The 230686-nt window shown below is 56.1% G+C and carries 195 protein-coding genes, 8 tRNA genes and 1 riboswitch (2 of these 204 only partly in view); of the genes, 113 read left to right on the forward strand and 90 right to left on the reverse strand.

Annotated features, from left to right (window positions below):
* Window positions 1–426 carry the 5' portion of a TrmH family RNA methyltransferase gene (locus tag BQ7114_RS01860; RefSeq protein ID WP_072341204.1) on the reverse strand. 402 nt of this gene lie to the left of the window's left edge, so the window shows 426 of its 828 coding nt (coding positions 1–426); it begins with the start codon at window positions 424–426; its stop codon lies off the left edge, out of view.
* 131 nt (window positions 427–557) lie between these two features.
* Between BQ7114_RS01860 and BQ7114_RS01865 the strand changes: the two genes are divergently transcribed.
* Window positions 558–1064 carry a hypothetical protein gene (locus BQ7114_RS01865; RefSeq protein ID WP_072341206.1) on the forward strand — a complete coding sequence of 169 codons (507 nt, stop codon included), beginning with the start codon at window positions 558–560 and terminating at the stop codon, window positions 1062–1064.
* Between the two features lie 86 nt (window positions 1065–1150).
* Window positions 1151–2197 carry a quinone-dependent dihydroorotate dehydrogenase gene (locus tag BQ7114_RS01870; RefSeq protein WP_072341208.1) on the forward strand — a complete coding sequence of 349 codons (1047 nt, stop codon included), beginning with the start codon at window positions 1151–1153 and terminating at the stop codon, window positions 2195–2197.
* A 144-nt stretch (window positions 2198–2341) separates the two neighbouring features.
* On the opposite strand, the gene BQ7114_RS01875 is transcribed toward BQ7114_RS01870, so the two are convergent.
* Window positions 2342–2944, reverse strand: coding sequence for a DUF3043 domain-containing protein (locus tag BQ7114_RS01875; protein ID WP_230205944.1), 603 nt, complete (start codon window positions 2942–2944; stop codon window positions 2342–2344).
* A gap of 95 nt (window positions 2945–3039) precedes the next feature.
* Here BQ7114_RS01875 and BQ7114_RS01880 point away from each other — a divergent pair, with 95 nt between their 5' ends.
* The 5 genes from BQ7114_RS01880 to BQ7114_RS01900 all read left to right on the forward strand — a co-directional run bounded on the left by BQ7114_RS01880 (window position 3040) and on the right by BQ7114_RS01900 (window position 7346).
* Window positions 3040–4386 (forward strand): dipeptidase, encoded by a 1347-nt coding sequence (locus BQ7114_RS01880; protein WP_195906697.1) that lies wholly within the window; start codon window positions 3040–3042, stop codon window positions 4384–4386.
* Entirely contained in the window at window positions 4383–5432 is a 1050-nt protein-coding gene (locus BQ7114_RS01885) for a glycerate kinase (protein WP_072341214.1), read from the forward strand. The genes BQ7114_RS01880 and BQ7114_RS01885 overlap by 4 nt, the downstream gene beginning before the upstream one ends.
* A 77-nt stretch (window positions 5433–5509) precedes the next feature.
* Window positions 5510–5854 (forward strand): iron-sulfur cluster insertion protein ErpA, encoded by a 345-nt coding sequence (gene erpA / locus BQ7114_RS01890; protein ID WP_072341217.1) that lies wholly within the window; start codon window positions 5510–5512, stop codon window positions 5852–5854.
* A 21-nt stretch (window positions 5855–5875) separates the two neighbouring features.
* Window positions 5876–6868, forward strand: coding sequence for an FKBP-type peptidyl-prolyl cis-trans isomerase (locus tag BQ7114_RS01895; protein WP_072341220.1), 993 nt, complete (start codon window positions 5876–5878; stop codon window positions 6866–6868).
* Window positions 6869–6950: 82 nt separating this feature from the next.
* On the forward strand, window positions 6951–7346 hold the full coding sequence (locus tag BQ7114_RS01900; protein ID WP_072341222.1) for a two-component system response regulator: 396 nt from the start codon (window positions 6951–6953) through the stop codon (window positions 7344–7346).
* 59 nt (window positions 7347–7405) lie between these two features.
* On the opposite strand, the gene BQ7114_RS01905 is transcribed toward BQ7114_RS01900, so the two are convergent.
* On the reverse strand, window positions 7406–9037 hold the full coding sequence (locus tag BQ7114_RS01905) for an exonuclease domain-containing protein (protein ID WP_072341225.1): 1632 nt from the start codon (window positions 9035–9037) through the stop codon (window positions 7406–7408).
* A 222-nt stretch (window positions 9038–9259) separates the two neighbouring features.
* On the opposite strand from BQ7114_RS01905, the gene BQ7114_RS01910 reads away from it, so the two are divergent.
* The 3 genes from BQ7114_RS01910 to BQ7114_RS01920 all read left to right on the forward strand — a co-directional run bounded on the left by BQ7114_RS01910 (window position 9260) and on the right by BQ7114_RS01920 (window position 12837).
* Complete coding sequence (locus BQ7114_RS01910) at window positions 9260–10078, forward strand: lysophospholipid acyltransferase family protein (protein WP_072341228.1); 819 nt, start codon at window positions 9260–9262, stop codon at window positions 10076–10078.
* A gap of 101 nt (window positions 10079–10179) precedes the next feature.
* Complete coding sequence (locus tag BQ7114_RS01915) at window positions 10180–11403, forward strand: pyrophosphate--fructose-6-phosphate 1-phosphotransferase (RefSeq protein ID WP_072341231.1); 1224 nt, start codon at window positions 10180–10182, stop codon at window positions 11401–11403.
* Between the two features lie 78 nt (window positions 11404–11481).
* Window positions 11482–12837 (forward strand): class II 3-deoxy-7-phosphoheptulonate synthase, encoded by a 1356-nt coding sequence (locus tag BQ7114_RS01920; protein WP_143236772.1) that lies wholly within the window; start codon window positions 11482–11484, stop codon window positions 12835–12837.
* Between the two features lie 68 nt (window positions 12838–12905).
* Here BQ7114_RS01920 and pknB read toward each other — a convergent pair whose 3' ends face one another.
* Window positions 12906–15074 (reverse strand): Stk1 family PASTA domain-containing Ser/Thr kinase, encoded by a 2169-nt coding sequence (gene pknB / locus BQ7114_RS01925; protein WP_230205945.1) that lies wholly within the window; start codon window positions 15072–15074, stop codon window positions 12906–12908.
* 90 nt (window positions 15075–15164) lie between these two features.
* On the opposite strand from pknB, the gene BQ7114_RS01930 reads away from it, so the two are divergent.
* Window positions 15165–15503, forward strand: coding sequence for an Rv2175c family DNA-binding protein (locus tag BQ7114_RS01930; RefSeq protein WP_072341237.1), 339 nt, complete (start codon window positions 15165–15167; stop codon window positions 15501–15503).
* Window positions 15504–15536: 33 nt separating this feature from the next.
* Here the strand turns inward: BQ7114_RS01930 and BQ7114_RS01935 are convergent, their stop codons facing one another.
* Complete coding sequence (locus tag BQ7114_RS01935) at window positions 15537–16631, reverse strand: polyprenyl synthetase family protein (RefSeq protein WP_072341240.1); 1095 nt, start codon at window positions 16629–16631, stop codon at window positions 15537–15539.
* 208 nt (window positions 16632–16839) lie between these two features.
* On the opposite strand from BQ7114_RS01935, the gene BQ7114_RS01940 reads away from it, so the two are divergent.
* Complete coding sequence (locus tag BQ7114_RS01940) at window positions 16840–18861, forward strand: RNA polymerase sigma factor (protein WP_072341243.1); 2022 nt, start codon at window positions 16840–16842, stop codon at window positions 18859–18861.
* Window positions 18862–18968: 107 nt separating this feature from the next.
* On the opposite strand, the gene BQ7114_RS01945 is transcribed toward BQ7114_RS01940, so the two are convergent.
* Entirely contained in the window at window positions 18969–19181 is a 213-nt protein-coding gene (locus BQ7114_RS01945) for a DUF7455 domain-containing protein (protein WP_070620029.1), read from the reverse strand.
* Between the two features lie 118 nt (window positions 19182–19299).
* Here BQ7114_RS01945 and BQ7114_RS01950 point away from each other — a divergent pair, with 118 nt between their 5' ends.
* The 3 genes from BQ7114_RS01950 to BQ7114_RS01960 all read left to right on the forward strand — a co-directional run bounded on the left by BQ7114_RS01950 (window position 19300) and on the right by BQ7114_RS01960 (window position 23551).
* On the forward strand, window positions 19300–21420 hold the full coding sequence (locus BQ7114_RS01950) for a DNA gyrase/topoisomerase IV subunit B (RefSeq protein ID WP_072341247.1): 2121 nt from the start codon (window positions 19300–19302) through the stop codon (window positions 21418–21420).
* An 88-nt stretch (window positions 21421–21508) separates the two neighbouring features.
* The gene (locus tag BQ7114_RS01955; RefSeq protein WP_072341250.1) at window positions 21509–22528 is read left to right on the forward strand and encodes a GNAT family N-acetyltransferase; all 1020 of its coding nucleotides are present in this window, start codon (window positions 21509–21511) and stop codon (window positions 22526–22528) included.
* Between the two features lie 60 nt (window positions 22529–22588).
* On the forward strand, window positions 22589–23551 hold the full coding sequence (locus BQ7114_RS01960; RefSeq protein ID WP_143236773.1) for a hypothetical protein: 963 nt from the start codon (window positions 22589–22591) through the stop codon (window positions 23549–23551).
* Between the two features lie 112 nt (window positions 23552–23663).
* Here BQ7114_RS01960 and BQ7114_RS01965 read toward each other — a convergent pair whose 3' ends face one another.
* A complete protein-coding gene (locus BQ7114_RS01965; RefSeq protein ID WP_143236774.1) occupies window positions 23664–26078 on the reverse strand; it encodes a DNA gyrase/topoisomerase IV subunit A in 2415 nt (804 codons plus the stop codon).
* Between the two features lie 68 nt (window positions 26079–26146).
* Here BQ7114_RS01965 and BQ7114_RS01970 point away from each other — a divergent pair, with 68 nt between their 5' ends.
* Window positions 26147–27286, forward strand: a complete 1140-nt coding sequence (locus tag BQ7114_RS01970; RefSeq protein ID WP_072341257.1) for an alkaline phosphatase family protein — start codon at window positions 26147–26149, stop codon at window positions 27284–27286.
* Here BQ7114_RS01970 and sepH read toward each other — a convergent pair.
* On the reverse strand, window positions 27283–28251 hold the full coding sequence (gene sepH, locus BQ7114_RS01975) for a septation protein SepH (RefSeq protein ID WP_072341260.1): 969 nt from the start codon (window positions 28249–28251) through the stop codon (window positions 27283–27285). The genes BQ7114_RS01970 and sepH overlap by 4 nt on opposite strands.
* Before the next feature lie 175 nt (window positions 28252–28426).
* Here sepH and BQ7114_RS01980 point away from each other — a divergent pair, with 175 nt between their 5' ends.
* The 4 genes from BQ7114_RS01980 to BQ7114_RS01995 are packed head-to-tail and all read left to right on the forward strand — an operon-like array spanning window position 28427 to window position 30453.
* Window positions 28427–28726 (forward strand): DUF4193 domain-containing protein, encoded by a 300-nt coding sequence (locus tag BQ7114_RS01980; RefSeq protein WP_072341263.1) that lies wholly within the window; start codon window positions 28427–28429, stop codon window positions 28724–28726.
* Between the two features lie 42 nt (window positions 28727–28768).
* Window positions 28769–29437, forward strand: a complete 669-nt coding sequence (locus BQ7114_RS01985; RefSeq protein WP_072341266.1) for a DUF3710 domain-containing protein — start codon at window positions 28769–28771, stop codon at window positions 29435–29437.
* A 1-nt stretch (window position 29438) separates the two neighbouring features.
* Window positions 29439–29747, forward strand: a complete 309-nt coding sequence (locus BQ7114_RS01990) for a hypothetical protein (RefSeq protein WP_072341269.1) — start codon at window positions 29439–29441, stop codon at window positions 29745–29747.
* Complete coding sequence (locus BQ7114_RS01995) at window positions 29740–30453, forward strand: DUF3159 domain-containing protein (protein ID WP_072341272.1); 714 nt, start codon at window positions 29740–29742, stop codon at window positions 30451–30453. The genes BQ7114_RS01990 and BQ7114_RS01995 overlap by 8 nt, the downstream gene beginning before the upstream one ends.
* A 45-nt stretch (window positions 30454–30498) precedes the next feature.
* Here the strand turns inward: BQ7114_RS01995 and BQ7114_RS02000 are convergent, their stop codons facing one another.
* Together BQ7114_RS02000 and BQ7114_RS02005 are read right to left on the reverse strand one after the other, a co-directional pair.
* The gene (locus BQ7114_RS02000) at window positions 30499–31167 is read right to left on the reverse strand and encodes a potassium channel family protein (protein ID WP_072341274.1); all 669 of its coding nucleotides are present in this window, start codon (window positions 31165–31167) and stop codon (window positions 30499–30501) included.
* On the reverse strand, window positions 31168–31833 hold the full coding sequence (locus tag BQ7114_RS02005) for a potassium channel family protein (protein WP_072341277.1): 666 nt from the start codon (window positions 31831–31833) through the stop codon (window positions 31168–31170).
* A gap of 53 nt (window positions 31834–31886) precedes the next feature.
* Between BQ7114_RS02005 and BQ7114_RS02010 the strand changes: the two genes are divergently transcribed.
* The 4 genes from BQ7114_RS02010 to acnA all read left to right on the forward strand — a co-directional run bounded on the left by BQ7114_RS02010 (window position 31887) and on the right by acnA (window position 39104).
* Complete coding sequence (locus BQ7114_RS02010; RefSeq protein WP_072341280.1) at window positions 31887–33731, forward strand: hypothetical protein; 1845 nt, start codon at window positions 31887–31889, stop codon at window positions 33729–33731.
* Between the two features lie 9 nt (window positions 33732–33740).
* Window positions 33741–35018 (forward strand): class I SAM-dependent RNA methyltransferase, encoded by a 1278-nt coding sequence (locus tag BQ7114_RS02015; protein WP_072341283.1) that lies wholly within the window; start codon window positions 33741–33743, stop codon window positions 35016–35018.
* 81 nt (window positions 35019–35099) lie between these two features.
* Complete coding sequence (locus BQ7114_RS02020) at window positions 35100–36068, forward strand: D-2-hydroxyacid dehydrogenase (protein WP_072341287.1); 969 nt, start codon at window positions 35100–35102, stop codon at window positions 36066–36068.
* 234 nt (window positions 36069–36302) lie between these two features.
* Complete coding sequence (gene acnA, locus BQ7114_RS02025; protein WP_072344643.1) at window positions 36303–39104, forward strand: aconitate hydratase AcnA; 2802 nt, start codon at window positions 36303–36305, stop codon at window positions 39102–39104.
* 150 nt (window positions 39105–39254) lie between these two features.
* On the opposite strand, the gene BQ7114_RS02030 is transcribed toward acnA, so the two are convergent.
* Window positions 39255–41093: a chloride channel protein gene (locus tag BQ7114_RS02030; RefSeq protein ID WP_072341291.1), complete on the reverse strand. Its 1839-nt coding sequence runs from the start codon at window positions 41091–41093 to the stop codon at window positions 39255–39257.
* On the reverse strand, window positions 41083–43053 hold the full coding sequence (locus tag BQ7114_RS02035) for an alpha/beta hydrolase family protein (protein ID WP_072341294.1): 1971 nt from the start codon (window positions 43051–43053) through the stop codon (window positions 41083–41085). Before BQ7114_RS02035 ends, BQ7114_RS02030 begins: the two co-directional genes overlap by 11 nt.
* A 115-nt stretch (window positions 43054–43168) precedes the next feature.
* Between BQ7114_RS02035 and dxs the strand changes: the two genes are divergently transcribed.
* Window positions 43169–45073: a 1-deoxy-D-xylulose-5-phosphate synthase gene (gene dxs, locus BQ7114_RS02040; protein ID WP_072341297.1), complete on the forward strand. Its 1905-nt coding sequence runs from the start codon at window positions 43169–43171 to the stop codon at window positions 45071–45073.
* An 89-nt stretch (window positions 45074–45162) separates the two neighbouring features.
* Here dxs and BQ7114_RS02045 read toward each other — a convergent pair whose 3' ends face one another.
* Window positions 45163–46365 (reverse strand): ribonuclease D, encoded by a 1203-nt coding sequence (locus BQ7114_RS02045; RefSeq protein ID WP_083431821.1) that lies wholly within the window; start codon window positions 46363–46365, stop codon window positions 45163–45165.
* Between the two features lie 22 nt (window positions 46366–46387).
* Window positions 46388–46981 (reverse strand): DUF3000 domain-containing protein, encoded by a 594-nt coding sequence (locus tag BQ7114_RS02050; protein WP_072341303.1) that lies wholly within the window; start codon window positions 46979–46981, stop codon window positions 46388–46390.
* A gap of 187 nt (window positions 46982–47168) precedes the next feature.
* Between BQ7114_RS02050 and BQ7114_RS02055 the strand changes: the two genes are divergently transcribed.
* Window positions 47169–48392, forward strand: coding sequence for a carboxylate--amine ligase (locus BQ7114_RS02055; RefSeq protein ID WP_083431698.1), 1224 nt, complete (start codon window positions 47169–47171; stop codon window positions 48390–48392).
* A 103-nt stretch (window positions 48393–48495) separates the two neighbouring features.
* Here the strand turns inward: BQ7114_RS02055 and treZ are convergent, their stop codons facing one another.
* The 9 genes from treZ to BQ7114_RS02100 form a co-directional block, all read right to left on the reverse strand.
* Entirely contained in the window at window positions 48496–50235 is a 1740-nt protein-coding gene (gene treZ, locus BQ7114_RS02060) for a malto-oligosyltrehalose trehalohydrolase (protein WP_072341305.1), read from the reverse strand.
* 3 nt (window positions 50236–50238) lie between these two features.
* The gene (gene treY, locus BQ7114_RS02065) at window positions 50239–52740 is read right to left on the reverse strand and encodes a malto-oligosyltrehalose synthase (protein ID WP_072341308.1); all 2502 of its coding nucleotides are present in this window, start codon (window positions 52738–52740) and stop codon (window positions 50239–50241) included.
* Window positions 52733–54850: a glycogen debranching protein GlgX gene (gene glgX, locus BQ7114_RS02070; protein ID WP_072341311.1), complete on the reverse strand. Its 2118-nt coding sequence runs from the start codon at window positions 54848–54850 to the stop codon at window positions 52733–52735. The genes treY and glgX overlap by 8 nt, the downstream gene beginning before the upstream one ends.
* 100 nt (window positions 54851–54950) lie before the next feature.
* A complete protein-coding gene (locus tag BQ7114_RS02075; RefSeq protein ID WP_072341314.1) occupies window positions 54951–56045 on the reverse strand; it encodes an ABC transporter ATP-binding protein in 1095 nt (364 codons plus the stop codon).
* Window positions 56042–57649 carry an ABC transporter permease family protein gene (locus BQ7114_RS02080; protein WP_072341317.1) on the reverse strand — a complete coding sequence of 536 codons (1608 nt, stop codon included), beginning with the start codon at window positions 57647–57649 and terminating at the stop codon, window positions 56042–56044. Before BQ7114_RS02080 ends, BQ7114_RS02075 begins: the two co-directional genes overlap by 4 nt.
* A complete protein-coding gene (locus BQ7114_RS02085) occupies window positions 57646–58650 on the reverse strand; it encodes an extracellular solute-binding protein (protein WP_195906698.1) in 1005 nt (334 codons plus the stop codon). Before BQ7114_RS02085 ends, BQ7114_RS02080 begins: the two co-directional genes overlap by 4 nt.
* A gap of 72 nt (window positions 58651–58722) precedes the next feature.
* A complete protein-coding gene (locus BQ7114_RS02090) occupies window positions 58723–60102 on the reverse strand; it encodes an MFS transporter (RefSeq protein WP_072341321.1) in 1380 nt (459 codons plus the stop codon).
* Window positions 60103–60217: 115 nt separating this feature from the next.
* Window positions 60218–60892, reverse strand: coding sequence for a response regulator transcription factor (locus BQ7114_RS02095; protein ID WP_072341324.1), 675 nt, complete (start codon window positions 60890–60892; stop codon window positions 60218–60220).
* Window positions 60889–61569, reverse strand: a complete 681-nt coding sequence (locus tag BQ7114_RS02100) for a sensor histidine kinase (RefSeq protein WP_195906699.1) — start codon at window positions 61567–61569, stop codon at window positions 60889–60891. Before BQ7114_RS02100 ends, BQ7114_RS02095 begins: the two co-directional genes overlap by 4 nt.
* Before the next feature lie 281 nt (window positions 61570–61850).
* On the opposite strand from BQ7114_RS02100, the gene BQ7114_RS02105 reads away from it, so the two are divergent.
* The 24 genes from BQ7114_RS02105 to BQ7114_RS02220 all read left to right on the forward strand — a co-directional run bounded on the left by BQ7114_RS02105 (window position 61851) and on the right by BQ7114_RS02220 (window position 83744).
* Window positions 61851–61923 (forward strand) — tRNA-Gly (locus BQ7114_RS02105).
* Window position 61924: 1 nt separating this feature from the next.
* Window positions 61925–61999, forward strand: a tRNA-Val gene (locus BQ7114_RS02110).
* 148 nt (window positions 62000–62147) lie between these two features.
* Window positions 62148–64148, forward strand: a complete 2001-nt coding sequence (locus tag BQ7114_RS02115) for a prealbumin-like fold domain-containing protein (RefSeq protein WP_143236775.1) — start codon at window positions 62148–62150, stop codon at window positions 64146–64148.
* 168 nt (window positions 64149–64316) lie between these two features.
* Window positions 64317–66224, forward strand: coding sequence for a heavy metal translocating P-type ATPase (locus BQ7114_RS02120; RefSeq protein WP_230205946.1), 1908 nt, complete (start codon window positions 64317–64319; stop codon window positions 66222–66224).
* A gap of 89 nt (window positions 66225–66313) precedes the next feature.
* Window positions 66314–66386: transfer RNA gene (locus tag BQ7114_RS02125), tRNA-Gly, on the forward strand.
* Between the two features lie 33 nt (window positions 66387–66419).
* Window positions 66420–66490: transfer RNA gene (locus BQ7114_RS02130), tRNA-Cys, on the forward strand.
* 1 nt (window position 66491) lies between these two features.
* A tRNA-Val gene (locus tag BQ7114_RS02135) sits at window positions 66492–66566 on the forward strand.
* Between the two features lie 90 nt (window positions 66567–66656).
* Window positions 66657–67706 carry a lipid II:glycine glycyltransferase FemX gene (locus tag BQ7114_RS02140; protein WP_072341337.1) on the forward strand — a complete coding sequence of 350 codons (1050 nt, stop codon included), beginning with the start codon at window positions 66657–66659 and terminating at the stop codon, window positions 67704–67706.
* Between the two features lie 81 nt (window positions 67707–67787).
* Window positions 67788–69785, forward strand: coding sequence for a threonine--tRNA ligase (thrS, locus tag BQ7114_RS02145; RefSeq protein ID WP_072341340.1), 1998 nt, complete (start codon window positions 67788–67790; stop codon window positions 69783–69785).
* On the forward strand, window positions 69785–70327 hold the full coding sequence (locus tag BQ7114_RS02150) for an HIT family protein (RefSeq protein ID WP_072341343.1): 543 nt from the start codon (window positions 69785–69787) through the stop codon (window positions 70325–70327). The genes thrS and BQ7114_RS02150 overlap by 1 nt, the downstream gene beginning before the upstream one ends.
* The gene (pgsA, locus tag BQ7114_RS02155) at window positions 70327–70947 is read left to right on the forward strand and encodes a phosphatidylinositol phosphate synthase (RefSeq protein ID WP_072341346.1); all 621 of its coding nucleotides are present in this window, start codon (window positions 70327–70329) and stop codon (window positions 70945–70947) included. The genes BQ7114_RS02150 and pgsA overlap by 1 nt, the downstream gene beginning before the upstream one ends.
* A complete protein-coding gene (locus tag BQ7114_RS02160; protein WP_072341349.1) occupies window positions 70944–71834 on the forward strand; it encodes a phosphatidylinositol mannoside acyltransferase in 891 nt (296 codons plus the stop codon). The genes pgsA and BQ7114_RS02160 overlap by 4 nt, the downstream gene beginning before the upstream one ends.
* Window positions 71831–73006 carry a glycosyltransferase family 4 protein gene (locus tag BQ7114_RS02165; protein WP_072341352.1) on the forward strand — a complete coding sequence of 392 codons (1176 nt, stop codon included), beginning with the start codon at window positions 71831–71833 and terminating at the stop codon, window positions 73004–73006. The genes BQ7114_RS02160 and BQ7114_RS02165 overlap by 4 nt, the downstream gene beginning before the upstream one ends.
* 17 nt (window positions 73007–73023) lie before the next feature.
* Window positions 73024–73515 carry a hypothetical protein gene (locus tag BQ7114_RS02170; RefSeq protein WP_143236776.1) on the forward strand — a complete coding sequence of 164 codons (492 nt, stop codon included), beginning with the start codon at window positions 73024–73026 and terminating at the stop codon, window positions 73513–73515.
* The gene (locus BQ7114_RS02175) at window positions 73496–74047 is read left to right on the forward strand and encodes an NUDIX hydrolase (RefSeq protein ID WP_072341359.1); all 552 of its coding nucleotides are present in this window, start codon (window positions 73496–73498) and stop codon (window positions 74045–74047) included. The genes BQ7114_RS02170 and BQ7114_RS02175 overlap by 20 nt, the downstream gene beginning before the upstream one ends.
* 33 nt (window positions 74048–74080) lie before the next feature.
* A complete protein-coding gene (locus BQ7114_RS02180) occupies window positions 74081–74842 on the forward strand; it encodes a YebC/PmpR family DNA-binding transcriptional regulator (RefSeq protein ID WP_072341362.1) in 762 nt (253 codons plus the stop codon).
* Window positions 74842–75474, forward strand: coding sequence for a crossover junction endodeoxyribonuclease RuvC (ruvC, locus tag BQ7114_RS02185; RefSeq protein ID WP_072341365.1), 633 nt, complete (start codon window positions 74842–74844; stop codon window positions 75472–75474). Before BQ7114_RS02180 ends, ruvC begins: the two co-directional genes overlap by 1 nt.
* Before the next feature lie 26 nt (window positions 75475–75500).
* The gene (gene ruvA / locus BQ7114_RS02190; protein WP_072341368.1) at window positions 75501–76091 is read left to right on the forward strand and encodes a Holliday junction branch migration protein RuvA; all 591 of its coding nucleotides are present in this window, start codon (window positions 75501–75503) and stop codon (window positions 76089–76091) included.
* Window positions 76084–77112, forward strand: coding sequence for a Holliday junction branch migration DNA helicase RuvB (ruvB, locus tag BQ7114_RS02195; RefSeq protein WP_072341371.1), 1029 nt, complete (start codon window positions 76084–76086; stop codon window positions 77110–77112). Before ruvA ends, ruvB begins: the two co-directional genes overlap by 8 nt.
* Window positions 77113–77222: 110 nt before the next feature.
* The gene (yajC, locus tag BQ7114_RS02200; RefSeq protein WP_072341374.1) at window positions 77223–77681 is read left to right on the forward strand and encodes a preprotein translocase subunit YajC; all 459 of its coding nucleotides are present in this window, start codon (window positions 77223–77225) and stop codon (window positions 77679–77681) included.
* 39 nt (window positions 77682–77720) lie between these two features.
* Complete coding sequence (gene secD, locus BQ7114_RS02205) at window positions 77721–79643, forward strand: protein translocase subunit SecD (protein ID WP_072341377.1); 1923 nt, start codon at window positions 77721–77723, stop codon at window positions 79641–79643.
* 2 nt (window positions 79644–79645) lie between these two features.
* The gene (gene secF / locus BQ7114_RS02210) at window positions 79646–80743 is read left to right on the forward strand and encodes a protein translocase subunit SecF (protein ID WP_072341380.1); all 1098 of its coding nucleotides are present in this window, start codon (window positions 79646–79648) and stop codon (window positions 80741–80743) included.
* 5 nt (window positions 80744–80748) lie between these two features.
* The gene (locus tag BQ7114_RS02215; RefSeq protein WP_072341383.1) at window positions 80749–81291 is read left to right on the forward strand and encodes an adenine phosphoribosyltransferase; all 543 of its coding nucleotides are present in this window, start codon (window positions 80749–80751) and stop codon (window positions 81289–81291) included.
* 98 nt (window positions 81292–81389) lie between these two features.
* Window positions 81390–83744 (forward strand): RelA/SpoT family protein, encoded by a 2355-nt coding sequence (locus BQ7114_RS02220; protein ID WP_072341386.1) that lies wholly within the window; start codon window positions 81390–81392, stop codon window positions 83742–83744.
* A 72-nt stretch (window positions 83745–83816) separates the two neighbouring features.
* Here BQ7114_RS02220 and BQ7114_RS02225 read toward each other — a convergent pair whose 3' ends face one another.
* Window positions 83817–85157 carry a DUF349 domain-containing protein gene (locus BQ7114_RS02225; RefSeq protein ID WP_072341389.1) on the reverse strand — a complete coding sequence of 447 codons (1341 nt, stop codon included), beginning with the start codon at window positions 85155–85157 and terminating at the stop codon, window positions 83817–83819.
* 184 nt (window positions 85158–85341) lie between these two features.
* Between BQ7114_RS02225 and BQ7114_RS02230 the strand changes: the two genes are divergently transcribed.
* From BQ7114_RS02230 to BQ7114_RS02245, 4 genes are read left to right on the forward strand one after another with little or no spacing between them, the layout of a single operon-like run.
* Window positions 85342–86055 carry an MBL fold metallo-hydrolase gene (locus tag BQ7114_RS02230; RefSeq protein ID WP_072341391.1) on the forward strand — a complete coding sequence of 238 codons (714 nt, stop codon included), beginning with the start codon at window positions 85342–85344 and terminating at the stop codon, window positions 86053–86055.
* A gap of 27 nt (window positions 86056–86082) precedes the next feature.
* Window positions 86083–87423 carry a histidine--tRNA ligase gene (hisS, locus tag BQ7114_RS02235; RefSeq protein WP_072341394.1) on the forward strand — a complete coding sequence of 447 codons (1341 nt, stop codon included), beginning with the start codon at window positions 86083–86085 and terminating at the stop codon, window positions 87421–87423.
* 3 nt (window positions 87424–87426) lie between these two features.
* Window positions 87427–89133: a GTPase domain-containing protein gene (locus BQ7114_RS02240; protein WP_072341397.1), complete on the forward strand. Its 1707-nt coding sequence runs from the start codon at window positions 87427–87429 to the stop codon at window positions 89131–89133.
* Complete coding sequence (locus BQ7114_RS02245; RefSeq protein WP_072341400.1) at window positions 89120–90715, forward strand: GTPase family protein; 1596 nt, start codon at window positions 89120–89122, stop codon at window positions 90713–90715. Before BQ7114_RS02240 ends, BQ7114_RS02245 begins: the two co-directional genes overlap by 14 nt.
* 56 nt (window positions 90716–90771) lie before the next feature.
* Here the strand turns inward: BQ7114_RS02245 and BQ7114_RS02250 are convergent, their stop codons facing one another.
* From BQ7114_RS02250 to BQ7114_RS02260, 3 genes are all read right to left on the reverse strand, one after another.
* Window positions 90772–91647, reverse strand: a complete 876-nt coding sequence (locus tag BQ7114_RS02250) for a DNA adenine methylase (protein WP_083431701.1) — start codon at window positions 91645–91647, stop codon at window positions 90772–90774.
* Between the two features lie 137 nt (window positions 91648–91784).
* Window positions 91785–93674: a DEAD/DEAH box helicase gene (locus tag BQ7114_RS02255; RefSeq protein WP_072341402.1), complete on the reverse strand. Its 1890-nt coding sequence runs from the start codon at window positions 93672–93674 to the stop codon at window positions 91785–91787.
* A gap of 160 nt (window positions 93675–93834) precedes the next feature.
* The gene (locus BQ7114_RS02260) at window positions 93835–95202 is read right to left on the reverse strand and encodes an MFS transporter (RefSeq protein ID WP_072341406.1); all 1368 of its coding nucleotides are present in this window, start codon (window positions 95200–95202) and stop codon (window positions 93835–93837) included.
* Window positions 95203–95401: 199 nt separating this feature from the next.
* Here BQ7114_RS02260 and aspS point away from each other — a divergent pair, with 199 nt between their 5' ends.
* The 33 genes from aspS to hisG all read left to right on the forward strand — a co-directional run bounded on the left by aspS (window position 95402) and on the right by hisG (window position 130039).
* Window positions 95402–97174 (forward strand): aspartate--tRNA ligase, encoded by a 1773-nt coding sequence (gene aspS / locus BQ7114_RS02265; RefSeq protein WP_072341408.1) that lies wholly within the window; start codon window positions 95402–95404, stop codon window positions 97172–97174.
* 161 nt (window positions 97175–97335) lie between these two features.
* The gene (locus tag BQ7114_RS02270; RefSeq protein WP_072341411.1) at window positions 97336–97953 is read left to right on the forward strand and encodes an L-threonylcarbamoyladenylate synthase; all 618 of its coding nucleotides are present in this window, start codon (window positions 97336–97338) and stop codon (window positions 97951–97953) included.
* Between the two features lie 112 nt (window positions 97954–98065).
* A complete protein-coding gene (locus tag BQ7114_RS02275; RefSeq protein WP_072341414.1) occupies window positions 98066–99406 on the forward strand; it encodes a replication-associated recombination protein A in 1341 nt (446 codons plus the stop codon).
* Between the two features lie 114 nt (window positions 99407–99520).
* On the forward strand, window positions 99521–100141 hold the full coding sequence (rpsD, locus tag BQ7114_RS02280) for a 30S ribosomal protein S4 (protein WP_072341416.1): 621 nt from the start codon (window positions 99521–99523) through the stop codon (window positions 100139–100141).
* Window positions 100142–100288: 147 nt separating this feature from the next.
* A complete protein-coding gene (alaS, locus tag BQ7114_RS02285; RefSeq protein WP_072341418.1) occupies window positions 100289–102964 on the forward strand; it encodes an alanine--tRNA ligase in 2676 nt (891 codons plus the stop codon).
* A gap of 5 nt (window positions 102965–102969) precedes the next feature.
* The gene (gene ruvX / locus BQ7114_RS02290) at window positions 102970–103440 is read left to right on the forward strand and encodes a Holliday junction resolvase RuvX (RefSeq protein ID WP_230205947.1); all 471 of its coding nucleotides are present in this window, start codon (window positions 102970–102972) and stop codon (window positions 103438–103440) included.
* Between the two features lie 13 nt (window positions 103441–103453).
* Window positions 103454–104827, forward strand: coding sequence for an endolytic transglycosylase MltG (gene mltG / locus BQ7114_RS02295; RefSeq protein ID WP_083431703.1), 1374 nt, complete (start codon window positions 103454–103456; stop codon window positions 104825–104827).
* 1 nt (window position 104828) lies between these two features.
* A complete protein-coding gene (locus BQ7114_RS02300) occupies window positions 104829–105659 on the forward strand; it encodes a shikimate dehydrogenase (RefSeq protein ID WP_072341424.1) in 831 nt (276 codons plus the stop codon).
* Window positions 105656–106333: a prepilin peptidase gene (locus tag BQ7114_RS02305; RefSeq protein ID WP_072341428.1), complete on the forward strand. Its 678-nt coding sequence runs from the start codon at window positions 105656–105658 to the stop codon at window positions 106331–106333. Before BQ7114_RS02300 ends, BQ7114_RS02305 begins: the two co-directional genes overlap by 4 nt.
* 42 nt (window positions 106334–106375) lie before the next feature.
* On the forward strand, window positions 106376–107578 hold the full coding sequence (gene aroC / locus BQ7114_RS02310) for a chorismate synthase (protein ID WP_072341431.1): 1203 nt from the start codon (window positions 106376–106378) through the stop codon (window positions 107576–107578).
* The gene (locus BQ7114_RS02315) at window positions 107575–108078 is read left to right on the forward strand and encodes a shikimate kinase (protein ID WP_072341435.1); all 504 of its coding nucleotides are present in this window, start codon (window positions 107575–107577) and stop codon (window positions 108076–108078) included. The genes aroC and BQ7114_RS02315 overlap by 4 nt, the downstream gene beginning before the upstream one ends.
* Entirely contained in the window at window positions 108078–109142 is a 1065-nt protein-coding gene (gene aroB / locus BQ7114_RS02320) for a 3-dehydroquinate synthase (RefSeq protein ID WP_072341438.1), read from the forward strand. The genes BQ7114_RS02315 and aroB overlap by 1 nt, the downstream gene beginning before the upstream one ends.
* Window positions 109135–109647 (forward strand): shikimate kinase, encoded by a 513-nt coding sequence (locus BQ7114_RS02325; RefSeq protein WP_072341441.1) that lies wholly within the window; start codon window positions 109135–109137, stop codon window positions 109645–109647. Before aroB ends, BQ7114_RS02325 begins: the two co-directional genes overlap by 8 nt.
* 47 nt (window positions 109648–109694) lie before the next feature.
* Window positions 109695–110258, forward strand: a complete 564-nt coding sequence (gene efp / locus BQ7114_RS02330; RefSeq protein WP_072341444.1) for an elongation factor P — start codon at window positions 109695–109697, stop codon at window positions 110256–110258.
* The gene (gene nusB / locus BQ7114_RS02335; protein ID WP_072341447.1) at window positions 110258–110821 is read left to right on the forward strand and encodes a transcription antitermination factor NusB; all 564 of its coding nucleotides are present in this window, start codon (window positions 110258–110260) and stop codon (window positions 110819–110821) included. Before efp ends, nusB begins: the two co-directional genes overlap by 1 nt.
* 88 nt (window positions 110822–110909) lie before the next feature.
* Complete coding sequence (gene pyrR, locus BQ7114_RS02340; protein ID WP_070620195.1) at window positions 110910–111446, forward strand: bifunctional pyr operon transcriptional regulator/uracil phosphoribosyltransferase PyrR; 537 nt, start codon at window positions 110910–110912, stop codon at window positions 111444–111446.
* Complete coding sequence (locus tag BQ7114_RS02345; protein ID WP_072341450.1) at window positions 111446–112417, forward strand: aspartate carbamoyltransferase catalytic subunit; 972 nt, start codon at window positions 111446–111448, stop codon at window positions 112415–112417. The genes pyrR and BQ7114_RS02345 overlap by 1 nt, the downstream gene beginning before the upstream one ends.
* Window positions 112410–113711: a dihydroorotase gene (locus BQ7114_RS02350; RefSeq protein ID WP_072341453.1), complete on the forward strand. Its 1302-nt coding sequence runs from the start codon at window positions 112410–112412 to the stop codon at window positions 113709–113711. Before BQ7114_RS02345 ends, BQ7114_RS02350 begins: the two co-directional genes overlap by 8 nt.
* Window positions 113708–114190, forward strand: coding sequence for a carbamoyl-phosphate synthase domain-containing protein (locus BQ7114_RS02355; protein ID WP_072341456.1), 483 nt, complete (start codon window positions 113708–113710; stop codon window positions 114188–114190). Before BQ7114_RS02350 ends, BQ7114_RS02355 begins: the two co-directional genes overlap by 4 nt.
* Window positions 114190–117489, forward strand: a complete 3300-nt coding sequence (gene carB / locus BQ7114_RS02360; RefSeq protein WP_072341459.1) for a carbamoyl-phosphate synthase large subunit — start codon at window positions 114190–114192, stop codon at window positions 117487–117489. Before BQ7114_RS02355 ends, carB begins: the two co-directional genes overlap by 1 nt.
* Window positions 117482–118324 carry an orotidine-5'-phosphate decarboxylase gene (gene pyrF, locus BQ7114_RS02365; protein WP_072341462.1) on the forward strand — a complete coding sequence of 281 codons (843 nt, stop codon included), beginning with the start codon at window positions 117482–117484 and terminating at the stop codon, window positions 118322–118324. Before carB ends, pyrF begins: the two co-directional genes overlap by 8 nt.
* 8 nt (window positions 118325–118332) lie before the next feature.
* Window positions 118333–118890 (forward strand): guanylate kinase, encoded by a 558-nt coding sequence (gmk, locus tag BQ7114_RS02370; RefSeq protein ID WP_072344658.1) that lies wholly within the window; start codon window positions 118333–118335, stop codon window positions 118888–118890.
* A gap of 30 nt (window positions 118891–118920) precedes the next feature.
* Window positions 118921–119190, forward strand: a complete 270-nt coding sequence (gene rpoZ, locus BQ7114_RS02375; protein WP_016443576.1) for a DNA-directed RNA polymerase subunit omega — start codon at window positions 118921–118923, stop codon at window positions 119188–119190.
* A gap of 4 nt (window positions 119191–119194) precedes the next feature.
* Window positions 119195–120445 (forward strand): bifunctional phosphopantothenoylcysteine decarboxylase/phosphopantothenate--cysteine ligase CoaBC, encoded by a 1251-nt coding sequence (gene coaBC, locus BQ7114_RS02380; RefSeq protein ID WP_072341465.1) that lies wholly within the window; start codon window positions 119195–119197, stop codon window positions 120443–120445.
* Window positions 120446–120452: 7 nt separating this feature from the next.
* Entirely contained in the window at window positions 120453–121640 is a 1188-nt protein-coding gene (gene metK / locus BQ7114_RS02385; RefSeq protein ID WP_072341468.1) for a methionine adenosyltransferase, read from the forward strand.
* 91 nt (window positions 121641–121731) lie between these two features.
* Window positions 121732–123711 (forward strand): primosomal protein N' family DNA-binding protein, encoded by a 1980-nt coding sequence (locus tag BQ7114_RS02390; RefSeq protein WP_143236778.1) that lies wholly within the window; start codon window positions 121732–121734, stop codon window positions 123709–123711.
* A 45-nt stretch (window positions 123712–123756) separates the two neighbouring features.
* The gene (gene fmt, locus BQ7114_RS02395; RefSeq protein ID WP_072341474.1) at window positions 123757–124695 is read left to right on the forward strand and encodes a methionyl-tRNA formyltransferase; all 939 of its coding nucleotides are present in this window, start codon (window positions 123757–123759) and stop codon (window positions 124693–124695) included.
* A complete protein-coding gene (locus tag BQ7114_RS02400) occupies window positions 124695–126128 on the forward strand; it encodes a transcription antitermination factor NusB (protein ID WP_072341476.1) in 1434 nt (477 codons plus the stop codon). The genes fmt and BQ7114_RS02400 overlap by 1 nt, the downstream gene beginning before the upstream one ends.
* A gap of 5 nt (window positions 126129–126133) precedes the next feature.
* Complete coding sequence (gene rpe, locus BQ7114_RS02405; RefSeq protein ID WP_072341478.1) at window positions 126134–126802, forward strand: ribulose-phosphate 3-epimerase; 669 nt, start codon at window positions 126134–126136, stop codon at window positions 126800–126802.
* Between the two features lie 47 nt (window positions 126803–126849).
* Window positions 126850–126968: riboswitch (FMN riboswitch) on the forward strand.
* Window positions 126969–127064: 96 nt separating this feature from the next.
* Window positions 127065–127817 (forward strand): ABC transporter permease, encoded by a 753-nt coding sequence (locus tag BQ7114_RS02410; protein ID WP_072341481.1) that lies wholly within the window; start codon window positions 127065–127067, stop codon window positions 127815–127817.
* An 18-nt stretch (window positions 127818–127835) separates the two neighbouring features.
* The gene (locus BQ7114_RS02415) at window positions 127836–128864 is read left to right on the forward strand and encodes an ABC transporter substrate-binding protein (protein WP_072341484.1); all 1029 of its coding nucleotides are present in this window, start codon (window positions 127836–127838) and stop codon (window positions 128862–128864) included.
* A 66-nt stretch (window positions 128865–128930) separates the two neighbouring features.
* Entirely contained in the window at window positions 128931–129194 is a 264-nt protein-coding gene (locus tag BQ7114_RS02420; RefSeq protein WP_034507902.1) for a phosphoribosyl-ATP diphosphatase, read from the forward strand.
* A complete protein-coding gene (gene hisG, locus BQ7114_RS02425; protein WP_072341487.1) occupies window positions 129194–130039 on the forward strand; it encodes an ATP phosphoribosyltransferase in 846 nt (281 codons plus the stop codon). The genes BQ7114_RS02420 and hisG overlap by 1 nt, the downstream gene beginning before the upstream one ends.
* Before the next feature lie 16 nt (window positions 130040–130055).
* On the opposite strand, the gene BQ7114_RS02430 is transcribed toward hisG, so the two are convergent.
* Complete coding sequence (locus tag BQ7114_RS02430; protein WP_072341490.1) at window positions 130056–131174, reverse strand: DUF3866 family protein; 1119 nt, start codon at window positions 131172–131174, stop codon at window positions 130056–130058.
* 29 nt (window positions 131175–131203) lie between these two features.
* Here BQ7114_RS02430 and BQ7114_RS02435 point away from each other — a divergent pair, with 29 nt between their 5' ends.
* The 8 genes from BQ7114_RS02435 (at window position 131204) to BQ7114_RS02470 (ending at window position 140061) form a co-directional block, all read left to right on the forward strand.
* Window positions 131204–132094 (forward strand): helix-turn-helix transcriptional regulator, encoded by an 891-nt coding sequence (locus tag BQ7114_RS02435; protein WP_072341493.1) that lies wholly within the window; start codon window positions 131204–131206, stop codon window positions 132092–132094.
* Window positions 132094–133026, forward strand: a complete 933-nt coding sequence (locus BQ7114_RS02440; RefSeq protein WP_072341496.1) for a helix-turn-helix transcriptional regulator — start codon at window positions 132094–132096, stop codon at window positions 133024–133026. The genes BQ7114_RS02435 and BQ7114_RS02440 overlap by 1 nt, the downstream gene beginning before the upstream one ends.
* A gap of 38 nt (window positions 133027–133064) precedes the next feature.
* Window positions 133065–133259, forward strand: a complete 195-nt coding sequence (gene tatA, locus BQ7114_RS02445; protein ID WP_072341499.1) for a twin-arginine translocase TatA/TatE family subunit — start codon at window positions 133065–133067, stop codon at window positions 133257–133259.
* An 11-nt stretch (window positions 133260–133270) separates the two neighbouring features.
* Window positions 133271–134095 carry a twin-arginine translocase subunit TatC gene (tatC, locus tag BQ7114_RS02450; protein ID WP_072341502.1) on the forward strand — a complete coding sequence of 275 codons (825 nt, stop codon included), beginning with the start codon at window positions 133271–133273 and terminating at the stop codon, window positions 134093–134095.
* Window positions 134092–136860 carry a DEAD/DEAH box helicase gene (locus BQ7114_RS02455; RefSeq protein WP_072341505.1) on the forward strand — a complete coding sequence of 923 codons (2769 nt, stop codon included), beginning with the start codon at window positions 134092–134094 and terminating at the stop codon, window positions 136858–136860. The genes tatC and BQ7114_RS02455 overlap by 4 nt, the downstream gene beginning before the upstream one ends.
* A complete protein-coding gene (gene lnt / locus BQ7114_RS02460; RefSeq protein WP_083431704.1) occupies window positions 136857–138416 on the forward strand; it encodes an apolipoprotein N-acyltransferase in 1560 nt (519 codons plus the stop codon). The genes BQ7114_RS02455 and lnt overlap by 4 nt, the downstream gene beginning before the upstream one ends.
* A 116-nt stretch (window positions 138417–138532) precedes the next feature.
* The gene (locus tag BQ7114_RS02465; protein WP_072341508.1) at window positions 138533–139486 is read left to right on the forward strand and encodes a DUF3137 domain-containing protein; all 954 of its coding nucleotides are present in this window, start codon (window positions 138533–138535) and stop codon (window positions 139484–139486) included.
* 11 nt (window positions 139487–139497) lie between these two features.
* Window positions 139498–140061 (forward strand): LemA family protein, encoded by a 564-nt coding sequence (locus BQ7114_RS02470; protein ID WP_072341512.1) that lies wholly within the window; start codon window positions 139498–139500, stop codon window positions 140059–140061.
* Window positions 140062–140223: 162 nt separating this feature from the next.
* Here BQ7114_RS02470 and BQ7114_RS02475 read toward each other — a convergent pair whose 3' ends face one another.
* Complete coding sequence (locus tag BQ7114_RS02475) at window positions 140224–140583, reverse strand: RNA polymerase-binding protein RbpA (protein WP_070620262.1); 360 nt, start codon at window positions 140581–140583, stop codon at window positions 140224–140226.
* A gap of 365 nt (window positions 140584–140948) precedes the next feature.
* Between BQ7114_RS02475 and BQ7114_RS02480 the strand changes: the two genes are divergently transcribed.
* On the forward strand, window positions 140949–143588 hold the full coding sequence (locus BQ7114_RS02480; RefSeq protein ID WP_072341515.1) for an MMPL family transporter: 2640 nt from the start codon (window positions 140949–140951) through the stop codon (window positions 143586–143588).
* On the forward strand, window positions 143588–146104 hold the full coding sequence (locus BQ7114_RS02485; RefSeq protein WP_083431705.1) for a YhgE/Pip domain-containing protein: 2517 nt from the start codon (window positions 143588–143590) through the stop codon (window positions 146102–146104). The genes BQ7114_RS02480 and BQ7114_RS02485 overlap by 1 nt, the downstream gene beginning before the upstream one ends.
* Before the next feature lie 69 nt (window positions 146105–146173).
* On the opposite strand, the gene BQ7114_RS02490 is transcribed toward BQ7114_RS02485, so the two are convergent.
* The 7 genes from BQ7114_RS02490 to pepN form a co-directional block, all read right to left on the reverse strand.
* On the reverse strand, window positions 146174–146692 hold the full coding sequence (locus BQ7114_RS02490; protein ID WP_034507728.1) for a MerR family transcriptional regulator: 519 nt from the start codon (window positions 146690–146692) through the stop codon (window positions 146174–146176).
* Between the two features lie 177 nt (window positions 146693–146869).
* Complete coding sequence (gene ftsR, locus BQ7114_RS09080; RefSeq protein ID WP_072341520.1) at window positions 146870–147616, reverse strand: transcriptional regulator FtsR; 747 nt, start codon at window positions 147614–147616, stop codon at window positions 146870–146872.
* Window positions 147613–148053, reverse strand: a complete 441-nt coding sequence (locus BQ7114_RS02500; protein WP_072341528.1) for an FHA domain-containing protein — start codon at window positions 148051–148053, stop codon at window positions 147613–147615. Before BQ7114_RS02500 ends, ftsR begins: the two co-directional genes overlap by 4 nt.
* An 84-nt stretch (window positions 148054–148137) precedes the next feature.
* Window positions 148138–148863: a DUF881 domain-containing protein gene (locus tag BQ7114_RS02505; RefSeq protein ID WP_072341531.1), complete on the reverse strand. Its 726-nt coding sequence runs from the start codon at window positions 148861–148863 to the stop codon at window positions 148138–148140.
* A gap of 2 nt (window positions 148864–148865) precedes the next feature.
* Window positions 148866–149198, reverse strand: coding sequence for a small basic family protein (locus BQ7114_RS02510; RefSeq protein WP_034507735.1), 333 nt, complete (start codon window positions 149196–149198; stop codon window positions 148866–148868).
* Entirely contained in the window at window positions 149195–150022 is an 828-nt protein-coding gene (locus BQ7114_RS02515) for a DUF881 domain-containing protein (protein WP_072341534.1), read from the reverse strand. The genes BQ7114_RS02510 and BQ7114_RS02515 overlap by 4 nt, the downstream gene beginning before the upstream one ends.
* Window positions 150007–152574 (reverse strand): aminopeptidase N, encoded by a 2568-nt coding sequence (gene pepN, locus BQ7114_RS02520; RefSeq protein WP_072341537.1) that lies wholly within the window; start codon window positions 152572–152574, stop codon window positions 150007–150009. Before pepN ends, BQ7114_RS02515 begins: the two co-directional genes overlap by 16 nt.
* 163 nt (window positions 152575–152737) lie before the next feature.
* On the opposite strand from pepN, the gene BQ7114_RS02525 reads away from it, so the two are divergent.
* A tRNA-Pro gene (locus BQ7114_RS02525) sits at window positions 152738–152811 on the forward strand.
* An 86-nt stretch (window positions 152812–152897) separates the two neighbouring features.
* Window positions 152898–153959: an EamA family transporter RarD gene (gene rarD / locus BQ7114_RS02530; RefSeq protein ID WP_072341540.1), complete on the forward strand. Its 1062-nt coding sequence runs from the start codon at window positions 152898–152900 to the stop codon at window positions 153957–153959.
* Window positions 153960–153967: 8 nt separating this feature from the next.
* Here rarD and der read toward each other — a convergent pair whose 3' ends face one another.
* The 7 genes from der to BQ7114_RS02565 form a co-directional block, all read right to left on the reverse strand.
* A complete protein-coding gene (gene der, locus BQ7114_RS02535; RefSeq protein ID WP_072344664.1) occupies window positions 153968–156142 on the reverse strand; it encodes a bifunctional cytidylate kinase/GTPase Der in 2175 nt (724 codons plus the stop codon).
* Between the two features lie 31 nt (window positions 156143–156173).
* Entirely contained in the window at window positions 156174–157304 is a 1131-nt protein-coding gene (locus BQ7114_RS02540; protein WP_072341543.1) for a prephenate dehydrogenase, read from the reverse strand.
* Window positions 157305–157312: 8 nt separating this feature from the next.
* The gene (locus tag BQ7114_RS02545; protein ID WP_072341546.1) at window positions 157313–158059 is read right to left on the reverse strand and encodes a pseudouridine synthase; all 747 of its coding nucleotides are present in this window, start codon (window positions 158057–158059) and stop codon (window positions 157313–157315) included.
* Window positions 158059–158637 (reverse strand): SMC-Scp complex subunit ScpB, encoded by a 579-nt coding sequence (gene scpB / locus BQ7114_RS02550; protein WP_072341549.1) that lies wholly within the window; start codon window positions 158635–158637, stop codon window positions 158059–158061. The genes BQ7114_RS02545 and scpB overlap by 1 nt, the downstream gene beginning before the upstream one ends.
* A 33-nt stretch (window positions 158638–158670) precedes the next feature.
* On the reverse strand, window positions 158671–159468 hold the full coding sequence (locus BQ7114_RS02555) for a segregation and condensation protein A (protein ID WP_072341552.1): 798 nt from the start codon (window positions 159466–159468) through the stop codon (window positions 158671–158673).
* Window positions 159468–160325 carry a ParA family protein gene (locus BQ7114_RS02560; RefSeq protein ID WP_072341555.1) on the reverse strand — a complete coding sequence of 286 codons (858 nt, stop codon included), beginning with the start codon at window positions 160323–160325 and terminating at the stop codon, window positions 159468–159470. Before BQ7114_RS02560 ends, BQ7114_RS02555 begins: the two co-directional genes overlap by 1 nt.
* Window positions 160326–160396: 71 nt before the next feature.
* Window positions 160397–161329 (reverse strand): tyrosine recombinase, encoded by a 933-nt coding sequence (locus BQ7114_RS02565; RefSeq protein ID WP_072341558.1) that lies wholly within the window; start codon window positions 161327–161329, stop codon window positions 160397–160399.
* Between the two features lie 113 nt (window positions 161330–161442).
* Here BQ7114_RS02565 and tkt point away from each other — a divergent pair, with 113 nt between their 5' ends.
* On the forward strand, window positions 161443–163506 hold the full coding sequence (gene tkt / locus BQ7114_RS02570; RefSeq protein ID WP_072341562.1) for a transketolase: 2064 nt from the start codon (window positions 161443–161445) through the stop codon (window positions 163504–163506).
* 91 nt (window positions 163507–163597) lie between these two features.
* Entirely contained in the window at window positions 163598–164356 is a 759-nt protein-coding gene (pgl, locus tag BQ7114_RS02575; protein WP_072341565.1) for a 6-phosphogluconolactonase, read from the forward strand.
* On the opposite strand, the gene BQ7114_RS09120 is transcribed toward pgl, so the two are convergent.
* The 10 genes from BQ7114_RS09120 to BQ7114_RS02625 form a co-directional block, all read right to left on the reverse strand.
* On the reverse strand, window positions 164353–164640 hold the full coding sequence (locus BQ7114_RS09120) for an RNA polymerase-binding protein RbpA (protein ID WP_072341568.1): 288 nt from the start codon (window positions 164638–164640) through the stop codon (window positions 164353–164355). The two genes, pgl and BQ7114_RS09120, sit on opposite strands and share 4 nt — an antisense overlap.
* A 1-nt stretch (window position 164641) precedes the next feature.
* Window positions 164642–164884, reverse strand: a complete 243-nt coding sequence (gene secG / locus BQ7114_RS02585; protein WP_016443616.1) for a preprotein translocase subunit SecG — start codon at window positions 164882–164884, stop codon at window positions 164642–164644.
* A 165-nt stretch (window positions 164885–165049) separates the two neighbouring features.
* Window positions 165050–165826 (reverse strand): triose-phosphate isomerase, encoded by a 777-nt coding sequence (gene tpiA / locus BQ7114_RS02590; protein ID WP_072341572.1) that lies wholly within the window; start codon window positions 165824–165826, stop codon window positions 165050–165052.
* A 5-nt stretch (window positions 165827–165831) separates the two neighbouring features.
* Complete coding sequence (locus BQ7114_RS02595; RefSeq protein ID WP_072341575.1) at window positions 165832–167022, reverse strand: phosphoglycerate kinase; 1191 nt, start codon at window positions 167020–167022, stop codon at window positions 165832–165834.
* Between the two features lie 98 nt (window positions 167023–167120).
* Entirely contained in the window at window positions 167121–168125 is a 1005-nt protein-coding gene (gene gap, locus BQ7114_RS02600; RefSeq protein WP_072341578.1) for a type I glyceraldehyde-3-phosphate dehydrogenase, read from the reverse strand.
* Between the two features lie 249 nt (window positions 168126–168374).
* Window positions 168375–169355, reverse strand: coding sequence for a DNA-binding protein WhiA (whiA, locus tag BQ7114_RS02605; protein WP_072341581.1), 981 nt, complete (start codon window positions 169353–169355; stop codon window positions 168375–168377).
* A 17-nt stretch (window positions 169356–169372) separates the two neighbouring features.
* Window positions 169373–170383 (reverse strand): gluconeogenesis factor YvcK family protein, encoded by a 1011-nt coding sequence (locus BQ7114_RS02610; RefSeq protein WP_072341583.1) that lies wholly within the window; start codon window positions 170381–170383, stop codon window positions 169373–169375.
* A gap of 2 nt (window positions 170384–170385) precedes the next feature.
* Window positions 170386–171342 carry an RNase adapter RapZ gene (gene rapZ / locus BQ7114_RS02615; protein WP_072341586.1) on the reverse strand — a complete coding sequence of 319 codons (957 nt, stop codon included), beginning with the start codon at window positions 171340–171342 and terminating at the stop codon, window positions 170386–170388.
* Window positions 171339–173387 (reverse strand): excinuclease ABC subunit UvrC, encoded by a 2049-nt coding sequence (gene uvrC, locus BQ7114_RS02620; RefSeq protein WP_072341588.1) that lies wholly within the window; start codon window positions 173385–173387, stop codon window positions 171339–171341. The genes rapZ and uvrC overlap by 4 nt, the downstream gene beginning before the upstream one ends.
* A gap of 193 nt (window positions 173388–173580) precedes the next feature.
* Complete coding sequence (locus BQ7114_RS02625) at window positions 173581–174153, reverse strand: methylated-DNA--[protein]-cysteine S-methyltransferase (protein ID WP_072344666.1); 573 nt, start codon at window positions 174151–174153, stop codon at window positions 173581–173583.
* Window positions 174154–174292: 139 nt separating this feature from the next.
* Between BQ7114_RS02625 and BQ7114_RS02630 the strand changes: the two genes are divergently transcribed.
* Both BQ7114_RS02630 and BQ7114_RS02635 read left to right on the forward strand, forming a co-directional pair.
* A complete protein-coding gene (locus BQ7114_RS02630; protein WP_072341591.1) occupies window positions 174293–176101 on the forward strand; it encodes an AMP-dependent synthetase/ligase in 1809 nt (602 codons plus the stop codon).
* 34 nt (window positions 176102–176135) lie between these two features.
* A complete protein-coding gene (locus tag BQ7114_RS02635) occupies window positions 176136–176819 on the forward strand; it encodes an SDR family oxidoreductase (RefSeq protein ID WP_072341595.1) in 684 nt (227 codons plus the stop codon).
* A gap of 74 nt (window positions 176820–176893) precedes the next feature.
* Here BQ7114_RS02635 and uvrA read toward each other — a convergent pair whose 3' ends face one another.
* Entirely contained in the window at window positions 176894–179731 is a 2838-nt protein-coding gene (uvrA, locus tag BQ7114_RS02640; RefSeq protein ID WP_072341598.1) for an excinuclease ABC subunit UvrA, read from the reverse strand.
* A gap of 170 nt (window positions 179732–179901) precedes the next feature.
* On the opposite strand from uvrA, the gene BQ7114_RS02645 reads away from it, so the two are divergent.
* On the forward strand, window positions 179902–180231 hold the full coding sequence (locus tag BQ7114_RS02645; protein WP_072341601.1) for a YciI family protein: 330 nt from the start codon (window positions 179902–179904) through the stop codon (window positions 180229–180231).
* A gap of 73 nt (window positions 180232–180304) precedes the next feature.
* On the opposite strand, the gene BQ7114_RS02650 is transcribed toward BQ7114_RS02645, so the two are convergent.
* The gene (locus BQ7114_RS02650; protein ID WP_072341604.1) at window positions 180305–181090 is read right to left on the reverse strand and encodes an alpha/beta fold hydrolase; all 786 of its coding nucleotides are present in this window, start codon (window positions 181088–181090) and stop codon (window positions 180305–180307) included.
* 46 nt (window positions 181091–181136) lie between these two features.
* On the opposite strand from BQ7114_RS02650, the gene BQ7114_RS02655 reads away from it, so the two are divergent.
* Entirely contained in the window at window positions 181137–182117 is a 981-nt protein-coding gene (locus BQ7114_RS02655) for a bile acid:sodium symporter family protein (RefSeq protein ID WP_083431824.1), read from the forward strand.
* Between the two features lie 28 nt (window positions 182118–182145).
* On the opposite strand, the gene BQ7114_RS02660 is transcribed toward BQ7114_RS02655, so the two are convergent.
* The 6 genes from BQ7114_RS02660 to polA all read right to left on the reverse strand — a co-directional run bounded on the left by BQ7114_RS02660 (window position 182146) and on the right by polA (window position 193007).
* Complete coding sequence (locus tag BQ7114_RS02660) at window positions 182146–184542, reverse strand: cation-translocating P-type ATPase (RefSeq protein ID WP_072341610.1); 2397 nt, start codon at window positions 184540–184542, stop codon at window positions 182146–182148.
* A gap of 58 nt (window positions 184543–184600) precedes the next feature.
* Entirely contained in the window at window positions 184601–185590 is a 990-nt protein-coding gene (locus BQ7114_RS02665) for a TerC family protein (protein ID WP_072341613.1), read from the reverse strand.
* A gap of 185 nt (window positions 185591–185775) precedes the next feature.
* The gene (uvrB, locus tag BQ7114_RS02675) at window positions 185776–187860 is read right to left on the reverse strand and encodes an excinuclease ABC subunit UvrB (RefSeq protein WP_072341620.1); all 2085 of its coding nucleotides are present in this window, start codon (window positions 187858–187860) and stop codon (window positions 185776–185778) included.
* Between the two features lie 10 nt (window positions 187861–187870).
* Complete coding sequence (gene coaE / locus BQ7114_RS02680) at window positions 187871–188512, reverse strand: dephospho-CoA kinase (RefSeq protein WP_072344669.1); 642 nt, start codon at window positions 188510–188512, stop codon at window positions 187871–187873.
* A gap of 196 nt (window positions 188513–188708) precedes the next feature.
* Entirely contained in the window at window positions 188709–190154 is a 1446-nt protein-coding gene (rpsA, locus tag BQ7114_RS02685) for a 30S ribosomal protein S1 (RefSeq protein ID WP_034507790.1), read from the reverse strand.
* A gap of 207 nt (window positions 190155–190361) precedes the next feature.
* Window positions 190362–193007: a DNA polymerase I gene (polA, locus tag BQ7114_RS02690; protein ID WP_072341623.1), complete on the reverse strand. Its 2646-nt coding sequence runs from the start codon at window positions 193005–193007 to the stop codon at window positions 190362–190364.
* A gap of 147 nt (window positions 193008–193154) precedes the next feature.
* Here polA and BQ7114_RS02695 point away from each other — a divergent pair, with 147 nt between their 5' ends.
* Window positions 193155–193547: a PaaI family thioesterase gene (locus BQ7114_RS02695; RefSeq protein ID WP_083431708.1), complete on the forward strand. Its 393-nt coding sequence runs from the start codon at window positions 193155–193157 to the stop codon at window positions 193545–193547.
* A gap of 2 nt (window positions 193548–193549) precedes the next feature.
* Here BQ7114_RS02695 and BQ7114_RS02700 read toward each other — a convergent pair whose 3' ends face one another.
* Window positions 193550–194140, reverse strand: a complete 591-nt coding sequence (locus tag BQ7114_RS02700) for an ANTAR domain-containing response regulator (RefSeq protein ID WP_072341625.1) — start codon at window positions 194138–194140, stop codon at window positions 193550–193552.
* Between the two features lie 73 nt (window positions 194141–194213).
* Between BQ7114_RS02700 and BQ7114_RS02705 the strand changes: the two genes are divergently transcribed.
* Window positions 194214–194287 (forward strand) — tRNA-Leu (locus tag BQ7114_RS02705).
* Window positions 194288–194422: 135 nt separating this feature from the next.
* Here the strand turns inward: BQ7114_RS02705 and BQ7114_RS02710 are convergent.
* The 12 genes from BQ7114_RS02710 to BQ7114_RS02765 form a co-directional block, all read right to left on the reverse strand.
* Window positions 194423–194626 carry a hypothetical protein gene (locus tag BQ7114_RS02710; protein WP_034507798.1) on the reverse strand — a complete coding sequence of 68 codons (204 nt, stop codon included), beginning with the start codon at window positions 194624–194626 and terminating at the stop codon, window positions 194423–194425.
* 231 nt (window positions 194627–194857) lie between these two features.
* Window positions 194858–196297 carry a pyruvate kinase gene (gene pyk, locus BQ7114_RS02715; protein ID WP_072341627.1) on the reverse strand — a complete coding sequence of 480 codons (1440 nt, stop codon included), beginning with the start codon at window positions 196295–196297 and terminating at the stop codon, window positions 194858–194860.
* Between the two features lie 4 nt (window positions 196298–196301).
* Complete coding sequence (lgt, locus tag BQ7114_RS02720) at window positions 196302–197159, reverse strand: prolipoprotein diacylglyceryl transferase (RefSeq protein ID WP_034507803.1); 858 nt, start codon at window positions 197157–197159, stop codon at window positions 196302–196304.
* 46 nt (window positions 197160–197205) lie between these two features.
* On the reverse strand, window positions 197206–198072 hold the full coding sequence (gene trpC / locus BQ7114_RS02725) for an indole-3-glycerol phosphate synthase TrpC (protein WP_072344675.1): 867 nt from the start codon (window positions 198070–198072) through the stop codon (window positions 197206–197208).
* 133 nt (window positions 198073–198205) lie between these two features.
* Window positions 198206–198574 (reverse strand): phosphoribosyl-AMP cyclohydrolase, encoded by a 369-nt coding sequence (gene hisI / locus BQ7114_RS02730; protein ID WP_072341631.1) that lies wholly within the window; start codon window positions 198572–198574, stop codon window positions 198206–198208.
* A 6-nt stretch (window positions 198575–198580) separates the two neighbouring features.
* Window positions 198581–199360, reverse strand: a complete 780-nt coding sequence (gene hisF / locus BQ7114_RS02735; protein WP_072341634.1) for an imidazole glycerol phosphate synthase subunit HisF — start codon at window positions 199358–199360, stop codon at window positions 198581–198583.
* Window positions 199357–200364: an FKBP-type peptidyl-prolyl cis-trans isomerase gene (locus BQ7114_RS02740; protein WP_143236779.1), complete on the reverse strand. Its 1008-nt coding sequence runs from the start codon at window positions 200362–200364 to the stop codon at window positions 199357–199359. The genes hisF and BQ7114_RS02740 overlap by 4 nt, the downstream gene beginning before the upstream one ends.
* Window positions 200361–201749, reverse strand: a complete 1389-nt coding sequence (locus BQ7114_RS02745; RefSeq protein ID WP_072341640.1) for a proteasome accessory factor PafA2 family protein — start codon at window positions 201747–201749, stop codon at window positions 200361–200363. The genes BQ7114_RS02740 and BQ7114_RS02745 overlap by 4 nt, the downstream gene beginning before the upstream one ends.
* 21 nt (window positions 201750–201770) lie before the next feature.
* Entirely contained in the window at window positions 201771–201944 is a 174-nt protein-coding gene (locus tag BQ7114_RS02750) for a ubiquitin-like protein Pup (protein ID WP_072341643.1), read from the reverse strand.
* Between the two features lie 2 nt (window positions 201945–201946).
* Window positions 201947–203503 (reverse strand): depupylase/deamidase Dop, encoded by a 1557-nt coding sequence (dop, locus tag BQ7114_RS02755; protein ID WP_072341646.1) that lies wholly within the window; start codon window positions 203501–203503, stop codon window positions 201947–201949.
* Window positions 203496–205043, reverse strand: a complete 1548-nt coding sequence (gene arc / locus BQ7114_RS02760) for a proteasome ATPase (RefSeq protein ID WP_072341649.1) — start codon at window positions 205041–205043, stop codon at window positions 203496–203498. Before arc ends, dop begins: the two co-directional genes overlap by 8 nt.
* Window positions 205043–206047 carry a tRNA (adenine-N1)-methyltransferase gene (locus BQ7114_RS02765; RefSeq protein ID WP_072341652.1) on the reverse strand — a complete coding sequence of 335 codons (1005 nt, stop codon included), beginning with the start codon at window positions 206045–206047 and terminating at the stop codon, window positions 205043–205045. Before BQ7114_RS02765 ends, arc begins: the two co-directional genes overlap by 1 nt.
* A 154-nt stretch (window positions 206048–206201) precedes the next feature.
* Between BQ7114_RS02765 and BQ7114_RS02770 the strand changes: the two genes are divergently transcribed.
* Complete coding sequence (locus BQ7114_RS02770) at window positions 206202–207035, forward strand: RecB family exonuclease (RefSeq protein ID WP_072344678.1); 834 nt, start codon at window positions 206202–206204, stop codon at window positions 207033–207035.
* Window positions 207036–207155: 120 nt separating this feature from the next.
* Here BQ7114_RS02770 and BQ7114_RS02775 read toward each other — a convergent pair whose 3' ends face one another.
* Complete coding sequence (locus BQ7114_RS02775) at window positions 207156–208010, reverse strand: undecaprenyl-diphosphate phosphatase (RefSeq protein WP_072341655.1); 855 nt, start codon at window positions 208008–208010, stop codon at window positions 207156–207158.
* A 45-nt stretch (window positions 208011–208055) separates the two neighbouring features.
* Between BQ7114_RS02775 and BQ7114_RS02780 the strand changes: the two genes are divergently transcribed.
* Window positions 208056–209027 carry an aldo/keto reductase gene (locus BQ7114_RS02780; RefSeq protein ID WP_072341658.1) on the forward strand — a complete coding sequence of 324 codons (972 nt, stop codon included), beginning with the start codon at window positions 208056–208058 and terminating at the stop codon, window positions 209025–209027.
* Here BQ7114_RS02780 and BQ7114_RS02785 read toward each other — a convergent pair.
* The 10 genes from BQ7114_RS02785 to BQ7114_RS02830 form a co-directional block, all read right to left on the reverse strand.
* Window positions 209024–209332 (reverse strand): hypothetical protein, encoded by a 309-nt coding sequence (locus tag BQ7114_RS02785; protein WP_072341661.1) that lies wholly within the window; start codon window positions 209330–209332, stop codon window positions 209024–209026. The two genes, BQ7114_RS02780 and BQ7114_RS02785, sit on opposite strands and share 4 nt — an antisense overlap.
* 9 nt (window positions 209333–209341) lie before the next feature.
* On the reverse strand, window positions 209342–211258 hold the full coding sequence (locus BQ7114_RS02790; protein WP_072341664.1) for a M3 family metallopeptidase: 1917 nt from the start codon (window positions 211256–211258) through the stop codon (window positions 209342–209344).
* The gene (locus BQ7114_RS02795) at window positions 211255–212319 is read right to left on the reverse strand and encodes a GNAT family N-acetyltransferase (protein WP_072341667.1); all 1065 of its coding nucleotides are present in this window, start codon (window positions 212317–212319) and stop codon (window positions 211255–211257) included. Before BQ7114_RS02795 ends, BQ7114_RS02790 begins: the two co-directional genes overlap by 4 nt.
* 2 nt (window positions 212320–212321) lie before the next feature.
* Window positions 212322–213014: a DsbA family oxidoreductase gene (locus BQ7114_RS02800; RefSeq protein ID WP_072341670.1), complete on the reverse strand. Its 693-nt coding sequence runs from the start codon at window positions 213012–213014 to the stop codon at window positions 212322–212324.
* Between the two features lie 207 nt (window positions 213015–213221).
* A complete protein-coding gene (locus BQ7114_RS02805) occupies window positions 213222–213848 on the reverse strand; it encodes a LutC/YkgG family protein (protein ID WP_072341673.1) in 627 nt (208 codons plus the stop codon).
* Window positions 213845–215410 (reverse strand): LutB/LldF family L-lactate oxidation iron-sulfur protein, encoded by a 1566-nt coding sequence (locus BQ7114_RS02810; protein ID WP_072341676.1) that lies wholly within the window; start codon window positions 215408–215410, stop codon window positions 213845–213847. Before BQ7114_RS02810 ends, BQ7114_RS02805 begins: the two co-directional genes overlap by 4 nt.
* Window positions 215411–216199: a (Fe-S)-binding protein gene (locus BQ7114_RS02815; RefSeq protein WP_072341679.1), complete on the reverse strand. Its 789-nt coding sequence runs from the start codon at window positions 216197–216199 to the stop codon at window positions 215411–215413. It lies immediately after the preceding gene.
* Window positions 216200–216215: 16 nt separating this feature from the next.
* Window positions 216216–217880: an L-lactate permease gene (locus tag BQ7114_RS02820; RefSeq protein ID WP_072341682.1), complete on the reverse strand. Its 1665-nt coding sequence runs from the start codon at window positions 217878–217880 to the stop codon at window positions 216216–216218.
* A 305-nt stretch (window positions 217881–218185) separates the two neighbouring features.
* Window positions 218186–220639, reverse strand: a complete 2454-nt coding sequence (locus BQ7114_RS02825) for a hypothetical protein (protein ID WP_072341685.1) — start codon at window positions 220637–220639, stop codon at window positions 218186–218188.
* A 289-nt stretch (window positions 220640–220928) separates the two neighbouring features.
* Window positions 220929–221016, reverse strand: a tRNA-Leu gene (locus BQ7114_RS02830).
* 146 nt (window positions 221017–221162) lie between these two features.
* On the opposite strand from BQ7114_RS02830, the gene BQ7114_RS02835 reads away from it, so the two are divergent.
* On the forward strand, window positions 221163–221822 hold the full coding sequence (locus tag BQ7114_RS02835; protein ID WP_072341688.1) for an HAD hydrolase-like protein: 660 nt from the start codon (window positions 221163–221165) through the stop codon (window positions 221820–221822).
* Between the two features lie 197 nt (window positions 221823–222019).
* Window positions 222020–223192 (forward strand): AI-2E family transporter, encoded by a 1173-nt coding sequence (locus BQ7114_RS02840; protein WP_230205949.1) that lies wholly within the window; start codon window positions 222020–222022, stop codon window positions 223190–223192.
* Window positions 223193–223213: 21 nt separating this feature from the next.
* Here the strand turns inward: BQ7114_RS02840 and BQ7114_RS02845 are convergent, their stop codons facing one another.
* From BQ7114_RS02845 to BQ7114_RS02860, 4 genes are read right to left on the reverse strand one after another with little or no spacing between them, the layout of a single operon-like run.
* Window positions 223214–226321 (reverse strand): error-prone DNA polymerase, encoded by a 3108-nt coding sequence (locus BQ7114_RS02845; protein ID WP_072341694.1) that lies wholly within the window; start codon window positions 226319–226321, stop codon window positions 223214–223216.
* Window positions 226322–226368: 47 nt separating this feature from the next.
* The gene (locus BQ7114_RS02850; protein ID WP_072341697.1) at window positions 226369–227001 is read right to left on the reverse strand and encodes a thymidine kinase; all 633 of its coding nucleotides are present in this window, start codon (window positions 226999–227001) and stop codon (window positions 226369–226371) included.
* A 30-nt stretch (window positions 227002–227031) separates the two neighbouring features.
* Complete coding sequence (locus BQ7114_RS02855) at window positions 227032–228696, reverse strand: Y-family DNA polymerase (RefSeq protein WP_072341700.1); 1665 nt, start codon at window positions 228694–228696, stop codon at window positions 227032–227034.
* A complete protein-coding gene (locus tag BQ7114_RS02860) occupies window positions 228693–229199 on the reverse strand; it encodes a hypothetical protein (protein ID WP_072341703.1) in 507 nt (168 codons plus the stop codon). Before BQ7114_RS02860 ends, BQ7114_RS02855 begins: the two co-directional genes overlap by 4 nt.
* A 200-nt stretch (window positions 229200–229399) precedes the next feature.
* On the opposite strand from BQ7114_RS02860, the gene BQ7114_RS02865 reads away from it, so the two are divergent.
* Both BQ7114_RS02865 and BQ7114_RS02870 read left to right on the forward strand, forming a co-directional pair.
* Window positions 229400–229930 (forward strand): YbhB/YbcL family Raf kinase inhibitor-like protein, encoded by a 531-nt coding sequence (locus BQ7114_RS02865; RefSeq protein ID WP_072341706.1) that lies wholly within the window; start codon window positions 229400–229402, stop codon window positions 229928–229930.
* A gap of 47 nt (window positions 229931–229977) precedes the next feature.
* The gene (locus BQ7114_RS02870; RefSeq protein ID WP_072344680.1) at window positions 229978–230436 is read left to right on the forward strand and encodes a tRNA (cytidine(34)-2'-O)-methyltransferase; all 459 of its coding nucleotides are present in this window, start codon (window positions 229978–229980) and stop codon (window positions 230434–230436) included.
* 54 nt (window positions 230437–230490) lie between these two features.
* Here BQ7114_RS02870 and BQ7114_RS02875 read toward each other — a convergent pair whose 3' ends face one another.
* On the reverse strand, window positions 230491–230686 hold the 3' end of the coding sequence (locus BQ7114_RS02875) for a hypothetical protein (protein ID WP_072344683.1). Its footprint extends 281 nt past the window's final position; the window shows 196 of its 477 coding nt (coding positions 282–477); its start codon lies beyond the right edge, outside the window; its stop codon occupies window positions 230491–230493.

The following is a 230686-nucleotide window of genomic DNA, read 5'->3' on the forward strand; positions in this document are numbered from 1 at the left end:
CGAGCGGAAAATAGCCCCCACATTCTTGTGATCGACAATGTCTTCGATGATTGCAATGCGATGCGCGTTTGCTATTACCTCCTGTACGGGTGCCAACTGGCGCCTGTGCATGGCCGCCATTGCACTGCGATGTAGGTGGAACCCAGTGATCTGCTCCAGTATGTCCTCACTCGCTACGAAAACGGGAACATCTTCACCTTCGGGGCCCAAACCTGTCAGGATTTCCTGCATTGAATCCAACCACTTTTCCGGAATCAGGAAAGATCGTGGTTTGTAGCCCGCCTCCAGAGCGCGTTCAATTACGTTCTTAGACTCGGCCATAAAAAGCCCGAGTTCTGGTTCTAAACGAGAGCGCAATTTGACGTCCGTAAGTGACGTGTAATCCAAAAGTCGCTGATCGCTAAGGTCGTCTACTGCAATGATCACTACGTCATTATCGCATCTTCCATTTGTCCCCAAGACTCTCAGTGCCGGCGCATCCACACCTGCCATTTGATTGGGCTCTTAGATAACTAGATTGCGGCCAGCATTGGGGCATCCATACGAAAGGAGCAAAAATGCTGGTCGATGAACAATCGGGTTGGACTACCAAAATTGGGATGAAGCGGATCTTGGAGCCATACATGGTTTGTATGGAAAGTGACCAGACGGGGGAGGAGTTAGAAAGCTTTGTTCCATTTCACGGTCTGGACGCGAGCGCGGCAGAAAGACTCTTGAAACTGTTACCGAGTCGGCAGTTAGACGGACCGCAAAACTATGGGCCAACAACGCTCCAACTACTGCAGGCAACAGTTGCCCACCCGGGCCAGGTAGAGCTGGTGGGGTACGCGATCGGCCCCACGCGCCCCGATGAACGCGTCAGTATCGAAGGTTTTGTCTACTACGGTGCGCCAGGTTTTCACGTTGAGGCTTTTCACCAAACCTCTTGTGAATGTGACGCCTTGTGGGATTACTTAGAGCGTGAACTTGGTTTAGATTCCGCCCTTGACCGCCCCGACGAAATAACGAAGATAAGGCCATCTTGGAACCCGGGGCGAGAAGGCTGGTGGGTTTGGTGGGATTGATCGCCACCTGTGCCGAGTTTGTCTGGCAAAACTCGCGTGGTTCTCGCCTCGGCAAATGCCGAGCCCTGCCAATGTAAGCTAAGGGCGTGTACAGGTGGATTTTTGATTATGGTCTGGTTCATACCGACCCAGAGATAGCACATGAAGTAGCGATTAAGGCGATCGAACTGGCTGGTTCAAGCACGGTTGCAAGAGCTGGCATGGGAATGGTGTTTGACTATGCTGACACCTCCATACCCGCCGGCGCTACCTTCTTGCCACGCAGACTAAAGGGCAGACTCGGACTTGCCGCCGGAATGGACAAGAACGCGCTCGCGGTTGAGGGCATGGCGGCTATGGGATTCGGTTTCTTAGAAATTGGAACGGTAACGCCCCGTCCGCAGCCAGGCAATGATAAGCCAAGGCTTTGGCGCCTGCCCGCATCTCGTGAAATCCGCAACCGGATGGGTTTTAACAACGATGGCGTGGATATTGTTAAGCAACGCCTTAAGAAACTGCGTTCAACCCCTGCAGGTAGACAGATTGTTGTGGGCGCGAATATCGGCAAGAACAAGGTTACAGCTAACGCGGACGCGGCAAGTGATTACGAGATCTGCGCACGGGAGCTGGCGCGTTTTGTTGATTTTCTAGTCATCAATGTGTCCTCCCCCAACACTCCGGGACTTCGTAGCCTACAATCTACCGAAACTCTTCGACCAATCATCGAGACCACCCTGCAAGCCGCCCGTAAATCTGCCCGCAGAGATGTGCCCGTGTTTGTAAAGATTGCACCTGATCTTACGAATGAGGACATCCTCGAAGTTGCCGATCTTGCTAAAGAACTTGGCCTTGCGGGCGTAGTGGCTGCTAATACGACGATTAAACACACACTGGGAGAAGGCGGTGTTTCGGGGCCCAGGTTATTAAAGCGCGGCCTCGAGATAGTAAAAATGCTGCGTGAACATTTGGATCCAGAGCAAACTATCATCGCAGTAGGTGGAATTTCGACACCAGAGGATGCCCTAGCATACCTTGACGCAGGAGCAGACCTTCTGGAAGCATTCACCGCGTATATCTACGAGGGGCCCACTTGGCCCGGCAAAATCAACCGTGCGATAGCAAAATCTCTTAGGGAAGGCGCCTACGCCAAATAAAGGCGATACAGGGCGGGACCACGCTCCGCAACTGTTGCTAGGCCGGTGTTCGAAAGAGTGCGCAGCTGTAAAAGAACGTGCGAAACTCTATCAAAATGTTGAGGTTCCCAATCGGATGGGAACCTCAACATTACATTTATGCACTTACTTTTCTGGATGCTCGCCGCGCTTGACCTGGGGCCTTGGCTGGCGCCATCTGCGAAGCATAATCATGCGCGAGAACGTGTAGAACCAGTTACGAACCCACGGCTCGTTCGGCCACTTCTGCGCTGTGATCTTCTTGATCTGCATGTTGATGAGGATCGACTCGAACACCGAGAAAATCAACATGCCGTATGTTAGGTAAGTGACTACCTGGACAACTAACGCGGCTGTTTCAGGCGTGGTCAGCCTTGCCAGGAAAATCATCGAGAACATAGCAATGATTAAAACCAACATCATTGGAAGTACGAACTCAGCCAAGGTCCAACGCGCATCCACGTAGTCACGTGTGAACCGACGAATCCTGCCCTTGTCGCGGGCCGGCATGTAGCGTTCGTCGCCGGTTTCCATTGCGCGCTGCTGGCGCTCCCATAGAGCGTTTTCACGTTCGCGACGGCGGCGCTTAGCTTCACGACGATCCTTCGGGATCATGGGGCGACGGTTCGCGGCCTCAGCCTCTTTACGACTTCTGGTAGGACGACCCTTGCCAACTACCTCGTGAGCCTGATCGCCAGAGTTATCCTTAGACTTTTCTTTTCCAAACACGGTTCCAACTGTACCGCAGGGCATCTGAAGGCCTAAATAACAGGCCGATAATAGCAATATTGCCGAATGGTTCCAAGGTGTTTAACGTAAAGAGAGTGAACATTAAACAGCGACTTGAAGATCAGTTCGACCAGTTTGTGCGCGAACTCGAAGACATCATCCGTATCCCCTCCGTTTCCTCGGCCTCCTTTGATCAATCAGAAGTCGAGCGTTCCGCAAAACACGTGGCATCGAGGTTCGAAAGCCTTGGCCTAGAGGCGCAAATCCTTCGCGCCCCGCGTCCCGATGGGACGGATGGAGCCCCCGCCGTGGTTGCAAAAACGCCAAGAATCGAGGGCGCCCCAACAGTTTTGCTGTACGCCCACCACGACGTTCAGCCAGGCGGAGATCCGGACAAGTGGACCGGCAGCCCGTTTGAGCCGCAAATTCGGGATGGTCGTCTATATGGTCGCGGCTCTTCTGATGACGGTGCTGGCATCGTTGTTCACCTGGGCTCACTGAGCTTGCTGTCCGATCAACTACCCGTAAACGTAACCGTTTATATAGAGGGTGAAGAAGAGGTTGGTTCTCCCTCGTTTGAAAACTTCCTCACTAAGTATCACAAGCAGCTCGAAGCGGACTATATTATCGTCACCGATTCGGATAACTGGAAACCAGGCAAGCCCGCATTGACTTCCTCTCTGCGCGGTGTAATCGATGCAACCGTAACGGTTCGTATGACCGATCACGCGATGCATTCAGGTATGTGGGGAGGTCCCGTCCTCGATTCCATTACCGCGGCATCGCACCTAATTTCCACATTCCATAATGAGGCTGGCGAGGTTGCTATTGCCGGCCTTGGCGGCAGTAAGAATGCGGATGTGGTATACGACGAGGCGGAGTTTAGGGCTGAGGCCGGTCTGCTAGAGGGAGTTCGCATCGCCGGGTCTGGAGATCTTGCGTCACGGATGTGGACACAGCCCGCAGTGTCGATAATTGGTCTCGATGCGACCTCAGTTGCACACTCGTCAAACACCATTTGGCCCGAGACGAAGTTCAAGGTTTCGGTACGCACTGTGCCTGGCACGGACGGTAGGGAAGCCATGGCGGCACTTGAACGCCACATCATGGAAAACCGTCCGTTTGGGGCCGCTGTTGAGTTTGAGGCCGGTGAGATCGGCCCGGGCTACCAGGCAGACCTCGAGTCGGATGCAGCAAAAATCGCGCATGAATCTCTGTCGCAGGCGTGGGGAGTGCCATCGGTAAACATTGGCGTGGGTGGTTCAATCCCGTTCATCTCTACGTTCCAAGAGCAGTTTCCGGGCGCGCAGGTGATAGTCACGGGCGTTGAAGATCCGCTTACCAACGCGCACTCTGAAAACGAATCACAGGATTTGAACGATCTGAAGAACGCTATCTTGGCCGAAGCGCTAATGCTACAAAAGTTTGCGGATAAGGCGTGACATACACGTTCAACCACGTCGTGGTTGCCGGTGAACAGGCCGCCCTCGAAAGTAAAGATATAGCGAACATTATCGCCACCATTTTTGAGGGCGCCGTGTCCGCTACCGCGGTTGACCTCGAGCCGGCTCACGCGGCTACCAATCTGACCGCGGCGGGGATGCACGTCTGTACTAGGGGGCAGTTGGGTAACGTTCAGGCTTGGGCGCCCGAAGGAAAAACCACCTGGGTGGTAGCAGGTCATGAGGGGCCATCCGCGAATCCGGTTACCTCATTGCCGCAAAGCTCAACGAAGAATCCGCAGATCGGTGCAATCGGAACCCTTATGGAGCTGGCCGGCGCTCCTGCCAAGCGAGCATTTGCATCTGTGGCAGAGGTGAGCGCGGCCATCGGGACGGAAATTGAAGGCGAGGCGGGCGCCGTCTGGTTTGAAAACCAAGAGCTTCTGGCTCAAGTGCGTTTCCGCGCGCTAAATAGTATTGGCAACCGTAACCTCACGGTTGCAAGTGCTACCGAGCGCCCATTACTTGGATTGGACTCCACATTGGCTCAGGGTCCTACCGGCAGTGCATTGGACACGGTTGGGCAACTGGCCGTGCGTGGATTGACGGCGTTTTACCAGAAGCTGAGTGATATTGGTCAAGCTGAACAGCTTGCGCCTAGCTCATTCTCGTTCGCGCGCGCGGTTGGTTCAGGAGCGGGACTTGGTATTGGCGCTCTTGCGCTTGGGCTACGCGGACAGTTAACCAGTCTGGCGGAAGTCTTGGCAGAAGTGTTTGATTTACGTAAACAAATCGCCCAGGCCGACCTGGTGGTCGGAGTAATTGACACTCTCCATCCGCAAACCATTGCGGACTCGCCAATCCGGATGCTGGGTGCTCTAGCCGCTGAATACGCCCTACCTTGCATCGTTTTAACGCATGAAAGCTCCCTGTCTAATCACGAGCTATCCGAATGGGGCATCCATCAGGCGTACGTGATCGATAGGTGCCGCGCAGACAGTGATGTTAGCCGCATATTGGCCGGAACGTGGATCAGAAGGAGGTAATCCGAGCGGTGCGAGATGCCAGTCCCGCCCGGTTCGGATTAGAGTAAGCACTGTTACGCACAAGCGATAGGAAGAATATGTCTGACGAATTTCCAACTCATGAGATTGAGCTGACCGAGAATGCGGCCGCAAAGGTAAAGAGTCTGCTTGAACAGGAAGGTCGAGATGACCTTCGTCTGCGCGTGTCGGTTTCGCCGGGCGGTTGCTCCGGCCTCATCTACTCGCTGTATTTTGACGAGCGAATCCTAGATGGGGACCACGTTCGCGACTTTGATGGTGTTGAAGTGATTGTGGACCGCATGTCCGTGCCCTACCTCAACGGTTCAACCATTGACTTTTTTGACACTATTGAGCGCCAGGGCTTCACTATCGAGAACCCGAATGCAACCGGCACTTGCGCGTGCGGTGAGTCCTTCCACTAAATCGTCATTTAGGAACCAACTGTGAAACGTAAACTCTTATCTTTAGCTCTGGCTACCACCCTTACTGCGGGTATGCTCACTGCTTGCTCAGATGACGCGGGCAAAACGCAACCTAGTGAAACTGGTGAAACCACTGCCGCCACCACGGCCTCGGACGAAGTACCGGTTGATCGCAATTACGATGGAGAAATACCAGAAATCGGTGGCGAGTGGGGTAAGAGCGTTACTTTCACTGCTGCCAAGGGGACAGAACCTGACGTAGTTGTCGCAAAAACTCTCATCGAGGGCTCTGGTGAAGAGGTTGGAGCCGATGACATAGTGGCTGCGCACTACCACGGCATGCTGTGGGATGGCACTGTGTTCGACTCGACGTTTGACCGTGCCCCTGAGGGGAAGAATTCTGAACCCCTCGTGTTTAGTCTTAATCAGGTTATTAAGGGATGGAAGCACGGCCTTGCAGGACAGCGCGTGGGCGATCGTGTCGAACTCGTCATCCCGGCTGCCTACGGATACGGCGAAGCCGGCGCAGGGGATAAGATCCCCGGAGGCGCCACCCTGGTATTTGTGGTTGATCTGGTAGGAAAACTTGACCCCACGGACACCTCCGCTCTTGAAAACGCGAAGATCACGGACAATAAGCCGCCTGCCGGTCTTTCAATCGAGGGGCCGCTAGGGATGAAGCCAACCATCGCGTTTGACCACGACGCGAAGGCTCCCACCGAAGCTACGGCTATTGAATTGGCTGCGGGTAGCGGACCGAAGATCGCCGCGAATGATGCGGTTAGCTACCACATCACTGGATCCCAGTGGGGCAAGGGTGATGATGCGGAATCAACTTGGGACATGGGCCTTGCGGAATACTCACAGCAAGCGATTGGGAATACCCTCGGTTTTGCAAATATGAGCGTTGGAAGCCGTGTTCTCGTGATTCATCCAGATACCCAGAATCCTGAAAACGCGATGGTGTTCGTAGTTGAGATTACGGGCGCCATGGACGTTTCGCCCGTTAAATAGCGTCGGTTTGAAACCGTTACTACGGCCCATACAATAAAGTATTAGTTAGCTCGCGCAGAGTTTAGTTTCATAGGAGAAAGACATGTCTCAAACGGGTGAGAAGGAAACGAACAAGATCCTCCTCTACAGCGACAATTCCGAGTTTCGCGCTAACGTGATCGAAGCGGTTGGTGTACGCCCAGGCGCGGGCATGCCAAAAGTAGAGTGGGTTGAGGCTGCCACCGAAGATGGCGCTGTAATGAAGTACAAAGAGGGCGAATTCGACCTCCTCATCCTCGACGGTGAAACTCAAAAGGTAGGGGCTATGGCCCTGTTGCGCCGCCTCGAGGTTGAGTTCGACAACCTGCCTGCCTCGATTACGATTCTTGCTCGCCAGCAAGATTCGTGGCTCGCGAAGTTCTCGGGCACTACGAAGATGCTGTACTACCCGATTGATCCGATTGAGTTGCAAGAGACCGTAGCACAGCTACTTTCCTAACGGTTATCACTTGTGGGCGACTGGGAACAGTCGCCCACAAATCATTTTGGCCCCAGATTTCATAGGCGATCGGGACAAGGCCGAGGAATATGCTCGAAGCGGGGAAACTCCTTCAGATCTGAGTCGGCTGGCCATGCCCATGGATCGGGCGATTCCCATTCGATAAGCCGCGCACCGGGCTCGAGAAGGCTGCGGGTGATCATGCGAACCTCTTCCCAGGAGGAGTGGGCCAGGTGCACACCGGTTTCAGGCAGCGGCTCAAGTTGCTCGAGATCGTTAACCCAAGGCACTGGCGATTTGCGTGGTGGAGTTACCACGGAGGCGAGGAGTCTACCGCGAGATGCCGCGTGGATCTGCCATCCTCCGCCAGGCAAGTGATGAGCCCAGATAACTCTCGTGGCTCTAGCAATCAATGCCGTGTCGCGCGCTCGCTCTACGCCCTGGATGTAATACGAAAAGTAATCGCGGATGCGGGCGGCAAGTTCAAAGTGGGATTGGTTTGAAAAGTCAGCCATTCTCTCCAGCAGGTTTTGGGAAACAATTTGGCCGCGTCCCTCCAAACACATTCTTGCAAGTTTGACGTCAGGGGCAGCCACTTCCCGCAGGGGAATGTCCGAAAATGGCGCGAATTCTCCACCCAGTGCTAACAAGATGGCCTCGCGGGCTTTGAGCGCGTGGTTGACTCTTCTATACGGGCCAAGAGCCTGCGGGGCTAGAGCGGAAGAAATCGTGTGCGCGGTTTTCAGCATCCCGTTTTCCATAAGTAGCCACGCTGTTTCGAATTGGTGGCGTGAGGCAGAGTTGAAGAGCGGCTGTTCTTCCGCGATGGCACGCAGTTCAAGAACTCTGGCTTCGAGCTCACTGGCACAAACCTCGATGCGCACAGATTCTACTCGCTCGAGCATCGAGTGGATTCGACGCCGTTTTTCTGAAGCGGAAAAATACGAGCGAACGCGTGAGCGCAGGTTGGTTGCCGAACCGATGTAGAGCACCAGGCCGTCGGCAGCCAAGAATCGATACACTCCGGGTTTTGCAGGTAGGTCTTTCGCGATAGAAACTTTTTGTCGGTGACGGTAAGGCACGCTTTGTGCGGCGACTATGAGGTCTTCAAAGTCGGTGGCCCCCAGTTTTTGAAGCTCGCTCACCAGGCCGTCAAACACGTGTGCAGTAGCGGTTGCGTCCGAGAGGGCGCGGTGAGCACTATCGTTTGAAATCTTGAAATGACGTACCAGCGTGCCCAGTCGATGATTCGAAATAAGAGGGCGGGGGAGTACTGTACGGGCGAGCGCAAGGGTATCTACTATTCTCGGGTTGGGCCACTCGACTCCCGCGCCGGTAGCTGCTCGCGTTAAGAAACCACAATCAAATGAGGCGTTGTGAGCAATCAAAATGCTGTTCTCAAGTTGCGCAAAGCCTAGAAATTGACGAATCGCCTCATCTGGATGTGGGGCATCAGCCACCATCAGATTGGTGATTCCAGTCAGTGCGGTGATTTTAGGTGGAATCTCCATTTGCGGATTTACGAGGGTATTAAAAGTATCTACGACCTCGCCATTATGTAGACGGACCGCGCCGATCTCAGTGATCTGCGAATCGGCTCCAAGCCCGGTGGTTTCAAGATCAACCACCACGTACTCGCGACGCCAAACGTCGCCTGCAAAGTCGTCTGTGTCGCTTTCACTGTTGGGCAATGAAGTCGATCTGCAGACATGCGATAAGCCGCGGCCAATGCTGCTTTCACTGACTCGCCTGACCATCACGAACCCCTTTTGAAAATCTAACCTCCTAAGCGTATCGGATGATGGGAGCAAGATGACACTATGGGGCGGAAGATGCCAAGGCGTCATAAACTATGAGGACGGGTACTAGACTGAACATTTAGTGTTGCATTTGAATCCAAGCGGGAGGAAAGCGTGCTTTACCAGGTGCTAAAAACAGGATTTGGGCCTTTGCTGAAGGCTTTTTATCGTCCTTGGATTCGCGGAAAAGAGAATATTCCCGCCACCGGCCCGGCCATCCTTGCTTCCAATCACCTGGCTGTGTTCGACTCGGTATTCCTGCCCCTTATGATCGATCGCGAAGTCGTGTTTATGGGCAAGTCCGATTACTTTACCGGCACGGGCCTGAAAGGCAGGGCAACTGCGAAGTTTATGAAGGCAGTTGGCACGATTCCGGTTGATCGCTCGTCTGGTAAAGCAGCGGAGGCCGCGTTGCATACGGGGCTCGCACGTCTGCAGGAAAATGAGCTGTTTGGTATCTATCCGGAGGGTACGCGCAGCCCGGATGGCAAGCTTTATCGCGGTAAGGTGGGTGTTGCTCGGCTCGCTCTCGAATCCGGTGCCCCCGTTATTCCAGTTGCGATGATCGGAACAAACATTGCCCAGCCCATCGGGCAGAAGATCCCGAGTCGCCACCGAGTGGGCATCGTTATTGGTGAACCATTGGATTTCTCCCGCTACCGCGGCCTAGCCAAAGATCGATACACGCTTCGCGCTGTTACCGACGAGATCATGTACAACCTCATGACTCTTTCCGGACAGGAATACGTGGATCTTTACGCTGCTGATGTTAAGGCTCAGTTGGCTAAGGAAGGCAAGTTTGCTGGCCCCGTTCCCGCCGGAGCTAAGGCACCGGGCGGTCGCGAAGTTCCTGAGGTCAGCGTTCCTGAACCCACTGAAGATGACGAGGTTGTTGATCTTTCCAAGAAGCTAAAAGAAGACGAGAAAGACTAAGCGTTTGGGAAAGCAGCCTTAAAATACTCCAAAAGGTTTTCAATGTAGACTTGATGTGTGCATTGCTGCGCAAACCAGTTTTCTAGGTGAAAGGTTCTTAGATGTCAGTCAAGCGAGTTGCTCTGCTAACTGCCGGTGGATTTGCACCGTGCCTATCCTCTGCAGTTGGAGGATTGATTGAGCGCTACAACGAACTAGACCCCACGATCGAAATCATTGCCTACCAACACGGTTATCATGGTCTTCTGACTGGAAACTACGTGACGGTCACTGCCGAAGCTCGTAAGAAGGCGGGTTTGCTCCATGAGTTCGGTGGTTCCCCGATTGGTAACTCCCGCGTAAAGCTGACGAACGCTAAGGACCTGGTAAAGCGCGGCCTCGTTAAGGAAGGCGAAGATCCACTGAAGGTAGCCGCTGAGCGCCTGCGTGCAGACCACGTGGACGTGCTGCACACGATCGGTGGCGACGACACGAACACCACCGCTGCGGATCTTGCACACTACCTCCATGATAACGATTACGAACTCACGGTTGTTGGTCTGCCAAAGACCATTGATAACGATGTTATTCCAATCAGGCAGTCACTGGGCGCATGGACCGCTGCCGAGCAAGCTTCGATTTTTGCCCGCAACATTATTGGCGAGCACCGCTCAAACCCGCGCATGCTGATTATCCATGAGGTCATGGGTCGTAACTGTGGTTACCTAACGGCTGCAGCCGCATATGATTACCGCAAGTGGTGGAAGCAGCAGGAATGGGCTCCGGAGCTGGGCCTAATGAAGGAACGCTGGGACATCCACGCTGTATTCGTTCCGGAAGATCATGTTGAGATCGAGCGTGAGGCTGAACGTCTGCGCGCCATCATGGACAAGTACGGCAACGTAAATATCTTCCTGTCCGAGGGTGCTGGCGTAGCAGAAATCGTTCGCGAGATGGAAGAAAACGGTGAGGAAGTTCAGCGCGATCCGTTTGGTCACGTCAAGCTTGACACCATTAACCCGGGCGAGTGGTTTGCGAAGCAGTTCGCCAAGCTAATTGGTGCCGAGAAGGTAATGGTTCAAAAGTCCGGCTACTTCTCGCGTTCGGCGAAGGCTAACCAGGAGGATCTGCGCCTCATTAAGTCGATGACGGATTACGCGGTACAGTGCGCGCTTGAGGGCACGTCCGGCGTTATTGGCCATGATGAGGAAGACGGGGATCGCCTAAAGGCTATTGCGTTCAAGCGCATCGCCGGTGGCAAGAAGTTTGACATTAACACTCCGTGGTTCCAGGAGATGATGGCTGAGATCGGTGAGCGCGTATCGCCGGCTCCGTCAGTCGACTAGCATTGAAGGTTCGCGGCGCGCATTCCAGCTTGCGGGATGCGCGCCGAACTTTTACCTGAAAGGTTTACCCTAAGGTATATGATTACGGATCAGAGTTTCCCGTGGAATTCGTGGCGCAGCTTTCCGGCTATGCAGCAGCCGCAGTATCCCGACCTTGACCATTTGAAGGCGGTTACAGCTAAGCTTCGCAAGCGCCCACCTCTAGTGTTTGCCGGCGAGGCCGATTCTCTGCGTGAACAGATGGGACGCGCTGCTCGCGGTGAAGCGTTTGTACTGATGGGCGGGGACTGTGCAGAAACATTTGACGGTTCCACTGCCGATCAGATCCGTCTAAAAATCCAAACGCTGTTGCAAATGTCGGTTGTACTGACGTATGGAGCATCCCTACCTGTAGTGAAGGTGGGGCGAATCGCAGGCCAGTACGCGAAGCCGCGGTCTTCTGATACCGAGACACGCGATGGCAAGGTTTTACCGTCATACCGGGGCGACGCGGTGAATGATATAGCGTTCACTGAAGAAGCAAGAGTAGCCAATCCGGAGCGTTTGTTAGAAACCTACCAGCAGTCCGCTGCTTCGCTGAATCTGATTCGCGCATTCACCAAGGGTGGTTACGCGGACATGCGTCGCGTCCACACTTGGAACCGCGGTTTCACTAAGAATCCGGCATACGCACGCTATGAGGCATTGGCTAGCGAAATCCATCGTGCAATCATGTTCATTGAGGCAGCGGGTGCGGACTTTGATGGTCTAAAGGTTGTAGATCTGTACTCTGCGCATGAGGCGCTTTTGCTCGAGTACGAGGCGGCTCTTACCCGTATTGATTCGCGTTCAGGGGAGCTGTACAACACTTCCGGTCACTTCCTGTGGATTGGGGAGCGCACTCGCCAGCTTGACGGTGCCCACATTGAGTTGCTTCGCGAGGTTCGCAATCCGGTTGGTGTAAAGATTGGTCCGACGGTCACGCCGGAGGAAGTAGTCGGCATCATCGACAAGCTGAATCCTGAAGGGGAGGAAGGACGTCTTACTTTCATTACCCGTATGGGGGCGGACAAGATTCGCGATGTTCTTCCAGATATTGCGAGCGCTGTTTCGCGCGACGGACGTCCGATTGTATGGATTACGGATCCGATGCACGGCAACACAATCGAAACTGCGACGGGCGTTAAGACTCGCGACTTCGACACCATCATGAACGAGGTAGAAGGCTTTTTTGAGGTCTTGTACGAAAACGCTATGGTTCCGGCTGGTCTGCACATTGAGCTAACCGGTGATGATGTAACCGAGGTTCTGGGCGGTTCGGAGAATCTGGACGAGCTGCGTTTGAATGAGCGCTACGAGACGCGCGTGGATCCAAGGTTAAATCACCAGCAATCTCTAGAGATAGCCTTCCGAGTGGCGGAGCTACTGCGTAGGAGCGAAAGCCTCGATGATTAGGTAGAGCCGAGCCTTGAGCTTTTGGGGGAGCAATCCAGGTCGGAATGCTCCCCCAAAGAGTTAACGGATCAGACCACCCGGATTGTTACGGTTGAACCGACCTTAACTTCGGTTCCAACACCCGGATTAACGGTTGCCACCATGTCTACAAGCATGAATACGCGGTCGACGTTTACCACCAGCCCGAGCTCTTCTAAAGCCGCCTTAGCCTCGGCCTCTGACATTCGGATCACGTTGGGGATAGTAACGGTTTCCGGGCCCTTAGAGACAACAATTGAAACCGGGTCCGCCCGGTACAAGGTCTCGTCAGCAACCGGTGTTTGCGAGATGACAATGCCCTTCTCTACCTCGTTGCTGAACTCTTCGTTGGTATTTACCTGCAGACCGGCATCAGAGAGTAACTGACTGGCTTCGGCAAGGGTCAGGCCTACAACTTTTGGCACCTTGATAGGCTCTCGGCCCTTGGAGATAACCACGTCTATGGAAGCGTCGTGTTTTACGCTCTCGCCGGGGGCAACGGACTGAGAAATGACCCGTCCTTTTTCGACCTCCTCGTCGTAGGCCTCCTGGGTGTCGCCGCGGGTTAGCTTTGCGCCTTTAAGAATCTGATCGAGCTCTTCACTTGTGGCGTTGGTGAGTTTTGGAACCTCAACCATCTCAATGCCTTTCGAGAGCAATATAGTGACAATGCCGGCTTTATGTACGCGCTCGTCGCTGGATGGGCGCGTGTCAATAATGATGCCTGCGGGAACCACATCGTCAAACTTTTCTTCAACCACGCTTTGAATACCGAGGGCATCGAGCTTGGCTGTGCCATCTTTCAGATTTGCTCCAGCAATAGCGGGAACATCAATGTAGGAGCCGGGCCCGTACTCGAACCACCACCACGTGAAGCCGCTTCCTGCGGCAACAAGTAGCGTAATTATCGTTGCAATAACGAGGGGGGCGCGTTTGCTCTTTTTGGGAGCGGCGGGAATGGTGCGCACGGATGTGGTTGGTTTTGAGGCGGGTACGGGAAGTGCTACGGTCTCGCCTCGCAGTTGGATTTTGTGAGTGGTTTCGGAGGTAACCTTCGGGGCAATATCCGCTTTGCGGCCAAGCAGTGATTCGGGTAGCTGCGAACGGATCCGTACCAGGGTTTCTAGAGCCTCCGCCGCGCTTTGTGGTCGGTCATTGCGATCGCGCGCGGTAAGTGAGCAAACAAAGTCGTCAACTTCGGATGGGATCCAAGATTCGAGCTCGGAAGGGGAGGGAATGTCTTTTTCCGCGTATGATTTCACGATCTGGTAGACGGAAAGATCCTCGAAGGGCGTGTGCCCGGTAAGGATTTCATACAGCATAATGCCAACGGAGAACAGATCAGAACGAGCGTCCGCGTGCTCGCCGGCGGCGAGTTCTGGGGCAAGGTACGCCACTGTTCCCATCACAGATCCGGTGGAAGCGGCCGAAACATCCGAGACTGCGCCTGCCAGTCCGAAGTCTGCTACTTTCAGGTTTCCGTCATTTGGTACGAGGACATTTTCGGGCTTGATATCGCGGTGAATAACGCCGCCACGGTGTGCGGATGATAGGGCTTGGAGAACAGTTTCGGTGACTGCTAGTGCGCGATCGAGGGTGAGAGCGCCCTCCTCATTCAAAAGGGTGCGTAGGTTTGATCCGTGCACCAGCTCCATCACCAGATATCCGGAGCCCTCAATAATGCCCTGGTCAAAAACGGTCACCACTGCGGGGTGGATGATGCGCGCGGCAGAGCGGGCTTCCTTGCGGAATCTATTCACGTAGTCTGCCGACTGCGCGAGGTGGGGGTGCATCACCTTAATGGCTACCGGGCGTTCCAGACGGTTGTCATATGCCACGTATACGGTTGCCATGCCGCCGCGGGCCAAGAGGCGCTCAATCTTATAGCGCTCGTCCAGAACCATGCCAACGAGGGGATCGGTTAGTGTGGGGGCCTCGTTTTCAGCTCCCGAGTTGGTTGTTGCATTTGCCTGTTCACCGTCATCGGATTGTTCGGTGCTGGCAGAGTCTTCCGTGCCCGGCGTATCTTCTGAGGCGGACAGTTGCATGTTCACGTCAGAGGTAAGCTCGACCTCGGGTTCTTCGACATCTTCAGCTGTGCCGGTAGACTGCGCGCTCTCCGACGCCGCTTCATCATCAGAGCCCGGCGCAGGGGGAGGCACCGTGTTGGGGTTTTCGTTTTCCCCCACTTGCTCGCGCCAATTTTTAAACAATCCCACGCCGCGATTGTACGTGTAAACCTTGCAAATGTTGAACACCGCGAGGGTGTGCCTCCAACAAGGTGGCGGATTTACTTTAAACTCATAAGCATGATCGAACTATTATCACAGCGTGAAGCGGCCGCGATGCTGGATGTAACCCCTGCTCGTATCAAACAGCTCTGGGCCGAGAACGAACTTTTGAAAGTCATAGAAGATAGCAAGCCCATGGTGCCTGCTCTATGTATCGCACATGAGGAGGGGGCGCCACGTCCTCTTAAGTCGCTTCACGGCACGATGTTGATGCTGCTAGATGCTGGGTTTTCTCACGACGAGGCCACAGAATGGATTCTGTCTAATCACGACGGCCTTGAGGAAACCCCGCTAGAGCTGCTTGCAAAGAACCGGGTGCGCGAGGTGCGCAATGCGATTTTGCCTCTGGCTTTCTAAGCGCGAGCTGCAAATAATGATGCTTTCACGTATTTAGAATTCGCGATTTAACAGTACTTTCCCAAACTGGGCGAGGGCGGCCTCCCGCTCCTCGTCCAGTTTTAATTCGCGCATGTATTTGCGGCCTTCTTCGGCCAGGTTTGCAATAGCTTTTTCGTGTTCGAGGCGTGCGCCAGAAGACTCAATAGCTTCTACCACGCGCGCAAGCTCCTTTTCAGACAAGTGTTGGTTGCCAAGCGCATCTTCTAGAAATACCCGATCGGCTCCGTTGGTGCGCGATAGCGCCATGGTAATGAGGATTGTGCGCTTGCCTTCACGAATATCTGATCCCGTGGGCTTGCCCGTAACTGACTCGTCGCCAAAAACACCAATCTCATCGTCTCGCATTTGGAATGCGACACCCCACGCGCGGCCAATCTTTTCGAGCGTTTCGATGAACTGCGGGTTTGGATCTTGTAGGAGAGCGCCGAGAACCAGGGGTCGCATAACGGAGTAGTGTCCAGATTTTAGCGCGATGACGTCGTAGACGTAGCGGCGAAGTGCCTCGGGATCAGACAGTGGGTGTTTCTCGGTGAGGACATCCAGGTACTGGCCCCACGCAACCTCGGCAGTAATTTGCGCCATGTAGCTGGAGATGCGGTGTGCGGTTTTTGCATCAAGATCTTTGAGGCTGTGTTCGGTGGCCAGGTGGTTCAGGGAGAGCAGTAGGTCGCCAACCAAGATTGCCACGGGCCCCGCCACGGCTTCATCTATCTCGCGCGCAGCCTGCACATGTACGGATGGGATGCCACGCCTGGTGGCGGCGTTGTCGATGAAGTCATCGTGCACGAGGGCCGAGCTTTGGTAAAGCTCGAGAGCAGCGCCTAGGTTCATCGCGGGTTCGCTATGACCGATATCTTCGCCACCGGCAATGAAATTACCAATGGAAACGCCGAGTGCGCGCAGGGCCTTCCCCGATCCTACGTACGAGCGAGCAAACGATAGGAATCGATCAAGCTCGGGATGGGGAGCCAGGGTTGCTGCGAAGGTATTGAAGAAATCGAGGGCCTTGTGGTTCATCACCGGTGCGAATAAGGCCTGGTTAAACGCGGGCTTCGCGGCGTTCGCGACGTTTCGATCCGTTTCCATACTCTAAAGATATCGAATCAAACGCGCAGCGCCTTCTCAACGGACGATTAGGGGATTGTCTACCTCAGTTGGGCGAAAAATACAAGACCTGATTATAATTGGTTCTAGTTTCGTCTCTCACGATTAATCACAGCCCGGACAAGTTGTACAGCCTTGCGCCGATAGACGAGTGAGAAGACCCCAATGCTCCCGTGGAAAGGAAAACTTCGTGGCAGTTTCTAAAGCCTCTAAGACTAATTCTAAGACCGCAGGATCCACCACTAGCAAAGTTGAGGTAGCTGAATCTACCGAGTCGAAGGCAGCTAAAAAGCCTGCCACGAGGAAGAAGACTGCCGCTAAGGCCACCACCGCAACCAAGAAGACCGCGGCTTCCAAGGCGACTACGGCAGCTAAGAAAACGGCCGCCCCGAAGAAGACTACCGCGGCTAAGAAGACTACCGCTGCGAAGAAGACCGCAACTGCTACAAAAAGCGCCGCTACTAAAGCCCAGGCGGATGGCGGCGCAGAAACCGCCAAGGAAGCTACAAAGGCCCCCGCAAAGAAAACGACTGCTAAGAAGGCTCCCGCAAAGAAGGCCCCTGCAAAGAAGGCGGCGACGAAGACTGCCGCTAAGGCCTCTGCGAAGGCAACTGAGGCTCCGGTAGCTGAAGAAAAGCCGAAGACTACGCGTAAGAATGCTACCAAGACCACGCGTAAGACAGTTGCTAAGAAGACGGCAACCAAGACCGCAGCGAAAACTGTTGCCAAGGCAGATGAGTCTGAAGTAGTTGAAGAAAAGTCGAAGACTACGCGTAAGAGTGCTACCAAGACCACGCGAAAGCCGGCTGCTAAGAAGACGGCGGCCAAGGCTAAGGCCAAGACGGAAGAAGAGGCCGCTAAGAAGGCCGCGCCGGCAAAGAAGACCACGAAGCGTGCAACCGCGAAGAAGGCAGCCGCTAAGCCTGCGAACGAGCCTGAGGTTAAGGACGAAAAATTACAGGACGAGTCTGCAGATCTCGATGAGGATGCTCCCGAAACTTTTGAAGACGAGGATGTAGACGACGACCTCGATCTTGATCTTGACTCGGCCGATTCCGCTGAATCCGCCGAATCAGCAGAGCTTTCTGACGACGACGATGATGAAGACGACGAGGACGAGAACGACGCGGAGGATGACGACAAAGACGACGATAAGGATGACTCAGATTCCGCTGGTTCTCGTAAGCGCCGTTCGCGCCGCAAGAAGAGTGAAGATAAGCAGACCGAAAAGGTTGGCGGCTTCGTAGTTTCTGACTCGGATGACCGTGACGAGCCTGCACAGAAGGTAACCGTTGCGGGTGCAACTGCGGATCCGGTTAAGGATTACTTGAAGCAGATCGGTAAGGTCGCGCTTTTGAACGCGGAAGAAGAGGTCGATCTGGCCCGCCGCGTCGAAGCCGGACTTTACGCCGAGCAAAAGATTTTGCGTGAGGGCGACGAGATGCCGTCCAAACTGCGCCGTGAATTGCAAATCTTGGTGCATGATGGCCAGCTTGCAAAGAATCACCTGCTCGAGGCAAACCTTCGTCTGGTGGTCTCGTTGGCCAAGCGCTATACGGGCCGCGGCATGCTGTTCTTGGATCTGATTCAGGAAGGCAACCTTGGCCTTATTCGCGCGGTAGAAAAGTTTGACTATTCGAAGGGCTACAAGTTCTCCACGTACGCAACGTGGTGGATTCGCCAGGCAATTACGCGCGCAATGGCAGATCAGGCCCGCACCATTCGTATCCCGGTGCACATGGTTGAAGTGATTAACAAGCTTGCGCGTGTGCAGCGTCAAATGTTGCAAGATTTGGGCCGCGAACCCACTCCGGAAGAACTTGCAGAAGAGCTTGATATGACGCCGGAAAAGGTCGTAGAAGTTCAAAAGTATGGCCGCGAACCGATCTCGCTCCACACGCCACTAGGTGAGGACGGCGACTCGGAGTTCGGCGATTTGATTGAGGACTCCGAAGCGATTGTGCCAACAGATGCGGTTGCCTTCACGCTCTTGCAAGAACAGCTCCACCGCGTGCTCGATACGCTGTCAGAGCGTGAGGCGGGCGTTGTGTCGATGCGTTTTGGTCTTGGCGATGGTCAGCCGAAGACTTTGGATGAGATCGGCAAGGTATACGGCGTTACCCGCGAGCGTATCCGCCAGATCGAGTCGAAGACCATGTCGAAGTTGCGCCACCCGTCCAGGTCGCAGGTGCTTCGCGACTACCTCGACTAGGGGCAATAGATCATTATGTGAGGCGGGAACCCGTTGCACATACGAAAAGGGAGTGGCTCAATGTGAGCCGCTCCCTTTTTATAGCAACTGTCGTAAAGTACGCGAGGTTAGTTCACCGAGGTGTATAGCTGGTCGGTGAAGTCGCGAACTTCAAGCGCGGTTTTGGAGTATGAATCGCGAAGCTTTCGTGCATGATGACCGCAGAACATTAGCGTGCCTGACTCCATTACGACCTCAACGAATGCTTGTGCGCCACAGAGGTCGCAACGGTCAGCGACTTTAAGTCCAGTACTTTCAGTAATGTTCGATTCGTATGTCATGTTTCCATTGTTGCAGTGCGTGCGAGCCAAGTCCTGTTTTGACGTCCGTTTTCGCAATCAGCTGAAGACGGCCGCGTGGGAATGCTAGTTTGGCCGGATTTTCGCCTAACATGTTTGCGTGGCTAGTAAGAATAAAACCCGATCTAACGCGTCAGAGTACACGGCAAGGCACCTTTCCGTACTGGAGGGCCTTGAGGCGGTTCGTAAACGCCCAGGCATGTACATTGGTTCAACGGATTCGCGCGGCCTGATGCACTGTCTGTGGGAGATTATTGACAACGCGGTAGATGAGGCGCTTGAGGGGTATTGCGACCACATTACCGTTACGCTCCACCCGGACTATTCGGTATCAATCAGTGACAATGGGCGCGGTATTCCGGTTGATGAAGTGAAGGGTGTGGGCCTTTCCGGCGTTGAGGTCGTTTTCACGAAGCTACATGCCGGAGGCAAGTTTGGTGGAGGCTCGTACGGATCTGCGGGCGGTCTACACGGCGTTGGCGCGTCGGTAGTAAACGCGCTCTCAGCCCGTTTAGATGTACAGGTAGATAGAGCGGGAAAGACCTACCAGATGTCATTCCTGCGCGGCGAGCCGGGCCGTTTTGATGATTCTAAGGATCGCACTCCGAATTCTCCGTTCACTCCGTTTGTGGATGCATCCCAGCTAGATGTGGTGGGCAAGGCCCCGCGAGGTAAGTCGGGTACCCGCGTACGTTTTTGGGCTGACTTCCAGATTTTCCCAAAGAATGAGGGATTCGACTTCGAGCAACTACTTGGTAGAGCCCGCCAAACAACATTCTTGGTTCCAGGCCTGGCTATTACGTGTATTGATGAGCGCGGTGACGAGGTAGTTGAAGAGACTCTCCAGTTTGATGGCGGAGTTGTTGACTTCGTTAATTTCCTGGCGGTTGATGGGCCAGTTACAGAGACGATGCACATCACCGGAGAGGGGGTTTACAACGAGACTGTGCAACGCTTGAACGAAGGCGGGCACCTACAACCAGTTGATATTGAACGCACTTGTAACGTCGATATTGCGCTTCGGTGGGGCGTTGGTTATGACACGACGCAGCGTTCGTTTGTGAACATCATTGCCACTCCAAAGGGGGGCACACACGTCCAAGGATTTGAAACTGCGTTGCTTAAGGTGATTCGCGACCAGGTGGATAAAAACCAGCGGCGTTACAAGGTGACAAAAAAGGATGGGCGCATCGAGAAGGATGACATCCTGGCCGGTATGACCGCGGTTGTCACGGTGCGCTTCCCAGAGCCACAGTTTGAAGGACAGACTAAGGAAGTACTTGGCACTCCGCAGGTTCGCCAGGTTGTTAACAAGGTTGTGAGCGACTACTTCCAAACCCGTTTCAAGTCCAGTAAGCGCGACGTGAAGCAAACCAATGATGCTCTAATTGAGAAAGTTGTGGGCGAGATGAAGGCCCGCGTTTCCGCGCGCGTGCACAAAGAAATCTCTCGTCGCAAGAATGCTCTTGAAACGTCATCATTGCCCGCAAAACTTGCCGATTGTCGCTCGAACGATGTGGATTCTTCCGAATTGTTCATTGTTGAGGGTGACTCGGCTCTTGGTACCGCAAAGTTTGCGCGTAACTCCGAGCACCAGGCACTGTTCCCGATTCGCGGCAAGATTCTAAACGTGCAGAAGAAATCTACTGCTGACATGCTTGCAAACGCGGAGTGCGCGGCGATTATTCAGGTGATTGGAGCTGGTTCGGGCAGAACGTTTGACCTTTCGGCCGCAAGGTATGGCAAGGTCGTTTTGATGACGGATGCTGACGTGGACGGCGCGCACATCCGCACCCTGTTGCTTACGTTGTTCTTCCGTTACATGAGGCCTTTGGTGGAAGCTGGGCGCGTTTACGCGGCTGTGCCACCGCTGCATCGCATTGAGGTACCGAAGCAGGGTAAGAAGCCAAAGGAAGTTTTGTACACCTACTCCGAGGAAGAGCTAAAGCAAACGCTTGCCAAGTTGAATCGACAGGGACGCAAATACAAGGAACCGATCCAGCGATACAAGGGTCTGGGTGAGATGGACGCGGACCAGTTGGCTGAAACCACGATGGATCCGGCTCACCGCACCCTCCGTCGAATCACGCTCGCTGATGAAGCCGCGCTCCTTGAGGCTGAGAAGGTTTTCGAGCTTTTGATGGGATCGGAAGTGGCTCCTCGTCGTAGTTTCATCGTTGAGGGGGCAAACGACTTCGATAGGGAAAAGATCGACGCGTAAAGTTTGAGGTGCCTCTAGTAGTTGCTTGGTGGAGGTAAAAGCTTGGCGTTGATTGGGTGGGAATGAGCGTGTCCTTTAGAATGGCGCTATGTCTACAACCTTGGCAAAACGAGCGGCGCCGCTAATCGACGCGACCTACCCGCCAGCGAATCTGGGGCTGGAGTGGTCCGAAATTGAGCCGAGTGACGGTTATGACGCGGCGCGCCAGGTGCACAAGTGCGAGTTTTTTGATTCCACCTTGTTCTCCACTAGCGCCGATAGGATTGCTGATCTGCTGGTGACGGGCGAAGGTAAAGACGTGATTGTTGGCCGCGATGATCACGGCAAGATCCAGGCCGTGGCCGTCGTTGAAGTCCTCCCGACTGATGGGGAAGTGGCAAGAGCTGAGATTTCTAGCGAAGTCCACCCAGATTTTCGAGGGCGAGGCATTGGCCAGGCCATTTTGGAGTGGCAGACGGCTCGTGGCGCGCAGCTCCTGTTAGAAAAGTACGGCCCTGATTGTGAGCTGCCTGCGCAGATCGCTACAAACGTTGATGGGCATCTGCTCCAGCGCGTGGCGATACTCGAAGATGCTGGATTCAAGAAGCAGCGCCAGTTCCAAGTGATGTACCGCGATTTGGAAGGCGAAGAACCTACGGTAGATGAGCCTCGTGGCGGCTACACGGTGGTTCCGTGGATAGCTGAGCTTGAAGCGCAGATAAAAGCCTTGCACCTGCGCGCTTTTTCAGACCACTGGGGAAGTACCGCAGACGCTGCTAAATGGTGGGATGATGCGATCGCGTCCGTTGAGAAGCGGTGGTCGTTTGTAGCGATTTCGCCCACCGGTGAAGTTTCTGGATACATCCTCGTGGTACGCCACCCCGCCCGGTGGCTTCACACCGGAATGAGCGAGGCCTACGCTGAGCTTCTTGGCGTTGATCCAAACACGCGTGGCTCTGGCCTCGCCAGGGCTCTGATTACGAAGGCTACGAAGGCCTCGTATGATTCGGGTATGCAACGTATGGGGCTGGATGTGGATATGGATAATCCGCACGGTGCTCACAGTTTTTACGAACGGCTTGGATTTAAGGCTGTAGGCAACTACTTTGTTTATAGTCTTGATTTTTAGTCACGTGGTCTGAGATAGAGAGGATTCGTCATTCTAACGTCCCTGCCCGCGACTCCAGAAATGCTTGCGCCCGGTCTTGAATGTTCGTGGCGGTTCCTTGATGTGCGCGATTCCCGCATGCTTGCAGGTTTACAGCATCGCATTGAGAAGTTTGATGACCTTCCGTACCGTACTTCTGAAGAAGAGATAGCCGAGCTGTTTAGCTATTCGGATGAGTTTTTTGCAATCGGCGGGTTTATTGATGACAAGTTGCGCGTCTACGGCTATATCCGGTTGTTTGATGACGAGCCTGTAGTAGCTTCGTGTCGAGGCGGGGTGGATCCGAAGTTCCGTGGTATTGGCTTTGGGCGAGTGCTGGTTGAGTGGCATACGCAAACCGCAACGGCCGCTCTGCTGGCCATGAGCGGGGAGTCCAAACAGATCCTCTTTAACGTTGAAGAGGGCCACCGCGTCCTCGAGGAACATCTGCTGGATTACGGGTATGAGTGGAATCGTTCGTACTTTGACATGCGGGCGGCGCTGGATGAAGAGCCAGAGTTTGTAGAAGTAGATCCATTCATAACTATCGTTCCTTGGGACAGTGTTGGCGAGCATACAATCGACCATGCGTTGGATCTCATCACGCGCGGCGAGGGAGGTCGCGGCGAGACCTACAAGTGGAGCGGCGAGGACCGTGCAGGTTTCATCCCCGAATGGTCTTTTGTGGCCGTTTCACATGCCGCGGATCGCGAGGCCATCGCGGGCCTGGTCATGGCATCAAAATACTCTCAGGATTGGTCCGTGCTGGGCTGGCGTGAGGGAACCATCGATATGCTTGCCGTGCTCCCAGAGTTCAAAGACCAAACTATCGCGCCAGCCCTCGTTTCAGCGTCGATGCGCGCGCAGAAGAAAGCGGGGATGGATGCCGTCCTCGCAGGGCTCTCGTCTCTCTCATCGCCTTCAATGATGTCGGTCTACGATTCGCTGGGGTTCGCCACGGTTGCAACGTCGCGGGTATACACCCTGGCCGTAACCGAACAATAGGCACGCTACGGGCAGTATGCCATCTTCGATAGCCTCATTAGACCTATTAAAAGTGCGGAAGCTGAATACAGCTTCCGCACTTTCGTGTGCTACGTCCCCGTTGGTGCTAGAGCTAAGCCAGCGAGGCAATCGTCTTCGTGATCGGCGTTCCAGAGCCGTCACGGCGTTCGTCTGCCTCGGGTAGCTCGAGAGGGGAGCCGGTAGAAGAAGCTGCAAGTGCAACTCCGGGGCATACTCGAGCGAGTGCAAGCGCATCTTCACCCTTTAAGAAACGGTGGCAACGCACGCCCTGCGTCGCGCGCCCCTTCTCGGGAAATACTTCGCCCTTCGTGACCTTTAAAGAGGTTTGGGTGGGGTAGAGCATGCCGTCGTCGGCAGCCGCAACGGTTACGACTTCAGCCGTGTCCAAAGCAGTGAACGCCGCCTCTATGACACTGGCTCCATCGGCGAGCTTCATGCCGGCCACACCGCCTGCTACGCGTCCTTGCGGACGGATCTTGCCTGCCGGCGTGCGCAGGAGCTGCGCATTAGAAGCGATAAACACAACGTCTACTTCGTCGGGGCAGGGCGCTACAAATAGCACTTCGTCGCCATCAGCAAGATTCATGACCTCAAACTCGTCGGATTTGGCGAACTCGGGTCGCATACGTTTGATGACGCCTTGCTTAGTGACTATGCCGGTGATTGCTTCGCCATCAAGATCAATGAGGCCGCGTGGCTCAATGTCGCGGCTAAGCAGGTGGCTGGTAGACACCGCGGCAGCAAACGACGCGTTTGAGGCGGTTCGAGGCACCGCGGGTAGATCAACCACGTGGAGGCGGTGGGCGAGGCCCGCGCTATCCACTACAGCAATCTCGCCGCGCGTAGTGGTGGGAATCGCTACCCGGTAGGTGTCGGCTACGGCTCTCGCATCTGTTTTTCCAAGGGGCTCGTTGCCTTCAACGCGAATAAGACCGCCGTCTGGTGTAAGCACTACTGTTGCGGGCCCGTCAGGAATTTCCAGTGGCACCGCGCTCTTGGCAGTAGTGGTGATTTGCGCGGCGTCTGCCGATAGCAACATGGTCCGTCGCGGAGTGGACAGACGTTTTGATACTTCTAAAAGCTCGTCCTTAACGACGCCCCGCAGTACTTGTTCGGAGCCCAATATCTCATCGAGTGCGCGAATTTCGGCTTCCAACTCGGCCTTCTCGGTTTCCAATTCGATCCGGGAGAACTTGGTGAGCCGGCGCAGGCGGAGCGACAGGATGTGGTCAGCTTGGATCTCATCCAGTTCGAAGGCAAGCATGAGGCGCGAACGCGCCTCATCTACATCGTCGGAGGAGCGAATGATCGCAATCACGTCATCGATGTCGAGAATCGCAACCAGGAGGCCTTCCACCAGGTGGAGGCGGTCCATCGCCTTTTGGCGGCGGAACTGCGACCTGTGCCGCACCACTTGGTAGCGGTGGTCGAGGTAAACCTCCAGCATCTCTTTCAGACCAAGAGTTTGTGGGCGTCCATCAACGAGCGCTACGGCGTTTACAGAGAACGAATCTTCGAGCGGTGTGAGCCGGTACAGTTGCTCCATCACAGCCTCGGGATTAAAACCGTTCTTGATTTCAATAACCAGGCGCACGCCGTGGTGGCGATCCGTTAGGTTTGTGACGTTTGAGATTCCCTGGAGCCGCTTGGCATTCACCTGATCTTTGATGCGCTCGATCACGCGCTCTGGGCCAACCATGTATGGCAGTTCGGTGACAACCAGGCCGCGCTTGCGGGGAGTCACTCGCTCCACGTTCATCTTGGCGCGAACTTTGAAAGATCCGCGGCCGGTGGTGTAGGCCTCCTCTATGCCTTCCTGGCCAATAATGATGCCGCCCTCGGGGAAATCCGGGCCGGGCACGAAGCGCATGAGGTCGGAAACGGTGGCGTCCGGATTGTCGATCAGGTGCGTGGTTGCAGCGATGACCTCACCGAGGTTGTGCGGAGCAATGTTTGTAGCCATTCCCACCGCAATACCGGATGCGCCATTGACTAATAGATTTGGAAATCCTGCTGGCAGAACATCGGGCTGGGTCAGACGGTTGTCGTAGTTTGGCACGAAGTCAACGGTGTCTTCATGCAGATCTCTCACCATGTCGAGGGCGGCAGGGGCAAGGCGAGCCTCCGTGTACCTCGCGGCAGCCGGACCATCATCTAGCGAGCCGAAGTTGCCGTGCCCATCAACCAGGGGAACGCGTAGGTTGAAGTCTTGTGCGAGGCGCACGAGGGCGTCGTAGATTGCCGCGTCACCGTGCGGGTGGAGCTTACCCATCACCTCGCCGACAACACTTTGCGATTTCACGTGGCCGCGTTCGGGGCGCAGCCCCATTTCGGACATTTGATAGAGGATACGGCGTTGCACGGGCTTTGCGCCATCGCGTGCATCCGGAAGTGCGCGAGCGTAGATTACAGAGTAGGCGTATTCGAGGAAGGATCCTCGCATTTCGCTGGAAACATCGATCTCGACAATGTGTTCGTCTACGCTGGTATCAACCGTTTTTGGCATAACTCTCATTGTGTCAAAAAGTTTGCGCAACTGAAATTTAAGCGAGGGCATGTCTGTTGGAAGCGGCTATGAGTTTGGATAAAGCGCTAAGTATGCGTGCCTCACACCCGTCTATCTGCGACATCCTGCCGGTTGTTTTTGGAGCGTGGGGAGTGAGCGGGCCACCGCCGCAGTCCCAAGAACAGCGCGACCGTCTTGCTGATTATCTGCAGCTGGAACGGGGCCAGCAAACCCTCGTGGTATTGATCGACGGTTTTGGTTTTGATCTTGTAGTAAACCATTTCGCTTACACGCCGTTCTTGCGTTCACGAAAAGCCGACATGATGAGGGCTTGCACAGTTCTGCCCTCAACCACTGCAGCTGCAATTTCGTCTTTCGCAACCGGCCTTATGCCCGGACAGACGAACATGGTGGGCTGGTCCGTTAAAGACGGTAGCCAGGTAGCTACGCTTCTTACCTTCGAGAACGCGAGTGTTCCACCGGAAAAATGGCAGTCGAATCCCACCATGTTTGAGATCGCGAGTCGAGCGGGCGTAAGTTCTGCGGCGATCATGCCACAGCGGTTTGCCGGATCGGGCTTAACCATGGCGGCTCTGCGTGGAGCGCGCCCGGTGGGCGCGGAGAGCTTTGACGAGCGAATAGATGCAGCAATGAAACGGCTCCGCGCGGGCGCGGCGGTGGTCTACCTGTATTGGTCCGACCTTGACCATGCGGGGCACGGGTATGGCACGCATTGCGACCAGTGGGTTGGTGAACTTGAGTTGGTGGATGCGGCGCTGGCGCGCATAAATCGAGAACTGCCAAAGGGTGTCCGAGCGCTTGTAACGGGCGATCATGGCATGGTGAACACGCGAGCGGACAGGCGCATAGACGTGGCGCAAAACTCTAAGTTGCTTCAGGACCTAGAACTGATCGCGGGCGAGGGCAGAGCCGTGCATATCCACGCGGCAACCAATCCCAACAAAGTGATCGGTCGTTGGCGAGATGAGCTGGGGGAGCGTGCCACCATCGTGGAGGGCGGTGAAGTAGTAGAAATACTGGGCGGTGAAAGCGGAGCAAAACTAACGGGTAATGCCGTGGCTTTCATGCACGATGACTGGGTGGTAGTGGATTCACGCACTCAGCCTAAACAGTCGATAGACCTAGTGGGTGTGCACGGCTCGTTCAGTTCTGCTGAGCTTGCCATCCCGATTCTCAGGTTCGATTAGTTACTGCGAGTGCCAAAAACGATCTCGTCCCATGAGGGGACGGAGCGGCGCTTAGCGCTACGCGTGCTCTTCTTCGGCTCAGGCTCTTGAACTTCGAGTTTTTCAAGGCCGGGCAACGCATCGCTGTCTTCGCTTACCACCGGTTGCGGCTGGGCCGGTTCGGGCTCGGGGACGGGCTCCTCGACCTTCGCCTTTGGCTCAGACTCAATCGGTTTGGGGAAGCGCAACAGCGATGGCTTCTCAACGGTTTCAGCCTTAATTTGCGGTTTCGATTCCCTGCGTCGGCCTCGTTTCGAAGCCAGATCACCAAGAATTCTCTCAACGTCGTCAGGCGAGGCCGCTTCGCCCGGCGTGTTGGTAGGAGCTTCCCCTCCGGGAAGGCTCGTCACATTGGTGGCGGCAGGAGTGGTGGTTTCGGTAAGCCAGCGGGCTTCTTCGTCCAGCGCGCAAATGAGGGTGCCGCGGTTGGACACCTGCCAGGAGGCGCGGCGCTCGGTGGCTGCCTGAACAAATGTGAGGTGCAACTCCCAGGGGCGGTCGCCCTCGCGCAGTGCGGTCCAGGACAGAGAGTGGGCATCAACGCCTCGGGTTGCAAGCCTGTCGATTACCAGGTCGCCCAGCTGGGGTGCTCCCGCTTCGCCGCCTACGGGCGCAGCCAGTGCAGACGACACGATGTAGTTGCGTTCGGTAACAACCGGCGCGAGGAAGCGATTAATGCGGTCAATGTCGATGTCATAGTTCGCCGCGATTTCGGCGGCCGGCATGCCCGCACGCAGAAGTTGCTGGATTTCGCGAGGACGCAGGACGGATCCGGATTTAGGAAATGACTCGAGCTTCAGCTCACCTCGCCTGATCGCTGCCTTTAGCGCATCATCCACAACAATCATGTAGCGTTCGCCGTCTTTATCGGTAAAAACCAACTGCGAACCATCCCCGTGCGGGCCTAAAAGTTCAAGCTCGATCATTAATCCTCCGTCCCTAGTATGAAGCATGGCACCTAAGTGGCCCTCATCGTGCTACATTATGCGCGTGTCGCTTGTCGGTTGCGTTCATTGCTCAAATCAATGCTAATATCCCCGCGCGGCATTAATATGCAGTAAAAGCTTTCATGTTCACCCAGACGAGTATAAAGAGGTAACCATGGCTACAGATTACGATGCGCCTCGTAAGAACGATGATGATGTTTCGGAAGACTCTCTCGAAGAACTGAAGAGCCGTCGCAATGACCAGGGCTCGAATGTGGTCGATGAGGATGAGAACGAGATTGCAGAAGATTTCGAACTACCGGGCGCGGATCTATCTAATGAGGAGCTGACAGTTCGGGTGGTTCCGCGTCAAGATGACGAGTTCACCTGTTCGGAGTGCTTCTTGGTACATCACACTTCTCAGCTTGCCTACGAGCAGGATGGCCTACCCGTATGCACGGAGTGCGCGGAGTAGACTGGCCATTCGGTAGGTTTTGATTGTAGTAGGTGAAATTTAGTGGCGTTTTTCAAGCGCAAGAAGAAGACCGAGGACGTGGCGCAGGTCCGTGACGAAGAACCGCTCGCAGATGATGTGCCAGCTGAAGCGAGCGAAGTGCAAGCCCCGGAGCATGGGCCGTTCGACATCAGCCAACGTGACGTTTCTAAGGGATACATTGACCTTGGGCCACTAAAACTTCCCGCAATTGCGGGAATCCAAATCCAACCCGTGTTCTCACCGGACAAAACCATTTTGCGAATGAACGTGGTGATTGGTAACTCCGTCATGCAGATGATGGTGATTGCGAATCCAAAGTCCGGTGGCGCAGCTCAGGAAGTGCTGAGCGCCACCAAGGAAGCGCTGGAACAGCAGGGCGCCAAGGTTGAAGTACGAGAAGGCCCATGGGGCGAAGAGCTGGTTGCGCACACGGTGGTGAAGACCCAGGATGGGCGCGATGCAATAGCTCCGAGCAGGATCTTCACCATTGAGGGCAACCGTTGGGCGCTGCGTATTGATCTTGCTGGCGCGGCCCTGTCCGATGAAGAAGCTTGGCGGCCAGTGGCGGCGGTTATTTCTGGCCTCGTAATTGAGCGTGGTGACGCGCCGCGCGCGCCGCTTTCGGTAATACCGTTCACGCTTCCGTCAGAACTTACAGTAGCGGCCGAGCCGCAGGATGATAAGCAGTAAGTTGACTCTTCCAACGCGCCTCGTAGACCAGCCACGCACCGCTATTGCGGCGTTGAAACCGCGGATGCGCGCCGTGGTCTCAGGGCGAGTGGTTGCTATCACGTACCCGATTGAAGGCGCGTCGATGACGCTGCGGGCCCATTTGAAAGATGATACGGGCACGATTATTGTTGCCTGGCCGGGCAGGCGTGAGATTCCGGGCGTTCACGTTGGTGCCCACATGGTTGTCCAAGGCAACGTGATGCAACAGTTTTCTGAGCAACTTCTGTGGAATCCTCATTTTCAGATCCTGGGGGACGATGATGACTGATTCGATCGACGAGGCGGCGGGCAAGCCCGGAGGGAAGAGCAAATCTTTAGCCAGCCAACTTAACGCCGATCAGTTTGACGCGTGGCAGGCCGTTGGGGGAGTGCGCGGCGCGATCGAGTCTGTGCTTCCTGTCTTGGTGTTCGTGGTTGCTTACGTGATTGCGATGGATCTGAAATGGCCGCTCATTTTGGCAGGCGGAATCTCGGTGGCGTTGATTTTGGTTCGGCTGATAAGCCGGCAGCCCATCACGTATTCAGTTTCAGGGTTCGTGGGCGTAGCCATCGGAGTCGTTTGGGCACTGTGGTCGGGTAGAGGCGAGAACTTTTTCGCCTTCGGAATTATTGCTTCGGCGGCGTACGGGCTAGTAATCATGGCGGCTAATTTGGTCCGCTATCCGGTGGTGTCGATGGCACTGACACCGGTTTGGCAGTTGCGGTGGAAGTGGTGGCAAAACCCGGGCTCGCTTGATCGTTTGGCACGGGTATCGAGAAGTCTGTCTTGGTTGTGGTTCGCCCTGTTCGCCTTGCGGTTCTTGGTGCAGATCCCCCTGTGGCTGGGTGGGCAGGTTGCGATGCTCGGAACAGCCAAATTACTTCTGGGACTGCCCCTATTCCTCCTGGTCGCTTGGGTCACTTGGGTTCAGCTACGCCCGTACCGGGAGGTCGTGCAAACCGAGTCCGACGGCGATGCGGCGTCCGCCAACTAGATTGGTGCGCGGTTCTTAAACCTGCGCCAACCCCTCGCGCGCGGCCTATTTTGAGCCGAACACCTGCTCGACGTCTTGGCCAAGTGATTTTTCAAACGAAGACAGCATTAGAACCACTTCGTCCCCGGCGGCCAGCTCGAACTCGTCCTCATCATCAACGGGCGTGTCATCGCGCAATACGGTGAGCACGCGCGCGTCGGAAGGCAGACCCAATTGGGCGATCTTCTTTCCGCTTGCGCGTGAATCAGCAGGAAGCGTTATGGCATAGATCGCGGTTCCGGCCTCGTGGAACTGGAATAGGCGAACCAAGGCTCCAACACTCACGGCTTCTTCAACGAGGGCGGTCATGACACGCGGGGTGGAAACGGGCACGTCAACTCCCCAAGTTGAGTTGAACATCCACTCGTTTTTTGGGTTGTTTACGCGAGCAACAACGCGTGGCACACCAAACTCCGTTTTGGCTAGCAAAGAGATGACGAGGTTTGCTTTGTCATCTCCGGTAGCGGCAACCATGACGTCACAGCTACCCACGTTTGCGGCTTCGAGAGTTTCGGGCGAGCAGGCGTCTGCCAGGATCCAATCAGCCTCAGCCACGGTGGCAACACGCATCTGGTCGGGCAGACGATCAATGAGGGTGACTTCGTGTTTCTTGAGCAGAAGTTCGCGTGCGATAGAACGCCCAACTGAACCTGCTCCGGCGATTACGATAAGCATCTATGCTCCCACTGCTGGATCGTTGGCAAGGATTTCGCGGATCCTGGTTTCCTCAGCCAGTGAGATCGCGAAGTAAAGCTCGTCATTTTCTTGAACGATTAGGTCATCGTTAGCTACGTCCATGTGGCCTTGACGGGACACGAATACAACGGGGTATTCGGTTAGCTGGCGAACCACGGCAAAGGACAACCCGTACCAGCTGGATGCGGGGCGGGCACAAACGAGGGCAACATCTCCGGTGGGATGCGTCCACACTCGATTCACGTCCGGCGGCATCATCCAAGAAAGTACCGCTTCGGTTGTTCGCCGCACAGTGGCAATAGTGGGGATACCAAGCTTTTCGTAGACTTCCGCGCGAGTTGGGTCATAGATCCTGGCCACAACGCGTTCAACTTTGAAGGTTTCGCGCACCACTCTTGCAGAAATGATGTTCGAGTTATCTCCGTTAGACACTGCCGCAAATGCGTAAGCATCTTCAATACCGGCTTGCCGTAGCGTGTCGCGGTCAAAACCGACGCCTGTCACGCGTCGGCCAGAAAAATTTGCGGGCAGACGCCGAAAAGCCTCGGGGTTTTGGTCGATTACGGCCACCGAGTGGCCTCTTTGATCTAAAAGCGTGGCAAGCGTTGTTCCAACGCGCCCGGCTCCCATGACAACAAAGTGCATTTAACAAAACTATCAAGAACGCGCTCGCTTCGTGTGCCTGTAGAGTTGGGGATATGACATCAACGAGCGCGGGTATTAGGCGAGCGAAGGGCGGAGCATATCCGCTGGCGCGAGTATCCGCGTTCTTCGCTTCGGCTTCGCTACTGGTTTTGATCCCCATTTGGCAGCCGGATGCGCTACTGCACGTCCTGTCACCACTGGGCTACCTCGATGCCTCGCTCGCGGCCTGGCTCACAGTGTTTGCGGTTCCGCTTATCGCACTGATCACGATTTCTGACATTCCGGTTCTACTGGCAAGGCGCCGATACGTAGGGGACTTCGCAGGTGTTGATGATTCGCTTGGCACCCGAATGTCCACTCTCACGGCGGCGGCGCAGCTTTCCGAGTACATCGTGACATTCGCCATCGCAGGAGCCTCGATTAGTTTCTTGCTCGGATCCATGTGGCCCGTGCTTATGCCCGCGCGCACGCCGATTGCAATATGTGCCGTTGTCGCCATAGCGATGCTACAGACGTTCCAAGTGGCGCCGCGCTCAACCACGGGCGGTGCAACCATAGTTGCGCTTAGTTTCCTCCTGTTGCTGTTCTTGACGGCCGGCATGATCGGGTCATCGCCGTACTTTTCACAAACCTCCTCGGCAGATCTTGCGATAGTCACAACCGAGGTTGGAAACCGTTCGCCGTTTGCGCGCGGAATCGTGCCCGCCCTCGGCCTTGGTCTTGGCGTTGTCCTCGCCCCCGCGCTGCTCCTTAGACACCTAACCGCAGACCTCTCTTACTTTTCTTACCCGCATGTTAAGCACGCGGGTATTGCAAAAATTTCGATGAGTCTTGCAGCCTCAATGACGGCCATGCTCGCCATGTTAAACATCCGTGACGTCGATTCTGCACGGTTCATTGGGCGGCGTAATACTTTTTACGCGGCCCTGCGTACGGTAGGCGTGGAAGAATGGTTCTTGCTGGTTACCACGATCGTGTTGATTATTGCAGCGATAGCATCAGCTAGGACAGTGTTGCACAGCGCGGACAAGCTCAGCGGCGAACTCGCGAACTTCCACCTGCTTCCCGTCCACCTCATGAACGATCCAACGCGAATGGCCTTTACCCCCTTCGTCTTCACCCTTGGAGCGATCGGCCTAATACTGGTGGGATCGGCCCAGTTCCGCATTCTCGTTCCGATGCTTGCGGTGTCAGGCTTCTTATCGCTCACCCTCACCCGATGGTCAACCGTGAAATTCTGGAACGCGAAACTGAAAAATGAGGGGCACTTCCCAGAGAGGAACAAAATGAGACGTGCGCGTCTGATGGCACTAGGCGGCCTCGTAATCAGTGTGGCGGTGCTCGTGCTAGTCGTAGCCTCCGGCATCTTCGAGGGCGCTTGGGTAGTGGCCGGGCTCATTCTGCTGCTCTACTTCGTGCTGTACACCGTACGCCGCCACTACCTAAACTACGGAGTTGGCGCCGGTGAAACCACCACTGAAGATCCGATAACGCCTGGGCGCGTGCACTACATGATCATCGCACAAAGTATGGGGCCAGCTCTCACGCGTGCAACCAAGTGGATCAAATCGACCAGGCCATACTCGATTGAACTGATCCACGTAGATACCGGCGGCAGTGATAGTGAAGAAGCGCTCAAGAAATGGCGCGAAGAAGACCTTGGAGCAAGCCTCACCGTCCTCGATGCCGGTCCTTCCCGGCCAACCGAAGCGATCATCGAACACGTGCGTCGGACCCGTGCGGCACACCCGAACCGACTCGTAAACGTGGTGCTGCCTCATGTAGTGTTCAAAACCGCCTTGCTTGGGCGCTTGCACAACACGGAAATGAAACACCTCGAAAAGACACTCCTAGACGAGCCCGGCGTGCTGGTAACACTCGTACCCTGGGCAGATTAAGGAAAGATAATGCACACCAACGGCGAAAGCCCGGACATCGTCAAACAGGTCAGGGCGTTGCGTCCTGCTCACGGGGGAACATGCTTCTCCCTCGTGGATGGCCGGCCCCTGTTCATCTCCGGAGCAATCCCGGGAGAGCTCGTAGATGTGCGCGTAGATAGTCGTCGCTCCAAAGTCTCCTACGGAAGTGCCATTAACATTTTGGAGCCATCCGAACACCGCGTGGCGCATATTTGGCCCGAGGCCGCAGTCAATGGGGTAGGAGGCGCCGACCTCGGACACGTTGCCCTCGAATACCAGCGCGAATGGAAGACAGAAGTCATCAAAGACCAGTTGGCGCGAGTCGGGGGCGCAAACACCCTCGAACGAGTCGTAGGCGCCGTGGGAGAAAGCGCCCTGCAGGTTCACCCGGCAAGTGAACCCCGCGGCTTAAACTGGCGCACTCGAGTTGATTTTGAGGTATCACCGGCCGGGCGCCTCGCGATGAAGAAAGAAAACTCAAACGAGCTGGTCGAAATTGAAACCATGCCCCTCGCTGTGGAACCGATCCTCGAACTTGGCATGTTAGGCGATACTCCCTGGAAGCAGTACCTGCGTCCCGGCAAGAAAGTTCGCATAGTTGCCCCCAATGACGGCGGACGTCGGGTTGTAATCGGCAACCAGGTATTCAACGGCGCAAACCGGCGCGTAGGTGACCGGGCCGATTGGCAGGTGCGCGCTCGCGGAACGGTTGAGAAGTTCTCGGTGGCTGCCTCGGGCTTTTGGCAGGCTCACGTTAGCGCTCCTGCTGACCTGGTGGAGCTCGTGCTTGACGGTGCGCGCGTGGAAGAGGGCGACGCCGTGATTGAGCTCTACGCCGGGGCGGGACTGTTCACAAAGTTCTTGGGCCGCGAGCTCGGCCCGCGCGGCGCTATCGTGTCGATTGAGGGATCAAAAGAGGCAGTTGGTCACGCTAGGGAGAACCTGCGCGGAGTTGAGGTTGATCGTGATCTGCGTGCCGGACGGGTGAACTCAAAGTCCATCATGCGCGCATGGTCTGACCTGGGGGAGAGGCCGCGAACTATCGTTTTGGATCCTCCTCGCAGTGGTGCCGGTAAAGATGTCATAGGTGCGCTCGCGGCGGTGGGAGCCAGCCGGGTAGTGCTGGTGTCCTGCGATCCGGCCGCGGGTGCGCGTGACCTCGCAGGCCTTTTTGATGCCGGATATGAGCTAGAGGCGTTCACTGCCCTCGACCTGTTCCCGCAAACCCACCACGTGGAGATAGTTTCCGTTCTGACTCGAAAGTAACCTCGTGCCAAACTAGCCGAGCCGCGTGTATTGGCATGGCTGTAGTGTGGAATAAAGCTTCTACCAGTAGGAGGAACCGCGATGATTGCAATAACTGATAGCGGCGGCTTTGTGAAGATCGATACTGACCAAATTGACCAGGCTATGCGCCAGGAGTTTGGGAATGCGGAAGAATGGAAGGTTTACTCCGATTTTGATTCGATGCTTCCCGATAAGGAGAACATCGAAATCATCTTGAATAACGCGCCCTTGAACGCGGCAAAGCTAGATCAGTTCCAGAACCTGCGTTGGGTGTTTTCTTATTCTGCGGGTATAGATCGCTATCCGCTGCGCGAACTTTCTAAGATGGGCGTGGTTTTGACCAACACCTCTGGCGTGCAGGCAAAGCCCATCGCAGAACAGGTTTTCGGCGCAATGATCATGTTCTCACGCAACCTGATAACCGCGTTCCAAAACCAAGCGAATAAGGTCTGGGATCAGACCATTGCGGTTAGTGAACTAGCCGATCAGAAACTCTTGATCGTCGGAGCTGGGGCGATCGGGCGCGAAATTGCTCGCAAGGCAAAAGCCTTCGACATGCACGTTACCGGTATCCGAAATCGCCTTACCGATGAGCTCCCTCAGTACTTCGACGACATGTTTACGATGGATTCGCTGGAATCCCTCCTGCCTCAGGCACACTACGTTGTATGCGTACTTCCTTCCACAGACGCCACCCGAGGACTCTTCGATGCTTCCAAAATTGCGCTAATGAACGACGAGGCTGTTTTCATAAATGTTGGGCGCGGTGACCTCACCGTTGAAGAAGACCTCGTTGCCGCGCTGCGGGCGCAAACGCTAAAGGGTGCCTACCTAGATGTGTTCGCCACGGAGCCGGTTCCGAAAGATTCGCCGCTGTGGGACCTGGATAACCTATTGATGACCCCTCATAACTCCGGTCCGAGCCAGCACTATTTCGAGCGTGCCTTCGCGATTTTTGCGCAAAACCTTCGCCGTTATCGGCGCGGCGAGCAGCTCATCAACCAGATCGACTACGACCTCAAATACTAGTTGGTAGTGAACCGTCCTTACCGCGCTATTTAACTAAAGCTCTCGTAGCGAAAAGTATGCGGCGAAGGACGGTTTTTTCTGCTTGAAAACCGCATAATCTCGGGCCTGTTACTTGAAACACAGCGAAAAGCGCGCCAACCAACGAAAATGTTGAGTGAAAGTGTTAGCATTAAGTATCTTGACATCGAGATAATGATGTTGGAGAGCAAGTCTCATATTTCACGAGGAGATGACGTGACCAGCCTAGACAGTTTCAAGTCCCGCGCGGATCTTGATGTAGATGGTAAGGCTTACGAAATTTACCGGCTCGACGCTGTGCCGGGAGCATCGAAGCTACCGTACGCTCTGAAGGTTTTGGCAGAAAACCTTCTTCGTACCGAAGATGGTGCGAACACCACCAAAGAACACATTGAGGCCCTGGTTAACTGGGATCCTTCGGCCGATCCAGACACGGAGATCCAGTTCACCCCCGCACGCGTAGTGCTTCAAGACTTCACGGGTGTGCCCTGCGTGGTAGACCTTGCAACCATGCGTGAGGCCGTGGCTGACCTGGGCGGCGATCCAAACAAGATCAATCCACTAAATCCGGCTGAACTCGTGATTGACCACTCGGTACAGATCGATTCGTTCGGTACACAAAGTGCATTTGCCCGAAACGTCGAGCTGGAATACCAGCGTAACGGCGAGCGCTACCAGTTCTTGCGTTGGGGCCAGGACGCGTTTGAGAACTTCCGCGTTGTCCCGCCGGGCACGGGCATCGTCCACCAGGTGAACATCGAATACCTAGCGCGTACCGTGTTCACCAAGGAAGAAGACGGTAAGATCGTTGCCTACCCGGACACCTGCGTGGGAACCGACTCGCACACCACGATGGTGAACGGCCTGGGCGTCCTCGGCTGGGGCGTTGGCGGTATTGAAGCTGAGGCCGCAATGCTCGGCCAGCCTGTTTCGATGCTGATCCCGAAGGTTGTGGGCTTCAAGCTGTCCGGCGAGATCCCCTCCGGCGCAACAGCAACTGACGTTGTCCTCACCATCACGCAAATGTTGCGCGAACACGGAGTTGTAGGCAAGTTTGTTGAGTTTTACGGCGAAGGCGTTGCAGCAGTGCCACTGGCCAACCGTGCAACGATCGGCAACATGTCGCCAGAGTTTGGCTCCACTGCCGCGATCTTCCCGATCGACGACGTCACCCTCGACTACCTGCGCCTCACCGGCCGCGATGAGTCTCTTATCCGCCTCGTTGAGGTATACGCGAAGGAACAGGGCCTATGGCATGATCCGTCGCGCGAAGCGAAGTACTCCGAATACCTCGAGCTTGATCTTTCCACGGTTGTTCCATCCATTGCCGGCCCGAAGCGCCCGCAGGACCGGATTGAACTATCTGAAGCCAAGGAATCCTTCGCGGGCACGCTCCCGGACTACATTTCAGGCAAGGGCCTGGAGCCAACCGGCCTCGACAAGTCTCTTGCAGATTCGATGGGAGCTTCTGACCCGGTTAAGCTCGGCAGCCAAGAAGACGCCGCTGCGCCGAGCGAGCCAAAGCTTGCTGATGAGCGTCCTCATCACCGGGTGGGCATCACGCTTGCTGACGGCACCGAGACGGTACTTGACCACGGTGATGTTGTAATCGCCTCGATTACGTCCTGCACCAACACGTCAAACCCGTCGGTCATGATGGCAGCCGCGTTGCTCGCCAAGAACGCGGTAGAAAAAGGTCTAAAGAGCAAGCCGTGGGTTAAGACTTCAATGGCGCCTGGCTCGCAGGTTGTTACCAACTACTACGAGAAGGCCGGAATGTGGCCGTACTTGAACGAGCTAGGCTTCAACCTGGTTGGTTACGGTTGCACCACGTGTATCGGTAACTCCGGACCACTGCCAGACGAGGTCTCGGCAGTGGTAAACGAAGAGGATCTAACGGTGGTTTCGGTACTCTCCGGTAACCGCAACTTTGAAGGTCGCATTAACCCTGACGTCAAGATGAACTACCTGGCTTCGCCGCCGCTCGTAATCGCTTACGCGCTGGCCGGAACCATGGATTTCGACTTTGAAACGGAGCCGCTTGGTCAAGACCAGGACGGCAACGACGTGTTCCTTCGCGACATCTGGCCCGATCCGAAGCTGGTACAGGAAACGATAGACGTGACGATTGACCGCGAAATGTTCCTGCATGACTACGCTGACGTGTTCAAAGGTAACGAGAAGTGGCGAGCCCTTGAAACGCCGGACGGCGCAACGTTCGACTGGGCGGAAGACTCCACCTACATTCGCAAGGCCCCGTTCTTCGAGGGCATGACGATGGAACCGGATCCGGTCAAGGACGTGAAGGGCGCGCGCGTACTTTTGAAGCTCGGTGACTCGGTAACCACCGACCACATTTCGCCAGCAGGCTCATTCCGCGCAGACACGCCCGCCGGTAAGTACCTAGTTGACAACGGTGTGGAGCGCCGCGACTTCAACTCCTACGGTTCTCGCCGCGGCAACCACGAAGTCATGATTCGCGGTACTTTTGCGAACATTCGCATCAAGAACCAGCTACTGGACGGTATTGAGGGTGGTTACACCCGCGACTTCACGGCTCCCGGTGGGCCGCAGTCAACCGTGTACGAGGCTGCGCAGAATTACCGCGAAGCTGGCGTCCCGCTGGTGGTACTCGGTGGTAAGGAATACGGCTCCGGATCGTCTCGTGACTGGGCTGCTAAGGGCACCAGCCTGCTGGGCGTGAAGGCGGTTATTACCGAATCCTTCGAGCGTATTCACCGCTCTAACCTGATCGGTATGGGAGTCATGCCGCTGCAGTTCCCGGCCGGTGAAACCGCTGACTCGCTCGGCCTCGACGGTACTGAAGTCTTCGATATTGAAGGCATTGAGGCGCTGAATGAAGGCATAACACCGAAGACTGTTAAGGTACGCGCTACCAAGGAAAACGGTGACACGATTGAGTTCGACGCGGTTGTACGCATCGATACACCGGGTGAAGCGGACTACTACCGCAACGGTGGCATCTTGCAGTATGTTCTTCGCGAACTCGTCAAGTAAATACACGCTAAGTGGGCGGGGCCGAAGAACTGGCCTCGCCCACTTAGCGTGTATGGAGCGAGGTGCCAAAGAATCTGGTTCTAGCCAAGCGCACGGTAAACCCTCGTGAGAATCAGGGCATCGAAGTGATGTGAGGATTACCCGCGAGACTTAAGAAGTAGCCTCGTCGATGTCACGATTGGCGCGTCGTTCCTGCCAACGCGACCCCCAGGAAGACTCGGCTTCGCGTCGGTCCAAGGCGCGGCGCTGCTCGCGATACATGCGGCGAACCAGTTCCTCAGAAGAAATCCAGCCAACAACCTCGCCGCTTTCAACCACCGGCATGCCGGCCACGTGCGTGGCAAGCATTCGTTGCATGAACACCGAGGGCATGGCGTTTGCTGGAACTGAAGCGGTGGACAGATGTAGGTCAGCCACAGTTGGGGGAGTATCGTCAGACAGGCGCGCGCTAGCAAGCTCCATTGAAGATACGGTGCCCGCAAACTTCCCCTCCTCATCTACGACGGGCAGGAGTGAAGATTCTGATGAGCGCATGATTTGGGAGGCTTCCGGGATTGTATTGGTTGTAGCGATCAGGCCCGGAACGGGGCCCATTAGGGTCTTCGCAGCGTTATTGCCCATCAAGGTGGCATCGACGGGATCATCGAGGATGTCGCCGCGGCGAATAAGCTTTTCGGTGTAGATTGTTTTGCGGCTAAGGAATCGCGAAGTTCCGGTAGCAATGACAATGGCAAGCATGAGGGGAAGAACGAGGCCGTACTGACCGGTCATCTCGATGATTAACAGGACGGCGGCCATAGGTGCACGAATAGCTCCGGCAAAGCACGCTCCCATACCGATAACGCCAAAGACGGCGGGACTGGTGGAGGTTAGTGGCTCCAGGTACAGGCCGGTGGCGGTCCCCACAATCGCGCCAATGTACATCGAGGGGGCAAACAGGCCGCCTGCGCCTCCGATTGCAACGGTGTAGGTGGAGAACAGTATTTTCAAGCCCGCGTGCAGCAACAGAGCTGAAGCGGTGTAGGCGCCCAAGAGAGCTTCTGTTTGGATGGCTGTCGAAGTGCCGAAAAGTTCGGGGAACATCCACAGACCTAATCCAAGGAGGATGGAGCCAATCACGGGCCGGCGCCATTCTGGGCCGCGGTCGATTCGGTCTAGAAGATCGGCCAGCAAATAGAGGGTTTTTGACAGTAGTAGACCGGTGAGTCCGCACAGTAGTCCCACTAGGGGAACCGCCCACAGGTCCAGTTGTGACTCCAGGTCATAGGTGCCCGGAAGGCTGATGATGAATTTGTCGCCGAGGATTGCTCGCGAAACTAACGCGGAGGAAACGGATGAGAGCACGGCTAGGCCAAAGATCTCTGCGGAAAACTGTACGAGGATTACTTCCATCGCGAACACGGCCGCAGCCAGGGGCGCGTTGAAGGTGGCGGACACTCCTGCGGCAGCGCCGCAAGCGACGAGTACCATCACGCGTTTTACCGGCATACGCAGGCGGCGTGCGATCATTGAGGAGATCGCAGCGCCCGTCTGCACAACAGGGCCCACCTTACCCACCGAGCCGCCGCCCCCAATGGTTAGTGCGGCAGCAATGACCTTGATAAACCAAACGTTGCGTGGCATGTCGCCGCCATTTCGGCGAACTGCCAGCATTACTTCTGGAATGCCCAGGCCGCGCGTAGTAGGCGCCCACTTTTGCATCAGCGGACCGTAGATCAGCGCGGAGATTACGGGCGTGAAAATCACAAACCACGAGCCGATCCCAAGCCAGCCATGCGTAACGCCACCCGTTGGAGCGTAGTCCGTATAGCCGGTCATGAGGTATTCCCACCCGATGATCAGGTAGTGCATGAACACGACCATCAGACCGGTAAGGGCACCGGCCGTCACCGCAACCGTAGCTTGACCGGTGCGCCTATATACGAGGAGATGGCGGAACCTTCCAGTAAGCTCACGCGGGTGAGGTAAGCCGCCCGCCTCACTTGGCACTGGCGATTCCCCAAGCGTGCTTGTAGAAGTCCAGTTCAGTTAGTAGAGCATCTTGGATCGTGTCGGAACGGACAAATCCGTGGCCCTCTCCCTCATAAATTTTTAGTTCGACAGTGCGGCCCAGCTTCTCGAGGGCATCCTTCATCATGTTTGCCTGAGAAGGTGGAACCACGCGGTCTTCACTACCTTGCAGCAAGAGGAGGGGCGCTTCAACGTTTTCAATATGGTTGATCGGAGACTTCTCGGCCCAAACCGGGTCGGAAAGATCGCTTGAACCCACGAGACGACCAATGTAGCGCGACTCAAACTTGTGCGTCTCCTTGACTAGTGCGGCGAGGTCCGCGATACCGTACAGCGATGTGCCTGCGGTGAATGTTTTGGACGTTGCGAGGGCTAGCAGGGTGGCGAAACCGCCTGCGGAGCCGCCGCGAATCGCAACGCGCTTCGGGTCAGCCAGGCCTTTATCAACTAGGTACTGCACGCCGGTTTCGGCATCGCTTACAACCATCTCGCCCCAGTTGCCGTTCAGGCGCTCACGATAGGGCCTGCCCCAACCTGTGGAACCGCGATGATTGACATCCAAAATCGCAAAGCCGCGTGAAGTCCAGAACTGTTGTGACAAGGTGAGGCCCGGGCGGGATGCCGATGTGGGACCGCCGTGAATCATGACGATAAGCGGGGGCAGTTCGCCCTCGGGCGCCGTGAAAGTAGGCGAGGCGGGCGGGTAGTAGTATCCGTGGGAGATTTCGCCGTCGTCGGTGGGCCACTCGATGGGCTCGGGCTTAGAAATAACGCGTTCGGGCAGATCCGTCCAGGTAGAGGAGCGCAACTCGGTGACCTCACCGTTCTTGATCTGAACGATTGCGGGCGTGCGCGTGTCGGAGTCTGCAAGCATGACAACCCGGCCGTTGTAGGCCGCGACGTTGCCAACGGGACGCCAATCTGTATGCCAGGTCTCCAGTTGCCCATTATCTAGGCGCACGGTTCCCAGGTGCCAGTACGGGCCTTCAGCCCACGAACAAATCAGATGATCTTCATCTAGGTTGTCAAACGAGTGCAGGCCCAGTTGCCAGTGCGGATGTGAGAAGGCTTTTTGAGAGGGATGTAGGCGACGAGTGCGCAGGCGCGTGGCCCACGCGTTCAAGTCCTCGCCCTCGTGCCACTCAAACCCCTCGGTGCGGTACAGGTTTGCCCAGCCGCTTGAATCATCGACGTGGACGAGGTCGCCAGCGGCGGTCCACCTTGGTTCATAAACGGCTACGTCCTTCTGCCCGACAACCGTAACCATCTGGTCAATGTCGCCTTCGAAAGAAATCGATGCGACGTGGAGTTTAGCGCTGGTCCACGGCATGTGCGGGTGATTCCAGGTAAGCCATGCAAGTTTGGTGCCATCGGGTGAGAGCGTGGGGGCGGCAACGAAATCTGTCTTGTCGTAAAGCGTCTTCACACGCTCTGGTTCGCGCGCTCCCGACCCGTCCAGCGGGATTGAAACCAGGTAGTTCTTTGGTTCGCCCTCGCCGGTGTGGTCTTCACAGACCGCGTAAACCACGTCGCGCACGTCAGCGATGTGGAAGTCGCCGTAGCGGCGCTTAGATAGCTCTGTCAGAGGAACAATGCCGGGGGTTTGATCGTTGAGATCGAACTTGTACACGCGGTCGTCACCGGCGTGCGAGAACACGATGACGCCCTCGTGAACGGCGTAGGCGCGGCCGCCGTACTCGTGCACGCGAGTGCGAACGTCCGGCAAGATAGTGCCCTCAATCATAGGCAAGACCTCTTCGGTAATGCCTACGCGGCCCTTGCGAAGCAGAACGTTACGACCACCCTGGTTAGCCCTGCCTTCAACCCACATGGTTGCGTCACGATCCACGCGAAGTTGGGAAAGAGTGACCGTTCGTGCGGTTAGGTCGTCAACACCGATTGGGGAATCCCAAGTGCCGTAGGGGCGTTTTTGCGTCATTTTCAGTTCCAATCTTCACTCTGGGCCTGACTACTAATTTAGCGCGTTTAATTTTTGTGTGGGCGGGCAAGCTGATTTCGCCTTTAGTTATCGTTAATGAGCTTTGCCCATTAAGATGGTGCTCATGAGTGAAAAGCCAGCCCCTAAACCCGGAAGACTTTTGGCTTCCATTAAGCAGCCTGCGGATTTGAGGGACCTCACTTCTGCTGATTTAGAAGTGCTGGCTGGCGAAATTCGCGAGTATTTGGTGCAGTCCGTTTCTCGTACGGGTGGCCACCTGGGCCCAAACTTAGGTGTGGTCGAGCTGACGCTGGCGATTCACCGCGTGTTTGATTCACCGCGCGACACGATTATTTTTGACACGGGCCACCAGGCGTATGTTCATAAGCTCTTGACGGGGCGCACGGATTTTTCAAAGTTGCGCCAAGAAGGGGGGCTATCTGGATATCCGTCGAGGGCGGAGTCGCCTCATGACGTGGTAGAAAACTCGCACGCTTCAACCGCGCTGTCGTGGGCGGAAGGTGTGCTACGCGAATATCAGCGCACCGGCCGTGAAGACCACGTGGTTGCAGTTATTGGTGATGGCGCTTTGACGGGCGGCCTGGCATGGGAAGCGATTAACAATATCGGCGACCATGCGGACGGCAACCTCGTAATCATTGTGAACGACAACGGGCGTTCCTACGCGCCCACCATTGGAGGCCTCGCGCACCACCTGGATGCGCTGCGCGTATCCGAGGGGTATGAGAAGGCTTTGGCGTGGGGTAAGAAGAAGCTCCTGTCTCACGGACGCCCCGGAGAGGTGGCGTTCGACGCTCTTCACGGCATGAAGGAGGGCATGCGTGATGCGATTAGCGCGGGCATAATGTTCGCGGACCTCGGCATTAAGTACATCGGCCCATTCGATGGACACGACGAGGTGGCGCTCGAGTTTGCCCTCACTCGCGCGAAAGCGGCAAAACAACCCATTTTGGTGCACGTAATCACCAATAAGGGGCGCGGCTATGTTCCCGCAGAGGAGGACGTTGCTGACCGCTTCCATGCGGTGGGGAAGATTCACCCTGAGACAGGGTTGCCGGTAGCTCCCTCGCGATTTGGTTGGACGGCTGTGTTTGCAGATGAGATCGTGAAGATCGCGCGGGAAAACCCGAGAGTAGTAGCGATTACGGCGGCGATGATGGCCCCGGTTGGTCTGCTCCCAATGCATGAGGAGTTCCCCGATCGCGTGATTGACGTGGGCATTGCGGAACAGCACGCGGTTACTTCCGCTGCCGGTATGGCTTTTGCGGGCGCACACCCGGTATTCGCGGTGTATGCCACGTTCTTGAACCGTGCGTTTGACCAGGTGCTTATGGACGTCGCTTTGCACAAGGCAGGCGTCACTTTTGTGCTTGATCGTGCAGGAATCACGGGCGATGACGGTGCTTCTCACAACGGCATGTGGGACATCGCAATGCTGTCCATGGTTCCGGGTCTGCGTTTGAATGCGCCGCGTGATGAGGAGACTCTGCGTCTCGCTCTTCGTGAAGCCATTGAGGTAGATGATGCGCCCACGGTGATTCGTTACGCAAAGGGTGCCCTACCGGACCCGATTCCAGCTATTTCACGCCATCCGTGGGGTGATGTGCTGCGCGAAGCTGATCAACCTCATGTTGCGATCCTCGCGACGGGCGCACTCGTGAAGAACGGCTTGGAAGTTGCGCGAATGCTTGATCACGCGGGCGTAGCCGCAACCGTGATCGACCCGCGCTGGCTACTACCTGTCAGTACTGACCTGGTGGAACAGATCGCGGATGCGAAACTGGTTGTTACGTTCGAGGATGGCCTTCAGGAGGGCGGGTTTGGCTCCGCGGTGCGCGAGGCGGTTGCACAAGCGGGCAGGTACACGCCGGTTATGACCCGTGGCGTACCAAAACAGTTCCTGGACCATGCCAAACGAGATCAGATAATCGAGGATATTCACCTGGATCCTAAGCATTCGGCAAGCGAGATCCTGCAGGAGCTGAACAAGCTTTCATAGCGGGAGCAGATACCGACTAGTTGCTACCTCGGCTTAACCGCATTCGCCGTCTTCTTGGACACCTTGTATACGAGCCCGTAGTACAGGACCTAGTTGGTAGCTTTCACCAGCGCGCCTGCAACGCGTTCAATCTGCCACTCGCGCGCGCCGCGGCGGCGTAGGTACTCTCGCATTTCGTCCGGGCGAAGGACCGGGCCGTCCCAGGCTAAACGCTTTTGTACCCGAGGCTCTAACAAAACAGCTGGATCTATACCTATTTCTTTAGCTAGCGGCTCAATGGCACGACGGATCGTTTTAAGGCGCGCAAACTCATCGGGGTGTGCAGATCGCCATCCAGACACTTTCGGTAGCGTTCCCGGCGCAACGGGCTTACGTAATGGTGGTAAATCGGTTTCCGACATGCATTTTGCGTGTCTGATTGCGCGGATCCACTCATCGGTGTGGCTGCGGGTGCGCGGGCGGCGCATTTCTTGAATGCTGAGTAGCGCCCGCTTATTGCGCGGAGGTTTGAATGCTAGGGATACGAGCGTGCGGTTGCTGATCAAGCGAGTTGGACCAATATCCTGCTCCCTCGCAATGGCTTCGCGTGCTCTCCAAAGCTGTTCCAAAATTGCCAACTGGCGGCGCGTACGGATCTTGCCCGCGCCGGGAATCGAACGCCACTTGTTCGGGTCCGCCGGTTTAGGCTCTCTACTCAAAATGTGCGCGAATTCCTGCGCTGCCCAATCCCAGCGACCGGCCTCATACAGTTCGTGGCTGAGCGCCCTGTATAGCTGGGTTAAAAATTCCACATCCAGCGCGGCGTAACGCAGCCAGCTTCGGGGCAGTGGGCGGTTAGACCAGTCAGACGCTTGATGCTCCTTATCCAGTGTCACGCCCAGGGTTCGCTCCAACACGGCGGCGAGCCCAATGCGCTCAAATCCCAGTAGCTGCGCTGCCACCTCGGTATCAAAAAGCTCGGGAGCGTGTAGGTTGGCGCCGCGTAGGCTTGGCAGATCCTGGTCTGCCGCGTGCAAGATCCACACGGCGTTTTGCAGTGCTTCGTTCAAAGAATGCAAGTGGGGGAGCGCATCTGCATCGATGAGGAAGGTGCCCACATCCTCACGTCGAATCTGGATCAAGTAGGCGCGGTCTGAGTAGCGGAAACCGGAGGCTCTTTCCACATCAATGGCCACGGGCATAATGGAGCCTGCGAGTTTCTTCATCGCGCGGTCAAGGTCTTCCGGCGTATCGGTTGGATCGGGCGTGCCTTCGCGCGGATGCACTATCAGGGTGGGTTCGGAATCGGTCATGTTCTCAGTAGGTTGTGGATGGTCAGGCATGCGGTATCGGTTCTATCGCAAAAGCGTGATCGTCATCTATGTAAGTTCCGGCCGTGCGGGCAATCAGTTTTAACCAGGCCGCCATGTGCGGGCCAAGGTCGTTTGTTGCCGGCGACCAGGAGGCGCGCATTTCTATCTCGACCTCGGAACCGGATAGCTTCAGGCCGCCAAAAGTGTCAGATAATTCGCGCGTAACCGTGCCGTTCATGTTGTGTGCGTTCGCTCCAGCATCGTCGAGGGCGTCGTGGGCCCAACTCCACACAACTTCACCAAGCAAAGGATCGCTGCCCATCTCGGGCTCCACCTGTGAGCGCGCATGCATGATTATGCGAAACCGGGAGTTCCAACCCGGTTGCCCATCAGGGTCAAACAGCACCACAAAACGGCCTGTTGCTACGGGAAGCTCGTCTTCCTCAGCCTCTGTAAAGGCTCTAAGTGCAGCCGCATACGGGGCGATTTTACGAGGAGCCGGTACCTCTTGTAACTCGATGCCGGGTTCGGGCGGGGCGGAACGCAAGCTGAGCAGGGCCTCAACGAACTCTTGCGGAGGCGACACTCGCCCAGATGCGCTTACTTCGGCTAACACACATTCAGGCTACCGAGCATTACGGAGCTTTTCCGCTACGGCGCGCCCAGGTAGGTAAAAGAGCGGCAGGCAGGTGCAAAATGTTGCTTGAGGTGTGAATCTCGGCCTGCTGGTGCGCAAACGCAGGCAAAGCACATGTTGCATTAGACTTAATGGAGTTAAAGCCAGCTGTTTGAAGGAGCGCGCAGTGGACGCAAACAATGCAGGTATGGGCCGATTTGAGGGTCTGCCGGTGATTCTTGGCGGAGGTATCGAAGCCTACGCGCTTGCCCGCCAGTTTAACGACGCCTATGACACCCGGGTCGTATGCATTTCCACGGCACCCTCTAAGGCCGTAATCTACTCAAACTTCATCGACTGGATGCCCGTGGAGGATGCCACTACAAACAGTGGTGTGCTCGATGTTTTGGAACAGGTTGCCAATAAGTACTCGCAGCGTCCCTTGATCCTCATGACGAACTCTGATGCACAGATCGCAAACCTCGTGGAGGTACGAGACCGTCTGCCCAAGGGCTACAGGGTTGCGCTGCCCTCAAGCCAGACGCTTGCGGCCGTGTCTGATAAGGCTTCGTTTAAGAAGATTTGCGAGGCAGCCGGCATATCTACCGCACGTTTTGCAACGGTTAAAGCATCCGCGCGCGGTGTTAATCTGAACTACCCGGTTGTGGCCAAGCCTGCTCTTTCCGCTGAGTTTGACCTGCTGGATATGCCAGATAAACACAAGGTCTACTATTTCGACACGCCTGCCCAGCTGGATGGTTTTTTGTCCCAGTTGGAGAGCTATGGGTACACCGGCGATTTTGTAATCGAAGAGTACATTCCTGGCGGTGACAGTCAGATCCGCTCCATCACCGCGTACGTGAATACTAAGGGCAAGCTGGTGATGCTCGTACACGCGCACGTTGGCTTGCAAGACCATCGTCCCAGCCTGGTAGGCAACCCCGTAGCGATGGTAACTGGCCCAAACGAGGCTCTGTTCAATCAAGTGAAGACCTTCTTCGAAAAGGTTGATTATGAGGGATTTGCAAACTTTGACATTAAGATCGATCCGCGTGATGGGGTTGCCTATTTCCTCGAGGTAAACCCGCGTATTGGACGCAACTCGGGCTATGTTTTTGCCGGGGGAGTGAACCCCATGGGTGTTTTGGTTGACGACCTCGTGTTTGGTAAAGACAGTGAGTTGAAGGTTGGCGCGCGTGAGGCCCTGTACGCTCTCGTCCCAGTTCGCGTTGCCACCAAATGGTGTGACGACCCAGAGCTTTCCCGGCGCATGAAGAAGCTGGCGCGTGAGCACTTGTTTAACCCGCTGAAGAATCCGAAGGATCGTTCGCTAAAGCGCGCGGTATTCTTAGCTGCTAGGGATCTGCACCTGGTGCAGGTGTTTGAAAAGTTCCCGCCAAACGAGCTCTAAATAGGCGGCGTTATTGCTTGTAAAGATGCCCCGCGCAGGTTGTACGCGGGGCATCTTTACATTGGGGCTATTCCGAGCCAGCGAGTGCAGCTCAAGCAAGTAGCTAGCTCTTATAAATCGCGGCTTCCCCGGGTTGTAGATCGCCCGCGTTACCGGACCAGCTCAAGATGAAGCGTTGTTCCTCGCTCAAAGCAGGATGAGCCGGGCTAGTGCCCATGTTTACTACCACTTCGAGGCGCCCGCTACTCATCCGCAACAGATCGCCTTCAAAGCACACCCGCATGGGCTTACCGTCGGTTGCTTCTTCCTTGCGAATCTGAATGAGCTTCTTGTACCATGCGAGCATCCGCTTACCAGACTCGGACTGTTGTGTTGCCCAGTCCAGTTTCGATGCTTCAAACGTGGAGTGGGCAGTGGGATCCGGGACCGTAATTTTGCGGCCGTATATCGAGTCGAAGCCGTGCGATGCGAACTCGGCGCGGCGTCCCTCGCGCATAGCGCGAGCCATGCCCTCGTCGCCCTCTTGATCTGAGAAGAACAGGAACGGTGCTCGTGAAGCCCACTGTTCACCCTGGAAGAGCATCGGTGTGAACGAGGAGAGCAGAACCAGCGCAGCAACCGAACCTAGTTGCGCATCTGAGAGCGCCTCTGATGGGCGGTCACCTATCGCTCGATTACCCACCTGGTCGTGGTTTTGCGAGGAAATGACAAACCGGCGCCGGTCCATGTCTTTAGGGACGGGGGCTCCCCACACTTTCCCTCGAAACGAGGAGTACGTACCAGCGTGAAAGAAGACGTCCTCGAATGCCGCTATGAGAGCCTCGCGAGTTTCAAAGTCGGCGTAATACCCGTGCGTTTCCCCCGTGAACGCGGTGTGGAGGGCGTGGTGCACGTCGTCATCCCACTGCGCGTCCATGCCTCGGCCGCCCGTGTCGGTGGGGGTAACCATGATCGGGTCATTCAGGTCAGACTCGGCGATAAGTGTGAACGTGCGGCCAGTTTGGTGCTCCAACTTGGCTACGTCATCGGAGAGTTCAGCTAGGAAGTGATAGTCAGAATCGTCATCCAGAGCGTGCACGGCGTCCAGACGCAGGGCGTCCACACCCATGTCTCGTAGCCAGTGCAAAGCTACACCCTTCAAGAACGCGCGCGTGTGAGTAGCGTTCTCGCCGTCAAGGTCAAGCGCAGCGCCCCACGGTGTCTCATGCTTACTCGAATAGTAATTGTCGAGCGAAGCAATGTAGTTTCCAACCGGCCCAAAGTGGTTCAAAACCAGGTCTAAACACACTGCGATGCCAAGGTCATGCGCTGCCTCGACAAAGTGGACAAAACCATCCGGGCCGCCATACGCTTCATGCGCTGCGTACAAGCTCACCCCGTCGTAGCCCCATCCAAACGTGCCGGGGAAGGGAGCAACGGGCATAACTTCAACTACCTGCACACCCAGGTCGGCCAGGTGAGGTAGTTTTTTCGCCGCTGCTTGGAGCGTTCCCTCGGGTGTAAACGTGCCGATATGGATCTCCATGAACACTTTTCCAAGCAGATCGCCGGCATCAAAGGGTTTGAGTTTGGGTGGCTCCCACGTTTGCGCAGGTCCGTGCACGCCACTCGGGCGGCGTAGAGCGCGAGGATCGGCAACGGGCGCGCCACCGTCCACGCTGTAACGGTACTTGGCTCCAAGAGGAAGTGGGGAGGGGCTGGTCCACCACCCGGCGTGGTTTTCCATTTCCAGCGAGTGGGTGCCCTCGAACTCGTACTCCAACGTTATTGACTTAGCGGTTGAGGACCATACCGGAACAAGGCCGCGGCCAGGAGTGTCCTCAATATTCTTCGGTATGCTCACGGTTTAGTTTTCCTCAATCTTCTTGAGTACGGATACCGGGAAAGTGTCGAGCAGATCGGTAGCCGGCGTTGCTCCGCCCTCGAAAACCTCGCCCGTGAATACGTCTTGCCACGATCCGTCGGGCAGAACAACCGAGACTTCGTCCCAGCCGCCGATCTCATCGAGGGCGGCCTTCCGCCTGGTTGCAACCGTGACTACGCGAGGTTCGTCGGCGAGCGTGCGGGCAAACGCGACGCAGTGACCTGACGAGGTAGGAAGTGCCTGGTATCCCGAATCCTTGGATACGAAAACGTTAGGCAAGTCTCGGCGAAGACGTAGTAGTGATGCGGTGATTAGCATCTTTTCTTCATCCAGGCTCTGCGGGGACGAGGCAAAAACTTTGTCCAGCATTTGTGAAAGCCCCGGGAAGTCTACTGGCCGACGGTTGTCAGGATCTACAAGGGAAGTCGCGGTGATCTCAGTGCCCTGGTAAACGTCCGCAACGCCCGGCAAAGTCAATTGCAGCGCTTTCATTGGGAGGATGACCGAGCGCAGTAGGTCCGTGTTGGACGCACACCATTTGTCTAACAGCTCGATGATCTGCGGATCTGAAATGATTGCGCAGGCGTATTCCAAGAACTCTTGTTCGCGGCGTTCATCGGAGCTGGTCCACGAAGTCCACTCTTTTTGTTCCCGAATCGCTTTGGTGAGGTATTCGGTCAGCCTATCCGCGGTGATGCGATCGGTTGCTCCCCATGTGCCCACAATCGTTTGCCACATGAGGTTTTCCGCGCGTCCATCAACATGAGCAGGGCAGTATTCGCGTGATAGGGCGCGCATTTCGTTCAATAGGCTGGCCCAGTCTTTGGAGCGCTGCGAAAGCAGTGAGATGCGTGCGCGCACATCCTCGCCCCTCTTAGTGTCGTGCGTCGTGCCACACGTCATGGTTGCAGTCCAGTTGCTTTGGAGTTTGGACTCAAAAGCGTGGAATCGGTCAATGTCGAGGCTAAATACCTCGGGCGTAGATCCCACTTCATTAAGGGAAGTCATGTGGGTCCAGCGGTAGAAGGCGGTGTCTTCAACACCCTTAGCTTGTACGGCTCCGCAAATTTGTTGGAAGCGTACCATCACCTCGCGGCGACGCTCATCACTTACGTCTAGGCCAGCAGAGCCAACCTCGTCACCAAGAACGAGGCCAACGATAACGTCCATTGCGTCGTCGAGGTCATCATCGAGCCGGGTCCGGGCACGCGCAGCAGCGTCTTCAACAACCGAGCGGGTAGCATCGGAAACGGGCTCGAGGGCGGTCACGTATGCGCGGTAGCGGTCAAACTCGATTACGAGTTCACGCAGGCAATCGATGAGTGAGCGGAACGTGTAGTCGCGCAGGCGAATGTCTTCTTGACAAATCTGCCAGATTAGAGTGCCAACTCGGCGAACTTCTGCCGCAAGCGAGGTGTCAATGATCTGCGCTTTAGCCGCGCGAATGATCGATGGAAGCGAGGACGGCGAGTCTCCCGCAATGTTCTGCATAATCGCCCCAAGCGGCATTGCGCCGGCTGGCTCGGTGAGTAGCGCATGCAGTCGCCACGCCGTGTCATAGCCGGTGGTGCCAGCTACAGGCCAGTTAGAGGGCAACTCTTCATCACCTTCAAGAATCTTCTCGGCAACAATCCACTGGCCGCCCGTCGCCTCGTGCAGACGTTTGAAGTATTCGGTTGGATTTGCGAGGCCATCTGGGTGATCTACGCGCAGACCGTCAATGTATCCGGTTTGGACCAGGTCAAGAATCAACGCGTGCGTGGCTTGGAATACTTCCTCTTGCTCTATGCGCAGGCCGGCGAGCGTACCCACGTCAAAGAATCTGCGGTAGTTCAGCTCTTCGTCGGCTACCTTCCAGTGCGCCAGGCGATAGTGTTGGCGCTCGATGAGTACCGAGAGTGGAAGTGATTCGGTGCCTTTAGCAACGGGGAACACGTGCTCGTAGTATGTAAGAACCCATTGCTCGCCGTATTGAGGCTCGGTGGGGACCACCATTTTTTCAAGTTGAATTTCTTGGTCTGCCAGTACCTGGCCAATGCGTTTGCCAAGGACGGGCATCAGTATCGGGGAGTCCACGTCAATGTCGAACCAGTTCGCGTAGCCCGACTCGGCGCCGTGTTTAAGCACGGACCACATGGCTTTGTTATGCCATACGGGTGTGGGCACGGCCATGTGGTTGGGAACAATGTCAACGATGACGTGCAACCCCAGTTCGTGAGCGCGATCAGAAAACGCTTTAAAGGCTTCCAATCCGCCGAGCTGTACTGAAATGTGGGTGTGGTCCACCACGTCATAACCGTGCAGGCTTCCGGGCGCCGCTTGCAGGATAGGCGAAAGATAGACGTCCGTTACCCCTAGATCCACCAGGTAGGGAAGCGCCTCCTCGGCCGCGCTAAAGGGGAACTTTTCATTCACCTGAAGGCGATACGTAGATATGGGGGTGCGTTTTCCTTCCGCTGGAAGGTGGGGGTGTGGATTATTCATCTTCGTTACCTCGCGGGCTCCTGAGTATGAGTATCGACCTGGCGGTCACATTCACCTTAGCGTTGGCGTCGTGTTTCGACTGGTCCAAGTCATCAGCCGTGTTAAGGACTGTACTCCAGGTTTTCCCGTAGGTTTGCTTGGGCAGGGTGAAGTCAATGTCGTCGGGGGAGGCGTTAAAACAGAGGATGAAATCATCGTCGATGATTTCCCTGCCGCGCTCGTCGGGTTCATTGATTGCGAGGCCGTTGAGGAAAATCATGGTGGAGCGCGCCCACGCCTGGTCCCATTCCTCTTCGGTCATGTGCTGGCCGCCCGAGTTGAACCACTCGATTTCGCCTAGGTCGGATTCGCCGCCGCGTTTGGCTAGCCCTTTGTAGAAGCGCCTCCGTCTGAACACGGGATGGTCGTGGCGCAGTGCAATCACGCGGTTCGCAAAAGCTAGTAGCTCTTTTTGCTCGGCGTCGAGTTCCCAGTCCACCCACGAGATCTCGTTGTCTTGACAATACGTGTTGTTGTTGCCACCTTGGGTGCGCCCCATCTCGTCGCCATGCGAGATCATGGGCACGCCCTGGGAGACTGCGAGAGTGGTCAGGAAGTTGCGCTGCTGACGAAGCCGCAGGCTAATTATCTCGGGATCGTCGGTAGGGCCTTCGACTCCGTGGTTCCAGGAGCGGTTGTTTGATTCGCCGTCGTGCCCGTCCTCACCATTGGCTTCGTTGTGCTTGTCGTTGTATGTGACGAGGTCACGCATGGTGAAGCCATCGTGGGCGGTTACGAAGTTGATTGATGCCATGGGCAGGCGGCCAGAATGTTCGTAGAGGTCCGCCGAACCGGAGAGGCGGGAGGCGAATGCGGGAAGGGAAGAAAACTCACCGCGCCAGAAGTCGCGAACAGTGTCGCGGTACTGGCCATTCCATTCGGACCACAGGGGAGGGAATCCACCTACTTGGTAGCCACCAACGCCCACGTCCCACGGTTCTGCGATGAGTTTTACCTGCGAGACGATGGGATCTTGGTGAATGAGGTCGAAGAATGCAGAGAGTCGGTCTACCTCGTGGAATTGCCTTGCGAGAGTCGAAGCGAGGTCAAAGCGGAAGCCGTCCACGTGCATTTCGGTAACCCAGTACCGTAGCGAATCCATGATTAGCTGTAGCACGTGGGGAGAGTTCATTAGCAGTGAGTTACCCGTGCCCGTCGTGTCGAAGTAGTGACGCTTGTCCTCATCAACGAGGCGGTAGTAAGCGGCATTGTCCAGGCCGCGGAACGACAGGGTGGGGCCCATGTGGTTGCCCTCAGCGGTGTGGTTATACACGACGTCGAGGATCACTTCGATACCGGCCTCGTGGTAGGCCTTGACCATTTGTTTGAACTCTTGCACCTGCTGGCCACCCCCTTGAGTGGCGTAGGAGCTGTGGGGTGCGAAGAAGCCGATCGTGTTGTATCCCCAGTAGTTCGATAGCCCTTTTTCTTGTAGATGAGGGTCGTTTACAAACTGGTGGACCGGCATGAGCTCCACCGCGGTAATGCCAAGTTGCGTGAGGTGTTCGATGACTGCGGGATGAGCCATGCCCGCGTAAGTGCCTTTAATTTCGTTTGGAATCTCAGGGTGTCTTGCGGTCATGCCTTTTACATGAGCTTCGTAGATGACCGTGTTGTGGTACTCGTGGTTTGGCGGACGGTCGTGGCCCCAATCAAAAAACGGGTTAATAACGATTGAGACCATGGTGTCTGCAATCGAGTCTGTTTCGTTTCGCTCATTCGGATCCTCAAACTTGTATGAGTACAGGGATTCCGAGGTGGTTACCTGCCCGTCGATTGCTTTGGCATATGGGTCAAGTAAAAGTTTGGTGGGGTCGCACCGGTGCCCGTTCTCGGGCTCGTAGGGTCCGTATACGCGGTAGCCGTAGCGCTGTCCGGGCAGTATGCCGGGCAGGTAGGCGTGCCACACGTGTGCGTCTACTTCGGTAAGCGCGATGCGTTGTTCGTTGCGGTCTTCGTCTAGCAAGCAGAGCTCTACCGAGTCTGCCACAGAAGAAAATACTGCGAAGTTCGTTCCCGTTCCGTCGAATGTTGCGCCGAGCGGGTAGGGTTCTCCAGGCCAAATTTGCATGCTTCTAGCGTGTCATACTCTAGGGCGCTAAACCATGCGATGGCCAAGCTTTGTTATTTTTGTCGCGCAAATCGTGTTTGATGAGGCGCAGCATTGGCGGCTAGTTTTGGGAAGGTAGTGCCCAGAGCAAGTCGTCGCGTAGCGTTATTGTGACGTGATCTCCTTCGCTACCAGCAAACTCGCTGGCCGGAACTTCCGTACTAATCGCGCCGCGTTCAGTTTCTATGCGGAGCTGGTAGGTTTCGCCTGTGTAAGTGCTTTGAACTATCTGCCCGATGTTGCCGCGGATGGGAAAGCGTGAGGCAGATTTTACGGGCTGAATGCTTACCGAGTCGGGGTATCCGATAATAACGATCGGCAAATCCTTACCCTCGTCGATGCTAGGCGATGCGGCGATCGTGAGGTCGTTGCCAAGAACATATGCACGAGCCAATACCTCACCGGACAATAGTCTCTTCGTATTCGCAGGGGTGGAAATGATCGTGGTTGCGCCAAGGTGTTTGGCAATTGAAACTGTTGCGGGCCCGTCGTGAATTTCTTGTGGAAGGTCATCCTGCACGATGTGTCCGTCTTCGAGGTAGATAATGCGGTCTGCTATGGAGAAGGCTTCTTTCACATCGTGTGTGATGTAAATGGACGCGCAGTTCATTCGCTGGTGCACGCGCAGGATTTCGCTACGCAGGGTTTTGGCGGAGAATGCGTCAACGTGTGCCAGTGGTTCGTCAAAGAGAAGCACTTGCGGCCGGCGCACCAGGGTTCTAGCCAGCGACACTTTTTGACGTTGTCCGGTGGAAAGCTCTGCAGGGTAACGATTTGCCAAGTCCCGAATGTTCAACACGGTCATTGCAACAACAACTTGCTCGTCAGGAGTCGAATCAAACAAGTTACGGTTTACGGCGAAGGCAATGTTTTGTTGCACGGTCATGTGGCCAAAGAGTGCGGGAGAATCCATGACCATGGCGCTGGGACGCTGTTGGGGCGGAAGGGAGCTAACATCCTTGTCGGCCATGCGCAGCGTGCCAGTGCTGGGGCGTGTGAGGCCGCTAATAACTCGCAAAAGTGTGGATTTGCCAGCGCCGGAAGGACCGAGAAGAACAACAAGTTCGCCAGGATAGACTTCAAGATCAATGTTATGTAACACAAGACGGCCATGGCGCGTGAGATTGAGGTTTTGAAGGCTCAAGTTGGGTTTCATGATCGGCCTCCCTGGCGGCTGGTGCGAATCCTGAGTAGCAGGGACGTAATAGGCAGTAGTAACAAAATGATGGCGGAGATTGCGAGGGCGAGGATAGCAGCAGGGCCAAATTCCGCGTGATCGATAAGCCGGTATAGGTAGGGCACGAGTAGCGGCGTGGAAGGGGACGTCACCCACATGATGGGCGCGACGCTCACTGCGCTAACAGCGAGCACGATGGTGACGGACATAGCCACAGATTGGCGCAACCACGTTTGTGCGCTGACCCGGGTAGCCCGTACAACGCTTGCACCAAGCATGAGTGCGGTTTCAAAATCCTGTCGGGGGAGCACACTGCCATAGGCACGTACGCTCACGTAGGTAAGAGGCGCACTCAAAGTCAGGTATGCGGTGACAGTTAGTAATGATGTAATAACGGATTGCGCCAGTGGGGAGAGGCTCGTAGCAAGGTGCGAAGATGGCCCGTAAGCGAGGCCAAGGGCGCTTCCTGTAGTGGCACCGGGAACCACTAGGGCGAGGCCGAACACTACATCGATCATGTGGCGGCTCGGCCGGCGCGCTTTCAGCCACAGTCCGCTACCCGCAATCACGATAGAGGCTACAACCGTGAAAATCGAGATGATAAGCGTGGTGGTGAATACCGCGGGAGATGAGGAAGTCTGGTTCGTATCCGCCCGGGCGATCGTAAATAGCGCTGGGGCAGTGATCACTATCGTCAAGGTGCTCATCAAAGCCACCCGTGGCCATAATGCCAAACCCACAGGCTGGGAGAACGAAGTGCGGTTATTGTCTGGCTCGACGCCACGAAACGCCCCGAATAGGTCGGGCGATTCCAAAGCACGAAAAGCGATCGCACCAAGCCCAAGTGTTGCTAACAACAGAGCTAAGGATATGCGTGCTGCTCCGCCGGTATCACCGAGCGCGGTTGTCAGCGTCCAGACCGCCCGCGAGGCGTTCGGATACGGATATGACAGCAGGGAGGGAACAACTGGATCAGAGATAGACAGGATAAATACCACTAGCCAGGCAAGCGGAATGCCACGCCTCATTCTGGGCCACACGGTGTGCCTAAATATCTTCCACTCGCCAGCCCCGTTTACGCGGCAAATGTCAATCAGCGCTAGCGGAACTTTCAGAGTTGCTAGGCGCAAAAGCGCATAAGCGTAAGGCAACAGCGCCAAGGTGAATGTGATTATAACGGCGGAGCGCCCGAAGAAAGGAGGCAATACCCCCGAATCCAACATGCCACCGCGCCCTATCCCACGTGTGAGAGCGGCGCCAATAATAAATGGAGAAAACGTTGCTGGAATAAGAATAATCGCGTCGAAAATGTGGGAAATGGTACGAGGCAATGATCGATTTACCGCCGTCAAAATAACTGCGATTACAGTAGCAATGCAAGCAATTATAGAGCTGTCAAGCACTGACCAAAACACGGGTATAAATACCTCGTCGCCCGTCACATTCGTATTACTTGCCATAGCATTAAAAACTAAAATGAATGACGGATAGCCAAACCCAATCATCATGCTGAAAGCCAGAACTACGGTAGCGATCGTGTCAAAGATCACGGGCATGTTAGCTTGCAGGCGCTTCCAACTCATTTAGAAAACTCCAGACGCTTTGCTGCCCATTCCAACCACCACGCACGGTCTTGTGCCACCTCACCTGCAGTTGCATCCAAAATCTTCACGTTAGACGTTGCCAAGAGACTCTCCAGGTTGTTCGGTAGCTGCCTATTGATCGGACTTTGGGGAATGCCAGCCTTCGCTATCGCTTCCTGGCCTGGCTTGCTTGAAAGCCAATCCAGCATTGCCTCAGCCTCAGCTTGTGCGCGCGTGCCCGCAAGAAGTCCAGCGCCGCCAACCTCGTAAAACGTGCCCTCGCTCGGATACGTCACATCGAGCTGCACCCCGGAATCAAACTGTTGCTCACAGTAGGGTGCGAAGCTAATCGCAACTGCCGCATCACCCGCCGCAACCACGCTTGCGGGTGCCGTGCCCGAGTGGGTGAACCGCGCGACATTTGCATAAACTTTTTCGAGGTGGTCCTCCGCCTCGGATCCAAAAAGCTGTGCTTGTGTCCAAAGCGCGGTGAACGCGGTGCCTGAGGTAAGGGGAGAGGATGCCGAAATCCATGTTTTCAGACTCGGATTCTCCAAATCCTTCCAACTTGTTGGGCGTAGAAGATCGTTTGCCTCCAGAACATCTGGGTTGGAGCAAAGAGCCAGAACGGATCCGTAGACGCCAAACCAAGCAGCGTCTTCGTCTTTAAACTGCTTAGGAATGGCATCTGAATGCTTTGGCCTGTATGACTGCAAGAGGTTTCGTTCTTTGGCCAGGGCGTATCCGTCTGACGGGCCACCTACCCAGATGTCAAACTCAGGTTCAGCGCGTGTAGAAGTCAGACGTGCAAGGGCTTCCGAGGTGGGGAGGCGTAAAAATCGAGTGGAAATACCCGAGTCGTGTTCGAAATCTGCACGCCACTGTTCACATACAGATTCGTCGTTAGAACACAGAAAGGTGAGCTCACTTGTGGGTGCGCACGCCGCAAAGAGCAGGGCGCAGACCAGGGAGCCCATCACCAAGCGGGGTCGGATACGCATGCTGTAAGTGTAGCCAAGTGGGGCGCGGCAAAGCCGCGCCCCACATTGATTCCCATTCATCCAGGTGGATGTCTAGTTAGCGGGATGGCCTGCATTCCGCTGCGCCATGAGTTTCTTCTCGTCGCGGCCGACGATCGCGAACAGGATCACGGTCATGATGGCGAAAACGATGAAGCAAATAAAGGTTGCGTCCCAGCCGAGCTTGTGGACGATGATGCCAACGCCCGTAGACGCAAGGGTAGCGCCAAGCAGGTAGCCAAACAGGCCGGTGAAACCCGCTGCCGTGCCGGCGACGTTGCTGGGCGACAGGTCGATTGCCTGTAGCCCGATCAGCATGACGGGTCCGTAAATGAGACCGCCGATAAGACCTACGAGGGTGATTAATATCCACATTGGGGTGCCAACCGGCATGAGCCAGTAGGCAGCAATGGCGATTGCAGTTGCAATGGTGAATAGAATGCCGGTGCCGGAACGGTATCCCTTAAATACGGAGTCGGATAGCCAGCCGCAAAGGATGGTGCCGAGGATGCCGGCGAGTTCGAATACCGCGTAACCAACCAGTCCGGATCCAATTTCGGCGTGGTGCTTGTCGGCAAGGAACACAGTGATCCAAGAGAGCACACCATAACGCAGTGAATAGACGAATACGTTCGCAACAGCCAGCATGACAATGGTGTGGTTGGTTAGAACGTGCTTAAAGATGAGTTCCTTAGCGGACATCTGTGCACCTTCTTGTACGGTGACCTTGGCCGGGTCGTTGCGGTATTCCTCGATTGGAGGTAGGCCCATTGATTCGGGGGTATCACGGATAAGGAAGAATGCAATTACTGCAACAATCAGGGCAACTACGGCAGGCACCCAGAAGGCTGCTTGCCAGCTGTTGGATGTCCAGGCAAGACCAACGCCGATGAGGGCGGGAAGACCTGCGCCGCCAACGTTGTGAGCGGTGTTCCACAGGGAGGTTTTCCAGCCGCGTTCCGAGGTGGAGAACCAGTGCACGAGTACGCGCCCTGACGGAGGCCAGCCCATGCCTTGGAACCACCCGTTTATGAACATGACGGTTGCGAAGATGCCAACCGAGGCGGTGGCCCACGGTGCGAACGCTACGAGGAGGTTCGTCACCGCGGAAAGTGCAAGACCGAGAGGCAGGAAGTAGCGTGCGTTCGAGCGGTCGGACAGCATTGCGGAGAAGAACTTCGACAGGCCGTAGGAGAACAGTACGGCGTTAGCGATGATACCAATCCCCACGGTGTCGATGCCCGTGTCCTTCATGAGGAGCGGTGCCACCGCAGAAATGTTGTTGCGAATTAGGTAGAAACCCGCGTAGCCGATGAAGATGCCAAGAAATACTTGGAGTCGAAGGCGCGGGTACATGTGGTCAACGACGTCCCGAGGCAGGCGCTTTACAGGCGCGGGGGCGCGTAGCCACTTTGGAATCGAGGAGTTATTCATTTGGCACTCCAATGTGCAGTCGAGAATTGAGCTTAGCCTTTTGGCCTACGCTCCCAGTCTGACTGTAGGGGAGTAACACCTTCGCGTGCGACGGTCACACTTGGTAACAGCGTTGTTACATAGACAGCGTGTAGCCGCGTCCGCGTACTGATTGGATAGTGTTTTCGGCTAATCCCGCGGCTTCCAACTTCTTCCGCAACCGATAAACGGTGGTTTTTACCATGTTGCGCCCGCCCGCAGTGGCTGCGGTACTCCAAACTTCGTTGAGGAGGGTGCGCACAGGTACAACTTCACCTCGGTGATTGAGCAGGGAGCGGAATAGTTTTCGTTCGATCTCGGATAGGTCTAAAGCTGTTCCATTGACGTACACTGCGTCCATTTTGATCATTACCGGTCCGACATTCGTAACGGGCTCAGCGGGTGTGGGAGCGGCGCGGCGAACGATTGCCTTGGCACGAAGGATTAGTTCTTGGGGAGAAAATGGTTTCGCAATGTAGTCGTCGGCTCCCGCCTCAAGGCCGGCAACGCGTTGCTCGGTATCCCCAAGCGCTGTGAGCATGATGATGGGCACATCCGAGTTAGCTCTAATGCGTTTGGCGAGGGTCGCTCCGGATATATCGGGCAGCATGAGATCGAGAATCACAAGGTTAACCGGCCGGGTTTGGAAGAGTTGCCAGGCGCGAGCACCGTCGGGTGCGGTGATTGTGTCAAACCCGACTGTTTCGAGGGCGAAGCTGACGATTTCTGTCATTTGTCTCTCATCGTCGACAACGAGTGCAAGGTGTTTCATTTGCGCTTCCTAACCGGTTGCGTTGGAGTGTTTGGCAGGAGGACGTGAATGGAGGTTCCGCGTCCCCACAGGCTGTCTACGAGCACTTCTCCGCTGTGAAGTGCAACGATTCTATCGACGATTGCGAGGCCGAGGCCGGCGCCCTGCCCGGCGGGTGTGTGCCCATTCGCTCCGAGTTGCTGGAACGGAACGAAGAGCGAGTCTCTTTTGCTGGGGTTGATTCCGGAGCCGAGGTCGCGTACTTCGATGCATCTGTTGTTTGAGCTGGGGTAGGTGTGTACGAGGATTTGACTGTCGGATCCGGCGTGGCGCACAGCGTTATTTATGAGGTTCCACAACACGTGTTTTATTAGGGCAGGATCAGCGGTGATGGGAAGCGGTTCGCCAGAGTCCGTTAGGAGGATAGGGAAGTCGTGTATTGAGCGCATCTCTCGGGCCGTGTCGCGGGTGAGCTCACGCAGGTCGAAGTTTTGGAGGGCAAGGCGTCCTTCGCCTGCGTCTAGTTTGGCAAGGGTTAGGAAGTCTTCGGCGGTGGTGATGGCATGTTCGGCATTGGCTTGAATGGTTTTGGTGAACTGTTGTTGTTCTTCGGTAAGGGGGCCGGCCGATTCAAGGAGCTCAGCGGCTCCTTTGATGAGTGAAAGAGGCGTTCGTATTTCATGGGATAGCACATCCATGCTCTGAACAACTGTCGCGACATGGTTTGGTTTTTTGCTCTTTCGGTGTTTGCGCCAGGCACGCGCCATGAGAAATGCCGATATGAGCGCGATCAGGCCCAGACAGGAGAGCCAAATGTTGAAAGATGACGTAACTAAGATCACCGTTCCTATCTTTGCATCCGCGTGAGTTTTGCGCGAGTAATCCGCACGATATAGGCGTTTTGGGGCGCGGCTGTGTTGGTTTTGCCAAAATCTAGAATGTCCGTTAAGCTTGTCGATGTTCATTAAAGGACACTTACGCGGATGTGGCTCAGTTGGTAGAGCATCACCTTGCCAAGGTGAGGGTCGCGGGTTCGAGTCCCGTCATCCGCTCGGGCGATTGGCGCAGCGGTAGCGCACTTCCTCGACACGGAAGGGGTCACTGGTTCGATCCCAGTATCGCCCACCACCAAGCGGCTCGAAGGAGCCGCTTTCGTCGTTTTACTTTGTTTTCTGCCTGTGTAGGCATATAGTCCTATTGTACCCATCCGTACCCGGGCACTTTCTTGTTCCTGAGCTAGTTAGAATCTGCCTGCAGCACTTTGAAGGGGAAGACCTTGACCGATTCAAGAATATTAGTCTTAAAACGAGGGCTCGCACTGGCTCTGAGTGCGTTGCTATTCGTTACGCTTTTGGTTTTTAATACCATTTCTTCTGCTCCCGCACAGGCAGCTGAAAGACCGTTCCCTGACTACGACCTGAGCTTTGAGTGGATCCACGGCCAGGTTGATCCGGATTGGAAACAGGGCGACCCGGGAGATGGCTGCATCAGGTCCGATGAGAACGAAGTTACACCGCTTTCACACTTCGGTTTCAAAGCGAAACTTAATCCATGTGATGGCGTGCGTACTACCATGAAGTTTAAATTCGACACTGTTGACCCAGACATGGCTCCGACGCTTAATTTCCGCTTTGGCGTGACGTGGCAGTACACCAGAAGAAGCGATAACGATCCGTACACCTGGAAGCCAGTTGAAAACTTCAAACTCGATGGCGAGCTGGTGCCCGCGGATAAGTATGACCCGTCTAATCAAGAGCAGGTAGTCGAGAAGAATGCGGATGGCTCTTGGAAGCATTTCAATGACAAGGTGACCGATTTCTTTAAGCCGATACACGTCGTTTTTGACGACGAGTTTTACAATGACGAAGTACACACCTTCCAGTGGGACGCGTACCTGCCCGCTGATGGTGATCAGGCGGGTATGTCCATTGGCACCGGTTCAACCGGTGACACTCAAGGTGGATCGATTGGCGCAAAGGCAAACGGCCTGTACGTGAGCATTCCAGCCTACGCCGACTATCGCTATGTTCTTGATTCTGAATACCGTGCGGTACAGAATGTCGACGAAGAGGCAAAGATTCCGAATCGACGCCAGTCATTCTGGTCCGGCCCGATCGAGGGATCGACTTACACCACCATCACATGTCTGGAAGATCAATTGCTGGAGCCTGTGATGGCGCAGCAGAGCATCACCGACATCTACCCCGAGCTAGCTGGGGTAGTGGAGAATCCTGGAGAGGTTACGTTCCAAGATGGCTCTGGCAGTTATGCACTAGCGCGTTACCCGTACGAGTTCTACGTAGGGCAACCAGGAAACTGGACGTCGCTTTCGGGTTTGAGACTGATGAATTGGGACGATGAATCGCAAAAGTTCTTCCCTCACGGGGATAAGAACATTCCTTACAAGCCGACATTTGATTCGGTGAAGAAGGAGATCCCTGGTTATACCTACGTTGACAACGACCTGCCGATCCTTGAAGACGGGCGTATGGATATGCCTAACTACGTGCGCGTAAAGGCGCCAAACTTCGAGCTGTCGTATCACAAGACGCCGGGCGTAGAGACGCAGCACATGTATTTCACCTACAAGAAGAATCCTGGCACGTTCAAGCTCTCTAAGCAGGACGGGGACGGCAGTGCTCTGGCAGGTGCACACTTTGAGCTGTATCAGCTGGTCAACGATAAACCATCCCCTTGTGGTGTTGAGCCAGATTTGACCAACACGGAAGAGATCACCGTATGCCCGGTGCGTACCCCGTCCTCACCGAGTGAACTGCAGGAGATGCTCAATACCACCCCGGCCAACTGCGAGAGCAAGCTGGTTCGTAAGGTTGTGCTAGAAGGCTTTAACGCAGATGGTTCGTTTACCACTGGAGCAGATGGTACGTTTGCGCCCGAAGGGGAACCTGCCCTGGAGCCGGGCAATTACTTCGCTCGCGAAATTGGTGCCCCGAAGGATTATGAGATCTTGAATGAATACATTCCATTTGAGGTTCCATTGCAGACAGAACAGGACGATGAGGGCAATCCTGTGGTGGTTCCCGTAGACGTTAACGTCAAGAACTACAAGACTCCGCCTCCTCCAACCACGGAGCCGAGCACGGAGCCAACTACGGAGCCGAGCACCGAGCCGAGCACGGAGCCAACTACTCCGACTACGCAGCCGCCTACTCCGCATCTGCCAAAGACCGGTGTAGCACCCCTGTGGCCCGCTGCGGTAATTCTGTTCGCAGCAGGAGCGGTACTCACTGTCGTTCGTAAGAAGAACGCACGGTAACGGTATGCATGCGGCGTGACTAACAGCCGCGCGAATTAAATCGGGTGTCTGGTATCTACCAGGCACCCGATTTAATTACAGAACCCGCTGTTTCTAGAGGGCTTCCATGGTAGTTAGGACAGCCTACTCATGCTGGAAAACCGAGTTTTCGTATATGACAATGTGGCTATGCGTTCTGTTTTCAAGTTCTTCAAGTCGTACCCGCAAGTTGGTGCAACGCTCTTTGTTGGTGTAACGGCCGGCCTTCTTGAGCTCGGCAATGTGGGCTGGGTGCGCTGGTACGTTTCGGCATTCGCTCTTGTGATGGCCCTGATCCTCGCGTGGGACATGGTGACGGAAATCATGTCAGGTGCGTGGGGCGTGGACCTTCTTGCCATAACTGCGATAGTCTCGACGGTTTTGGTGGGCGAGTATTGGGCCGCCCTAATCGTTTGCCTCATGCTTTCGGGCGGCGAAGCGTTGGAAGACTTCGCTGGCAATAGAGCGAAGTCGCAGCTAACGGGTCTCTTGGAGGGCGCGCCCACCGTCGCCCATATATTGGATGACGCCGGGGTGCCAAAGGACGTACCGATCGAAGAGATTGAACTCGGTGCTCGCCTGCTTGTGCGGCCAGGCGAAGTGGTGCCGGTGGATGGCGTATTGGAGTCAGATTTTGCTCTGACTGAGGAATCCTCGCTGACTGGAGAGCCTCTTCCGGTGGAACACCACAAGGGAGATGAGCTGCTTTCTGGCGGCGTTAACGGTGCGGACGCGATTATCATGAGCGCTACAGCGGTTGCGGCACAGTCCCAGTATCAGAAGATCATTGAGCTGGTTCGACAAGCACAGGATTCTCAGGCTCCGGCGGTGCGCCTGGCGGATAAGGTTGCGGTTCCATTCACCGTGTTCGCGTTCATCATTGCGGGCATCGCCTACTGGATTTCGGGCGACATGGTTCGCATCGCTGAGGTGCTCGTTGTAGCAACGCCGTGCCCGCTGCTCATTGCGGCGCCTGTTGCATTCCTGGGCGGCATGAACCGTTCGGCGAAGGAAGGCATCATTATCAAAGACTCGGGAACACTCGAGCGTCTTTCAAAAATCAACACGGTTGCAATGGATAAGACAGGTACGCTTACTTTTGGTGACCCACAGCTCTCCCATATTCACGTGGCGGAGGGCGTTGACGGGGCGGAACTATTCGCCATGGTTGCTGCCGTTGAAAGCTACTCTGCGCACGTCCTTGCCTCCGCGATTGTGGCGGCTGCAAACCAGCTGGACATTCAGATGCCTTTAGCGCAAAACGTTACCGAGACAACCGGCAAGGGTGTTACCGGCGAGGTCCTTGGTCACAAGGTAGAGGTTGGCTCCGGTTCGTGGCTAAGCGATGGCATCAAGCGCGTGAAGCTCCATTCTGGGCAGATTCTGGTCCACGCGCGCGTAGATGGTAAGTGGGCGGGCGCGTTCAGCCTGGAAGATAAGGTGCGTCCAGACGCGGCCACCACGGTTGCAGCTTTCAAAGACTTTGGTGTAGAGCACGTCATGATGATCACCGGAGATGGCGAGGAAACTGCGAAATCTATTGCCAACATGGTTGGTATTGACGAGGTCCGCTACTCACTACTGCCCAAGCAAAAAGTTGACGCAGTGAAATCGGCTAAACACCCGGTTGTGGCGGTAGGCGATGGCGTTAATGATGCTCCCGTCCTGGCAGTTGCAAATGTTGGCATCGCGATGGGAGCGCGAGGCTCATCCGCAGCTTCTGAGTCTGCTGATGTGGTTGTGATGCTAGACGACATTTACCGTGCCGCAAGGTCTGTCACCATCGGTAAGCGAACAATGAGGGTTGCCATGCAAGCGATTGGTATTGGCGTGGGCCTATCGGTAATCCTCATGCTGATTGGCGCAACCGGCGTGATGCCCGCCGTAGTTGGTGCGTTCATGCAGGAAATCATCGACCTGGCATGCATTTTGTGGGCACTACTGGCAGCCCGCCCCGGTAAGGACGAGACACCAATCAATGAAGTGCTGAAGAAATTTGATGAAGAAGAGAGTCCCACAAAGCTGAATTCTCTAAAGTCTTTGATCGTTGAGGCCTAGGCTTGTTGCGCGGATTTGTTCTACTGAAATAAATCGCGTAAAGTATCGCATGCACCAAACAGCAACACGCTAAATGGTGTGTCCAGTACGCGGATGTGGCTCAGTTGGTAGAGCATCACCTTGCCAAGGTGAGGGTCGCGGGTTCGAGTCCCGTCATCCGCTCTGTTGGGGCCAGGTCGCTGGTAATCCAACTTTGGTGGGTTGGCCGAGTGGTTAGGCAGCGGCCTGCAAAGCCGTATACACCGGTTCGAATCCGGTACCCACCTCGGGCGATTGGCGCAGTGGTAGCGCGCTTCCTTCACACGGAAGAGGTCACTGGTTCGAACCCAGTATCGCCCACCAGTGCTTTTTCCTCCTCGCCGTATTGCTACGGGCTATTCCAAACCGGTTTAACATGTAGCATTGTTAAAGCATCTGACGACGGGGAGTTCCATGACTTTTGAGTTGATTCGCATCTCGGCTGAAGAAATGAAAGTTAAGGCAGCTGGCGTGAAGCCTCTTCCAGTCGAACAATCTGACGCATGGGACGATTTCGAGACGCGGGTTGGCCGCAGGGTTTTTGGTCGGTATGAGTTTGTAAAGTCCGGGCGGACTATCGCACTAATCTCGCTAACCGAACATGACATTCGCGGCGTGAAGTTCCTGTGGGCAAAGAAGGGCCCCGTCTGGTTGCGTTCGCAGTCGCCTGACAACGAGGCTGCGTTCCGCGAGGCACTTGTCTCAGAAGTGAGGAAACGCGACCCAAAGGTTGCGTTCGTGCGCCTGCATGCGAGGTATTCGGCTCCGGATCTGAAAGAGCTGATCAATACGATGTCGTATGACAGGACGGTATTGATCGACACGTGTGGTGGCGACATGGAAAAGATGCTTGCCGCAATGCCGAAGGATGGACGTCGCTCCATGCGTCGCTCGTTCAAACGCGCGCAGGAGGGAGGGGCGCAGGCCGTTGACCTTACCGACATTGATCGTGAAGCTTTCAACGAGATTTACGCTGTCATTGCAGAGACGGCGAATCGCAATGGTTTCTCGATCCACCCGATAAGTGTGTACTGGAACATGCTGGATGCGCTTCGCCCGAATCACGCGCGTCTGTACGGGGTTCGCTACGAGGGCGCCATAGTTGCTTGGGTAATGATCGTTATGAATGATGGTGAAGCCGCAGCCTACTACGGGGCGCACTCTAGCGCGGGTAGAGAGGTGCTGGCCAGCGAGTACTTGGATTGCTGGACAACAATGGAGTTGGGTAAAGAAGGCATAGTTAGCCTCGACCTCATGGGCGTGGATTCTACAAGGTTCCCAGAACTGTATGAGCTCGGGATCTATAAGCGGCGCTTCGCCGCGGCTGCAATCGAGGTCGACGGTGCGTGGGACCTTCCCGTGCACCCGGTCCTCTTCGATGGGTTGCGCATCGCCAAGCAGGGTAAACGCGCCTATACGGGTGCGCGAGCCCTGGGTGAAAAGCTCCTCAACAAGGTTCGATAGCCCGCTACCTTTTACACTGGACCGTGCGAGCGCGGTACGATAACAACTAGTAGTTTGTTGAGAAGATTATTAGGAGTTCTCGTGGCCGAAATCAGGGCGCAAATTGATGGTGAAGAAGTCGCTATTGAAGCGGGTACCACCGGTACGGAGTTCTTCAAGGATCAGCGCATGATTATCGCGATGCGAGTAAACGGCGAGGCTAAGGATCTGTACCTGGAGATCCCTGAGGGTGCCACCGTCGAAGGCATTGATATCAGCTCTGATGAAGGTTTGGCCATCCTGCGTCACTCGTGTACGCACGTAATGGCACAGGCAGTGCAAGATATCAACCCGCAGGTTAACTTGGGCATCGGTCCTCCGGTCAAGGATGGTTTCTACTACGATTTCGGCAACGTAGACCCGTTCACCCCCGAGGATCTCAAAGAGATCGAGAAGCGTATGAAGCGCATCGTGAAGGAGGGGCAGGTTTTCCGCCGCCGCGTCGTGTCTGCCAAAGAGGCCGAGGCCGAGCTGGCCGATCAGCCGTATAAGCTTCACCTCATCTCATCAAAGGGGAATACGGACGCCGAAGGCGCTTCTGTTGAGGTCGGGGGCAGCGAGCTCACGATGTACGACAACCGCAATCGCAAGGACGAGACGGTTTGGACCGATCTTTGTCGCGGTCCGCACATTCCTAATACGAAGCTGATCGGGAATGGCTTTAAGTTGATGAAGACTTCGGCCGCATACTGGTTGGGTAACCAGGCTAACGACCAGTTACAGCGCATTTACGGCACTGCGTGGCCATCGAAGGATGAACTGACGGCTTACATCACCCGTCTTGAGGAAGCTGAAAGGCGCGATCACCGCAAGCTGGGCAACGAGCTTGACCTGTTCTCATTCCCGGACGAGGTTGGGTCCGGTTTGGCAGTGTTCCACCCGAAGGGCGGCATTGTCCGTATGGAGATGGAGGAGTACTCGCGCAGGCGTCATATTGAGGCCGGCTATGACTTCGTGTACACGCCCCATATCACTAAGGGTGCGCTTTTTGAGAAGTCGGGCCACCTGAGCTGGTACAAGGACGGTATGTACCCGGCGATGCACCTGGACGAGGTTGTTGATGAAGAGACCGGAAAGGTTGTGAAGGAGGGGCAGGATTATTACCTGAAGCCAATGAACTGCCCTATGCACAATCTGATTTTCGCGTCGAAGGGGCGTTCTTACCGCGATCTCCCGCTGCGACTGTTCGAGTTCGGTACGGTTTACCGTTACGAGAAGTCGGGCGTGGTGCATGGCCTCGCTCGCGGACGCGGGTTTACCCAGGATGATGCGCATATCTACTGCACGCGTGAACAGATGAAAGATGAGCTAACCGGCCTCCTTGAGTTCGTACTGGACTTGCTTCGCGATTACGGCCTCGATGATTTTTATCTGGAGCTGTCCACGAAGGATCCGCACAAGTTTGTGGGCGATGATGCGACGTGGGAAGAGGCAACTCGCACGCTCGAAGAGGTGGCTACCGCTTCGGGCTTGGACCTGGTTCCAGATCCGGGCGGAGCAGCATTCTACGGTCCGAAGATTTCGGTGCAGGCTAAGGACGCTATCGGGCGCACCTGGCAAATGTCCACGATCCAGTTGGACTTCAACCTGCCTGAGCGTTTCGAGCTTGAATACACTGCGGCTGATGGCACGCTCAAACGTCCGGTGATGATTCACCGCGCTCTGTTTGGCTCCATCGAGCGTTTCTTTGCTGTCCTCACCGAACACTACGCGGGTGCTTTCCCGGCGTGGCTCGCCCCCGTCCAGGTTCGCGCGATTCCGGTCGCCGACGTCTTCACGGACTATTTGGAGGAAGTGGCGGGCAAGCTTCGTGCGCAAGGCATTCGCGTAGAAGTGGACAAGTCGGATGACCGTTTCGGTAAGAAGATCCGCAATGCGTCGAAGGACAAGATTCCGTTCACCCTGATTGCGGGCGGCGAGGACGTCGAAGCCAGCGCGGTCTCGTTCCGCTTCAGGGACGGTTCACAAGATAACAACGTGCCCGTTGACGAGGCAGTGGCACGCATCGTTACAGCTGTGAAGGAACGGCGAAATAACTGATGGAGGTCGAAAGCTCACTTCAGTTTGCGGGGGTCCCGGACGCATTCCAGCGTCTGTGGACGCCGCACCGCATGGCGTATGTTGAGGGTGAAGAAAAGCCGGCAACGCCCAGCAGCTGTGACTGTCCGTTCTGCCGCGCACCTTCGCTTAGTGATGAAGAAGGGCTGATTGTTCATCGAGGCGAGCATGCTTTCGTCCTCATGAATCTATTTCCATATAACTCTGGCCACCTACTGGTGTGCCCCTATCGGCATATTTCGCTGTATCCGGACATCAGCGTGGAAGAGCGAGGCGAGATTGCGGAGCTAACCGTGCGCGCGATGGAGGTACTCACCAAGGCCGTGGGTGCGCAGGGTTTCAACCTGGGAATGAATCAGGGCGAGGTAGCGGGCGCAGGTATTGCGGCGCACCTGCATCAGCACGTTGTACCTCGTTATAAGGGGGATGCGAACTTCTTGCCCGTGATTGGCCAGACCAAGGCCGTGCCGCAGTTGATTGAGGACGCGCGGCAGATTCTGGTTGAAAACTGGGAGCGTGTGTAGTGCTCGGAAATCACGGCAGAGGACTGGTGAAGCAGGTTTTCACCGCGCCAGCCAAAGTGCTTGCTCGCCTTGGCATCACACCGAACCAAGTGACGGTAGTGGGTACGGTCCTATCTATCGCGACCGCGGTAGGCCTTTTAGGAACGGGACAATGGATAATCGGGCCAATTGTGCTGGCAGTGATCCTATTCGCAGACTCGCTTGATGGGACTCTAGCGCGGCTGACCGGTGGCGCATCTACCTATGGGGCCTTCCTCGATTCCACTCTTGACCGGCTCAGTGATGGTGCCGTGTTTGGGTCCCTCACTTTTGCGATCGCTACGCAGTTTGCTCCTTCCTTGGAGAGAACTTGGGCGTTCATAGCTGGCCTCATCTCAATGATTGGTGCGGTGACGGTTTCATATGCTCGAGCGCGGGCCGAGGCCGTGGGGGCGCAAGCCAAGGTGGGGATCGCCGAACGTACGGACAGGTTAATTGTTGGGCTTGTGGGCGCGTTCCTGGTTGGCTTGGGTCTGCCGCTTTGGGTCATGGTGATCGCCCTTTCCTGGGTTGCCTTTGCTTCACTCTTTACGGTGGCACAGCGCATTTTCGCTGCGAAGCGGGAGCTGAGCGGTAAGTGAGCCACGGCCTCGTTACAACTTTTAAGGCGCTTGGACACGTGAACCCGCGAGTAGCAGCGGGCCTTGGTCGAGGCGGCGGCGTTGTAGCCTCGTTATTTAACTCCAAGTCCAAGACGCAACTGATTGCAAACCATCAGCGCCTTAGCGACAAACCGTTGGATAGCGCGCATATACGCGCGGCGTTTGCATCCTATTTTGAAATGTTCGCCCAGTCTCCTTCGCTGCCCGGGTGGAGCAAAGCGCGGATTACACGAAGTGTGTCTGTTGACTACGATCTGTGCCAGGCGGTTGCTCAAGAGGACGGCCCTATCGTTATCGCGATGACCCACGGGGGAAACTGGGATCTAGCTGCGGCCTTCGCCTCGTTTCATCTTGCCCCCGTCGTTACGGTTGCAGAGGCCCTCGAACCGCCGGAGTTATTCGACTACTTCGTGGAAAGCCGCGCAGCGCTTGGCATGAAGGTGTTCCCTGCAAAAAGGGGTGTGTTCGAGCAGCTACGCGAATACGTGCGTGGCAGGCATGTGATAGTTCCGTTGCTTGCCGATCGCGATATTTCAGGTAGCGGCATTGAAGTGGACTTTGGCGGCCACAGGGCGCTGGTTGCGGCTGGGCCGGCCGCTCTTGCTAGCCAGTTGGGCGCTCCGCTGTTTTCCCTTCACATGAGCCGTTTGCCGGGCCGCGAGCCAACCTATCACCTGCACGCCAGGCAGGTAGAGGTAACCGGCGACGTCCCGGCTGATACGCAGCGTTGGGTGGATGCTATTGTGCCGCTCATTAGAACGAACCTTACGGACTGGCACATGATGCAACCGCTGTTTGTAGAGGATCTAGATCCAGCGCGCCTCGCTCGCGCTAGGGAACGCGCCAAGAGGGAGGACACGCAGTGAAGATCGGGATTGTTTGCCCGTACTCGTTTGATTCGCCAGGTGGAGTGCAATATCACGTGAATGATCTTGCAACTGAGCTTATTCGTCGCGGGCATGAGGTAAGTGTGCTCGCGCCGGTTGAAAAGGCCGATGTTCCCGATTTTGTTTGCAAGGTGTCGGGGTCTTACTCGGTGCCTTACAACGGTTCGGTTGCCCAGTTGTCCCTTAGCCCCAAGGCGGTGAGTGAAACAAAAGCGTGGCTTGAAGAAGGCAAATTCGATGTTGTGCATATTCATGAGCCTCTGGCCCCCTCAATCTCGCTGATTGCCTTGGCAAGTTCCAAAAGCCCTATCGTTGCCACGTTCCACACCTCAATGGTGAAATCGAGGTCGTTGAAGCTCGCCGTCCCGGTTCTACGGCCTCTACTCGATCGCATTAGCGGACGAATCGCGGTGTCCAACGAGGCGCGTAGAACCCTCATCGAACACCAGGGCGGTGACGCGGTCATCATTCCCAACGGGGTTTATCGCGAGCCGTTTGCCACTGCTCCCGATATTGAAAAGTGGAAGGGCACGCTGGAGCGCCCGACATTATTTTGGATTGGACGCATCGATGAGCCGCGCAAGGGATTGCACGTGCTAGCCGGCGCAATAGATGAGGTTGTGGCCCGGCATCCGAATGTTCGCTTTATCATTGCCGGGCGCGGCGATGATACGCCGGTTCGCGAGCTGATGGAGAAGTACCCGGACAACGTCGAGTTTGCAGGCGACGTGGATCCACAGACTCGCAACTCGCTCTATCACGGGGCAACCGCCTATATCGCACCACAAACTGGAGGAGAATCCTTCGGGATCGTCCTGGTTGAAGCGATGTCGGCTGGAACGCTGGTGATCGCTTCAGATATTGAGGCTTTCCGCCTGGTGCTAAACGGGGGTGCTCTGGGGCGCCTATTCACCTCGGCTGACTCGGCCGATTTAGCGCGGGTTATTAACGATGTCCTCGCCCGCCCCGAAGAGGCTGCCCGGTTGGCCGCAACGGGGCACGAGGCGTCGAAGATGTACGACTGGGGTGTGGTGACGGACAAGATCCTCGCGGTATATGCCACCGTGGTCGGCAGCGCCAGTGTGGAGGTAGAGAACACGGATACGCTGATAGATTCGTTGCGCCAGTATTTTGCCAGCAGAAGGGATTAGTTGTGGGAGTAAAGGTTTTGGCTTTAGTTCTCCTTCTGCTTGTGCTGGTGGGGATGTGGCTGGTTTCGCGAGCGCGGCGTGTAGACCGCTTGCATAGGCAGGTGGAGCAGGCTCGCGTGGTCATGTTCAACCATTTGAAGACCCGCCGCCAAATCCTTAGAACTGCTTTGAATGATGGTTCTTTTGGGGCGGGTTTTGAAGCCGAAGAGTTAGAACAGTTGCTGTCAGGCGCGCCTGCTGAGCAAAGCGGGCACGCGGGGGCAGGCGAGTCCGGTATTTCTGCTTGGCTCGTGCGAGCTTGGGACCAGATTGAGCGCGAGAATCCGCAGGTTGCCCAAGAACTGCGCACCAATGGCTTCGAACTACGCGCGGCAAGGCGCTTCTATAATCAGCAGGTAGCGCAGGTGGTAAGACTACGTTCACAGCCGGACGTGCGGATGTTCCGCCTGGCTGGACGAGCACCTATGCCTGAACCGTTTGACTTTGACGATGAGGTTCCTCGTGCTTGAAAAAGAGTACGAATGGCCGATTGGTGAGGATGGATTGCCCACTCGACATGCGGCGCGAGTCATTTTGATTGACGAGGCGGACCGCGTGCTACTTGTACACGGCCATGACGCCAATGATTTGGATCACTCTTGGTGGTTCACGGTGGGCGGCGGCTTAGAAGCGGGGGAGAGCCATCGCGAAGCGGCGGTGCGCGAGTGTTTTGAGGAAACGGGCATCAAGTTGGATGCGCGTGATCTGGAAGGCCCGGTCATTTGCAGGGATGCGAAAATGTTCTTCGCTGACCGCACGCGCCGGCAGATCGAACAGTTCTTCATAGCGCGTGTGGCCGCGGTGGAGCTGGACTATTCGCATTGGAGTAATGACGAGCGCAACCTGCTGGATGAAATGCGCTGGTTCGATGTGGACGAGCTGATGGAGCTAGGAGAAAAAGAGAATATTTTCCCCAGCCAGTTGCCTCACTTGCTGGTGAAATGGCGAGATAACGAAGGCACGCATTCTTGCGTTAAAATCGATGAGTACAATAAAACGTAACTAAGCGGTTAAAACAGTTTTGGGAGGTTCTTCATGTCAGGGCATTCAAAGTGGGCGACTACCAAGCACAAGAAGGCTGCAATTGACGCGAAGCGCGGCAAGCTTTTTGCTCGTCTTGTAAAGAACATTGAGGTAGCGGCTCGCACGGGTGGTGGCGATCCGGATGCTAACCCAACCCTTTACGATGCTATTCAAAAGGCAAAGAAGAACTCGGTTCCCAACGACAACATTGAACGCGCGCGCAAGCGCGGTTCGGGTGAAGAAAGCGGTGGCGCTGACTGGGAAACCATCATGTACGAAGGTTATGGTCCCAATGGCGTCGCGGTTCTAGTTGAGTGCTTGACCGATAACCGCAACCGCGCCGCGTCAGATGTGCGTGTTGCTTTCACGCGTTCGGGTGGCTCGCTTGCCGATCCGGGTTCGGTTTCGTACCTGTTTGCTCGTAAGGGCATTATTGAGGTGCCTAACCAGGGCGATACGGATGAAGACTCGATCCTCATGGCCGTGCTTGATGCCGGCGCTGAAGAGGTAGAGGTTCAGGGCGATGAATTCCACATCTTGTGCCAGCCAAATGATTTGGTGGCCGTCCGTACCGCTTTGCAGGAGGAGGGCATTGACTACAACTCGGCAGAGGTTGGTTTTGTACCTTCTACCAAGGTGGAGCTGGAAGCTGAAGGCGTGCGCAAGATCATGAACATGATTGATGCTTTAGAAGAGTCTGATGACGTACAAGATATCTACACGAACTTCACTGCTTCCGACGAAGTGCTAAAGGAATTCCAAGAGGAAGAGTAGTGCGCGTACTCGGTATTGATCCGGGTTTGACCCGTTGCGGCATCGGCGTTGTTGACGTCGATGCCGCGCGTCGTACCAGCCTCGTTCATGTTGGGGTGGCCCGTAGCTCGCAGTCTTTGGCCACACATTTTCGGCTTGCAAAAATTGGGGATGAAATAGACCTCGCAATAAAAGCTCACGAGCCCGAGGTCATGGCGATTGAACGCGTTTTTGCCCAGGATAACCTCCAGTCGGTAACTACAACGATGCAGGTTATGGGTGTGGCGATGCTGTGTGCAGGTAGGGCAGGGTTGCCACTCGCGATTCATACACCATCAGAGGTGAAAGCGGCAGTCACGGGTTCGGGCACTGCCGGCAAGGCGCAGGTACAGCATATGGTTGCGCGCGTGCTTGGATTACAAAAGGTGCCTAAGCCGGCCGATGCGGCGGACGCACTCGCAATTGCAATCTGCCACGCGTGGCGCGGCACGGGGCTGCAGGGCGCAGGTCAGGATGGCGATATTAATGTGTCGCTGTCCGGTGGAGTGTCTGCTCGAGGCAAGATGACTGCCGCTCAGCAGCAGTGGGCAAATGCGATCGCGGCAACGCGCCGTAAGGGTGCAGTTGATCCGCGTGTCCAGGGTAAGCGTTAGGGTTGTTGCAGGACTAAAGGAGCACAATGATCTCTTCGCTAAGCGGGCAAGTAGCGTCGATCGGCCCGGATTTTGCCGTGATTAAGGCAGGGGCGTTCGGTATGCGAGTGTACATGCCCGGACGCTCGCTACTTGAAATGCGTCATGGCGAAGACGTGGATGTCTATACGAATCTGGTGGTCCGTGAGGATTCGCTGACCCTTTTTGGATTCCTCCTTGAAGATGAGTCTGAGGCGTTCGATATTTTGCAAGGGGTTTCGGGTATTGGCCCGAAGACTGCACTTGCTGCACTGAACGTGTATACGCCAGATGAATTGCGAGGTGCTTTGGCCGCGGCAGATGAGAAGATGTTGCAGAAGATTCCAGGCATCGGTAAGAAGTCCGCGCAGCGCATGATTTTGGAGATTGGTGACAAGCTCGGGCCGGCGAAGGGGCTCACTTTGGAACCACAGCCGGTAGCTGATGAGGTTGCTGATGAGGTCATTGCTGCGCTACAGAGTTTGGGATGGCAAAAGCAGCAGGCTCAGGCTGCTGTAGATCAGTTTGCGGGTAGCGGTCTGAATGCTTCAGACATGTTGCGTGCCGCGCTGGTAAACCTGGGAGGTAACCGTGGATGAGAAAGCTGATCGTATAGTGGGCGCGGACGCGGGCGATATTGAGCGCGCGGCAGAGGCGGCTTTACGCCCAAAGCAGCTTGAAGATTTCATTGGCCAGCAAACGGTTCGCGCTCAGCTTGATCTGGTGCTTTCCGCTGCGCATCACCGCAACACGACCCCCGATCACATCTTGTTGGCCGGCCCTCCCGGACTTGGTAAGACGACGCTTGCGATGATTGTGGCCAACGAGATGAACTCTTCGCTGCGGCTCACCTCTGGACCTGCGATTCAGCATGCTGGGGACCTCGCCTCGATCCTGTCCGGATTGCAGGAGGGCGATATCTTGTTCATCGACGAGATTCACCGCCTTGCCCGTACCGCAGAAGAGATGCTCTATCTGGCAATGGAGGATTTTCGCGTAGACATTATCGTGGGCAAGGGCCCGGGGGCCACGTCAATTCCGCTCACCCTTCCGCCATTCACCGTGGTGGGAGCAACCACCAGGTCCGGATTGCTTCCCGCGCCGCTGCGTGATCGTTTTGGTTTCACCGCACACCTGGAGTACTACGAGGCAGCTGAACTCGAACTTGTGGTAAAACGCTCGGCTAACCTGCTTGGTGCACGCTTGGATGAACGGGCGGGTGCGGAGATCGCGCGCAGATCTAGGGGAACACCGCGCATCGCGAATAGGTTGCTGCGCCGCGTGCTCGACTATTCACAGGTGCACGGCGATGGGCATATTGATCTTGAATCCACGAGGGCGGCCCTGGAACTGTTCGAAGTTGATCCGCAAGGTTTGGACAGGCTGGACCGCGCCGTGTTGGAGGCGTTGGTACGTCGGTTTGGGGGCGGTCCGGTGGGGCTTGCAACGCTGGCGGTTACGGTTGGAGAAGAGCCGGAAACTGTTGAAACCGTGGCGGAGCCCTACCTGGTTCGGGAAGGTTTCATGATTCGCACCGCGCGAGGAAGAGCGGCAACAGCTCAGGCTTGGAACCACATGGGGCTTACACCGCCGGAGCCGGGAACATTATTCGACGGTTAAAGGCGCGAATGTGACCAAACGCGAACTCTTTATGGGTATCAGAAGGGTGCATTTGGCTTGCATTAACAATAGAATCACCTAGGACGCAAACGATATTTAGGAGTCGACCCTTGGAATTCATTATCATCATTTTCATCATGCTCGCTGTGATGATGTTTATGTCTTCGCGTGCAAGAAAGAAGCAGCAGGAGCAGCTCGAGAAGATGCACGACGAAATTGGCATTGGCTCTTGGGTTCGTACCGCTTCTGGGTACTACGGCATCGTGTCAGACATTGATGGTGACGTATACATTCTGCAGTCGCCGAGCGGTGACGAAACCTATTGGGACCGTCGCGCTATCGCTATGGCAGCTGAGCCTCCGTTTGAGTCCGCTCTTGCGGGTGATGATGAAAACGTAGACGAGGCGGAAGAGATCTCGGCACGGCCTGAAGAAGATACCGTAGTAGAGCCTGAGCAAGAGGCTTCGCCAGAAGCTGCGATGCAGGAGCCGGACGGCCGCGAAGAAGACGCAGAGGACATTTGGGACGACTCCTTCACTAAGTCGGATAAGCCTCGCGAAGAAAACTAGGTGCCAGTTTTAGGCGCAAGACAATAACAAGGAACCAAAGTGGCTAAGAAAGCGAGTAGACCCGGGCGCAAGTTGATGAGCCTTGGGATCCTCATAATAATTGCATTAGTAACGCTCGGAATTGGGTCTGCCCGCGGTAGTGCGAGCATGGTGCCCGGCCTTGCACTCGATTTGCAAGGTGGTACGCAGCTGATCTTGACGCCTACCCCGCAAGAGGGTGAGGACGTTAAGGATGTCACGGTTGCCCAGGAGGATCTGGACCAGGCCATCGAGATCATTCGCAAGCGTATTGACGCGTCCGGCGTTGCTGAGGCTGAGATCACGAGCCAGGCGGGGCGCAACATCGTTGTGGCGCTGCCGGGTGAGCCTAGCGAGGAGACTTTGAACCTCGTGCGCTCGTCTGCAGTCATGAGGTTCCGTCCGGTGCTCGCTGCGGGTGATCCGGCGGTTGTTGACCCGGAGAAGTACAAGAACGCCACATCGGGGGAGGGCACGGATCAGAACGTGACCGACCCCAGCGCGCAGCCCTCAGAAACTGAGCCCACGGAGGAACAGCCTGAGCCCACCGCTACTGAAGGCCCGGATTTGTCGCAGCTGACACCGGAGGAACTTGCTAATACTCTTGCGGATACGAACAAGGATGGCGAGATTTCCGATAAGCCGGTAGCTGAGCCGAAGGATAATTCGGATCCGAACTGGGTTACCGAGCAGGTTTTGCATACTTTCTTTACCACGGACTGTAAGGCGCCTGAACAGCGCGCAAAGGGATCGGTTGATGATCCGGCGCAGCCACTGGTTGCCTGCGACACAGAAGGCAACGAGAAGTACATTCTGGGCCCGGTCGATCTTGAAGGTATTCACCTGACTTCTGCAACTGCGGGCATGAACCGAAATGAGCAGGGTCAATCGACAGGCAAGTGGATTGTTTCGCTCCAGTTCGACAAGGAAGGCACTGACATCTTCGCGGATGTTTCCAAGCGTCTGGTAGATCTGCAGTCGGTTGATCCTACGCGTAACCGCTTTGCCGTGGTGTTGGACGGAAACGTGATTTCCGCTCCGCGCATGAACAGTGTTATTCCAAATGGTTCGGCCCTCATTGAAGGCAACTTCACTGCTGATTCGTCCCGTGCTCTGGCTAATCAGCTCCAGTTCGGTTCGCTCCCGCTTAACTTCACGGTTGAGTCCGAGCAGCGCATCTCCGCAACGCTTGGCGCGGACCACCTGCGCACCGGCCTCCTAACCGGCATTATCGGCCTCGTACTCGTGCTCCTGTACCTGATCTGGCAGTACCGCGGCTTGTCGATACTTGCAGGTGGCTCGCTTATTGCAGCGGGCGTGATCGTCTACACGCTTATTACGCTGCTTTCATGGCTAATGGGATACAGGCTCTCCCTGGCTGGCGTGGCCGGTCTGATCGTGTCGGTTGGTATTACCGCAGACTCATTCATCGTCTACTTTGAGCGTATTCGCGATGAGGTGCGTAGCGGACGTCCACTTGTTTCAGCAGTGAGCGAAGGCTGGGATCGTGCAAAGCGCACGATTATCGTCTCTGACCTCGTGAACCTCCTAGCAGCTGCGGTCCTCTATTTCTTGGCAGTTGGCGGCGTGCAGGGCTTTGCGTTCACTCTGGGGCTAACCACCCTCGTCGACCTTGCAATCATCCTTTGGTTCACCCACCCGCTTATGGAACTCCTGGTTCGCACTGAGTTCTTTGGTGGAGGCCACAAACTCTCCGGTCTTGATCCGGAGCACCTGGGTGCTAAATCTGCCGCGATTTACGCTGGGCGAGGCCGCTTCCGTGAGCCGAAGCGGAATGAAAAGCATGTAAAGGCCGCGGATCAGCCGGGGCGTAAGTCGATTGCACAGCAACGTCGTGAGGCTGAAGAAGCAGCAAAAATGGAAGCCGAGGCGGCAGCGGTTGACACCGCCCAGGATGCCTCCAGTGAAGAGGAGGGGAAGTAACAATGAGTATGGCTTCATGGGGCAATGCCCTGTATGCGGGAGAGAAATCCTACCCGTTCATTAAGAACCGTAAGATTTGGTTCACCACGGGTGCGGTGGTGATATTGATATCGATCCTTTTGATCACGGTTCGTGGGCTCAACCCGTCAATCGAGTTCCGCGGCGGATCTCAGTTTGCCCTCGCGCACGTACAAACCACCGAGCAGCAGCTCGCGTACGACGTGATGAAGGCCAACGGCGTAGGCGAAGGGGTTAAGGTCTCTCAGCTTGGCACCGATGGACTGCGCGTGCAAAGCCAGTCCATCGGTGCGGATAAGACCGCTACTGTTCGAGCAGCGTTGGCGCAGGCTTACGGCATTTCCGAAAGTGACGTTGATGCAACCAACATCGGCCCCTCTTGGGGCGCGGATGTGACCAAGAAGGCGTTGCAGTCACTCGTGATCTTCCTAGTTCTCGTAGGTGCCATGATGGCGTTCTACTTCCGTTCTTGGACGATGTCTCTATCGGCACTTTGGGCGCTACTTCACGATGTTTTCCTAACGGTTGGATTCTTCAGCCTGATCCAGGTGGAAGTATCGCCGGCTACGGTAATTGGTTTCCTCACGATTCTTGCGTACTCCTTGTACGACACCGTGGTTGTGTTTGACCGCGTGCGCGAGCTTACCCGCAACGTTACAAAGCAGACCCGCTATACGTTTGGCGAGCTCGTAAACTTGGCGGTTAACCAAACGCTCGTGCGTTCGATTAACACGTCTATCATCGCGCTCCTTCCCGTTGGGTCCATCCTGTTCCTCGGATCGTTCCTGCTTGGTGCGGGCACTTTGACGGATATTTCGCTGGCCCTGTTTGTGGGCATGACCGTTGGTACTTTCAGTTCCGTGTTCATCGCGCCGGCCGTACTGGTAATGCTAGAAGGCAAACGGGGGCGCATTGGTGGCCACACCAAGAGCGTTCTAGAGGCGCGTGGGGATAAGCTAGTGAAGGCCGGTGCCGACGCATCAGATAATGACTCGACGTTCGAGGCCGTACGCACGTCGAACCTCAAGCCCGGTCATCACCTGGGCCAGGCCGCACAGCCAAAGCGTAAGAAGAGGAAGTAAGGGCAATGAGTAAAGATCTACTGCGTAGCCGCATTGAACCGCTTATTAAAGACAATCTGCGCGAGATTCCAGATTTTCCGGATCCGGGTGTCCTTTTCCGCGACATTACGCCATTGCTTGCGAATGGTGATGCTTTCAAGGCCCTTATCGATGCGCTTGCAGACCACTACCGTGGGCGCGTGGACGCGATTGCTGGCTTGGAATCGCGGGGCTTCATCCTGGCTGCTCCGCTTGCAACTGCGCTTGGCGTGGGCATGATTACGGTGCGCAAGGCGGGGAAACTTCCCGGTCCTGTGATTGGCGTGAACTACACTCTCGAGTATGGCGAGGCTCGTATGGAGCTCCGTCCTGATTCCGTCAAGGAAGGCAGCCGCGTCCTCATCATTGATGACGTGCTGGCAACGGGTGGAACCTCCGCAGCAGCAGTTGAACTGATCAAGCAATGCGGAGCCGAGGTCGTTGAAGTGAACGTTCTGCTCGAGCTTTCAGAGCTTGGGGGGCGCGCTAAGCTGGAGGGGATTCCCGTTGAGGCTGGAGTGATTTTCTAACTCTTCGCTGACACAAGCGAATACTGTATGCCCGTCCCACTTGGGGCGGGCATACAGTTATTTCAAATATCATTTTGTGTTTGAGATAACATGAGGGAATGACGTCGAATACTGGTAACACAGACAGTGCTAATCCGGTAAGTGGTTCGCGCGTGCGCTCGAGCCTGCTGTGGTTCGGATCGCGCAGACGCTCCACAGCGCCCGAGATTGAGCCCCTTATCCGTGCTGTAAAGGCCTACCATCCGAAGGCTGAAACCGACGTCATTGAACGCGCCTACGTGACTGCAAAGAAGTATCACGAGGGGCAGATGCGTAAGTCTGGCGAGCCGTATATTACGCACCCGGTAGCCGTCGCAACTATCCTCGCAGAGATCGGCATGACCCCTCCAACTCTCGTGGCTGCTTTGCTCCACGACACGGTTGAGGACACCGAGTACACACTTGAACAGCTCAGCGCTGATTTTGGCCAGGACATAGCACTCCTCGTTGATGGTGTGACAAAGCTAGACAAAGTGAAGTACGGGGCGGCGGCGCAGTCTGAGACTCTTCGCAAAATGATCGTGGCTATGTCTAAAGACATCCGTACTCTCCTGATCAAGCTGGGGGACCGTCTCCATAACGCCCGCACGTGGCAGTACGTACCGCGCGAATCAGCGCAGAGGAAGGCGCGCGAGACGCTTGAGATTTATTCTCCGCTTGCACACCGGCTGGGTATGAACACCATCAAGTGGGAACTTGAGGAGCTTTCCTTTAGAACGCTGTACCCGGAGATTTATCAAGAGATTGATCGGTTGGTCACTGAGCGGGCGCCCGAGCGTGACAAATTCTTGCGTGAAGTTGTTCTAACCATCGAGGATGATCTTCGTGAAAACGGCGTGCGCGGCACGGTTTCGGGGCGACCGAAGAATCACTATTCGATCTATCAAAAAATGATTGTGCGCGGTAAGGCGTTTGACGACATTTACGACCTCGTTGGCGTACGAGTGCTCGTTGAGTCGGTGCGCGACTGTTACGCGGTTATCGGCGCTATTCACGCACGCTGGCAGCCAATGCCAGGACGTTTCAAAGACTACATTGCAACGCCGAAGTTCAATCTTTACCAGTCGCTCCACACCACGGTGATGGGGCCGGGCGGGCGGCCAGTTGAGATCCAGGTGCGTACCTATGAGATGCATGATCGCGCCGAGTACGGTGTGGCTGCGCACTGGCGGTACAAGCAGGATCCTAACGCGTCCCAGACCTCGAGCGCTGACTCGGACCGGATGAAGCCGGAAGAGCAGATGAACTGGTTGCGAGGTCTTATTCAAATGGAGCGCGAAACTGGTGATCCGGAAGAGTTCCTGGATTCGCTCCGCTACGAAATCGCTGGTGACGAGGTGTATGTGTTCACTCCGAAGGGCGAGGTGCAGGTTCTACCTGCGGGCGCAACTCCCGTGGACTTCGCCTACGCCGTGCACACCGAGGTGGGACACACAACTGTAGGCGCACGCGTGAACGGCAAGCTTTCTAGCCTCGAATCGAAACTGGAGAGCGGCGATATCGTTGAGGTGTTCACCTCCAAAGCTCCGAACGCAGGCCCGAGCAGGGATTGGCTGAACTTCGTGGCGTCCTCGCGGGCGCGTTCAAAGATCAAAGCGTGGTTCTCCAAGGAGCGCAGAGAAGAGGCCATCGAGGCCGGCAAGGAAAAACTTGCTCGCACAATGCGCAAGCAGCACCTGCCGCTACAACGCCTCATGAATCACGACACCATCGTGGGAATCGCTGCATCCATGGGCTACCCCGACATCGGTTCGCTCTATGCCGCGATTGGGGAGGGTGGTATTTCCGCCCAGAGCGTGATGCAAAAGATCATGCAATCCCTCGGTGGGGATTTCGGAACCGAAGAAACTCTCTCCGAGGGAGTCACGCCGGGCACGCATCAAAACAGATGGGATCCCACCACAGCCGGCTCAGACGTCCTCGTTGAAGGCATGGGCGGCGGTGACGTGTGGGTCAAGATCGCGAAGTGTTGCACGCCGGTGCCGGGCGACCCAATCATTGGGTTCATTACCCGCGGGCAGGGGGTTTCCGTACACTCACCGGATTGTTCTAACGCTGTAGCGCTGCAACGCAACCATCCGGAGCGTTTCGTGAACGTCGAGTGGAGCACAAACGCATCCTCGAACTATCTGGTTAAAATTCAGATTAAGGCGTTGGATCGAGCTCGCCTGCTGGGGGATCTAACCCAGGTGCTCTCGGACTATCAGGTGAACATCCTCTCGGGCAACATGTCCACTTCGCCGGATCGAGTAGCAACAGTGCGCTTCACTGTTGAAATGGCTGAGCCTTCGCACATTAACGCAACGTTGAACGGTTTGCGCAGAGTGGACGGCGTTTTTGAGGCTACGCGCGTTCATGGCGGACATTCTACGAAGGCGAAGAACAAGAAGAAGCAGAAGCAGCCCCGCCCGTAGCCGGGTAACGAGGTAGACATTAAAAGGAAGGGAGAGCGGTTGCTCTCCCTTCCAAAAGTGTGGTTAGGCGGGCTAGTCCACAGAACCTTGGATCTGCTCTTGCCAAGCGCGCTTAGTTGCAAGCGCATCCCGGATCGAAGCAGCCTTTTTCTCGTTGCCATCAGCTTCAGCCTTCGCGAGGTCACCCTCGAGCTCGGCAATCGAGTCAGCAAGCTGACCGAGCATGCCTTCTGCGCGAGCCTTAGTTTCTGGATCGGTGCGACGCCACTGCTCTTCCTCTGCGTCTCGAACTGCCTTTTCAACGGCGCGCATGCGGTTTTCAACGCGGTTCATGTCCGCGCGCGGAACGTGACCGGCCTCCTCCCAACGATCCTGGATGCCGCGTAGCTTCTCGATAGTGGCTTCAAGATCGTCAACGGGAAGGAGTGCCTCAGCTTCTTCGAGGAGTGCTTCCTTTACCTTTAGGTTCTCGCGGTAAGCCGAATCTACGGCCTCGGAGTTGGCGCGGCGAGCATCGAAGAATACCTGCTGTGCTTCGCGGAAACGCTTCCACAGTGCGTCATCTTCCTTGCGGGAGGCGCGGCCCGCCTGCTTCCAACGATCCATCAAATCGCGGTAAGCCGCGGAAGTACGGCCCCATTCGGTGGAGTTCTGTAGAGCGGTGGCCTCCTCAATTAGGGCCTCCTTGACGCGCTTAACTTCGGCCTGACGCGCGTCCAGTGCCGAGAAGAACTGGCGGCGATGACGATCAAAACGCGTGCGGGCAGAAGAGAACCGCTTCCACAGGGCGTCCTCATCTGCGCGGTCAAGGCGCGGTCCTTTACGCTGCAGAGCCTTCCACTCGTCCAAGAGATCGCGCAGACGCTGCCCGGAATTCTTCCATTGGGTTCGTTCCGGATCCTGCGCGGCAATAGACTCGGCTTCTACAACAACGGCCTCGCGATCGGTCAGCGCCTGTGCCTTAGCAGCGGCCCGCTCGGCTAGGGCTTCTTCCTTACGTTCCTTCGCAGCCTCGTGAAGTTTCGCAACGCGCTCACGCAATGCGTCCAGATTACCTACGGCAGCGGGTTCCTTGATTTCCTCGTCCAGTGACTTCAGCGTCTGCTCAATCTCCCTCGCCGCGAGGGTAGGAAGACGCATCTCGAATAGGTTTACCTTCGCTTCAAGGTCTTCGAATCGGCGGGTGTACAAAGCGAGGGGCTCGTCCGGAATCCCATCTGGGTACGAACCAACTTGGCGTTCGCCTCCATTTTCCTTGACCCAGACGTTGCCTTCATCATCCACCCGGCCAAAAGCGGTGGGGTCTTCGCTTGAAGAAGCAGGCACAACCACCATGGGAACTTTGGTTTCTTCGGTTGTTGAAATCTCTGGATCGCCAGCCTTAGCGTTAATAGGTTCTTTTTGATCGCTCACGATATTCCTAACGAGGACGGGGTTGGCATTCGCCTGACCGTTCGACAATGTGCACAGCGGATGGTTCCGCAATGCTCATACTACGTCGATCTAGTGTCATTTCACACTTTTGCCCAACATTTATCTGCGTGGTGAGCCAAGGTGGTTGCGGTGAGGCTACGCGGTTTCCGCTAAAGTTAGAGTTATGAGGATTGAACGGATCGAATCTGTAGCTCTGGGGGAGAACTGCTACGTAGTGGTGCCAGATGGAGCCACTAACGCGCTGGTGGTGGATCCCGGGGTAGGAACAAGCGAACCCGTGAAAACATTTTTAGAAAGCGCAGGCTTATCTGCCGGTGCTGTTTTGCTAACGCACGGGCATTTCGACCACGTTTGGGAATGCGCGCAGTTTGACACCCCCGTATACGTGCCGGGCCCGGACATGTACCGAATGGAAGATCCGCTGTCGCACTCGATTGGTTTCGGGGATTTCGGAACGTGGAACAAGCCCGCACACTTGCATGAGGTTCCAAGCCAGGTGTTCCAGCCGATCGATGGCCTTAATATGCTGATGTTGCCCGCGCCCGGACACACGGAAGGCTCGGCCCTTTTCCTAATGGAGATTTCTGCCGGCGAGACCTTTGAGACCAATGCTGCTCTACCATCTATCCGCACTGGGTTGGGGCCGTTGCAGATGTCGCAACCGGTTGCGTTTGTAGGCGACGTGATTTTCGCCGGATCGGTTGGACGTACCGACTTGCCTGGCGGCGATGAGACACAAATGCGTCACTCGCTACGCACCCTGGCTAATGCTTTGGATCCTGATACGTGGATGCTGCCCGGCCACGGCCGGGCAACGAACTGGCGCAATGAACAGGCCACAAACCCTTACGTTAAACGAGCAAAAGAACTCGGCTAATAATCAGTTACTACTAGGAAGAAAATAATGCCAGCACGTACCTCACTGTCCGGTTTCCCCGAATGGCTTCCCGCGGAGCGGATTGTGGAACAGCACATCCTTGACCAGTTGCGTGAGACGTTTGAGCTCCACGGTTTTGCCTCCATTGAAACTCGCGCTGTTGAGACCTTGGATGATCTGCTTCGCAAGGGGGAAACCTCTAAGGAGGTCTACCTGCTAGAACGTTTGCAAGACAAGTTGCAAGAGCGTTCTGATTCCAAGAAAGACCGTACACTCGGCCTGCATTTCGACCTCACGGTGCCGTTTGCGCGTTACGTCCTGGACAACGCTGGTGAACTTCAGTTCCCGTTCCGCCGCTACCAGATCCAGAAGGTGTGGCGCGGTGAACGCCCGCAAGATGGCCGTTTCCGCGAGTTCACACAGGCTGATATCGATATCGTGGGTAACGGCATGCTCGCGTTCCACCACGAAGTTGAGATACCTCTGGTGATTTTAGAGGCGTTTTCTAAGCTTCCAATCCCTCCCGTAACAGTTTTGGTAAATAACCGAAAGATCGTGCAGGGTTTTTGCGAGGGAATCGGTGTGGAGAATGTGGAACAGGCGCTGCGTTCTATCGATAAACTCGACAAGATCGGGCCTGAGGGAGTGCGCGCGGAAATGGAAGAGTTTGACTTCCAATCCGAGCAGATTGATCAGCTTTTGAAGCTTGCCCAAATCTCTGGCGATGATCAAAAGGTGCTGGATGAGGTGCGCGGGCTTGGCGTGTCCAATGAGATTCTGGATGAAGGTTTAGAGGAACTTGGCGCGCTGTTGGCCGCCGGAGAGAAGCGGGCGCCGCACCGTTTGCGCGCTGAGCTTAAGATCACGCGCGGCTTGGACTATTACACGGGCACGGTTTACGAAACTGAACTCGAGGGGCACAAGGATCTTGGTTCTATCTGCTCCGGTGGCCGCTACGATTCGCTCGCATCGGATGGCAAGCGTTCCTATCCGGGCGTCGGCATCTCTATCGGCGTATCTCGCCTTGTTTCGCGTATCTTGGCCGAGGGGCTTGCAACTGCCTCGCGCTCGGTTCCAACCGCTGTCTTCGTTGCCGTCATGAATGAAGAGTCGCGGGAGGCCTCCGAAGATGTTGCTGTAGCGCTACGCGCACGCGGGATCGCAACTGAGGTTTCGCCGAACTCACAGAAGTTTGGAAAGCAGATCCGTTACGCGGACAGGCGCGGCATTCCGTTCGTATGGTTCATTGGCGAAGATGGTGCGCACGAGGTAAAGGACATTCGCTCGGGCGAGCAGCAAAGTGCTGATCCGCAGACGTGGACGCCACCGGCTGAGGATTTGAAGCCCGCAGTCATACTGGGGGAGTAGCAGGTGGAAGAATATGTTTCTCTAAGCGCGCTTGAGGGCGTGCTTACCGGCGTTGCGCTACCGCTGGATCTGCCCGAAGCTGCTAATGCGCGGGAGGTGGCGAACCGGTCTGCGCGGCGCCTGGGGGATCATATCTTGCCGCGGTTGCAAAGCCTGGATGCGCCGTTGGTATGCGTGGTGGGCGGCTCTACTGGAGCGGGTAAGTCAACGATTGTAAACTCGCTAGTGGGCCAGCACGTGTCTGCCTCGTCCGCTAAGCGCCCAACTACCAGAAGCCCGCTTTTGCTCCATCGCCCCGAAGATGCGCACTGGTTTGAAGACGAGAGGATACTTCCCACTCTGCCGCGCCGCCGCGTCGCAGTGGATGCGCCGCCCTCCGCGCCCAGTGCGGACGCGGTGAACGAGCTGGAGCTTCGCGCAAATGAACAGGTTCCGGGCGGCCTCGCAATTATTGATGCGCCCGACCTGGATTCGATTGTTGCTGATAATCGGGCGCTTGCACGCCAGTTGCTGGACGCTGCTGACCTATGGGTTTTTGTAACTACAGCAGCCCGGTACGCAGATGCGGTGCCGTGGCGAATGCTCCAGGATGCGGCGGCGAGAAGCATCGCGATAGCAGTGGTTTTGAATCGAGTGCCGCATGGAGCTGTGGAAGAGGTCCGCGCAGATCTTTCGAACATGTTGGCAAAGGCGGGGCTGGCAAGTGCGCCCCTGATTGCAATCGAGGAATCTACCCTCACAGATGGAATGATTTCGCAGGAGAATCTGCGTCCTCTTTCGAACTGGCTGACCTCACTAACCGATACGGCAGCAGCTCGCGCGGAGACCGCGAGGAGGACGCTTCGCGGATCTGTTGCAGAACTACTTGACGGTCTCTCACTGGTTGAATCGGCTCTGGTGGAGCAAGCGGTGGTGGCGACGGATGGTCTTGCGGTGCTCGATGCCCGGGTTGATGGCGCGGTGCGCAGGGTAGCCACCCAAACCGCAGACGGAACGCTGCTCCGCGGCGAGGTGCTTGCCAGGTGGCAAGAGGTGGTGGGCACTGCCGAGCTTTCGCGCCGGATCGATGAAGGCGTGTCTTGGCTTAAAGCTCGCGTAACTGGCTTTTTGACGGGTAAACCCGTGAGCGCACAGCCGGTTGAAGCCGCGCTCGGTGACGGATTACGCGCGTTGCTGGCGGATGAGATTGCTCGTACTCACGACGAGGTTAGGCGAACTTGGGCGCAAAGCAGGGCAATGCGAGATGTTGAGGCCGGGGTAGAGCCCCTACCTACCGCGCGTTTTGATGATATGGCCAAGGAATTGTCCCGCGAGTGGCAGCGTAGTCTGCTGCAAATGGTGGCAGATCAGGCGGGATCTAAGAAGCTCTCGGCCAGATTCTTGGCGATTGGCGTGAACATCCTCGGTGTTGCACTGATGATCGTCATATTCGCTTCTACAGGCGGTTTGACGGGCGCAGAGGTGGGAGTTGCGGGAGCGACTTCGGTTGTGGCGCAGCGCCTGCTTGAATCTGTGTTTGGAGATCAGGCAGTCTCGTCGATGACGAAGCAGGCCCACACTGATTTGCAGGAGCGGTTCCGTGCAGTGGTAAGTGAATCGCTCGAACCGTTTATGCGAAGCATGCCGAAGGTATCGGACCCTGAAGAACTTAGTGGAGCGATTCAGCGTGCACGGCAGACGTGGGAACGAGGCGACCATGCGAATCTTTAACCGCGTTGATGACGCGCCAATTGACGCGCGCGTTCGCGACCTCGCCACGGTGCTGGACCTACTCGGCGATGACCTACCGCCCGACAAACGCGGCGATTATGCGCGAGTGGCCGATATTGCAGCGGATCGTCTTGCCCTCGACCCCGACATGACCGTTGTGGCACTAATCGGAGCTACGGGATCGGGTAAGTCTAGCCTGTTCAACGCGCTACTTGAGGTGGATTTGGCGCCTGTTGGTGTGCGCCGACCTACCACGACCTCGATAATGGCAGCCAGCGCGCCGGGAACACAGTCGAATGCGATCTTGGATTGGCTTCAGATTAAGAATCGCGTGTTCATTCCGGCGGGGCTTGGGCTATCTCGTGATGTAACGATTGTGGACATGCCGGACGTTGACTCGGTGAACGCCCAGAATCGTGAGGCCGCACAGCGTCTTGCCCAGCGCGCAGACATCCTTGTTTGGGTGGTCGACCCGCAAAAGTATGCTGATGATGTTTTGCATTCACAGTTTATTAAGCCGTATGCGAAGCATTCGCGCGTCACCATTGTGGCGCTCACGCAGGTCGATCTGCTTTCGCCAGGTGACCAGATGGTGATTGTGGATGATTTGCGAGGTCTGCTTGCCGCTGATGGCCTCCAAAATGCTCGCATCGTGCCTACTTCTGCAAAGACGGGGGAGGGCATTGCCGAGCTCCGCATGCACATTAACGACACCGCGCAGGTACAGCGCATTGAGTCAGCTCGGTTGAAGGCTGACGTGAGTGACGTGGCCAGTCGCATCCGCTCTGACTTGGAGCAGAGCAGTAGCGTGCTTCCTGCTGTGAAGGAACGCGATGTAGTTAGGGATCTAACCGAGGTTAGTGCTCGAGCCGCCGGAGCGCCGCAGGTTGCTGACGCGGTGCGCCGGGCCTACATTCATCGCGCGAAGAAGCATGTCGGTTGGCTTCCTACCCGCTACTGGCGTAGCTTGCGCCCTGATCCGCTGAAGCGCTGGCATTTAGGCGAAGGCAAGGGAGAACTGCACTCTATGCAGGTAAGTGAGGTATCGAGCTCTTCGCTGCAGGTGAGTTTGAGGTCTCTTACCGAACGCGTTGCGCAAGGCCGCCCGCGCGTGTGGGCTAACGACCTGCGGGAGGTTGCAAGCGAAGCTGGCAGCGGCATAAGCGATGATTTGAATGAGGCTGTGGCTAGCACGGACCTCGCTATTCGCGATGAGACGTCGGGGTGGTGGCGTTTTTCCAATGCCCTGCAGTGGGTCGGATGGCTGATTGCACTTATTGGAGCTTTATGGCTTGCAGCCGTGTGGGCTTCGCGAGAGTTCCTGCTGATCAATTGGGATCTTCCGCGTTTGTACGAGGTGCCCTATCCCACCTGGATGCTTCTAGGAGGCTTGGCCTGGACGCTACTGGTCGTTCTGATCTCACACTTTGCAACGCGGATGATTGCAAGAAGACTTGGGAGGCGGGCTGCTCAGTCTCTGCGTACCAGTATTGAGACAACGGTGCGGGCAAAGCTCTGGGCTCCGCTGCGCGCCGAGGATCAGAGGCAGCGACAGATCACGGATCTGCTTTCGCGCTTATAGCACGACCGGTTCACATGAGTTGTCACAAAGCGTTCGTGGTGAAGACGAGGGCAGTCCTATCTCACACAGATAGCAAGAAATTCCCGCGCGGGCTTTGCCGCGAAGCCATTTTGCGTGCGCAAGCGCCTACCCGCCGTGTACGTGACGTCAAAATAGTGAAAACGCCAATTCGGTGACAGGATGTCTTCGAAAAAGTTGTCGTCACCCACGGTGCGATTACTCATGGCTACCGCGCAGTTTTTGTCATTAACGAGCAATTCCATCCATTCACACAGTTGCTTTTGATGCTCGTCATCAAAATCTGTGCCGTAGGAAGTGAAACTTCCGCGATAGGGCGGATCGCAGTACACAAAACTGCCGTCTGGAACCGGGACCTGCTTGTAATCAGTGCTGTTAATCTCTGTGCGTTGCAAGGCATTTGCCCAAGCTAGCAGAAGAGGTGCTTGAAAGACCTGTTCTTTGATCTTGTGATTCAGCAGGCCCGCAGGGGTGGCAAAAAGCCCTCCGCCCTCTCTATTTGTCTGCCAGATTCCATTGAATCCTGTGCGCATTAGAAAATAGAGCAGTGCAAAATCCTGGGTTTCCCAGTACTCGCGACGCTTTTCATAGTAGAAGGATTTGCGTCGTTCTTTGCCTTCAATCGCAAGGTATTCGTCTGTCAAAGCGTCAACGGCTTCGATGAAGCGAGCCGCATCGGTTTTGAGTGTCCGGAGGATACCTGCGAGTTCACTATTCACATCGTTAATAATGAAACCTAGTTCAGGGTTTGCCTCAGCGTATTCGTTGAAGAGGTTGCAAAATACTGCGCCGCCTCCAAAAAATGGCTCTACGTAACTACTGTATTGCGAGAGGCTTGGGAACTTGTCCTCGTAGTGCTTGAGCAATCTGCTCTTGCCTCCGGCCCACATGTAAAACGGTTTCAACTGCTCCATGTAGCTAAATCTTCACTACCACCAAGATGACTCTCGTTAATTCTTAACGCTTGTTTGTCTCTAAGTCTTGCAAAATCCCAACCATAGCGTGCGAAGTCGGGGATTCACAGCATATATTGTGCACAAGGCCAAGAGGTTTAATGGAAGCGTTTCCGCTTGAAACCGCTGCGTCCGCGCGAGTGCGAGGCGAAGTCTCGGCTTCGTTTACCTAGCCGGCGCTTCTTATCACGAAAGGTGTTGCCGTCGCGGCGATTTTCAAACGGTTCTTCCTCGCCGGCGCGCCTATTGCGGTGGCGAGATTCACGCCTGTCTGCGCTCTCATGGTTTCGCCTGGATGGGCCGCGATCCTTCTTAATGCGAAGCTGCCTGCCGGAAATGGTCGCACGCCCGATTTTGCGTTCCGCGTCATCGGTCAACGGCAGAGCCATATCAACGAGGGAGAAGGTGGGGAAGATGTCGATGCGTCCCAGATCCTTGCCCTCAACGCCACCCTCGTTCGTGATCGCACCAACGATCGCTCCTGGCTTCACATTGTCCTTGTGGCCAACCTCCACCCGGTAACGGTGCCTGAACCCGGATTCGGGTATGCGGCCAGCTCCACGATTCTTAGCTTTCTTAGGCTTGTCACGCCCCTCTTCGAACGATGCGACAACGAAATTGCCATCCTCATCCAGCACTTCTTCGCGTCGAATCCGGCCACTGCCACGACGTTCAGAATCCTCCACGCGCCCCTGGTCGCCAATAGCTTGCGCAAGAAGCGCCGCGGCAAGGTCATCCAGGTCAAGCTCACCGGTATCAGTGATTTCATTTATGAGGTCGTAGTACAGCTCCAGGCGCCCGGCCTCAAGTCGGCCAGGAAGCTTGTCGAGAAGGCGGCGCGCACGCACGGCAGAGACTTCGCGCGGGGTGGGGATCGCAACCTCCGTCATGGGGGTGCCGGTAAGCTTCTCAATCTTGCGTAGGCGTCCGCGCTCGCGCGGGGTGAAGAAGGTGAGTGAACGGCCAGAACGTCCTGCACGGCCGGTCCGGCCAACACGGTGAACGTAGGCTTCGGCTTCACGCGGCACGTCAAAGTTCACCACGAGGCCAATGCGGTCAACGTCCAGGCCACGCGCTGCGACGTCGGTGGCAATCAACACGTCTAGCGAGCCGTCGCGCAAACGACGCATGATTCGTTCACGCTCATTTTGGGAAACATCACCGGAAATACCCGCCGTTTTGAAGCCGCGCCGGGTCATGTCAGCCGATACCTCGTCCACATCGGAACGGGTGCGAACGAACACTATCGCAGCGTCTTCATCGCGGGTAGCCAGGACGCGGCCGAGCGCACCGAGTTTATGTTTGAACGGCACCACGGCATACGTTTGCTCTAGATTGTCAGCTGTAGAGGCTTGCGGGGCTACCTCTACGCGCACAGGGTCGGTGAGGTAAGCATCCGCGACTTTTTGGATGGCGGGCGGCATAGTTGCAGAGAACAAAGCGTTTACTCGCTCCTGCGATTCAGGCATGGAGGCCGCGATGGTTTCCACATCTTCGGCAAAGCCCATACGCAGCATCTCGTCGGCCTCATCAAGTACGAGCACGCGCACGTTTCCGAGCTTCAAATAGTCTTTGTTGATCAGGTCGATAATGCGGCCAGGTGTGCCCACAACGATCTGTGCGCCTGCCTTCAATGCCCGGATCTGCGGGGAATAGGACGAGCCGCCGTACACGGTGACGACAGAGACCGGCAGGTGCTTCGCAAAGGATTCGAGGGCGGTCGCGCTTTGCATTGCGAGTTCACGCGTGGGGGCAAGCACCACGGCTTGAACGTGTTTTTGTTCAGCATCAATTAGGCTCAGCAGGGGAAGACCAAACGCAGCGGTTTTGCCGGTTCCCGTTTGGGCGATGCCCACAATATCGCGGCCCTGCAGAAGAGGCGGGATCGAGCCAGCTTGGATAGGAGTCGGCGTTTCAAAGCCCATCTCACTAATCGCGTCCAAAATTGGCGCGGAAAGGGAAAGGTCAGAAAATTTGGGGGATTCCATGGCATCCGTTCACTAGAAAAAGAAATGCCGCATCCCCCGTCACACATACTCTTGCACCATCATTGGAGGCTAGCGGCTACTAAAACTCTACCGAATTTGTCTTCCGGGTCGATAAATCCGGGCGGTGAGGTTCCTTACAGCCACTGTTCACCTGGGTGCTCTAGATGCTGGCTACGCGCTTAACTCCAATGATGCGCGTGGAGGCAAAGATAGCGAGGCAGGCGAAACTGATCGACACGAACGAGGTGGGGAGGTACGGAGATACGCCGCCACCCAGGTGCGCCCATCCTGATAGAGCCACCGATGACAATCCCATGGCGAGGGCGGGCCCAAGTGCGTCAGCCAGCTGCAAAGAAGCAGAGACGTCGCCGTGGCGGGCTTTTGCAGCGATTCCAAGTGCGAGGTCAGAGGAAGTCGAGTGGGCTAAACCTTGGCCCAACCCCATGATGGCAAACCCCGCAATAGAGACGGCTGGGGAAACGGACTGCATGGGCATGGTTATAACTAGTAGCGCGCCCAGCAGAATGAGGATTGATCCAAGTCCAGGAATCTTAGTGCGGCTCTCCCATAACGCCACGCGTGCTTGCGCCCACGATCCGATGGTCCAAGCAACAGAACCAATCGCGATTGCCCAGCCCGTGGATGCAGGACTCCAACCGTGTACGCGGTCAAGAACGAGGGGCAGGAAGAACTCTGCACCAATGAGGGCGGCCATGATTGCCATGCGCAGGCCCACGATGGAAGGAACACCTGGGGCGGCTCTGAAGGTGCCTTTAGGGAGTAGGCGAGGCATGCCGACTGCAAGCAGTGCGGCTCCGATAATGACGCCTATCCACATGGATAGTTCGCTGAGGCCGCCGGCAACCTGCAGGGCAATGATACCGGCGCTCGTAAGCAGGGCGGCCACGAATGCCGGCGGTGGGGTAGCCTCGCCCAACTCTTTGGCCGGCATACGACGCAGAATTGGAATGAGAGGAAGTAAGGCGGCTAACGCGATGGGGATGATAAGCAAAAACACGAGCCTCCAGCTCCAGTGCTGAACGATATAGCCGGCAATGGAGGGGCCAATCATTGAGGGCAATACCCAGGCGAAGGAGAAGACTGCAAAGAAGAATGGGCGGCGCTCGTTGGACACCACGTCACCGACCATGACGTACAGCGGCACCATGATCATGCCTGAGCCAAGGCCTTGAATCGCGCGTCCAACAATGAAGACCGCGAGGTTTGGCGCCACCCCCGCGGCAAGTGCGCCAAGCGAGAACATAGTCATGCCGAATACCAGGGGCCTTCTAACTCCCATCTTGTCGGCCCACCAACCAGCGATGGTGGTAGAGAGAATCTGACCGGCCAAAACCATTCCCGCGGCAAGCGAATACCAGCGGTCTCCACCCAGATCTGCAACAACTGTAGGCAACGCATTAGTGGTTGCAAGCGCTTCAAAAGCCAAGCAAGTAATAAGTACCACCGAGCCGATTAGAAGGAGTTTTTCAATCGGAGTAGAGGTGTTGTTGCTTTGCGCTTGCTTCATACAGTCCAAGGTAGAGATCAGCCAAAAAAATAGCAAAACCTCCGCGCTTTGTCGTTTAGCCCCGACCTTGCGCTTCCATTTGCAAGTCTGTTGACAACGCCAATGCGAGGCGAACATTTTTTAGGAGTGGGGCGAAGGGTTTAGGATTGTGTCGCGCCCGCCCGTCTCGCGGTGCCGCTAAATCTGAAAGGAACGCCGAATGCTGCGTACACACAATATTGGGTCTTTGAACGCGTCACTGGCTGGCCAAGTTGTTACCTTGGCAGGTTGGGTTGACCGCCGCCGCGACCACGGTGGGGTTGTATTTATTGATTTGCGAGATGCGTCCGGAGTGGCGCAGGTAGTCGTGCGTGATGAGGTAGTTGCGCACCAGCTTCGCTCCGAATTTGTCCTGCAGGTTACAGGTGAGGTGTCGCTACGTCCCGAGGGCAACGAGAACTTGAACATCCCGACCGGTGAGATCGAGGTGCTCGGTGACGACGTCAAGATCTTGAACACTGCGGCCGCACTGCCGTTCCAGGTGTCAGACCATGCGGATGACTCGGGCAAGGTAGGAGAAGAAACACGTCTGCGTTACCGCTACCTAGACCTGCGTCGCTCCAAGCTGCAGCATGCGATTCGTTTGCGTTCCGAAGTGTCTAAAGCGGCACGCTCCGTCCTCGACAATCATGATTTTGTTGAGATCGAAACTCCAACGCTGACGCGTTCAACGCCAGAGGGTGCGCGTGACTTCCTCGTTCCTGCCCGCCTCGCGCCCGGTTCTTGGTACGCACTCCCGCAGTCCCCGCAGCTGTTCAAGCAGCTACTCATGGTTGGCGGCATGGAGCGCTACTACCAGATCGCGCGCTGCTACCGCGACGAGGATTTCCGTGCGGACCGTCAGCCGGAGTTCACCCAGCTCGATATTGAGATGTCATTTGTGGACCAGGAAGACGTAATCGCAGTTGCCGAGGACGTCCTCAAAGCCGTGTGGAAGACCATCGATTACGACCTTGAAACGCCAATTGCACGCATGACGTTCAAGGATGCGATGGAGAAGTACGGTACGGACAAGCCGGACCTGCGTTTCGGACTAGAGATCGTTGACCTGACGGAGTACTTCAAGGACACTCCCTTCCGCGTGTTCCAAAACGAATACGTCGGCGCGGTCGTAATGCCCGGCGGGGGTTCACAGGCGCGCCGCACGTTCGACAAATGGCAAGAATGGGCGCGTTCACGCGGTGCGCGCGGCCTAGCATACGTGACGATCAGCAACGAGGGTGAGCTTGGCGGCCCCGTTGCGAAGAATATTTCCGAGGCGGAGCGGGCTGGCCTTATGGAGGCTACCGGTGCAAAGCCGGGGGACTGTATCTTCTTTGGTGCGGGCAAACCGGCGGAGGCCCGGGCCCTGCTTGGCGCCACCCGTCTTGAGGTGGGTAAACGCGCCGGCCTCATCGACGAAGATGCTTGGTCTTTCGTGTGGGTTGTTGATGCCCCACTGTTCAAGGAAGCCGGGCTGGATGATGACGTGGATCTCGGCTCTTCGAAGTGGACTGCGGTTCACCACGCGTTCACGTCTCCAAACCCTGACTGGATCGATAACTTCGAGGAGGATCCGGGTAATGCCCTCGCCTACGCTTACGACATTGTCTGCAACGGCAATGAGATCGGCGGCGGCTCCATTCGTATTCACCGCCGCGACGTGCAAGAGCGCGTATTCAAGGTGATGGGTATTGGCGCGGAAGAGGCCCAGGAGAAGTTCGGATTCCTGCTCGACGCATTCAAGTTTGGCGCTCCGCCGCACGGTGGCATCGCATTTGGCTGGGACCGTATCGTCTCACTCCTTACCAAGTCAGAATCGATCCGCGACGTGATTGCGTTCCCGAAGTCAGGCGGCGGCTACGATCCGTTGACCCAGGCTCCGGCGCCGATTCCAGACGAGCAACGCGCAGAGACAGGCGTGGACTGGAAGCCAGAGGACGAAGAGGACTAGCCGCAAGCGCTGCTGCGTGCCGGCTGACTTAAAATGCTCCCCACTGGGTGGACGGGAAACCGTTCGGAGTGGGGAGCATTAATATGTACACTCCTTCAAAGTGCTCTCGCAAATCCACTCGATCGCGCGCGTTATAGGTAACGAAGTGATTACAATGAGCTATGGCATACATTGAGATTCACCCGGAAAACCCACAAGTTAGGTTCGTTAATCAGGCGGTTGAACTACTGAAAGATGGGGGAGTTATCGCGCTCCCAACCGACTCTGGTTACGCCGTTGCAACAACAATGGGTAACAAGGACGGGTTGGACAGGATTCGCCAGATCCGCCACCTTGATGAGAAGCACAATTTCTCCCTCCTGTGCCATAACTTTTCGCAACTTGGCCACATCGTCATTGTGGACAACAAGGCGTTTCGAACTATTAAGGCGTTAACTCCGGGCCCCTACACGTTCATTTTGCGCGGCACCAAGGAAGTGCCCCGTCAGACGTTGAATAAGAAAAAGCAGACCGTGGGTGTGCGCATTCCCGACCACAAGATCACGCAGTCCATAGTCGAGGCTCTGGGTGAGCCCATGCTTTGTTCCACGCTGATTATGCCGGGCGAGGACGAGGCGCTTTGGGATCCAGCGGCGGTGAATGATCGCGTTGGCCATCTCGTTGACATGGTTCTTGGTGGCCCGGTTGGCAACGCTGGAGCAACAACTGTTATTGATTTCACCAGCGGCAGTCCCGAGGTTGTTCGCCAGGGCGCAGGATCAACAGATCTGTTCGACTAATCAATCATGGAGGAGGGCGCGGATAGCGCCCTCCTTTTGTCTGCGCAAAATCGGTAGGCGGGCAGGGGATACAACTTCGCGCTGGCAATGTTGAACAACTAGGGTTGGGGTTATGGACATTTTTGAGGCGGCGAATATGGATCCGATTGGGATCCCAAAGGCCGGTGAGGCCGCTCCGCTGGCGGTGCGAATGAGGCCAAGCTCGATTGAGGAAGTACTCGGTCAAGACCACCTATTGAAGGAGGGGTCTCCGTTACGTCGCCTCCTTGCGCCCGCGGATTCCTCGCGCGCCGTGTCCTCTTTGATCCTTTGGGGTCCGCCGGGGGTGGGGAAGACGACGCTGGCGTATTTGATTGCTCGCCTGTCGGGACGTCATTTTGAGGAAATCTCGGCGGTAAATGCCGGCGTTAAAGAAGTGCGGGCTGTAATCGCATCGGCTAAGCGACGCTTGGGCGCAACCGGCGTGGAAACCGTTTTGTTTATTGACGAGGTCCATCGTTTCTCTCGCTCCCAGCAAGACGCCCTGCTCCCCGCTGTTGAAAATCGCTGGGTTACCCTAGTGGCTGCAACCACGGAAAACCCGTCATTTTCAGTTGTCAGCCCACTGCTTTCTCGTTCGATTCTGCTTACCCTAGAGCCGTTGCAAGATAACGATATAGAAGCCCTTGTGCGCCGGGCATTGAGCGATGCGCGCGGTCTGGACGGGCGCGTGGGAATAGATGAGGAGGCGCTCGAACTACTGGTGCGCCTAGCCGGCGCTGATGCTCGCCGCTCGCTTACGATATTGGAGGCCGCGGCTGCGAACGCTATTGACAGTGACAGCCGAGCGATTGAGCTCGATCACGTATCGCGTGCCGCTGACGCCGCCCTCGTACGCTACGGGGAGGATGAGCATTACGACGTGGCGTCCGCGTTCATCAAATCCATGCGTGGATCTGACGTCGACGCCGCCGTTCATTACCTGGCGCGCATGCTTGAGGCGGGGGAGGATCCACGATTTATTGCCCGGCGGATCATGATTTGCGCATCTGAGGATGTTGGTATGGCTGATCCAACAGCGCTGCAAACCGCTGTTGCGGCCGCTCAGGGAGTGCAAATGATTGGCATGCCGGAGGCGCGAATACTGCTGTCGCAAGCAGTTATCGCAATCGCTACAGCGCCGAAGTCTAACGCCTCATATCTTGCTGTTGATCGCGCTATTGCTGATATTCGCGCGGGTAAGGCCGGGCCGGTGCCAAAACACCTTCGCGACGCCCACTACGCGGGTGCGAAGAAGCTTGGTCACGGAAACGGCTACGTGTACGCGCACGATGAGCCCTACTCGATCGCAGCTCAGCAATACTTGCCGGATCAACTGGAAGGCACGCAGTACTACGAGCCCACGGCCAACGGCTTTGAGGCAAGCATCACTAAACGGCTCGAGAACGTGCGTAAACGCTTAAAAATGCGTTAGACTGCGAAGGTTGCAAAAAGCAACACCCTGGGGTCTTAGCCCACGCATTGCGCAGAGGTGGCCCCGCGTAGGTGACTACGCGATTCGTTTTGAAGAAACAGGAAGGAATTCCACATGGCACAGAGCTCACGCCGCCAGGTGCGCCTATCGCGCTCCCTTGGCGTTGCACTAACCCCGAAGGCAGCACGCTACTTCGAAAAGCGCCCGTACGGCCCCGGCCAGCACGGCCGCGCCCGTCGTCGTCAAGATTCCGACTACGCGGTTCGTCTGAAGGAGAAGCAGCGTCTGCGCGCACAGTACGGTCTGCGTGAGGCACAGATGCGTCGCGCATTCGAAGAGGCCCTCCGTATGGAAGGCATCACCGGTTCGAACCTCGTGCAGCACCTCGAGCAGCGTCTCGATGCGCTCGTACTTCGTTCTGGTTTTGCTCGCACCATTGCGCAGGCCCGCCAGTTCGTGGTGCACCGCCACATCCTCGTTGATGGCAAGATCGTCGACCGTCCGTCGTTCCGCGTGAAGCCGGGTCAGACCATCCAGGTTAAGCCGAAGTCCCAGACCACCACGCCGTTTGAGATTGCGGCGCAGGGCATTCACCGCGACGTGCTCCCGGCAGTACCGGGCTACCTTGAGGTTGACCTTGAACGTCTGCGTGCAACTCTGGTTCGCCTGCCGCAACGCGAAGAGATTCCGGTAGTTTGTGAAGACCAACTGGTCGTTGAATACTACTCGCGTTAATCCTTAACTTTTCAAGTGCCCCGGTTTTGCCGGGGCACTTGCAGTACATGCGTACTAGTTAGCGGTATGCGATTCCAGTTTCCAGCCGCGCGCAAAAACTGCGTATTATTGGCATTGATTTAAACTTCGAGCCCCACAAGGATCAGAATGCAAACTTCTGAGATTGCGAAGCGTTGGCTTCAGTACTTTGAGAAGAACGACCATATTATCCGCCCGTCGGTTCCACTGGTCTCTCCCGATCCGTCGATCCTGTTCACGATCGCGGGCATGGTTCCGTTCATTCCGTACATTATTGGTACCGAGAAGGCCCCGTGGCCGCGGGCTGCATCCGTGCAAAAGTGCATTCGCACCAATGACATTGAAAACGTTGGTCGTACCACTCGTCACGGCACGTTCTTCCAAATGAATGGCAACTTCTCATTCGGCGACTACTTCAAAGAGGGAGCTATTGACTTCGCGTGGGAGCTTCTAACCGGCCGTGTTGAAGACGGCCTGTATGGCCTCGACGGCGATCGCATGTGGGTGACGATTTGGGATCAGGACGACGTGTCTTACGATCACCTAACCAAGCACATTGGGATGGACCCAAGGCATATTGTTCAGCTACCTCGTGAAGATATTTTCTGGCATACCGGTCAGCCTGGCCCGGCTGGGCCTTGCGCGGAGTTCCACTACGATCGCGGCCCCGCATTTGGCCCCGAGGCCGTTGGTGGAACTGTGGATCCGGGTGGTGATCGCTACCTGGAGGTTTGGAACCTCGTGTTTGACCAGTACTTGCGCGGCGAGGGCACGGGGTCTGACTTCCCACTCCTTGGGGAGCTGGACGAGAAGGCTATTGATACCGGTGCCGGTTTGGAACGCCTCGCGTTTGTGCTTCAAGACAAGCCAAATATGTTCGAGATAGACCAGGTGCGCCCGGTCATTACCGCGGCGGAGGAGATGTCCGGCTACAAGTATGACACCGGCGATAATCCGGAACACGACGTGCACATGCGCATCGTCGCGGACCACGTGCGTTCGGCAATGATGCTCATCAACGATGGTGTTATTCCTGGCAATGATGGCCGTGGGTACGTGCTTCGCCGAATCATGCGCCGCGCAATTCGCTCTATGCGTCTGCTGGGTGTGGACGAGGCGACTATGCCAACTCTCATGCCGGTTTCTCGTGACGTTATGAAGAGCTCGTATCCAGAGCTAGAGACAAACTGGAGCCGCATCGCTGACGTTGCTTACAGCGAGGAAGAGTCGTTCAGGCGCACGCTGTCTTCGGGGACCACGATCCTAGACACCGCGGTGGATAAGGCTAAGAAGGGCGCCTCGAAGCTTTCTGGCGAGGACGCATTCCGTCTGCACGACACCTACGGCTTCCCGATCGACCTCACGCTTGAGATGGCTCGTGAACAGGGTGTCGATGTTGATGAGGCGCGTTTCCACGAGCTAATGGAGGAGCAGAAAACCCGTGCCCGTGCCGATGCACTGGCGAAGAAGAGCGGGCACGTGGATTCGCGTATTTACCACGACATTCAGCACAACCTCGGTGGCAACTCCCGTTTTGTGGGGTACACGGACTCCAAGATCGAGTCGAAGATCGCGGGCATCGTTGTGGACGGCAATGGCCTTCCGGCTGCGTCAGCTCCCGCCGACGTTGAGATCGTTTTGGATACCACTCCGTTCTATGCCGAGAAGGGTGGTCAGCTGGCTGACCACGGCACGATTCGTACGGCCTCTGGCGCTCTGATTGACGTACACGACGTGCAGGAGCCAGTGAAGGGGCTTGCAGTGCACCGCGGTCGACTGCTGGAGGGAACGGTCGCGCTTGACGAAGTTGCGATCGCGGAGATTGACGATGCGCGTCGTCTTGCGATTGCTCGGGCACACACTGCAACGCACATGGTGCACAAGGGCTTGCACGAGTTCCTCGGCGAACAGGCCACGCAGGCAGGTTCTGAGAACTCTCCTTCGCGGATGAGGTTTGACTTCCACCACCCGTCGCAGGTTCCCAGCGACGTTATGGATGGCATTGAGGAACGCGTCAACCAGCGTCTAGCTGAAGACCTAACCGTTACCGACTCCATCATGTCGCTAGATGAGGCTCGCGGCCTCGGTGCTATGGCATTGTTTGGCGAGAAGTACGGCAATGAAGTGCGCGTGGTCAACATTGGTGACGGCTGGTCCCTGGAGCTGTGTGCGGGTACGCACGTGCCCAGCACTGGCCACATTGGTCGTATCGCGGTGCTCGGAGAATCATCCATCGGCTCAGGCGTGCGCCGTATCGACGCGCTCGTAGGCGATGGGGCGTATGGTTTCCAAGCCAAGGAGCACGCGATCGTCTCGCAACTGTCAGCGATGATGGGAGCAAACGCAGATGAGCTACCTGGCCGCATCGAATCGCTTATGAAGAGGCTGAAGGAGGCCGAGAAGATCGCTGCGAAGCTCGGTGAACAGCAGCTTCTGGCTCGCGCGAGCGAAATCGCGGGCCGCGTCCACGAGCTCGGTTCGGTTCAGGCAGTGATTGAGGATCTGGGTGAGCTTCCATCCACAGACGCCTTGCGTTCTCTCGTAACTGACATTCGTGCTCGCCTTGGTGAGTCCAAGCCAGCTGTGGTTGCGGGTATCGGCGTGGTGAATGGCCGGCCCCAGGTGGTTGTTGCAACTAATGATTCGGCGAGGACTTTGGGAGTCAAGGCTGGCAACCTCGTGCGCATTGGTGCGAAGGCTCTCAAGGGCGGCGGCGGAGGCCGCGACGATCTGGCTCAGGGAGGTGGCCAAGATCCGGAGGCAACTGGGCTTGCCAAGGAAGCCATCGAGTCAGAACTGCGTTAACTTTGGTGAAACGACCTGGCCCGAGGATGGGCATCGACTACGGCTCCGTTCGAATCGGAGTCGCAGTCACCGATCCTGCGGGTCAGATCGTTTTCCCAAAAACTAATGTGCACGTAGATAAGTACGGTGGGCACATCATCGAGCTGATTGAGATAGCTGAAGAGCTCAATCCGATTGAAATTGTTATTGGATACCCCAAGCATCTCAAAGGAAAGTCTGGAGCGTCGGCAAAAGCCGCCCGCACACTAGCTCACGAGCTAAAGGCAGATCTGGACCGCCCTCGCATTTGTCTTTTTGACGAGCGGCTAACAACAAACTTGGCTCACGCTGACCTCGCAGCGCAAGGAATTGAAAATCGGCTGCGAGGTGACAAGGTAGATCAGCTCGCAGCGGCTATTATTTTAGAAACGTCCATAGACTTTGAGGAAAATACGGGAAGGCTTCCCGGAGAGACCGTAAGTCGCGGAAAGTTCTAGGAGAATCAAGGCAGTGAGTGACCAATTTCCCCACCCGCACGGCGATGGTGAACCCCAAGAGTTCCCGAATCGTCGTGACATTCTTCGAGAACGTCAGTTGCGGGCAGCAGAAGAAGCGCGTAAAGAAGAACGCCGGCGGGCTCGTGAAAAGCGCCGTCAAGCCGAAGAGGGCGGTCCTTCCCCGCAGTCGCAAAATGTGCCCGGGCCAAGATCCACAAGGGGAGTGCAGAGCATTCACGAGGAGCATCTGCTACACGATCCGCTAACCACGGGCACAAGATCCCGTCGCGTTGCTGCTGAACGTGCTCGCGTTTTGAAGCGTAGGCGTAACGCCAAGATCCGCACCGCGCTGGTTATTACCGCTGTGCTCGCTATTATCGCGCTGTGTGTTTACATTGCCTTGGGTGCAATCTCGAGTTCTCGTTCTCAGACCGGTGCATTGGACTATCCGGGTCCTGGCAGTGGTGAGGTTGAAGTGGTTGTGAACCCGGGTGATTCGGGCGACGCTATCGGCGCAAACCTTGTGAAGCTAGGAGTTGTAAAGTCTGAGGACGCTTTCTTGCAGGCGTGGGTGGACAATGCGGCCGCAAACTCTTTGCAGCCCGGTACCTATACGCTCAAGAAGGAAATGCGCGCAGTGGATGCGTTGGCTGCACTACTCGACCCGTCTAATAGATCTTCAAATGCAGTCACTGTTCCTCCAGGTTTTACCAAGGCGCAGGTTGTGGAACGGCTCTCAAGTTTCGGTAACTTCAGTGCGGACGAGGTCGAAGCCGCGATGTCGGACGCGGCGGGCATAGGCTTGCCAGCGGAGGCCAACGGTGACGCGGAAGGTTGGCTAGCGCCCGGTAGCTACGAGGTGCACAGTGATGATACGCCGCAGGATGTAATCGCCGAGATGGTTACAGCGATGAAGGCGAAACTCGATGGTTTAGGCGTGCCGGAGGATCAGCGTCAAGAGCTCCTCATTAAAGCTTCTATCCTTGAGCGCGAGGTTAACATCGAGCAGTATTACCCGATGGTTGCACGCGTCATCGAGAATCGTCTAACGCAGCCCCAGGCAGAGACTGTGGGTTATCTGAACATGGATTCAACGGTGCTCTACGGCGTGGGCAAGGTGGGCGGTGTTCCCACTGCCAATGAAGTTGCCGATGAGTCGAACCCGTATAACACGTACAAACACAAGGGATTGCCTCCAAGTCCGATCTCCAGCCCATCAGACTTGGCCCTCGAATCGATGCTGAATCCCGCAGATGGTGACTGGCTGTACTTTGTAACAGTCAATTTGGATACGGGTGAGACGAAGTTCGCCGCAACTCTTGAAGAGCAGGAGAAGAACCGGGCCCTCTTTGACCAGTGGTGCACGGACAATCCGGGGAAGTGCTAACGTGCGGGCTTTTGTGATTGGGCAGCCGATCGAGCATAGCTTGTCTCCTGTCCTCCATCGTGCAGCATACGAAGCACTCGAACTGCCCTGGACGTTCGAGCGGCGCGAAGTTGGATCTGATGATCTACCTGCCTTTCTGGATTCGATTGGCGAGGACGTTGCTGGCTTGGCGGTTACGATGCCGCTGAAACAAGCGGTGATGAGACATCTGGACGCTATTGAACCTCTTGCTGCGGCCGTTGGAGCGGTGAACACAGTGGTACCCGCAGCTCGCGTACTGTCGGGTTTTAACACCGACGTGTATGGGATTGTGCAGGCGATTTCGCGGGCTAAACAGACAGAAAAGGGCACGAGAGCAGTGATACTGGGTGCCCGCGCCACAGCTTCGTCGACATTAGCCGCACTGGGACAACTAGGGGCGAGCCAAATCCAGACGATTGCTCGTTCGTTTAGCGGGCCGGGATCGATAAGCTTGGCTGAAACCCGGTTGGGCGTATCTACGCAGCACATTCCGTGGCGCGATAGCGAGCGTGCACAGGCCGCACTATCGGCAGCAGACATCGTGGTATCGACCCTACCGGCCAGTGTCGGTGACCATTGGGCTAAGCAGTTCCGGCCTAAGCCAGGTAGCGTCCTCCTTGATGTCGCCTACAATCCCTGGCCTTCCAAACTCGCGCAAGCGGGCGAGGCAGGGGGCGCGGTGGTGGTCTCCGGCTACTCGATGTTGCTTTACCAGGCATGCCAGCAGGTTGAGCTAATGACTGGACGCGGCGCGCCTGTGGAAGAAATGCGTAGTGCGCTTCAAGAAGCGACTAAGCTATCTAACCTATGACAACGCAAATTATTACCTGGGTTCTCGCTGCCGTCATGGGCGTGGCGGTTGTAGTGTGGGCGGCATTCAGCGGCCCTACCTATCTCGACTCGTATTTCCATAAAGCTGATAAGCGTGCGCTTACGCGCACCGAACTGGCGCTCTACTCGGCTGTTCCTCAGGTTGTTGTCGCACTGTTTGGCACAAAGGACCCGTTCTTGATGACTACCGTTCCGTTAGCGGGGCTCTTTAGCCTTATAGCGGTGGTTGACGGCAGGACGAAGAAGATACCGAACGTGCTGAGCTTCCTCACAATGATTTCATTGGTTGTTGGCGGCGTAGTTGGTATTCTTATTAGATTTTTCGCGTTGCATGAAACCACTTCGATTGTGGGCATAGTGGCGGGCGCACTGATTTGGCTGGGACCATTTTGGATGCTTTACGCGTTCGGAGGCGGGATTGGCCGCGCGGATGTGAAACTGGCTCCAATTATCGGTGCCTGGCTGGGCTTGTACGGCGCTGGCGTTGCGTTTGGAGGACTCCTCACTGCGGTTATTGTTGGCGGCGTCTACGCTTTTGCGCTGTTGCTGATTCGCAAGGTCTCGTGGAGTACAACGGTGCCGTTCGGACCAGCACTGGTCGCTGGAGGTCTGATCGCTTGGTTTGTTACGGGTGGCGCTGTCTCACCCTGGTAGTTTTAACCGCCGGTATTTTCGCCGGTGTGTAACACTGGAACCATGATCAGGTGGATGAGTGCGGGCGAATCGCATGGCGAAGCCCTGGTGGGCATTATTGATGGCGTACCCAAGGGCGTTGAACTAAGCACCCAAAAGCTGGCTGACGAGCTCGCGCGCAGGCGCGCGGGGCATGGTCGCGGCGCTAGGCAGAAGTTCGAACAGGATCGCGTGCGCATTCTTGGGGGAGTGCGCCATGGCCTCACCATCGGATCACCCGTAGCTATCGAAATCGCGAACTCGGAATGGCCCAAATGGCAGGTTGTGATGAGCTCAGACCCGGTTGATCCGAAGGATCTTCTTATCGACGCGGGCACTGGCGACGAACGCGAGGTGGCTCGCAATCGTCCGCTTACTAGGCCGCGTCCGGGACATGCGGATCTAGCGGGCATGATGAAGTTTGACCACGAGGATGCGCGCCCAGTGTTAGAGCGAGCTTCAGCGCGCGAGAGCGCAACGCGAGTCGCACTCGGCTTGGTGGCGCGCCAGTTTTTGCATCAGGTGGCGGGCATTGAGATCGTCTCGCACGTGGTGGCGGTAGGGTCGGAAACAGCGGATATTCCCGCTCCGCGCCCAAAAGACGCAGATCGTTTGGATGCCAGCCCGGTAAGAACCTTGGATGAAGATGCGCAGGCACGGTTCATCGCCGCGATAGACCATGCGAAGAAGAGCGGAGACACAATCGGGGGAGTTACCGAGGTAGCCGCCTACGGCGTGCCGGTGGGGCTGGGAAGCTACACGCAGTGGGATGAGCGACTCGACGCCGCCCTTGCTGGCGCTCTTATGTCTATCCAATCGGCGAAGTCAGTGGAGATTGGCCGCGATCAGGTGGGACGGCCCGGCTCGATGGCTCACGACGAAATTGTTGTAGAAGGCGATCCCCGCCGGCTTTCTAACCGGGCCGGTGGCATCGAGGGCGGCATGTCCAATGGCGAGCCGATCCTAGCTCGCGTGGGTTTCAAACCGATATCCACTGTGCCGCGCGCGCGTTCTACGATTGACCTGACCACTGGCCAGCAGGCTCCGGCTCTGCACCAGCGTTCTGATGCGAGCCAGATTGTTCCGGCCGCAGTGATCTGCGAGTCCATGATGGCTCTAACGCTCGCAAACGAGATCCTAAAAATGTTCGGTACCGGCTATGTTGATCGTATTCGCGCCGCGATTGAGGCCTACAACGGTAGGGTTAGCGAGCGTCTGCACCCATGAGCATAGTTTTGGTTGGTCTTCCCGGAAGTGGAAAATCTCGGCTGGGAAGGATCGCGGCAAAGCATTTGGGTCTGCCCTTTGTTGACTTGGATGAGGCGGTCGAAGCCGCGAGCGGTCGTTCAATCCCAGACCTCTTTCGCGAGGGCGAGGACGTATTCCGCGCCTTAGAAACACACGCGTTGAAGGGCGCGCTGGCGGGGCCTGAAGCTCTTATTGCGACGGGTGGGGGAATCGTGGAGCGCGCAGAGAATCGCGCCCTCTTGAAGAACCGGCCGGTTGTGTTTCTCGATATTGATCTAGATGAGGCGATTGCACGTGCAAGCAGGAGTGAATCGCGCCCACTGTTACAAGGCGATGTGAAGCAAAGAATGCGGGCGCTATCTAGTCGGCGACGTCCGCTTTATGAGCAGGTGGCCTCCACGTCGGTGAAGCTTGGACAAGCGTCGAAAGAAGAAAATGCGCGGATCTTGTTGCGCGCTATTGACGAGTTGGTGAAGTAATGCGAGTGGTTGAAGTTCTTGGGGAACACAAATATCCCGTAGTCGTTGGCTCCGGCGTCATTAACCAGGTGGCTGGCAGTCTTGATCGCGATTATGCGCGGGCGCTTATTATCCATCCGGCGGCAGTTCGCCAGATCGCGCGCGAGGTCGGCGCACAACTGGAACAGGCCGGCATTGCAACCTCGTATTTTGTGCATGCAGATGGCGAGTCCGGCAAGACGGTTGAGCAGCTGTCTGCCGCCTGGGAGGCTGCAGGAGATTGCCACATCGGTAGGCGCGACCTCATCGTTGGGGTTGGTGGCGGCGCTACCACTGATTTAGCGGGATTCGTTGCGGCCACTTGGTTACGGGGTGTTTCAGTGCTCCAGGTGCCCACCTCCCTCCTCGCTATGGTTGATGCTGCGGTAGGTGGCAAAACGGGAATCAATACGCGGCATGGGAAAAACCTAGCGGGCGCGTTCCACTCGCCGATTGCGGTTATCGCTGATACCGATTGTCTGGCAACGCTGCCCGAAGCGGAGTTTCGTGCAGGCTTAGGCGAAATCATCAAGTGTGGGTTCATTCGCGATGAGACTATCCTTGATCTGGCATCCGAGCCGATCACAAAGACGTCCGCCCAAGTTGTTGACCTGGTGGAGAAGGCGGTGCGGGTTAAAGCCGACGTGGTCGGAGTCGATCTGAAGGAATCAGGCGAGCGGGAGATCTTGAACTACGGTCACACGCTTGCGCACGTGATTGAAAAGGTTTCTGGCTACCAGATTCGACACGGCGAGGCAGTATCGATCGGCATTGTGTTTGCCGCCCACGTGGCGGTGCAGCTGGGACTTGCGGATGAGGATTGGCTAGGCAAGCAACGCCGGTTACTGGCCACGCAGGGGCTTCCCACGAGTTGGCACTGCGACAGTATGCACACGATTTTGGATGTGATGAGCTCGGATAAGAAGGTGCGTTCGGGACAGGTGCGCATGGTGCTTACTACGCAAAGTGGTCATACGCTGGTTCAGGTAGTTGAGCCTGCAACGCTACATGCGGCCGCACTGAAAATGGGAGTTGTTGATGACTAGCACGATTATTCTGATTGGCGTTTCGGGTGCAGGTAAAAGCGATATCGCCCGGGCCATCGCTGCCAAATCGGGTCTTGTGCTCCATAATTTTGAGGAGTCGTTTGAAAGCTTGATGGGAGAGGACGACTCGCAGTTCTTGGTTCGCCGTGGTGAAGCACAGTACGAGGAGGCGGCTTTGCGGGTGGCGATGGATCTGCTGGATCGCGAGGGCGTCATAACCTTGGCTCCGGGAGTGGTGCGTACGCAGAAGGTGGCGGAGAAGCTGCGTGTGCTTCGCGCAGGGGGAGCGCTTGTAGTTGAGGTATTCGCTGATATCTCTACGTTGATGCGCCGGACGGGGCTGAACGCTCCACGATCTGTCGCGCTGGGACCAACACGCAAGATTTTTACTGAGATGGTGGCCGCTTACCGCGCTGATTTCGAGGGGCTCGCTGATCTAGTGATTGATACCTCACTGTCTAAACCAGAGCACGTGGCCGCGCGGGTACTCGCATTTGACGCCTAAAACGGGTTATCCTAGATCGGAACTAAAACTAGACGTAAGGAACAGTTGTGGCAACGACTAATGACTTGAAGAACGGAATGGTTCTTAAGATCGACAACCAGCTATGGTCGGTTGTCGAATTTCAGCATGTGAAGCCGGGCAAGGGCCCCGCGTTTGTGCGCACGAAGATTAAGAACGTTCTATCTGGCAAGATCGTTGACAAGACGTTCAATGCTGGCGTGAAGGTTGATACCGCTACGGTAGATCGCCGCGACATGACGTACCTGTACCAGGACGGCGACGACTACGTGTTTATGGATGCTGCGACTTACGATCAGATTCTTGTAACCGGCGAGGTTGTTGGCGACGCTAAGAACTACATGATTGAGAACCAGCCGGCCATCGTGTCGATGTATGAGGGCGAGGTTCTTTCGGTTGAGCTTCCTCCGAACGTGGTACTGGAGATTACTTACACCGAGCCGGGTGTTCAAGGCGATCGTTCGAACGCCGGCACGAAGCCGGCAACGGTTGAAACGGGTTACGAGGTGCAGGTGCCGCTGTTCATCGATCAGGGTACTCGCATCAAGATTGATACCCGTACCGGCGAGTACGCGGGGCGCGTCAACGACTAATGTCTCGTAGGATCACGTCACGTACGCGCGCTCGTAAGCGCGCAGTGGACACAATTTTTGAAGCCGACCAAAAGGGTGAGCTAACGCCGGAGGGCCTGCGCCAGATTCTTTCTGAACGCCTGCAGGTAACGGCGGCGCAAACGCCACTTCCGGAGTATGCTATTGAGGTCGTTGAGGGTGTAGCTGATCGCCTGTACGAGCTTGATGAACTTTTGGTTCTGCACACCACTACGCGTGACTTTGATCGTTTGCCTTCCACGGATCGTGCGATCCTGCGGGTGGGCGCATGGGAGATCGTGTGGAATGAAGATGTGCCTCCGATTACGGCGATTGATGAGGCCGTAACGCTGGCAAAGGACATTTCTACGGACGAATCTCCAGCTGTGGTTAACGCAATCTTGGACGCCGTGTTGAAAGACGCGGCCAGGGTTCGCGAGACAGATGATGCTCTTGCGGCGGCTTTGGCGCCACGTGAGGACATCGACCTGGAAGACTTTGGCCCGGGGGAAGAACCCGCTGCCAATGCGCTCGACGAAGCGAGTGAACAACTAAATAATCCGTAAGAATGATGCTCGGGCCGGTAGCGGTTCGGGCATTATTTTTATAGTTCATCCTTTAAAGCCGTCCAGTGAGGCGGGAAAGGTGGGGCACATGCCACAGGTGAAAACTGTTCTGGATGAGGGGCAGATTTCGCGCGCTGTTTCGCGCATTTGTTACGAGATTCTCGAGCGCACAGATGGCGCTGAAGATCTCGTTATCCTCGGAATCCCAACCAGGGGAGTTCCCCTGGCAAACCGGTTAGCAAAAAGGCTGCGAGAGGTTAGCAACGCGCCGGTTGAAGTGGGCTCGCTTGACATCACGATGTATCGCGATGATTTGGCGGGTAATCCGATTAGAACGCCCCACCCGATGTCTATCCCCGAATCGGGCATTGACGGCAAGATCGTTATCTTGGTTGATGATGTTTTGTACACGGGACGCACGGTAAAGGCCGCTCTTGATGCGCTGTTTGATTTGGGTCGCCCGCAAGCGGTGAAGCTGGCCACGCTGGTTGATCGCGGTCACCGTGAGCTCCCTATTCGCCCTGATTTTGTGGGCAAGAACTTGCCGACCTCGCGAAAAGAATCCGTCGATATTGAACTTGTTGAGATCGATGGCATTGACCGCGTAGTAATCCGGGAGGCGTGATGAAACATCTCATTTCTATATCTGACTTGAGCCAGGATGAAGCGATCCGCATTTTAGACGTTGCCGAGGCCATGGCGGCTACCCAGTCGCGAGCTGTTAAGAAGCTCCCAACGTTGCGCGGCAAGACGGTCATCAACCTGTTTTTTGAAGATTCCACGCGAACTAGGCTGTCGTTTGAGGCTGCAGCGAAGCGCTTATCCGCTGATGTGATCAGCTTTTCTGCAAAGGGGTCTTCGGTTTCTAAGGGTGAGTCACTCAAAGATACTGCGTTGACACTGCAGGCGATGGGCGCAGATGCGGTTGTGGTACGTCACCGATCGTCTGGGGCCGCTCACCGTCTGGCCCATGCCGGTTGGATTGACCTGCCGGTGCTTAACGCGGGTGATGGCACTCATCAGCACCCCACGCAGGCGTTGCTAGATGCAATGACGCTACGCCGTCACTTCACAAATGAGGGCCGCCCCGCAATGCCGGGCACCACGCTTGAGGGAGCACACGTGGCCATCGTGGGTGACATCCTGCATTCGCGAGTGGCGCGTTCCAACGTGGGACTCATGTCAATGCTCGGGGCGCGTGTAACCCTGGTTGCTCCGCCTACCCTCCTTCCGGTTGGCGTTGAAAACTGGCCGTGCGAGGTCACCTACGATTTTGACGAGGCACTTGCTACTCATCCCGACGCGGTGATCATGTTGCGAATCCAGCACGAGAGGATGAGCGCGGCGGGCGGAGGGTTCTTCCCCTCGGCGGAGGAATACCACCACTCGTATGGTTTGGACAGCGAACGGTTTGAAAGGCTTGGCAATCGCACTGCGATCATGCACCCGGGTCCGCTCAATCGGGGTTTGGAGATTTGTGCGCAGGCGGCAGATTCGGCCCAGTCGGTAATCGTGGAACAGGTAAATAACGGGGTGAGCGTTCGCATGGCGGCGCTGTACCTGCTTCTGGCAGCTAAGGAGAGTTTGAATGTCTAAAGAAATCCTGTTTGTAGGTGCGCGCCCGTACGGCGAAGAGAGCGCAGATATTGCCGTTCGTGGAAATAAGATCGTCGCTGTTGGAAAGGATGCTCGTAGCGCGGTTCCGGAGGCCGAAGTGGTTGACGTGACGGGCCTTGTGGCACTGCCTGGCCTAGTCGATCTCCATACGCACCTTCGCGAGCCCGGTCAGGAGGATGCCGAGACAGTGTTTACGGGCACGAGGACCGCCGCGGTAGGTGGGTACACCTGTGTGTTTGCAATGGCGAATACAAATCCGGTTGCAGATACCGCCTCGGTAGTAGAACAGGTGAAGATGCTTGGCGACAAGGCCGGCTGGGTAGAGGTTCATCCGATTGGTGCAGTCACTGTTGGCTTGGAGGGCAAGACGCTGTCCTCGATGAGCGCTATGGCTAAGTCCGAGGCTGCAGTGCGAGTATTCTCCGATGATGGCAAGTGCGTTGCCGACCCCGTGCTGATGCGCCGCGCCCTCGAATATGTAAAAACTTTTGGCGGCGTGATTGCCCAGCATGCGCAGGATCCAGCGCTCACCGAAGGCGCACAAATGAATGAGTCGCCACTTTCTGCTGAGCTTGGTTTGGCCGGTTGGCCGGCCGTTGCCGAAGAGGCGATTATTGCCCGCGACGTTGCCCTAACGGATCACGTTGGTTCGCGCTACCACGTGCTGCACGCGTCTACAAAGGGTTCGGTGGAGCAGATTCGCGAGGCTAAGCGCCGCGGAATCAACGTGACGGCCGAAGCCACGCCGCACCACATTTTCCTCACCGAAGAAGAAGCACGCTCGTACGATCCGCGCTTTAAGGTGAACCCGCCCCTGCGCACGCAGGAGGACGTAGAGGCACTGCGTGACGCTCTCGAAGATGGCACGATGGACACGATTGGTACCGATCATGCGCCGCATCCTCTGGAGATGAAGGATTGCGAGTGGCAGGCCGGCGCGTTCGGCATGATCGGCATTGAGACCGCACTACCCGTCCTCATCACCACAATGGTGGACACGGGGCGTATGAACTGGCGCGATATTGCGCGTGTCATGTCTGAAAAGCCCGCGCAGATTGGTCTTGCAACCGAGCAGGGCCAGCCGATCGAGGCCGGGTCTTTTGCGAACCTTGCATTTGTGGACCCAAGTGTGGAGCGCGTGGTAGAAAACGGCTGGTCGCGCTCAACCAATAACCCCTATTTGGGGCACACGCTGAAGGGTCAGGTTCAGTACACGGTTTACCGCGGCAAGATCACAGTGCGTGAAGGCATGCCGGTAGAGGAGGAACGATGAGCATTGCGGTTCTGGTTACATCAGATGGTCACGTGTTTAGTGGCCGCGCATTTGGCGCGATTGGCGAAGTTGTCGCTCCCGTTATGATCGACGCATCTGTAGCGGACTACCCACGTGTGCTCGCCAGCGCTGATAACGAGGGGAAGATCGTTCTGTTTGCCTCCCCGCATATTGGGAACGTAGGGCTACCCGATGCGTTTGAACCGAAGGCACTAGGAGTTGTGGCTCGCGAGGCTTCCAAGGTCGCATCGAACTGGCAGTCAAAGGCTGAGCTTGAGCCGGTATTGCGGGCGGCAGGCGTGGTTGGTATTGAGGGGATCGATACGCGAGCCCTCGTCAAGCTGTTGGTGAAGAATCCTGATCTGCGCGTGGGGGTTTTCTCTGGCGCAGTGATTGATTCCCATGATTTAGAAGAGGGCGAGCGCATTCCACGCGACCTCGTGAACTGTTTGCAAAGCCGCGTCAAGGGGGCCAACTAATGCCACGCAGAAATGATTTGAAATCCGTTCTTGTAATCGGTTCTGGCCCGATCGTCATTGGCCAGGCATGCGAGTTTGACTACTCGGGCTCGCAGGCTTGCCGCGTGCTTCGAGAAGAGGGCATGCGCGTGATCCTCGTGAACTCGAATCCCGCTACGATCATGACGGATCCAAACATGGCTGATGCCACCTACGTGGAGCCGATTACTACCAGCTCTATTGAGCGAATCATTGCGAAGGAGCGCCCCGATGCTCTCCTGCCTACCCTGGGCGGGCAGACGGCTCTAAACGCGGCGATGAACCTTGCCGAGGCGGGGATCTTGGAAAAGTACGGCGTTGAGATCATCGGGTCCAGTGTGGAAACGATCCGTGCGGGTGAGGACCGTGACGAGTTCAAAGAAGTTGTGGAGCGGTGCGGCGCAGAGGTGGCAAGGTCGCGAATTGCCCACTCGCTACAGGATGCGCTTGATGCGGCCGAGGAGCTTGGCTACCCGTTGGTGGTTCGCCCCTCGTTCACGATGGGCGGCCTCGGCTCTGGATTTGCGCACACCCAAGAGGAACTGACGCGTTTCGTTGAGCACGGCCTGCGCGATTCGCTCACTAACGAGGTTCTGCTCGAAGAGTCGATTCTGGGCTGGAAAGAGCTCGAACTCGAGATGATCCGAGATCGCACCGGCGAGACGATGCTGGTTACAACCATCGAGAACGTAGATCCCGTGGGCGTGCACACAGGTGATTCTATTACGGTGGCTCCCGCTCTCACCCTCACGCAGAGCGAAATCGATGAGCTTGTGCGTATCGGCGCTGACATCATTGAGGGTGTGGGCGTGAACCAGGGTGGTTGTAACATCCAGTTTGCGATTAACCCCGCGGATGGCCGCATCGTTGCTATTGAGATGAATCCGCGTGTTTCGCGCTCATCGGCCCTCGCGTCGAAGGCAACGGGTATCCCGATCGCAAAGATCGCAGCCCGTCTAGCGATTGGCTACGACCTCGCGGAAATTCAGTCAGATATTGCTCCTGACCGTACTGCAGCGCAGGCGCCTCTGATTGATTATGTGGTGGTGAAGGTGCCGCACTTCGCGTTTGAGAAGTTCCCGGCATCCGACAAGACGCTGACCACTTCCATGAAGTCGGTGGGTGAGGCCATGGCGATTGGCCGTACTTTTACCGAGGCTCTTCTTAAGGCGCAGCGTTCCATCGACAAAGCTGGGGTTTCGTTCCATTGGGACGGGCCGGCTCCGGATGAGAGCGAGGTGGAGGCACTGCTGGAGCAGATAGCAACGCCTACGGAGACCCGCCTGGTGCAGCTGCAGCAGGCGATTCGCGGTGGCGCCAGCTTGGAACAGATTAATCGCGCAACGGCTATTGACCCGTGGTTTATTGCTCAAATCCAGCAGGTGGAAGAGGTTGCGCGCCAGATAATGGACGCCGAGGCGCTTTCTGCAGGCGTGCTACGCGTTGCAAAGCGTCACGGTTTTTCCGATGCACAGATTGCGTCCTTGCGGTCAATGCCAGAAGAGGTGGTGCGCGAAATCCGCCGCGCTTACAATATTCACCCGGTGTACAAGGCAGTGGACACTTGCGCAGGCCTATATGACGCGGCAACCCCGTACTACTACTCAACGTATGAGGAGGTCTCGGAGATCGAGCAGCGTGAGCGCCCTGCAGTGATGATCCTGGGGTCGGGTCCGAACCGTATTGGTCAGGGCATTGAGTTTGACTACTCGTGTGTGCATGCCACGATGGCGCTACGCGAGGACTTCGACACCATCATGGTGAACTGCAACCCCGAGACGGTATCCACGGACTATGACATCTCGGATCGTCTCTACTTTGAGCCCCTCACTCTCGAAGACGTGCTCGAAATTTTCGAAACCGAGCAGGCGGCCGGACCCATTGCGGGCGTGCTGGTGCAGTTGGGTGGGCAAACCCCGCTGTCACTTGCGGACGCGCTTGAACGCGCGGGAATGCCGATTGTGGGTACCACACCGGCCTCGATCAATCTGGCTGAGGACCGTGAAGCATTTGGCCGTGTTCTAGACGAAGCGGGTCTGCCCGCTCCCGCACATAAGACGGCTACCACGGCCAGCGCGGCGCTGGCGGCGGCACGCGAGGTGGGGTATCCAGTACTCGTACGCCCCTCGTTTGTTTTAGGTGGGCGCGGAATGGCAATCATTTACGAAGAGGAAGGCCTGGCAGAGTACCTGCAAAACGCGGGTGCCGCAGTATTTTCTACCGGCCCGTTGCTAATCGATAAGTTCCTCGATGATGCCGTTGAAATCGACGTGGATGCGCTCTACGACGGTAACGAGCTGTTCATGGGCGGCATTATGGAACACATTGAAGAGGCCGGTATACACTCGGGTGATTCTGCGTGCGTTATGCCCCCGATGTCGCTGTCTGAACGGCAGATCGATCGGATTGTGAAATCGACCGAGGCTATCGCGAAGGGCGTTGGCGTACGCGGCCTGTTGAATATCCAGTTCGCACTTGCCTCGGATGTACTATACGTGATCGAGGCAAACCCGCGTGCTTCCAGGACAGTACCGTTTGCTTCCAAGGCGTCTGGCGTGGCACTTGCGCGAGCTGCAGCGAAGATCCAGATGGGGCAAACCATCACGCAGCTGCGCGAGGCAGGCGACCTGCCCCCGTACGATCAATCGATCCAAGACCTTGATGAGCCGATTTCCGTTAAGGAGGCGGTTCTCCCGTTCGACCGCTTCCGTGATTGCAACGGCGAGGTCGTTGACACCCTGCTGGGGCCCGAGATGCGCTCAACCGGCGAGGTCATGGGGCTTGATGAGTCCTTCCCCGCCTCGTACGCGAAATCGCAGATTTCTGCCTATGGTGGTCTGCCTGCTTCCGGTACGGTGTTCATTTCGATTGCGGATGCGGATAAGCGCGGTATTGTTCTGCCGGCTTCAAAGCTGGTTGAGCTGGGCTTCAAGATCATGGCTACCACGGGTACAGCATCGGTTTTGCGTCGAAATGGAATTGACGTGGAGGTTGTGGCCAAGGAGTCCGAACGCGGCGAGGGTGGTGTTGCAATCACTGACCTTATTCATTCGGGCAAGGTTGACATGATCGTTAACACGCCGCAGGGAGAGTCGGAACGCCGCGACGGCTACAAGATTCGCGCGGCAGCAACGTCGGCTGGGAAAGCGATGATCACGACGCTACAGGCATTTAACTCGGCGGTGCGCGCTATCAAGGCGGCCCAGACGGAAGAACTACACGTAAAGTCCCTTCAAGAATGGGACCGCGAACGCGAGCAACGGAGGCAGATGAATGCCTGAGAGTTTTGGAACGCGGCTAGGCAGGGCTCTGGCTACCCGCGGGCCGGTTTGTGCGGGTATTGATCCGCATGCTGGTTTGCTTGAAGCCTGGGGATTACCAGTAAACGTGCATGGCTTGTCAGAGTTTTCGAAGCGCGCCCTTGACGGGTTGAGCGAGGCGGCGGCTATCAAACCGCAGTCGGCCTTCTTTGAGCGCTTTGGTGCGGCGGGAGTAGCGGTTTTAGAGGAGCTGTTGCAAAGCGCTCGTGAACGCGGCGTAATCACGATTTTGGACGTGAAGCGCGGTGACATCGGTTCGACGATGGCTGGTTACGCAGCGGCATATCTGCCGCAGGGCGCTCCGCTGGAGGCCGACGCGATCACGGTTGCGCCCTACATGGGGCCGGCAGCTTTCGATGAAACCGCGCAGCTGGCGGCCGAGCATGGCAAGGGCCTGTTCGCGCTCGCACTGACGTCGAACCCGCAGGGTGCTACTTTGCAGCGTTCGGTAGGGCAAGGTAAGACGGTGGCTCGCCAGGTGATTGAGTGGACGCGAGCAAAGAACGAGCAGTTTGATGCGGGTCAAAAGGTAGGTTCTTTTGGTGTTGTGATTGGGGCAACTATAGCGGACCGAGCACAGGTCGTAGGTGAGGCGCTAGCCGGCTATACCGGGCCGATCCTGATGCCCGGATTTGGTGCGCAGGGCGGTAGCGTTAACCCTGAAGATGCCGGTTTGAACATCGTGGTGTCTTCTTCGCGGGCGGTGCTAAAAGCCGGTCCTAACCCGGAAGATCTGGCTACTGCGTTGAAGGCAACGAACCGCGAAATTATGAGCGCGCTCGAAGGCGTCTCATAATGGATGCCATGAATCACCAGCGTCTTACTGTTTTGTTAGGTCCTAGTGCGGTTGGCAAGGGGACAGTGGTTGCTCGCTTAATGGAGTTGCACCCGCAGATTTTCTTGTCAATCTCGGCAACAACTCGCGATCCACGCCCCGGTGAGGTTGATGGAGCGCACTATCACTTCCTCTCTCGCGACCGCTTCCTCGAGCTCGTCGCAGAAGATGCTTTCTTGGAGTGGGCCGAGGTTCACGGCATGAACTATTACGGGACTTTGAAGGCTCCGATTGAAGAGGCTATTGCTGCGGGACGTCCGGCGCTATTAGAGATCGACCTTGCAGGGGCAAGGCAAGTGCGCGAGCAGATGCCCGATGCCCAGTTCATTTTCCTCGCCCCTCCTTCGTGGGAGGAATTGGAGGCGCGGCTACGTGGACGCGGCTCTGAGACGGAAGAGCAGATGGCACGCCGCCTTGAAACTGCTCGCGTGGAGATGGCTGCCGCCGCCGAATTTGACCATGTTGTGGTTAATGACGAGGTGGATCACACAGCGCGGAAACTGGCTAGTCTTATGGGCTTAGCGTAGGATTGTTGCGTTACGAAGCTAGGAGGATTCATGACGGGAATCGTTGCCCATCCTGAAGGTATTACGTACCCACCGATCGACGATTTGATGGAGAAGGTCGATTCGAAGTACGCGCTGGTTGTATTTGCTGCCCGCCGCGCAAGGCAGATTAACTCTTACAACCTACAGCTTGAGTCAAACATGGTTCAGTTTGTGGGCCCGGTTGTCCCGGTTGAGGCTGACGACAAGCCGCTTAGCACCGCGCTTCGCGAGATCAACGAGGGCCTGTTGATCATGGAAGAGGCCCCGGACGCCGAGTAACATATTGACATCTCTTAACAATGCCGGCACGCCGCCCCGGCGGATAATCGTTGGGGTGGGGGCCGGCATTTCCGCGTATAAGGTGGCTGGCGTCGTACGTCATTTCGCGAAGGCAGGCGACGCTGTGCGGGTGATTCCAACGGCGGCGAGCCTACACTTCGTTGGGAAAACCACGTGGCAGGCACTTTCTGGTTCTCCCGCCCACACCGACGTTTTTGACGGCGAAGCCGGGGTAGACCACGTGGAGGCCGTGCGAGGTGCAGATCTGATTTTGATTGCGCCAGCAACTGCCGATCTGATTGCGAAGATTCGCGCCGGTATTGCCTGCGACTTGCTTACCACCACGGTGCTTGCCGCTACGTGTCCGGTAGTTATCGTCCCGGCGATGCATACCGCGATGTGGGAAAATGCCGCTACGCAGGACAACATTCGGGCTCTGAAGGAACGCGGGGTGCGCGTAATGGACCCTGTGCTTGGTGATCTCTCTTCGGGGGACAGGGGCGCGGGCCGCATGCCCGAACCAGAAGCTATTTGCAAGTTTGCTGAAGCTGTATTAGCAGAAGGAAACCTCCTCGAAGAAAAAGACTTAGCCGGAGTGCGGGCCTTCGTGACTGCCGGAGGCACGCGCGAGGCGATTGACCCCGTGCGTTTTATTGGCAATCACTCCAGTGGTAAACAAGGGGCGGCGATCGCGCGCGCACTTGTTGAACGCGGCGCTGACGTCACCGTGTTTGCCGCAAATATTGCTCCCGGTGTGATACCCGACGGCGTGGCGGTTGTAGATACTCCCTCGGCAAATGAAATGTACGAGGCTGTCCAAGGCGCTGCCGCAAACTTCGACATGGGGTTTTTTGTGGCTGCGGTTGCGGATTTCCGCCCGCAACAAAGTTGGGAACAAAAGCTGAAGAAGACCAGTGATAATGAGGACGGGTGGTCCTTGCAACTGGTTAGAAATCCAGATATTTTGCGTGAAACTGCAAACAAATACCCGAATTTGCTATGCGTCGGTTTTGCCGCAGAGACCGGTGATGAGGCGCAAGTTTTAGAGTTTGGCCGTGCTAAAGCCGGGCGTAAGGGAGCCCGCTTTATCGCGATCAACCAGGTAGGCAACGGGCAAGGATTTGGCACCGAAAACAATCGTGTGACCGTGGTGGATGCTGCGGGGACAAAAGTTTTGTCCGTGGCTGGAACTAAGCTTCAAGTGGCTCGAGAACTGGTAGAACTTGCAGCCACGCAGCTAGTTAAGAACAACTGAGGTAAAAATGAAAGCCGCTCCACTATTTTCTTCTGAGTCCGTCACGAGCGGACACCCGGATAAGGTTTGCGATCAGATTGCCGATGGCATCTTGGATGCCGCTTTGGAGCATGATCCCAAAACGCGCTCAGCCGTTGAGGTAATGGCAACCACTAACCGCGTGATTGTTGCGGGAGAGCTTTCAACTACTGCCGAGCTGGATGTCGATCAGATCGTGCGCAGAACGGTTGAACGGATCGGGTACACGCAAGAAGGCACGGGTTTTGATGCACGCACCCTGCAGGTGATGGATATTCTCGATCAGCAGTCTGCTGACATCGCACAGTCGGTGGATCGCTCAATAGAAGCGCGAGAAGAGTCCTCCGGTGATCTGCTCTCTCTCCAGGGAGCGGGCGACCAGGGCCTCATGTTTGGCTATGCCTGCGACGACACGCCAGTGCTCATGCCATTGCCAATTTACGTGGCCCACCGGCTCGCTAGTCAACTCGAACAGGTTCGCCGCACTGAGATGAGCGGGCTGCGCCCGGACGGTAAAACTCAAGTTACGGTTCGCATGGAAAACGAGCAGCCGGTCAGCCTGGACACGATCGTTGTATCCACTCAGCATGATGACGCTTTATCGCTTGAGCAAATCCGCGAGGGCGTGAAAACCCTCGTTGTGGATCCGGTGCTGGAACAGATTGGCCAGCGCTTTGACACTTCGGAAGCGAAGCTGCTGATTAACCCATCAGGCCGCTTTGTAGTTGGAGGCCCCGCGGGTGACACGGGCGTTACGGGACGCAAGCTGATCGTTGACACATACGGCGGATTTGCACGCCACGGAGGCGGTGCCTTCTCTGGGAAAGACGCGTCAAAGGTGGATAGGTCTGGCGCATACGCAACGCGTTGGATTGCGAAGAACATTGTTGCAGCCGGATTGGCTCGCCGCTGTGAGGTGCAAGTTTCCTACGCGATCGGCCGTGCGGAGCCAGTTGGGCTACACATCAACACGTTCGGTACGGGCTGCGTTTCTGATGACCAGTTGCTGAGCGCAGTAGGTCGAGTTTTCGATTTGCGCCCTGCCGCAATCATCGAGACGTTACGGCTAAACGAGCCGGGCTTTACGGCCGTATCGGCGTACGGTCACTTCGGGCGCGAGGGCGTTACTTGGGAGGACACTTCTAACGCAGACGAACTACGCAGCGTTCTCGGCTAATCAATTCTCAAGCCAGGTAATAGGACCCTTTGAATAGGGTCCTATTACTTTGAGCAAAATAAATGTCTGCAGTGCACGATACGATTAAGCCATGTCGAATCAGCCTGAAGCACTACTGGGAAGGCGAGTGGCCCGTGTGCTCGTCGATACCGCGGTGCCTCACCTAGACAGGCTCTTCGACTATGAGGCTACAGGCCAGCCGGTCCAAGTAGGCTCACTCGTACGGGTGAAGCTCGCAGGGCGGAGAATGAATGGTTTCGTCCTTGAAATCGGCGAAGATTCTGACTTTACGGGCAAACTTGCGCCGGTAGAGCGCGTGGTTTCCGCAATACCGCTAGTGGATCAACAGATGATTACACTTGCGCAAGACCTCGCAAAACGCAATGCTGCCGCTGTCTCTAAGGTTCTGACAGCCATGGTGCCAAGCAGGCACGCGGGGGCGGAGAAGGCGTTTATTTCCGGCTGGAACAATGCAGTAGCTGATGTCAGTGATCCCACGGGAGGCGAGTTTTCCTCGTCGTGGAGCTACTACGCGGGAGGCCATGCGTTTCTTGAGCGTATTGGCAAGGGCGAATCTCCACGCGCTGTGTGGCTTACGTTGCCGAGGGTGTTCCCTGCGCGAATGGAGCATCACCCGCTCTTAGATCTTGTGGAGGCCGTGGCCAGGTCGGGGCGGCGCACGCTGATTGTGGTGCCAACGGCTCGGGACGTGGATGCGATGGAGGCCGTTTTTGCGCAGACTAACTGGAGAGTGATTTGCCAGCGGGCATCTGATTCGCAGTATAAGAAGTACCGTTCCTATTTGGAGATCAGAGCGGGCGAGGCTGACGTGGTGATCGGCACGAGGTCTGCAGTTTATGCGCCGGTGCCTAATCTGGGCTTGATTAGTGTTTGGGATGCGGGCGATGACAGGCTGACTGACCAACAGGCGCCGTACTTGTCGGCTCTCGAGATCGCGATGCGCAGAGCACACTTGCAAGGATGCGCGCTGGTCAGTGCAGGTCCGTCGATCTCGGTACCAGAAACACAACTGGTGCGCTCGGGCTGGGCAGCCTCGCTAGTTGCGGACCGTGAAGTTACCCGCTCTAAAACGGCAATCATTGAGGTGCCCGACGAGTTTGATATGGAACGGGAAGGTCCGGCCGGCCACTCACGGATTCCTCCTTCGGTACAAAGTTTCATTCGCACCTCGTTGGATATTGGCCCCGTGCTGGTGCACGTTCCAACCGGCGGATACGTGTCGGTCATCGCCTGTAGCCGTTGCGATCAGAGTGCACGTTGTAATGCTTGCCATGGGCCGCTACGGGCGTTCGCAAACGGGGGACTGTCCTGCATGTGGTGTAACCGTCCGCAGGTGGGCTGGAGATGCGTCAAGTGCGGTAGCTCAAGTTGGCGATCGGCCCGGGTGGGATCAGTGCGAACTGCCGAGGAATTCGGGCGTGCTTTCCCTCGGACCATTATCGAAATGTCCAGTGCAGATACACCCGTTACCGAGTTTGCGAAGCCGAGCGGAATAGTAATCGCCACACCGGGTATGGAGCCCGTTACGCCCGGAGGGTATGCGGCCGTGGTGGTGCTAGACGCTTGGACAATCCTGGGACGCCCGGAACTCTGGGCCCCCGCTGAAGCGATGCGCAGGTGGATGAACATTCATTCATTGGCCAGGCCAGACGGCAAAATGATCGTGGTGGGCGTTCGTGATCCGATGATTCGTGGCTCGCTTGTGCGCCGCGATCCTCTCGGATTCGCGATGCAGTTGCTAGATGAACGTGAACTGCTCGGTTTTTTCCCCGCTGTATGCATGGTTGCAATCGATGGAGACAGGAAGAACGTTGCTTCTTTTATTGAGGAAGTAAACGTGCCCGGTAGGTGCCAGCTCGTTGGAGTGGCGGCCAGGGAGGGACGTGACCTGCAAAAAAAATACGGACGCGATCAAAGCCGCGCCATTTACAGGTGCCCGTGGGATGCAGCGCCAACCTTCATTGAGTCGGTGAAAGCTACTCAAGTTGCAAGAAGCATGGGCCGTAAAGGCGCGGTAAGCGTTCATGTGAACCCCGCGGGCCTTCTTTAATATGCGCCAGACAGATTCAAAGAGCAATCAAGATAGACTATTAGAGTGAAGATCCTTTTTGCTGGCACTCCAGAAGTTGCAATTCCAACGCTTGCGGCCTTGACCAAGTCCGATCATGAGGTTGTGGGTGTACTAACTCGTTCGCCCGCTCGGCGAGGTCGTGGCCGAACTCTCTACCCGTCAGAAGTGGGAGAGTGGGCCAGTGAGAATGGCCTCGACGTCATTGAGGCGGATTCGTTCAAAGACCCGCAGGTTTTGGAGCAAGTGCAACAAACCGGGGCTCAGCTCGGCGTTGTTGTGGCGTACGGAGCGATTATTCCCAAAACTGCTTTGGAAGGCCTCGACCACGGTTGGATTAACCTGCACTTTTCGGCTTTGCCTCGCTGGCGTGGGGCCGCGCCGGTTCAGCGCGCTATCGAGGCGGGCGATGCGGTTACTGCCGTTGACGTCTTCCAGCTGGAAGAAGGGCTGGATACCGGACCGGTGTACTCAACTCGACCGGTAGAAATTGACCCCGATATTAGCGGCGGCGAGCTACTTGCTGAACTAGCCCAGATTGGGGCTAAAGACGTTGTGGACGTGGTTGATTCCATTGAAATGGGCGTTGCGAACCCGCTGGTGCAAGACGAGAGCGGAGAAACCTACGCCCACCGTATTACCCGTGACGATTTGCCAATCGACTTCACTAAGCCTGCGCTGCAGGTACACAATCAGGTGCGTGCATTCGCGCCCGCTCCCGGTGCCTACGCCCTGCTTCCTGACGGCAGGCGGCTAAAAATTCTCGCAACTAAAATGACGGATCAGCGCAGTGGGAAACCGGGCGAGCTACGAATAGACAAGAACGCTGTATTCGTTGCGGCGGCAGACGCGTGGCTGGAACTGATTGCCGTGGCGCCAGCTGGTAAATCGCACATGGCAGCCGCTGATTGGGCCAGGGGAGCCAGGCTAGAGCAAGGCGCGGTTTTGAAAGGCAAGGAGAACTGATGGAATATCGCCGAGACAACCGGCCTCCTCGGGCGCGTCGCCCCCGCGGCGTGGAAGATTCGCGCCGAGTCGCCTACGAGGCGCTGCTCAAAATTGAAACTGAAGGCGCTTACGCAAACCTCGTGTTGCCGCCCATGCTCACCAAAGCCCGGCTATCGCCGCGTGACGCGGGTATGACAACCGAGCTGGTTTACGGCACGCTTCGATACCGTGAACGCATTGACTGGGTGCTTAGCAAATGTATGAACCGCAAGATCGCGGATGTTGATCCAGAGGTCCGCGCTATTTTGCGGATGACAGCCCACCAGATCCTGCATATGCGTGTACCTGACCACGCGTCGGTTGCCCAGGCGGTAGAACTTGCAAAACAGGTAAGCGAGCGGGGTAGCGAGAAGTTTGTAAACGGTGTAGCGCGCTCCGTGGCAGAACACTCACCCGCCGAGTGGGAGACGCGGATGCAGCGCATCGAGAACGATGCCGAGCGCCTCTCTATCATCTACTCGCACCCCCAGTGGATTATTCGGGCGCTGGCCAGTGCTCTGCAGGCGCACGGGCGCGACCCGCGTGAACTGGAAGATCTGCTGGCGGTAGACAACGTGAATCCTTCCGTCACGCTGTGTGCGCGCCCGGGCCTGATTCTGCCGATCGATCTGGCCGAGGACGTGGAGTATTTCTTAAAGACCAGCGCCCGCCCGGGTGACTACTCCGAATGGGCGGTAGTTATTGGGGGAGGAGACCCGGGGCGTCTGCCAGAGATTCGCGATGGGCGCGCAGCGGTACAGGACGAGGGATCGCAGCTCGTGGCCACGGCTTTCGCTGAAACCGAGGTGGGAAACGACGACGTGCGATGGCTCGACATGTGTGCTGGTCCCGGAGGGAAGGCGGGCCTCGTTGGCGCAATAGCTGACGCCAGGGGAGCACACCTTGTGGCCAACGAGGTGTCAGAACATCGCGCGAAGCTAGTTGAAGCTACCACACGCCAGCTCACTGGGATTACGGTACAGGTGGGCGACGGGCGAGACCTGGGCGGCCAGAAGTTTGACCGCATCATTTTAGACGCCCCGTGCACGGGCCTGGGCGCTCTTCGCCGGCGTGCAGAATCACGTTGGCGCAAGCAGATTACCGACGTTGCAGACCTCGTGAAACTCCAGACCGAACTAATCGATTCTGGCCTTGACGCACTGAATGTAGGTGGTGTGCTCGCGTACATCACCTGCTCGCCTCACAAACAAGAAACTATCGACCAGATGGAACGCATTAGCGGCCGAGAGGAATTTGAGTTCCTTTCCGCTGCCTCGGCAATTGACCAAATCTCAATGACTGAAATTGAACTAACCCCCGTGAAAATGGGTAAGGGAGACGTCGTGCAGCTGTGGCCGCACCTTCATGGCACGGACGCCATGTTCCTTGCCCTGATCAAGAGAATTAGGTGAGAAGAATGAAACCAACCATCAGCCCCTCGATCCTTAACTGCGATATTGCAGACCTTGCCGGAGAGCTACACAAAATTCGCAACGCAGACTTCGCGCACGTGGACATCATGGACAACCACTTCGTGCCAAACCTTACGTGGGGTCTGCCCGTTGTGGAGGCCGTGATTGCTAAGGACATCATGCCGGTGGACTGCCACCTGATGATTGAAGACCCGGACCGTTGGGCGCCCGCATATGCCGAGGCAGGTGCGGCCTCGGTGACCTTCCACGCCGAAGCCGCCAAAGCACCGCTACGCCTGGCAAATGAGATCCATAAGCAGGGTGCCAAGGTTGGATTGGGATTGAAGCCAACTACGGATATTCATGACTACGTGGATCTATTGCCCTCATTTGACATGATTCTGGTTATGACAGTAGAGCCTGGTTTTGGTGGGCAGCCGTTCTTGCATTCGCAGATGAAGAAGATCGGCCGCGTACGCGAAGCCGCGAAGGCTGCGGGCGTAGAGATCGCGATCCAGGTAGATGGCGGCGTGAATCGGGAGACCATCCAGATTGCCGCGGAGGCTGGAGCTGATGTTTTCGTTGCAGGCTCGGCAGTATTCCGCGCGGAAGATGCGTATGAGGAGGTCGAGCAACTTCGCCGGATTGCATCCGAAGCAATGCACGCTCACTGAGAAAATGTGCTCGGCAAGTATTTTTTGTGCTTGCCGTGTAACATTGGAGTGTGCTCCGGGGTCGGTGTAATTCCGAGCCGGCGGTTAAAGTCCGCGAGCCGCTTCGGCGGTTGAGCTGGTGAAACTCCAGCACCGACGGTTAAAGTCCGGATGGGAGGAGCTCGCTTATTTAAAGCTGGCTTGTGCCTTGTCTGCCCGGACGAGTTAATCGAGGAACGGACAAGATAGCGTGTCAACCCGGCCAGCCCGCAGACGCCCAGCGATGCTCGCATTTGGAGCTCCCCTGGTGTTTGGGCTCTTCTTGCTCCTTTGCTGGTGGCTGATCACCATTCAAGAGGGCGCCCCGAGCTGGATGCTTCCCAGCCCTGCCGAGTTCGCTACGCGTCTTATCTCATCGATGTCTAGCACCGATTTGTGGCAAGCACTTTGGGCGACGCTGAAGGAGGCCGCACTCGGCTCATTCTTCGGCGCCCTCATTGCGCTTCCCATGGCTTACCTGATTTACAGGTCCCAGGTGTTCTCAGCGGCGGTGGAACCATTCCTCGGCGCTACGCAGGCGATCCCTGCCATCGCGCTAGCTCCGCTACTCGTCCTCTGGGTCGGTTACGGCACGAGCGCCATCGTTGCACTATGCACACTGATGGTTTTCTTCCCCATTTTGGTCTCGACCACGGTCGGGCTGCGCCACCTTGACGTGGAAGTCATGGAGGCAGCCAGACTCGACGGAGCATCTGGGCTTACTCTACTGCTCTACATGGAAATGCCCCTCGCACTACCTTCAATCCTGGCTGGTCTGCGCAACGGTTTCACCCTGTCGGTGACCGGCGCTGTAGTTGGAGAGATGGTTATGGGAGGGGCCGGACTTGGAACGGTCCTCACCGTGCAACGTAACAGTTTAGATACCAGCGGAATGTTTGTGACTATCTCACTTCTGTGCGTAATGGCGATGACGGTTTATTCCTTGATTTATACGGTGGAGCGCAAATCGAAGCTCGTGAATACATCTCGTCGATAATCCTGGAGAGGGAAAATAATGTTTTTGAAGCGGCTTGCACTACCAGCGTTGGCACTTGGTGCGCTTGTTCTTGCCGGGTGTTCTTCGCCCGCTGGAGATCCAGCTGAGGGTCCAACGGAGGGTAGTGAGAATACCGCCAGCCCCGTCACGCTGGGCCTTACCTACATCCCAAACGTCCAGTTTGCTCCCGCATACGTAGGCGTTGAAGAAGGATATTTTGCCGGCGAGGGAGCTGATGTGACGATCCGCCACCACGGTTCTGACGAGGGCTTGTTCACCGCCCTCTTTGCAGGTGAAGAGGACATGGTGGTGGCCACTGGTGATGAGATGGCTATTGCAAGGTCGCAGGGTATGGACCTGGTATCTGTGGGCCAGTATTACGCGAAGTACCCGGTCGCGGTGATCGTCAAGGAAGACTCGGATATCAAGAGCTTCGAGGACCTGCGTGGGCGTAAGGTTGGCCTGCCGGGCGAGTTCGGTTCCAACTGGTACGGCCTGCTGTCTGCCCTGGCCGCGCACAACATGAGCGTGAATGACATCGAACTAACCTCGATTGGTTTCACCCAGCTTGCTGCTCTCCAGGCGGGAGAAGTAGAGGCTGTTGTGGGCTTCACCAATAACGATACGGTCCAGTTTGGGCTTGCGAATGTGGGTGTGCGTGAGCTTGAGATGTCGCCAGAAGGCGGGTTACCGCTTATCGGTGCCAACGTTGTTACGACCTCGAAGTTTGCAAGTGAGAATCCCGACTTGGTTAAGGCAGTTCTGGAAGGCCTTCGCCAGGCTAAGCAGCTGTGCGTTGATGATCCGGATAAAGCTGTTGAAGTGACCAAGGGGTACGATCCGAATCTGTCTGCTCCCGGTGCAACGGATGCGGCAAAGGCGACTCTCGTTGCTACCAATAAGCTGTTTGAAAAGGACGGCGAAGTGACGATGCGCCAGGATCTGGATACTTGGGCGGCCATGCTGGCCTTCTTGGCAACGCAGGATGGCTTGCTAGCATCTGACGTTAAACTCGATGAAACGGTGACTAACGACTTTGTTAAGTAGTTAGCTCAGTGTTCTATTGGTGGGCGCGGACTCGTTCCGCGCCCACTTTTCGTTATCATCAATTTCATGAAGACATTTGAGGAACTTTTCAACGAACTATCCACCAAAGCGGTAACGAGGCCGGAAGGCTCTGGAACGGTCGCGGAGCTTGATGCGGGCGTCCATGCGATCGGGAAGAAGATTGTTGAGGAGGCTGCCGAGGTGTGGATGGCCTGTGAATACGAGTCGGATGACGACGCCGCGCTTGAGATTTCGCAGCTGCTCTACCACACGCAGGTGATGATGGTTAAAAAAGGTATTTCCCTAGAAGATATTTATAGGAAGCTCTAATGCTAAGAATTGCTGTTCCCAATAAGGGCTCACTTCACGAAGCGGCAGTAGAGATGCTGCGCGAATCTGGATACAAGGTGAACCGCAGAGGCAAGGAATTGGTGCTCGTTGACAATCTCAACGACGTCGAACTGTTCCTGCTACGTCCGCGCGATATTGCGGTTTACGTGGGTAAAGGCACGATTCAGGTTGGTATTACCGGACGTGACCTCCTGCTTGACTCCGGTGCGCCTGCCGTCGAGTTCCAACAGCTCGGGTTTGCCAGGTCAAAGTTCCGCTTTGCGGCTCCTGCGGGCAAAATGAGCGAGCTGCGTGACATCGAGGGCAAGCGCGTGGCGTCCTCGTATGACCATCTTGTGAAGCAGTTCTTGGAAAAAGAGGGCGTTGACGCAGAGGTTGTGCACTTAGATGGAGCAGTAGAATCCTCCGTTCAGCTGGGCGTTGCGGACGTGATTGCCGATGTTGTAGAGACGGGCTCAACGCTACGAGCCGCGGGATTGGAAGTGTTTGGTCCAATCCTGCTGCAGTCCGAGGCCATCTTGATTGGGCGTGAGGAATACCGCGACGATCCGCAGGTAAAGGTCCTTCAGCGCCGCCTGGATGGCGTGATGCGCGCGCACGCAAACGTACTGGTCGATTACAACGTGCACGAGCGGGACATGGCCGCGGCAGTTGCAGTGGCGCCAGGTTTTGAATCGCCCACGATCTCGCCACTTGCTGACTCGAACTGGCTGGCAGTTCGCGTGGTGGTTCCACGCGGCGACATCAACCGCGTGATGGATGAGCTCTATGATGCGGGTGCCCGCGGCATCCTGGTTACAGAGCTTTCAGCCTCGCGCCTCTAGAGCACCTGCGGCCTAGTTAGCGGGCTTGCCGCCCACTAGCGGCGTAGATCCCAGCGGCACTTGCAGCGGCGAATGCGAGCGCGTCCTCGCTCAATCCTCTACTCATCGTTCGAAGTGGAACAGTTGCGTGTTTGAGACAGGCGAGGGCGCTCCTGCTGCTCACGCGGTGCACGATATGACGCTGCGCGACCGCTCGGGCGCCATTCTCAAGTGCGGTTTTTGCCACCTCGGATAGGTTAAGAGAATTGCTATCCACGATGGGCACGTCAAGCTGAATGAGCATCAGCTGGTTCAGCACTGAGAGCGTGTGGTGGGAGATCCCCAGGTGTTTTGGGCGTGGATCTGCCTGCGAGGCACGCACAACGGGAATGGGTTTGCCGCCAAGAGCGTGCGCCACGTGGAGGGCCTGGGCGGTGGCCGTGCCAGAAAAGCCCCAACGGGTGGCGGTTCCGAGATTGCCGGGTCCTTGAGCCACCACTATGTAGTCGGCCTTCGCCACGTGGCGGGCTGCTAGAAGAGCCGATGGCATGGAGGCAGCCTCGAGGTCGCCTCCAAAGCTTTGCCCGCTGGTGATAGTGCAATCGAGGTCTGCGCACTCCCTCATTTTTGCGATGCTCATGGAGAACGCGAGGGGAAGGGCGGCTGTATCATCCCAGACGTATGCGATGCGTGCAGTGGGAATTTGGCTGCGAATTCCTGCCACTACGGCAGGAACAGCCGAATGCAGGTCCGCTACAAGTACGGGAGCTCCTTCAAGGGAGATGGCCTCAGCCATGATGTGGTGATGCGGAGAGGCCGGCTCTTCAACACTTTGTACCACGTGCTGGTGGGGCATGTAGCGGGCCTTCACGATGTGGCCGGCCGCGGGCAAGGAATCGGCGGGTAGCCGAGAGCAAGATAGAACCGTGGCGTAGCCTCCCGTGCCAAGGTTCTTTGCCAGTGCGGAGCAGTCGATCCGAATGTCATCGCCGACCCCGATTTGTCCAACCAGCTCAGTAAGGGCGACGGCGCGGACGGTTTTGCCAGGCAGAAAGCATGTGGCGTATTCGGGCGCGGCCGTGATTTGTGCGTCGAGTTCAGTGGCGCGGCCCCAGGAACGCGCGAGTTTCAAGACCTTGGCATTTCGTTGCAACACACGCCTAGCATAGCGGTTAGGGTGAGATCATGAGTGTTGATACGTCGCGAGGACAGCGCCTTCTAGGCCTGGTTCTGGCATTGTCTAGGCGCGAGCTCGGGCTGACCGCGGCCCAGATTTTTAACCTCGTTCCCGGATATGAGGTGCAGGATTCGGCGCGTGAGCGCCTGTTCACTCGCGATAAGGCTACGTTGAAAGACATGGGGTTCAATCTCAAAACCCGTGTAAATCACGAGGGCAATGAGATTTACGTTCTTAAAAAGGGCACGGGTATCGAAGCTGATTTGACGCCCGTAGAAGAGCTTCTAGTGCACGCAGCCGGGGGACTTTGGTCAAAAGAAAGGGAGCCAAACTTCTCCGCTCGCCTGCACGCGATCTTGAATAATCCGGGAAGCATGCCGCAAACCAGTTTAAGTGGACTGCGAGCCGTGGCCGCCTTCGCTCGGGCAGTGACCGAGGGAAAACCGGTAGTTTTCACTTACAACAAGGCGTATAGCGAATCGCTTAGACGAACAGTTGAGCCGTGGTACCTGTTCCTCCAAGACGGGAACTTGTACATGTGCGGATTTGATCGCGGGCGCCAAGAAAAGCGTACTTTCAGGCTCTCTCGCGTCGATGAGGACAACATTGAGATTCTGGAAGAACCCATCTCTACTGCCCCTTCACCAGATGATGACCGTGGCCTCTTCCTCGTAACTCCACAACTTGCGATTAAAGAGGGAGCGGCTCTACTGACTAGGCAGCACACAAGTCTTACCGATGTGCAGGCTCCGCAGGGCTGGGAGATCCATGAGGGCAGAGCCGGTTCCCTCGGGGTCTGGTTAGAGCGTCTATTGGGCGAGATCGACAATATCGTGGTGCTTGGGCCGCCAGCATTGGTGCGCACCGTGGACCGCAGGATCGACGCATTGGGGGAGTAGTGACTAATCCAAACAAAGACACGCTCATGTTCACGATCCTCGCCTGGTTGCAAGAGGTCGGTGGCGCAGAGGTAAGCGAGATCGCGGCTCGCTTTGGAGTGAGCGAAAATTCCGTGCGTGCCGCAGTGGTGACCCTGGGGGAGGCGTGGTTTGGTGATGGGGCGCCGGATCAAGACCTCGGGCTGGACTGGTCCATGTTCGAAGAGAGCAACTACGTCACTTTCCAAGACATGAACCGGGTGAGTGAAAAGATTGGTCTGTCTGATGATGAAACGATCGGTTTCGTAACCGGCCTTATCTTCTTGTCCTACCTTCTTCCCGCTGACATGCGCGAAACCGCTTTCAGTGCGGCCCTTAAACTACTTGCCCCGCGCGGTCTAAAACTGGACTTTTCCAAACTGGTTTCGTTTGAAGATGAGGAGGTTGCAAGCCATCGCGAAACTATCCAGCAGGCGATTAAGAATAGCAGTTCACTTCAGTTCAAATACGTGAGCAACGCAAATCATCTGAGTGAACGAAATGTGTTCCCGCTGAGCTTGCGTCAGGCTGGACCAAACTGGGTCGTGGAAACGATAGATCTGGATAAGTCCGAAAAACGCGTGTTCCGCCTGGACCGGATGGAGAACATCCGGGTTGGTGGGGAGGTGGCGTCCACCGAGGCGGGCGGGGATGATCGAGGCGTGAAAGTCTGGATGTTTATCGAGCCGCAGGGACGGGCTGCTATAGAGACAAACGCTACGATCAAGCAGTACAAGAAGAGGACGCGCGCGATATACGAGGTTTTTGACGAGCAGTGGATGGCAACGCAGATGCTGATGGTAGCTCCGTGGATTGAGGATACGAACCGACCCGATATTTTGGCGAAGGCAAGAGAGCGGGCGAAGACGGCGCGCACCAACCGCGACTTCTTTCGCGCCGAGTGGAATCGGTAAAGTAGAATGAACTTGGTATTTCGCATTTTGGAGGAAACATGGGCGCATTTAAACCCTCGCACATCATTGTGCTTCTGATTATCTTGATCATCGTTTTTGGTGCGTCAAAGCTACCTGAGATTGCAAAGAACCTCGGTAAGTCCGCGAAGGTTTTGAAGAAGGAAATGAAGGAGCTAACAGACGAAGAGCAACCTTCTCCAAAGCCTTCCGATTCGGATGAAGAAGCTAAATAACGCTACAGGTTATGGCGAAGCTTACGAAACGTGATCCCGAGGGGCGAATGCCCCTCGTTGATCATTTAAGGGAAGCTCGGCGCCGCCTCATTTACATCCTTCTAGGTATTACGGTGGGGGCGGTGGCCGGCTGGTTCCTCTACCCCTACATTTTTGACTATATGTCGCAGCCCTTGCGTGATTTGCGTGCCCGCGGTGTCAGCGCGGATCTCAACTTCGAGACGGTCTCAGCCGCTTTTGATTTGAAGCTGAAAATTTCGCTGTTTGCGGGCTTCGTTCTCACAACGCCGTGGTGGGTTTACCAGATCTGGGCCTACATCGCACCCGCCTTGAAAAGACGGGAAAAGATGTACGCGGTGATATTCACTATCGCCGGTGCGCTCCTGTTCGCTACGGGTGCCGGATTCGGCATCTGGATCATGCCACACGCGGTCAGTATCCTCACATCGTTCGCGCCAAACTCAGCCGTCATGCTTATGCGCTCCTCCATGTATTTCAGCTTCTACATGCGGCTCGTGATTGTGTTCGGCATATCGTTTTTGGTGCCCCTCGCGATGGTTGGTTTGAACCAGATGAACGTGCTACGCGCCTCTTCGATGCTAAAGGCATGGCGCTGGGCGGTAGTGTCTGCATTCGTGTTTACAGCCCTTGCTAACCCGTTGCCGGACCCGTGGAACATGACGTTCCAAGCGCTGGCCATGCTAGCTCTTTACTTTGTAGCAGTGGGTATTTCCTATATTCATGACCGGCGACGTGATAGGAAGATGGCGAAGGAAGAGGCTGAACTGGATGCCGCGCTGGCGCGGCTAGACGTGAAGGATGGTAGCGCGGAATGAATCAGGAACTCTCCGCTGCCGAGCGCTACCGGGCGGCGAAAAAACGAAACGAGTATGCGCGCACTGCGCGCGCCCAATTTGCCAGCCAGTTTGATTTTGAGCTGGACGATTTTCAGCTTGCCGCTCTAGAAGTGGTAGAGGATGGACGTAGCGTTCTTGTTGCGGCTCCAACGGGTTCAGGCAAAACCGTGGTGGGGGAGTTCGCCCTCCACATGGCGCTGCGGCGGCAACAGCGAGCGTTCTACACCACGCCTATTAAGGCCCTGTCGAACCAAAAGTACCTCGAGTTCGTGGCCGAGCTTGGAAGTGAAAATGTTGGATTACTAACTGGCGACACTTCGCTTAATGCAGATGCTCCCGTGGTGGTTATGACCACCGAGGTTGCGCGTAACATGATCTATTCGGGTACAGACCTGACTGATCTTGGTGCGGTAGTGCTCGATGAGGTCCACTATCTGGCTGATCGTTTCCGCGGACCGGTGTGGGAAGAAGTAATCATTCACATGCCAAGCCACGTCCAAATCGTCGCTCTTTCGGCAACGGTGTCGAATGCGGAGGAGTTTGGAGCGTGGATAGATCAGGTGCGTAGTGGTTGTAGCGTAATCGTGTCTGAGGTGCGCCCTGTGCCGCTATACCAGCACATGATGGTAGAGCGTAAGCTTTACGACTTGTATCAGCCCACGCGTGAAGGTGGGCATGCGTTGCGCGGCAAGATCAACCCGCACCTGCGTCATGCCATCGCTAGGTTGCAGGGCATCCAATCGCGTTCACCGCATGAGGCTGCCCGCGGTCTCGCAGGCGGGCGGCGAATGCGTGGGGCTGGCCGCAGAGCCAGCCGCGTTTCCAAGCCACAGATCGTGATTTCCCTTGAGCAGGCCCATCTGCTTCCCGCGATTTTCTTTATCTTTTCGAGGGCGGGTTGTGAGGACGCCCTGGATGCGGTTTACAGCGCTGGGGTTAGTTTGACAAGCCGGCAGGAGGCGCAAGAAATCGCGGCGGTGGTGGACGAGGCCGTGTCTTCGCTGTCGGCTGAGGATCTCGGCGTTCTGGGTATTGCGCGATGGTCTGCAGCGCTGGAGGCGGGTATTGCTGCCCATCATGCTGGAATGCTTCCCGTGATGAAGGAAACGGTTGAAAAACTTTTTGCCGCCGGCCTGATAAAGGTTGTTTTCGCAACGGAAACGCTGGCGTTGGGCATAAATATGCCGGCGCGAACCGTGGTTCTTGATTCGCTACGTAAGTTCAACGGCATTGCACACGTGGATCTTTCGCCGGGGGAGTACACGCAACTGACTGGCCGCGCGGGTAGGCGAGGTATCGATGTTGAGGGACATGCGGTAGTGGTGCACGGCTCCGATATTGTGCCCGAGGAGGTTGCATCGCTTTCATCTAAGCGCACGTTCCCACTGATTTCTGCATTCCGTCCCACTTACAACATGGTGGTTAACCTGGCGGCTGCGGGAACCTTGGCACAGGCACGCGAGGTTATGGATGAATCCTTCGCGCAATTCCAGGCTGACCGCAAACTGGTTGGGGTAGCGCGTGACACGCGCCTAGCAAAAGAACGCATGAAAGAGCTCGACCGTGGGTTTGAGTGCGAGTTGGGCGACGCGCACTCCTACTTTATTGCGCGCGATGACCTGACCCGGTTGCAGAAAGATTCGGCAAAACTGCGGGTGGTAAGCCGGTCGGCTGATACGGCCCGCGCTATTGCGAAACTGCGCGTGGGTGAAGTTGTAGCACTACCGGGGCGCAAACGAAATATTGACGCAATCGTGGTGCATGACCCGCGGCCCGGACGAAACGGGCCGTCCGTACAGGTAATTGGCGCAGACGGGCGCGTTCAGATAGTGACCGCCGATTCTTTCCCGCATGGCGTATCAGTCCTTGGTCACATGCGGATTAAGAAGAACCATATTCGCCGGCCTTCACGTTTTAAAGCGGCAATTTCTTCCGAGCTTAGGGCCATGCGTAAAGAAGGCCGGCTTGCTAAGCCTAAACAGAAGAAAATGCCTATCCCGCGAGCGGTGCAAGCTGAGATTGACCGCCTCGAGAGGAAAGTGCGCAACCATCCGGTGCATTCTTGCCCGGATCGTGATGAACATGCCCGCGTAGCGAGGACTTGGCTGAGCGCGCGCCGAGATTATCTGCGTCTGGCAGACAAGATCGAGGCGGATACCTCCTCGCTGTCAGATAGGTTTGACCGAATCGTGGATGTTCTGGATCGAGTGGGCGCTTTGCACGGGGAAGAGGTTACCGAAGCTGGACAGATTCTGCGTGGTATTTATGGCGAACACGATCTGATTACGGCGTTGGCGATTCGCGCCGGGATATGGGATGAGCTAACTCCGGCGGAGCTGGCCGCAGCGGTCTCAACGTGCGTTTTTGAGCCGCGGAAAGACCACGATCCGGAGGCCGACATTCCTGGTGGACCGTCCAGCTCTTTAGCGCGGGCGCTACGCGACCTGGAGCGGATCTTGAAAGATGTGAACAGGGCGGAAAATGACGCGCACGCTCCCACCACCGGACCGTTAGAGTACGGAATCATGCCGGCAATCTACTGGTGGGTGATGGGGGATGACCTCGCATCTGCTGTGCGTAGCGCGGATTTGCCGCCAGGGGACTGGGTGCGCTGGTGCCGCCAGGTGATCGACGCGCTTGGGCAGATTGCTTCGAGTGCTAGCGAACCATTGAAAACTAATGCGCATACGGCCGCCGACTCCATTCGGCGTTCGGTAGTGGTGTTGGCTGAGGGATCCGCATGAGCAGATATCTTCCTAAACGTCGCCGCTTCCTCGACTACATGCAAATTGCGGCCGCGGCGGCACTGATGTGGGCGGCATTTCCGGATCTTTCATACTGGTTCCTCGTATTCCCGTCCATCATCCTCCTGGTTTCGGCTTTGGATAGGTCCAGGGCAGGGCGAGCGTTCTGGTACGGCTTTGTATTTGGCCTGGGTTTTTTCTTGCCCCACATTTGGTGGGCCACGGTCTCGGTGGGAAGCTATTTGCCATGGTTCGCTCTGGCAACGGTGCAGGCTCTGTTTCTAGCCTTGTTCGGGTTGGCGGTGGCGTGGGTACGCCAGATTGGCGTGTTGCAACGCTCTGCCTTGCTGTATGCGCTAAGCGTGGGTGTTCTGTGGGTGGCAGTCGAACAGTTACGCGGTCGTGTACCGTTTGGCGGCTTCCCCTGGGGCTACCTCGCGTATTCGCAGGTTGATGCGCCCCTGCGGACGCTCGCCCCTTGGGGTTCTGAGGTCGTAATTGGCCTCGTCATAGTGACCTCATCAGTGCTGATTCGTCGTTCGATTTGTCTGGTTCCAGCACTAGACGCCAGGCCGCTTCAACGTCTGGGCGCGATTGCGGTTGCCGCGTTGATGCTGGTTTCGCCGTTCGTACTAACTCTCGATGCGCGTGCGGAGGCAGGCACCATGCGTGTTGGCGTGATCCAGGGCAATATTGAGCTACCCGCGAATGCTACATTCAAGCAGTATTTGAAGGTCACGAAGAATCACGTGCAGACCACCGAGGAGGCTCTGGCTTCCGGTATGAATGCTGACGTGATCTTGTGGGGCGAGAATTCGATGGACCGTGACCCGCGTAGTGACGCAAAAGCGAAGGCGCTGTTGGACAGGCTGGCGAAGCGTGCGGGTGTGCCGATTGTGGTTGGCGTACTGCGCTATGAGGACGACGCTCGCTGGAACGAAGCCTTGGTTTGGTATCCCGATGGTTCCGTAGGCGACATATACACAAAGCAGCTGCCTGTACCTTTTGGCGAATACATCCCGATGCGCAAATACCTGTCGATCTTGTCGAAGGAGACCGCGAAGGTATCTACCGATATGCTCCCGGGTACTAAGCCGGGCGTCATGAAGGTTGATTTGGCGGATCGTGAGCTCACAATGGGCGTTGGAATATGTTTCGAGGCCGCTTACGAACGCATTTTCAGTGAGGCCACGCAGCTGGGCGCCCAGATGCTGTTCGTTCCTACGAATAACTCATCTTTTGGTTATACCCCGGAGTCCACGCAGCAGTTACAGATGGTGCGATTGCGGGCCATGTCCATGTCCCGCACCGCCATGCAGGTTTCTACTAACGGAGTATCGGCTATCGTTCGTCCCAACGGAACCGTACTCAAAGTTACTGACCTTTACCACGCCGATTGGATTGCCCAGGACGTGCCCCTCCGTACCAGCCTCACATTCAGTGCAAGGTGGGGCGAGTATCTGAATTATGGGGTTATGACACTGGGCGGACTCTTGATGCTTGCGGGGTTTATACGAACTGTTTCCAGGCGTGGGGAAATAAGGTACGCCCGTTAAGTTCAACAAATCGTAACCCGCTTGCAGTTGCGGTGTAACTTTGCCGCCATGTTCACTTAGGTCAACTAGGAAATCATTATTATCGAGTACAGCTGAAACCACGGGGGCGTCGCAATATGGCTGAGCAGCATCCATTTTTCGCGGACTCCACGGTTCTTGCACGGATCGAACAAATCGAAAGTTCACCAGAGAAACAAACCGTGTTGAATGAGATCAAGGCGGGCATGGTTTCCAGCGTGTCAGAGCAGTACAAGATGCTGTGGATTGGGATTCCTACACTAGTTATTCTGGTGTTCTGGCTCCGAAATGAAACCGTCATAATGGTGGCACTCGCAGCCCTCATCTATTTTTGGAACAAGCAGCGCACAGCAATCAGAAATAAAACTACGGCGTCTTATGTGGAACACTTCTTACTTCCAGTGCTCCACGAGGTTATTCCAAACGCGGAAGTTGATTACAACGGCGGCATTGAGAAGCGTATTTTGAAAGTAGTTACTCCAAGAGCGGAGAGCTACTCGCCAAACTGCCACATTATGTTCAATGATGAAAGGCGCACGGAGTTCTGCAATCTGTGGGCCTATCACACCTACGAGGACTCCGACGGTAACACTCGTACCGTGGAGGACTTTAACGGGCAGGTGCTAACCGCCGAATATCCCACGGGCCTGCGCGGCCATATCCGCATTGTGCCGACAACGCGCGGGCTGTTTGGCCGAGAAAAGCAAAAGGGCTATGCCAAAGCCCAGGACGGTGAACTGAAGATTGAGACGGAAGACATTCGGTTCAATGAGACGTTCAATGTCTATTGCACTGACGAGGTCTCCAGCCGCACGCTCTTGAATCCATACCTGCTTAGAACTCTTGTGGAGTATAGGGAAGGCTGCCCAATTACTGTGACAATGGATGAGAAACGAGTTGCGGTCTCGTTTTACACGGACGCCCATATTCTGAAGCGTCCCTCTAGCCGAAAAGAGATTGAAAGTCTTTCTCTTAGTGGCGAGTATAAAAAGGTGCAGAATCAGCTCGGCCAGTTTTACACGTTGTTAGATAAGGTTAATTCCCAGTTGTGAATGGAGAATCAATGAATTCTTACTTGTATATTTGGCTTGCCGTTGCGGTCATTTTATTGTTGATCGTCTTTTGGTTTATTGCAAAAAGCAACCAAATATCGCGCTACCTGGTCATTATTGAAGAATCGAAGAAGAACGTCGATATTGCTCTTGCCAAGCGGTATGACACTATCTTGGAAATGCTGAAGGTAGCGAAGTCATACGCGCAGCATGAAGAGAAACTCTTTGTGAACATCGTGAAACTGCGCCGCGGGGCGTCGGTTGCAGAGATGAATGACGCAATGGTCTCTCAGGACAATGCACTGCGAAATATTTTCGCAGTGGGGGAGAACTACCCGCAGATGCTCTCTTCGCAGCAGTTCCTGAATCTCCAAAGTGAGATTGCAAAGGAAAACGACCAGCTCGCTGCTTCTAAACGGATCGTGAACTCGAACATTAGTTTGCTGAACCAAATGGTGGTTACCTTCCCAATCTCGATTGTGGCTGCGATTCGCGGAATCAAGCAGATGGACTTCCTGCGCGAGCACGACGTGGCCTCGAAGAAAGACATCAGCGGCTTCGACTATTCCGTGTAAACGAACCCGAGGTACAAGCAGAACCCCGCGATCATATATGACCGCGGGGGAGGAGTGGGCAAGATCAAATCTGCGCTTTTGGGGGCCAAGAGGGGCTCTATGAGGTGCTCCGCTGCTTGACCACAATGCTCACTGCATGCTTTACTTAATCTTTACCGTTGTTTAGCGCCTGTAGGCAACGCCGTTGCGTAACTCGCCGCGGCGAAGCACCTCAAGTTGCTCCTGCAACAAAACTTCGAGTTCTTCTTCGCTACGACGCTCAAGAAGCATGTCCCAGTGCGTACGCTGTGGTTTTGCTGGTTTTTCTTCTTCAGGTTCCGCATCGCCAAGGTATTCGGCGGGCGAACCGCAGCGGCATTCCCAGTTTGCTGGCGGCTCAGAATCGATCGACATCGTCACCGCAAAAACGTGCCCATTTTCGCACTGGTAGCGACGCTGCTGGCGATCAGCAAAAACGATGCCATCTTCGGTCTCTAGCGACTTAGCGCCAATCTGCATTCCGCGTAGTGCGCGATCTGCCATCTGTTTTCCTTTCTTCGAACTTGCTCGTAGTCTAAACGCATAAACGCTATCGCTTTGGTAAATATTTCAGCTGAATGCGCGAATCGAGCGGCGTTAGGGCAAAAGCCCCTCGACCACAAAGGGCTCAATCTAATACGCTAATCCGATAATGTACATTATGTCATTATTAGATATGGTTTTACGCAATCTCAATACGGTGCCTCTACCCCTCTCAATCCTGAGGAGTGCGAGCGCGTGGCGCTTGTCATGAGCCGTGCCCACTACGAAACCACTCAGCGTTGGGGCCTAGGGTGTTCTGGGTCTTCAAGCGCGGCGAATAAATAATAGAATCGAAGAAACAACGTATCGCGTGTTTAGGAACCATAGTGTCATCGATTCTGTTTCGGCTAGCCACCTCCACGGTTAAGCATGCAAAAACGGTGCTGCTTGCCTGGATATTGATCCTGGCCGCGGTTATAGCTGCGATGTTCGGTCTGGGCGGCAAGCTGACTAATGATTTCACCATCCCGGGCACCGAGGGGCAAGATGGCCTTAATGTAATGGCTGAGCGCTTCCCAGAACTGTCTGGAACCGCAGGCCAGGTCATTTTCGGAGCTCCAGAGGGCGGTAACATCTGGGATTACCGAGACGAGATCACGGCCGTCCTCGACCAGGCAAAGAACATTAAGTATGCGACCGCTGTAGCAGACCCATTTGATGACTCAATAATGGCTCCCCTGGTGTCAGATGATAATCGTTATGCGATGTCGCAGGTACAGTTCTCATTTGGCCTCGACTCGATTGACGATAACTCCGTATCCGAGCTGGTGAGCATCGCTAAACAGGCAGAGGAAGCGGGGCTGAGCGTTCACGTTGGCGGCCAGATTATGTCGCTCACTGAGATTCCCCTCTCCCCTCTTGAAGCCGTGGGCGTCGCCCTGGCGCTAATCGTTTTGTCGGTGGCATTCCGCTCGTTTAAGACGGGCATGGTCCCGATCATTACAGCGCTTTTTGGCGTTGGCATTTCAATGGGAATCACGATGATAGTGGCGGCCTTCGTCCCAATCTCTACCACTACCCCAACGCTTGCCATCATGCTGGGATTGGCTGTGGGAATCGATTACGCCCTATTTATTGTCTCGCGCCATTTAGATCAGCTGGCTGAGGGCTACACCGTCGAAGAGTCGATTCCGCGTGCCATAGCTACCTCGGGCGCCGCCGTGCTTTTTGCGGGGATGACAGTGGTTATTGCGCTGACGGCGCTGTTTGTAGCGGGCATTCCCTTCCTCACTATTATGGGTCTAGCGGCGGCCTTGGCTGTTGCTATCGCGGCGCTAATGGCAGTAACTGGCCTGCCCGCATTGCTTGCTTTGCTTGGTGATCGCCTGCGCCCTAGGCAGCGAAGGCTGAAGAATAGCGAGGATAGGGCCGAGACTGGGCGTAAACACCACTTGTCTGCATGGTGGGTGAAAACCGTAACCTCGCACCCCTGGCTAACGATTTTGAGTGTTACGGCTGCGGTTGTAGTCATGACCATTCCTGCGCTAAATCTGCGCCTGGCACTGCCGGATAATGGCGTTGAGGATGAATCCACGATGGCACGGCAGACATTTGACCTGGTAGCCGAAGAATTCGGGCCGGGAGCTAACGGGCCGCTCGTTGTCATTGGCGACATCGTTACTTCGAGGGATCCGCTGGGTCTAATGGCGAGCATGAAGTCTGAAATCGAGCAGATGCCGGGCGTTGATCAGGTGCAGCTGTCCACACCTAACCGCAGCGCTGACCTGGGCGTTGTCGTGGTGATCCCTAAGACCGGGGCAGATAGCGTAGAAACCGAACAGCTTGTGCATGCCCTTAGGGATGCCGCACCCGATTGGGAATCCAAATACGACATCTCTAACGTGATGGTTACCGGCTCGGCGGCCGTGGCTATCGACGTATCAGAGAAGCTGTACTCGGCACTACTGCCATTTGGGGCGGTTGTTGTAGGGCTCTCCCTCATTATTCTGCTAATTGTGTTCCGCTCGATTTGGGTGCCGATCAAAGCAACGCTTGGCTACGTGTTCTCTGTGGCCGCAGCATTTGGCATGACCACGTGGGTGTTCATCGACGGTGTTGGCAACGACCTGCTGCGAATAGGGCAGGTAGGTCCCGTCATTTCCTTCATGCCAATCATGCTCATGGGCGTTCTATTTGGATTGGCAATGGACTACGAACTGTTCTTGGTCTCACGTATGGCCGAAGACTACGCGCACGGTGGCAACGCGCAAGAGTCGATTCGCACGGGATTCGTGGGCTCGGCTCCGGTGGTTGTGGCCGCGGCCCTCATCATGATGTCCGTGTTCTCCGGCTTTATCCCCGACGGCTCGTTCTACGTGCAACCAATCGCATTCGGCCTGTTGGTTGGCGTTGGTGTGGACGCTTTCCTCGTACGAATGACACTGGTGCCCGCCGTCCTCCAACTTCTGGGCGACAGGGCGTGGTACCTACCGAAGTGGCTTGATCGGATGCTCCCCCTTCTAGACGTTGAGGGAACCGGAATGGACCTGCACTTCAAACACGTGGACTGGCAACGCCAATACGGCACGGTTGTAGCCAGAGCTGAGAATGTGAGCATTGGAGACCGGCGTGGTGACCTTGTAAGCGGCGCAGAACTGGCCGTGCGCCCGGGCGACATTATCCGCCTAACTGGCGAACCGGCGGCCTGTAAGGCGATGCTTGCCGCATTTGGTGCCCGGCTCCTCCCCCACACCGGATCGATCTACGTGTTCGATATTTCGACTCGCGACGAAGCCAGCCGAGTGATAGCACGCAGCGTCTTCCTTGATGAACCGGCAACACGGCTCCCGCAGGTTTCTAAACCCATGTTGCTACTCGTCAACCGGCCTCTTCGTGAGGTGGAGAAGGCCAGGGTCCAAGAGAACCTCAAGGCGGGCGGCGCCCTGCTACTCGGACCGGATAACACGGATGAATTCGCAAATGAACACTCATATGAAGTACGCGTTAAGTTGGCGGTGAATGGGTAATGAAACTTACCGGACGAGACATACGGGCCCTCGTGGCCGTAGTGCTACTACCTATACTCGCGACTGCGCTTACGCTATGGTCACTTCCAGACCGCCCGAACAACTTCAACAAGATTCCCGCCGCCATCGTCAACTTGGACGAGGGCGCGAAAATGGTGGTTGATGGCGAAGAAGTTATGGTGCCCATCGGGCGTGAGCTGGCCGGGGGTCTCATGTATCCCGAAGAGCCCGTCGATCTGAACCTGGATTGGCAACTTGTCACGGAAGAAACCGCGCGAAGCGGGCTTGAATCTGGGCAATACCAAGCGGTCATCACCATTCCAAAAAACTTTTCTAAGAATGTGACGTCCATTGGGACGACCACAGCTACTCCTGCACTTATTACCGTGACATCTAATGACGCGTCATCTGAGCTCATGGGACGCATCTCTGCGCAGATCGCGGCTGTAGCTGCCACCACAATGGGGCATACCTTAACCGAGACGATGCTGGATGAGATCTTCCTTGGCTTTGGCGATATGAAGGATCAACTGGGGCAGGCTGCAGACGGTGCCAAGCAACTAGATGATGGTGTAAACGAGCTTGGTGAGGGAGCCGGACAGCTCTCCTCGGGCGCGCGTGACCTTGCTGATGGAACCGCACAGCTGGCCGCTGGATTGAACCAGCTGTACGGAGGCGCAAACGAGCTTGCAGGCGGGGTAAGCGAACTGCGCGGAGGCGTGGGCCAGCTTGCCGATGGTGCTGATCAACTCGCTTCGGGCACCAAACAGTTGCGTGACGGTTTCGTAGGGACCAGCGCTACTCCCGGGCTGAAATCCGGTATTGACCAGTTGGAGCGAAGCGTGAATGAGCCAGGCGGGCTTGCCGAAGGAACCAGGCAACTCGCCGACGGATCCAAAGAACTCAGCGAAGGTATAGATCAGCTGGTGGATGGCCTGAATGAGGTGCTCGAGCCCCTTGCCCGCATCGAGGAGTCGATTCCAGATGGAGCGTTCGATAACCTCCCTTCCTCCGAAGAGATTGCCGCTGAGGTGGAAAAGATCCGTGACGTAATCAAAGATTCACAGAGCCTGCTCGATTACGTACGCGGCCTAATCTACGGTACGGACCAGAATACAGGCGCTCTGCCCCGCCTCAAGCAGCTGGCCGACCAGTGCGATGCCACACAGACCCCGGAGTATTGCACAGCACTTAATCAAACCGTGAGCGACCTCGAGCAAGCTCTAGAAAATCTTCCCCAAAACGATCCCAACTTGGATCAGGCGCTTGTCCAGCTCAATGAACTACTTACCCGGTCTGGCATCAATGAGCTCGTGGATCAGATCGTGCAGATTAATGCCCGCATAGAAGAGTTGGTGAAACAGCTCCAAGAGGCCGGAGGCTTTGCCGGTATTAAAGCAGATCTGGAACGGTTGCGCGAAGGTTCGAGCCAGCTTGCCGCAGGTATTGCCCAGTTGCGCGATGGGGTGAATGGCACACCGGGTAGCCTCGGAATGTCGCAGGCGCTTAGTCAGCTCTCCGATGGCGCGGCAAAGCTTCAATCTGGCCTCGATGGAACACCAAGCCAGCTCGGCCTCGTGGATGGTGCCAGCCAGCTTGCAGCGGGCCTTAAGCTCTTAAATCCCGGCCTTATTCAGCTGGAAGACGGCACTTGGCAACTGGCCGACGGTGCGGAGCAAAGCTCAAGCGGAGCGGGCCAGCTGGCAGCGGGAACAGATCAACTTGCCGGGGGCACCAGTGAACTCTACGCAGGTATCGGGCAGCTGATAGAGGGAACGTCGCGCTTTGCTACCGAGCTTGAAGGCGGCGTCGATCAGGTGCCGAGCTACACGGATGCAGAGCGCACGCGGATTGTGAATGTGGGTGCGATTCCGATTCGGTCTGAGAATGCCGCTCTGTACAAAACAAGTGAGGCCAACACGCTATTTCCTTGGGCTGCGGCGATAGTACTGTGGTTGGGAGCGTTTGCTACGTATTTAGCTATGCCCGGTTTGCGCCGTCGCGAATTAGCTTCTTCACTGACGCCCGTGCGCGTGGCATGGAACTCGCTTCGCCCAGCACTGATGTTCGCATTGGTACAAGCTATTGGTGTTGCAATTATCGCGGGTCTATTCGGGGTCTCTCCAAAGAACATCGCTCTAACTTCGATCATGATGGTCATAGGAGTGGTTTCATTTACCGCGATTAATCAGGCACTCCTAGCTGTTTGTGGGGCGCGAGTGGGCCGCATAGTGGCCCTACTGTTCCTAGTGGTGCAAGTTGTTTCGCTTGGCGGACTTATTCCGATTCAGACCGCGCCAAGTGCGTTCCAAATGATATCTGGATTGCTGCCGCTATCCGCCCTTATGAACGGTCTGACCCACACCGTAGTTGGCGGAAATCTAACCAGTATTGTGGCTACGGCCATCCCCCTCCTGCTCTGGGGCCTGGTGTCATTCCTGTTCAGTGCGATTGCCGCTAGGAAGGCGCGCAGGCTAGACGTAGCCCAACTTCGCCGGCAGTATGCAGAAGCTTAACCGTCGAAGAAGCTAAAACTGAGGGGTGGAACAGATCAGAATGTTCCACCCCAAAACTTCGAAGATTTTCTAGGAAGCGTTACGCCGAGCGCGCCTTGCTTTGGCAAGCTCGTCTTCAACTGGAAGAACCGGCTCAGCCTCTTCACTAGGAAGCTCAGCTAGCGAGCCCTCAATCTCGCGCCAAACGTGACCAACTGCAATACCAAACACGCCTTGACCACCCTCGATTAGGTCGATCATCTCGTCGCGCGAGCGGCACTCGTAAACCGAAGCCCCATCGCTCATAAGCGTGATTGAAGCGAGGTCATCCACTCCCCTGTCTTTCAAGTGCGTTACGGCTGTACGGATCTGCTGCAGTGAGACGCCGGTGTCAAGAAGGCGCTTCACCACTTTCAGCACGAGGATGTCGCGGAACGAATAGAGCCTTTGAGAGCCTGAACCCTGTGCCGTGCGGATAGAGGGTTCCACGAGGCCGGTGCGTGCCCAGTAGTCCAACTGGCGGTAGGTTATGCCAGCTGCCTGGCAGGCGATGCGACCACGGTAGCCGGTTTCGGGGGTGAGGTGTGCGAGGACGTCGCCAAACAGCATGCCCTGCCGGGCCGTAGCGGCTCCATTATCTGGTACCAACTGAATATCTCCTCGCGACTATTAGGTTGATGGTCAAACTGAGATCAACGCTAGAACGTAATAAGCGCCTCGTCAATGAAACGCGCGGTGCGCCTTACCTTCAAGTTTAACTTGAGACTATTTTGTTATCGAATTTGTCTAACTATCTGAAAGCTTATCGATTGCCATGCGCAAAAACTCGCGATGCAGATCGGCGGTGAGCTCTGCAATCTCTGCACTCCGAGCTCGTGCCCGTTCAATATCCGAGGCGCGACCTCGTGCGCGAAGCGGCTGCACCGTAGTGTCGATAATATCCGCGTGCCTCTCGGCCGCCTGGCGCACTGTACGGAGGTTGCGCGGGCTGATCCCCTCGCTGCGGATCTGTAGCAGAAGCTCAACTACTTTTACAGACTTTGCACGGAAGTAGCCGCTAATGTCCGGAGAGAGCAAACCAAGAGTGGTGAACTCCTCGATCTCTGCCTTTGAAGCGCCCGTTAGATCACACAGTTCCCGAACCGAAACGTGCTCGCGGGAAGGTACCTTAGTGACGCCCTTGTCGGACACAACCCTTGCGGTAGGCATCCGGTCGATCTCGTGACCGGCGTCAAGCGCGGCAAGTTGCTCGCGTATAACGCGAAGCGGGCGGTAAGAGTCACGCTGCTCCGTCAGAATAAAGCGCAGCCGTTCGATGTCTGCGCTGGAGTATTTCCGGTACCCGGAATCAGTGCGTTCAGGCTCAAGCAGGCCTTCCGATTCTAGATACCGGATCTTAGACACTGTGAGTGCAGGAAACTCGGGCTTAACCTGTTCGGTTACCTGACCAATAGAAAATCTCGCCTCGTGAGAAACGTCACGAGGCCAAGATATTGGTGTCTCATTTTCTAAACGAAGTCGTTTTGCGCTCATGAAGCTTTGTTCGATGGGTGGTACGTAAGGCGGTACTTGCCAACTTGCACTTCGTCGCCCGTGTGGAGCTCGGCGCTCTCAGTGCGTTCACGGTTAACATAGGTGCCGTTCAAAGAGCCGGAATCGCGCACAATAAAGCCCGCGTCAACGGCGCGGAATTCACAGTGGCGGCGCGAGACTGTGACATCGTCAAGGAAAATATCAGCCTTTGGGCTTCGACCTGCCGTAGTTACCTCTTTGTCGAGGAGGAAGCGAGCACCCGAGTTTGGACCACGTTGAACGATAAGGAGAGCCGAGCCGTAAGGTAGAGCGTCTACCGCGGCTTGATCGGTAGCAGAAAGCGGACGGCGAATAAACGACTCTGTGGATTCATTTGACGTGTCCAATGCGCCAAAAATGGCGGTTTCATTGGGATCTGGCGTGTTGTTTAAGGACATCGCCTTCTCCTTCGTCGACGGGGATCAAATATCTATCCTTCAAGTTTAGTTCTGTTGGAAGAAGTTATCCACCACACGGACGTGCTACTCGACAGGCTTAGCGTAGCGGTATGTCATGGGGGCAACAGTGGCATCTATCTCGATGTCGTCTACACGCGTGATTTCGACGGTGGCATCTGATGCGCGAAGTTGCGAGGTGGCGCCGCGGGCGATGTCTAGGGCCGGCTGTATCGTGTCTGCGTCGCCAATCACTTTCCACGTGTATGGAGCTTTCAGCTCGGTCCCCGATAGGCTCAAAACACCGTCGTCACCGGCGGTGATGTAAGAGGTAGCCACAACGCGGTTGCCGTTCAATTCGATGGCTTCCGCGCCCGAGTTACGGAGCTCACCTAGCATGGTGACGAACTTTTGGGCAGGAATCGGACTGCTCCCCTGCTTCACAACGATCTTCAGGCCGGGCCCGTGCACGGGAGTGGTTCCCCCAAGGATGCGAGCAAGCTCACGCTCCTTCTCGGCAGCTTCAACCGCTGCTTGTCCTTGCGAGTGTGCCGACTGCAGTTTATAGATCTGGTCGGTCAATTCAGCCTTTTCGTCCCGCAACTGACTCTCGGCATCGGTTAGCTGATCCAGAAGCAACACCAACTCATCTTCATTCAGGCCATCGAGTGGATCTGATCGTTGGATTTTGAGCTGTGCGACGAATGCGAATCCGAGTGTGAACAGGAGCGCGCCAATAAGCAGGTGAATGGGACGAAACCGCACTGTTAAGAGGTCGCGCAAGCGACGCTTGGATAGGTCTCTTTGTCGCACGGTTACGCCCCGAAAATATGGCGGCGGATTGCTGCCGCGTTAGAGAAAATACGGATACCTAGAACAACTACGATTGCCGTGGTCATTGCGGCTCCCACGCCCAGTTGGGCACCAACCAGCACCAGCAGGGCGGCGATGAGCACGTTCCAAAAGAACGAGGTGATGAACACGCGGTCAGAGAACTTGCCCTCGAACCAGGCGCGTGCACCACCCAGAAGCGCGTCCATGGCTGCCACAACGGCAATGGGCAGGTACGGTTGGAGCGCGTACGGAATGGTCGGGTCAAGAAGAATACCAAGGATAATTCCAAGGACTAGACCAAGTATTGCGATCATTGCTGCTCCTGTTGAACGATCTCGGTAAGGCTCGCGCCACGAACGCTAGCGGGGCGCAACGCGATTTTTTCTTCCGCCTGAATCGATGTTTTGATTCCGTACTTTGAGTCCAGTGTAGACAGATAGGCTGCTACGGCACCGGACCTTAGTTGAAGTTCTAGAGACTCTTGGTCTCCGATGGCGCGAATTCTGTATGGCGCCACCACGGGTTGGAAGTTAACTAGTATGGCGCCACCTGCGGTGCGAACGGCAGTGGTTGGCCCTACTCGAACACCATTTATTTCCACGCCCTCGGCGCCACCCGTCCAAAGCGCGTTAATAATGTAGCGAAGATCGGTATCCAGCACTCTCTCAAGGGATTCAGATCCTTCCCTTTCAGTAACTGTGACCAGGATTCCACTGCCTTCGATTTCGTCCAGCTGTGCGTTTTGCACAGCTGATTCGTCCGCAGGAACCGTATCTTTCAAGCCTGCGGACAAAAGAGCTATTCGAGCCGCGTCCTCAGCGTTTGCAACCTCCAGCCGATTGACAATGTCTTGCTGACGAGCAACCTGCTCACTGAGATTGCTACGCGTTTTTTCCTGTGTGGTTTTATGTCCAATTAGGTTTTTCGCTGCGATGGTCACGCAGAAGGCAAGTACCATTGCGAGCAAGAGGGCGATGACAGCCTCAAGCGGTCTGCGCTGCCTTTTCCGGGTGGCAGATGGTTCGCCGACGCCATAGTTGAGCGGGTCAAAAAGGAGGCCGCCAAGCAGGGACGACGACTCTGCTAATGCGCGATCTGGCTCGGCCGCGCGGTCAACGGGTTCTACTTGGTCAGCCATTTGGTTTGGATCCTAAAACTGCGTTCCAAATTATCTGCCGCCTCACGCATGAGACGCACAAGAGCGGCCGGCGCGTTCTCGTTTGCGCTCACCCACCAGGAAGCCATGTAGCGCAGTGCTGCAGCCTCATCGGGATTGCCCGCGTCAATCACGGAAGGGTATGCGCCCGCAATGAAGCGCCTTCCCATACCGATGGTGTGGGAATCCCAATATTGCGAAGCAAGGTCGTAGAAGTCCCCGGCAAAACCGGTTGCGCCGTGGCCCAGCGATCCGGCGTTGAGGCCGGCAAGTATAGCGCTCATCTTCTCATTAGCCAGGTCGGCTTCAAGAATCCGCGTCCAGCTCTTTTGCCGTTCAATGCGGCTTGGTAGCGCAGAAATTGCCTGTAGCGCAAATACCTCAGCTTCACCGGCGGGATCGGTTTTCAAATACTCCTCGACATCCTCTCTGGTGATAGCCCCGAGAGCAGCAAGGGTGATTCGGGCTCGCCAAGCAAGATTTGGGCCAACCGTTAGGAGGGGCGAATTGGCGGCCGCGAGGTCGTGCAAGAACTGCATCTGGTCTTCCCCTGGAGAACCAGCGATATTCAATGCACGAGTTGCGGCAAGTGCCCATTCGCGCTTTCGGTCTTCGGCAGTGGAGCGCCCGATAGCATCGATAGCGTGGTTGGCAAAACGATTTGCTTCCACTTTTCGCTCTGGCGTAGCCATGTAGTGCAGGAGAGCTTCAAGAGCGTTCGAGATTAAGTCACCAGCAACCGCGTCATCTTCTTCAAGCGGTACCTGGGTTGCCACCGCATTCACGTAGTGGCATGGATTTATCCGAGCCGCTCGCACGCCCGCCCACAGCGCCGACCAAAGCACTGCTCGTGAGGTTGGATTTGCAATCGTGGAAACGTAGTGAAGCGCAGTCGCAACATCATTCTCGTCTAGTTCAACAAGCGCATACGTCAGATCATCATCATTTGCGAGGACGAGGTCGAAGTTGCCTGCCGTCTCCAGTTGGAGGGATGGTCCGGTGAGCGTAACCTCTTCGAGGCCCACACGCATCAAAACATCGTCTGCCAACTCATAGAAGCCAACATTTATCCGGTGAGGGCGCAGGGCCTGGCGTCCGGTCATCGCGTCCACGGACTCCTGTTCCAGTATGAAACTGTCCTCATCCCGCAGAATACGCAGCGTCGAGGGGCCGGCTGTCTCCAGCCATGCCTTTGCCCAATCCTGGAGGTTATCGCGACCGGAAGCTTCCTCGAGAGCCTTCAAGAAGTCCTGCATCCGAGTTGCTCCGAAGGCGTGTTTCTTAAAGTATTCACGAGCGCCGGTAAAGAAGGCATCTTTGCCTACATAGGCCACCAGCTGTTTAAGCACAGCCGCACCCTTAGCGTAGGTAATTCCGTCAAAGTTGTTCTTCGCCGCTTCAACGTCGGGAATGTCCGCTGCGATTGGGTGGGTGGTCGGTAGCTGATCCTGCTTGTATGCCCATTCTTTCCGGCCGGAAGCGAACGTGGCCCATTCGGTATCAAACTCGGTATTCTCCGTCAGTCCCATTGAGCCCTGGTTGTCCGCAAAGGACTCCTTCAGCCATAGGTCGTCCCACCACTTCGGGGTTACGAGGTCTCCAAACCACATGTGGCACATCTCGTGAAAAATGACGTTGGCACGAGATTGACGTGCGGCTCTGGTAGGGGTGTCGCGAGAAATCATCTTCTCGTTGAACGTCACGCACCCCGGGTTCTCCATCGCCCCAAGATTATACTCGGGTACAAAAACCTGGTCGTACTTACCCCACGGATATGTGAATCCGTAATGCTTGTGATAGAAATCGAGGCCCTGGCGCGTCACGGTCAAAATGTCCTCGGCATCCATGTACTGCGCCAAAGACGCGCGACAGTAAACGCCCAAGCTAATGTCGGCGTGACCGCCGTCGGCGGCTCCCCCACTCCAAGTGCCTCCATCAACGCGAGCGTATGGGCCGGCAACTACCGCAGTAATGTAGGACGAGAGCGGTGGCGTGCGATTGAAGGTGACCTCCGTGTGTTCGTCCAGCACATTACGGGACTGCTCGGGCTGGTTAGACAGAATAATCCAATCCGAGGCAGCCTTGACACTGAACTGCCAGCGAAGCTTTAGATCGGGCTGGTCAAAGCAGGCCCATGCACGGCGCGCATCCGTGGGCTCAAACTGCGTGTACAGGTAGGTAGCCCCGTCCTCTGGATCGATGTAGCGATGCAGTCCTTCCCCCGTGGTTGAGTAATAGCAGCGCGACTCTATCTCCAAGCTCACCGGCCGGCCCGTTGGGAGGTCTTTCACCAAGACTCTCGTATCCGTTACCTCATAGTTTGCTGGCGCGCCATCAACGCGCACCGCATCAACACTCTTCGCAACCAGATCGACAAAAACAGATGAGGATTTCGTCTCAAAGCGAATCGTTGATTTCGAAAAAAACGCCTCTTCATCAGACTCTGCATTTGAGAGGTCGATGTACACATCAATTTCGTCCGGTATTACGTTTGCGCTGCGTTCCAGCGTTTCATCACGGGTCAAAATCTCCACTGCTTCAGTGTATCGAAGGCGCCCGCCAAACCGTTACTTGCATGAGCCGGCCATCCCCGCCAAACAGCAGCGGAGAATGGCATCGCCGGGAGTAATCCACATTCTCGTGGCCGATTAGGCATGTGAGGAATGATTCGGTTAGAATCGTTGTTGCTGAAAAGCACGGGCTGTGGCGCAGCTTGGTAGCGCACTTGACTGGGGGTCAAGGGGTCGTGGGTTCAAATCCCGCCAGCCCGACGATGTAAATCCCGCGACAACGTAAGTCATGTCTCGGGATTTTTTGATACCTATTCCCCCACAGCGTCCTTTTAGATTGGTGTGTAATGGCTGGTCGCGGCGTAGTAGTTTCGCTTCTCTCCTCGGTCATGTTTGCAGCTATCGCATTCGTAGCCGGACAATTACCAGCTTTGTCAGGCACGCAGGTATGGGCGTGGCGCATAGTGCTAACGGTTCCAGGAATTCTCTTCTTACTTGCGGTAAGTGGGCGTTGGTTCTGGTTTTCAGGCGAGTTTAAGCGCACAATCGCTGCTCCAAAGAAACTACTGGCGTACGCATTTAATGTGCCAATGTTGGCCTCCCAAATGTTCCTTTTTGGGTGGGCACCCCAAACTGGCAACACATTAGCTTTGTCAATGGGCTATTTCTTGATGCCCTTGGTAATGGTCCTGTTCGGCAGGGTGATTTTTAAAGAACGCCTTTCTACCATTACGTTTATCGCAACCCTCGTGGCGTGCTCCGCGGTGGTGTTCGAAGTGATTCGTGGTGGCGGACTAGGCTGGGTGACCGTTTATGTTGCAGTGGGATACCCAATATACTTTGTACTTCGCCGCGTTTTTGAAACAGACGGCGTGGGAGCCCTCACTTGGGAGATGGCGCTGGCGATGCCCCTCGCGATTTTTGCAGCTTCGCGAAAAAATGGTGTCAGCGTTGCGTTCTCACAAGTACCCGCCGCAATCCTGCTCTTGCTACTGGGTGGATTATCCGTATTTGCCCTGATCTTTTATGTGATGGCCGCAAAACTGTTGCCCTACGCGGTGTTCGGTTTGTTGTCTTACGTTGAACCGATCTTGGTCACCGTGGTTGCATCTTTGCTGGGTGAACGCATTGAAGGCCTCGAATGGGTTACTTACATCGGGATTTGGCTCGCTGTGGTCATCCTTGGCCTGGATGGTGTGCGTGCCATCATGCGCAGGAGATCCTGGGCTGTGCCCGCGGCACGTCCATGGCGGCGCCGGCGGCCTCGAAAATCAAAGAATGAGGCGCATTCTTGGCGCAGGTTCCGTAAAACCTCAGCGAACACCCTGGTGGATCCGGGCGCGCCTAATGCAGCCGCTATTCCCATTCCGAATGAGCGGAACGAGAATAGCGCGGCCCAAACCAACTAACTGGAGGCTTAACGGCGCTTCTTTTCGCGCACTCTCACGCTGATTTTGATTGGGGTGCCCTCGAAGCCAAAGGTTTCTCGCAAACGGCGTTCAATGAAGCGGCGGTAGCCGGGGTCAAGGAAGCCGGTTGTGAAGATCACGAACCTTGGTGGACGGGCAGACACCTGCGTTGCAAATAGGATGCGCGGCTGCTTTCCACCGCGCACCGGGTGGGGCGTGGCGGCAACGAGTTCTCCCAGGAACGAGTTCAACTTTGCCGTAGAAATGCGCATGTCCCAAGATCGCAGCGATGTATCCAGTGCCCGCACGATTCGATTCGTGTGCCATCCGGTGAGTGCAGACAGATTAATGCGCGGCGCCCAAGCCACGTGCGCAAGGTCGCGTTCTTGCTCATATTGAAGGTCAAGACGACGATCCTTATCAACTAGATCCCACTTATTGTTAACGATTACCAGGGCGCGGCCCGAATCAAGCGCGGCTTGCACAATGCGGACGTCCTGCTCGGATAGCGGCTCGGTGGCATCAAGTAGAACCATGGCCACCTCGGCCTTTTCAATCGCAGCCTGCGTGCGGATGGACGCGTAGTAGTCAGCGCCCGAGGTTCGGTGCATCTTGCGGCGAATACCAGCGGTGTCCACAAACCACCATTGGCGTCCGGCCATCTCGATGAGTTCATCAACCGGATCTCGGGTTGTGCCCGCGGTGTTGTCAACAACCACTCGGTTTTCTCCGGCCAACTGGTTAAGTAGAGAAGATTTGCCTACATTGGGGCGCCCAATGAGCGCCACGCGGCGCGGCCCTCCCTCGGGCAGTATCTGCGCAACAGCGGATTCTTCGGGAAGGATCTTCATAACTGCATCGAGCACGTCACCGGCTCCGCGGCCATGTAGCGCTGATACTGGAAAAGGCTCGCCCAGCCCGAGATTCCAAAGCGCGTAGGCATCCGCCTCCTGTGCAGCTGAATCAACCTTGTTGGCAGCCAGTACGACGGGTTTTCCGGAACGGCGAAGGATCTTCACGATTCGCTCGTCCGTATCAGTGATACCAACAGTTGCGTCTACAACAAAGAGCACCGCGTCCGACATTTCAATTGCGATTTCAGCCTGCTGCGCAACGGAGCGGTCCAGGCCGCGCACGTCCACTTCCCAACCGCCTGTGTCAACCAGCGTGAAGTCGCGTCCGTTCCAGTTTGCGGGGTAAGAAACGCGGTCTCGTGTGACACCGGGAGTGTCTTGGACAACCGCGGCCCGGCGTTGTAAAATCCGGTTCACAAGTGTTGATTTACCAACGTTTGGGCGCCCTACAATGGCTAAAACAGGATTACCGGAGTTAGAGGTTTCTAACTCTTCAAAGGGAACCTCGCCTTCTAATACATCCTGGTCTTCTTCGTACAGCTCGTAGCTTGAGAGCGCGGCGCGCATAGCGCGGACGCGGGCATTGTCAGCCTCTGCCTGCTCAGCTCGGTGCGCAAGGTTTTGCCCCACGTAGCCAAGCACAAGCTCAAGCGTTTGTTGCGCATCAAGAGTGGAAGAATCAACCAGGATCTGGCCCTCAGTGGCCTCCTGAAAGTTCACCACTGTAGAATCCTTGGCATCTCGTCCAACAACCTCGTTGCGCATGGATTCAATGGCGGCCTCGTCCACGCCCTCACCTAGCAACTGTACGGCGCGACGTTTCATACGCGCCTCAGCTGAAGCGGTAAGTAGCAGACGCACATCCGCATCCGGTGCTACCACGGTGGTGATATCGCGCCCTTCGGCAACCATGCCGTTACCGGATTGGCGAGCTGCATTAATGATTTCGCGTTGCTGCCGCACAAGCGACTCGCGCACATCCAGATTTGTGGCGGCTTTTGAAACTTCTTTGGAAATACGGGACTCGCGGATCTGCTCCGTCACATCCTTATCCCCCACGGTTACGCGAAAACCATCGGGCGAGGTGGTGATGGATAAGGGGAAGGAATCTGCGGCGCCAGCCACAGCGGCGTGGTCGTCCATGGGGAGGCCGGCGTCCAGACAGTACCAGGTGAGTGCGCGATACATCGCCCCGGTATCGAGGTAGCCAATACCAAGTTCTCGCGCGAGTGCTCGCGCAACTGTCGATTTGCCGGAGCCGGACGGGCCATCGATAGCAACAGACAGCCCAAGCTCGCTAATTAGCGCCTTCAATTGCTCTACGCTCATGTTTGCTGTTTCTTCCACGTTTCCTCCCAGCTCACTGGTTAACGATGCGCCAGCCGCGCATTTCAAGTTCTTTTTCGGCTTCTTTGGCTACAGCCGGGTTTACAAAAATTTGGGCCAGACCAACGCGCTGGTGTGCGGAATGATCCATGGTGAGGTCTTCGATGTTGATTCCGGCCGTGCCCAGTTCGGTGAATAGCCTGCCAAGCTCACCCGGTTTGTCAGGAATGAGTACCTCTACGATCGCCCAACGGCGCTGCGCTCCCCCGTGCTTTCCGGGGATCCGGGAAACACCTTCGTTGCCCTGCGATATAGCAGTGTTTATCGCCGCAACGGATCCGGTGGCTCCAAAACCGGCGGCAGCACCCGATTCAAGTCCGCGAACGAGGTCATCCAGTTCTCGCTGATATTCGCGCAACACATCCACTACGGGACCGCAATTGCCTGACACTATCGATGTCCACAGACGCGGGTCGGAAGCCGCGATGCGAATGGTATCACGCAGGCCCTGGCCAACTAGGCTGAGCTCATCCTCGGTGGCATCGCGAAGCCGGGAGGCGAGTAGGGACGAGACTAGCTGCGGCACGTGCGAAACAATAGCCACTCCCCGATCATGCTCTTGCGCATTCATTTCCAGGACGGTAGCACCTAGATCCACGGCAAGATTGCGTATAACCACGCGTGCCTGAGGAGAGCATGTTAGGTGGTGAATCACTGCCCACGGTCGCCCCACAAATAGGTCCCGGTCCGCAGCTGCAACGCCAGATCTTTCCCGCCCTGCCATGGGGTGCGATGGGACGTACCGTGACGCATCAACACCTGCGGCTTCAACTTCCTCTAAAATAATCGACTTTACCGAAGCCACGTCTGTAACCACCGCGTTGGGGTGTTCCATAAGTGCCTTTACAACACAATCGGCAGTCACATCGGGAGGCACTGCAACAATAACCAGTGTTGGTTGCGGGCTAGAGGGCGTGTATTCCTCGCCTGCACCAATGTCGCGGGCCAGGGCCAGTGAAACGGGGGAAATGTCTTGAAGGAACACTTCCACACCCGCAGCTTTTAGAGCGAGTGCCATGGATCCGCCCAGCAGGCCCGAGCCAATCACAAGCACCGGCCCCGTCGTTTGAATGGGGCGGCCGTCCGGGTTGGTTGAGATCTGCACGGCGATTCCTACAGGTTTACTGCATTGTACAGCTCTTGAAGCACAGCTCCATCAACCTTGCGTGTCACGCCTGGATGTAGTCGCCCGATCTTAACCGGTCCAAACTGGGTGCGAACCAGTTCAACCACTGGGAAGCCCACACTTTCGAGCAGGCGGCGAACAATGCGATTGCGCCCCTCGTGCAACGTCAGCTCCACGAGGGTGAGGTCGCCGTACTGGTCTTTGATGCGAAAATCTTGAACTTCAACGGGGCCGTCCTCAAGTTCGATACCGCGTAGCATCTTCTTGCGCAGGCCGCGTGGAACCTCGCCAGGAACAGTAGCAACGTAGGTTTTTGGAATTTCAAACGAGGGATGCATGAGCCGATGTGCAAGCTCCCCGTCATTAGTCAGCAGGATCAGACCAGCCGTGTCGGTATCAAGACGTCCCACATGGAATAGGCGCTGGGTGTAGTCCTGCGTGTAGTCCGCTAGGCACGTGCGTCCTTCTGGATCGTCCATGGTTGAAACAACGCCAACGGGTTTGTTGAGGGCAATGGTTAGAGACTCAGTGTCTAACAGCAAGCGTTCGCCATCAACGTGGATCACTTGCCGACTGGGGTCAACCCTGGTGCCAAGCTTACGCACCACTTTGTCGTCCACGCGTACGCGGCCCGAGGTGATGAGGATTTCCGCGTGACGGCGCGAAGCCACGCCGGCTTGCGAGATAACCTTTTGCAGGCGGATTCCCGATTCTACGTGAGGATCGTTCTTCATTATTTCTCCAAAGATTGCGCTAGTTCAGAAAGTTCGTCTCGGTGCGGAAGGTGGGGTGCAAGAGGACTTAACTCATCTAGTGAGCGTAGCCCCATCCGTTCAAGGAACTCGGTTGTGGTTTGAAAAAGTGTTGCACCGCTTGCGGTTTCGCCCGCACTTTCAATAAGACCTCGAGCTTGCAGGGAGCGGACAACAGAATCCACGTTAACTCCCCGAATGGAACTGACTTTTTGCCTGGTGACAGGCTGGCGATAAGCAATAACGGCAAGCGTTTCTAGAGCAGCTTGCGAAAGCTTTTGCATACGGCTGCCACTGACAAAATGAGTCACGAAGGGGTCATATGCCGGACGCGAATAGTAGCGCCATCCCCCACCGACTTCGCGCAGTTCAAATCCCCGCTCATCACGCTCATACTCGGCGCGTAGCTGAGTAAGTGCTGTCTCCACCTGGTCGCCCGCGATACCAAGTGCATTCGCAATATCTGTCGATGCCACCGGCTCGGGCGCAACCATGAGGATTGCTTCGATTACTTTGGCTAGTTCTTCATCGCCAAAGATCTGGGGTATTGCCTCTTGCATGTCGACCTCCCGTCAATACTGAAGTCATTGTACCTAAAGTGAGGCGACCACTGCGCCTTCCTCGTCTTCCATCCGCATGTCGGCAACGTTGGTGTCCGAACCCGTCCAATGGATCGAGAGCTTCGCGAGAGGTGCTTCTTGTTTGAATGACACTGCGCCCTCACGGTACAGATCCAAAATTGCGAGGAAACGCGAAACAATCGTATTGACATCCGGTGCGTCTGCGCAGAGTTGCTCAAAGCTAGCATTGCCAATAACCTTCAACTGTTTCAAAATGTACTCAGCTTGCGGGCGTACCGGAACCAGCGGGTCATGCAAATGAGTGGTTGCAACCTCCGGCGGCGCGGCAAAGATTGCCTCGGCCGCGATCTTGGCCAGGTCAAGCGGGGTTGTGGACCAGCGTAGCTGGGGCAAAAGAGCAGCGAACTTGGGTTCCATTTCCGCTTGCCTTGGATGCGCGGCGCTGTTTACCTCCCACAACTGGCCAAAAATATTCGCCACCTGCTTGAAGGCGCGGTATTGCAAAAGTCGGGAGAATAGCAGGTCGCGAGCCTCCAGATATTCAAGGTCTGCTTCAAGCTGCTCATCTTCAACAGGCAGGAGGGAGCGGGCTTTCATGTCCAGCAAGGTTGCGGCAACAACAAGGAATTCAGACGTGCGCGAAAGGTCGGGGTCTACGCGCATGTAGGCGATGAACTCGTCTGTCACAGCAGCGAGGGCAACCTCGGTAATGTCCATTTCTCGCTTAGAGATAAGGCCGAGCAAAAGGTCGAACGGCCCTTCAAAGTTCTCTAACGAAACGGTGAACCCGCCGCCCTCGGTTGTGGTCACTACGCTACGTCTCCGCGAGAGATCACTTCGCGCGCTAGGCGGCGGTAAGCCTGCGCTCCCTTGTGAGAGGGTGCGTAGGTAGTGATGGGTTCAGTGGCAACGGAAGCGTCCGGGAACTTCACTGTACGCCTGATGATAGTGTCGTAAACCTTGTCTCCAAATGCTTCTTGAAGGCGTTCGAGGACTTCACGCGCATGCAACGTGCGCAGATCAACCATGGTGACCAAGATGCCATCAATTTTTAGGCGCGGATTTAGCCTGTCGTGCACCATATCGATCGTATCGATAAGGAGGGCAACGCCGCGCAACGCAAAAAACTCAGCCTCCAGGGGAACCATAACCCCGTGGGCGGCCGTCAGAGCGTTAACGGTAAGAAGTCCGAGAGACGGCTGGCAGTCGATGAGGATAACGTCGTACTCATCGATGACCGGGCGCAGCGCCCTGGTCAATGCCTGCTCGCGCGCAACTTCATTTACCAACTGGACTTCAGCTGCTGACAGGTCGATGTTGGCCGGTACTAGGTCTAGGTTTTCGATCTTGGTGTGCTCGATGGCGTCTCGAATAGAAACCTTGGAGGACATCAGCAGGTTGTAGATTGTGAAGTCGAGGTCTTGCGAGTTGATGCCAAGGCCTGCAGATGCTGCGCCTTGCGGATCGAAATCGACAATGAGGACTCGCCTGCCGTATTCCGCCAACGCTGCGGCCAGGTTGATGGTGGTGGTGGTTTTACCAACCCCACCCTTCTGGTTACACATCGCGATCACACGAGCAGGTCCGTGCGACGTTAGCGAGGCCGGTACGGGGAAATCGTCGTCGCGTCCGCCTTCTGGGGGTACGGGAACTAATCCTGGTTGCATCTCACTCACTCCCCTAGAATATGTCATCTGGCCTGGTCTTGCGCCGCCGGGCCAAAATAGCGCCTCGAGCGCTAGTCAGAGGTGGCTCGTGGGTGCGTGGTTGCATGAATCTCACGCAGCGTTGAGATCGATACTTTCGTGTAAATCTGGGTAGTTACCACCGATGAGTGGCCGAGGAGTTCTTGCACGTCGCGGATCGATGCGCCGCCTTCCAACAGGTGGGTGGCAAATGAGTGGCGAAGGGTATGTGGAGAGACATCCTCAACCTCTGCCTTCTTCGCCGCACTCTTGATGATTTCCCACGCGGACTGGCGCGATAGCGCTCCCCCGCGAGTGTTCAAGAACAGGTGCTTGTCGTTGCCTTTCTTAGCCGCGAGTTCGGGACGGCCCTCCTTCATATACTTCATTACCGCATCGCGGGCGTAGCTCCCCAAGGGGACGAGGCGCTCTTTACGTCCCTTGCCAAACAGGCGAACCACCGGCACGTCCTCATCCAGTAAAAGATCTTCGGGATAGAGGCCGGTTAGTTCCGAGATGCGGGCGCCGGTTCCGTAAAGCATCTCCATCACGGCGGTATCCCGCAGGCCGATTGGGCCGGGTGTTTCGGCTACGGCGTCGAGTAGTTGCCTGACCTGGTCGAGCGTAAGCGCCTTCGGTAGCCGTGCAGGCGTGGCCATCGACTCGACGTCATCCATTGGGTCGGTTTCAAGCACGTCGCGATCGATTAAGAACTTGATGAAACCAGAGATTGAGGAACGAGCGCGCGCAATCGAGGACCGTGCAAAGGCTCGCCCAAGCTCCCCCGTTGACAGCTTTGTTAAGTGGTCGTTAATGACCTTAGCGTTTAGTTCGTTGGCCGATTCCAGGTGCGCGTCGTCGAGGAACCTGGAGATATCTGCACGGTAGGCCGAGATGGTGTGCTTTGACGCGCCGCTATCAACGCTCAGATAGTCTAAGAAATCGACTAGATACTGCTGTAAAGCACTGTTGCGTGAAGGTATCATAATCTCAAATGTTCTCTCTTTTCGTGTTAAAATAAACACGGAAGGCGTTAAAACGACCAAACAGATACAATTGTGACCGATTTCTAAACCAACGACAAGGGAAGGCTATTTTCATGACATTTTCATGGAACGAACTTGATGATCGCGCGGTTAAAACAGCAAAGATGCTTGCCGCAGACGCCGTCGAAAACGCTGGATCTGGCCACCCGGGCACCGCGATTTCTCTCGCGCCGCTCGCGTACCTAATCTTCCAGAAGCACCTAAAGATGGATCCGCAAGACAGCCTGTGGCTTGGTCGGGACCGTTTTGTGATGTCTGCGGGCCACTCATCTTTAACCCAGTACATTTCTCTGTACCTGGCTGGCGGTGGCCTCGACCTTGAGGATCTGAAGAAGTTCCGCAGCCTGAAGTCAAAGACGCCGGGCCACCCCGAGTACAAGCACACCGACTTTGTTGAGATCACTACGGGCCCGCTTGGCTCCGGCCTTTCGTCCGCTGTTGGTATGGCAATGGCACAGCGCCGTGTTCGGGGCATGTTCGACCCGGATGCCGCCCCCGGCGAGTCCCCGTTCGATCACAACATCTGGGTAATCGCAGGCGATGGCTGCTTGCAGGAAGGCATTTCTTCCGAGGCTTCCTCGCTGGCTGGCACTCAAAAGCTTGGCAACCTAATTGTGTTCTGGGATGACAACCACATTTCCATTGAAGATGACACCTCGATTGCGTTCACTGAAGATGTGATGAAGCGCTACGAGTCTTACGGCTGGCACACCCAGCACGTGGATTGGACCAAGGGCGGCGAATACAAGGAAGACGTTGAGGCTGTTGAAGAGGCGATTCAGAACGCGCTAGCTGAGACCGACCGCCCGTCGATTATTGGACTGCGCACCATCATCGGTTGGCCCACTCCGGGCAAGCAGAACACGGGCGCTATACACGGCTCGAAGCTTGGCTCTGATGCTCTTGCAGGTTTGAAGGAAGCACTTGGCCTCGATCCGCAGAAGATGTTTGATGTGGACGAGGAGGCCGTTGCACACGCGCAGGCGAATATGAAGCAGCGCGGCGAGGCCGCCCGCTCCGAGTGGGACGCGAAGTTCGCTAAGTGGCGCGAGGCCAACCCGGAGCTTGCAAAGCTTTACGACCGCCTCGCAAAGCGCGAGCTACCCGAGGGCTGGGAGGATGCGCTACCGAAGTTCGAAGAGGGTAAGGCCGTTGCTACCCGCGCCGCGTCGGGCAAGGTGCTGAATGCTCTGGCTCCGGCTCTTCCTGAGCTTTGGGGTGGTTCAGCTGACCTCGCTGGCTCGAACAACACCTTTATGGACGGCGAGCCTTCCTTCCTGCCGGAAGACCGCAGCTCTGCAATGTTCTCGGGTGACAAGTATGGCCGCAACCTCCACTTCGGTGTTCGTGAGCACGCAATGGGTGCCATCATGAACGGTATCGCGCTTGAGGGACTCACCCGCGTTTACGGCGGTACGTTCTTCGTGTTCGCTGACTACATGCGTGGCGCGGTTCGTCTAGCTGCTCTGATGGGGTTGCCCACGACCTTCGTTTGGACTCACGATTCGATTGGCGTTGGTGAGGATGGCCCCACGCACCAGCCTGTGGAGCACCTGACCGCTTACCGCGCCATTCCGAACCTTTCGATCGTTCGTCCGGCGGATGCCGCTGAGACTGCGGAGGCTTGGAAGGAAATCTTGAAGCGTGACGCCACGGCCGGTCTGATTCTGTCCCGTCAGAATCTGCCTAACCCGAAGCGTGGAGGCGACCTGGCTCCCGCAAGTGGTCTGGCTCGCGGAGCCTACGTGCTCCGCGACACCGAGGGCACGCCAGACGTCATCCTGCTGGCTTCCGGTTCGGAAGTCCAGCATGCGCTTGGCGCCGCCGAGGTCCTCGCGGGTGAGGGCGTAAAGGCTCGCGTTGTGTCGGTTCCGTGTATGGAGTGGTTCGACGAGCAGTCTGACGAGTACAAGGAATCGGTACTCCCCTCGGCCGTTGCCGCCCGTGTTAGCGTCGAGGCCGGCTTGGCTGCACCGTGGCACAAGTACCTCGGTATTAAGGGCCGCGCGGTTTCGCTGGAGCGCTTCGGTGAGGTCGGCTCGGGCGATGATCTCATGGAGATGTTCGGATTCACCACGGAAAACGTGGCTAAGGTTGCGCGCGAGGTACTAGCCTAACGTTCAACTAATCTGGAGGTCAGCTAAGCTGGCCTCCAGATTTTTTACCCTAATCTCGTAAACTAAGCACAGTTGAATGCAAGGCGGGACGATGCTTGAAACAGATTTGAAGGTTCACCGAACGGTAGAGGAACTTCACGCGAAGGTGGCGCTATCCTTGGTTCGCAAGATCACTGAGCTTTCACAGCAGCGCAGTCGTATCCATGTAGGGATCGCTAGCGATATAAGCACCACGCTGTTGCAGAAAATTGCCGACATCATGCGCCACCACCCTGATCTTGTGGAGCAGTGGTCACCCGTTCATATTTGGATGGCTGACGAGTGCTACGTGGAGTATGACGATTCAGATCGCGCCGACACGCGTGTTGATGAGGCTCTCGCGTCCCAGTTCCCTATTTTTGAGCTCCACCGGCCACCGACTCCATCGAATAGTAAGAATCTCGAGGCCGCGGCACGCCAGTATGAGGAAGAAATGGTGTCGGTATATTCGTTGCACGCCCTGCTGGATCCGCGTTCAATAGCTCTTGATATGAGCGTTTTAGGAATTGGCCAAGATGGACATTTTGCAGCCCTGTTTCCGTCTCACCGAACGTTGGATGCGGCTGGCTTGTATGTTTCTGAACCGCAGTCCCCTAAGCTTCCAGCGCAGCGAATCTCAATGACTATTCCTCTATTGCGACGTTCACGGGCGTCCTGGTTTGTGGTTGCGGGTAAAGAAAAGGCTACGGTTTTTGCACAGGCATTGCAGGGCGCCAACTTTAGAGAGGTGCCCGCAGGCGCGATGAACCAGGTGGGAACGCAGTGGTGGGTGGACAAAGCTGCCGCCAGCAGGATCGACAGGATCTTCTAGCGCTCCCCTTCTCGTAGACGCCTGAGTGCATCCTCGAGGATAGCGTCTCTCTCGGCGGGGGTTCGCCGCGCCTCGGCCTCTTCCAAGTGTCTGCATGTAAGCGACGATTCCTGGTGTTGCGAGGCTTTACCCTCGCCTACTCCGGGGCGATTACGGTAGGCAACTTCGTGGCAAGTATCGCACGGATACGATTTTGGAACGTCGAAAAGTGCGGTTGCAGAAAAGGAAACGCGCGTGACATGGCCACGCGCGCAGAAGTATTCGATGTTTGCTATCGCATCCAAGCTAGGCGAACTTCGTCAAAATACCGATCAAGACAATTACGGTTACCCACACAACTAGGGTGCCAATCGTGATGCGATTAAGGTTACGCTCGGCAACACCGGACGAGCCTGCAGTGGACGAGAACCCACCACCGAACATGTCGGATAGGCCGCCGCCGCGACCCTTGTGCATCAAAATGGTGAGGATGAGGAACAGGCTCGAAATCACGAGCAACACGTCCAGGATGATTTTTACAGCTGTCACGCTAATCCTTTTCCTTCACGCCTCGGCGCATAAAACAAACTTTTTCTAACCTGTTAGATTCTAGCGTGGCATCGCGAAAGTTCATAGCCGGGCGCGCAAGCATGGTGGCTTTCACTAATAATGTGCCCCCACCGGGGTTGGTCCCGGCGGAGGCACAACAAGAGGTTAGGCGTTGAAGCACGCGATCTTCGCGAACTCGTCAGCCTTCAGCGATGCGCCGCCAACGAGGGCGCCGTCGACGTCCTCCTTAGCCATGATGTCCGCAACGTTCGAGGACTTCACGGAGCCGCCGTAGAGGATACGGACAGCGTCAGCGGTCTCGGCGTCGTACAGTTCACTTACGCGAACGCGGATTGCGCCGCAAACTTCCTGCGCATCTTCAGGGGTTGCGACCTCGCCGGTACCAATGGCCCAGATGGGCTCGTACGCAATAACGCTCTTCTTAACGTCGTCGGCGGACATGCCCTTTAGAGCGCCATCGATCTGCGCTAGTACGTGCGAAACCTGGTTTCCTGCCTTGCGAACGTCAAGACCTTCACCACAGCAGATGATCGGCGTCATTCCAGCCGCGAGGGCCACGCGTGCCTTCTCGCCCACCAGCGCGTCACTCTCGCCATGGTATTCACGACGCTCGGAGTGGCCCACAACGATGAAGCTGCAACCAAGCTTAGAGAGCATGGAAGCTGAAATCTCGCCGGTGTATGCACCGTTTTCGTGGGTGGAAACGTCCTGGGCGCCGTACTTGATCTTCATCTCGTCGCCCTCAACAACCGTCTGAACCGAACGAATGTCGGTGAACGGCGGAATGACAGCGACTTCAACAGCCGAGAAATCGAAGTTAGCGTCGGTCAGTTCTTGGTTTAGGCCCTGGACCAGGTGGATCGCCTCAAGGTGATCCATGTTCATCTTCCAGTTGCCGGCCATAAGTGGCGTACGTGCCATGTAAATCAGTCCTCCAAAACTGCGATACCCGGAAGCGTCTTGCCCTCAAGAAGTTCGAGGGAGGCGCCGCCACCGGTGGAAATGTGAGAGAAAGTGGATTCGTCGAAGCCGAGTAGACGCACAGCAGCCGCGGAGTCGCCGCCGCCAACTACCGAGAAGCAGTCACCTTCGGATAGTGCGCGAGCAACGGCCTTCGTGCCGCCAGCAAAGTTCTCAAACTCGAATACGCCCATCGGGCCATTCCAAGCAACGGTCTTCGCCGAAGCGATCTTCGAAGCGTAAAGCTCTTGCGACTTCGGACCAATATCGAGGCCCATCTGGTCGGCAGGAATCGCGTCCGCGTCAACCACGGTTGGGGTTGCGTCCTTTGCAAACTCGGGAGCAACCACAATGTCGATCGGAAGAACAAGGTCAACGCCGCGCTCCTTCGCCTCATCGATGTAGCCCTTAACCGTTGCAAGCTGCTCTTCTTCTAGCAGCGACTTGCCAACCTCGTAGCCCTTTGCCTTCAAGAATGTGAAGGCCATGCCTCCACCAATCAGGAGCATGTCGGCCTTCTTCAGCAAGTTAGCGATAACGCCAAGCTTGTCCGAAACCTTGGAGCCGCCAAGTACGACCGCGTAGGGGCGTTCCGGATTGTCGGTAGCCTTCGACAGCGACTCGATCTCCTTCAACACGAGGAGGCCTGCAGCGGACGGAAGTTTCTTTGCAATGTCGTAAACCGAAGCCTGCTTGCGGTGTACAACGCCGAAGCCGTCCGAGACAAAAGCATCGGCAAGCTGCGCTAGTTCAGAAGCAAACTCTTCGCGCTCGGCGTCAACCTTTGAGGTTTCGCGCGGATCGAAGCGAACATTCTCGAGCAGAAGAATATCGCCGTCGTTTAGCTTGCCGGCCTCTTCCTTAGCGGATTCGCCGGTGATGTCCTTGGCAAGAGATACGTTGGCATCAACGAGTTCGCCGAGACGCTTTGCGACCGGTGCAAGGCTAAACTCTGGCTTGAACTCGCCTTTAGGACGGCCCAGGTGCGCCATGACGATAACCTTGGCTCCGCCTTCTGTAAGCTTGTTCAAAGTGGGTAGTGCCGCGCGGATACGGCCGTCGTCGGTGATCGTCTGGCCATCTAGTGGCACGTTGAAGTCCGAACGAACCAGGACGCGCTTTCCTTTAAGGTCACCTAGACTTTCGATCGTTCTCATAAAATCTTCCTCTCGAAGTTCAATAGTTCAGGCCTAAAGAAGACGCCCGCGCACGCGTCAGCATGTGCGGGCGTCCAACTTTTACGCTCGACTCCTAATTAGAGACGCTCACCAACGTACTCGGTCAGGTCTACGAGGCGGTTCGAGTAGCCCCACTCGTTGTCGTACCAGGAAACAACCTTCACCTGGTCGCCAATAACCTTGGTTAGCGGCGCGTCGAAGATCGACGAGTGCGGGTCGGTTACGATATCGGTCGAAACGAGGTAGCCATCGGAGTATGCCAGAACGCCCTTGAGCGGGCCCTCAGCAGCTTCCTTCATAGCGGCGTTAACGGACTCGATCGAGACCTCGGACTTCGTGGTGAAGGTAAGGTCGGTGACCGAACCGGTGATTACCGGAACGCGAAGTGCGTAGCCGTCCAGCTTGCCCTTGAGCTGCGGGAGCACGAGAGCAACAGCGCGAGCAGCACCGGTGGTGGTCGGAACAATGTTGACCGCAGCGGCGCGTGCACGGCGAAGGTCCTTGTGCGGAGCATCGTGAATGCGCTGGTCGCCAGTGTAAGCGTGGATCGTGGTCATGAGGCCGCGCTCAATGCCGAAGGCCTCATCAAGTACCTTAGCCATCGGAGCGAGGCAGTTGGTGGTGCACGATGCGTTCGAAATGATGTTGTGCTTAGCCGGATCGTAATCGGTGTGGTTTACACCAACAACGAAGGTAGCGTCTTCATTCTTAGCCGGTGCGGAGATGATGACCTTCTTAGCACCACCATCGATGTGTGCCTTCGCCTTGGTTGCATCCGTGAAGAAGCCCGTGGACTCAATCACGATGTCAACGTCGAGGTCGCCCCACGGAATGTTGGCGGGGTCGCGCTCAGCGAAAGCGGCGATGCGGTGGCCACCAACGGTGATGGACTCGTCATCGTAGGATACGTCTGCGTCAAGCTTGCCAAGAATGGAATCCCACTCGAGCAAGTGTGCGAGGGTCTCGTTGTCAGTTAGGTCGTTGACGGCAACAATCTCAAAGTCCGCACCCTGCTCACGAGCTGCACGGAAGAAGTTACGGCCAATACGACCAAAGCCGTTAATACCGACGCGGAAAGTCACAATGTCCTCCTGTAATGCGCTACGGCGCATTTTCGTCTGATGAAACTGAATGCCCAAAAATCGTGGGCACGCAGTCCGCAGTTTTCTGCGGTTCCAGCATTTCTAAATTTACACCGTTTCGATCGATTTAGCATGCTCGAATACGTCTTTTACGTTATTGCTAGGAAAATTCTTGGTTTCGGAAAGGTCTTTAGAGGTAAAAACTAAGCAAACATGGCGTTCGCGTTAGCTATCAACCCGCTATTTTGTTTAACCTTCAAGTAAATCCGCACTCAGGCTTGCTTCCGTATCCGCAATGCCGTCCTCGTGGGCGCGCTTATCCGCCATCGCGAGAAGTCGGCGAATACGCCCCGCAATCGCGTCCTTAGTCAGTTGTGGGTTAGCAAGCTTGCCAAGTTCTTCAAGAGAGGCCTGCGGGTGACTAACGCGAAGTTCACCTGCCTCACGCAGATGCTCGGGAACCTCGTCGCCCAAGATGTCGAATGCGCGCTTCACCCGCGCACTTGCAACTACAGCTGCGCGCGCGGACCTGCGCAAATTAGCGTCGTCAAAGTTAGCCAGGCGGTTAGCGCTACCACGGGCTACGCGGCGCTTGCGGCGCGCCTGCCATATTTCCAGGGTTTCAGGAGCCTCTAGGGCCTGCAGAATCGAGGCGATACCATCGGCCTCGCGCACCACAACTCGCTGCGCGCTGCGAATCTCGCGCACCTTCGCCTGGGCGCCCATTCGGCGAGCGAAACCAGCCATTGCAAGCGCAGCCTCTGGACCGGGAGCCGTGATTTCCATTGCCGAGGACCTACCGGGCTCCATCAGAGAGCCGCGCGCTAGGAACGCCCCGCGCCACGCTGCGATGGCCTCGGCATCGCCCGAAGCAACAATCCGGGTGGGTAGACCTCGCACCGGACGGCCCTGCGCATCAATTAGTCCGGTCATGCGGGCCAGGTGATCGGCGCGCTCCACCACGCGCACAACGTAGCGGTCCCCCTTCTTTAGCGCTCCCCCAGAGACGATCACCACCGAAGAGTTCACCTTAAAAAGCTTCGCCATGAACGTGCGCAGGCGGGCAGCCGTGGCCGGAAGATCAACTTCGGCCTCAATAATTACGCGGCCTGAAACCAGGTGCAAACCACCTGCAAAACGGAGCATCGAGGCTACCTCCGCCACCATTTCAGATGGAGTGGCAACGGGTTTCTTAACCAGTTCCTCTTTCAGAGCGAGCGTCAGCGACATTAAACTATCTCCACAATCTAGGCGAGCCAGGCCTCGCGCCGTCCCACTTCACCCAAGAAGCCATCAAACGCGTCACGTAGCGCTGCCGCCAGACGTAACGGGTCGTGCAAGGGCTGAGATCCACCGATCGACACCTGTCGAAGCAGTAGTCTAGCGCCTACCTCGCGGGCGGCGTTCTCCAAGTCCTCAATATCGTCAACCGTAGAAGGCTGAGCAATCACCACGTCAAGCGCAAATTCAGGAGCGTGTTGAGCCAGAACACGAACGTGGTCACCAGCAGAAAGCATCTCTGTTTCGCCCTCTTGCTCGGCAAGATTCAACACGAGGGCTCGCCGCGCCTTCGTTGAAACTAGCGCGTCGTGCAGTTTTGGCACCAGCAGGTGCGGGAGCACAGAGGTGTACCACGAGCCTGGGCCCAGCACCACCCATTCAGCCTCGGCGATCGCGTTCAGAACTTCGGGAGCCACCGGCGGGTCAGCTGGGTTCAGGCGCACCGCTCGGGTTTGTCCTTCGGCGGTGGCTACGGCGCATTGACCTCGCACTACCCGTGTTAGCCCATCGGTGCCCTCAACGTCGGCCTCGATCTCCAGTGGGGCCTGTGCCATTGGCAATACGCGGCCATGGGCGCCCAGTAACCGAGCGATCCAGTCCAGGCCATCGACCTGGTCGCCCAAAAGTTGCCAGAGGGATACGATCAGAAGATTTCCGAGGGCGTGGTCATTTAGCGGGCCATCGGTGTGGAAACGGTGCTGCATGACGTCGCGCCACGTTAGGCCCCATTCGGAGTCATCGCACAGCGAAGCGAGCGCCATCCGCAGGTCTCCCGGAGGTAACACGTCCATTTCCTCGCGTAGCCGCCCCGAGGAGCCGCCGTCGTCCGCTACGGTTACCACTGCGGTGAGCTGATGCGTTATGTGTTTGAGGGCGCGCAGGGTTGCAGAAAGGCCGTGGCCGCCGCCAAAAGCAACCACTCGTGTGCCGGCCTCTCCCCTGCGTGGCCAGCCGTTTGCATCCAGTAGACCTGCCACGATTACTCCCTACCCAAGTCCCTGTGAAGCACTCGAACAGGGAAGCCTTCATCACGCAGCGTGGCCGCAATCAGTTCAGTCATGGCAACCGATCTGTGCTTACCACCGGTGCAGCCTACCGCGATGGTAGTGAAGGGCTTCAGTTCATTCACGTAACCGCGGATCATGGGGGCGAGTAGTTTTGCGTAGTTGATAGCGAAATCGCGGGCGCCGGGCTGCTCCAGCACGTACTTGGCAACCGGCTCATCGCGTCCCGTTAGGTGGCGAAGTTCGCTAACCCAGTACGGGTTGGCCAAGAAACGCACGTCCAGCACGTGGTCCGCGTCCAGCGGCAGCCCGTACTTAAAGCCGAAAGACATGACGGTGAGTTTTAGTTGCGTGTCGGCCTCGCCTGCAACGATGTCCCGCATGTGCCGGGTGAGGTCATGTACCGACATTTTTGAGGTGTCGATGATCTCATCCGCGCGGGCGCGAAGCGGAGCGAGCATCTGTTTCTCTTTACGAATCCCGTCGAGAATTCGCCCGTCGCCCTGGAGAGGGTGCGGACGCCGGTTAGACTCGTAGCGGCGCACAAGCGTGGCATCGTCTGCCTCGAGGAAAATAATTCTGTATGTAACCGCGTCTTCGTTGAGTTTAGCGAGGACATCCTCGAGGTCGTGAAAGAACTCGCGGCTGCGAACATCTACCACTGCGCCCAGGCGGTGCACACCCGAGCCGTCCACGGTCATCATGCCGGCCAGTGCCGGTAGTAGCGTGGGCGGAAGATTATCTACCACGTACCAGTCAAGGTCTTCCAGTGCCATTGAAGCGCGTGTGCGGCCCGCGCCGGACATTCCGGAGATGATGATTAGCTCTGGTTCATTGGCTTTAGGGAGCCGCGCCATCTCATCAAGTAACGGGATACCCGCAGGCACAGTTGGCGGGTTATTTTCAGTCACCGACTTCATGTCTTCACTCATGTGTCTAGTTTGCCAGCCTTTTGGCCGCTCGTCTCGCTTTCTTTGTTACCGGGCTCATTCGCCTGGGCGTGGAAGAAGTCAAAAATAGCTTGTGCCAACATGGGGCCCACACCGGGTGCAGTTTGGAGTTCTTCTACACTAGCCTCGCGAATCTTCTTTGCGGATTTGAACTTCTTCAGTAGTTCAGCCTGCCTGGTGGGGCCGAGGCCGGGCACTTGATCAAGCACGGATCGTCTCATCGCTTTGGAACGTTTTTGACGGTGGTGGGTGATGGCAAAGCGGTGGGACTCGTCGCGGAGGTGTTGGAGCAGATACAGGCCGGGTGAGGTGCGTGGCAGGATGACCGGGAAGTCGTCACCGGGGATCCATACTTCTTCGAGCCGTTTTGCTAGCCCCACTACGGGTACGGTAATGCCGAGTTCTTCTAGCGTTGCCGAGGCAGCGTTTACTTGCGGTAGGCCCCCATCAACCACCACCAGGTCGGGCCGGTAGGAGAATCTGCGAGGCAGGCCGGTTTGTGGGTCTACCGGGCCGGAGGCCAGTTCGATGCCATCCTCGTCGTAGCCAGACTCCCCCGCTTCCTCAGCCAAGAGTCTCTTGAAGCGGCGAGTTAGGGTTTCGCGCATGGCAGCCGTGTCGTCCGGTACGCCTTCGCCGTCCTCGCCTCGGATAGTGAAATGACGGTAGTCGGTTTTGCGGGGCGCCCCGTCTTCAAAAACGACCATGGACGCCACCTGGTTTGTGCTCATCGTGTGGGACACGTCGTAGCACTCGATGCGTAGCGGTGCGGATGAGAGGTCAAGATAATCGCGCAGTTCTTCGAGGGCTTGGCTACGCTGCGTGAGGTCGCCCGCGCGTTTGGTCTTGTGCAGGCGCAAGGCGTGCTCCGCGTTAGCTTGAACGGTGTCCATGAGGGCGCGTTTTTCGCCGCGTTGAGGGATACGCAGGTCTACGTTGGCGCCGCGAATTTGGGTGAGCCATTGGGTGACTGCTTCGGCGTCGCTGGGGAGGACTGATACGAGTACTTCACGTGGAACAGCGGAGGTTGGGGCGTGTTCAACGTCGTCAACGGAGACTGCGGCCACTCGTTCGTGTACGTCTGCGCGGGTAGCTTCGGCGTAAACCTGTTGGAGCAGACGCTGCATAAGTTCGGCTTCACTGGTGTTGTCCGGGCGGTCTACTACCCAGCCGCGCACGCCACGGATACGGCCTCCGCGCACGTGGAACACTTGGACTGCAGCTTCGAGTTCGTCAACAACTTGGGCGAATACGTCCGCGTCCGTGCCATCACCGAGTACAACGGCGTTTTGCTCCAGGACCTTGTCGAGCGCTGCCAGTGAATCGCGCAGGCGCGCGGCGCGCTCGAAGTCGAGTTCGGTGGCGGCTTGCTTCATTTGGCTTTTGAGGTCGCGAATGTAGGGGCCAACTTTGCCGGACATGAATTGGCACAGCTGCTCGGCTAGTTTGTAGTGGTCTTGTTTGGAGATTTTTCCTACGCAGGGTGCGCTGCAGCGTTCGATGTAGCCGAGTAGGCAGGGCCTTCCGGCGCGTTCGGCGCGACGGTAGACGCCTTTGGAGCAGGTGCGGATGGGGAATACTCGTTGGAGTTGGTCTACAGTTTCACGAATGGCCCACACTTGGGAGTAGGGGCCGAAGTAGCGGGTGTCTTTGCGCCGGGCGCCTCGCATGATTTGCATGCGCGGCACGTCCTCCCCCATAGACACCGCGAGGTAGGGGTAGGATTTGTCATCCCGATACATGACGTTGAAGCGCGGGTCGTACTGTTTGATCCACGAGTATTCCAGCGTCAGCGCTTCAACTTCTGTGGCTACAACGGTCCACTGCACTGAGGCTGCCGAGAACACCATTTGCTGAGTGCGCGGATGTAGGCCGGCGGGGTCCTGAAAATAGTTGGTGAGGCGGTTGCGTAAATTCTTGGCTTTACCCACGTATATGACGCGCCCCTCAGCGTCACGAAAACGATACACCCCAGGCTCAGCTGGGATCTCAGACGTCTTCGGACGATAAGTTACAGGGTCAGCCACGCCTCGATTCTACGAAGTTTAGACACCGAGAGCGAGCGCTCGTGAGCACTCCTGTTCGCAACCTTCGACGAGTCCCCAAGAATGATTTGTGGTTTGAACTGGGCCACTTCATAGATTGGTGGTGACAGCGACCGCATATCAGCTGATGATCCTGCTAGGACCCAGTGGGCAGTAACTTGCAGCCGTACTTCGTCTACATACCCGAAAACAGGTCTGGCTCTTGCGTGTCCAGCCCTAGGGCGCGGGCCACGCGGTACTCTAACTGCAAAAGCGAACGTTTGCGATCCACTCCACCCGCGTAACCCGACAGTGTGCCATCCGACGCGATTACCCGGTGACACGGCACAACAATCGACAACGGATTATGACCCACAGCCGTGCCCACCGCCCGATACGAACGCGGCCTCCCTACCGACTGCGCAACTTCCTTATAAGTAGAAACGGCGCCGTAAGGAATCCTTTGCAGGCACCGCCAAACTTCCGTGTAAAATCCCGAATCTGGTAACCGAAGCGGGACAGAGAACTCCAGCCGCTCCCCTGCCAAATACTCGTGTATCTGATCCGCAGCCGCGCTCAGCACACTATCTGCCGGCGACACCCACACACCCAAATCCTGCACGCCCGGCGCCGGATGATGATCCGAAAAATACACACCCATCAGGAATTCGCCCTGCGCAACCAGGCTCAGCTCACCAACGGGAGTTACCGTCAAAGTGTGTCGCAAAACCACTTGCAGTTCCCCTCCCGCCTCAAAATGAAAACTCATCAGCATGTGCCAAACGGATGACCGACGCAAGCAAACACGCCGAAAATCATCTGGTTTCATAAACATACAATTGTGTATTCGACGCCTACAAAACCTATTGGAATCATTAACGAAAACAAAAGTATCCAAAGGAGCGCCGATGACCCGCCTAATGACGCAACCCCGCACCAACAAGGCCGAATACACAATCGACCAAAACGAAACGATCCTCACCGCACTGCGTGAACGCGCAAGACGCCGACCAAACGAAGTTGTCATGGAACGCCGGCGCGAAGTGGGCGGATGGTACGCGGTATCAGCAAAACGCTTCGTCACAGAAATTGACAACATCGCACGCGGCCTGCTGGGCTTAGGGCTAAAACAGGGCGATGCGTTAGCAATCATGTCATCCACGAGGCCGGAATGGACTCTCATCGACCTTGCGGCCCTCTCCATTGGCGTGATCGTGGTTCCCATCTACGAGTCCGACTCCGTAAGCCAAATCGAATGGATCTGCAAAGACTCCAACGTGCGCATCGCTATCTGTGATACCCACGCGCGCGCCCAACTGATCGAACACGCTAACACGCCAACCGTTGGGCGAATCATGACGTTCGAATCCGGCGCTATCCGCACCGTCCTGGAGGCAGCCACCTCCATCAGCGAGGACACGCTGCGCGCAGTGCAGGCAGAAGTCGACGTAGACTCCATTGCAACGGTCATCTACACCTCCGGCACCACGGGCGTTCCCAAGGGCGTAATCCTCACCCACCGAAACTTCGTGGGCACCACCAAAGCCATCGCGCAAGTGGTTCCAAACATTCTTTACTCCACTCAGACGCGCTTCCTGCTATTCCTTCCCCTTGCCCATGTTTTGGCTCGTTTTGTCCAACTTGCAGTGCTTTCCGGGCGCGGCGTGTTCAGTCACTCCCCTGACACTAAGAACCTGCTTGCCGATATCGAGAGCTTCCAGCCTTCACTGCTGCTTCTCGTGCCGCGCGTACTTGAGAAGATCTACAACGCTGCCGAAGCCAAGGCTGGCAAGGGAACCAAGCGCAAACTGTTTCGCTGGGCAGCCCAAGCCGCAATCGACTACTCCAAAGCAATGGAAACCACGTTTGGCCCAACGGCTGCGCAACGTCGCAAACGAACGTGGGCAGACCGGATTGTGCTGCGCAAAATCCGCCGTCTACTCGGCCCCAACATGAAGTACGTTGTCTCCGGTGGAGCTCCCCTGTCCCCCACACTCGGCCACTTCTTCCGCGGCATGGGCCTTACAGTCTACGAAGGGTGGGGACTATCCGAAAGCACCGGCCCGATCAGCCTGTCCGACCCCCACAACCCGATCATGGGATCTGTCGGCCAAGTTCTTCCCGGAAACACCATCACGCTTAACGACGAAGGTGAGATCCTCGTCAAAGGCGTCTCCATCACCCCCGGCTACATGAACAACCCAGAAGCCAGCGCCAAAGCATTCGATGAGGACGGCTGGTTCCACACCGGCGACATCGGCCACATCGATAGACGTGGCAACCTCTACATTACGGGCCGGAAGAAAGACATTATCGTCACCGCAGGCGGCAAGAACGTAGCGCCCGCCGGCCTCGAAGAATTACTAGTCACCCACCCGCTCGTCTCCCACGTCATCGTGGTTGGCGACCAAAAACCATTCATTGGCGCGCTCATCACCCTCGACCGCGAAATGCTCCCCACCTGGCTGGCCAACCACGGCCTTGAAAACATGGACGTCACGCAGGCGGCCCAGCATCCGCGCGTCATCGCATCACTAGACAAAGCGATTGCAAGAGCAAACAAGTCGGTTTCTAAAGCTGAATCGATCCGCGAGTTCCGCATCATTAACGCGGAGTTCACCGTTGACAACGGCTACCTCACCCCCTCCATGAAACTAAAGCGAGCCGAGGTCGCGCGAGACTTCGCCGGTGAGATCGAAGCTCTCTATGCCACGTGAAGCCGGGCACCGGATGATCCACTAGGCTGGAAATATGTGCAGAAAAACCGTACTTGTAACCGGTGGCAGCCGCGGAATAGGGCGTGCCATTAGCGAAGACCTATCCAAGGATTGGCATGTTCTTGTAGGAGGACGCGGCGAATCAGCCATGAGCGTGGCTTCCTCCCTCGAATCTGCACAGCCCTGGGTGGTGGATATCACCGACGAGGAGGCCGTTCGCGACGCATGCGCCAAAATCGACAAGCTCGATGCGCTGGTACTCAGCGCCGGCATCTCCATGGGTAAAACCATTGCCGAAGCCACGCGCGAAGACTGGGAAACGATCCTGAATGTGAACGTGATAGCCCAGGCGAACCTAGTGAAGCACCTGCTGCCCGCGCTACGCAAAGCGCGTGGCCAGGTGGTTGCCATCAACTCTGGCTCCGGCTTCAACTCAAAGGCGGGTGGCGGCCTGTACTCCGCCTCGAAATTCGCGCTTCGAGCCATGACCGACGCGCTCCGCGAAGAAGAGCGCACCGCGGTGCGCGTCAGCTCCGTGCATCCGGGCCGGGTAGATACCGACATGCAAGTGGAGATTCAAGAGCAGGCCGGCCGTGACTACAATCCGACTGATCACGTGCGCCCCGAATCGATTGCAAAAACCGTGCGCCTAGCCCTCGAAACAACAGAAGACGCCACGGTTGAAGTCATCTCTGTGCGACCGGTTAACCAAATCTAAACACCACCGATTGCTGGCATCGCTTTGTAAAGCGGTATCAGACCAGAAATCGCAGTATCTGGCGAAAAGAAACGCTATTTTGCGAGGATCTTCGCCAAATAGTGGCCGGTGAAAGAGCCCTTAACCTCAGAGACTTGCTCCGGGGTTCCCTGCGCAATCACCTTGCCGCCTCCCGAGCCTCCTTCGGGCCCCATATCGATAACCCAATCAGCGGATTTAATGACGTCCAGATTGTGCTCAATGACAATCACCGTGTTGCCTTTATCGACCAGGCCCTGCAATACGAGGAGCAATTTGCGGATGTCCTCGCTGTGAAGACCCGTGGTTGGCTCATCCAAGACGTACACCGTGCGGCCACGCGAACGCTTCTGCAGCTCCGCGGCCAGCTTAACGCGCTGCGCCTCGCCGCCGGAGAGTGTGGTTGCGGACTGGCCCAGGCGCACGTACCCCAGACCTACCTCAACCAGCGTGTTCAAATGCCGCGCAATACGCGGGATATGCTCAAAGAACTTCGCGCCCTCTGAAATGGGCATGTCCAAAATGTCTGAAACGTTCTTGCCCTTGTATTCGATTTCCAAAGTCTCGCGGTTGTAGCGTTTACCTCCGCAAACCTCGCAGGGAACATACACGTCGGGCAGGAAGTTCATCTCAATCTTGATGGTGCCATCGCCCTTACAGGACTCACAGCGCCCACCCTTAACGTTAAACGAGAAGCGGCCCGGCTTGTAGCCGCGCACCTGAGCCTCCTGCGTCTGCGCAAAGAGCGTGCGCACGTGATCCCACACGCCCGTGTAGGTGGCCGGGTTTGAGCGCGGCGTTCGCCCAATTGGCGATTGGTCTACGTGCACAACCTTGTCGAGCTCCTCCACACCCGCAATGGTGCGGTGGCGGCCCGGCACAATCTGCGCGCGGTTCAACTTCGACGCCAGGGAGCGGTACAGAATCGTATTCACCAAAGTGGACTTACCCGAGCCGGACACACCAGTTACCGCCACAAAAAGCCCGAGGGGGAATTCAACCGTTAGGTTCTGTAGGTTGTTCTCCACCGCTCCTCGCACCGTCAGCATTCGTTGCGGGTCCACAGCGCGTCGTTCCTTCGGCGTGGCGATCGACTTACGCCCCGAAAGGTAGTCTCCCGTAATCGACTTCTTATTCGCCTTCAGTTCCTTCAAAGTGCCAGAGTGAACGATCTGGCCACCATACTCGCCGGCGCCTGGCCCGATATCGACTATCCAATCGGCGGCCTCCATTGTCTCTTCATCATGCTCGACAACGATCAGAGTATTTCCGAGGTCGCGTAGGCGAATCAGCGTGTCAATCAGGCGCCTATTGTCGCGCTGGTGCAGGCCGATGGAGGGCTCATCAAGCACGTACAGCACGCCCACCAGGCCCGAGCCGATCTGCGTCGCCAATCTAATGCGCTGGGCCTCACCGCCCGAGAGAGTGCCCGCCGAGCGTGAGAGCGTCAAATAGTTCAGCCCCACATCCACCAAGAAGTTGAGGCGCACCAAAATCTCTGTGAGCACCGGGGCCGCAATCTGCTTCGCCCTGCCCTGTAGGTGCACATTCTTCAAGAAGTCGCGAGCTTCCAAGATCGATAGATTCGAAAGCGCAGCGATCGAGAGGTCACCAATCGTAACCGCCAAGACCTCGGGCTTCAGACGCGCTCCCTCACAAACCGGGCAGGGAACCTCCCTCATGAATGAATCCAGGCGCTCCAACTGGTTCTCTGACTCCGTTTCGGAACGCTTACGCTCAATATAGTTAACCGCGCCTTCAAACCCAGTTGTGTAAGAACGCCGTCTGCCCCACCGGTTCTTGTACCGAACGTGCACCTCGTAGTCATTGCCGTACAAAACCGCCTTCTGGATCTTCTTCGGCAAATCCTTCCACGGCGTAGTCATCGAAAAATCGAGCTGCTTAGCCAGTGCCTCCAGCAGGTTTGCGTGGTACTTGTTGTTAGCAGTCCAGACGGCAATCGCGCCATCTTTTAGCGAAACGTCCTCATCTGGCACCAGCAGATCCGGATCCACTTCCAGCTTTGAACCAATCCCGGAGCACTCCGGGCACGCACCGTAAGGAGCGTTAAATGAGAAGGTGCGTGGCTCAATCTCCTCGAGCATCAACGGGTGACCATTCGGACATGCCCGAGCCTCTGAATAACGGCGTGAGCGGTGCGGATCGTCCTCGTCCAAATCGATCCGCTCAATCACCACAATGCCGCCCGCAAGCTCCAGGGCGGTCTCCACCGAATCCGTGAGGCGCTGGCGGAGTCCATCTTTAATCACCAGACGGTCCACTACAACGTCGATCGTGTGCTTCAGATTCTTGTCCAGCTGGATATCTTGATCGAGGCGGAGCTGCTCACCATCTACGCGAACGCGCGCAAAGCCCTTCTGGCGCATCTCATCAAACAGATCCTGATACTCGCCCTTGCGTCCCCTAACCAGTGGAGCCAGGACGAGGAAGCGTGTGCGCTCGGGAAGCTCTAAAACCGAGTCCACGATCTGCTGCGGAGTTTGGGCGGTAATCTCAGCCATACACTGCGGGCAATGCTGTACGCCCGCGCGGGCGTACAAAAGACGCAAATAGTCGTGAATCTCCGTGATAGTACCAACCGTTGAACGCGGGTTGCGTGACGTTGACTTCTGATCTATCGAGACCGCGGGAGACAGGCCCTCAATGAAATCGACGTCCGGCTTATCCATCTGGCCCAGGAACTGGCGCGCGTACGAGGATAGTGACTCCACGTAGCGGCGCTGGCCCTCTGCAAAAATCGTGTCGAAAGCCAGTGATGACTTACCCGAACCTGACAAACCCGTAAAAACGATCATCGATTCCCTGGGCAGATCCAGGTCAACACTCTTCAAATTATGCTGGCGCGCACCGCGGACAATTAGCGAATCATTCACACCTCTACCCTAAATACCCCAGACCAAAAGCGCACATTTGTTCGATTCCAGCAAAACCAACCAGCAGTGTTAATGCACTCGGCGGGCCAGCTCCCTTCCACTTCATTCAAAAATGTGACTTCGCGGCTTGTCCAGCTGAAAAAGTCTCGACCACGAGAGATAATGTAGCCATGCACACATACGCCGTTATTTATGAATATGAGCCGCAACTGCTTGCTCTTACCGACAACTGGCGCCCAGCGCACCGCGAATACCTTCGCAAGTTGCACCGGCAGGGCAAGCTATTCACCTCTGGCCACCTACGCGAGGCCAGCCACACAGGCGCACTGCTAATCATGCGTACTGAAACCGCTCAAGAGGCTCGCGCCCTTCTAGAAAAAGACCCGTTCTTTGAGCACGGGCTCGTGACTAACATCATTGTTCGAGAATGGAAGCCGACCATTGGCGATCTGGCTGAACGCTTCTCTAACGTCTCAGACTTCCCCATCTCAAATCCGTAGAGATAAACGCGAAGCGCGGGGTTGGTTTCACCCAACCCCGCACTTTTATTGCCTGAAACGATTTAGCCGCGCACTAGGCGTACTTATTCAAATGTGCGAGGACGGCTTGCAATACCTGCCCGGGCTGTTCTACCGCTGCCAGGTGAGCCGCGCCCTCAACGCAGGCCAAGTTCACCTGCTCGTTGCCTCCCTCGCAAAGCGAAGCAACCAGATCAAGCGCCGCGTCCTTTGGTAGCGTCCCATCAAACTCTGCGCGCACAACCGTAATCGGCTGGTCCACCCCAGCAAGGCCGGGGCGATTATCCATATTCGCGATCACCTCACAGCATTGGGCGTAACCCTCATCGCAGCAATCCAAAAAGGTCTGGCGCGTACGCTGAACGCCGTGTCCGTTTGCCTGGTAAAAAGATGGGGTGAACCAGCGTTGCAGCGTTGCCTCCACCAAAGCCTTTGTTCCCTGCTCACGGACCGCGCCGGCACGCTCCGTCCAAGCGCTGGAAGGTAGCAACACCGGACCAGAACACATCATGATCACGCTCTGGATCCGCTGAGGGTGATTAATCCCCATCCAAAGCGACATCATGCCACCCAATGAGAGACCCGCGATGTGGAATCGATCCACCCCGAGCTCATTCGCAACCTCCAGGATCCAATCTCCCAGCATCGAAGGAGTCACCTCACCCTGAACTTGCGGTACCTGCGAGCGGCCATGGCCCGGGAAATCGAAGCGAACCACGCGATAATCAGCGAGTCCCGGTGCTACCTCATTCCACATGTTGCGGTCTGAGCCCAATGAAGATCCGAGGAAAATGACTGGCGCGTCGGCCGGTCCGAAAACGTCATAGCTAAGTGTCGTCATATTCCCACGATACTGCGAATGCGCTCCCATGGCGTACCATCATTGCGTGAAGGTCTTAGTGCGCTACATTGATCCGTTTATCGTCAGCATCCTTGCCATCTTAGTTATCGGCATCCTCGTTCCGATCCCCGCGCAATGGATTGATGTCCTCACCATTATGGGCACCGTAGCTGTCATGATCCTATTCCTCGTCTACGGCATGCGGCTTCGCACCAGTGAGATCATTGAAGGCCTAAAGAACCTGAAGCTACAAGCCAGTGTGCTTGCCTCCACTTTCCTTGTCTTCCCCATCCTCGGTGCCATTACGCAGCCCCTGTTTCGGCCCTGGCTTGGCGCCACCTTTGCTCTTGGCCTGCTCTACCTGACTCTCCTGCCCTCAACCGTGCAAAGTTCCATATCGTTTACCTCGATCGCGGGCGGCAACGTAGCTGGTGCCGTATGTGCCGCCACCATCTCAAACATCCTCGGCATGGCACTCACGCCCCTCCTCGTCATGATCATCATGGGCGCGTCCACCGGGGTTGGCTGGGGATCAATCGTAGATGTCCTCGTCAAACTACTCATTCCATTCATCATTGGGCAGCTACTCCAACCCAAGCTTGGCGACGTTGTGCGAGCCAACAAATGGCTAACAAAAACCGTTGACCGTGGCACCATCCTCATCGTTGTTGCCTCCTCCGTTGCTGGCGCTACCGCTCGGGGCCTGTGGAGCACGCTCACTTGGGGCGATGCCATTGGCCTCGTCATCGCATCTAGCATTTTGCTAGCAATCATGATGAGCGCCTCGTGGAAGGCTGGTCACCTGCTCAAGATGAATCGCGGCGATAACATCGCCCTGCTCATGTGCGGATCTAAAAAGTCCCTGGCAACCGGCCTACCCATGGCTGCCATTATCTTTCCGCCTCACATCGTGGCGGCCGTGACCGTTCCAGTCATTGTCTTCCACCAACTGCAGCTCATGGCCGCCGCAGTCATCGCAAAGCGCCTCGCCGCAACAACCGAGCAAACGGGTGAAAACACCTGGTAATCGGCCTGCTATTAGCCTCAGACGATAGTTATTCGTCTATGTCGCCGACAATGCGGTTCAAATCGCCAAACTTGCGTGAGTAGTTACGGAATACCAACTCAATCAGGAATGAGCACGCTGCCGCTAACACCAGGACACCCAGCCACTGGGTTGGCGTGGGCCATGTGAGGGCAAAGAACGCGCGCATAGGTTCAATAAGCACTATTGCCACACCAGCGCTCAGCATTGCGAACAGGATAACCGCTCTGTATGCAACGATCGGGCGGGACATCACAGACAGCAAGTAGAGCGCCGCCATGAGCACGGCCAACGTTGCCACTGTAGAGCCAACCTCTAGCGACTGCGCTGCGTAGAACCTCTGCGCTACCAGCGCTGTAACTGCCAAAACTATGCCGGAGGGTATCGCGATGTGCAGCGTGCGCTCGAGGAAGCCGGGCCTATACCTGCGGTAATTCGGCGTTAGTGACAAGAAGAACGCGGGAATGCCTATTGTTAAACTCGAAATGATTGTCAAATGACGAGGCAAGAACGGGTATCTCCACGCAAAAATAGCGACCAGTACCGCAAGCAGGGCCGACATTGCCGTCTTGGTAAGGAACAGGGACGAGACACGCTCCATGTTCGCAATGATGCGGCGGCCTTCAGCGACAACGCGAGGCAACTTCGAGAATTTACCGTCCACGAGGACAAGCTTTGCCACTGCTCTCGTTGCGGGCGCTCCTGATCCCATCGCAATGCCGAGGTCCGCATCCTTTAGCGCGAGGACATCGTTCACCCCGTCACCCGTCATAGCAACCGTATGCCCACGCGATTGCAATGCTTTTACCATCTTGCGTTTAGTTTCCGGAGTCACGCGCCCAAACACGTCAAACTCATTGACTGCCTCGACAAAGTCCTCCTCGGCCTGCGGCAAATCGCGCGCGTCCAGAACCTTTACCGGCTCGCCGCGTCTTACTCCCACGCGGTTAGCAATCGCAGCTACCGTGCTGGGACTATCACCCGAAATCACCTTGATCTGAACGTCTTGGCGTAAGAAATAAGAGATTGTGTCCGCGGCATCCGCTCTAATCTGCTCAGCCAGAACCACAATCAAAACAGCTCTCAACTGCTTCGGTAGGCTCGGCTTATCCTCATCAATATGATCCGAAGTGGAATGGGCCAGACAAACAACACGGGCCCCTTGCTCCGTGAAGGTCGAAACCTGATCTAAAGTCTGAGCCGCATTCACCGCGTGGTTTGCCACAATATCGGGCGCACCAAAATACCAAGAACCCGAGTCGGTGACTGCCGCCGACCATTTGCGCGACGAATCGAACGGGACGACCTGCTCCAGCTTCGCCGGTTCAATACCGCTGAGGCCCGCCATAGTGGCTTTCGCGGTCTGGTTCTCCCCGCCCGCAACCATTGCCGCAAGAGCGCTTTGGGCGTCCTCTTCTATCGACTCATCCAGACAAATCACCTGCTGCGGCGCGATTTCCCCCGTAGTGATCGTACCTGTCTTATCGAGGCAGAGCCGATCCACACGGGCCAAAACTTCAACCGCGCCAAGTTCTTGAATGAGGACGTTACGCTTTGCTAAACCTGCCCCGGCAAGCGCGAAGTTAAGAGACGTGAGCAGTACCAAGCCTTGCGGGATCATGCCCACCACACCCGCAACGGCGAGCACCACTGCGTGCTGCCACGTAGTGCCCTCGTCAGAACGCAACTGGGAGGCCACCAGCAGTAGCACAACAGGCAAGATTACCCAGGAAATCCACTTCAGGATCGTGTTGATGCTCTGCCCGATCTCAGACTTAACCCTCTTGAACTGCTTAGCCTCTTTAGTGAGCCGATTCGCGTAGGAATCCTCACCCACCTTTGAAGTCTCAAACAGGGCCTCGCCCGCAACCACAGCCGTACCTGAAAGTACCGAATCGCCCTCGCGCTTGCGTACGGGCACCGACTCCCCCGTCAGCATCGACTCGTCCACACGCAATCCGTAGCTTTCTAGGACCGTGCCGTCAGTTGGCACCTGATCACCCGAGCCCAGTAGCACCAGGTCACCCAAAATCAGCTCGGCCGATGACACCTGTACCCGCGCACCATCGCGGATCACCCACGACCTCGGGGACTCCAAGATCGCTAAACTATCCAGCACGTACTTTGCGCGGATCTCGGAGTAAATTCCAATCACAGCATTGGTTACCATCACAATGCCAAACACCGCGTCACGCCAGTTGCCAACCAGTAACACGACCACTACGGCCGTAGTTAAAATCGCGTTGAACAGCGTGAAAAGGTTGGACCGAATGATGACCTTGATGGGCCGGGAAGTAGTGCTCTCAACCCAGTTGGTTTTGCCTAGTTGCTTAGCCCGGGCAACATCGTGCGCACTAACTCCCACATGGCCCAAGTAGCGGTCTTTGGTCGCGGCTGTTTCACTCACGGTTAAATCCTAATGGCGAACCCTGATTATTGCCTCGACGTTGCTTTTAGGGTGCGAGTTAAGAGTCCGCACGATTATCTGCCCGAGTCTTCAGCATAGATGCCACCACCGTTATGAGCAGGGTACCGCCAATAAATCCGAGTGAGGCGGGAATACCGATCTCTGGCACATTAAACGGCATACCCGAGTTGATGAACGGCAGATTGTTCTCGTGCAGAGCATGCAAAACCAGTTTGACCCCGATAAAGCCCAAAATTGCAGCAAGACCAAAGTGTAGGTAAACCAAGCGCTCAAGGAGGCCATCGATCAAGAAATACAGCTGACGCAATCCGAGTAGTGAGAATGCGTTCGCTGCGAAAACTAGGTACGGCTCTTTAGTGAGCCCAAAGATCGCAGGAATCGAATCGAAAGCGAACATGATGTCCGTAGATCCAAGAGCAATAATTACCAAGAGCATTGGCGTCAGATAAGTGCGTCCCGCGTGGCGGTGAAGCATCTTATCCGAAAGGAACCCATCGGTAACTGGGAACACCTTGCGCACCAAACGCACGAATCCAGGTTCCTTGTACTCGTCCTCTTCCTCATCTCCCTGGATCCCTTCGCGCACCTGCGAGTAGGCCGTGTACAACAACCAAATACCAAAAATGTAGAAGATCCACGCGAACTTTTCGATGATCGCAGCGCCGATCAATATGAAGATCAGGCGCATGACCAGGGCCATCACAATGCCATAAAGGAGGACCTTCTGCTGATACTTGCGCGGCACTCGAAATGCCGAAATGATCAGCACAAACACGAACAGGTTGTCCAAAGACAGCGACTTTTCAGTGATGTAACCGGCCCAATACTCGCCGGCATACTGCAAATCCCAGAAGAACCAGACTACAAAGCCGAACACAACGCCAAGAAGGATGTAAGCAACCGACCAGACCGCCGCCTCTTTCAGCGTTGGCTCATGCGGGGTGCGGACGTGCCCGACAATATCGACGATAATCAGGGCAAGGATAATAACGGCCAGCATGATCCAGCCAAGAGCATGAACGTGCAATTGAAAACTTTCGGTAGTCCAAACAGGGCTTATCCGAAGGTCTTCTCCACCACTTCAGTGGCCACAACACCGGGTTTTCACCGTGCTGACGATGCTGTGATTGTGGGAGTACTCCCCCTCGACAAGCCCATTCTATCCAAAATCGCTCGCCGCGCCGAGAGGCCTGCAGTGGTTCTTCTCACCGGTTAATTTGCATCGCGCATTTGGCGAAGCTCCTGCTTAAGTTCCTTCAGCTCATCCCGCAGTCGGGCAGCAACTTCAAACTGGAGCTCCTCAGCAGCCAGGTGCATTTGCTTCGTCAGCTCATCAATCAGACCGGCCAGATCATCCTCGGCGGCAGCCGCCAGACGAGCTCGCGCCGACAAATTCACCTCGCCTGCTCGACGTGAATCCGCAACTGCCTTACGGTAGCCGCCCTCCAAAAGCTCTTCGGTATCGATGTCCTCGCGGGCAAGCATATCGGTGACATCTTGAATCTTCTTGCGCAGCGGCTGCGGATCGATGCCGCGCTCCTTGTTGTAAGCAATCTGCTTCTCGCGACGCCGCTCCGTCTCATCAATCGCGCGCTGCATCGAATCTGTGATGTTGTCAGCGTACATATGAACCTCACCGGCAACATTTCGGGCAGCGCGCCCAATAGTTTGAATAAGGGAGGTAGTAGAGCGCAAGAATCCTTCTTTGTCCGCATCCAAAATTGCAACCAGTGAAACCTCGGGTAGATCCAAGCCCTCGCGCAAAAGATTAATACCGACCAGTACATCAAACTTGCCTTGGCGTAGTTCACGCAATAGTTCCACGCGACGAAGCGTATCCACATCCGAATGCAGATACTCCACGCGCACACCGCGAACCGACATGTAGTCCGTTAGGTCTTCAGCCATACGCTTGGTCAAAGTGGTGACAAGCACGCGCTCGCCCCGCTCCACGCGCGCATTGACCTCGCCAAGCAGGTCATCAATCTGCCCCTCTGTTGGTTTGATGACGATCTTTGGATCCACGAGGCCGGTGGGGCGAATGATCTGCTCAACAACACCCGAAGCTTGGGACAGCTCATAGGAACCAGGAGTTGCAGACATGTATACGGTTTGGCCGATCCGCTGGAGAAACTCATCCCACTTGAGCGGTCGGTTATCCATTGCCGAGGGCAAGCGGAAGCCGTGGTCAACTAGCGTGCGCTTACGGGACATATCCCCCTCGTACATGGCGCCGATTTGCGGCACAGTCACATGCGACTCGTCGATAATCAGCACAAAATCATCCGGGAAATAATCCAGCAGAGTATGCGGCGGCGTGCCCGGCCCGCGCCCATCAATGTGACGCGAGTAGTTCTCAATACCCGCACACGTGCCAATCTCGCGCATCATTTCAAGATCGTAGGTTGTGCGCATACGCAACCTTTGGGCCTCAAGAAGCTTGTTCTGACCTTCAAACCACTGAACGCGCTCATCAAGTTCCTCTTCAATGGTCTTAAGGGCGCGCTTCATGCGTTCTTCACCCGCAACGTAGTGCGAGGCCGGAAATAGGTACACGTGATCGGTTTCGCGAATGAGATCACCGGTAAGCGGGTGCAGGTACGCTAGGGCGTCGATCTCGTCCCCAAACATCTCAATGCGAATCGCGAGCTCTTCATAAACGGGAATGATCTCGATGGTGTCACCCCGCACGCGGAAAGTGCCGCGCGAAAACGCCATGTCATTGCGCGAATACTGCATATTCACAAATGCACGCAAAAGGTCATCTCGCGAGACCTCCATACCAACGCTCAGTTCCACCATGCGCGCAACATACTCTTCAGGCGTACCCAAACCGTATATACATGAAACCGATGCCACGACAACCGTGTCGCGCCGAGTAAGCAAAGAGTTCGTTGCAGAGTGGCGCAGCCGCTCTACCTCATCATTAATCGATGAGTCTTTTTCGATATACGTGTCCGTCTGTGGCACGTACGCTTCCGGCTGATAATAGTCGTAGTAGGACACGAAATACTCAACCGCATTGTTCGGCAGCAAACTGCGTAGTTCCGCGGCGAGCTGCGCGGCGAGCGTCTTGTTTGGTGCCATCACCAGCGTGGGGCGCTGGATCTGCTCAATCAGCCACGCGGCTGTAGCCGACTTACCGGTACCCGTGGCGCCCAACAAGACAATGTCTTTTTCACCAGCGTTGATCCGCTCGGCCAGCTCCCTAATAGCCGTTGGCTGGTCACCCGACGGGGTGAACTCAGAGACGACCTCGAAAGGCGCTTCCTGGCGAACAACAGTCTGGTTTTCCATACCTTCTAGTCTAAGCTTCTGTGCCTGCAGTAAGCATTTGGTAGAGTTCGCGGGCCACGCAATCTAGATCTGCCAGCGAGCCCTCGTTTTCGATGATGATGCTGGCATGTTTGCGCCGCTCCGCATCGCTCATCTGGTTCATAATCCGCCGCCTGGCATCCTGCTCGTCCATTCCTCGCATGCCCGTCAAACGAGCTACGCGGTCTTGTTCATCTGCCACAACGACAGCAACCGCATCAACCATGTGCGTCATTTTGGCCTCTATCAAAACAGCTGCGTCATACACCGCAAGGCCGTCATTTGGCGCCGCCTCTAAAATCTCTAATGCGCGCGCACGGATGCGTGGATGGGTTATCGCATTTAGATCTGCAAGGGCCGCCTCATCGTGAAAAACAATGCTGGCTAGGCTTGCCCTGTTTAACACACCGCCCGGAGCAACCTCGGATCCGAAACGCTGAATGATGTGCGCCAGAGCATCCTTATCCGGCCCGGTGATCTCCCGAGCGATCACATCGCCATCAGCAATCGTTGCGCCCATCCCGCGCCAAACGTTTGTAACCGCAGATTTACCGGCCCCAATACCGCCCGTGAGTCCGATCCAAAGCGGACGCGCCTCGCGTAGTTGAGCGCTAGGGACCGAAACAGATTTCATTAACGGCAGTTTGACAAGAGCGCGCGCTCCCCCGCGCTGGATCTCTTCCCAAGCCATATCGACCTCCCAGTTTCTAGTTGCCCCAAAACCCGATTGAACAGTTCGACTATAGCGAGCAATAAAGAGGTGGCCGAGTGGTTTCCCACTCGGCCACCTCCTGAACGTCTAGTTCAAGCGCCTAACGGCAACAAGACAATTAGTTGTTCGTCAGCTTCTCGCGAAGCGCTGCAAGCGCCTCGTCAGAAGCGAGGGTGCCCTCCGACTCAACCGGGGTCGAGTAGGATGCCTGATCCTCAATCTTCGGAGCAGCCTCGGCGTCCTCTTCCATCGCACGAGCAACCTGAGCCTTGTGGGACTCCCAACGAGCGTGAGCCTCAGCGTACTGGGACTCCCAAGCAACGCGTTGCTCGTCGTAGCCTTCCATCCACTCCTGGGTCTCCGGATCGAAGCCCTCAGGGTACTTGTAGTTGCCGTTCTCGTCGTACTCAGCGGCCATGCCGTACAGCGACGGATCGAAGTCCGAAGAGTTCGGATCCACACCTTCGTTAGCCTGCTTCAGCGACAGCGAGATGCGGCGGCGCTCAAGATCAATGTCGATGATCTTAACGAAGACCTCATCGCCCACCTTCGCGACCTGCTCCGGAGCGTCGATGTGACGCTGCGCAAGCTCGGAAATGTGAACGAGGCCCTCAATGCCATCCTCAACGCGAACAAACGCGCCGAACGGAACCAGCTTGGTGACCTTGCCCGGCACAACCTGACCGATAGCGTGGATGCGGGCAAATGCCTGCCACGGATCTTCCTGAGTAGCCTTGAGCGAAAGCGAAACGCGCTCGCGGTTCATATCGACGTCGAGAACCTCAACGGTAACCTCGTCGCCAACCTCAACAACCTCGGACGGGTGATCGATGTGCTTCCAAGACAGCTCAGAAACGTGAACGAGACCGTCTACACCGCCAAGATCAACGAACGCACCGAAGTTAACGATCGAGGAAACAACACCGGAACGAACCTGGCCCTTCTGCAGGGTGTTGAGGAAGTTGGTGCGCACCTCAGACTGGGTCTGCTCCAACCAAGCGCGGCGAGACAGAACAACGTTGTTTCGGTTCTTGTCCAGCTCAATAATCTTGGCTTCAAGCTCACGGCCAATGTACGGCTGCAGGTCACGAACGCGACGCATCTCCACGAGGGATGCCGGCAGGAAGCCACGCAAACCGATGTCGAGGATAAGGCCGCCCTTGACGACCTCGATGACGGTACCGTTTACAACGCCATCTTCTTCCTTGACCTTCTCGATCGTGCCCCAGGCACGCTCGTACTGAGCACGCTTCTTCGACAGAAGCAAACGGCCTTCCTTGTCTTCCATCTGAAGAACAAGAGCCTCAATCTTGTCGCCAACCTCTACAACGTCATCAGGATCGACGTCGTGCTTGATCGACAATTCGCGCGAAAGAATAACGCCCTCGGTCTTGTAACCGATATCTAGCAGGACTTCATCGCGGTCAACCTTGACGACAGAGCCTTCGACAATGTCGCCTTCCTTGAAGTACTTGATGGTCTCGTCGATAGCGGCGAGTAGATCCTGTTCGGATCCAATATCGTTGACTGCAACCTGCTCGGGCTGCGGGGTTGAGTTGGTCATAAAGTTTAAATCCCCGAATACGGATAAATAGTAGTGAATACGGACAATTTGGCGCCTATGCGCACAGTTTCAAACTGTAACGACAAAGAGCACCAATGGCAATGGTACCAGTGAAGTTCCGGCCCATACGAAATAAAATCGAGACTCTAGGCATGAGAGTTTGGTCGCATTTTGGGCCAAACGCTCATTCGCGTCCCATTCTTAGGACTAATGGCCGGCACTACGCCAGTTATCGCCGATGCCCATGGACACATCCAGGGGCACATCCAGGGCAACCGCATTAGACATCGCATGCTTCACGAGTTTTTTAATCTCGTCTTTCTCACTGTTCTTGATCTCAAGTACAAGTTCGTCATGCACCTGCAGCAGCACGCGCGAGCTCAGACCCGATTTGGCAAGGGCGCTATCAAGGTGAATCATCGCAACCTTGATGATGTCCGCTGCAGAGCCTTGAATCGGCGCATTGAGCGCGGCGCGTTCGGCCATCTCTCTTCTCTGGCGGTTAGTCGAAGTGAGGTCCGGAAGATAGCGACGCCTCCCAAACAGCGTGGTGGTGTAACCCACCTTGCGAGCGTTCTCCACCAGGCCTGCGAGGAAATCCCGTACTCCCCCAAAGCGTTCGAAATACTTATCGCGTAGCGCAGCGGCCTCGGCAACGCTGATGCCGAGCTGCTGGGACAGACCATAGGAGGATAAGCCATAAGCTAAGCCGTAGGAAGTTGCCTTGATTCGGCTACGCAGATTCGAATCGACTTCATCAACGGGCACGTGGAACACCATGGAGGCCATGGTCTTGTGCAAATCCTCACCCGAATTAAAAGCCTCAATCAACGCCGCGTCTTCAGACATGTGCGCCATGATGCGCATTTCGATCTGCGAATAGTCTGCAGTGAGAAGTGCGTCAAAGCCGTCCGCTGGAACGAACGCCTCGCGAATCCGCAGCCCCTCCTCCGTGCGGGCCGGAATGTTCTGCAAGTTAGGCTGAGTGGAGGACAGGCGCCCCGTGGCTGCCTTGGTCTGTTCGAATGTGGTGTGAATGCGCCCATCAGGCTGTACCGAACCGATCAGGCCGTCAACCGTTTGGCGCAGCTTAATCTTGTCGCGATGCTCCAGCAGGTGCGCAAGGAAAGGATGCTCCGTTTGCAAGAACAGCTTTTCAAGAGCATCCGCGTTTGTGGTGTAGCCCGTTTTTGTTTTCTTAGTCTTGGGCATATCCAACTCGTCAAACAGCACTGTCTGCAGCTGCTTGGGACTGGAAAGATTAACCTCGTGTCCGATCACCTCATAAGCGGCATCGGCGGCGCGGTTCACCATACTGCCAAGCTCATCCGACATCGCCCGCAAAGTGTCCATGTCCGCGCCAATGCCTACGTGCTCCATCTTCCACAACACGTTGTGCACCGGAAGCTCCATTTGCTGGAATAGCTCCCACGCGTCCTGCCTGTTCAGCTCTGCCCGCATTGGCTGCTCCAAATCGTACAGAGCTTGCGCAAGGATCACCTTCTGCGAATGATCGGTCAGCAAAGACAACTGCCCGTCAGACTCTTCGGCCGCAATAGTGCGGTCCAAATAGCGTCGCGCTAGAGCCGGGAGCTCATAGCCTCGCTGATCGGGACGCAAAAGATAGGCGGCGAGCTCAGCCTCAAACCAAATGTTCTCAAAGCCAATGCCGCGGTCGGCAAACAGGTGCCGCCACTTTTTGGCCTCGTGCGTGATAACCCGCGCCTTGCTAAATAAAGCTTGCAGGTCATTCGCAGCGGCTTCGTCAAGATCAACGGGATCTACGATAAGAGCCCTTCCGGGGGTGTACAGCACGACCACTTCGATATCGCTACCGGCCAGAACTGGTAGAACCGCCAAGAGGTCACCCTCCTCGACGGTTTGTGCCCACGCTTCGATCCCAACCTGAGGGTACGTTGAGGTTTCAACCTGCACCGCCTCACTTGCCGATGGAGTGGGAGCCTCATCCTGATCAGCCACATCTACAGCAAAAACCCGGGAGCGAAGCGTTGCGAATTCAAGGGAATCGAAGAGCTCCTCAACTCCATTGCGGTCAAACGGCTTGCGTTCTAAATCTGCAAGGTCTACTTCCAGATCAACGTCGCGGAGCAGCGCATTTAGACGGCGATTGCGACGCACATCTTCTAGATGCTCGCGCAACGCCTCGCCGCGCTTACCGCCGACCTTGTCCGCATTCTCAATCAGCTGCTCAAGGCCGCCGTACTTCTTTAACCACTGTGCGGCCGTCTTATCACCCACACCAGGAACGCCGGGCAGGTTATCTGCCGATTCCCCTACCAGCGCCGCAATTTCTGGATACTGAACTGGCGCTACGCCGTAACGATCCGTTACCGCCTGCGGATCCATCAGCCTTAAATCCGACATTGAACGTCCCGGATAAATCACGAACGTAGAATCCGTGACCAGCTGGAAGGTATCGCGGTCTCCAGAAGCCAAAAACGTCTCCATCCCCGCTTCTTGTGCCATCTCAGAAACCGTTGCGAGGACGTCATCTGCTTCTACGCCCTCTTTAACAACCACGGGGATGTCTAGCTTCTTCAGCACCTCTTGAATGAGAGGAACCTGGCTCTTAAACTCATCCGGCGTCTTCGCGCGCCCCGCCTTATACTCGGGATACTCATCGGAGCGAAAAGACTTCTCAGCAGCATCAAAAGCTGCCAACACATGCGTTGGTTCGTAGTCGGCAAGCATCTTCACAAGCATCGAAACAAATCCGTAAACCGCGTTAGTGTGCTGCCCCGTGCTCGTAATGAAAGATTCCACGGGTAGCGCGTAGAACGCTCGAAATGCCATCGAATGGCCATCTAGAACTAGAAGTCGTTTTTCACTCACGCCTTCAAGCCTAGAGCAGAGGGCCGCAATTCACAGCACCTACAGTACCGAGAGAGCACAACCAAACGTCTATTGCGCACCTTGCTATACACCTGCGAGCCGGGAGGAACGTAAGCTGGGTACTAGTTATTTACGAAAGGAACAACGGTGCCTCACTTCGATAAGCAGACCCTTATGGCTCGCACCGGAATGGAAGTTATCAAGCTCTCGCCTGCAAACTGCGTGATGCGCATGCCGATAGAAGGCAACAGGCAGACAGCGGGTGTGCTGCACGGGGGTGCAAGTGCTGCCCTAGCAGAAACCGCAGGATCCTTAGCTTCGCGTGAACATGCCCGCACTTTTGGAGATGACTTCGTTGCCGTTGGCGTGGAACTATCCATCCAACATATTCGACCCACTAAAGCTGGCCACGTTACCGCCACGGCTACCGCGATGCATTTAGGGCGCACGCGCTGCGTACACCGGGTGGATATAACAGATGAGGGCGGCAGATTGATATCCACCGCCCTGATCTCAAACCAGATCATTAAGAAACCGTGAGGTTACTCTCCCACCTGATCCACAACCGCATCCGCAACTTCGCGCATAGAAAGACGCCTATCCATAGACGTTTTTTGAATCCAGCGGAATGCCTCCGGCTCGGTCATGCCCATTCGCTCCATGAGCAAGCCCTTAGCGCGGTCAACAACCTTGCGCGTCTCAAAACGCTCGGTCAGATCAGCAATCTCATCTTCCATAGCAAGCATCTCTGCCTGTCTCGAAACCGCGATCTCCACAGCGGGAAGCAGGTCCGTAGGCGAGAACGGCTTAACGACGTATGCCATCGCACCAGCATCACGCGCACGCTCAACCAGCTCGGCCTGCGAAAATGCGGTTAGCATAACCACGGCGCAAGAAAGCTCCTTCAAAATGCGCTCAGCCGCAGTAATGCCATCCATCTTCGGCATCTTCACATCAAACACGCAAAGATCCGGTTCTAGCTCGAGCGCCTTCGCAACCGCGTCCTCGCCATTATCTACCTCGGCAACTACGTCGTATCCGGCACCTTTAAGGGTTTCAACAATATCCAGGCGGATTAGAGCTTCGTCTTCAGCGACAACCACCCTGCGCGATTTACGTTCAGTGTCACTCATAACATTCCTAAATTTTGGTCCAACTTAAAACTATGGCTATTCTAGACCTTGGTTCCGTTCAAACGGTAACAATGCCCCGGTGGCCCAACTGGCAGAGGCGGTCGACTCAAAATCGGCATGTTGTGGGTTCGAATCCCACCCGGGGTACTTTTTAATTTCCAATTTCCAGCAGGCGTGGAATTGCATAGAGAAAACGGGAGCTTAACAGCTCTTTATGATCTATCAAGCTCCCGAGAAAACACCTACAAGACCAAATCTCCTATTAGGTGCTACTGACTTCTGTTATGCAACCTGGACGAGACTAATGCCCAGGTAATCAGCTGCCTGCTTACGCGTTGCCGGTACAGCCAACGCATCAATCGCACGCCTGACCTGCATCGAATCGACATCTTTAAACCACGGACGCACAGCCTCTGCAATGTTCATCTCGCTAAGGTTGCGCGCCTGACGGCTTGTATGCATGTCATAAATGCTAAACATCTGCATAGATATCTCCTTCCTTCTATCCGGCCGGATGTGCGCAACGGCAGCGCAGGTAATCCAGCCTCACAAAAACGAAAATGCTTCATCCGCTAGGCGCCTGGGAAACCGGAGAAACCGGCCTGTAGCAAGTGCGCTACAACGCCTTAACCATTTGCGGAGAATAATATAGTAAATCATATTAATGCCGGGATTGCAAGCAGCAACCCCGGCATTAGCACTCGAATACAGACTGGACTAGATTCCGCCACCAATCGAATAGTCGACGTCATCGCCAATCGTATGGATACGAAGCGAGTTAGTAGAACCCGGGGTGCCTGGCGGCATGCCAGCCACAATCACCAGCACATCGCCCACGTCCGCCAACTGTGAAAGCCGCAGGACCTGGTCGACCTGCCACACCATGTCATCCGTATGCTTCACTTCTGGCACTCGATACGTCTGAATGCCCCAGGACAGGGCCAACTGGTTTCGAGTGGTCTCAAGCGGAGTGAATGCGAGCATCGGGATCGGTGAACGCAAACGCGACATCTGCCGCGCCGTTGAACCCGACTGAGTAAAGTTCACCAAGAACTTAACATCCAAACGCTCTCCAATTTGCGCAGCTGCCTGGGTCAAGACCGAAGAGTTCGCAACGTTAAACGCGCCGATCGGAGCAATACGCTCGCCGCCGTTTTCCTCAACGTTTTCAATAATGCGGTCCATTGTGCGGACGGCTTCAATCGGGTAGGCGCCAATCGACGTCTCACCGGAGAGCATCACCGCGTCAGCGCCGTCCAAAATCGCGTTAGCACAGTCAGATGCCTCAGCGCGCGTTGGCCTCGGATTCTTAATCATCGAATCCATTACCTGCGTTGCAACAATAGCCGGCTTCGCGCGGCGGCGAGCAAGCTCAATCGCACGCTTTTGTACCAGCGGGACCGTCTCGAGTGGCACCTCAACGCCCAAGTCACCACGGGCGACCATGATGCCATCAAACGCTTCCACGATCTCAAGCAAATGCTCAACGGCTTGCGGCTTCTCAATCTTGGCAATTACCGGACGGTAAATACCAACCTCTTCCATGACCGCGTGAACATCGTTAATATCCTTGGCATCACGCACAAACGACAGGGCAATGAAATCCGCACCAATGTTAAGCGCCCAGCGAAGATCTTCCTCATCTTTTTCCGTCAGTGCGGGCACCGAAACAGCCACGCCCGGAAGATTAATGCCCTTGTTGTTCGAAACGTTACCGGGAACCTCAACGCGAGTCTTCACGTCAGTATCGGTTACCTCAATAACACGAACCGCCACGTTGCCGTCGTCAATCAGCAAACGGTCACCGGGGCGACAGTCACCTGGAAGCCCCGCAAACGTGGTTGAAACCAATTCCTTCGTTCCCGGCACGTCGCGGGTGGTGATAGTGAAAGTATCACCCACGTTCAAATAGTGCGGGCCATCCTCAAAACGCCCCAAGCGGATCTTCGGGCCCTGCAAATCAACAAGTACGGCAATCGCACGGCCGGAAGCGCGCGCAGCCTTCCGCACATGCCTAATAACTGCTTCGTGGCCCTCTACATCGCCATGGCTCCTGTTAATACGAGCCACATCCATGCCGGCATCCACCAAGGCTTGAATCTGATCAGGACTCTCTGTTGCCGGGCCAATAGTGCAAACAATCTTAGCTCTACGCATATAACTACTCTACGTTCTCCTCAGTGCGTTCGGGAGCTTCCACGCGAGTCGATGCTCCCCGTTTACCCGCTATTAAGAATCCAACAATCCCAATAATAATGATTGCGAGTGCCGACCAGGCATTCAAACGCATACCTAAGAAAATCTTCGCGGGATCAATCCGAAGATTCTCAATCCAGAACCTGCCAATCGCGTACAGGCTCATATACAAGAAGATCAGCTGGCCGCCCTTGAACTTAACCCTCTTATCGAGGGCAATAATGATGAAGGCCATCGAAAGGTTCCAGATCACCTCGTACAAGAAAGTCGGGTGGAACAGCGTACCAGACGCATACCCGGCAGGCAGATGGCGATCATCAATCTCCAAACCCCACGGTAGCGTCGTGGCCTTGCCAAATAGCTCCTGATTAAACCAGTTACCAAACCGCCCCATTGCCTGGGCAATAAGGAGCGTAGGCGCAACCGCATCCGCAAACGGTCCCATACGCTGGCCCGCCCGATGAAGAGCAATTGCAGAACCGATCACGCCGCCAATAACAGCGCCCATGATCGCTATTCCGCCTTCCCAAATCCGGAAAATCTCCAGCCACTGCCCATTCGGACCAAAATACTTGTATGGCGAAGTAATCACGTGGTACAAACGCGCTCCCACAATCCCGAACGGGATTGCCCACAGCGCCACGTCATAAACCAGTTCTGGATTCCCACCGCGTTCCTCGTAACGCTTCTTGGTTAGCAAAACCGCTACCACCATCGCGCAGGCGATAATAATTCCATACGCCCGAAGGGGAACCGGCCCCAAATACCAAACGCCCTGAGGCGGTGACGGTATTGAAACCGGGAGCAGGGAAATAACACTCATGGATACAAGTTTATCCAGAACCCACTGCGATACGTAGTTGAGAACCTCAGTGCGCTTGGTAAAGCAGGGCCTGACGCTCGTGAATTCCCTGCTGAATGCGCATTTTACGGTCTGCAAGTAGCGCCGGATGTTGGGCAGCCGAGACCATCTCGGCCACCAACCCTCGTGGGTCATGAGCTGAAACTAAAGACTTTCCAACCAGTACCGAATCTGCTCCCGCCCGAGCATAAACAAACACATCACGCGGATCACGAACGCCGGACTGAGCAACCGCGATCACATCGGAGGGGATCACATCGACGATCTCATCGAAATTCGAGCGATCAATCTTCAGATTGTGCAGATTACGCGCATTCACACCAATCGCCTTCGCGCCAGCATCCAAGGCCCGCACCGCCTCAACCCGCGAATCTACTTCCACCAGGGCAGACATGCCCAAAGACTCGATGCGCTCTATGAAGCCTCGCAAATGAGGTTGATCCAATAGGGCCGCGAAAAGGAGCACCATGTCAGCACCGTAGGCGCGCGACTCATGAATCTGGTAGGGAGAAATAATGTAATCCTTGCGCAGTATCGGCAGGTCAATAGCGCGCCTCACAGCCTGCAAATCTGCCAACGAACCATCGAAATGACGGTTCTCCGTGACACAAGCAACCATGGTTGCTCCCCCATCAACATACTGGCGCGCCAATGCGCCAGCATCCGGGATCGGAGCAATGTAACCATCGCGCAGATCGCGGCGCTTGATCTCCGCCATAATCGTTACCGCGCCGGGACCTTTGAGGGCACCAAGAGCATCGCGCGGCGATGGGGCTTTCAAAGCGCGGCGCTTCATCTCATCCAAACTGACGCGCTGTTCGCGATGGGCAAGTTCGGCCCGCACATCCGCAAGCACAGAGTTCAGGACGCTCATGGTCTCCTCCTTCCCACCAAGAGTGTCCCAAACCGTGGCGCCGATCACCAAATCCGTTCACTTAGCAGACGCCGATTTGACTAGAAGAGCGGACAGGACCGAAGCCCTGCCCGCTCTTGCTGAAATATTGGTTCTAACCCTGGACGGCCGGTAAGGCGCCTCCCTCAAGGAAGCATGATCGCTCACCCGTATGGCACGCGGCGCCCACTTGATTTACCTCCACCAAGAGGGCGTCACCATCGCAATCAATACTCACACGCTTTACAAACTGGAAATGCCCAGACGTGTCTCCCTTACGCCAGTACTCGCTCCTAGAGCGGGACCAGAACGTAACACGACCCTCCGTCAATGTTCGGTGCAAAGCCTCGTCATTCATCCACCCGACCATAAGGACTTCCCGAGTATCAAACTGCTGAATGACCGCGGCGAATAAACCGTTCTCATCTCGTTTCAACCTTGCTTTAATAGCAGGATCGAGCTGCGATTGCGATGGTGCCTTCACTTGTTCTTAGAACTTTCCTGAAACCTTGAAACCGGCTTCGGCCAAGGCGCTCTTCACCTGCGCGATCGAGACCTTACCGAAGTGGAACACCGACGCCGCCAGAACCGCGTTAGCACCAGCGCGCGCAGCCTCAACAAAGTGCTCGACTTCACCCGCACCACCTGAAGCGGTGATCGGCACGTCCACGGCCTCACGAATCGCGCGCAACAAATCCAGGTCGAAACCGGTCTGCACTCCGTCTGTGTCCATGGATGTCAGGAGGATCTCACCAACGCCACGAGCCGCGGCATCCTTCGCCCAGCCCACAGCATCAATTCCGGTAGACTTTGAACCACCGTGCGTAGTTACCTCATAGCCAGACGGGGTAGAAACACCCTCCGTGCAACGGCGCGCATCCAAAGCAAGGATGACCTTATCGGAGCCGAAACGCTGCGACAGCTCATCCAAAACATCCGGACGATCGATCGCAGCAGAATTCACCGAAACCTTATCCACTCCCGCATCGAACAGACGCTGAGCGTCCTCCACGTTGCGGATACCCCCGCCCACTGCGAAAGGAATTGAGACAAGACCCGCAACCTTAGCAACTAGATCAACCATAGTGTCACGGCCCTCGGTCGTGGCCGAGATGTCAAGGAATGTAAGCTCGTCGGCGCCCGCATCAACATATGCGGACGCAAGCTGCGCGGGGTCACCAGCGTCCTTCAGATGAACGAAGTTAACGCCCTTCACCACGCGCCCATTCTTAACGTCTAGACACGGAATGATTTTAATAAATTCGTTCATGAGGTGACCTCCTCTGATTCGGTAGTTAACGGCGTCAGTGTACCGCCTTCACCCTGTGCCGCGATAATGTCGATCACCATAGTTACAGCACCGTCCCCCAACGCCATCTCCGATGGAATCGTCAGAGCAAGACGCGAGCCCACCCGCTGATCAGTTAGAGCAACCCGCACCCCGGGCATGGCTTCGGCTAAATTAATGGCTTTTGGGATACCTTTCCACCAGGTTGAATCTTGAACCACAGAATCAGTCCAGTTGGCACGCACAAATTGAACCAAAACACTGTCGGTATTTTTAACCTGAATTCCGTCGCCGCGTACCAGCATTTGGACTATCAAATCATCGGGTGGATCGCCTGGATCATGTGAGATGTTCGGGCCGGTATCGGTCATAGTCACTTTAAGAGGACTATCCTCTCCCTCTACTACCTCACCGGACGCGGCCGAATGGAGCACGTCCACCACGTTCACTTCCGTTCCCAGCTCACCGCCGCGTGAAACGGGCCGGACAAAAAGTACTCGTGAGCCCTCGGGCTTGCCCACAACGCCAGCCAAGAGTGCCTCGTCGAAAGAATCTGGCGAAGCCAGTCCAACCTGGACCGATGGGTGGCTCGATTCATCCACCGCTCTTCCCGTTGCACCATCAAATGACCAGATCGCGACGATAAGCGGTGAATCAGCAGTGATTTCCCGTCCCGATCCCTGTTCCAACAGCTCTACCTTTTCTGAAGAGACCGATACTGAACCGGATATAGAAAGAGTTGGGATGCGCCCAACCGTTCCCGACACCTGAATCTTGTCGCGCCACGTCTCGGCGGCCTGAGAATCTTCTTCGATCCGGTAATGCTGCACGACGAAAATGGTTAACGTGATCACTAGCAGAACAAGAACGCCAAGTGCCTCACGCCAATAGCGCAAGATACGCCGATGTAGCTTATTACGCTGCTGCATTCGAGACGGCAAGCTCGGCGAACCTGTTGCCGCCTTCTCGACTTGGTCTTTGCTCATGCGAAACTCGCTAACCCAGTATCCTGCTCGGCAATCAACTCCAGAATTCTATCCGCATCTCTATCAGCAACCGCGAACGGATCGGACAAAACCACGTGAGGTGCGCGTTGGTCATCCAAGCGCAAGTGAAGCCAGTCCGCCCCCAGCTGACGTTTGGCGTCCTCTGCTGCAGCAATCACCCGGCCGCGAATATGGGCCCGCGTGGTCGCAGGAGGAAACGACTTTGCTTTGTGCACTTCGGCCGGGTCGGTCAGGCGAACCATCTGACCCGATACCTCTAAGCGCGTGCGAAAACCTGCCGTGATGTCGTGATAAGCAAGCTCTAGGCGCGCCACTCGTGGGTCATCCAGGCCGCAGTTGGCACGCTCAATAAACCTGGTAAACAGGCGCTCCTTTATTGCCCAATCCAATTCCGTTGCTACGCTACTGTGATCGCCCGACTCCACCGCATCGAGCGCGCGGTCCCACAGATCCAGCATTTGCAAAGTAAGTGGGGAGGCATCCGCCGTATCAACCACCGCAAGGGCCCTGCGCTTTAGTTCTCGCTGAAGCTGGGCCACACTCATCCTTTTTCCATCAACCAGCTCCACCTCGATATTTGAACCCAGCTCGAAATCAATCTGGCTAATCACCTTCATCGGATCTTTGAGCGCCAAATCTGCGATACGCACGCCCGCCTCAACTGCGGACAAAATGAGGTGGGTCATCACTACTTTTACTGCAGTTGAGCTCTCCGAAACATTCGTATCACCCACGATTACGTGCATTCTCCGGTACTCGCCCGGATTAGCAAGTGGCTCATCTCGCGTATTAATTATAGGGCGAGAATTAGTAGTAGCTGCAGAAACCGGGTCATCCATAAACCGAGCACGCGGCGAATACCCCAGCCGAGGCACTCCATCGCGATGAATGTGACCCGCACCCGTCACAATCTGCCTCGTCACAAAAAACGACACCAGTGCATCAGCCACATCCCTAAAGTTGCGGTTACGACGAAGCAGGTAGTTCTCATGGCAACCAAACGAGTTGCCCGCGGCGTCCTCATTCGTGGAAAACAAATGAATACGTCCAGCGCTCCCTCGTTGATCAAGCGCCCTGTTTGCCACATCGGCAAACTCGGCGAACAGGGATTCGCCCGCACGCACCTGCAAAAGCAAGTCTTCAACCCGGTCGCACTCCGCCGTAGCGAACTCTGGATGCGCGCCCACATCCAAATACAGCCTGCCTCCGTTGCGCCAAAACACATTCGTTGAACGCCCCGCCTTGATCAGCGGTTCAAACAATAGATGTGCGGCCTCTTCAGCAGACAGCGGAGCATCCCCGCTACCCGTTGGGGCGCAAGTAATGCCGTACTCGGTCTCGATCCCAAAAATTCTACGATTCAAAACAGCTCCAGCCGACCCGGCCTACTCGCCACCCTTTTGTACAAAACCCTGCACGAACTTTTGCGCATCCGTTTCTAAAACCGAATCGATCTCATCCAAGAGGTCATCAATGCTACTGCCCTGAGCCTGTACCTGACCTGCCTCCTGAATCTCATCCTCACTATTGTCGCCCGCAGGCGCGAATTTCTGTGCCATGATTACTCCTTGCCACTATCAAACAAACCAATAAGAGACTGTGCACCCTCATCTAATACGCGCATCAAATCCTGATTCCCAGCCTGATTTGGATCTGGCAACGGGATGCGCACCAAACGATCTTGGCCCGCCTGATCCACCACCAGCGACGTCCATGAAGCCTTCACGACCTCCGGAATCAAACTAATCGCTTTGCCCCGAACCCACGCGCGCGTGTTACGCGGAGGCTCAACCAAAGCACGTGCAACGTCTTCAGCTGAAAACAGCCGTCGTACGCGGCGCGCTCGATCCAAAGCCGCTACCAGCGACCTTCCCGGACGCAAATCCGCCCACTGTAAATCCATCGCGCGAAGGCGCGGATCGTCCCACGTGGTGCCTAAGCGTTCCATCTGTCGTTCAAGCAAGAGGTACTTCGCCACCCACTCAACGTCAGCCGACACACTTGCCAGATCCGTCTCTAGGCCATCCAGAACGCATTCCCATTCCCTGCAAATGGCCTCGTCACCCTCATCTAACTGAAGATGAGAGCGCACGAAATCTAAATACTTCCGCTGCAACTGGGGCGCAGTCACTGCCTCGCCCGACTTCAAACGAATCAACCTAGTCATCGAAACATCGTGAGAAACATCCCACGCTGTCTGTACATCATCCTGATCCAGTGCAAGCGAATCAATGGTGAGGTCGAGATCTCCCTCGAGTGCGCGCAAAACCAACGACGTAGTGCCCAGGCGCAAATACGTTGAAACGTCGAACTGATTCGCGTCCCCATTAATCACGTGGAAACGCCGGAACTGGTGATGATCGGCGTGTGGCTCATCCCGTGTATTCACAATCGGACGGTTGAACGTGGTTTCAAGGCCAACCGAATTCTCAACGAAATCTGCACGAGCCGAAATCTGAAAACCAGGCTTTTGCGAATGCTGGCCCAGCCCCACGCGCCCCGACCCGCAAATCACCGGGCGCGTCACCAGGAACGGAATCATCGCGCGCGTGATGTCGTCAAAATCAACATCGCGACTCACCTGATAGTTCTCATGAGTGCCGTATGCCGCGCCCTTGCCATCCGTGTTGTTCTTATACAAAACCAGTTCCGTACCCGCCTGTGCGCACGCTTCCATTACGCGAGTTGCCAGTAGATCTCCCGCCCTGTCATAAAGCACCGCATCCAGCGCAGACGCAGTTTCTGGGCTCGAATACTCCGGGTGCGCATGATCCACATAAAACCGCGCGCCATTTGAAAGAACTACGGAAGTTGCGCGCTGCATAAAGCGTTCATACTCGCCCGGACGATCCTCAAAGCTCACGCCTCCCGGCGGTGCCAACCGGTAGGGATCATCGGTAAGCATCGAGGGGTGTGCCGCCGCCCTCTGTAAACGGTATCCGCGCGCATCATTTAACGGGTCCTCACCCGAATAGTCCCAACGCACCACCTCGCCAATGGAAACCGAAGCGGCGTATTCCTCAACAGCAGTAGCCGACAGCACCACGGGATTCGCGCTCGGATCATTGGCATCCGTTATCCCGAACTCAGTTTCTGTACCCAAAACCCGGTTAGTCATTCGCTGCCTCCCTCACTTGTAACGAACGTACCGCAACCACGTCATCGCCGCGCAAGCCTGTAACCCGCGCCCACTCGCGCGGCGTAGTAGTTGCCGCCAAATCCGTGGTCTCCATCAGCTCTTCGGTGAATGCTCGCTGCAGGTGCTCCGGCGTGAGTCCCGGGCGCCCATGCAGCGCGTCCTTCACCGCGAACTTTTTTGCGCGCCGGGCGATAGATGCAATCATCGCGCCAGATACCAGGTCCGAAGCGTAAATGACCTTTGAATTCCCATTTGCGAGTGAAAGCTCAAACAGTGCGGTCTGTCCACTATTGTCATAGAGCGCATCCACAAGTTGTTCTATGAGTTGCCGGGCTATCTCTTCTCTCGAACCGAACCGACTGAGCGTGGCGTTGGCAAAAGGCAATTCCGGAACTAAATACTTTGCGAACACATCGAGCGCTCCCGCTCGGCTTGGGCGATCAATCCGGATGCGAACATCCAGCCTGCCGGGACGCAACACCGCAGGATCGATCATGTCCTCACGATTCGACGCGCCGATAACAATTACGTTGTCGAGTGCCTCCAGGCCATCCATCTCCGCCAAAAGTTGCGGCACTATCATCGTCTCAACATCAGAGGATATTCCGGACCCTCGCGTGCGGAACAGCGCCTCCATCTCGTCAAAGAAAATCACCACCGGAACATTCTCAGAGGCGAGCTGGCGGGCCCGACCAAAAATCGCGCGAATATGGCGTTCTGTTTCGCCCACGTACTTGTTTAAGACCTCTGGGCCCTTTATTGAGAGGAAGTACGGCTGGCCGGCTGCCCCTGCCAATGAGCTTGCCACGGCCTTCGCAATCAGCGTTTTGCCGCATCCAGGAGGGCCATATAAGAGCACGCCCTTGGGCGCGCGTAGACCGTATTCGCGGTACAAATCCGGATTCTTAAACGGCAATTCGACGGCGTCTCGAACCTTCAAAATCTGTTCATCGAGGCCGCCGATATCATCGTAGGTAACGCCCGGAATCTCGGGTTGCAACAGCTGTTCCACATCGGAGCGCACAACCTTCTCCAATGCTACGTGAGCCTTCGTATCAATAAGGAGCGAGTCACCGGGGCGGACTCCCCCATGCCGCAGTGAACCGGCAAGTAGCACCATCTGGAGCACACCCGCATCGGCGCTAACCAGCGCCCGGTCTACACCCACCAGCTGCACCACTGAGGCCATCTGCCCCACCCTGGCGGTGGACAGCGGAGCGGCCACGATCATGTTCTCACTCACCCGAACGCCCTGCCCAACCCTCAAGCCGAGCAGATCTACCGAGCTTGCAACCGACAGCCACATTGTTCTGCCGCCGAGAGATACTTCGGCCTCCCGCGCCTGAGCATCAACCGACAGCACTGTGCCCACCTGCGCAGGTGGTTTACTAGCCGCCTCAATCTGGGCGCGCATCGAAGCGATCTCTTCGCGCGCAGTCAGGAGGGTACCTGCGAGCCGTTCATTAGCGCTGCGAAGCTCGATGATTTCGTTCTTTAGAACCTGGAGTGAATGCGACACTAAATGCTCTCTCCATCCTCATCGTGAGCCAGCCAATTCCTCGTCTTCGCCGCTACATCACGAATGGAACGACGAACCTTTTTTGAGGAAACAACGGGGTTTAATTCGCCGTTTTCCTCCCACGCAGTCTCTTCATCCCACTGGCCCGCCAGCCCCTCGGCAGCCTTAGCGGGACGTCCAGCGCGACGTTGCGGAACTGAAGCACGCTCCACCTTACGGGTAGTCATCAAGAAGCCCGTATGCGCCACCATGCGATGCTCTGGCCTTACCGCCAGCCCATCCAAATGCCAATCACGGATTGCAGACTCCCACGCCTGCGGCCTTGTAAACCTGCCAAAAGCTTTCAAATCCTCGCACATTCGGGACAACTGCGTAACTGTTGCCACGTAGACGGTCAGCACGCCGCCAGGAGCCAGCACATGTTCCACCGCCTCAATACACTCCCACGGAGCCAACATGTCAAGCACAACGCGGTCTATTGACTCCGCGGGCAGATTCATCGCAACATCAGTAAAATCACCAACCGAAACCTGCCACGCAGGATGGCGTCCTCCAAACCAAAGATCAACATTGCCCTGCGCGATCTTCGCGAAATCCTCCCGCCGCTCAATGGAATGTAGCGAACCTGTAGATCCCACCGCTTGAAGCAGCGACATTGACAGAGCACCGGATCCAACGCCCGCCTCCAGCACGCGAGCACCGGGGAAGATGTCGCCAAACGTCACGATCTGGGCCGCGTCCTTAGGGTAGACGATCGCTGCGCCGCGAGGCATTGACATCACGTAGTCGGCGAGAAGAGGGCGCACGACCTGAAACTCGCGCTCCCCGTCGTGCATGGTCACAGCCTCCGGCTGACCAATGATGTCATCGTGGTGCAATGAACCTCGCGAGGTCTGAAAATACCCACCGGGCGTAAGCATCACCGTATGCAACCGGCCCTTTGGGTCCGTAATCTGAACAAACTCGCCCGCTCGTAGCGGGCCACGGCGAGACGCCATGCCCATCGGGTGGGCCACCTGGCTTGGAATCGGATACTCAAGGGAAAAAGTCACATGCACAGTCTAGTTGGGACGAGCGGTCATCTTCGAGTCCAACTTCTTTTGCATAGGACTTGGAAACAAAACAAACAATGTGCGCACCGCGCGATACGGTAGACACATGAGTGAGACAAGCAAACGCCGCAAAGCCCTATCTGCAACCTCCACAAAAACTTGGTTGCAGTGTCCTATGAAATTTAGGCTCACGCAAGTAGATGGTTTCAAAGAGCCACCCTCGCCAGCCACCACCCGGGGGACGCTTGTGCATGCGGTGCTTGAAGACCTCTTCGATCTGCCTGCACAGCAACGCACGGCCGAGACTGCAAGTGAAATGATTGGGCCACTGTATGAAAAAACCATGGCTCACGACGAACAGTTCTTGTCCTTGTTCAAAGACGACGTTCTATTGGAAAAGTGGAAGGAAGAAGTGCGCACGCTGGTGCGTCAGTACTTCGCCATGGAGAATCCCGCCCGTCTGGAGCCATATGCACGCGAAAAATTTGTTCGGGTGGAAATCAGCAACCAGATTGCTATTCACGGTTTCATCGACCGCATTGATAAGGCGCCCAATGGAGCTATCCGCGTCGTCGATTACAAAACCGGTAAATCACCGCAAAAGCGTTTCGAAGAAGACATGCTTTTCCAAATGCGGTTCTACTCGTTACTTCTTCGCAATACCGAGTTAGGTCTTCCGGCCCGCACCCAACTTGTCTTCCTCGGGGACGGACGCACACTCACGCTAGACCCAACGCCGCAATCAATAGAAGCATTCGAACACCAACTTGTTAGCATATGGCGAGACATCGAAACCGCGGCTTACCAAAAACTATTCCCGCCAAAAAAACAGGTACTTTGCAACTGGTGCGGCGTGCAAAGTCTCTGTCCTGTCTACTCAACTGATACACCTGAAATCTCGGCAGAAGGCTTGGAGAGGTTACTCGAAATCAAAGGGTAAAAGGATCTGCCTGCATTAACTCTTCAGGGGTAAAGACCCAACTGATTGTGGCCAGGTGATTCCTCACCTGGCCACAATATTGGAAACTGAGAACGTGTCAGAGTTCTAAGAACAAACCCGTCACATCACGGCCGTACCCATCGGGCTCAAAATCCCTCCCGCAAGCAAAAGCCCGATAACGATTGCGATCACAATTCGGTAAATGACGAACGGCTGGTAAGACTTGGTTGAAACGAGCTTCAAGAACCAAACAATAACCGCGTAGCCAACACCAAACGCAATAAGTGTGGCGACAACCGTTGGCCCCACATCCACACTGTTGCCACCCACAGCTACCCTGTAAACCTTATATAACCCGGACGCAAACACTGCCGGCATGGCAAGCAGAAACGAGTAGCGAGCGGCTGCCTCGCGCGTATATCCCAACAAACGACCCATCGTGATCGTTCCGCCCGAACGCGATACGCCCGGAATTAGTGCCAGTGCCTGCGCAAAACCATACAAAATCGCATCCGACCACCGCATCTTGTCGAGCGTCATTCGTTGTGGCATCCACTTATCGGCCGCGCCAAGGAACAGGGCAAACACGGCGAGCATCGTCACCGTGATCCACAGGTTTCGAAACGAGGTATCAATCCAGTCCTCTAAAAGCAGGCCGAGAACCGCGATTGGGATTGAACCCACAATAATCATCCAGCCCAAACGGACATCCGAATCCCGGGCTGAAATACGGTGCTCCGCACCAACCCATGGCATAGAACCAAACCACTTTCTGATGATGCGGACAATGTCCTTCCAAAAGAAAATTAATACAGCTGTTTCCGTGCCAAGCTGAGTTATAGCAGTAAAGGCTGCTCCTGGATCATCCATGCCCAGTAATTCGCCCACTATACGCAAATGCGCCGATGAAGAGACGGGCAAGAACTCCGTAAGCCCCTGCACCAGTCCTAAAATGATTGCTTCAAGCCAGTTCATAGTTTCAAACACTATCTTTTAACAACGTGCGCTACTGTATGAGACATGCGACATCGACTAGGTAACACAGGCTTGAAAGTATCCCCCGTCGGAATCGGCACACTCACCTGGGGGCGCGATACCACAGTCAACGAAGCTGAAAGCATCTGGAATACCGCGGTTGAAGCAGGTATAAACCTAATCGATACCTCACCCACATTCGGAGAAGGCAAGGCCGAATCCACAGTTGGAACCGTACTTGAATCCACCGGCACTGCGCGTGATGACGTAGTCATTGTTACCAAAGGCGGCTACGTTACCTCCGACAGTCGGTTGCACTACTCCGGCTCGAAGAGCGCAATTCTTAGTTCAATCGACCGCTCGCTTGAGGCATTGAAAACCGACTACATCGACGTTTTTCTCATTGCGCGGCCCGACTCTGAAACGCCTTTCGAGGAAAGCCTCGAAGCACTGAGTATGGCGCTGCGCTCCGGAGCAATCCGCTACATCGGAGTGTCCAACTTCAGCGCGTGGGATACGGCCAAAATACACTTCCTTGCCAAAGAATTTGGCACAAAGCTCGCCTCTGTCAGCGCAGAATACTCACTGCTACAACGCGGAGTAGAACGAGAACTTCTGCCCGGCCTGCGCAGAGATAACATCGGGTTTATCGCCTGGTCAGCACTCGCGCGCGGCGTTCTCACCGGAAAATACCGTCACACCACTCCACCAGATTCACGTGCGGCCTCGCCAATTCTCTCCGGGTTCGTGCAGCCCTACCTCAGCAATGAATACAGCGCGATAGCCGAAGCTGTCCTGGCCGCCGCCTCCGGTCTCGACGTATCTGCAACCACCGTGGCGCTCGCATGGATTACAGGCCAACCCGGTGTAACCACCGCTCTCGTTGGCCCGCGCAGCGAACTCCAAGCAAAACAAATAGCTGAGGGAATGCAGTTTGCACTCCCCCAGCCAATCGTTGATGCACTTAACGAAGTATCTACGATAAAGCGCAGCTACCCCGAAACAGAAGGGATCTAATCGTCCTCGTCATCTAGATCAACAAAATCTAGATCATCCTCATCAGACGTATCGTCTTCGTCATCGTAATAGTCGTCGAAATCGTCATCGTCGTCATCAAAATCTGAATCGACAATGTCAAACGGCAAATCGACCCCGTAGTTGTTAAACAACACGTCGTCATACGTAAAGAAAGCATCGCGCAGGCGCGCCTCGGCGGCCTCAACAATGCTGGAGTCGGCCATATCGGCCGCGCGCGCAGCCTGAGCGTGCGCTTCAAACGCTGCGATAAGACGATTCAATGCGTCTGTCGGATTCATACCCATGCTTATACTCTACAGGCCTCGACGAGAAAGAATAGCCTTAGCCGAAGCTTCGTGACCGATCAATTCTCGGAATGATTCGCGCGGATCACGCGACGAACCACGCGACAAAATCGCGTCCGTGATCTGGCGACCTGCCTGACGGTTCAAACCACTGTCGTCATCAATAGCGGCCACGTTGCGGAACCAGTTCTCACACTCAGCGACCAAGGCCTCCGCCCACATGTACGAGTAGTAGCCCGCGTCGTAACCCACCGTGAAAGCATGCGGGAAATAAGTAGAACGATAGCGCGGTGGAATCGAATCAGAAGCAACACCAGCCTTTTCAAGCGCCTCGGCCTCAAACTGAGCAACGTCCTCATCTTCGCTAATTTCGCAGGAATACCAGGCCTGATCCAGTAGCGCTGAGGCGCAGAACTCTGCGGTTGCGTGAGCCTGCCCGAAAGTCTTCGAATCACGAAGCTGCGTGCGCATCTGCTCTGGCATGACCTCACCGGTCTCGAAGTGACGCGCGAAGTTCTCGATAACCGTCGGGTTGTACGCCCACATCTCATTCAACTGACTCGGAAGCTCCACAAAATCACGCGGTACAGCCGTGCCTGCAGTCGAAGAGTAGCGAGTCTTTGACAAGAAACCGTGCAGGGCGTGGCCGAACTCGTGGAACAGAGTCTCAACCTCATCCCACACCAGGAACTTCGGACCATCCTCCACCGGCTCAAAATTCGCGCAGTTGATAATAATCGACTCGTAGTCGGTGGCTGAGTAACCCTGCACCAGTGAATCCATCCAAGCACCGCCACTCTTACCTGCACGGGTAAACGGATCGATCAGGAAGATACCGAGGGACTTACCGACCTCATCCTCAATCTCGTAAACGCGCATCGAAGGGTCCCAACCGGATAGGTCGGTGCGCCGCTTTGCGCTCACGCCGTAAATCTTGTTTGCCGCGAAGAACACGCCGTTTTCTAGCACGTTCCACATCTCCAAATAAGGCTTCAGTGCATGCGCGGACAAACCGAGAACGTCAGCCTTCTGCTTCTCCTGATAGTAGAGCCAATCCGAAGCCGCAAAGTGCTCCAAGCCGTCGGCCTGTGCGCGGCGGGTAAGTTCCACTTCATCGACCTTGGAGGCCGCAACAGCCGCCTTTGATACATCGGAGAGCAATTTGTAAACCGCCTCCGTGGAAGGCGCCATTTCCGTCTCCAGGACAACCTCGGCATGATTGTTGAAACCTAGAAGCTTAGCTCGCGTATTACGTTGCCTCGCCATCTCGGTCACAATGCCGCGCGTGTCAAACTCGCCGCCAAAGCCTCGCTCCATCGACTTCGCCAACAGTTGTGCTCGAGCCTTCGGATCATCCAACTGGGTAAGCGCAAGCTGGTTCGTGAAATTATTCAGCGTGTATTCCCTGCCGGCAACAGTCACAGGCGTTGCCAGCATCTTCGAGACAATCTGACCGTACCTTGTTGCAAGCTGCGAGATCGTCAGATCGGCTTCTTCAAGCGCCTTGCGTCCATTCGCGTCAAGGTCAATACCGCCGAGCCTAAACTCCTTGATTTGCTCACTGACCATGTAAGCCGACTCTGCGTCCAGGTCCTGCTTCGAGAGCTCTACGAACCTCGCGTACAGCGCCTCATTGGTCATCAACCACGTCTGGAGCTTGGTCAGCGGCTCATCGAGCTTTTCTTCCAAAGCGTCAAACTCCGGGCCTCCAACCGCGCTAATAAGCGTGTACACGGGGCCAATCGCACAGTCGAACTCAAATTCCGCCTCATCAAACGGGATTAAAAAGCCTTCGATCGAAGCGGGTGCATCCTCCAACGCGCCTATCTCAGCGCGATATGCGGCGATAGCTTCAAACGCTACCCGCTCACACTCAGCGGCGTTGTACTTGCTGAAATCAGGAAGCACCTTTTCGATATTGCTCATTTATCATCTTCACTTTCTAGCCCGAGAACCCGGGCGATATTCGGATTGAAGAAGCCTGGGCCCTTCAAGACCTTCCCATCTTCACGGTAAATCGGCTTACCATCAGCGCCTAACTTGGACATATTCGAGGCCTGCACTTCGCGCAGCACCTCATCGAGGTCAATGCCGCATTCCAAGGCCATACCGTAGGCAACATACACAAGGTCAGCCAAAGCATCGGCGACCTCAATCGTGTCGCGCGTGCCATCATCTGCCTCGCGTGCGGCGGCCACTGCCCGTCCAATGATCTGGCCCGCCTCACCGCCGTACAGGGCGGTAGTTAGCTCCGTGAATTCTTCGGACACCAGGCTCATGCGCATATGTACGCGCTGTGTATCAGCAGTCGGCTTCTCGCCAAGCTTCACGGGCAGGCCGTAAACCTCATGGAACTGGCGCACCAGAGCTTGCGGGCGTCGCGGATCATAGGGGCGCTTGGCAGGAGGTAGATCGCAATGATCAGAAAAATCAAAATAGTGCGGGAGGTTGGGATCACATGCCGGCTCCATTGAATCACCGCGCAGGAGGCTCGCCGCCCACATATCAACCACGCGGCCGTTTCGTTCCCGTACGTGCCGATTCACACCCTCGAAAACAAAACCAAGCTTCCACGCCAGCCTCCACGAAGCGTCATTACCCACGTGCGCATGCCACACGATCTTATCGACGCCAGGTGTTTCAAATACGTGTTGGATCGCTAACCGCGTTGCCTCGGAAATATAACCCTTCCCGCGCCCCGCCTCACTAGCCCAGTAGCCAAGCTTCAGCGAGCGTTGTGACTCATCGAAATCCTCAAGTCCAACACAACCCACCAGATCAGAATCGGCCCACACCAGCCACGTCGCATTAGGTTCCTCCAGTTGCCTGGAAGCATTAATCCACCACTTTGCATCCTCTAGGGAATACGGTTGCGGAACCGTGGTGTACTTCGCGATAAGCGGATCATCTAAAACCTCTACCAACCGTCCTGCGTCAGCGGGTTGAGGCCTGCGCAATACAACCTTTTTACCTTTTAAAACGTTCATCTCTACTCTCCCACCGGACTATCTGGGTTCGCGTGATTCCAAGCCGCCTTCAAAGCGTTCTCAAACGCGACGCGCGGCTGGGCTCCCTCCATCATCAACGCCTTATCGAAAATGAATACCGGCACCGCGCCGATGCCCATTTGCACACCAATCTGGAAATCAGAGAATACCTCTCCCGCGCTCTCTTGCGATTCGAGCGTGGCCAGAACGCGGTCTCCTGGAATATCAAAATCACGAGCGATTGCGATTAAAGACTCCGGGTTAGACACGTCCATGCCCAGCTGGAAGCGACCGCGCTGCAGCGCCTCATGCACCTTCAGCTCCAAAGTGTCACTACCAACCGTCGTGTCGCGCTCCATGTCGATCTCACGGGCCAAACCAACCAGACGGTGCGCAGACGTTGTGGGAGCAACCTTCACGCCCTCCCAATCAATATCAATGCCGTCCTTGCGGGCAAGCTCTGTAAGTGAAGACAGAACCTGATCAACTTCCGCCCGGGACACTCCCTTCGTGCGCGCTAAATTATCAGGCTCAGACTCGTCCAGCGTCTGATCCAGCTCCGGCTGCAACAGGTAGGCATGCAGGCGTACAGAGACTTCCTCCTTGCGCTCGAAGGTAGAAAGGGCTTGCCGCAAATGCCGCACCCCTAAGTAACACCAGGGGCATGCGATATCTGTCCAAACGTCGATGTGCATACACAAAACCTTCTAGCTAGATACAGGGCCGCCCTCCTGCCTTGCACCTGGTCATGCTACAAGAGCAACGCGTGGGCAGAACGGGAAAAACACCCGTCAGGCACCCCCAATAATACCCGGGCAGGCCGTTCCCGCGATATACAAGCGGGCTCCCCGAAAGCCAGGGCGTAAACGAACCTAACTCTCGGGGAGCGTTAGCGCTTAAGGCTAGTCCTCTACCAGCACAATGCGAAGGTTGCGGGGCCCGTGCACGCCATCCACGCGAACGAGCTCAATATCTGACGTCGCCGAAGGGCCCGCAATCCACGTGGTAGGGCGCGTTGGATTCTGCGCCAGCACAGCTACAGCCTCGGGTAGCGTGGCTTTAATCGCATCAGCGCGAAGCACGATCACGTGCGTGTCCGGCACGAGGGTGATAGCACGGCGACCCTGATCTGCGGTGCCGTCCAGAATGATGGTCCCCGAGTTAGCCACTGCTACTCGCGAGGCGGTCACCACCGCATCAGTCTTATCCAGCTCGTCATTTGTGAGGGCTGGATCATCCACCCTCACCTCACGGCCATCTCGACCAGCTGCTTCCGTCCACTCTTTAGGAAGACCAGCCGGAACCACAACGCTGCTCGTATCGGCAAGGAACTTTGCAATCGCGTCCTCGATACCGTCTGTATTTACGCGCTTAACCTGCGCCGTGTAGTCGATGAGGGCGTCTACCATCTCGTCAACTACCTCAGAGCGCGGAGCATCACTACCGAAACGGTAATCGCGCGGGATTTGCGGAGCATTAATGCTGCCTGCGGCGCGGATACGCCTAAAGATCTCACTTTTTGCGTTCACTTGCCTTCTCCTTCATTCTTACCTTCGGCCTCCCACCAGTCTCTAAACGACTGCGATGGTGGTGCAGGCACGTCACGGGTACGAGTCCAATCCTTCACAACCGGGAATGGGAGGAAGCCAATCTTGCGATCGGGTCCGGCCACAACGCGACCAGAGTTAGCAATCTTTCCGCCCATCTCCATGCCCTTACCTGAGGACATGACCTTCGAGCTGACCTTCATTGCGACATCCCACTTATCAGGCATACCGCCGCGGTTAGCTTCGGTGTACTTGTGGCGCAAATGCACCAAAATGTCGGGAATGTTGATCTTCACAGGACAAACATCAAAGCAAGCGCCGCACAGTGATGATGCAAACGGCAAGGATGCAGCCGGATCCCTGCGGTCCGTCGCGTTAAGTAGCTGCGGCGTCAAGATGGCACCAATCGGACCGGGATAAACTGAATTGTAAGCGTGTCCACCAGTGACTCGGTACACGGGGCAAATATTCATGCACGCCGCGCAACGAATGCACTTAAGGGCTTCGCGGCCAACCTCGTCTTGAAGCACATTTGTGCGGCCGTTATCCATCAAGATGATGTGGAATTCCTGTGGGCCATCGCCTTCCGTCACACCGGTCCAGAATGAGGTGTAGGGATTCATGCGCTCACCGGTAGCCGAACGTGGAAGCAGCTGGGAGATCACCTCAATGTCTTGGTAGGTGGGAACGAGCTTCTCGATACCCATCACCGTCACCAGTGTCTCCGGCAAAGTCAGGCACATGCGGCCGTTGCCCTCGGATTCGTAGATCGCAACCGTTCCGGTCTCGGCAACGCCAATATTCGCACCCGAAATGGCGACCTTGGCCGAGAGGAACTTCTTGCGAAGATGTGCACGAGCAGCCATTGCGAGCACGCGCGGCTCATTCGTGAGGTTGTCTGGCACATTCTCCATCCGCTTTTCGAAGATGGCTTTCACTTCAGCACGGTTGCGGTGAATAGCGGGCACAACTACGTGAGACGGCATATCTTCAGATAGCTGCACGATCATTTCCGCCAGGTCCGTTTCCCACGCCTGAATACCTCTTTCGCCCAGGTACTCATTCAGATTAATCTCCTGAGTGGCCATGGACTTAACCTTGACAACCTCGTCAACCTGCTTCGCCTTAACGATCTCGTACACGATCTGATTCGCTTCAGCAGCGTCACGGGCCCAGTGCACGATACCTCCGCGGGCCGTTACGTTCTTTTCAAATTCTTCGAGCAGATCCGTCCAGTTTGCAGCCACGTTGCGCTTGATATTGGAGGCCGATTCGCGCAAATCCTCCCAATCAGGCATCTCCGAAACGCGCACATTTCGCTTGGCGCGGATCTTTCCAGTTGCATAACCAAGATTGCGACGCATTTGCGTATTGCGCAGCGTCTCCTTCGATCCCTCAGTAAAGCTCTTACCCCAACGCAATGGATCCTGCGGCAAAGGATGTCCCGGTACCCAGCCGAGCTCCTGCTCTTCAATATCATTCTTAGACCATTCAGCCGGGTTCAGACCCAACTTCGACCCAAGCTGTTCAATCTTGTCAAACATTTAGGCACCTACCTTCGTGTTCGTTGCGGGAGCAATCCACGGATCCTCCTGGCTACCGGCGAGAACTTCCGCAAGATGCATGGCGCGAATACCTGAACGGGTTCGAGAAAGTCCACCGGCGATATTCATCAGGCACGAGTAATCTCCGGCAACGAGAATCTCTGCGCCGGTGGATTTGATGTTGCTCATTTTGTCAGCAAGCATTGCGGACGAAACCTCCGGGCTCTTGACCGAGAAAGTTCCTCCAAAGCCACAGCAAACATCGGCTTCAGGTAGCGGAATGTACTCAATACCCTCAACTGCCTTGAGCAGTTGGAGTGGGCGATCCCCCACCTTGGTAATCCGTAGCGAGTGGCACGTTGAATGATAGGTGACGCGGTGCGGGAAGTACGCGCCCACATCAGTGGTGCCCAGCACGTCTACGAGGAGCTCAGTCAAATCATACGTGCGTTCAGCAATCTGTTCAGCCTTGCGCGCTAAACCTTCATGGCCCAACTCGCGCGCCACCATTGCCTGTTGGTGACGAATGGAACCAGTGCAAGACGAAGATGGAACAACAATCGCATCCCACGTCCCGTCAAGAACGGGGGCAAACGTGCGAACGTGGTTTTCAATAAGAGGCAAAGCCTCCGGGTAGTAGCCCGTATTGATATGCATCTGCCCACAGCACGCCTGGTCCTGGGGGAAGACCACTTGATGCCCAAGACGCCTCAGCAAATGAACCGTTGCCTGCGCCGCCTGCGGGAACATGGCGTCGTTAATGCAGGTTGCGAAGATCGCGACTTTCATTAAGGATTCCTTTCTTTTAACTTGCGATAAGGAATCCGAGGATTCCATTGGAAGCGAGAACAGTAATAAGACCTAGGAGTACCAGCAGGCCCAACGAGTAAGGAGCGGCCTTTCTCAAAATCTCAGACTCAGAGCCCTCCGACTTCACAGCACCGGCAGCGATGGCAAGGTTTTGTGGTGAAACAATCTTGCCGATTCCTCCGCCTACCTCGTTTACGCCCAAGAGAAGACGAGCGGGGAGGTCAGCGGTTTGCGCGGCGGTTGCCTGCAGATTACCAAACAGCGCGCCAGCCGAGGTGGCCGAGCCGGTGACAGCCGTGCCGATACCACCGAGGAACGGGGATAGGAACGCGAAAGCAACTCCTGTGGCTGCAAGCCATGCGCCGATTGCTACGGTCTGGCCCGAGAAATTCATTACGTAAGCCAAAGCCATCACCAGGCAGATGGTCAATATTGCGATGCGCAGGTTATGGACCGTTGATAGCAACGTCCTCATCCCCTGTTTGAATGGCAGGTCAAAACGTCCGCCCGATGTCCTGCGCGAGTACACGAATGCAACCACCACTCCGGTAAGTAGCAACATGGTGCCCGGCGAGGAAAGCCACGGGAGGGTGAACGTTACAGACGCATTGGGTTGACCGTCCATTCCTAGCACGCCGGACAAGCCAGGCCATGTGAACTTGATGTCGGTTGCACTGAGCGTCGCTGGAATGTCCACGCCTAACTTCCACAGCTTTGCCACCGCGAAAACGATTACCACCAGCCAGTACGGCAACAGGCCAAGCGCGACTCGTGAACCAGACAGAGATTCAGCCGGCTGCGGCGAGCGGAACTCTTCCGGCGTTGCCGGCGTCCAGAAGCGAAGCAGTAGCGCCAGAAGCGCGAATGAAAGTAGAGAGCCTACAACGGCAGCTAACTCGTAGGAGAGGAAGTTGGACGTCAGATACACGCCCGTTCCCATACCGACCCAGGCGACCAAAGCGGCCAGCCACCCTTCTTTAATTCCACGCCAGCCATCCAAGATGAATAGCATTAAGAATGGAACAACGCTGAGAAGAATAGGGGTAATACGCCCCATCGTTGCGCCTACCAAGGCGGCGTCGTCGCCGCCCAGCTTGCCAACCGTTGTCACCGGAATAGCCATGGCCCCAAAACCGACGTTGAGGGCGTTGCCCACCATCACCGCAATTGCCGCGCGGATGGGATGCAGCCCCAGTGCCCACATCATCGTACACGCGATCGCCACCGGAGCGCCGAATCCCGCCAGCCCCTCGAGCAAGCCACAAAAGGCGTATCCGATAAGTAAGCCTTGGATACGCATATCTCCCTTACCAACGGCAGAAAAGACTGCCTGCACATCCTTTGCGCGCCCCGAGCGATCTGTCAGGTTATAGAGCCACACTGCCATCACAACTATGTAAATGATTGGTATGAGGCCAAATGCTGCGCCCTCGACAGCTGACATGCCCGTCATGGAAAGAGGCATGTTGAACCCAAGAATACTCACCAATAGAGCGATTATTAGCGCACCAGCGGCGCACCAGTGGGTGGGTAACGAAAAAGCTCCCAGGGCAACAAAAAAGAAAACAAGTGGGAGGAGGCTGACCAGGGCAGTTATGGTCAGCGACCCACCGACCGCAGTTATAGACGGGATGAAAGTTTCCGTCAGTGGTATAAGCATTGAGTGAAACCTCGTTGTTGACCAAAGTTGCGTCTTAACTTATCTGACATTGGAGTTTTCTCAGAAACCGCCCCATCGAACCGCCGAAAATGCGCTAAATAGCAACGAGAGGGGCGGTAAATACAAACGTAGCTGTCAGGCGATTTTCAAACCGCTGGCGTTCCCAAAAGCAAGATTTCGTTAAAAGTGCCTCTATCTAACCGGTTAGTGCGGTTGCCTTTGCCGACATCGCCAAGGGAGAAGGAAAAGGTCGGGCAATCATTCGCAGTGAATGATTGCCCGACCTTTTTCTAGGTTGGAGGGAATTAGCCCTTCGTGCGGCGTACCCTCACCATCACGGTGCCCGCTGCTGCAAGAGCTAGGACAGTCAACGCAAGTGAAGTGGTAGCCGTTCCTGTGGCCGCTAGCGACTTGCCACCGTTTGCCTTGTTAGCCGAATCCTTCTCATTCTTCGGCTTTAGCACCGAGCCGGATTCACCCGGCTCGCTCGGAGCGGTTGCAGCGTCCAATGCGGCCTGAGCTTTGCGGACAGCTTCCTTCGCTTCCTTCACCTTGGCTAAAGCGTCCTCGTAGGCCTGCGCTGGAGCCACCAGCTCGTCACGAGCCGCCTCTGCTGCTTCCAAAGCCTCGGTTGCGGCTTGCAGCGCTTCTTCAGCGTCCTTAACCGCCTGAGCTGCAGCCTCTGCAGCTCCTTCAGCTTCTGCCAAAGCCGTCTTCGCGTCAGCAACAGCATCTGCAGCCTCATCCGCCTTCTTCTGCGCAGCCTCAGCTTTCTCCCTCAAATCATTGAGTTCGGTGGTTGCGGCAGCCAGTGCGGCCTGAGCTTCTTCAAGAGCGGACTGAGCAGCCTCGATAGCGTTATTAGCCTTCTCAGCTTCCTCCTCCGCAGCAGTCACCGCGGCATCCTTTTGGGCCTTATCAGCCTGGGCCTCCTCGAGAGCCTTCTGCGCGTCATCGCTCTTTTGCGAAGCATCCTCAGCGGCCTGCTTTGCCGCTTCTGCCTGCGCGGCCAGCTCGTTGAGCGTCTTGTTTGCAGCGTCCAGGTTCTCCTGGGCTTGGTCACGCTCCGCTGTAGCTGCCGCACAAGCCTCGTTGGCCGCGGCCTTGGCATCCCGCAGAGCCTTCTGCGCCTTCTCGACATTCGAAGTAGCCTCATTCAGCGCGTTCTGCGCATTCTGAAGTTCTTTCTTGCCGTTCTCGAGATACTTTTCATACTCGCTAATCAACGCACTGTACTCCGCAGTGGTGTACGACGGAGCCTGCGGATCTGTGTACTTGTGGGAAGTAAGATCAAAAACCTGACCGTGGGCGATACCGTGCTTCGTGCCCGGTTTATTAACAATGCTAAAGCCGGTAAGGAGATAGTTCTCACTGAGTAGGTTCGTGTAATGGCCTGTTGAATTGCCTTGTGCGTCAGTCTTGGGACCGACGGGAGCTTCGAGATATAGCTTCTTTTCCTTGGTGTACCAACCATCATAGGGGTCGGAATATCCCCACGAAAGGTTCTCAGCGCCGATTACCTCTGCCCTGTGACCGATAAGAGAGTTTGACGCATTAGTCTGAAGCTGCGATCCCGCCATCAGCAGTGAACTGATCTTAAACTCGGTGCGACCGGGGAAGATATCGTCGTTACGACGGAGCTCGTTACCTCGATCTATGTGTGGGAGCGTTGCCTTGAGATTCTTCAAGGTTGTCGCATCGCCCGTCTTATTTAGCTCCGTCTTAGAGAAGAAAGGACCATGCGCATCAACCGTCTGACTGATGTCGTGTGACCTACCCCTTGCGTCGGTGTATTTGCCAGTAGTTAGAAGTTCAAAGGCGCGCGTGGCATCCGGGTCATTCTTTTCAGCTCCAAGCCAGCGGAAGAATCCCGCAGTTCCCTGCTGCTCATCCTTGAGTACCTGTTCGGCATTCTTCTGCGCGGCGTCAACAGCCTGCTGCTTCTCGGCTTGCACGGTACGCGCCTCGTCGAGTTTTTGCTGCGCTGCCTTTACCGCAGGATCATTTTCCACAGGAGCGCATGCCTCATCGAGCTTGGTTTCAGCTGCCTGGAGGGCACCCTCAGCCTGATTCACAGCCTGCTGGGCATCATCGCGTTGCTTCTGTGCCTCCTGCTGCTTAGCGGCAGCTTCATCAGCGGCCTTCTTAACGGCATCGGCTTTGGCCTTAGCGTCGTCAACAGCTACCTGAGCTGCTGCGGCATCCTTCTTAGCGTTATCAGCCTTGGCCTTAGCATCCTCCGCGTTTTTCTTTGCGGAATCCAAAGCCGCCTGCTTGGCGTCAACATCTGCTTTCAACGCCGCAATTATTTCATCACTTGCCTGCTCGGCGAGGGCATCATCGTACGCCTTTTTCGCGGCGTCACGCTCAGAAGCAGCTTTTTCTGCCGCAACAGTTTTGCTATCGAGATCATTCTTGGCCGCTTCTTGCTTCTGGGTAGCCTCGTCAAGCGTGCTCTTGGCATTTGCCAAAGCTTCCTCAGCGGCTTGAACGGCAGCCTGCGCGGCGTCAACGTCCTCCTGTGCCGCCGCGAGTTTAGCCGGAGCCTCCGCGTCTTGCGCTGCAAGCTCTTCTTCTGCCTGCTTGAGCGCCTCCTGCGCCTGAGCTAAGTCATTTTCCAGCTGAACCACTTCAGCGGTCTTCGCATCCGTATTAGGAGCAGACTCTACTGGAGCAGCCACAGCAATACCACCAAATGTCAAACCGCCGATCAGCATGCCGGAAGTAACGGCAACTGCAAGGCGCTTGGTCATCTTCACTGTTCTTCCCCTTCGGAAATATCTGCAACAACACAGTGCTGCAGGGCAGCTTAATGCGCATAACCTTGTGTTATGGGACATAGTCCTTGCAAGAACCCTGCACGCAAGGCATCTCGAGAACTCTCCACCATGCTAACAGAGGCAGATACAGCAATACGTGTCCCCGCACAAATTGAGACACGTCGCATTAGAATCGCCTCAAATGCTCCCGAAATTCCAGGTTGCAAGCGATAACGACCACGCCAGCGTATACAAAAGTGAGGCAACCTTTCGGCTACCTCACCATCTGTGCGCGAAGCGGGACTTGAACCCGCACTCCCGAATAAGTGGGAACTAGCACCTCAAGCTAGCGCGTCTACCAATTCCGCCACCCGCGCATCGGGGCTCATTAGAGCAACGAGGAAAACTCTAGCATGAGATCCACATGTGGTGTCAAATCACCGCCTCGCCCGCAAAATAGTGCCTTTTCGCGCCTCGCGGCAGCCCTTATAACCGAAGCATCAAGCTTAGATAGGGTTAAAACATGAAAACCAATATCGTACTTTTTGACTTCGACGGAACGATCGTGGACTCCGCCCCGATCATCATGCAAGCAGTAGCGGACACACTAGACGAGCTGGGCCTGCCGCCACAGTCAAATGAGCAGCTGCGCGCCTGGGTTGGTCCTCCCCTGTTTCACTCCTTCCGCGACTTCGCGAGGGTAGACCCCGCCCACATCGACGACGCCATCGCCACCTACCGCCGTTACTATCGTCAAACCATGTATGACGCCCCTTTCTTTCCCGGCGTTCTCGAAGCCATTCAAGAACTACATCAACTTGGCTTCCCCCTTGCCATTGCAACTTCAAAAACCGAGACCATGGCAAAGCCCATAGCAACCCATGCCGGCCTTGATTCCTACTTCAAACACGTCGTCGGTTCCACCAATGACTCCGCCCATCAATCCAAAGCGGCAGTCATCGCAGATGCACTAAACCTCCTAGAAGCTGACGGTTACAATCGCGAAGGTGCCATCATGATTGGCGATCGAATCCACGACGTTGAAGGTGCGCGCGCCAACAACCTCGACGTAATCGGCGTCCTGTGGGGAGGGACCGACCAGAGCGAATTCGAAACCGCGTCCGCAGCGGTTGCCACACCGGCGCAGCTAGTTGAAACAATCACCGAACGGGCCAAGAAATAACTATCAAAACGAACTAGGCTGAAACCGTGAACAAAGACGAAGACAGTGGCAAAATCAGGCGACTAGCATACAGAGCCGGAGCAACCGCCCGCTCAATCATGTCGCGCAGCACCGATGCAAAACACGTCGGAATACCGTCAGAGACGCCGCGACCTCTCTCCCAAGAGGCCCTGCCGCGCCAACACCGCAGAAACAAAATGCGTGGATCATCGAGAGGCATTCCCCCTCGATTCTCGAAAGCTCACGCTCGTGTACACTCAGACGACATTCCCACCTGGCTACGCAAAGCCGGCACTTCCGCGTGGATGATCCTCGGTGTCTTAGTCATCGTAGCGCTCATCGTGTGGAGCCTATCCGAAGTAGCCGCCGTTGTAGTCGCAATCTTCGTTGCGCTCGTAGTCACCTCGATCCTGAATCCCATCGTCACCTGGCTCGAACGTTACATGCCCAGATGGCTAAGCGAAATAATCGCCCTGTTGGGTAGCACCGCCGTTTTTGGTGGCCTCATCTTCTACGTCGTCACATCCGTTGCCGGACAGTGGAACTCACTTAGCAAACAGTTTGGCAACGGTATCGATCAGATTATCGAATTTGTAAGAACCGGGCCGTGGGCCGTAGACCTCACCTCCGATGAGATCTACAACTGGATCAACCAAACCATTGAGCAAGCACGCAACTACATCGAAACCAACGCGGGCCAAATACTCCAAGGAGCACTTTCAAACCTTGGATCGGTAGCAATCGGATTCACAATCATGGCGCTCGCGCTGTTCGCCACGATCTTCTTCCTCTACTCCGGCAAGAGCATGTGGATCTGGTTCCTCAACCGCTTGCCTGCAAGGCACCGCGAATCCACACACAAAGCCGTAGCCGCCGGGTGGTACACGTTCTCCGGCTACGCTCGCGGCATCATGATGGTTGCACTAACCAACGGCATATTCGCGTTCGTATACCTTACGATTCTCGGCATCCCGCTTTCGGCACCGCTCGGAGTACTGGTATTCATCGGGTCATTCATTCCCCTCATCGGAGCGCCCACCGCCATGGGCATAGCCATGATCGTGGCTCTTGCGTCTAAGGGTGTTTGGATGATGATCGCCGTTGGCATTGGCATCGCCCTCATCGGACAGTTTGAAGGGCACGTGCTCCAACCACTCATCATGGGCGCACAAGTCTCGCTCCACCCAGTGGTTGTGGGTATCGGCGTCACCGCGGGAACCCTACTCGCCGGCATCTTCGGCGCGGTACTCTCCATTCCGCTAATCGCGTCCGCCTGGGCCATCTACCAACAGCTGCATGAGGAAGACCCACCCCTTGAAGGGGATCTTCCAAGTCCAAAAGAAATCGTTGAAGGACCATCTGTAAGCTGATCGGATGCAATTCCCGAGGCGCTACCTGAAATCGCGGGACCTGCCCGCCACCGGAACAGGTAGCGCCTCAAGCTTGTCCGCCACCAAAGCAGACGCGCCGCCCGGCGCGCGCTCAACAACACCGCGCACCACCAGCGCCGCCTCAGTCAAACCAACTTTGCGAAATCTCTTCCAAAGCCCCGGCGCGCAAACCACATTCGCATAACCCGTCTCGTCCTCCAACGACAAGAAAATCGTCCCCCTAGCCGTGTGGGGACGCTGCCGATGCGTCACCAATCCCCCAATGCGAATGCGCCGCCCTGCCTCCACGCCCGCGATTTCTCCGCACGACAACACGCCAGCAGACTCCAGATTCTGGCGAACCAACTCCATCGGATGACGATCCACGCTAACGCCACTAGCCTGGTAGTCCGCAACCACTGCCTCCGCCGGTGTTAACGGCTTCAAATCCGGCACGCTCCCCCACTCCAGCGGCAATGTAGGTTGGTAAGCTTCCTGCCCCACAAACGGAGCCACCCACATGGCCTGCCTGCGCGAATCCGCAATCCTCCCAAGCGCGCCAGCCTTAGCCAGCCTCTCCACTTCCTTCGAACTGAGCATCGCCCGTCTCGCCAAATCCTCCACCGACGCGAACTCACCCTGCTCGCGGGCACTAACAATCCGATCAATGCTCGCATCAGACATGCCACTAATAGTTGCAAGGCCCAGACGAACACGTTTGCCCGCTTGCGGAGTAACCGGAGGGATCCTCCGGGCCGCATTTGCGCCCTCGAACTTCTCTACACCTGTATCTAGTAGCGAATAGTTAACATCTGCGCGCTCCACCAACACGCCATGCCTGCGCGCATCTTCCACCAGCGAAGAAACCGAATAAAAGCCCATCGGTTGCGACGAGATTATCGCAGCGTAAAACTCCTCTGGGAAATGCACCTTCATCCACGCCGACGCGTACACAATATAAGCAAACGAAAACGAGTGAGATTCGGGAAAACCAAACTCTGCGAAACCTTGGAACGAACCAAAAATCTGATCTGCAACCTCCCCCGTAATCCCATTCTTTGCAAACCCCTCGTACAGGGCCGGACGCAGGCGCGCCATCATCTCAGCGCTACGCTTAGCCCCCATCGCTTTGCGCAACTGATCGGCCTCGTAAGGCTTGAACCCTGCCGCGTCTATCGCTATCTGCATGAGCTGCTCTTGAAAAATAGGGACCCCCAGCGTCTTTTCCAAAGCTGGCCTAAGAAGCGGGTGCCAATAAGTAACAGGCTCGAGACCCCGCCTGCGCCGTAGATACGGATTCACTGCCTGACCCTGGATTGGCCCCGGGCGAACCAAAGACACCTCAATCACGATGTCGTAAAAACAGCGCGGTTGCATTCGCGGGAGCGTACCCATTTGAGCGCGAGACTCAACCTGGAACACGCCAACCGTATCCGCGTTGCACAACAGGTCATACACCAACGGGTCCTCGCTCGGCAGGTTGTACAAATTGAAAGGTTTCCCGTCAGTTCCCACGTGTCCTGCATCGCGAAGCGCATCAAACATTTTTCTCAGCGCCGTGAGCATTCCCAGACCGAGCAGATCAAACTTCACAAGTCCAGCTTCCCCGCAGTCATCCTTATCCCACTGGAGCACGGTTCGTCCCTCTTTACTGGCCCACGCCACGGGGCAGATTCTTGAAACCGGCTCGCGAGTAAGCACCATCCCTCCAGGATGAATACCCATGTGACGAGGCAGCTTTGACATCTGCTTAGCAATACCTACCACCTTTGGGTCCGGCTTGACCCCCTCTAAATTCTTCGCCCAAACAGTTGCCACCTCACCCGGATACCCGAACGCTTTTGCCGCATCTCGCAGCGCTGAACGAGGCTTATAAGAGATCACATTTGCCACCTGGGCTGCATACCGACGCCCGTAGCGCTCATAAATATGTTGGATCACCACCTCGCGCCTGACCGCCTCAATATCGATATCAATATCGGGAGGCCCGCTACGCCCCTCCGATAAGAATCGCTCAAACAACATCTTGTGCTTAACCGCGTCCACAGCCGAAATGCCGAGCGCAAAACAGACAGCTGAATTAGCTGCCGAACCGCGACCTTGGCACAAAATATTTTCAGCTCTACAAAAATCCACGATCTCTTTAACTATCAAGAAATAGCCTGAAAACCCCAGTTTTGCGATCAACAACAGTTCGGAATCAATCTTCTGCCACGCCTGCGGGTTGCGCGCCCTACTGCCGTATCTTTCGCTCGCACCTTCATACGTTAAGTGACGCAACCAGCTGTCATCATCAAACCCATCGCGAATGTTTGCGCGCGGCAAATGCGGAGCAACTAGCCGCAGATCAAAAGCAAGCTCTTGCGCTAGCTCGGCCGCATTCTCTACCGCCTGCGGATAGTACCTGTGTATTCGCAGCATGTCGCTAGCTGAACGAAGAACCGGGGGGAAAGCCTCCAGGTAAGGTTGCGCCTGCTCTAACGTGGCTCCAAGGCGTATCGAGCGCAACACGTGAGCGAGTTTCAAAGAACTGACGTCCGCGACACGCGCCCCTGTTGTTGCCACCAGCTGTAATCCCGTGCGCTCAGCGATACGCGCCAGATAATGAGCTTCACGCTCTTCTTCATCCGGAGTTGAAAGAGCCGACTCTATGACCACATTCCCAAATAAATCACGAAGTTTAGCTGCCAGCATGACCGCTTCATCCATGCCGCGGCCGTTCAAAGCTTGACGGATTGGACCTCGCGCAGTTCCTGTAAGGATCGTCCAGTTTCCCGAAGAAAACTCTGCGAGCTCATCAAGAGTTAAAACCGTGTCCGTTCGCCCTGTTTTGGACAGTTGGAACGCCGATAGAGCGTCACAAAGCTCGTGATAGCCCTGCACATTATTAGCGAGGATTGGCAGATGATATCCGCCTGCAATCCTGATTTCTGTGCCCTGTACGCTCGCGATCCTGTTTTCTCTGGCGGCAACACTAGTCTGTACTACCGAAAACATGCCGTCATAGTCAAGGATTCCAATGGCATCCAAACCCAGTTGCGCTGCACGCTCAACCATCACTTCAGGCAGATTTGCTCCGTGAAGGAACGAAAAGGCGCTGTGCGCGTGAAGTTCTGCGTAGGATGCCACCTACCAATCATATCGAACAAATGTTCGATACCTGCACCCTGCCTCGCCTAATGATCGGAAGAGAGGCGCCCCTTCGACTCTTCTAAATAGCAGTTTCCACACAACGACTCGTAAGTAACTGCTACCCCATCAATCGCTACCTGATCTCCGTCAAAAACGAATCGATCATCCACTTTACGGCCGTTAAAAACCGCTTTTTTACCGCAGCGGCAAATAGTTTTAAGTTCTTCAACCGAGTGCGCGATCTCCAGCAAACGCCGAGCCCCTGGGAACGCTATGGTTTGAAAATCAGTTCGAATGCCGTACGCAAGCACCGGGACGTTATCTAACACCGCAATACGGAACATATCGTCAACCTGTTTTGGAGTGAAAAACTGAGCTTCATCAACAAGTAGCGCTGACACGGGCTTGGCCGCCAAATTCTGCATCAAAGCGTTAGGGTCAACCCCTGAGGCTACATTCAAGAAAACGTCACGCAGGTTCTCATCTTTCCCAACCAACATGTCTACTTCGCGCGTAACACCCAGCCGAGAAACGATCTGCGCATCCCCCTTGGTGTCAACCGACGGCTTAGCGAGCACCACTCTTTGCCCGCGCTCTTCATAGTTATAGGCGGCCTGTAGCAATGCGGTTGACTTGCCAGAGTTCATCGCCCCGTACCTGAAGTAAAGCTTAGCCACAGCTCGCACCTTCCTCTTTCCTCTACTGAACTAATACCACAATGCAGCGAGCATCCACTCACCCGAGACCCATTTAATAAGCACCCGCGGCGCTCCTAGGGGCGCCGCCACGAGCCACGCCCTAGGCGCAGACACCTCGTCCTGCCCATCCCACCACCTACCAAGGATGGGCCATGGGCCGCGCACGTCAGAGAGAACGACCTCCTCTGCCGCGTACAACCCAACATCTAATTCCGCTACTTCCTCGACATTAACAACCATGCTTCGAGGCGTGGCGTTCAAAGTTCCATCCGACCGCAGCCTGACTGCCCTCCCACCTTCATCAAACAGGCACACAGACAGAGGGCTCTCGAGCACCGTAGCGGGAGATTCTTCTTTTAAGCCCCCGACCCACATGTCTTGGAACGAAGCGTGATTTTGCCATTTTTGAGGCACATTCCACTGCTCCCACACAGCTGTTTCCGGGGCGGCACCCCACTCGGTTTGCACCACTTTGCTCAGAGGATCAAATCCTGGCCTCACTCGCGGCCGCAGCACCCCGTCCAAACCAACTAACGCCTGAAGCCTGAAGGCCACCGTACCGGCGCGAACATCGTCCTCGCTACGGTCTGACCACAACTGCTTCGCAAGATGATCTATCGGAACCAGATCGCGGGCAGTCAGAACAATTTTTTCAACCCCAAATCTTTCTTGCGAATACTCGCCCTCCATGGATGCTCCTGATCTAGCCAGCTCATCAACCCAAGATTGAACTTGCCAACGAGTTCGGTCAACCAAATCGCGCGGTGCGGGAAAATCTATTATCGCCCAACGTCTAGATCTCTCAACCCTTCCCACAGCCCCAAGAATAGTTGCGGTTATATCCACCTCATTTGTAGCTACCTGCTTTGATACCAGCTTTTCAACCAGACTTGCGGCTTGCTCCAACAAATACCCCAAAGCCACCCCCAAATCTGTCACCGGGGCAGGAAATACAACAGTTTGCTCGACAAACTCTTCTGGCGCGCGCTCAGCTTTGCGAAGCATGCCAGCCTGCCACAACAACCTGTACAAGCTCTGCCCAACCTCACCAAAACGAGCTAGAACATGCTCCGCACCAAGGGCTCGCAAATCGCCAACCGTCCTAACTCCCAGGGCGGCAAGAGAATCCAACGCTTGATCCAGATCGCTTTCCTTTTGGGACATAAGTGGTTTTAAATACCTTAGCGACAAATCGCTCACGCGAGATTCGCCAGGATCTACAACGCCATGCAGGGCCCCTACCCAGGCCTGCAACAGCCCTTCACCAATCCCCACGTAGCATTCACTTCCTGTCTGCTCCGCGATCACGTCAATCACTCGTTCACACAGCGCCTCTTCGCCACCAAAAGTGCGCGACGCAGAAGCGGGGATCCAGGCTATTCCAGGCTTCACCATGCATACGGTTGCCGATACCTCTCCCAAAGCATCAAGCGCGACATTGAATGCCCGCAACGAACGCCCCGGATCGCCTGGCATAACTAAAAGCTCGTCACACAGGTGCTCTGCAAGGGCTCTTCGCATCCCCACCGCTACGCCCATCGCACGAGCTTCGCGAGTCACGTGAGTTATTCTCCCCGTAGCAGACACCAAAGCAGCCGGCGCCCCCGGAGGGCAGTCAATTACCAGCGCACTCGTCTCCCAATCTGGGAAGAACACCACAGCTAAACGAGTCACACTGCCCTCCTGACCAAACCGAGAGAGCCATCGGCCTCACTATTTCGCGACTGCACGTACCAGGGTTTAGAAATCGAAAGCCAGGGCACGGTAGTCAGAACAGACGACCTTCTTGATCTAGCACGCCCCGCTAGAGCTCTTTGATTTTGGGCTGACAACGGAAGCGGTCCTGCAACCACCAGATCAACTCCATCTATCAAAGCCGCCAAGACTTTAAGAGACTGCTCTTTCACCCGAGGAACAAAAATGACCTTTTCGAGTGGGATCCCCTTCTCTAAAGCCGCGCACCAACCAACGTTTTTAACACCAACAACGCCTACCCACTGATCGTCCTTGCGAAGGCTTATTACCGCCTCAAATAACGCCTCGTTTCCACCACGAACATGCCACACATTGCCCGCGCGCAAAGGCGCGGGCGAAACGCCCATCGCCGTTTCCGCTCGAATAAGACTCAATCGCGCCTTTTCTAAACGCCGCTCCCGCTCAAGTGTTTTAACCTCCACCGTTTGCTCGCTTCCTCCCCCAAGAGTTTTCGAACATCTGTTCGATAGTGTATTGCAGGGGTGGGACAAGAAAAGTGGAGATACTTCATTTTTGGCTTTAGCAAGCTTCAAAATCGCCGCAAAAGCCCGCATTTATCGCGCAAAGACAACCGTCGCGATAAATTGAAAGTGACCTTCACGACAACAGACAGGAACTCCAAATGGACCTTGAATCACGTCCAATAGCACCCCATCCAGACGAGGCCCTGCCAAAACTTCCGACTTTCACGCTAACGTCCAACGCTGCGAACGACATGCAGGTTATGCCCGCGGCCCAAACCGCCCCGGGAGGGTCCGTATCACCCCATCTTTCCTGGAGCGGATTTCCTGCCCAAACCCAGTCTTTTTTCGTCTATTGTTTTGACCCCGACGCGCCTACTCCGGCCGGATATTGGCATTGGGGAATTGTTGATATTCCCGCTGAGATTACCGAGCTAGATGAAGGCGCGGGAGAATCCGATCTACATCTGGAGGGGCCGGCCTTCCATCTGCTAAACGACGCGGGGCAAGCTAGCTATTACGGAGCTAACCCGCCCAAAGGTGACCGCGAGCACCGATACGTATTCACCGTATACGCACTCGACACCCCCTCGTTAGGACTGGATGACGACGCCTCTATCACCACGGCGTCGTTTAACGCCCTATTCCACGCACTTGCAAAGGCATCATTGACTTTGACCTTCAAGCAGTAAGTTTCCTTAGTTTCTCTATCGTGGAGCACGCACCTAAAATGAAGGGCGTGCTCCACGTAATATTTTTTGAACCCAGAATCCCGGGAAACTCTGGCGCCGCAATCCGTCTGTCTGCGTGCACCGGATCCATGCTTCACCTAGTTGACCCACTGTTCGACATGGACGACACGAAGCTTAAGCGCGCTGGCCTCGACTACCACGACCTAGCTCACGTTCGCGTCCACGAAACTATTGATGAAGCCTTGGATCAAATACCCGGCTCTATCTACGCTTTCACCGGGCATGCCACCACCCACTACAACGACATCCAATACCGCGATGGGGACGGACTGCTGTTTGGTCCCGAACCAACGGGCCTGCCAGAAGAGATCATGGCCCACCCGCGCGTAACTGAACGCCTGCGCATTCAGATGACGCCGGGAACAAGGTCGCTAAACCTTGCAAACTCAGCTGCTATCGGACTCTATGAAGCTTGGCGCCAGCTCGACTTCCCCGGGGGAATCTAACCCAGCACTCCTGCACGCGGATAAGATTCCTATCCCTCGCTGGACCAGAGCCCTCTACTTGCGATCAAAAAGCTCCGCGATCTCCACAATTCTGCGCGGATTCGTGAACCAAATCCACACCAGTCCTATCACGGGAAGGATTAGTGGCGCGTAGTAATAGCCGGCACCAAAGTTCGCCCATGTGTTTCGAATAGCACCAATATCAGCAACGCCAAGACCAATGATGCCGGTGGATAGAACTCCAGCAAGC

Origin of the sequence: Actinomyces urinae, assembly GCF_900119695.1 — a bacterium.
GTDB classification, from domain to species: Bacteria; Actinomycetota; Actinomycetes; order Actinomycetales; family Actinomycetaceae; genus Gleimia; species Gleimia urinae.

What these genes read in the sequence shown, in the direction of transcription:
- BQ7114_RS02810 (WP_072341676.1), bottom strand. Translation starts at nt 215,410, where the DNA reads ATGTTTGACAAGATTGAACAGCTTGGGTCGAAGTTGGGTCTGAACCCG.
- BQ7114_RS02085 (WP_195906698.1), bottom strand. Translation starts at nt 58,650, where the DNA reads ATGCGTATCCGACCCCGCTTGGTGATGGGCTCCCTGGTCTGCGCCCTG.
- rpsD (WP_072341416.1), top strand. Translation starts at nt 99,521, where the DNA reads ATGGCACAGAGCTCACGCCGCCAGGTGCGCCTATCGCGCTCCCTTGGC.
- ruvA (WP_072341368.1), top strand. Translation starts at nt 75,501, where the DNA reads ATGATCTCTTCGCTAAGCGGGCAAGTAGCGTCGATCGGCCCGGATTTT.
- BQ7114_RS01960 (WP_143236773.1), top strand. Translation starts at nt 22,589, where the DNA reads ATGCTTGCGCCCGGTCTTGAATGTTCGTGGCGGTTCCTTGATGTGCGC.
- rpe (WP_072341478.1), top strand. Translation starts at nt 126,134, where the DNA reads ATGAAACCAACCATCAGCCCCTCGATCCTTAACTGCGATATTGCAGAC.
- BQ7114_RS02635 (WP_072341595.1), top strand. Translation starts at nt 176,136, where the DNA reads ATGTGCAGAAAAACCGTACTTGTAACCGGTGGCAGCCGCGGAATAGGG.
- BQ7114_RS02000 (WP_072341274.1), bottom strand. Translation starts at nt 31,167, where the DNA reads ATGCTTATCGTAATCGCCGGAGCAGGTTCAGTTGGGCGTTCTATCGCA.
- uvrB (WP_072341620.1), bottom strand. Translation starts at nt 187,860, where the DNA reads ATGGAAAACCAGACTGTTGTTCGCCAGGAAGCGCCTTTCGAGGTCGTC.
- BQ7114_RS01920 (WP_143236772.1), top strand. Translation starts at nt 11,482, where the DNA reads ATGATTACGGATCAGAGTTTCCCGTGGAATTCGTGGCGCAGCTTTCCG.
- BQ7114_RS02595 (WP_072341575.1), bottom strand. Translation starts at nt 167,022, where the DNA reads ATGAGAACGATCGAAAGTCTAGGTGACCTTAAAGGAAAGCGCGTCCTG.
- BQ7114_RS02250 (WP_083431701.1), bottom strand. Translation starts at nt 91,647, where the DNA reads ATGGAGCAGTTGAAACCGTTTTACATGTGGGCCGGAGGCAAGAGCAGA.
- BQ7114_RS02010 (WP_072341280.1), top strand. Translation starts at nt 31,887, where the DNA reads ATGACATCAACGAGCGCGGGTATTAGGCGAGCGAAGGGCGGAGCATAT.
- rpoZ (WP_016443576.1), top strand. Translation starts at nt 118,921, where the DNA reads ATGACGGGAATCGTTGCCCATCCTGAAGGTATTACGTACCCACCGATC.
- BQ7114_RS02770 (WP_072344678.1), top strand. Translation starts at nt 206,202, where the DNA reads ATGAGTGAGACAAGCAAACGCCGCAAAGCCCTATCTGCAACCTCCACA.
- aspS (WP_072341408.1), top strand. Translation starts at nt 95,402, where the DNA reads ATGCTGCGTACACACAATATTGGGTCTTTGAACGCGTCACTGGCTGGC.
- tatC (WP_072341502.1), top strand. Translation starts at nt 133,271, where the DNA reads ATGGCGAAGCTTACGAAACGTGATCCCGAGGGGCGAATGCCCCTCGTT.
- BQ7114_RS02140 (WP_072341337.1), top strand. Translation starts at nt 66,657, where the DNA reads ATGACTTTTGAGTTGATTCGCATCTCGGCTGAAGAAATGAAAGTTAAG.
- metK (WP_072341468.1), top strand. Translation starts at nt 120,453, where the DNA reads ATGAAAGCCGCTCCACTATTTTCTTCTGAGTCCGTCACGAGCGGACAC.
- BQ7114_RS02820 (WP_072341682.1), bottom strand. Translation starts at nt 217,880, where the DNA reads ATGCTTATACCACTGACGGAAACTTTCATCCCGTCTATAACTGCGGTC.
- BQ7114_RS02325 (WP_072341441.1), top strand. Translation starts at nt 109,135, where the DNA reads ATGACTAGCACGATTATTCTGATTGGCGTTTCGGGTGCAGGTAAAAGC.
- BQ7114_RS02255 (WP_072341402.1), bottom strand. Translation starts at nt 93,674, where the DNA reads ATGGAATCCCCCAAATTTTCTGACCTTTCCCTTTCCGCGCCAATTTTG.
- gmk (WP_072344658.1), top strand. Translation starts at nt 118,333, where the DNA reads ATGAATCACCAGCGTCTTACTGTTTTGTTAGGTCCTAGTGCGGTTGGC.
- BQ7114_RS02275 (WP_072341414.1), top strand. Translation starts at nt 98,066, where the DNA reads ATGGACATTTTTGAGGCGGCGAATATGGATCCGATTGGGATCCCAAAG.
- BQ7114_RS02345 (WP_072341450.1), top strand. Translation starts at nt 111,446, where the DNA reads ATGAAACATCTCATTTCTATATCTGACTTGAGCCAGGATGAAGCGATC.
- ftsR (WP_072341520.1), bottom strand. Translation starts at nt 147,616, where the DNA reads ATGAGCGCAAAACGACTTCGTTTAGAAAATGAGACACCAATATCTTGG.
- BQ7114_RS02625 (WP_072344666.1), bottom strand. Translation starts at nt 174,153, where the DNA reads ATGAGTTTTCATTTTGAGGCGGGAGGGGAACTGCAAGTGGTTTTGCGA.
- erpA (WP_072341217.1), top strand. Translation starts at nt 5,510, where the DNA reads ATGTCTGACGAATTTCCAACTCATGAGATTGAGCTGACCGAGAATGCG.
- BQ7114_RS02090 (WP_072341321.1), bottom strand. Translation starts at nt 60,102, where the DNA reads ATGAATAACTCCTCGATTCCAAAGTGGCTACGCGCCCCCGCGCCTGTA.
- BQ7114_RS02650 (WP_072341604.1), bottom strand. Translation starts at nt 181,090, where the DNA reads ATGACGACACTTAGCTATGACGTTTTCGGACCGGCCGACGCGCCAGTC.
- BQ7114_RS02815 (WP_072341679.1), bottom strand. Translation starts at nt 216,199, where the DNA reads ATGAAAGTCGCGATCTTCGCAACCTGCATTAACGACGCCATGTTCCCG.
- BQ7114_RS01980 (WP_072341263.1), top strand. Translation starts at nt 28,427, where the DNA reads ATGGCTACAGATTACGATGCGCCTCGTAAGAACGATGATGATGTTTCG.
- BQ7114_RS02120 (WP_230205946.1), top strand. Translation starts at nt 64,317, where the DNA reads ATGCGTTCTGTTTTCAAGTTCTTCAAGTCGTACCCGCAAGTTGGTGCA.
- BQ7114_RS01900 (WP_072341222.1), top strand. Translation starts at nt 6,951, where the DNA reads ATGTCTCAAACGGGTGAGAAGGAAACGAACAAGATCCTCCTCTACAGC.
- BQ7114_RS02470 (WP_072341512.1), top strand. Translation starts at nt 139,498, where the DNA reads ATGAATTCTTACTTGTATATTTGGCTTGCCGTTGCGGTCATTTTATTG.
- BQ7114_RS02420 (WP_034507902.1), top strand. Translation starts at nt 128,931, where the DNA reads ATGAAGACATTTGAGGAACTTTTCAACGAACTATCCACCAAAGCGGTA.
- BQ7114_RS02765 (WP_072341652.1), bottom strand. Translation starts at nt 206,047, where the DNA reads ATGGGCATGGCGTCTCGCCGTGGCCCGCTACGAGCGGGCGAGTTTGTT.
- BQ7114_RS02100 (WP_195906699.1), bottom strand. Translation starts at nt 61,569, where the DNA reads ATGGATGTGCTATCCCATGAAATACGAACGCCTCTTTCACTCATCAAA.
- BQ7114_RS02080 (WP_072341317.1), bottom strand. Translation starts at nt 57,649, where the DNA reads ATGAGTTGGAAGCGCCTGCAAGCTAACATGCCCGTGATCTTTGACACG.
- rpsA (WP_034507790.1), bottom strand. Translation starts at nt 190,154, where the DNA reads ATGACCAACTCAACCCCGCAGCCCGAGCAGGTTGCAGTCAACGATATT.
- BQ7114_RS02270 (WP_072341411.1), top strand. Translation starts at nt 97,336, where the DNA reads ATGGCATACATTGAGATTCACCCGGAAAACCCACAAGTTAGGTTCGTT.
- dop (WP_072341646.1), bottom strand. Translation starts at nt 203,503, where the DNA reads ATGACTAACCGGGTTTTGGGTACAGAAACTGAGTTCGGGATAACGGAT.
- rarD (WP_072341540.1), top strand. Translation starts at nt 152,898, where the DNA reads ATGGCTGGTCGCGGCGTAGTAGTTTCGCTTCTCTCCTCGGTCATGTTT.
- BQ7114_RS02630 (WP_072341591.1), top strand. Translation starts at nt 174,293, where the DNA reads ATGACCCGCCTAATGACGCAACCCCGCACCAACAAGGCCGAATACACA.
- BQ7114_RS02180 (WP_072341362.1), top strand. Translation starts at nt 74,081, where the DNA reads ATGTCAGGGCATTCAAAGTGGGCGACTACCAAGCACAAGAAGGCTGCA.
- BQ7114_RS02560 (WP_072341555.1), bottom strand. Translation starts at nt 160,325, where the DNA reads ATGCAACCAGGATTAGTTCCCGTACCCCCAGAAGGCGGACGCGACGAC.
- BQ7114_RS02500 (WP_072341528.1), bottom strand. Translation starts at nt 148,053, where the DNA reads ATGTCCTTAAACAACACGCCAGATCCCAATGAAACCGCCATTTTTGGC.
- BQ7114_RS02475 (WP_070620262.1), bottom strand. Translation starts at nt 140,583, where the DNA reads ATGGCAGATCGCGCACTACGCGGAATGCAGATTGGCGCTAAGTCGCTA.
- BQ7114_RS02410 (WP_072341481.1), top strand. Translation starts at nt 127,065, where the DNA reads ATGCTCGCATTTGGAGCTCCCCTGGTGTTTGGGCTCTTCTTGCTCCTT.
- BQ7114_RS02035 (WP_072341294.1), bottom strand. Translation starts at nt 43,053, where the DNA reads ATGACGCAAAAACGCCCCTACGGCACTTGGGATTCCCCAATCGGTGTT.
- secF (WP_072341380.1), top strand. Translation starts at nt 79,646, where the DNA reads ATGAGTATGGCTTCATGGGGCAATGCCCTGTATGCGGGAGAGAAATCC.
- BQ7114_RS02390 (WP_143236778.1), top strand. Translation starts at nt 121,732, where the DNA reads ATGTCGAATCAGCCTGAAGCACTACTGGGAAGGCGAGTGGCCCGTGTG.
- BQ7114_RS02465 (WP_072341508.1), top strand. Translation starts at nt 138,533, where the DNA reads ATGGCTGAGCAGCATCCATTTTTCGCGGACTCCACGGTTCTTGCACGG.
- BQ7114_RS02415 (WP_072341484.1), top strand. Translation starts at nt 127,836, where the DNA reads ATGTTTTTGAAGCGGCTTGCACTACCAGCGTTGGCACTTGGTGCGCTT.
- pyrR (WP_070620195.1), top strand. Translation starts at nt 110,910, where the DNA reads ATGCCACAGGTGAAAACTGTTCTGGATGAGGGGCAGATTTCGCGCGCT.
- BQ7114_RS02455 (WP_072341505.1), top strand. Translation starts at nt 134,092, where the DNA reads ATGAATCAGGAACTCTCCGCTGCCGAGCGCTACCGGGCGGCGAAAAAA.
- BQ7114_RS02245 (WP_072341400.1), top strand. Translation starts at nt 89,120, where the DNA reads ATGCGAATCTTTAACCGCGTTGATGACGCGCCAATTGACGCGCGCGTT.
- BQ7114_RS02005 (WP_072341277.1), bottom strand. Translation starts at nt 31,833, where the DNA reads ATGCACTTTGTTGTCATGGGAGCCGGGCGCGTTGGAACAACGCTTGCC.
- tkt (WP_072341562.1), top strand. Translation starts at nt 161,443, where the DNA reads ATGACATTTTCATGGAACGAACTTGATGATCGCGCGGTTAAAACAGCA.
- BQ7114_RS02305 (WP_072341428.1), top strand. Translation starts at nt 105,656, where the DNA reads ATGACAACGCAAATTATTACCTGGGTTCTCGCTGCCGTCATGGGCGTG.
- BQ7114_RS01935 (WP_072341240.1), bottom strand. Translation starts at nt 16,631, where the DNA reads ATGGAAACGGATCGAAACGTCGCGAACGCCGCGAAGCCCGCGTTTAAC.
- BQ7114_RS02565 (WP_072341558.1), bottom strand. Translation starts at nt 161,329, where the DNA reads ATGATACCTTCACGCAACAGTGCTTTACAGCAGTATCTAGTCGATTTC.
- treY (WP_072341308.1), bottom strand. Translation starts at nt 52,740, where the DNA reads ATGAATAATCCACACCCCCACCTTCCAGCGGAAGGAAAACGCACCCCC.
- BQ7114_RS02400 (WP_072341476.1), top strand. Translation starts at nt 124,695, where the DNA reads ATGGAATATCGCCGAGACAACCGGCCTCCTCGGGCGCGTCGCCCCCGC.
- dxs (WP_072341297.1), top strand. Translation starts at nt 43,169, where the DNA reads ATGGTGCTCATGAGTGAAAAGCCAGCCCCTAAACCCGGAAGACTTTTG.
- BQ7114_RS02785 (WP_072341661.1), bottom strand. Translation starts at nt 209,332, where the DNA reads ATGGGTATGAATCCGACAGACGCATTGAATCGTCTTATCGCAGCGTTT.
- BQ7114_RS02315 (WP_072341435.1), top strand. Translation starts at nt 107,575, where the DNA reads ATGAGCATAGTTTTGGTTGGTCTTCCCGGAAGTGGAAAATCTCGGCTG.
- whiA (WP_072341581.1), bottom strand. Translation starts at nt 169,355, where the DNA reads ATGTCGCTGACGCTCGCTCTGAAAGAGGAACTGGTTAAGAAACCCGTT.
- BQ7114_RS02095 (WP_072341324.1), bottom strand. Translation starts at nt 60,892, where the DNA reads ATGAAACACCTTGCACTCGTTGTCGACGATGAGAGACAAATGACAGAA.
- BQ7114_RS02230 (WP_072341391.1), top strand. Translation starts at nt 85,342, where the DNA reads ATGAGGATTGAACGGATCGAATCTGTAGCTCTGGGGGAGAACTGCTAC.
- BQ7114_RS02515 (WP_072341534.1), bottom strand. Translation starts at nt 150,022, where the DNA reads ATGGCTGACCAAGTAGAACCCGTTGACCGCGCGGCCGAGCCAGATCGC.
- sepH (WP_072341260.1), bottom strand. Translation starts at nt 28,251, where the DNA reads ATGATCGAGCTTGAACTTTTAGGCCCGCACGGGGATGGTTCGCAGTTG.
- BQ7114_RS02435 (WP_072341493.1), top strand. Translation starts at nt 131,204, where the DNA reads ATGAGTGTTGATACGTCGCGAGGACAGCGCCTTCTAGGCCTGGTTCTG.
- BQ7114_RS02350 (WP_072341453.1), top strand. Translation starts at nt 112,410, where the DNA reads ATGTCTAAAGAAATCCTGTTTGTAGGTGCGCGCCCGTACGGCGAAGAG.
- BQ7114_RS02220 (WP_072341386.1), top strand. Translation starts at nt 81,390, where the DNA reads ATGACGTCGAATACTGGTAACACAGACAGTGCTAATCCGGTAAGTGGT.
- BQ7114_RS02835 (WP_072341688.1), top strand. Translation starts at nt 221,163, where the DNA reads ATGAAAACCAATATCGTACTTTTTGACTTCGACGGAACGATCGTGGAC.
- BQ7114_RS02545 (WP_072341546.1), bottom strand. Translation starts at nt 158,059, where the DNA reads ATGAAGAACGATCCTCACGTAGAATCGGGAATCCGCCTGCAAAAGGTT.
- pyk (WP_072341627.1), bottom strand. Translation starts at nt 196,297, where the DNA reads ATGCGTAGAGCTAAGATTGTTTGCACTATTGGCCCGGCAACAGAGAGT.
- BQ7114_RS02800 (WP_072341670.1), bottom strand. Translation starts at nt 213,014, where the DNA reads ATGCACATCGACGTTTGGACAGATATCGCATGCCCCTGGTGTTACTTA.
- lnt (WP_083431704.1), top strand. Translation starts at nt 136,857, where the DNA reads ATGAGCAGATATCTTCCTAAACGTCGCCGCTTCCTCGACTACATGCAA.
- BQ7114_RS02150 (WP_072341343.1), top strand. Translation starts at nt 69,785, where the DNA reads ATGGAGGTCGAAAGCTCACTTCAGTTTGCGGGGGTCCCGGACGCATTC.
- BQ7114_RS01965 (WP_143236774.1), bottom strand. Translation starts at nt 26,078, where the DNA reads ATGCCAAAAACGGTTGATACCAGCGTAGACGAACACATTGTCGAGATC.
- BQ7114_RS02700 (WP_072341625.1), bottom strand. Translation starts at nt 194,140, where the DNA reads ATGAGTGACACTGAACGTAAATCGCGCAGGGTGGTTGTCGCTGAAGAC.
- rapZ (WP_072341586.1), bottom strand. Translation starts at nt 171,342, where the DNA reads ATGAGTGAAGACATGAAGTCGGTGACTGAAAATAACCCGCCAACTGTG.
- BQ7114_RS02355 (WP_072341456.1), top strand. Translation starts at nt 113,708, where the DNA reads ATGAGCATTGCGGTTCTGGTTACATCAGATGGTCACGTGTTTAGTGGC.
- nusB (WP_072341447.1), top strand. Translation starts at nt 110,258, where the DNA reads ATGTCTCGTAGGATCACGTCACGTACGCGCGCTCGTAAGCGCGCAGTG.
- BQ7114_RS02260 (WP_072341406.1), bottom strand. Translation starts at nt 95,202, where the DNA reads ATGAAGCAAGCGCAAAGCAACAACACCTCTACTCCGATTGAAAAACTC.
- tpiA (WP_072341572.1), bottom strand. Translation starts at nt 165,826, where the DNA reads ATGGCACGTACGCCACTTATGGCCGGCAACTGGAAGATGAACATGGAT.
- BQ7114_RS01865 (WP_072341206.1), top strand. Translation starts at nt 558, where the DNA reads ATGCTGGTCGATGAACAATCGGGTTGGACTACCAAAATTGGGATGAAG.
- BQ7114_RS02865 (WP_072341706.1), top strand. Translation starts at nt 229,400, where the DNA reads ATGGACCTTGAATCACGTCCAATAGCACCCCATCCAGACGAGGCCCTG.
- tatA (WP_072341499.1), top strand. Translation starts at nt 133,065, where the DNA reads ATGGGCGCATTTAAACCCTCGCACATCATTGTGCTTCTGATTATCTTG.
- BQ7114_RS02840 (WP_230205949.1), top strand. Translation starts at nt 222,020, where the DNA reads ATGCGTGGATCATCGAGAGGCATTCCCCCTCGATTCTCGAAAGCTCAC.
- BQ7114_RS02645 (WP_072341601.1), top strand. Translation starts at nt 179,902, where the DNA reads ATGCACACATACGCCGTTATTTATGAATATGAGCCGCAACTGCTTGCT.
- der (WP_072344664.1), bottom strand. Translation starts at nt 156,142, where the DNA reads ATGAGCGTAGAGCAATTGAAGGCGCTAATTAGCGAGCTTGGGCTGTCT.
- BQ7114_RS02750 (WP_072341643.1), bottom strand. Translation starts at nt 201,944, where the DNA reads ATGGCACAGAAATTCGCGCCTGCGGGCGACAATAGTGAGGATGAGATT.
- BQ7114_RS02075 (WP_072341314.1), bottom strand. Translation starts at nt 56,045, where the DNA reads ATGAAACCCAACTTGAGCCTTCAAAACCTCAATCTCACGCGCCATGGC.
- carB (WP_072341459.1), top strand. Translation starts at nt 114,190, where the DNA reads ATGCCACGCAGAAATGATTTGAAATCCGTTCTTGTAATCGGTTCTGGC.
- BQ7114_RS02020 (WP_072341287.1), top strand. Translation starts at nt 35,100, where the DNA reads ATGATTGCAATAACTGATAGCGGCGGCTTTGTGAAGATCGATACTGAC.
- BQ7114_RS02015 (WP_072341283.1), top strand. Translation starts at nt 33,741, where the DNA reads ATGCACACCAACGGCGAAAGCCCGGACATCGTCAAACAGGTCAGGGCG.
- BQ7114_RS02710 (WP_034507798.1), bottom strand. Translation starts at nt 194,626, where the DNA reads ATGCAGATGTTTAGCATTTATGACATGCATACAAGCCGTCAGGCGCGC.
- trpC (WP_072344675.1), bottom strand. Translation starts at nt 198,072, where the DNA reads ATGAGCGTCCTGAACTCTGTGCTTGCGGATGTGCGGGCCGAACTTGCC.
- lgt (WP_034507803.1), bottom strand. Translation starts at nt 197,159, where the DNA reads ATGAGTGTTATTTCCCTGCTCCCGGTTTCAATACCGTCACCGCCTCAG.
- BQ7114_RS02795 (WP_072341667.1), bottom strand. Translation starts at nt 212,319, where the DNA reads ATGAACGTTTTAAAAGGTAAAAAGGTTGTATTGCGCAGGCCTCAACCC.
- BQ7114_RS02510 (WP_034507735.1), bottom strand. Translation starts at nt 149,198, where the DNA reads ATGATCGCAATACTTGGTCTAGTCCTTGGAATTATCCTTGGTATTCTT.
- BQ7114_RS02175 (WP_072341359.1), top strand. Translation starts at nt 73,496, where the DNA reads ATGAGGTTCCTCGTGCTTGAAAAAGAGTACGAATGGCCGATTGGTGAG.
- scpB (WP_072341549.1), bottom strand. Translation starts at nt 158,637, where the DNA reads ATGCAAGAGGCAATACCCCAGATCTTTGGCGATGAAGAACTAGCCAAA.
- BQ7114_RS02775 (WP_072341655.1), bottom strand. Translation starts at nt 208,010, where the DNA reads ATGAACTGGCTTGAAGCAATCATTTTAGGACTGGTGCAGGGGCTTACG.
- hisS (WP_072341394.1), top strand. Translation starts at nt 86,083, where the DNA reads ATGCCAGCACGTACCTCACTGTCCGGTTTCCCCGAATGGCTTCCCGCG.
- BQ7114_RS02490 (WP_034507728.1), bottom strand. Translation starts at nt 146,692, where the DNA reads ATGCTGTTTGGCGACGTCCTCGCACACCTCACCCCCGAAACCGGCTAC.
- alaS (WP_072341418.1), top strand. Translation starts at nt 100,289, where the DNA reads ATGCAAACTTCTGAGATTGCGAAGCGTTGGCTTCAGTACTTTGAGAAG.
- BQ7114_RS01970 (WP_072341257.1), top strand. Translation starts at nt 26,147, where the DNA reads ATGAGTTTGGATAAAGCGCTAAGTATGCGTGCCTCACACCCGTCTATC.
- BQ7114_RS02485 (WP_083431705.1), top strand. Translation starts at nt 143,588, where the DNA reads ATGAAACTTACCGGACGAGACATACGGGCCCTCGTGGCCGTAGTGCTA.
- BQ7114_RS02780 (WP_072341658.1), top strand. Translation starts at nt 208,056, where the DNA reads ATGCGACATCGACTAGGTAACACAGGCTTGAAAGTATCCCCCGTCGGA.
- BQ7114_RS01955 (WP_072341250.1), top strand. Translation starts at nt 21,509, where the DNA reads ATGTCTACAACCTTGGCAAAACGAGCGGCGCCGCTAATCGACGCGACC.
- BQ7114_RS02790 (WP_072341664.1), bottom strand. Translation starts at nt 211,258, where the DNA reads ATGAGCAATATCGAAAAGGTGCTTCCTGATTTCAGCAAGTACAACGCC.
- BQ7114_RS01915 (WP_072341231.1), top strand. Translation starts at nt 10,180, where the DNA reads ATGTCAGTCAAGCGAGTTGCTCTGCTAACTGCCGGTGGATTTGCACCG.
- BQ7114_RS01930 (WP_072341237.1), top strand. Translation starts at nt 15,165, where the DNA reads ATGATCGAACTATTATCACAGCGTGAAGCGGCCGCGATGCTGGATGTA.
- glgX (WP_072341311.1), bottom strand. Translation starts at nt 54,850, where the DNA reads ATGCAAATTTGGCCTGGAGAACCCTACCCGCTCGGCGCAACATTCGAC.
- pgl (WP_072341565.1), top strand. Translation starts at nt 163,598, where the DNA reads ATGCTTGAAACAGATTTGAAGGTTCACCGAACGGTAGAGGAACTTCAC.
- aroC (WP_072341431.1), top strand. Translation starts at nt 106,376, where the DNA reads ATGATCAGGTGGATGAGTGCGGGCGAATCGCATGGCGAAGCCCTGGTG.
- aroB (WP_072341438.1), top strand. Translation starts at nt 108,078, where the DNA reads ATGCGAGTGGTTGAAGTTCTTGGGGAACACAAATATCCCGTAGTCGTT.
- hisF (WP_072341634.1), bottom strand. Translation starts at nt 199,360, where the DNA reads ATGAACGAATTTATTAAAATCATTCCGTGTCTAGACGTTAAGAATGGG.
- BQ7114_RS02740 (WP_143236779.1), bottom strand. Translation starts at nt 200,364, where the DNA reads ATGAGCAAAGACCAAGTCGAGAAGGCGGCAACAGGTTCGCCGAGCTTG.
- hisG (WP_072341487.1), top strand. Translation starts at nt 129,194, where the DNA reads ATGCTAAGAATTGCTGTTCCCAATAAGGGCTCACTTCACGAAGCGGCA.
- BQ7114_RS02215 (WP_072341383.1), top strand. Translation starts at nt 80,749, where the DNA reads ATGAGTAAAGATCTACTGCGTAGCCGCATTGAACCGCTTATTAAAGAC.
- coaE (WP_072344669.1), bottom strand. Translation starts at nt 188,512, where the DNA reads ATGAAATCTGTTTCGGTCCCTAGCGCTCAACTACGCGAGGCGCGTCCG.
- BQ7114_RS01945 (WP_070620029.1), bottom strand. Translation starts at nt 19,181, where the DNA reads ATGACATACGAATCGAACATTACTGAAAGTACTGGACTTAAAGTCGCT.
- BQ7114_RS02045 (WP_083431821.1), bottom strand. Translation starts at nt 46,365, where the DNA reads ATGACCGATTCCGAACCCACCCTGATAGTGCATCCGCGCGAAGGCACG.
- pyrF (WP_072341462.1), top strand. Translation starts at nt 117,482, where the DNA reads ATGCCTGAGAGTTTTGGAACGCGGCTAGGCAGGGCTCTGGCTACCCGC.
- BQ7114_RS01995 (WP_072341272.1), top strand. Translation starts at nt 29,740, where the DNA reads ATGACTGATTCGATCGACGAGGCGGCGGGCAAGCCCGGAGGGAAGAGC.